This is a genomic window from Sphingobacterium bambusae, from assembly GCF_033955345.1.
Lineage (GTDB): Bacteria > Bacteroidota > Bacteroidia > Sphingobacteriales > Sphingobacteriaceae > Sphingobacterium > Sphingobacterium bambusae.
The window spans coordinates 3,228,556-3,459,241 of sequence record NZ_CP138332.1; the positions used below are offsets into that span (position 1 = coordinate 3,228,556).

Genomic DNA, 230,686 nt, shown 5'->3' on the forward strand with positions numbered 1-230,686 from the left:
AAGTCCACTGATTTGATTAATTGGACACATGCCGTCATCAATATACAGCAGCGCTACAAAGGCCATGATGATTTAAAGCGTGTATGGGCACCGCAAACTATCTTCGATCCGGCGGTAGGCAAGTATATGGTTTATTGGTCCATGCAACATGGAGCAGGACCCGATATCATCTACTATGCCTACGCCAATGCTGATTTTACCGATCTGGAGGGCGAGCCTAAAGTGCTTTTTCTGCCTAAAAATGGAAAGTCTTGCATTGATGGGGATATTATCAACAAGAATGGACTATTTTATCTGTTCTATAAAACAGAAGGCGATGGCAACGGCCTTCGTCTAGCGCTTACGGACTCGCTTACCGCTGGTAAGTGGATCGAACAGCCGGGCTACAAGCAGCAAACACGGGATGCTGTAGAAGGTTCTTCGGTGTTTAAGCTCAACCATTCCGACAAGTATATTCTGATGTATGATGTTTACGGAAAAGGCAAATACCAGTTTTGTGAAAGTGTGGATCTAGATCGCTTCAAGGTGATCGACGAGGACGTAAAAATGGACTTCCATCCGCGCCACGGTTCCATTATTCCTTTGTCGCGTGCAGAACTCCAAGCCTTAACCGATAAATGGGGTGTTCCGCAAGGTATGGAGCTCTCTTTTAAGAAAAATCCAGTGTTGGATGGCTTTTATGCAGATCCTGATGTGCTGTATTCCAATAAGACAAAGAAATACTATATCTATCCCACCAGCGACGGCTTTGATGGTTGGGGTGGTTACTACTTCAAGACCTTCTCTTCCGATGATCTGAAGACTTGGAAGGACGAAGGAGTAATCTTGGATCTTAAAAAAGATGTGCCCTGGGGGCCACGTCATGCTTGGGCGCCAACCATCACCGAAAAGAAGGTAAAAGGGGATTATAAATATTACTATTATTTTACTGCTGCGCAGAAGATCGGTGCTGCCGTTTCCGATTCGCCGACGGGACCTTTCAAGGATTCGGGAAAACCCTTGATCGACTTTAAACCCGAAGGTGTGAAGAGTGGTCAGGAGATTGATCCTGCCGTCTTCAACGATCCGAAAAGTGGAAAGAGCTACCTCTACTGGGGTAATGGCTACCTTGCTGTGGCCGAATTGAACAAGGATATGCTCTCCATCAAAAAAAATACGGTGAAGGTCATGACACCGGATAAGACCTTTCGCGAGGGTGTTTATGTGATCTTCCGTAAGGGCACCTACTATTTCCTATGGTCTGAAGATGATACGCGCAGCGAAAACTACCGCGTGCGCTACGGAACCTCGAAGTCGCCATTTGGGCCGATCGAAATTCCAGAAAACAACCTGATCTTACAAAAAGATCCGTCGAAAGGTATATACGGCACTGGTCATAATTCGGTGTTGCAGATTCCCGGTAAGGACGAGTGGTATATCGTTTACCATCGTTTCAACTACCCAAAAGGAATCGAGATGGGAGACCCTGCTGGCTTCAATAGGGAGGTTTGTATCGATCCCCTCTACTTTGACGAGCAGGGCAATATCTTGCCGGTCGTGGTGACCCACTAGATTGTCGAGTCCTGCGGGTAAGCAGGAGCGAGGAATGAGTTAATAAATAAGAAGCTTAGGGTATTATCCGAAAGAAAAGAAAGGCGATAGCCTCTATCTTTATAATACCTTAACCTGATTCTTGAATACAGCATAGATATGAAAAACATGTTAAAATATGCGCTTGTTGGATTGGCGGCTACGCTATTGCAAACAGAAGCGCTTTTGGCGCAGCCGGGTTTCGGCAAAGCCGAAAAAATCAATGCCGACTGGCGTTTCCACTTAGGCGATACCGATGGTCAAGTTGGCAAAGCCAATAATGATCGCTCTTGGCGCTGGGTAAAGCTGCCGCACGATTGGAGTGTGAAATCACCGTTAAGTCCTACCTTGGCCAGTGCCACAGGATACCTGCCAGGAGGCATCGGTTGGTATCAGAAAAAAATTACTGTTCCGGCAGAAGATCAAGGTAAGAAGATGTACCTTTATTTCGAAGGGGTCTACAACCGCAGTGAAGTTTTTATTAACGGCAAATCCATAGGCAAGCGCCCCAATGGGTATATATCGTTCGGATACGACGTAACGTCCTATCTACAATACGGAAAAGAGAACGTAATTTCTGTGAAGGTGGATCACAGCCAAAGTGCAGATTCCCGTTGGTACACCGGTTCGGGTATCTACCGCGATGTATGGTTGGTGCGTGCCAATCCGGTGCATCTCGATCAATGGGGTGTATATGCCTATCCAGAAGTGAGCAAAGGCAAAGGAACCTTGCAGGTACAAGTCGCCTTAACCAACAGCTCCGAAACGGAGGCGAAGCTTGATGTTGTGCAAGAGCTCTTGGATGCAAAGGGATCCGTCGTGGCTAAGCAAAGCACAAAGGCTAGCCTAGCTGCTGGAAAACAGCAGGAGCTGAAAACACAGCTGAGCCTAAAGAACCCTAAATTGTGGAGTTTGGAGCAGCCAAATCAATATACCCTGCGCACGACCGTTTTGCAACAGGGCAAGGAAATCGATAAGTCAGAAGTCAAAACGGGTTTCCGCAGCTTCACCTTTGATCCCAATAAAGGGTTTGCCCTCAACGGGGAATGGATGAAGGTGAAGGGCGTTTGCTTGCACCATGATGCCGGCGTATTGGGCGCCGAGGTATATCCAGAGGTTTGGCGCCGCCGTCTGTTGACCTTGAAGGAGCTCGGCGTGAATGCTATCCGCACCAGCCACAATCCACAGGCTTCTTCGCTTTATGACCTTTGTGATGAGCTGGGTTTACTGGTTATGGACGAGGCTTTCGACGAGTGGGAATTCCCGAAGCGGAAATGGTTGGAAGGTTGGAATTTTGGAACACCGGGATTTCAGGGTACTTTCGACTTTTTTCAGGAATGGGGCGAGCGCGACCTGGCCGATATGGTGAAACGTGATCGTAACCACCTGTCGATCTTTGCTTGGAGTATTGGCAACGAGGTCGACTATCCGAACGACCCCTATTCGCATCCTATTTTGGGTGGAGAAAAGAAAGAAGGCGGATTCACGCAGGCATCCTATGGCGGCTATAAAAAAGATGCGCCAGATGCAATGCGTCTCGGCGATATCGCTAAAAAGCTGGCTGCTGTAGTCAAAAAATACGATAACAGCCGCCCAGTAACGGCGGGCCTTGCCGGCGTTGCCATGTCCAACGAAACCGCTTATCCGGGCGCCTTGGACATTGCAGGCTACAATTATACCGAGAGCCGCTACCAGCAGGATCACGAACGTTTTCCTGATCGCGTGATCTTCGGTAGCGAGAACCGACATGATTTTTCGGCTTGGAAGGCGGTGCGCGACAACGAACATATTTTTGGGCAGTTCCTCTGGACCGGGATCGACTACCTTGGTGAATCAGGTCGTTGGCCTTCCCGCGGCTTCTACTCGGGTTTGGTAGATTTTGCGGGATTCAAGAAGCCACGTGGTTATTTCCGCCAGTCCCTTTGGGCGGCAAAGCCGATGGCCTACTTAGGCACCTACTCGCTGCAGGGCGGTGGCTCGGCAACCGACGTATGGTCGGCTTTAGAGGCCGAGCAGGGGCAGCGTAGCAACGAGGCTCCATCCATGGATGCTTGGCCGATATGGAACTACCCCGACGGACAGTTGATTCGGGTGGTTTGCTACACCAACAGCGCAAAGGCTCGTCTTGAGCTTAATGGTAAAATGGTAGGGCAAGAGAAGGCCTACGACCAAGAGCAGGGCATCATCTATTGGGATATTCCATATGCCTCCGGCAAGCTTGAAGTGATCGGCTTGGATGCCACAGGTAAAGAGGTTACGCGATATGCCATCCAATCCAGTAAGCGGCCAGCGGGCATTAAAGTGCTGCAGGGCGATGCGTTAACCTTGGCCGCAAAAGACGGGGTGGCGCAAATTGAGCTACAGATTGTGGATGAAGATGGCACAGCCGTTCTTATTTCGGAAGAGGAGATTACCTGCGATATCGTGGGCAATGCACGCCTTTTAGGCTTGGAAGCTGGTAATAATGCGGATATGGGCGATTACCGTGATAACAAGCAACGGGTTTATCATGGCAAAATGATAGCCTACATCGAGACCAACGGTGCTGCAAATGAAGAAGTGGCGGTACGCTTTAGTACTCCCTGGTTAAAGTCTGCCACAATAAAGCTGTCTTTGAAGTAGATCGCTTTTTATTAAATTTATAATTTTCATCAGGTTGATCGTCTCTATTTCGATCAACCTGATTTTTTTCTTATCTGTCTGATAGCTTTAGTCGACCACTTTGCTCCACTTCTATTCAAAATACCGCTGTTTGGAGCTCAGGTCACTGGCCTCCTTATCCAAGATCAGCAATCCATCCAAGCTATTGTTGAAATTGGGATCCACATTGAAGGCGATGATTTTAGCCTGCAGCTGTAGGTATTGGCGCAGCAGCACGGGAAATCTATTACTGGGCGATTCTATATCCTGAATAAGCGATTCCAAGGCTTGGAAAGAAGCCGGATTTTCCAGCAGCGTTTCCAGCTTCATTCGTTTTAAGTTGGGTTTAAAGGCTTTTTTAGGCTTTACAGATTTCGCAAGTTTAGCATCAAAACAGTTACGGCGTATAAATTCGACGATCAGCGATTTCGAAAAGAGCGAGAAGTCGCCACTGATGCTTACAGGTCCGATCAAATAGCGGTATTGCGGATACTGCTGCATGCAACAAACAATGCCTTTCCATAAAAGGTAGAGCGGCATGGCTTGCTTTTGGTACATCGGTTGTATCCAGCTGCGCCCCAGTTCCATGGATTGGGGCAAACGTTTAACGAAGTCAGCCTTCATCTTGAACAACTGGGAGAGGTAGAATCCCCGTTTACCCTGTGCATACATAATTTCCTCGCCAAGTCCAATGCGGTAACCGCCCACAAGGCGCTTGTCTCTTTCGTGCCACACAAAGAGCTGCTTGTAGTGCATGTCGAAAACATCCAAATCAATGGCTTGGTTTGTGCCTTCACCAACCTGGCGGAAGGTGAGCTCTCGCAGGCGGCCTATCTCGCGCATGGTGAGCGGTATTTGGCCGGCGTTGCTTAAGTATACGCTATAGCTACCACTGCTAAAGAGTTTATGCGCATCGATACCCATCAACTCCGCCTCCAGATCGGCCGCTAGCATGGCTTCGGCAATGGGTAGGGGCTTGTGGGGCTTCTTAAAGAGATCGCGCTCGGTCCAGTCCCATTTGTTGCTGTAGGTGTCCATGCCCAATGCATAGGTGCGTGCCCGTATGTACTCCAGTAGTCGTTCCGGTTTACGAAGGTTCTCGTCCAGTTTGGAAAGCTGTATTTTTTCGCCTATCCGCACGCGGATGGTTTTACCTTTCTTGTTAAAAAGTTCGGCAGGCAACCGAATGGTGCGCAACTTCGGGTGTAGGCGTCCTAGCCATATGAAGGCTGCGCTATTATGTCCATGAAAGTAGAGCGGAATGACGGGTACATCCACCTTGCTTAAAAACTTCCCAATCACGGGGTGCCACTTTTTGTCCGTGATCTGCTGCATATCCCAGTGGTAGGATGAAACTTCGCCTGCAGGGAAGATGACAATTGGTGTTCCCTTTTCGAGAGCCTGCCACATGTTTCGTATGCCCACAGCATTGCTTGCCAGTGCTTCCTCATGAAAAGGGTCTACCGCAATAAAGGCATCTTTAAGGTTAGTTATCTTCTCGAGGATGTAATTGGCCAGTATTTTGGACTCTGGCCGTATCTCATGCAGTATTTTCAAGCTTATTAAGCCCTCCATACCTCCATAAGGATGGTTGGCCAGCATCACGAAGGGCCCTTCTTTGGGAATGCGGCGTAGATCTTCAGCGCTGATAGCAATCTCAATGCCCAATGCGGCGAGCACGGCGTCCACAAATGCAATTCCCTGCAGATGGCGTACCTTCTCAAACTCCCGATTGAACCGGTTAAGCGAGGTCATTTCCATCAGCATGTAGTCCAGTCCAGGGATAGGAACATGATGCAGTCCTGTCGCCTTCGACAGCATCTCTCTTGAAATCAAAGGAGCCATACCAAAAAGCTAATATGCATAAAACGTTTTCAACAAAGTTAAAAGCAATATGTCAACTAGCTGTAAAATGGATGTGAACTTGTTGTAAACAAGTTATTTATCGGCCTTTGCGCTGTGTTCGGTAATGGTTTGCTTGGTATTCCTTTTTGTTTTTACGGGCTTGGCTATGCTAACGGTTAGCTCCGGTGCCTGATATGCCTTTTTCATAACATTAGATTTGAATGTACAAGTTCGGAATTATTTTCCATTAAAAAAACAGCATATAATATCGTTGTATTTCTGGGCTGGTTCTGCTAGACTTATGGCTTGCTTGATGAGCTGTAGGTCAGGTGGCAAAACATAGTCGACATTAAACGGATGATAAATGCTTAATATCGGCTGACCGGAAAAGTTTTCTACGAAGAATTAGGCTTTTTATACATAGAATTAGTTAAATTTGATAAGGAAGAGGTTGAATTACAGACAGATTTGGAACGATGGTTTTACGTGCTGAAACATATGTCTCGGCTAGATAAGCTGTCGGTTTATCTTCGGAAGCCGATTTTTGAACAATTGTTTAGCATAGCTGCCTACACACAATTAAATAAGGAGGAACGCGATATGTATGACGTAAGTTTAAAGCGTAAATGGGATGCGGAGGCCGTCCGCGAATATCAGGAACAAAAACTAGCAGCGACTGAGCAGCAGGCATTAGAAAGGGGACTGCAGAAAGGTTTAGAACAAGGGGAGAAGAAAGGCTTACAGCAAGGTCTGTTACAAAGACGCGAAGAAGGGAGCAGGGAAAAGGCGATCGCAATTGCGAAGGCTTTGCAGCGGACGGGGCTATCCGTTGAAGATATCGCACAAGCTACCGGTCTTTCGATTTCCGAACTTAAAACCCTATCATAAAAATGGCCGGATCGCTCCGGCCATTTATGCTTATGAAAATATCTCTCGGGGAGAGAGATGCACAAAAGTATCATAAAAAATGGGGAAACCTCATGTTAAAACCTTCGTTTGCCATGTCAAAAAAAACCGGTTTACGTGATCTTTCTAGTTTGTTCGGAAATTGAGCGCGGTTTTCCCCGTGTGTTTTTTTATAAAGCGGCGGAAGTTACTTTCGTCGCTAAAGCCCATTTCAAAGGCAATTTGCGAAATAGACAAGGTGCTGTTTTCGATGTAGTTAATGGCTCTTCTTGCCACAGTTTCTAAGATGATTTGCTTGGCCGTCCGGTCGAAAACCTCTTGGCAGGCTTTGGATAGCTTACGCGCGGTGACGTGTAGCGCATCGGCATAAAAATTAACAGTGCTTTCCTGTTTATAGTTCCGGTGTAGCATCACAATAAAACTGTTGACTAGGTTGCGGTCGGAAAGCATAGCTCCTTGTACCTCGTCCACCACATCGGGAAGTCCCAGTAGTCCTTCCAGCAGTAGCGATTCAATATGGTTTTTCAGGGCAGCATGGTATAGCGGCACGCTCTTCTCGGCGAACATAGGTGCGCGGAAATGTAGGACGTGGCGTACCTCTTCTGGAGGGCGCACGGCATCCACAATTTGTATCTCGGCTTCGTAGTCAAAGAACAACCTGGAATAGAGCATTTCGGCATCTTTGTTGGATCGGTCAAAGAAGCTGTCGGGAAAGGTGATGCGGTAACCGGCTTCTGCGGTGGGCTTAACGAGTTTGATACGTATGCCTGGGCCGATAAACAAGAGTTTGTTGCTGGGTATATCATAGTAGGTGGAGCCGACAACAAGCTGTAGCGGCGCTAAGGTACGTATGATGGTGAATAGATCCGAAGATCCATCAACTATAATTTCTTCATCATTTGGCCTCAATTGAATGAGCGAAATGATATTTTGTTTGTTGGATGTAGCTTCCATGGTGCATTATCATCGAGACGATGGTATTAATTTACGAAAAAAAATAAATGGATGCGCTTTTCGTAAAAATAAATTTGTCTGTCGGGAAAGCTATTATTCCATTTTTGCTTTTACACGACACAGTGTTTCGACCTTCATATTGAGGTAAGAAGCAATATATTTAAGGGTTACACGGCCTAGTAAAGAAGGTCGAGTTGCTGCAAACCGTCGGTAGCGTTTTTCCGCCGATGGCAGTCTGCAAAGGAAGGCGCGTTCATCGGCATCCCGATAATAGCGTTCCAGTAATTTTCGACCGATGATGTTGGCTTCGACGAAGCGTTCGTACATCTCGTCCAGTGCCTGTTGGGAAATGCCGATTAGCGTGCTATCTTCCAAAGCCTGTATGTATTCCTCGGTTTCGATGCGCAGTCCCAAATTGCGGACGCTCCCCACCATATTGCCCTCGTCATTTAGCCAAGTGGTAATCTCCTGCCCATCTTCCTTGATGAAGCCGCGAATAAGTCCCTTTACAATAAAGTAGATGGTTTCGCTGTGGTCTATAGGGCTGCGCAGAAATTTGCCCTTTTTCACTTGGAAATAACTGCACTGGGCAATGAGGTGTGCTCCTGCCTCGACCGAGATCGGATGTATATTGCTTAGAAACTCCGTTATTTCCTGGAATGCTAAGCTTGGTTTGGGTTCAGCCATGTCGCTGTTTGTCTTGTTAAGTTAATTGATGGTAAGCAAAAGTACACTTTGCAGGCTTTATTTCAGTAGCGTAAGCGTTTTATTTTTTGCTGTACTCGACCTCGCTTGCTGCGGCTTCCGGAAAAATACGAATTGACATTTGTCAATACCGTGCTGTTTTCTGCTGCCCCTATGGCAGCGATTGTCTATTTTTGCCCTACAAAATTGAAATTATAGGACTCCAAACCAACTCGATTTCAGAGAATTATTATCCTTGGATGGACAGCGGGATCACATGTCTGTGATGCAAATCGCTGTCCATTTGTGCATACAGCGAAGTACGCGCTGCTTATTAGCTCATGGCCAAGTTCATCGATCATATTTTCTGTGTTTATCCCGTTGCTATTGTTGGTCGTTTATCATATATGGCTTGTAGTATATTGCCTAAACCCGGGGGGGAGGCCTAGCTTCGGTTAGGCCATTTTCTTGTTGACAGCAACTATCGTTTTATTGATAAACATAAAATGTCGGCAAACCGCTACGCCGCCGAAAAAAAAGTAAAAATATGCCGTAAGGTACGGTGTTTACTGATTTTTTTTCATTAGTTTTATGTGCTTGTGAGATCAAAAAGTGCTTATGGATCTGATCTTGTTTTATGAATGTTGGATGGCTGATGTTTACATGAAAACATCGTAAACAATTGTTTAATTTTTTTGTTAATTCTATAGGGATGGATAAAATATTTTTTTTAACAGAAAACGGTTTGGTATGCGGATGAAAGGAGGGCTATGTTTAAAAGTTTCCTTCAGGTGCTTACGATATGTTTGCGGTATCGGCCTCTTCTTTTCCCTACTTGCCTGTTCATCGCCCTCTTCTAACAGCCAACAGCAACCTGTTTCAGACAGTTCGACGATATCGCCAAAGCCACAAACGGCAGCAGATGTATTATCTGCATATTGGAAGGGCTATGATTTCCATGATTCGACGAATATCAATACCCCAGAAAAGGGCGAGCAATCCTTGGTGAATTTTATCAGTCTTTTTCCGCAAACTACGCCCGATATCGTGTCCGCAGCCATAAAAACCATGCTGGCCGAGGCCAAGGAAGATCCAAAGGCTTACGCCTTTTTTCTAACGCAATACGAAAAATACCTGTACGATCCCAATTCGCCGGTGCGCAATGATATATACTACGAGCCAGTGCTTGAATTTAAGCTCGATTCTACCAAGCTAACAGCAACGGAGAAAACAAAGACCGAAACCTTATTGGCTTTGCTACGGAAGAATATGCCGGGCAGCACCGCTGCCGATTTCTCTTATGTATTGTCTACGGGCCAATCGGGCAGCTTAGCAACCTTAACCTCGCCGGTTACGGTACTATTCTTTTATGAGCCCGGCTGCTCGCACTGCGAAGAGGCTATTGAACAGTTGCGTAACCAGCCAGCACTCAACAGCCATATTGCCAATAAGCAGCTTACCTTTTTGGCCGTCTACCCTTTCGGGGGACAGGATATATGGAAGGAGTATCAGGCGAAAATTCCGAGCAATTGGCTAAATGCCTTTGATGAAAAGGAAGAAGTCCTAAAAAAAGGAAAGTACGACTTGAAAGCGACGCCAACTATTTTTTTGTTGGACGAGCAAAAGAAAGTTATTTTAAAAGATGCCGATGTTCGCGTGCTGCTCGAATATCTTGGTTAATAATAGTTTGTGTGTAAGGAAGCCTCTTCTGCTGGAGGTTTCTTGATAGCATAGCAATGAAATTTATAATGATAAATGAATGGATTTTGATTACTTGGCCTTGTTGTTGTGCCCTAAAGTGGTCCTGATCGATTTTGTGTGTGGAGCGTGCTGTAGGCGGTATCTTTTTGTACTGCATGTGAAATTGAGCCCTGACTGGGCTTAAACAACCAAAAAATTAAATGAAGATACTAATTGTCATTGTTCCGTTCCTAATTGCACTCGCCCTCGGGCGGACTATTATTCCGTATATCCTTTTTATATCGTACAAAAAACGGTTGTTTGATCCCTTAGATCCCCGCAAGTTCCATCAGCAGATTATTCCACGTCTCGGCGGTGTCGCCTTTGCACCCGTGCAAAGTTGCCTGTTTATTCTCTCGGTGGTTGTCCTTTATAAGGTTAATTTTGTACCGCTAGGGCTTAATACCGTTGAAATTTTTCCGATGTTCACCCTGCTGCTCTGCGGTATGGTCATCTTGTTTCTCGTGGGGTTGGCCGATGATCTGGTTAGCGTAAACCACCGTTGGAAGTTTTACGCCCAAATATTTGTCGCCTCGTTCTTCCCGCTTTCGGGCTTGTGGATCAACGATCTGTATGGCATCTTCTTTATCACCTACCTCCCTTTGTGGGCGGGAGTGCCCTTGACGATCTTCGCCGTGGTGTTGATCATCAATGCGGTTAACCTCATCGATGGTATTGATGGCCTATGTTCAGGGCTTATTATGGTCGGCTGTATTTTCTTAGGGGTGCTCTTTACCTACTATGGTGCTTGGCTACATGCTATCTTTGCCTTTATCACGGCTGGGGTCTTGGTTTCTTTCTTCTATTACAATGTGTTCGGCGCCTTTAAGCGCAAACGGCGCATTTTTATGGGCGATACCGGCAGCCTTACCTTGGGCTACTCCATAGCCTTTCTTTCTATAAGCTTCGCCATGAACAATGATGATATCAAGCCTTTTTCCGAGGGCGCCATCGTTACGGCTTTCTCCACCTTGATTGTGCCGGTCTTTGATGTTAGCCGTGTGCTCATCGTGCGCTGGCGTGAGAAACAACCCCTCTTCAAGCCCGATCGCAATCATCTCCATCATAAGTTCCTGCGTTCCGGCATGTCGCATCATCAGGCCATGATATCCATCCTGCTCTTGGCGCTGTTTTTCTGCCTGTTTAATTTCTTGGCCGTGCATTACATTAGCAACAACATTGTGGTGCTCTGCGATATCCTTATATGGTTAGGTTTTATCGGTGTGTGGAACCTTGTCGAGAGTAGGAAAAAGAAGCTACGTGAACAAAAAATGCAGTTCCTCCGCGATTGATCCATAAGTTTTGTAGCGCAAGCACTACAAATAAGATTTCTTTATAACTAAAATTTTACCCCATACTAAAACGGTGTCTCGCCAATCGTTTCCTTGTTCTTTGCCCTGTTTATTCCGGTTTAAAGCCTGTTTTCTCCTTTTTTTTACCCAAAATGGATCTTTCAGTAGCTACATTTTGTAGTGGCGATGTATTGACTTATGTCAATGAAAAAGGTCGTTTTTGTAGTGTTAAACATATTTGTAGTTGTCGCGCTACAAGCGCGTTTTCCCATGTTTAAACAAAGACCTACCTTTGTAGCACAAATGAAAAACAGATGTAGCCGGTAAGCATCGCAAAGGTTTCTTACTCCTAGCATCAACAAAAGAGCTGAATTCTAAACATAGCCGAAAAGGTTTTATTTGCTTTTTAGTTCAAATTTTTTAACTATCTCAATTTCTGGGGCTGGTGTGGAATGGTTTTGCCCTTACAATTGAGTTTTATCGATCACGCAATACGAAAATGGAAAACAAGAATATCGAAATACCTGCCCACAAGTTACCTTATGTAGCTCCAAATTTTGAGGTCATCAGTTTGGAACTGGAGTGCTCTATCGCCGCTGGTTCAGCTACGGTAAAGCCACAGCACTACAATGAGGAGGTATATGAGTCTTGGGACGTAGAGACGGATGATAACCGTAGTATCAATTTTTAAAATCACCGAGCGATGAAGATCTTGAATATATTGAAACCCGTTTTTTTCTTGGCTGTAATCAGTTTGTTATTTGCAGCTTGTACAAAAGAAGAGTTGATCCAGCCCGCAAGCGGCGAAGCGCAGGTTAATGTACTGCTTGATGGGGTGGATGAAGGCGAAGAGAGCAGTATGAAAATGGCTTCGGCTTCCGGCGAAAAAATGAGCAATGTACAACAGGTCACCATTCCTTTCAACGAAGAGTTTTCCCTACAGGCTACGTTAGAGGCCGAACAGTCTACAACCGTTGTTCGCAAAGTTAGTATGTCTGCAGGTAATCGCGCGGCAGCAAGCAAAACCGTTACTGCACTTCCACAAGGAGTGCGCTATCGTGTGGTGGCATACGATGAAACAGGCAAGTATGTCGCTGATAATGTATATACCGTTGGGAGCAGCAGCAGCAATACCCCTTTTAAGTTGAATGCCGGCAAATCCTATACCTTCTTGGCCTTCTCCATCAGAAGCAGCAGCGATGTGCCTGCAGTCAATACCGCGCAAAGCCTGAGTGCTGCATCGTTATCTGGATTGAACGGCAGTAGCGATTTTATGTATTTCAAAAGTACGGTAACCTTGAATGCAGGAGACAATAACCTCAATGTGGTATTGAAGCATCTGTTTACGCAAATCACGACGAGCATTAATGCCGCCGCTGTGGGCACGATCGAAAGTAGCAGCGTTACTTTAGGGCCACACCACAGTTCCGTCGGCGTGAAATTGACCGATGCAAGCATCAGTTACAATGGAACGGCTGGAACAACTCCGCTCACTTTTACCGGTGTCGGAACGACGAAAATCACCAGTACACCGACTATCATCAGCCATCCTGCAACCCAAGCTGGGGTGTTGACCATCGCGTCCATTAAGGCGGGGGGCACCACGCGTACGGGTTTGGAGGTTACAGGTTTGAATATCCAACCGGGTGTAAAATATAACTTAAACCTCACCTTGACGCCGAAATTCGGCATCAGCTTGGGCGGTTATACTTGGGCACCGGCAAACTTGGTGTACAATAACGGTAATTATGGCTTTGCCGCCAACCAAGGGGTATATGGCGATCAATGGCAAGTAAATGCCTTGTTGCCCATTGGTAAAGGTTCGGGCAGTGAAGGGCAACAGACCTACGATGCGGCGAAAGATCCTTGTCGGAAGGTTACCTCGAATGGTGGCAACTGGCGCACACCCACAATGGCACAATTGCAAGCTATTACCGGGGCTAATCGCAATGAAAAGCCTATTTTTCATGTGCGTTACGATTTGCCTGGACAGCCACGCGCGAGCTACAACGGTGTAGGTGGATTGTTTATCGGAACAACGACACAACCGGCGCAGGCCGATATCGACAACTATGTGTTCTTGCCCTATGCTGGCGAGAGCAGCTGGGGGCAGGGACAAATGGGTACCTACTGGACGGTGACGCCGAGTAGTGCCAATAATGAACGCTTTCAATTTAATACTGGCGATGTAACTTGGCCATACAGTAGCCAATATTATAATGCCGGCGGAAGTATCCGCTGCGTAAAGGCACAATAAATACCAACATTAACCATACTATTTAGCGAGGATTGCAAACCGTTTAGGAACAGCAATTCTCGCTTTTTTTGCGCTTCATTTTTTATGCACACAATCGATTGCGTAACAAAAGGGATACTTGTTGTTGGTGCCTTTGTGGCGCTTCGGCTACAAAGATTCTAGCGCTGTAGCGGGATGTCTTTGAACTGTAGTTGTAGCGCTACAGAATCAATTAAATGCCCGTAAATACTGGGCTAGATTAAACTTTGAGCGTACTTTTGGGCTATGGAAATCGTCGTACCAAGCATCTACAACGACGATCAACAACATAAAAATTGACAACTATGAAAACGCTTCTAATAATTGTGCCATTCTTTATCGCTCTATACCTTGGTCGGGTTATTTTGCCCTTCGTTTTCTTGGTATGTTTCAAGAAAAGACTCTTCGATCCTATCGATAAAAGAAAAGTACATACGAAGCTTATCCCGCGCTTGGGTGGTGTTGCTTTTGCACCGGTACAATGTTTCTTGATGACCCTTGCCGTTGTCGTTTTTTACAAGTACAATTTTGTAAACCTGAGCATCAATACCGAAGAGGTATTACCCATGTTCCTTTTGTTGATCTGTGGCTTGGTGATGCTGTTTCTTGTTGGTATAGGTGATGATCTAGTTGGCGTAAGCTACAAATGGAAATTTGCTGTGCAAATCTTTGTAGCTTCCCTGTTTCCGTTGTCGGGCCTCTGGATCAATGATCTTTACGGTGTTTTCTTTATCACCGCCATTCCGGCTTATGTAGGTATGCCCCTTACCGTGTTGGTGGTTATTTTAATTATCAACGCGGTCAACCTTATCGATGGTTTGGATGGCCTTTGTTCGGGTCTTATCGCTGTCGGTTGCTTGGTGTTGGGTGTTATGTTTGCCTTGCAAAATGCCTACCTGCACGCCATGTTTGCCTTTATCACCGCAGGTGTTTTAATTCCTTTCTTCTACTTCAACGTGTTTGGTATCAACAAGCGTCGTCACCGTATCTTTATGGGCGATACCGGTAGCCTTACCTTGGGGCTTTCCATCGCCTTCTTGGCCATCAGCTTCGCCATGAACAATGCAGCCATCAAGCCTTTCTACGAAGGTGCTATTGTGGCGGCATTCTCGGTATTGATCGTGCCCGTGATGGATGTGTTGCGCGTTATGTTTGTGCGCTACCGCGCCGGCAAGCCTCTTTTCATGCCCGATAGAAGCCACATCCACCATAAATTATTGGATCTTGGTCTGTCACACCATAGCGCCATGTTGTCTATCGTAGGCTTCGCCGCTTTCTTCGCCATCTTCAATAGCGTGATGGTTAACTACATCAGCAACAATATTGTATTGATTTGGGATGTATTGCTATGGGTGGGCTTTCATATTGCGTTAAATCGCGTGGAAAGCTTTCGCCATACACAACGCATACAGGACTTGCTGAAAGCCGAAAACAAATTGAAAAATACTGAAAATAAAAAGCTAAATTTACAGGATATGACATTAAACAATCTCCAGTTGGAGAATGTTCGTTAATCCTTAAATTAACAGCTATCTATGAAAGTGACCATTATTGGCGGATCCGGATTTGTGGGGACGCGTCTTATCGAAAACTTGTTGCTTTCGGAAGATGTGCACATCGCCAATCTCGATAAAAAGCAAAGTGATACCTACGCCTCCCTAACGCAAATTGCCGATGTAACCGATGCCTCGAGCATCCGCGCGGCACTGCCGGGTACAGATGTGGTCGTGCTGCTCGCGGCCGAACATCGCGACGATGTTTCTCCCACTTCGCTCTACTATGATGTCAATGTGCAGGGCACCCAGCATGTTCTGGAAGCCATGGCCGAAAATAACGTCAAACATATCATTTTTGCTAGCTCCGTTGCTGTTTACGGTTTGGATAAAGAGAATCCTACCGAAACGCTGCCGGCAGATCCTTTTAATCATTATGGCAAAAGCAAGTGGCAGGCCGAAGAGGTACTGCAGGCTTGGTTTAAAAACCATAGCGACTGGACCATTTCCATTGTGCGCCCCACCGTTATTTTTGGCGAAGGCAACCGTGGAAATGTATGGAACCTGCTCAACCAAATTGCTTCCGGCAAGTTTATGATGATCGGCCCCGGCACCAACCGCAAGTCTATGGCTTATGTAGGCAACGTGGTGGCCTTCCTCCAATTTCTCATCCAAAACAAAAATAGCGGTTACGAGGTTTATAACTATGTGGATAAACCCGATTTTACAACAAACGATCTGGTTTACCATACCGGCAAAGTGCTGGACAAGAAAATCCCTACCCGTCGCATTCCCTATTGGTTGGGCATGTTGGGGGGCTATGGCTTTGATGTCCTCGCTTGGGTAACGCGCAAAAAGTTGCCCATCAGTTCCGTGCGCGTGCAAAAGTTTTGCGCCGTCACGCAGTTTGATTCCTCCAAGGCCATGGGTTCCGGCTTTGTGCCCCCATTTAGTATGGAAGAGGGATTGCGCAGAACACTAAAATCGGAGTTTGGTAAATAAAGCAAAGTCTTAGTAGCTTAATCCTATATTATGTCGCTTAAACAGCAGGCTTTTACCGGCGTAGTTTGGACATTTGCGGAGCAGTTTGGCTCGCAGATTGTTGGCTTCTTGACGAGCTTGGCACTCGCGCGACTTTTGCTTCCGGCAGATTTTGGTACCATTGCACTGTTTGGGGTGGTGATGGCCATCGCCAAAGTGTTTTTGGATAGTGGCTTAACGGCGAGCCTTGTTCGTACGTCAAATGCCGATGATACGGATTTCTCTACTGTTTTTTGGTTCAATTTAGCCGCCGGCATTATTTTATATATTTTTGTGTTTTTGGTGGCCCCCTTGGTTGCAGAGTTTTATACGCTTCCGCTTTTGACCCCCTTAATCCGGGTTTACGCCATTATTCTGATCATCGACTCCTTGGTGTCGGTGCAAGGCGTGCAGTTTGTGAAAAATTTAGATTTTAAAACAAACTTCAAAATACAGTTACCTTCTATTATTGTTGGTGCAATTGCTGGAATTTCCTTTGCCTATTTTGGATTTGGAGCATGGTCGTTGGTTTATGCTTCGCTCGTCCAAAATTCAATCTTCACCCTGCAATATTGGCTGTATAGTGATTGGCGTCCGTCCTTTACGTTCAGTAAAAGTAAATTTCATCAACATTTTGCCTTTGGTTCGCGGATTATGCTGTCCAATCTTTTGGATGTCTCCTTCAATAATATTTACACGATCCTAATTGGCAAGAAATACTCCACGGTCGAACTTGGCCTTTATAACCGCGCCGACTCCCTTAAGCAGCTGCCCGTAAACAATATTTCCAGCGCTTTAAACAAAGTATCCTTTCCGCTTTTTGCAAAAATCAGCCATGACGATGCCTTGTTGAAAGATGCTTACAAAAAGATTCTTTCCATCGTTATCTTTGTTATTGCACCCATTATTGCTTTTATGGTGGTATCGGCCGAGCCTCTAATTCGTTTTTTACTAACCGACAAATGGCTACCCGCTGTTCCCTACTTTCAGATTTTAGCGATCGCGGGCGTTCTATACCCCATCCACGCCTACAACCTCAATGTGTTGCAAGTAAAAGGGCGATCAGATTTATTTTTGAAATTAGAAGTGTTCAAGAAAATATTGGTCGTTATTGTCGTGTTAGCCTCCTTACCTTTTGGTATTTTAGGCTTGCTATGGGGGCAAGTTATTACCTCTATAGTGGCACTTTTTATTAATACCCACTATACCGGTAAATTTTTAAAATACAGCGTTTTTTCGCAAATTAGAGATTTGATGCCCAGCTTGCTGCTGGCATCACTTTGTGCGCTGGCCGTCTATTTTTTAGACAAGATGTATATCGCTGGTCTTACCGATTTATATAGGCTTTGTATTTTAGCGCTGTTGTACGCCGGCCTTTATTTAGGCATTGTCCTATTGACTAAAGGAAAGGAAATAGGCATGTTGAAAGAATTAATTTTTAAGAGATGATACCTGTAACAAAACCTTTTCTCCCGCCACGGGAAGTATATGATAAATTTGTCGATGGCATTTGGCATCGACAATGGCTGACGAATATGGGGCCTTTGGCCAGCCAATTGGAAATGGACCTAAAGGATTTTTTACAGGTCAATCATCTACTTTTTGTCACCAATGGTACGGTTGCGCTACAAATGGCGTTAAAAGCATTAGCCGTTAGTGGCGAGGTGATTACAACACCATTCTCCTTCGTGGCCACAACATCCAGTATCGTTTGGGAAGGTTGCCAACCCGTGTTTGTCGATATTGATCCGCAAAGCCTCAATATCGATCCCACGAAAATTGAAGCCGCTATTACAGCTAAAACATCGGCTATCCTGGCCACCCATGTCTATGGTAATCCTTGCGATGTGGAAGCCATCGAGCGCATTGCCAAAAAACACAAATTGAAGGTTATTTATGATGGTGCACATGCTTTCGGCGTTAAGGTAAACGGTCGCTCTGTATTTGAATATGGTGATGTAAGCATTTGTTCCTTACATGCTACCAAGTTGTACCATTCCATCGAAGGCGGATTGATAATCACCAAAGATCCTAGTCTGCTAAAGAAGTTGGCCTCCATGCGTAACTTCGGTATTTCTGGTTTTGAAAGCTTTGCCGATCTAGGCATCAACGCGAAAAATTCAGAGTTCCACGCTGCTATGGGACTGGCCAATCTCGAATTGGTGAACGGTATTATGGAAAAAAGAGTAGCGTTGATCCATCGTTACGAATCCAAATTAAAAAACTTTAAAGCTTTTCGACCAAAGTGGCACGATAAGTCCGCGAATAACGGAGCCTATTTACCCTATGTGCTGGAATCTGAAGAGTTACTCTTGAAAGTAAAGAAAGAGCTTGACGGACATGAAATCTTTACCAGACGCTATTTTTATCCTAGCCTTGCGAAGGCATTACCCTATTTAGATCCAGTGGAAATGCCGGTAACGGATAGTACTGCTAAACGGGTATTATGCCTGCCCCTGTTTTACGAATTGACCTTCGAAGAGGTGGATATTATTTGTCGGATAATTTTACGTACGCAAAATAATTAAGGTATGTTGATAATCGGAGCAGGAGGATTGGCTAAAGAAATCTTGGAGGTATGTCATCGTAACGACTTATTGACAGATTTGGCATTCTACGATGATGTCAATCCCGATAAGCTACATCTTTTAGGCTTTCCTGTTTTGAAGACTGAAGTTGCTGCACAAGAATATTTCTCCGAGACGGATAATAGATTTTGTCTAGGGATTGGTAATCCCAAATTAAGAGCGGCCATGGTTGATAAGTTTCAAAGTTTAGGGGGGCAATTACATTCTGTTGTTAGTAAGCACGCTGATATGGGTACTTATGGGGTGTCTATTGGAATAGGCAATACTATTTTGGGAGATGCGCTCATCTCTAATAGTGTCTCCATTGGAAAGGCTGGCCTTATCTATTATAAAACGGTAGTTGCCCACGACGTATATATCGACGACTTTGTGGAATTGTCTCCAGGCGCTACCTTGCTAGGAGGTTGTAAAGTCGGGACTTTTAGCCAGATTGGGGCTAATGCTACAATCTTACCAAAGGTGACGATAGGTTCTCATGTCGTAGTTGGAGCTGGCGCTGTAGTAAATCGGGATCTGCCTGATAACTGTATAGCAGTTGGTGTACCTGCTCGAATTATAAAAGAAAACTAGTTATGCAAAAGCTGCTTGTTAGTGTCGTCATGATCACCTATGGTCACGAAGATTATATTATCGAAGCTATAAAAGGCGTCTTAATGCAGGAATTTGACGGCGATATCGAGTTGATTATTGCTAATGACAAATCTCCTGATAACACGGACGAAATATGCGAAAAATACTTTTCTTCCATAGAATTGTCCTCGAATATTTCTATTCGGTACACAAGGCATGTTGAGAATAAAGGTGTAATTCCGAATTTTGTTTGGGCTTTAAATCAAGCAAAAGGTGAATATATAGCAATATGCGAAGGCGATGATTATTGGATAGATCCTCTCAAGATCCAAAAACAAGTTGACTTTTTAAAAAGCCACGAGGAATATTCTGCTTGCATTAGCGATAGAGTTTTTTATTACCAAGATGAAAAAAAAGAAGAGTATTCAAGATATCCAAAAATAATAACTAACGATATGATCTTATTTGGAGAGGTTTTGCCAACTCAATGTGTATTGTTTAGAAATATTTTGAAATTTGAGCAGTTCAGTAAATTTGATGGTCATCCAGCGGGGGATAGGATACTATCTTATTTAATTACTTTAGTAGCACCTGTTTATAATATTGGTGACGTTACTTCTGTTTATCGTTTAACAGGGAGGGGGGCTTGGAGTCAATTTAGGGATTTGAATCAAAATGTAATAAATGCGAAGAGCTTGAAAGATTTTCATGATTTAGTTGGACTTAAAAGAGGTAATAAGTTTATAAAAAATCGCTTATACCTCGTTTTCGACGATATGCTGAGAAAAAATAACGATTTAGATCTAGTGGAATTTATGAAAATGTTCAACGTTAATTACTGGTTGTTACTTCGTTTTTATATACATTTTTTTAGGACTAAATATCTTTAAAATTAATTGGAGTAGAGGAACTTGAAATACCAAAAAATGTCTAAACCGCTGATTTCTGTTATCATACCTGTGTATAATGTTGAAACCTACTTGGAAGCATGTATCAAATCTGTTTTAATGCAATCCTACGATGATTTAGAGATACTTTTGGTTAATGATGGTTCTTCCGATACAAGCGGCGAAATTTGCGATCTATACGCAGAAAAGGACTCACGAATAAAGACCATCCACAAGAAAAATGGTGGACTTTCTTCTGCAAGAAACACAGGACTGGATCATGCTGCTGGAGAATTTATCTGTTTTGTAGATAGTGACGACATCATTCACCCACAATTTATTAGCATTTTGTTTGGCAGTTTAGATGGTAGTGATATGGCATTCTGCAGTTATCAAACTTTTGAAGAGGATACTCCTAAAGATTTCCATATCCTTGATGATTTCGCAGCGAAGACCTACCAAGGGCAAGATATGTTGTCACAAATTTTTTCCTTTAAGTATCCCCTATTAGTTATTGCTTGCAATAAGATATATAAACGCCAAATTTGGGAAAGAATACGATTCCCTTTAAATAAAATTCACGAAGATGAATTTGTCGTTCATTTGATTTTAGACCAGTGCCACTTCATTAAATTCGTCAATCATCCACTTTATTATTATAGACAGCGAGCGGGAAGCGTGATGACAGCTGCCTCCAATAGAAACGCTATCTTGAACAAGATGGAAGCCTTCGCTTTAAGGCGCGATTTCTTTTTAGATCGTGACATGGAGTCTGATGCACAAAAACTCAACGATGAGATTTTGTATCGGTGTCTAATGGCTACGGTGGATAAAGACAATCCAATTTGGCAGGATATAGGCATTAGAACAATTATTTTTAAAAGTGGGCTACCCGTGAAGGCTAGAATTCTGTTGCTAGTTAAGAAGAAGCTCTATGGTATTTATTTAATATTGGTCGGGTTATTAAGAAAGAAAAAGTTATAAAACCAGTCAATTTAAACAAGAGATGAACATTCAAGCATACATAGATAAAGATCGGATGGATTATTTCCCCTTTTTCTCGAAAGGTTATCTGATGGATTGGTTGCTGCAATCGGAACAGTATTGGTTACGGTGTTTCGTAAAATCGCTGCGTGCAGAGGAATATTATACATTTCATAAGCCGAATAAAATCTTAAAATATTACTATGCCCGGCGGAAAAATAGTTTAGGCCGGAAATTAGGTTTTTTTATTCCTGCGGGCTGCTTTGGTTCGGGATTGAAGATATACCATTATGGTTCTATACTTATCAATCCAAAAACACGTATTGGTAAAAACTGTAACATTCATGGTAATTGCTGTTTGGGGAGTAAGGGGATTTATCCAGACGATTCGCCGGTTATTGGCGACAATGTAGATATTGGACAAGGTGCGCAAGTATTAGGGGGAATCACCATAGCTGATGGGGTCAAAATTGGCGCTGGCGCCATTGTCACCAAATCTATTTTAGAGCCCAATGTGACGGTGGTAGGCATTCCGGCTCGGATAGTAGATAAATAAAGAAATATGGCAAGCGAAAAATTAGTATCATTGGTGATGCCGGCTTACAAGGCGAAGTTCTTAAAGCAGGCACTGGATAGTATTCTAAAGCAGAGCTACAGCAATTTTGAATTGATTATTGTAGACGATGCTTCACCTGAAAATCTTTCGGACATTATGGCGGAATATAGCGATCCACGAATATCCTATTATAGGAATAAACAAAACTTGGGCGGTCAAAGTTTGGTGATGCAATGGAATCATTCCATAACATATGCCAAGGGCGAATACTTGGTACTTGCGGCTGATGATGATATCTATCATCCAAATTTTTTAAAGACCTGTGTAGAATTGGCGGTGAAGTATCCCCATGTTGATGTGGTACGATCTCGTGTGGAACAGATTGATGAAGAAAATAATTTACTTGGTATAGACGGCATTCTTCCTGAATTTTGTAGCAAATACCAATTTCTAAAGTATTGGTTGAATGCTACGGTCTTTACCTGTATAGGTAACTTTATGTTCAAAACGGCCGTGATCAAAGAAAAGCAATTTATTGATTTTCCTTCGGCATTTGGTTCCGATACCGCTTCGGCCATTATGATGGCGGAAAACGGTATTGCCAATACGCAGGCGATGCTTTTCTCTTTTCGCTTGTCATCCATTCATCTCTCCAGTAGTAAGGGTAAATTGCTGGAAAAGTTAGCGGCAAATACCTTGTTGTTTAAGTGGTTAAGAGATTTGGGTTATCCGAGGCCAACCAACAGATACGACCTGTTGGCTTTTTCACAAACCCAGTGGCCGCATTTATACGCTAAATGCAAATACGATTATTATAACTTAGTGATTAAATATATGCCTTTCAGCAAATTTAATCTTATCGGTGCTTGTGAATTACTGACGCGTAAAGATAAGTTGCTTATGTTTGCCCGGTTTTGTTTCGATAAACTCTTTAGACGTGTATAGATGGAAGTAGTTAGCGAAGACATACCTGTAGTTATAGCCTTTACCCCAAACTATTTTGTGCCGGTTGCAACCTGTATTTCCTCTGTGCTACGAAATGCTGATGAAGATGCTAGGTTTCACTTTATCTGTTTACTGACCGAAGCCTTGCCTGAACATATGCAGCAACTGCTTAACGAGCTTGTCGGTGAACTTGGGCGATTTACCTTTATGGACTTAACCGGTACACTATCTGCTGATATTTATGTCGATCCCAAATATACCATAGCTGCATCCTACAGGTTATTGCTGCCTGATCTGTTACCGCAATACGATAAAGTTTTGTATATCGATTGCGATATGATTTTCCGGAACGATTTAAGTGAACTCTATCATAGAGTAGATTTAGATGATAATTATATGGCCGGTGTTTTTGAGGCTACCTTGGAGCAGCAGTTAGCACACATGCAAGTTATTGGATGTGCACCGGGGACCTATATCAATAGTGGTTTGCTGTTGATGAACCTGAAGAAGCTTCGCGAAGATGGCATGGTAGCTAAGTTCTTGGAGGCGGCAACACAGGAGGGCTTAGAGTTTCCAGATCAAGATGTGATTAACCAACTGTGCAAGGGACGTATTATCGGTCTTCCTCCATTTTGGAACAGCATACGTACCTTTCTGCTGCCGCAATATAAAGCTGATTTCTTAAGATTCTATACGGAACAGGACTGGCAAACCGTACAACGCAAAGGTAATGTGCATTACACCGGGCCAAAGCCTTGGAAAACCTTCACGGTTGCCTTTGATCTGTGGTGGCGATATTATTTTAAGTTGCCTAAGCCTATGCAAGCACTTTTGATAATACCAACAAAGCTTAGCTTATTAGCCAAAATATATCAAACCTTTTTGGGTAAAACTATTTTGGATGGCACTCGTGCGCTCTATCGAAAATTAAAAAGAAACGAAGGATGAGGCATGCTTATTTGATTATTGCACATCATGAATTTAAGGTGTTGGAACAGTTGATCTTTGCCTTAGACGATTGCCGGAATGATATTTTTATACATTTCGATCGAAAAGTAAAAGAGATCCCTGCATTATCAACGCAGCAAGCGAGTCTCGTTATTCTCGAAAATAGGGTGGACGTACGTTGGGGCTCCCTGTCACAAATTCGAGCGGAATACGCGTTGTTTGAAAGTGCTTACCAAACGAACAATACGTACGCACGATACCATTTGATTTCAGGAACACACCTGCCATTGAAATCGCAAGATGAAATTCACGCATTTTTTGAGGCCTACCAACAGAAAGAAATCTTGCGATATATATATACCAATGCCTACGAGGTCAATATGAAACTGGCTAGGTATCATTTCTTTGTGCGACACTACCAGCACCCAGTCAATGTGTTAAGGAAGTTGGCGGTATTGGGTTGGAGGATACTTTTAAAGCTACAATATATTTGCGGGATCCAACGCGCATCTCCTAAGGTAAGTATTAAAGCCAATAACTGGGTGAGCTTAACCGAAGAGGCCGTCGTAGCCATCATCCAGCAAAAAGATGAGGTGTTAGCACGATTTCGCTATACATTTTGTGCCGATGAATTCTTTGTTCCTTTTGTGTTGGAGAATCAACCGAAAAAATTTAAGATGATTAATGATGAGAGGCTTCTTTTCAATGAATTTGAGCAAGCCAATGTGCGTCTTTTAAAACGGGACGATTTTAAAAAGCTAATGGAATCCGATTTTCTTTTTGCACGGAAGTTTGGCGAAAGGGAAATGGAGGTCGTCTATAACATAGTAGATAGAATACGGAAAGGAAAGGGGGACTAAGTATGCTTGAAAAATGGAAAGCGGAGTTGGTCAATAACACCGCTGTGCAAAAAATTTGGGGATATATCCGGAAGCGGAAAATCATCCAGCAGCATAAGCGAGTTTATAATTTTTGGAAGCCTATTATCGAAGATTATGTTAGCGGAAAGCTTCCGAATTACAGTGTCATTGCAAAAAGAGAACTCCCCCCAAACAAAATTATTTGGCAATACTGGGGGCAAGGTGAGCATGATCTTAATTTGCCCGAGGTCGTTCGTCTTTCTTTTGCTTCGGTCGATAGATACAAAGGCGATTATGTGGTCATTCGTCTGGATGACGGTAATATTGGCGATTACATCGATCTGCCAACATTTGTGGCAGCTAAAAGAGCGGCTAATACAAGTTTTAATCGTACTTTTTTTTCGGATTTACTCCGCTTGGCCTTATTGAAAGCTTACGGTGGCGTTTGGCTTGATGCAACAACTTTACTCTCGGATGTACTGCCAGAGTCTTACACACAACAAGATTTTTTTGTTTATCAACGCGATCAGAACGAAAAAAATAAAGCCTATTGGGAAAACAGTTATGCCTTTTATTGGAGCTGGCAAGCAGATTTTCGGGTGCGTATGCTTAATAGCTTTATTTTTGCAAAGAAAGGGAATAAAATGGTAGAGATGCTCTTGGATCTTATTTTATATTACTGGAAGACACAAGAACGTATCGTCGATTATTTCTTTTTCCAGATAGTCTATGATATATTGATGCGTGAGTATGAGGTTGAAACTTGTGTAATGGTAAGTGACGTGCTACCCCATCTTTTACAAACAAAAATTAATAACCCAAGTGTCGATTTTGTCGATTATGAAACGGCGCTTCAAGCGACGAGTATACATAAGATGAGCTATTACCGAGATGATGCTTTGCAGAGATTCAGCTCTTTCGTTCATGCATATATCTTAACAGAGTCGGAATCGTTATAAATCGTTCATACTGATGAAACATGCTTATTTAATATTGGCCCATAACCAGTTCGAAATACTGGAAATCTTAATCGCTGCATTGGATGATAAGCGGAACGATATCTATATTCATATAGATAAGAAAGTCGATACAATCCCTTTGTTACAGACGGAGCATGCTGAGCTACATGTGTTGAAGGAGCGAATAGCGATAAGCTGGGGCGACGTAAGCATTGTCGAAGCCGAACTCTTGTTGTTTCAAAAAGCAAAAGATACGGGGATATACAGTCATTACCATTTACTATCAGGGGTCGACCTACCTTTGCAGTCGCAAGACAATATACATGCTTTCTGCGCAGGTCATCCTGCGAAGCAATTTATTGGCTATTCGCAGGGCGATCAACGCGGGCATATTTCGCGTAAAGTGCAACGCTATCATATTTTTCCCAAACATTTTAGATCTATAGGTAGCGTGGCAGACAAGACGCGGCAAGCCCTACGCTTTCTTTTTCTACGCGTGCAGTTTATATTCGGCATCCTAAGAAATACCGATATCGAGTTAAAAAAAGGTACGCAATGGTTGAGCTTAACCGGAGAGTTCGTGGTTTATTTGCTACAACAAAAACAGGAGATTCTAAAGCGTTACCGATATACTTTTTGTGCAGACGAAATTTTTGTGCAAACCGCCTGTTGGAATTCGCCCTTTCGAGAGCAGATTTATGATCTAACAGACGAGGGTAGGGGCTCTCAAAGATTGATCCAGTGGCGGGATAATCAGCTGTACGATTGGGAGGATAAGGATGTGGAAAAACTGAATACAAAAGCCTTTCTGTTTGCTCGAAAATTTAATGATCGAAATATGGAGGTCGTTACGAAAATATTGGAGAAGATAAAACGCTGAAGCTATGATAACTGAAAATGCATTGCAAAAACAGTCGGAGATGATTGATATGCTCCGGTTTCCCCTGATTATTCTGGTTGTGTTTGTACATATGGCTCCGTCGGAACAGCAAATGCTATCTTGGAACTTGGATGGACATAGCCTGTTTTTGTCCATCTCCGAAATTGTTTCACACCATATAGGGCAGTTAGCTGTACCGTTTTTCTTTGTGTTCTCTGGTTATTTCTTTTTTTTGAAAAGCAAGAGCTGGTCTTTCTCAACATATACCGATCAATTGGGAAAGCGTGTGAAGACTCTATTAATTCCTTACATTTTTTGGAATGTCATTATTGTAGCTATTATTGTGACGTTGCAGGTATCTTACACCTTTTTAGGTTTAGGAATTAACGCCAACTATAGGGTTTTACAAATCAATACTGTTTTTGATTTATTTTGGGGGCTTCCGATCAACATTCCTCTTTGGTATATACGCGATTTAATGGTTATGGTTGTCCTAAGTCCCTTGTTTTATTATTTTTTTAATACAACAAAATATGTTGGCCTGCTTGTTTTGGTATTGTTCTATTTAAGCGCGTTCGAATCAGGATTTCCTGGGCTTGGTAGTACCGCAATTATGTATTTCGGCTTGGGTACTTACATGGGTGTGTATAAAGTCGATGCGCGGCCCTTCTGTTTACGCTATGGGAAGCTATTCCTATTTTTAGCGGTATTATTTCTGCTACTTGACTTATACTTTATCAATCACTTCTTGTCCAAATATTTCTACCGCGCTTTTCTCCTTTGTATACTACCCGCTATTTATTTCGCTGCTATAAAAAGCGCAAAAGGTGGGCGATTAACAAAAAAGTTGATCTCCCTAGCACCGACCGTATTTTTTATCTATGCCGTACATACCATATATTTTCTGGATAAGCTGAAGGCTTTATGGTTAAAAACACCGATGAGTGCTTCTGGCTGGGGAATGCTGATTGGGTACTTGCTGATTCCCTTTATGTGTATTGGTGTTATTTTGTTGGTTTATTATGTGTTCAAGAAGTTTTTACCCAGTGTATTAGCTTTTGCTACAGGTAGCAGAGCTTAATCCTTGATGCGTTTTTTCAATTCACCCTTTAAGAATTCACATGTATGATACGAGGACATGCTAGAGTCACGATTATCCTTCCAGTTTACAATGCGGCTCTTACTTTGGATAGCTGTTTGTCTAGCTTACGGGCTTTGGACTACGATAGCTTAGAAGTTCTTTTTATAAATGATAGTAGTACAGATGGTTCATTAGAACTTTTAGAGAAATTCTGTTTATATTTTTCAACGGGTCTCAAAACTGCACAGGTAATCAATCATACACAGAATAAGGGGGTTGCCGCAGCACGGAATACTGGCTTAGACTATGCAACAGGTGATTATATCTACTATGTGGATGCCGATGATCGGGTAGATCCGGAGACCATTAAGCAAGCTGTGGAAAAAGCCCAGCAGTTGGATGCCGATATCGTAGGATTTAATTGGTATTTGAGCTTTGATAAGAATGAACGTAAAATGAACCAACCGGCTTTTCATACAGCATGGGAAGCTTTGGAGATGATGTTACGCGGAACGATGCGTTGGAACCTTTGGCTTTTTTTGGTGAAGCGCTCCCTCTATGAAGATTATCAGATTCGTTTTATACCGGGCATGAATATGGGGGAGGATATTATGGTGACGACAAAATTATTTGTCCATGCTGGGCGGGTGGCCTATATCGATAAGGCGTTTTACCATTACCGGCAATCCAACGAAGCCTCTTTGACCAAAACCTACAGCCAGCAGCATATGGATCAAGTTTCGGCCAATATACAAGCGCTCGAAACCTTCTTGCTAAAAAGTCAATATGCCGCGCAACTGGGCGATTTAATTGGCTTTTTAAAGCTGAATATCAAACTACCTTTTTTAATTAGCCCCAAAAGCAATCAGTATAAACGCTGGTTAAGCTGGTTTCCTGAAGCCAATAGCTTGGTGTTAAAAAATAGCAGCTTGCCTTGGCGCACCCGACTGCTTCAATATGCCGCGGTCAAAAAACAATTTTGGCTATTGAAAGGATATTATTATTTTGTCATCCGTTTTGTCTACGGCATAATTTATCGGTAATCGGATGTTGAAATTGCTGCAATACCTATTTTTAACAATTTTGGTCAGTATTTATTACTTTCCAATCGGGCTATCTATTTTGCCCAGCAGCTTAAATACCAAAAACGTATTGGCCCTCGTTGGTATTATATTGTTGGTTTACAATAGTATGCAGAGCAAGCGTTACACGATTTCCTTAAACTTGATAGGCGCTATAGGCCTCTCAATCCTCTTCTCCATGATCTGCCTGTATTCCACCGATGTGAACCATACGGTAGATTACGCCTATGCCAACTATTATATTTCCTTTGGGGTCTGGCTTTTTGGTGCCTACGCGGTCTGTGCCATCATACGTTGGTTTCACGGGGAAGTTAATTTTAAACTGATTACCCTGTATCTTACTGCAGTGTGCTTTGGGCAATGTGTGTCGGCCATTCTGATCGACCGAATTCCCTCTTTTCAAATACTCGTCGATACCTATGTGAGTCAAGGGCAGGAGTTTTTTGAAGAGGTGGATCGCTTATACGGTATTGGCGCGGCTTTGGATACGGCTGGGGTTCGTTTCTCGCTGGTTTTAGTGATGTTGGTTACCTTATTGGTTCAAGATCCCAGCATCCGAAAGCATAGCGGCAAAGTGACCTTGCTCTTGCTTGCCTTTTTTACGATTACCCTTATCGGGAATATGATGGCGCGCACCACCATTCTAGGCTTTGGCACCGCCTTGCTGTATTTGGCCGTTTCCACGGGTATTTGGCAACTGGAAATTCGGTCGCGTTTTTTTACGCTCTTCTTGATTTTTGTGCTGATCCTCGTCTTGGGTGTCGCGCTCTCGGTATACCTGTACCAGACCGATGAGGCCTTTCATGATAATATGCGTTTTGCTTTTGAAGGCTTTTTCAACTGGGTAGAAGAAGGGGAATGGCGCACCGACTCCACCGATAAGCTGAATCGGGAGATGTGGATATGGCCCGAAGATACCAAAACTTGGATTATAGGATCCGGATTGTTTGATAATTTTGTATACAGCACGGATATTGGCTATTGCCGTTTTATCCTGTACTGCGGGCTAACCGGCTTTGCGGCATTTGCCCTGTTTTTTGTGTACAATGCCTATATTTTTGCCCAGCAAAACCAGCGCTATGCCCTGATGTTCTTATGTTTTTTAGTTATTACCTTTGTGATTTGGTTTAAAGTGGCCACAGATATCTTTGTGATCTATGCGCTCTTTTATTGCCTCGATGGCATTGAAACAAAGCCTTTTGTTCGGCGGATGGCCGTTCCGGCTCCATTATCGCCCGCCACATGAAGATCGTCTACTGCATAGCCGCAACGAGCAATTCCGGCGGTATGGAGCGGGTATTGGCCAATAAGGCCAATTATTTTGCGCGCATGGGCTTCGAGGTACATATTATCACGACAGATCAAGAAGGAAAGCCCAATTTCTTTGTCCTAGATGCGCGGATACAACAGCATGACCTGGGGATTAACTATGTGCACAATAATGGACGAGGGTTATTGTATAAGGTGCTCAGCTACGCGCGGAAGCAACAGCTGCACCGGAAACGTTTAACAACGCTGTTGCAAAAGCTAAAAGCCGATATCAGCATCTCCATGTTTGATCATGAGGTCTCCTTTTTACATCAGATTGCGGATGGCAGTATCAAAATACTGGAGATACATTTCTCCCGCTTTAAACGCTTGCAATATGCGCGTTCCGGTATTTGGGCGCTGGTGAACCGATACCGAAGCAAGCAAGACCTGCACTATGCCCGGCAGTATGCCCGCTTTGTGGTGCTTACCCAAGAAGATCAGGGCTACTGGGGCAATCTGCCCAATATCCAAGTTATTCCCAATGCCAATAGTTTTGCTCCCGCGGCCGTTTCGGATCTGCAGCAGCAGCAAGTTATCGCCGTAGGACGCTATGATGATCAAAAGCGCTTTGAAGACCTGATTGATGCTTGGGCGGCGGTCAAGCAAGCACGCCCCGATTGGTCTTTGCATATCTATGGACAAGGGCCGCTGCACGATAAGTTGCAAGCACAAATAGCGCAGTTGGGGCTGGCCGATGTGGTGCATTTAGAAGTACCCGTCCGGGATATCGAATCGGCCTACCGGCAACACGCCATGCTCGCCATGACCTCCCGTTATGAAGGACTACCCATGGCGCTGTTAGAAGCGCAGGCCTGTGGTTTACCCTTAGTGGCCTACGCCTGCAAATGCGGTCCGCGCGATGTGATCCGCGAAGGAGAGAACGGCTTTCTATTGGCCGAAGGCGATAAAGTAGGCTTGACGGAGCGCCTACTGCGCTTGATGCAGGATGCACCGCTGCGCACCGCTATGGGAGAGGCCGCGAAGTGCCGTTCACAAGATTTCACGGAAGAGGTCGTGATGACCCAATGGTTAAACCTATTTGCAGAACTGCAAAAAGCACATGGAGAAAAGCGCTAAAAACACCGCACGGAAGACCATTGTGGTCTCCGCCGTCAATTTAAACCGCGGAGGTACCCTGCGTATTCTACGCGAATGCTTGGCTTATTTATCGGGCTTGGCGGCAAGTGCCGACTACCGTATTGTCGCCATCGTCTATAAAAAGGAACTGGCGGATTTCCCCCATATCGACTATATAGAAACCCAATGGCCCAAAAAGCGCTGGATAAACCGGCTTTGGTATGAATATGTATCGCTGCGTAAAGTGGCGCAAGAACTGCAGCCCATCGCCCTATGGCTTTCCCTGCATGATACCACGCCCTCGGTGCAAGCCGAACGCCGCGCCGTGTATTGCCATAACTCTTTTCCGTTTTTAAAATGGGATCGTAAGGATCTTTTTTTTGCGCCGCAGATTGTGGCTTTTGCCTTGTTCTCCCGCTTCTTTTACCGCAAGAATATCCACAAGAATAAGTACCTGGTGGTGCAACAGGAATGGTTTCGGGACGCTTTTGTCCGCATGTTCAACTTGCCCTTCAGCAAGATTATTGTGGCGCCGCCGCATAGCGAGACCGAAGCCCTGCCGATGCCTGTCGCTGTTTCCACGAAGGAGAAAACAACTTTTATCTATCCAGCGATCTCGGATAGCCATAAGAATATCGAATGTATTTGCGCGGCCGCCGAACAGCTCTGGAACAGCGGTGTGCATAACTTTGAGGTTTTGCTGACCATTAGCGGACAGGAAAACCGCTACACGCAATGGCTGTACAAGCGCTGGGGACAGCGCATCCCGGCATTACGCTTTCTAGGCTACTTGGGGAGGGAAACCCTGTTCCGCTATTACCAAGAGGCCGATTGCCTTATTTTTCCCTCCAAGGTAGAAACCTGGGGTTTGCCCATATCGGAATTTTCAACGTTTCGCAAACCCATGCTGCTGGCCGATTTGCCTTACGCTCGCGAGACGGCCAAGGGAAATGCTGAAGTAGCCTTTTTCCCGACCAACCGCCCCAAGCTGTTGGCTCAACAGATGCAGCAGCTGATCGAGGGCGACCGTTCTTTTTTGCATCCGGTGACGGCCACAAGTATTGCGGAGCCTGTTGTGCGAGACTGGGAAGCCCTGTTTAAGGTATTGTTGGACGAATAAAATCAAGCGATGAAGATATTACAACTCGGTAAATTTTACCCTATTCGGGGTGGCGTGGAAAAGGTGATGTATGACCTCCTATTGGGGCTTTCCGAAGCGGGAACACCCTGCGATATGCTTTGTGCATCCACCGAAGAGCATCCCGCCGAGACCATCCAACTAAATCCGCTGGCCCGTATTTTTGTGATGCCCACGCAGATCAGTGCGGCCGCGACCAAATTGGCGCCGACGATGATTAGCACGCTCCGCCGTATCGCAAAAAATTATACGATTATCCATGTGCACCACCCCGACCCCATGGCCTGTTTGGCCTTGTTCCTCTCCGGCTACAAAGGAAAGGTGATCCTGCATTGGCATAGCGATATCCTGAAACAGAAACTGCTGCTGAAGGCTTATACGCCCTTGCAAAATTGGCTGATCAAGCGGGCGGATCATATTGTGGGCACCACGCCCAAATATGTGGCAGAATCTCCTTTCTTGCGAAAAGTGCAGCATAAGACCAGCTATATTCCCATTGGCGTGGAAGCGCTACAGCCAAATGCAGAAATAGTGGCCCGTATTCAGGCGGGCTATGCGGGCAAAAAGATCGTATTTTCCCTAGGCCGCTTGGTGGAATATAAGGGCTACGCCTATTTAGTGGAAGCTGCCGCAGCGCTGCCGGATGACTACTGTGTGCTGATCGGGGGGAAAGGCCCTTTAAAAGAAAGTTTGGAAGCGCTTATTGTCGAGCGTGGGCTACAAAATAAAGTATTTTTGCTCGGATATATTGCGGATGAGGAAATTCCGGCTTATTTTGCAGCCAGTGCGCTATTCTGCTTGCCATCGATTCTGAAAACGGAGGCCTTTGCCATCGTGCAGATCGAGGCCATGTCCTGTGCGAAGCCCATTGTATCGGCTGATATTCCGGAGTCGGGTGTCAGTTGGGTAAATCAAGATGCTGTATCCGGCTTGGTCGTGCCCATAGAAGATGCAGCACAGTTGGCCGAGAAGATCAAACAGATTGGCGAAGATCCTGTTTTGTATGCGCATCTTTCCAAGGGCGCGAAAAGGAGGTTTGAAACGCTGTTCACACGTGCGCATATGGTGGAAGTAGCCTTGGACTGCTATCGCCAAGTGTTGCAGGGGGCGGAGGAATAACTGGGTTGTAAATACGTAAATTATAATTTGTCCGATTTTTTTGAACAAATTGCATTTGGTTTGTGTATTTTAATAACGATAACATGCCATCCAACTAGATGACAGAAATAAAACGAAAAGTGATCGTCAACAACCAAGCTTTCTTCGACTATATTGCACCCTTCTTGGAGGAAGGCCGACAGGTATCTTTCTTGATCAAGGGAGAAAGCATGCGTCCCTTCCTGTTTGAAGGGGATAAGGTATTGATTAAAAAGCCGCTTGGGCGACCGTGGAAGATGGGCGACCTGATTTTGGCCCGCTGGCAAGACAACTATGTGTTGCACCGCTTGGTGAAGCGTAAAAAAGGCATGTTGGGTTTGGCGGGTGATGCCAATTTTGTACAGATTGAGTGGGTCAAGGATACCGATATTATAGCCGTTGCGCTGTCGGCCTCCCGCAACGATAAACAGGTATACGATGCTGCGGATCCCTTACAACGGATTCAAGGAATGAGCTGGTATTATTTACGTCCGTTGAGACGGGCGCTGGCGAAGTTAAAAAAGATTGAAAAGTTTGGACTATGATTTTAAGAAAGGATTTAATGCTGCGGCACGTAGGCGACGATTACATCATTGTGGAACCCGGGCAAGACCAAATTGATATGTCTAGGGTGTACACCTTGAACGAAACCGCTGCTTGGCTTTGGGAACAACTACAAGGGAAAGACTTTACGCTTGCCGATGTAACCACCCTCTTATTGGATCGTTATGAGGTGGATGAGCAAACGGCCAGGCAAGATGCGGCGAAGCTTATTGAACTTTTCCAGGTACAGGGCTTGGTAAAAGGCTAGTGCATGGGGGAGGAAGCGGTATATAAACCTTTTTTGTGCGTCTTGCGTTTAGGCCTTTGGGAGCGGGCGCAAGAACAGGTGGAAGACTTTTTTCCGATCAGCGATCTGCACTGGGAAAAGCTCTACCAATTGGCCATGAAACATACCGTGGAAGGCATTTTATTTGATGGCTTGCAGAAACTGCCGGCGGCCTATCTGCCGGCAAAATCCCTGCTGTTGCGCTGGACGGTGCGCGTAGATGCAATTGAGCGACGCAACCTCTGGATGAACAAGGTGATTGCGACACAATCCCATTTTTTTAAAGAACATAAGGTCTCGGCCATGTTGTTGAAAGGACAGGGCTTGGCGCGTTGCTACCCCAACCCCAATCGACGCATCTGTGGAGACATCGATTGGTATGTCGCCGAGAAGAAAGATTACGATAGCCTCTATACTATCCTGCAGGAGCGTAACCTGCATCCCGAGAAACAAGCCGGATTTAGCTTTAGCAGCATTTGGAAAAATTGCGATACGGAGATGCACCAGCGTTTGTTTGATTTGCATAACCCTTTTGTGGGCGCTTACCTGAAACGCTTGGAGAAAGAGCAGCAGGCACATGCCTTAGCGTTGCAACTGGGGGAAACAGCCGTGGAACTGCCATCGGTGTTGCTTTCCTTTGTGCAGGTTAATGCCCATATCCTGAAACATTTGCTTTCCTATGGAATCGGTATACGACAGCTCTGTGATTCGGCACGCATTTGTCAGTATTATGCCGATCAAGTGGATGGAGAACGCTTAAAGCAGATCTATGAACGCTTGGGCATTCGGAAATGGATTGACCGGCTCCATCTCGTGCTGGTGAAGTATATGGGGCTGGATGCGAAATACCTGCCTTTTCCGCTTGCCAACGGCGTGGAATCGGATTGGATGATGAACGAAATATTGCAGGCGGGTAATTTTGGTTTTCACGATGAGCGCGTGGATTTGGCGAAGGAAGAAGCGCTGAACCAGCGCGTGGATAGTTTCAAGCGCTGGCGGCATAACTTCGCCCGCTATGTGCCTTATGCACCTTACGAGACCATTTTCTTTCCGCTCCTGCAGTTTTATTCCCGTCTTTTTAAATAATGGAATGCGTGTATATTCGCTAACATATCAATTGCGCTGGGCCTGGTCGTTGACCCGAAATTTTCGGAAACCCCTGCTCGGTTACTTTATTATCGAGCTCCTGGCCATTGGGCTTTCCTTGCTTTTTATTTTCTTTTCCAAAAAGGCCATTGATCAGGCTATTCACGCCATACCGGGCAACTTGCGTTATACCCTGTTGGGCGTGTTGGCTTCAGTGCTGCTAGGCCTGTTGCTCAAAGCCCTATCGACGCGTTGGAACCAAGCTACCAGCTTAAAAATGGAGCTGGGCTTGCAGCGAAAGTTGCTATCTGGGCAGATGCGAGCCGTGTGGAAGTATGCCAAGGATTGGCATACGGGCGACTTGATGTTGCGCGTGCAGACGGACAGTGCGGAGGTCTCGCAGATGCTGAGCCAAGGTGCGCTTTCCTTTCTGCTGGTCATTGTTCGCTTGATCGCGTCGGTCGGTTTTCTCTGGCTAATGGATCCCATGCTGGCCCTAGTAATCTTAGGTATTTCGCCGCTTTTCTTGTTTTCCAAGCTCTACTTTCGAAAGATGCGTCGCTTAAATGCGGAAGTAAAACAGGCGGAGAGCGGTTTCGGCAATGTGTTGCAAGAGAACCTGCGCTTTCGCCTCTTGATCCGGGCACTGGGGCTGATCCCTGCACGGGAGGAAAAGCTAAAGAATAGCCAAGATCGGATTTACAGCCTAAAGATGGCGCAGCAAAACTTTGCCATCCTGAGCCAAACCGTGATGAAGTTGACCATCAATGGCGGATACCTGTTGACCTTTGTTTGGGGTATCTATCGCCTACATGCCGGCGAGATTTCCTTCGGCACCATGGCCGCCTTTCTGCAACTGGTAGGGCGTATACAAACGCCTATTCTGCAGGCCATGGGCTTTGTGCCGCAGTTTATCCGCTTTCGAACAGCGGTAGACCGCTTGTTGGAACTGGAGAACGACGAGAAGGAAGCCGAAGTGCAAACGGAGCTATTGACGCATCCCCAACGCATCGTGCTGGAAAAATTGGGCTTTCGCTATGAGGATAGCCTGGTGATCGCTGATTTTTCGGCAGAAATTCTGGCGGGAAAGCCGGTCGCGATTATTGGATCCAGCGGTCGCGGGAAGACTACGCTGATCCGTTTGCTGTTGGCGCTGATCAAACCGCATCAAGGAAAAATTTTTATAGAACAAAATCAGGAATTACGTGTTTTATCCAATGTACACCGCGGGAATTTTGCTTATGTTCCCCAGGGAAACTCCCTGTTTAGCGGGCGTATACTGGACAATTTAGTGTATGGCAATAGCATCGATGCCGAGCGTATAAAGCACGCCATCTATCTGGCCAATGCCGAATTTGTGTATACCTTGCCCCAAGGTCTGGATACGGTTATCGGCGAGTCGGGCTATGGCCTTTCCGAAGGGCAGGCGCAGCGCATTGCCATTGCGCGCGCCATGATGCAGGATGCCTCCATCTGGCTGTTTGACGAGATTACCTCGGCACTGGATCCGGAAACATCGGAAACCATTGTGCAACGCCTACTGGAAGCCGGCAAAGATAAAATTGTACTATTTGTAACACACGATATGAAACTGGCCGCACAGTGCCAACAAACGATTTACATGCAGGCTTAATGAAGCAAGAAACAACCAACAACCAAAACGAAGATAAACAGCTGCTCTATTATCGGGTCGCCGATCTCGATGTGCAGGTGACGCTGCCCCAGTCGGTGGATATTGCCCAAGCTTTACCCAGTTTTACCCCCTTTTTTTTACCGGAACCGCAGGATAGCCTGATGCATACCGTAACCGTGTGCTTTGATTCTTTGCGTGATGAATTAAGCGCGAGCAAGCTGCTGAGTGAAGAGTCCTTGGTATGGGGCGACCATTTTCAGTTTCGCGAATCGGAAGATTACTACTACACCATTTTACGTACTTCAAATAGGCAACAGGCATGGAAAATGCGGAGTTCAAAAGATTTTTTCCACAATGAGGTGTACGCTGTGGAAAACGAAATACAGTCAACTACGGTGCTTTCTTGGTTGTTAATGGTTACCTTCGCTCAATCGGCGCTACGTCACCATACCTTGCTGATTCATGCATCGGTGGTCGAGAAAGACGGGAAGGGTGTGGCCTTCTTAGGGAAGAGCGGAACCGGAAAAAGTACGCACAGCAGGTTGTGGCTGACCTACTTGTCGGGCTACCAGCTACTGAACGACGATAATCCGGCCATCCGACTAGGGGATGATAACCAAGTATGGGTGTATGGCACACCTTGGAGCGGTAAAACCCCCTGCTATAGAAATATGGGTGTAGCGTTGCAAGCGGTGATTCGTTTATCGCAAGCCAAGGAAAATAAACTGGAATGGAAAAGAGGCAAAGAAGCTTTGATAACATTGCTGCCCAGCGGATCTGCTTTGCGCTGGAACAGTGGCCTTTTTGGAGCGATGACATCGATCTTGCAAGGCATGTTGACAAAGGTGCCTGTGGGAAGCCTGCAATGCTTGCCCAATGCGGAGGCCGCGCTACTTTGCCATGCGGAGATTGTACAAGAACGAACAAAATTTTGACACATGCATGCACTATGAGCTGTGCATCAATTTCAATGTAAACAACAACTTATCACGATGAAAAATACGGTCATCCTTCTCTTCGCTTTGTGCCTATTTGCCTTTCAATCTTGTATTGTGCCTAAGAAAGTGGTTTATCTCAAAGATATGGAACCCAACAAGGTCTATAATACGGCCTTGGTACCACCTTTGCGTGTACAAAAAAACGATCGCCTAAGCATACAGGTGACCTCCAAAAATCCGGAATTGGCTGTGCCTTTTAACCCAGATGGAGGTGTGTATAATGTGTCCAGAGAAGGAGCAGTAAGTAATGTGCCGGTTACCGGGTCTAATATCAACAAAGGTTATTTGGTGGATCAGGAAGGAAATATAGAGTTTCCGGTTTTGGGTACGCTGAATGTGGAAGGCTTGACCTTGGATGGCGTGCGTGATATGATGCGCGATCGAATGGTCAACGAAAAGCTGATCAGTGATGCGGTGATCAAAATTGAATTGATGAACCTCAAGATTACCATGATGGGGGCCGTGTCATCTGTCGGAGTGTTGGATGTGCCGGATTCCCGAATTACCCTGATTGAAGCGATTACCCGATCAGGAGGAATCTCTGCTAATGCAAAAACAAATAAGGTAGCTGTGATTCGGGAGGAGGCGGGAGGTCGGAAAATGTACCTGAACGATATTGAGAAAATGGATATTTTTAATTCGCCTACCTATTATCTGCAGCAGAATGATATTGTCTATGTGGAACCGCGCTCTGCGGAAATGACGCCTCGCGAGAGCCAAACAATCATGTACTTTGGTTTACTCACCGGTGTGGCGACCATGGTCTTAACCCTTTTGAACTTGATGCGTAACTAATTGCTTTGTAATCTATGGACCAGCAATCATACAATCCCTATCTCGAAAGCAAAGAAAAGGAGGGCAAGTCGCTCAACCTAATCGACCTGATTAAATACCTGCTCTTGCATTGGTATTGGTTTGTATTGTCTATCCTGATTTTTGGCGGCTATTATTACTACGAATATAGCAAAACCCAGTTTTTATACAGCCGTGCACAAACGGTCATGATCAAAAGTACGACCAACACCCTGAGTGTCAATCGGGTCACACGATTAAATAATTATTACAATACGGTCAATGTTGCGGGGGAGATCTTGCAATTACGCTCCAAGGAATTAATGCGCAATACCATTGCCCGTTTGCATGCCGACGTGAGCTATTCGGTGCAAAAAGGATTGCGTACCATGGAGCTCTACCGGGAATCTCCTTTTGACGTGAAATTCCTCAACGCCAAAGCGGAAAGCAATTTTGCGTTTAAACTCACGGCCATTGACTCCACAAAAGTGCGCTTTGCCATCACGGAAGGCGAGCTAGAAAGCTTTACCGAGGTGCCTATTGGGCGCGAGCTAAAAACGCCTTTCGGACGTATTATTATCCAAAAAACGAAATCCTTTGATCAGTCTTACTACGGCGAGCCGGTAACGGTGGTCAAAACGGCGCGCGAGGCCATGGTGGGCTATTTCTTAAGCCGCATGCGTATTGAGCAAATGCAAGATGATGCCTCTCTACTTTCCATGTCCATGGAGGATGTGTCGGCGGCACGTGCCGCGGATATGTTGGCAACCTTGGTTACCGTATACAACCAAGAGACCGTAGAAGATAAAAACCGGGTGGCCAAGAATTCTGCAGAATTTATCAAAGAGCGGATTGCCATTATTGAAAGCGAGCTGGGCGATGTGGAGACCAATCTCGAGCAGATGAAAGCCCGCAACGAGGGTATGGATGTGAATACGGCAACCGATGTGTTTTGGTCAGAAAGTCGTGAATACCAGTCCTCTACCCGCAGTATTGAAACGCAGCTGCGTTTGGTGAATTTAATGCGCGATCGCGTAGATAATGCCAACGAAAGCAGTAGCTTGATTCCGAGTAATACGGGATTGGTGGATGATAATATTGAAACGCAGATTGCCGAATACAACGCGGTCTTATTAAAACGCAACCGCCTGGTGCAGGGCAACAACTCGGCCAACCCGATTGTGCAGGATATGGATGCCGTATTGGGCGCTATTCGGGATAATATTTACCGCTCGGTAGACAATTCGGTCATGGGGCTGCGTATTCGTATTCGCAATTTGCAAGAAGATGAGGCGGCTTCGCGTGCCAAAGCACAAGGTTTGCCCGCCAAACAGCGTATGATGCTGTCCATTGAACGGCAGCAGAAGGTGAAAGAGGAGCTGTATATTCTCTTGTTAAACCGACGCGAAGAGAATGCCTTGAACCAGGCAATGACCGACGACAACCTGCGGGTGGTGGATCCACCATCAGGCAGTGAAGCACCATTTTACCCGAACAAGGTGCGCAAGGTGATGACTGGCGTAGGCTTTGGGCTGGTATTGCCCACCGTGGTGCTGATGCTTCTGCTCTTGTTGGATACCAAGGTGAATGGGCGTAAAGATATTGAAGAGGCGATTTCGGTGCCTTTCTTGGGCGAGATTCCCTATGCTAAACAGACCATGCGTGCGAATGACGATGTGGTGGTGAACGAGCAGGGGCGTGATCCTGCAACGGAGGCTTTCCGTATTTTGCGTACCAATATTGGCTTTATGTCGTCCGCCGAGCGGGAGATTCGGGTGATTACCTTTACATCCTTTAATGTGGGGGCGGGAAAAACCTTTACGGCAGTCAATTTGGCGGCAAGCTTAACCTTCTTATTGCAGAATGTGGTGCTGCTGGATTTGGATTTGCGTAAGGGAACCTTAAGTGATCACTTGAAATTGGGTTCGGTAAAAGGGGTGACGCACTTTTTGGCCGATCCGGCGGTTTCCTTGGATCATATTACCTACCGCGCGAGCATCGGTCGGGGTGTGGATGTGATCCCGATTGGCGTCATTGCGCCTAATCCGGTGGAGCTGCTCCTCAGCAAGCGCTTAGACATTTTAATTGGACAATTAAAAGAAAGATACCGCTATATTATTGTCGATAATGTGCCGATTGACTTGGTGGCCGATGCCGCCGTCGTAAACCGTATCTCGGAACTGACGGTCTTTGTGGTGCGTGCCGGCGCGATGGACAAACGCTTATTGCCTGAGATCGAAAAGATCTACCGCAAAGGCAAGTTAAACAATATGGCTATCCTGCTGAACGGTATCCGCAAGCTGAAATCCAGCTATGGATATGGTTATGGCTATGGTTACGGCTATGGCTACCAAAAAGAAAATCCGGGATTCTTCAGCTTCTTTAAGCGTCTTTTCCGACGCTAAGAGATACCTGCTAACAAGAGATGTGGACGTCACCGGTAGTACCGTGACGTCCACGTTTTTTTTAGGGCTTTTTCTATTCCGTTATTGAGCTTCTTTAGCACCAACAACAGCTGCGCAGCTAGCAGCAAATAATGCAGCAGCGCACATATGAACTGCGACCTGTATGGCAAGAACGACAAAGCAGATAACAACAACAATATATTGTCTTACACATGTGCTCATCCTTTTGCAATAAACATGTATCCTTTTTGCTGCTACAAAGGTTTGTATTGCGGAAACAATGCTCCTAGGATACAGTACTAAAATTCATTGAGCAAGAACAATATACTATTGTGAAGAAACAACGCGTTGAACCCTCCTAACGGTGATCTGTAGTGCCAACACAACGAACGAATGCTACGTAGCATTCGCTAAACGAAAGCATACTTTATGTCAAAGGCAAAAATCAATACTACTAAGATACTGTGAGATTCTTTGTCGTTTCGTCAAGATGCTGTATCGTTGACGAGCGATGCTTTCTTGCTCAAGAACTAGAACAATGTGTTGGTTAAGTTTGATCTGTCGTAGCAGAAATCTGTCTTAAATGCAACAAACGACAAATAAAAGCTCTTGTACGACACATCTTTGTCCTTATGCAACAGCTTGAAGTTTGTTTACAATCAGCTATAGGTTATGTACAAAGCTTTCTTGTGTTTGAACAATACACGAATGCTACGTAGCATTTTGCCTGCGATTTTTGCAAAAAACTACCTCTACACCTTCCAAATAGCTTTTTTTACCCTGTTTTCATTTTCCTAAACACTGCGTTTCGGGCGACTTGACGGGCTTAGTCGCCTGATGGGTGCATGCAAAACGGCAAGGCCAAGTCTGCTACACAAGCATCTGATTTTCCCAATTAGCCTAAAATCTTTGAATAATTCAATTCCCTATTGCCTTGTTGTAGGTATTTCTACCTACCCTTGTAGAGATCGCGCTACAAGAATAAATAAACCGCGGAATGTAGCTTTTATTCGACAAGCCCGACCTAAGCTAATCAATAACTTTGTCTCATTAATGCTTGTGATCGCTGCGGTTGATTCGATGGAAAACAGAAAATTAAACAAGTAAACTAAGAAATATATAAGCAACATAAAAAGCATCAAAACTATGAAAACGATTTTACTGACTTTGGGGATTTCACTTTGCGTCTTTGCATCATCTGCACAAACAGGGATGTCAACACCGGATTCGACGGTGGAAGTAAGCGGCGAGAAACACAGAGTTATCACCAACAAATTTTTTGATAACTGGTTTATCGGAGCGGGTGTTGGTGGACAGTTTTTTTATGGCGACCACAACCGTCAAATGGCCTTTGGCGATCGTATCGTGCCAGCTTATGAGCTGCACCTTGGTAAACATTTTACGCCGGGTATTGGTGTTCGTTTGGCCTTGAACGGTTTGAAGAACAAAGGGGTGACCCAAAATGGAAGCCACAGCACAGGCGTGGTGTATGATGAGTCGCAAGGTCTTTATGGACAGGAATTTCAGTACCTCAACTTTCATGGGGATGTGCTTTTTAACGTAAGCAATATGCTAGGAGGATATAATCCGACGCGTTTCTACACCTTCAGTCCGTATGTAGGTCTTGGGGCGATGTGGACTTGGGAAGAACCAAAATCGAGAGAGGTGAGTGCAAACTTGGGTTTCTTCAACAGCTTTCGCTTAAGCCCTTCTTGGGACTTGACCTTGGATATCCGTGGTAGTTTGGTGCATGACCGTTTTGATGGCGAGTTGGGGGGACGTAAGGATGAAGGGATGTTGACCAGCGCTGTAGGTATTGTATACAAGTTTGGCAAACGTACTTGGGATGACAAGACTAAAACGGTGATTCGCATTACCAATGAAGGCGAGTTGAGAGCCTTGCGCGATAAAGTCAATGAATTGGCGGCGGATAACAACGCCTTGAAGAATCAGTTGGCCAATGCGAAAAATAATACGGTGACGGAGGTTTTGGTGGATAAGAACGTATTGGCAGCGCCAATTTTGGTAACCTTCCCGATCAACAAGAGTACGGTGAGCAACGAGGCTCGTGTGAACTTGGGCTTCTTCGCCAAAATTATCAAAGAAGGCGATCCGGAGTTGAGCTACTCGATTGTAGGCTATGCGGATAAAGGAACGGGTTCTAAATCAACGAACGAGCGTTTGAGCCGTGAACGTGCGCAGGCCATCTACAATGTGTTGGTTCGTGAGTTTGGTGTACCATCCAGCCAATTGGAAGTAGACCACAAAGGTGGGGTAGACAATATGTTTTATGATGATCCGCGCTTGAGCCGCGCTGTCATCACGATAGGAAAATATAAGAATAGATAATACAATGGAAAAACGACTAGGGGGGCTTCCATATCAAGCTCCAATGTTGGAGGTGTTGATCATCGAGTTGGAACAAGGCATCGCAGCGGCATCGGCAACGATTACGCCAGGTGGTCCTGGTGCTAACAACTTCAATCCTGAGGTAGAGGATTGGCAGGATTCGGGTGCACAGAACGGAAATTTCGATCTGTAGATTCTCGCAAGGTAAGGTATATATAAAGGATCAATCTTTTTGTGTGATGAAGATGATGTTTTCAAATAATGTGCAACGGTTTGTAGTTTTCCTATCGTTGCTGACTGTAGGCAGTATATTCGCGTCCTGTTCCAAAGGGGAAACCTCCGAACAACTAGTCGATAGCGAAACCTCGCTAAGCTTTGCGGTGGAGAATTTGAGTGAAGTAGCGGATGCAGGTGTGATTAAGGGGAATGAAACAGCGCCTGCGGAAACGCCAGACTTAGTGCCTGTTTCGGGTAATGTGGGAAGCACAACGCGGGCAACGACCAAAAAGTCGGTTGCAGCCGTCAATACTTCCTTTGTGCCCGCGGCAGCCGCCATTGTGGGCGAAGCGCGCGAGGTGGTGGGCGATGGTTACGACGCTATTGTGACCTTGACCGAGGAGGATAATACCGTGAAGAGTGCTAGCGGGCGTTTTATCAATAGCAAGGTGAGTTCGGCTGCTAGTGGATCTACCGGTAACGTGGCGGCGGCCATGACTTCTGGTAACAAATATCGGGTGTTGATCTATGATAACAACGATAACTATGTGGGTACCATCGATGCGACTTCAGGTACAGCCTTAAGCCCTGCTTTTCCGGTATTCAAGAATACAACTTACAAGTGGTATGCCTACTCGTACAATTCGCAAACACAGGTACCTGTACCTGCGAACACGGCGAATCCGACGATTACGACGACAGCGGGTGCGGCTGGCTTACTCTACGATTCGGGAACCTTGACCACGGTAGCAGGATCCAACAAGATCAGCATTGTTTTTGAGCATCGCTTGGCGAGCATCGCCGTGAAAGTGGATACACGTGGACTTTTTACGACCATCAATTCTGTAGCTGGAACGAATGGTACGGCGGGCGATCTACGCTCGGGTACCTTGAACTTGAAGACAGGCGTATATACCAATACGAGTGCGAATACAACGAAAAGCGATTTGCTGGATTGGACAAATGCAGCGGCGGCTACAGGTGACTCGGTGAAGGTGGCGTACTTGTATACCTCGGGTACAACGGCTATTTCCAATTTTAAGGTAACCTTAACGAACCTAAAAGTAAACTTGGATGATGGATCGGTACGGAACTTTGATGATAAGACCTTTACCTTCCCAACATCATTTACGCCGCAATTGGGCAAGCGCTATACCGCAACGATTACCTTGATTGAGTCGGCTGTGGAAGTAGGCGGTGTGCGTTGGGCACGAGAGAATTTGTATTACCGTGCTGGAGATACAGGTTACCGTTTCCGGAACAGAAGCTCGAATATCTACCAAACGAATGTGGCTGATTTGACGAGTACAACCGAGTTCTTCAGTTTTGCAGCGTTAACCAGCTCAAATAGTGCGACACCGGCCGTTCGGGATATTTGTAAGTTGGCCTTTCCAAAGAATACCTGGCGCTTGCCAACTCCTGCCGAACAACAGGCTTTGGTTAACGTGAGCACGAACACCTCATCGACTCCCTATAGAGTTTACGGACAGTCTTCCGATGCACGCTATGCTTCTTGGACGTATAATACGTCCAATGAGTACGGTACAGTGTGGACCTCTTTTATGGCCTTGGGACGACGTGCGAAAGGAAGTAATACCGTAGAAAACTACAGCAGAACAAGCAATTCCTCTGGATATTTTTGGTCGAATACTTTTGTGCAAGGTACAACAAGAGCTTATTATATGCGGGTAGATGTTTTCGGTACGGCAAATTCCTTTAATAACTCTACGGTTGTGGCCAGTCAAATTGAAGATGATAATATGCGCTACGGGATGAATATCCGTTGTGTGCGTAATGATTAAGAACATAAAGTGCGGAAGGGATCGTGCGGATAAAAAGAAGTGTAGCAGGATAGGTGTGTGGAACAGTAATGTAATGTGCGGAGGGATGTAGTAGGGCAGGCAGTGAAGGGGGATCGGTGCGGAGTCTAAATGTAAGCAGTGTGGTGGAATTGATGGGATAAGAAGCTGTGTTCGAGTAGTCGAGCACAGCTTTTTTGTTGCTACTTATTTTTAGTAATCAAAAAATAATTAAATACAAGTTTGGAAAACAATCCAAAACATTTATATATTTGTAGTGTTATCGCTACAAAACGACTAATTGCTAGGGATTTAGTGCCTCCGCACACGAATAGCAAAATGCTTATGAAAGGTTAGGTCAGCGGAATGATAATATTGTTGTTGAAAAACGGATGTTTTTGAACAACGCTTATGAAAAAAAGAAAATTAGAATAAAAATCAACACAAGGTTTTAGGCTTATTTCCGAAAAAATAGCCATGCTTATGAAAATTGTAATGGGGAGCGAGATGTACCTCATGTAAGCTCGCAGGAGCAATCCCTGCTTCGGCGTGCTTATTTTGCTTATGAAAATATTGTCAGTACATGGTACTAAGTCGAAAGTCTTGGCCTAATTTTGTTTAAATAAGATTGGTGTGAATTATTTATTTTTCACGGAGGAAGAGGCTTATACGCCTAAGAGCATCAATCTTTGAGGATCGAGCAACGATAGAGGTAGCTGACAATCAATACTTGTTGACAAACTAAAAGAATTGCTTATGAAAAAGAGAATTTATGCCCGGCCTAAAATGAGATGCGACGTTGTTTATTTGGAGTCGGCCGTCGTTGCCGCTTCCACGGGAGCGAGGATCAACCCCGGTAGTGCACCTGGCACCCAACCGCAAATAGAGGATTGGAATAATGGTACAGGATTCTCAAACGATATGGATCTTTAACGATTGCTTACCAAATTTTTTGAACGATGAATAAGCTTTTTAGACAACAAGGAGGGCTATGTGTTCTCGTTGCAGTACTGATCCTCACGGCATGTGCAAAAGATCCCGTTAAAACTTTGGAAGAAGATGCTTCTTTAGTGGTGCAGGTAAGCGGCTTAGAAGATTTTATCTTAGAAGAAGATCCGATAGCGTTGACGGCAAAAAGTGCTTCCGCAGCCGTGACGAGTAATACAACAAGGGGTGGAGGGCCAGCCCTGACGAGGCAGCACTACAAAAAAGATGGGGTATTGCACGAGCTATATACGTCAAGTGATTACGATATTGATTTTGAGATCAAGAAAAGCCATCCGCTTTCGTTGGTATCCAAGGATAGAAAAATAAAGACGGATGGATTAAGTATGTCTGCTGGATCTGCGCTTGTTGCACGTCAACCAATTGGGGCAGATGTGCGATACAGGCTTTTAATGTATCGCGAGAACGAAACTACACCGATCGTTAATGTCGAAGGGGTGGGAGCTACCTTTCCCGCTGTGGCCATTGCTTCGGGCTTCAATTACCGTTGGATTGCGGTCTCGACAAACGAGAGCGGAAGCTCGCCAACGGTGACCAACAATGTGGTGTCTGCAGCCCAAATTGCCAATAAAGATTTTTTGTATGCCTCGGGTACCATCCTTACGCAGTTTGGCGAGAATTACCTGAATATCGTTTTTAATCGCTACAGCACACGCATTCAGTTGACGGTGGATTCGCGCGGGATGTTTGGGAACATTGCCGGTAATTCCAATGTATCGTTCGTAATCGCACAAGGGGGCACATTAAGCGAGACCGGAGATTTTAATGTGCGCGATAGCAGCTTTTCTAATTTTCAGGAAGTGGCGCTAAGTTCGAACAATATGACTTCGACAAACCCGGCGCTTAGGGTCGGGACGATATACACCGTACGTCCTCGTGCCGTGGTAGCGAACAGTTTGCGATTGCGGTTGAATCCGCTAAACCTCACCTTGGATGACGGCGCAACACGCACATTTGCCGACAATACGGTTGGCTTTGGGTCTGCTTTTTCGCCGGTTCGTGGAAGTAGTTATGACATCACCGCTCGCTTGATAGAATCTGGGGTTCAAGTGACAGGCTCTACCTTGCGATGGGCTAGATCTAATCTTCGTTTTGTCAGTACTGCGGCAGCGGGATTCCGCTACCGCTTCTTGCCGCATCCCGTTAATACGCCATTCGATATCAATTTGGATATGTGGAATTTCGCGACGACGACCCCTACGGGCACCACATTTAATAATGTAGATATGTGCGCTAGCGTTTATCCTGCTGGAACTTGGCGTCTACCAACCGCCGCGGAGTATCAGGCGCTTCCAAATCCTAGTACGTTGGAGAGGTATACCCCCTTGCTCTTGGGCGGAGTGGGGCTCGTTGCCAATTGGGAGCGAAGTGCTAGCCAGCCGGCAAATAGTGCGTATACAGGCAGTGACCAGCTCCGGTTGCCGTTTTATGGATTCCGAACCACTACGAATACACGTTCGCAGCAGCCAGGCCTGTTGGCTGTTCTGGTTAACGGGCAAGGGCATTATTACAGCGTCAATTATACAGGTACGTCAACCAATCCAACAGCAATAAGGCCTACTTTTTTTCGGATGAATTATTCTGGACTTGATTTGCTAGGTTTGTTGAATTTGGCAGACGGCTACAGTCAGGAGGTTGTCAGTAATTTATCCGGTACGAGTTTTAATCAAGGTAGGAATGTGCGCTGCGTACGTGCTATAGTGAATAACAGTTGATGGCGCTACTGACGGTGAATTTGGGCGTGATCAATGCCTAGTGATGAGTAAAGCTTATTTTAAATAAATTCATTTTAATTTGAATTTTTATATTTTTTTGCCCGCTGCATTTAAGTTTTTGTAGTTTTTTTTAATATTTTTTAAAAATGTACTACAACTAATTAGAATTCATTGTAGCTTTGTAGTAGAAAATTGATAGAAGTACTATCAAATGCTTATGAACGATTGCGTTAAGCCACACTTTGGTGATGCGACAATCATGCTTGTGAAAATATTTTTAATCCGATTAACCGTCGGGAAGAGTGCGTTGACAATTTTTTCTTGTTGACGGAAAGATTCATAGGTTTCATAGACATTTAGGTAACATGCGTTGTGGTTTGATCCACTGATTTACGCCTGCGCACTCCTGAATTTCGATGTAGCCTATTTTTTTTGCCTTTTTCTTGGCGGTTTGGTCTCAAATTGATTCGGCTATGAAAAACACCGTTAAACAATTGTACCTGCCTCCCAGTATCCTGATCTTTTGGATCGAACTGGAGAGTGGCGTCGCTGCAGCGTCTGCAACGATATCTGGAGGTCCTTCCGGGCAACCCGACATTCCTCAAGTAGATGATTGGACCTCGGAAGATGACTTGGGTTCTGGACTTGGTGAGTTTTAACAAAAGGTATGAACAATCGGAAAGTGTCTTTATGAAAAAACAACTACAAAAGAACCTGGCGAAATTCGCCTTTATCACGGTCTTAGGAGGTAGCATACTGCTCTTGGCGGGCTGCTCGAAAGGAGGCGGAGAAGAGCCCCAAGATGGTGATATGACGGAAATTACCGTGAATTTAGCCGGTATCGAGGGAGAAATTTCAGAGGAGTTGTTGCTGAGCTCCAGTGTTAATGGGAAGGCAAAAAGCAAACAGGTGCCACAAGAAGATATTAGCGCCTATACCTTGCCCGATTTTGATGCACAGGTGGCGCAACCCGCAGATGATGATTATGCGGTGAATGCCCTACAAAAAGGGGCAACGGTAAGGCATACAAGTGGCGGAAAGCGGATGGTCGCTGTGCCCTTGGCTTCGCGGGTGCGCTACAGGATCGTGCTGTACCGCGCCAACGGAATGTTTCATGCTTCCCAGCAGGGTATTGTCGGTACGCAATTGCGTATCAACGTGGCGCGCGGTGAAACCTACAGATGGTATGCTTACTCGTACAACGATACCTTGGCAGTAGCGGATCTTGCCGATTACAACAATCCTGTCGTACCTACTTCAAGTACGCGTGACCTGATCACAGCGACCGGAACGCAAAATATTTCGGCCAGCGGAAATACGCCGCTCAATATTGTGATGCTGCACCGTACCAACCGGGTGGCCGTCGAGATTAATACCATGGGGATGTTTTCTACACTGACTGGTGTAACCGTTACCTTAGGCGGAGACTACTTTACGACAGGAGGGAATTGCAATCTACTGACGGGAGCTGTTACGGGCGGAACAACCGCCACCTCGCCCGTATATACGGTAGCCAATTTGCCCAATCTGCCGGGAACAAACGCGGGAGATCAAAAGGTGGCCTATTATTACACGGTTAGCAATAATCAGATACCGACGATGCGCGTAACCCTGAGTAGCCTGTCGGTAACGCCATACGGCACGTCGACAGCGCGGAATTTTACCAGCTCTGCCGCATTTCAGTTTAATGTGACCGCTTTTACCTCTGCAGGACGCAGCAAAAAAGCCCGAATAGATTTAATCGAATCGCCACTTACGCTAGGTACAGCGCGTTGGGCTAGATCCAATCTATTCCTTAACGGTAATAGCACGACAGGACACAATCCTTACCGATTCTATAGTACAAATGCCTATCAGATAGATAGAGAAAGTTATTGGCCTTGGCGTGGTCTTACACCAGGTGGTCAAGCTGGGACAGGTGATCCCTGCCTCCGGGTTTACCCGCTGGGTGCTTGGCGGACACCATTGCCTACAGAGTATCAAAGCATATTGTCAACTGCGCATACCTTCAGTACAGCTGCTGGTCGCCCTATAATCTATACGGCGTCTACAGGTACCGTTAGCCCATATCCGAGCAACCAACTTGTTTTTTATGCAAACGGTTTTGGTAACACCATCGCGTTAATTAACGATGTGTTAAATATCGGCTTGGATTACAACCAACAAGGTACGCGTGCACATCTGTGGGCGGATGACCAAATCCTGAATGTTGTAGCAGGAATAGGTACGTTTTATTATTTAGGTACTAATAATCCCGGTGGTTTTTTGGATCCGGCAGCACAAAATACACAGGTTGTGACAGCGCTCTTGAACAACATTAATGTTCCTTTGTTAGGCATTAATATTTTATCGGCTGGCTATCGGAATGTCCGTTGCGTTCGTAATCCGGCGGTGCCAACGACCACCGTGCCATAGGGCTCAGGTCACTGATTTTTATATTTTTTCTAGGCGCTTTACGGCGCCTTTTTTTGTTTTGGCAATGCAGTCGCAGGGATATTATTAGTCCTGTCAATTTTAGCCTACATATATTATTCTTTTAGCCACATTTGTTGTGCTCGGCGCCGTAAAACAATACCTTTGAATTATCTACCTGCGGCTGTTTTTGGGGAACAGCAGCAATTCACTTTGCGCCAAATAGAGGCGTGATTTATCGGTGTGATGCATAAGAGATATACAGAAACAGAAAAAGATCGAATCATATATAAGATAGTTTGCGGTGAACTTTTTTTGGAGGAAGCCTCTAAAAAATACAACGTATCTACCGTGAGCCTCGTGAAGTGGTTGAAGGAACGAAAAGGTCTTGTTGATCGCTATTTTGGTAACGTAGAACAATCCTAAAATAAGGATGGGCAGCCCTGCCCATTTGGTTGTTTATGCAAAAAAAAATTGGATGTCCTTCCTATAATGGCTACTTTTACCCTGCGTTAAACGCTGATGTAAGGAATAAACAGCAACCTGAACCTTCGGATTTGTTGTCGCTATTGCTACATTTTAAATTGCCCACGACATGAAAATAAGAGACTTGCAACGTGTTGCCCTATGGGTAGCTTGTTTATTTTTTTGCGCTCCTTTATCGGCTCAGTATCGCGTCGGTGGAAGTGGCTTGAAAGAAAACTGGTTTATTGGAGCTGGTGTTGGTGGGCAGTTTTACTATGGCGACCATAATCGGCAGATGGATTTTTTGGATCGTATCGTGCCTGCCTTTGAGCTGCATGGCGGTAAATGGTTTACCTCTGGTCTAGGGCTTCGACTTGGCTTGAACGGGCTGAAGAATAGGGGCCTCACCCAGAATGGGAGCCACTCTACCGGCGAGGTATACGACGCTTCCAAATGGTTGGAGGTACAGGAATTTAACTATCTTCACGCCCATGGTGACGTGATGTTCGATATCATGAACATGATCGAAGGATACGACTATCAAACATGGCATCCGATACCTTATGTCGGACTAGGGCTGATGGGCACTTGGGAGAAGCCACGATCCCGCGCGATCAGTGCTAGCTTTGGTATTTTCAATACCATTTATCTGAACGAGTTTATAGATCTGACGGTCGATGTACGAGGTAGTATGGTCGAAGATCGCTTTGATGGCGAGCTAGGCGGACGCAAAGACGAAGGCATGCTTACGGCGGCTGTTGGAATTATCTATAAAATCAATTACCAAGATTGGAACCGCCCACGCTGGGAGGCGCCGCCGCGCAGAGGACCTCGACGCGCGCAAGTGAACGTACAGCCGGAAGCTGCTCCCCATTACGATCAGCTAAAAGCGGAAAAAGATATTTTTGAAAACGTATTCCCTACACTAACGCTATCGAAGAACTAGGGGCTTTCATTGTCTAATTTTGCTGACAATTTGTCCCTGAAACTGGAGATTTAAAAGGTCGCTGCGTGCTCATCTCGCTCTGCCAAATTGTCCATGATTTTCATTAAGGTTAAAATACCATTAATTTTTGAAGTATTTATGCGATAATCCGCCTAAATTAAGCAAATAGGCTGATTATGAGCGCTACTGGCTTGGTTTTTGTGCGCTTTTTTGTGAATAGTTTCACTGTTCAATACAGGTGCACATGGCATCTACTTATGAAGATTAAACGCAATTAAAACTCCAACTTATGAAAATACTTCTACTTGGTCTAGGCTTGACCTTTGTATTTTCGGCCGCATTGGCCCAATCCACGAACACTGTTGCTGATTCTACCGTCGAGGTGAGTTCGGACAAGCATCGTGTGGTGACCAATAAATTTGCTGACAATTGGTTTATTGGAGCCGGTGTAGGAACGCAGTTCTTTTACGGCGACCACAATCGGCAGATGAATTTTGGTGATCGCTTGGTGCCGGCCTTTGAACTGCATGTGGGCAAGTGGTTTACCCCTGGTATTGGAACGCGCTTGGCCATCAATGGGATCAAAAATAAGGGCGTTACCCAAAATGGAAGCCACTCGTTGGGTACCATTTACGATGCTTCACAAGGCTTGTACAACCAAGAATTTAATTACCTCAATCTCCATGGCGACGTGCTCTTTAACTTTACCAACCTGTTTAAAGGCTACAAACCCGATCGCTTCTATGAAATCAGTCCCTATGTTGGTCTGGGGTACATGTTTACCTGGGATGAACCTAAATCGGACGAAGTTAGTGCTAACTTGGGTCTTTTTAATAAATTTCGAATGACCAGCGCTTTGGATTTAACGTTGGATCTGCGCGGAAGTTTGGTGAATGACCGCTTTGACGGCGAGCTTGGCGGTAGACGGGATGAAGGGATGCTGACAGCTGCTGTGGGTGTGGTTTACAAATTTGGAACACGCGAGTGGGGAAAGGAAAAGACCACCACCATTCGCTACGATAATTCGGAAGAAATTAATGCGCTACGCACCAAGGTAAACGAGTTGGCGCAAAGCAATGAAGCACTAAAGAAGCAGTTGGCTAACGCGCGGGATACCACGGTAACAGATTTGATTATCGAGAAGAATGTGCTGGCGGCACCTATTTTGGTGACCTTCCCGATCAACAGGAGTACGGTAAGCAACGAGGCTCGTGTGAACTTGGGCTTCTTTGCGAAGATTATCAAGGAAGGTAATCCCGAATTGCGTTACCATATTGTGGGTTATGCAGATAAAGGTACGGGAAGCAAATCCACCAACCAACGCCTAAGCCGGGAACGAGCCGAAGCCATATACAATGTGTTGGTACGCGAATTTAATGTGCCGGCATCGCAGCTGGAGGTAGACTACAAAGGTGGTGTGGATAATATGTTCTACGACGATCCTCGGCTTAGCAGGGCGGTGATTACCATCGCAAAATAGATCGAGATGGACGGCTTGCTTTAGGAGCTGTTTATTCACCAAATATTGTATAAATAACAGATAATCCCGATAGAACGCAAGGCCGGTCGGGATTCTTGTGATATATGTCACTTTTTTGGCTCCAAAAAATAAGTATATTTACAACGGTAACTTGACCTTTCTGAAGAAATGGTTATGTAGACTCTTTCTTCATTCAACTATTAACCCCCCAGATGCTCAACGAGTAGCGGGCTGCTATCGCTAGCTGGCGGGATTGCCAATTGTTAAGGTACCCCTTTATCTTACGCGAATTCGCCTCATGGGAAATAGATCGTTGCGATCCTATATTTTTTTTGTACACTGCTGTGTGTTTCTGCTCGGCTGCGGTAGCGTTATGGCCAATTCCCCTTATCGGCAGGTGCGTATTCTAGAAGGTATTGATAAAGAGCATGTGATGTTTAGCCGCGCAGCAAAGGATGCCGAGGGTATGATCTGGGCGGTAGCGGGAGGCGAGCTCTTTCGCTATGATGGGGTGCATGTGCTGCCCTTTGCCAAGCTGTATCCCGGACGGTTGCCCTTTGATGAGATTCAAGATCTAAGCATGGACCCTTGGGGCAGACTATGGTTGAATAGCCGAAATGGGATCCTTATCTTTGATTTAAAAACATGGAAATTTTGCTATCAGCAACCCTTTGCTGAAAAACTGGTACACCGCAAGGCGGTGGGTTTTGCGCGGATGAAGGATGATTTTTTCGTGGCTACCGACCGCGGGGAGGTCTACCAGATTACTGCCCAAGATAAAACCTTTCTGTTTAGCTTTGACTATGCCAAAGGGCTGGGACGGACGCCTGTGGGAAAGCTCTTCGTGGCGGATGAGTCGGCTATTTGGCTGGCTATCAATGAAAAACTTTACCATTACGATAGGCGGGGCGAGAAAAGACGCCTGCGCGCTATTCCCTCTTCTATTTTTGAACAGCTGGAAGATTTGCTGCCCCTAAAAGGCGGTCTGCTATTGCGGAACTACCGTGATGGATATTACCTGTATGACGGGCGTCGTTTTGTATTGTCTACCCTCAAGAGCGAGCATGAACATGATTTCACCAATTGGAACCATTGGGCTGTTGCGGATGGGGATAAAATCCGTTTTTTTCATCGTAATGGCCAATATTTCGAATATAGTAGGGATATTGCTTTTAGACGCCTGAAAGTGGCTAGCCATCGTTTGGCGGAAACGGTGCTGTACAAGCGCCTCAACCATTGGCAGCGAAACGGCGATGAGTGGCTGCTGTCTACGGATCAGGGGCTATATGCGGTATTTCCTGCGGAGATATCCTTTGACTTTGTGGATGCTGGCAGCACGCGCGGCATGATCAAACAGCAGGGAAATTACTTTATTGGTGGCTATGGCTATATGCACCTATTATCGCCCACGGGGGCGGTGCGCACTTTTACCGAGGCTCCCGAGAAGAATTACTATGCTTTTCTTCCTTTAACGGCTGATACAGCGTTGGCGGTGATCGAAGGGGAGTTCTTAGCTTACCTGCGGCATGGTCAATATGCCTCGGCTAGCATTCAGGTGGATAGCAGATACCGTAGGCAGTTTAGCACCATGGCACACTGTGCTGCCCGACTGCATAGCGATACGGTGTTGGTGGGCACGGCAAATGGTATTTGGCGTTATGCGCTCGGGTCGGGAAAGGTATTACCCTTGCTAGATAAACGGGGAAAGCTCGTGGGCGACGGTATGCGGATGCTGTCGATTCGTTACAGCGATGGTTTGCTCAGCTTTTCGGGTGAAGATGGCTATTTTGAATATCGACGGAACATGGTCGAGAAGCGGTATCCCTTGGATGCGGCCAACCTGTCGATATACGATCACGTGATCTGCCAAGGAAAAGTCTATTTAGCGACGAAAGGTCGCGGCCTGGTAGTGTTGGAAGATGGGAAAGCGAGTTTGTTCCGTGTCGAGCAGGGATTGTCCAGTAACATCGTTTACCAGCTGTTCAACTATAAAGGTGCCATCTTCGCGGGCACCCGCCGCGGACTATCGGTCAAGATCAAGGATAAAATTTACAACTACCACATGGCCGATGGATTGCCTTTCGAGGAGTTCAACCACAAGGCTTTGTATTACGATGCTGCCGAGGAGAAGTTGTTTATGGGAGGCACCGAGGGCTACATGGTTTTTAATCCGCAGGCCTTGCTGCAGCTGGCTGAGCACGACTATGCGCCTAAACCGGTGGTATCCTCTCTGCATATTGGTATGAAGACCAATCTTTTTCAACATAACTATGCTTGGAACGAATTGCGGGATACGCTCGACCTGCCCCGAGAGGCGGTGATGTTTACCATGGATTTTGCGCGAACAAATTACTACCGACAGGGCTACGCCATGTACTATAAGATTGAGCCGCTGATGGATGGCTACCAGGAGATGCCCATGTCTAACCAGATTAACCTCTCGGGCATGACAGCTGGCGAGTATCGTATTTCCGTGAAAGTTAGCCCGAGCAACACCGCCCATACCGAAACATGGAGTTGGCTGGTGAAAAAACAACCGGTGTTTATGGAGACACAGGGCTTTTATTTCTTGCTGTTGCTGGGCGTTAGCGGGGTGACCACCTATGTGCTTTTTGAGCGTAACCGACGCAAGCGAAATGAGAAATTGTTGCGCCGACAAATCTCTAGCGATCTGCACGACGAAGTAGGCGGCCTGTTGACGGGCATATCGATGCAAGCCGACCTGCTGATGCTGAGCGGAGAAACGCAGGTGCAGGAGAGTGTGCTTTCTATTGGTCGGTTTAGTCGGGAGGCCACACAGATGATGGACGATATTATCTGGTCGATAGATGGGCGCAATAACTATCAGGGAAGTTTGGAAGACCGGATCAAGTTCTTGGCCGCAAACATGTTGGAGCCCTTAGGAGCGCATATTGTATTCGACGTAGATATTGATTACGATAAAAGCTTGCGGCAGGTTGTGCGTCAACATGTTTACCTGCTGTTCAAAGAGATGTTGCATAATATCTGTAAACATGCACAACCGAGCCGGATCGATATCTTGCTGCATTTTCAACGCGGCGAATTACGCTTGCGGGTGAGCAATGACGGTATTATGCAGCCCTCGGAGACGAGGCGACTACGCGTAGGACAGGGCATGGGCAATATGGAAGATCGGGTAAAGCAAATTGGTGGTACCATAGATCGATGGAAGGATCAGGCTTTCTTTATCGTGGAGCTCCGCGTGCCTTCGCGCAGAACAAAATTAAAGTGGTGGATTTAAAATAACAGAAAAGGATGATGGAAAATGCGTTACGGAATTTGGCAATAACACTCGCGCTGACGGGGGTATTGCTGTGTATAATCGGGGTGGGGATGCGCTTGATAAAGCTTCGCAAGCATAATAGGAAAGCGGAAGTCTTGATTTGCGTGGCCGCGGCGGCGCTGTTGTGGCATGCCTTGGTGTATGTGTTGATTTACACCGGCCTCATTCGTGAGGTGCCCAATCTCTACAACAAAGGTATTCCTTTCTATTACCTGATTGGACCAGCGACTTACTTTGCCACCCAGTTTACCCTATTTCCAAATAGCAAATATCCCAAATTCTGGTGGTTGCATCTTTTGCCGTTTTTCTTTGGGGTCATTGATGTTATTCCTTACGCTATCGCCCCCCTAGTGGAAAAGAAAGCGTTGCTGGAAAATGTGGTGCAAGACATGAAGATGGGGGTTTTGCATCAATTCGGATACATTAATCAAAAATGGCATTATATACTGCGGTTCTTCTTAGCTTTCGTATATTTAATGGCGCAATGGAGATTAATTTACGTGCATGATCATCGTTTTTCAGCACTGGCCCCTTCGATAAAAAGTTATATGATTTGGTATGCCTGTTTTTATTCCCTGCATCTTTTGATGCAAACGAGCTTGGTGCTCAGTTTGCTTTTCAACCAGCTGCAGTCTTCGTTTATTATGCGGGATATTGATCAGTTGATTTGGGTAAGTTTGTTTTACTTTGTGTTTAGTCTTTGGATATTTCTTAGCGCACTTTCTAAACCGCTGGGCTACTATGTCTATAAAAATGTACAGGCATAGGCCATCGTAATTGAAAAATAATGGATAAAAAATACCGTTTGGCCATTGTCGAGGATCGACAACATGTATTGGATCTCTTAGCTAGTTTTTTCAGCGTCTCCAAATTTTTTGACCTGCAGCTCACGGCAAACTCGTATGAGGCGCTGACCGATCGTTGGAAATCGCAACAGCTTGATATCGTGCTGAGTGATATCGGCTTGCCCGGTAAGTCGGGCATTGAAACCACTTGGTATGTCAAACGACGGGCCCCCGATGTGCAGGTGGTGATGTTTACTGTCTTTGAAAATAAAGATGCCGTGTTTCAGGCCTTATGCGCGGGCGCATCTGGCTATCTGCTCAAGGGGACACCGCTACCGCAGATCGAAGAACGCTTGTTGGAGGTGATGAACGGAGGCTCGGTGATGAGTCCGCAGGTGGCGCGCCTCGTCTTCGAGCATTTCAACCCGGCATTAAATGTCAGCAAATACGAAAAAACGGAACAATTAACGCCTCGCGAAATTGAAATAGTCTCCATGCTGCAAGCCGGCGCATCTTATAAAGAAGTGGCTAGCACTTTATTTGTAAGCGTCGATACCGTGAAGTACCATATTCGAAATATTTACCAAAAATTGCAGGTGAGTAGCCGAGCTGAATTGATTTTGAAGTATAAGTAGTGGTGTAGTGACAGGGTGATGAAGTGACAAGCTGATGATTTGGTGAAAGGCTTTTCTTTCGTCACTTTGTAACCATATCACGTTGTCACAAAACAAAAAAAAGGCTTTCAAACGGGGAGAATGAAAGCCTTTGCTAACCAATTATAAACCTAAATTATGATAGGACAAATATATGGACTATTTTTGATACAGCAAAACCGTTTTAGTAAAAAATTATTTCTGTATAAATAATAGGGCGGTAGGTTGCGGATCCTTTTTGGATTGCTAGCCATTTTGAGAGGATGCTGTGGCTAAGAGAAGAGGCGAAATCAGATAGTTTACGGCCAATGCGTATGTGTTTTTCTTTTTCGGTATAGTTATTGCTAAACACAAGATGCTGTTATCTGATTAGCGGCACATTGAGCATGGAGAAATTAAGAAACCGTTACACACGTGCATCCTTGGCAGAGCGAAATCTTTGGGCATTTTCTGCGTTGGCTATTGTGGTCATTTTGCAGTTGTGTGCACTTATTGTTATTAACCCTTAGATTTTCACGATACCCCTATAATTTCATAGATAGTTTGCTGGTGCAGCAGAACTTGAATTGCTTCAGTCCTTAGCTATTAAATCATATGGAAGATATCGTGAATTATTCGTTATTTTGAGGAAAAATCGGCGCAACTCATGAAGCTGAATTTATTACGAAGGAAGTTGAGAAAAGATAATCCCCGTTGGGTGATTCTTTTGGTGGACATGTGTATTGTTCTGCTCTGCTACCTCGTGTCTCATTATATCGTCAATAGTTTTCGCGGAAATTTTAATGTGCTCTTGATGAGCAAAAAGAGTCTGTTGGTCTTGACGGTGTATACAGGTTCATTTCTGTACATGCGCACCTATCGCGACATTGTGCGGCACACCGGACTCAGTGAAGCCATACGGATCTTTAAGACGGTGTGGCTGGCTTGCATGCTCCTTTTCGTGATCAGTTTCGGTGTACGGCAGGTCTTTGTGAAAGGTACGCCTATTAGTGATTATCTCCGACAATCCTATGCCTTGATTTTTACCCATGGTTTTTTTACCATGGTAATGCTGGTGGCGGCGAGGGTAGTCTACCGGCAGCTTTACGAGGCCTTGTTTTTTACGAAACGAAAAAGCCGACATCTTTTAATCTTTGGCGCTTCAAGACCTGGATTGGTGGCTTATGCCATGCTGAACGATGATATCCGCGCGAAGAATAAAGTGCTCGCTTTCGTAGAGGATAAAGCCAATAAAGTAGGCAAGAACTCGCGCGGGATCCGAATTTTGGATATTGCCGATATCGATGAAGACTATGTGCGTCGTCATGATATCGATGAGGTGATCATTGCTGTAGAAAACAATGACCCCGAGCGTTTGTCCCGGGTTACGGATCATTTCCAGCAATTGAACCTCGAACTAAAAATTATGCAGCCGGGTCGTTCCCTGTTAAATGGCGGTGGAAAACGGCAAATCCGCAAGCTGCAGATCGAAGATCTTTTGGGGCGCAAGCCTATACGTTTGAATAATCCCATTGTGGAGGAAGAGTTGCATGATCGGGTGATCTTGGTGACGGGCGCTGCGGGATCCATAGGCAGTGAACTGGCACGACAGATAGGACGCGTAAACTATAAAAAATTAATTCTACTGGATCAAGCCGAATCGCCGCTTTACGATTTGCAGCAAACGATCCACCTACAGCAACCGGAGTACGCCTCCTTTGTGGTTGGAGATGTAAGAGACCACATTTTTATGAAGCGTATCTTTGAAAAATATCGACCTACGGTGATCTTTCATGCGGCGGCCTATAAGCATGTGCCCCTGATGGAGGAAAATCCGTATGAAGCCATTTGGACAAATGTGTATGGCAGTCGGATTATGGCCGATTTGGCGATGGAATTTGAGGCCTACAAGTTCGTGATGATTTCTACCGACAAGGCCGTGAACCCTACGAATGTGATGGGGGCGAGCAAGCGGGCGGCGGAGATTTATATTAACTCCTGCAATGCACGCAGCAAGACTAATTTTATCATTACCCGGTTTGGCAACGTGCTCGGATCCAACGGATCGGTCATTCCGCTCTTCGAAAAGCAAATGGAGCGTGGTGGACCACTTACCTTAACCCATCCTGATATTACCCGCTATTTCATGACTATTCCGGAGGCCTGTCAACTGGTGCTGGAAGCGGGGACCATGGGGCATGGCGGAGAGATTTTTGTGTTTGATATGGGCAAATCGATTAAGATTATGGATTTGGCCAAACGTATGATCAAGCTGAAAGGTTACCGCTATCCGCAAGATATTGATATCAAAATTGTGGGTCTACGCCCAGGAGAAAAGATCTTTGAAGAGCTGCTAGCTGATAATGAGAACACCATCAATACGCACCATCCGAAGATTATGATTGCTAAAGTTTGCACGGAGGATTTACCGATGAAACGCGTACAGATCGAAGCCCTGTGTACCTATGTAAAGTATGAGACGGGCGGATCGGAAAATGTGCAATTGGAAATTGTACGACAACTCAAAGGTATCGTTCCCGAGTTTGTGTCGCAAAATTCGGTATTCAGCGAACTTGATACCGTAGATAGCAAATTCGTTTCTTAAGCCATCTACCTTCAATCTGCTATCCAAAAATAGGTGGATAGCATCCACTTGAGCGATACCCAATCATATCTTTAACTTCCAAGATTTCTTTTCTAAAGCGGCTGTTATCTGTATAATGAGGTAGGCGAACAGTAAGGATTTCGCGATGCCAACAAGCCCAGTGGTCAGTATAGCGGGAAGTTGGGTATAGGCGGCTCCCATAAGTGCGTAAAACACATAAGGCACCAGGTAGCAGGTCAAGGTGCTGCTGCCTGCTGGACGTATGGCCGCGTGCCATTTTAGGGCTGCTTTGGACTTGGCAATTGCTATCGCCAACGCAAACATACAAACAGCAATGCCGCTGCAGATCAATACCCACGAGGGGGTAGACTGAATTTTGGAAATGCCCCAGAGCGGGCGTGTGGCAAAACCAGCGATCAAAAGCAAGCTCGCGAGCGCCAAAAAGGATACATAGCGCGCGCTTACCTTTTCTTGCAGCTCTCGATACAGCAAGGTAGAGAGCACGCCAAATAGGCAAAATAAGCCCATGGCGCCGTCGCCGGCAAACCAGAAGTAAGGTTGTATGCCTGCAAAGGCCTGCATGATATGCAAATGTGTGCCTATATTGATGGCCAGCAAGAGTGCGATGGCTAGCAGAATAGGCAACAACCGACCTTTGGCCAAAAAATACACCAGGGCGGCCGTGAAGTATCCCCAGCCGATAAGGCCGAGGATACCCCACCAGTGTATGCCCATGGCCGTGAGTCCGCGCTGACCATCGATGTTCTCATACAGAAAAACTAAGGCTATAAGCAACGATACACCAATCAGCTTATACCAAATCACCGCTTTGTTGCCTTTGGGATAAACTCGCCAGATCAAGAAGAAAGCGAGTATCAGCAGGCTGGTCCACCAAGATTTATGCAGATAGGCATTGGGGCTATAGTTTTCTTGGTTCACCAGAAAAAAGCCCATGCTCAACAACGCAAAGGTACGGGAAGCGATGTGCCACAGGATGGACGCCGCTTTTTCGCCTTTCGCTCTTTTACTATCGATGGCATAGGGGAGGGAAAGGCCTACGATAAAGAGGAACAAGGGAAAAATTACATCGGCGAAACCCATCCCGTCGGCATCCGCCGCAACATGCTCGATCCAGTGAGGAATATCCGTTAAGGTCCAAGTGTCGTTTACGAAGATCATGAAGAACATGGTGGTTGCCCGAAGGATATCGATCGCTAGAAATCGCTGTTGCGCTGTTGCTGTCATGTGGGAGTTCTGCTTTTTGCTTATCTATTTTATTCGCCGAGGCTGCTTTTAATACTATTCATCAAGGATCGTGCATCGCGCACATCGTAATCGCCCGCCCAAAGGTAAGCGCCTTTAAAGCCATTGCTCTTGATGTATGCCGCTTTTTGCTTCACGAGTTCTGTACCGTTGTAATAAACGCCGGAAGCTACGTTAGGTAGAAAGTCTTTGCTGTAGGCCTGCTCATCACTGCTGGCATTTAAAATTTCGACAAAAGGCATGTACCCGTAGGAACCCCAGTCTTGGTTGTTGCCATTGGCATCTAAGCGATCATAACGAACACCGAAGGCCGGAATGCCCAATACTAATTTGGCTGCCGGATAGCCTTTGTTGAGCCAAATATTGGCCGAGCTGATCAAGAAATCCATGGGAGAAGATTGCCCCAAGGGAGCGCCAGGGCCTACATGCAGGCCATTCTCGAATGAACGCACATGTATCCAGTCGGCGGCAGAAAGATCGGTATATTCCCAATGCAGGTAATTGGTGGTGACCGTTGCGGTGACGATTGCAGTGCTGGGTAAGGCGGCTTTCAGCGCACGTATGAACGGTGCTACAGCAGCAGCATTACGGGCGGAGATGCCATAATCATCGTTGCTCAAGTCGGTCATCAAGATGTCTACGCCGTCGATGCGCTTGGCTGCTACATAGGCGGCTAAGCTGCTGACCAGTTGCGGCATCATAATCGGATCGCTGATCACCGTTCCGAAGTCGGTATTGTTGTATAGCGACCAGCCATCTACGCCCGACAGACGGCCAGACACACTGAGTAAAAAGGGGACGCCGTGGATATGTGCACGTGCCACCAGTTCATCGGTCACTTGATTGAGATCGCCTTTCGAGAAATCCACCGTTCCTTCAGGCAGCACGCGTGCTCCATTGAAGGCCACATGGGTGACCTGCGCCCAATCGATATGGGTCGCATTGCCATTCTCGGTGAGGTAGGAAAGGGCGATATGTTCATAGGGCTTGGGTGTATAGGATGATGGGCTGACCAGTACCTTGGAGATACGTTTAGAGCTTTGGCCCTTGTAGCTCGCTTCGAGCGAGATCTCAAATTCGCCACCACCGGCAGGTGGGTTAAACACAAAAGCGGTATCGCTGGATACATGCACGCCATCAACCTTCCAGCTGATCTCCATGCCGCGGCTAGGCGAAGGGGAAAAACTCAGCCTGCCGTAGTTGACGGACTCGCCTTCCGAGACAATGCGATTGGGCGAGGTGAAGGTATTGCCGTTATCAAATATCCGCGGGTAAAATTCATTATCAAAAGTATCGTCGCTGGAGCATCCCAGTTGCAGGATGCTGATGGCGATGATGAGTAGACTTGTTATTTTTTTCATAATTTTTTTGCTAATCAGGTAAAAAATGGCTGCTAGACTATTCCGCTAGCTGCTCAACAATAATATGTAGTAGCGAATTCGGTGCCGGCGCATCGGCAAGCAAATGCCAGATCATGATCCCGGCAGCGCGTTGCTCTCGGGCGTAGGCTGCTTTTTTACCGATGGCTTTCCGTCCGTTGTAATAGAAGGTGCCTTTCCCTGGGATGTCTATTTTGTCGGCATCTGCCGACAAAGGATACTGAGCGATGAGTTCCTTGAAGGTGATATCATCGGCTATAGCCTCGCCAAAACCATATCCATAGAAAGGGACACCGATGACAAGCTTACTGGCGGGCACTTTTCTGGCATCGCGCCAATGGGTAAAATCGGCGACCATATGTTCGTAGGTGGCGTGCGGGCCGGGCTTGTCTTTGTTCCAAGGACCGGTATGGTCGTAAGACATGATGTGCAGCAGGTCATATACGGCGAGAGCCTTATCGGATATGCGATTCGATGTCCAGGTGGCCACGGCGGCGGTCATTTCTTTACCCCTGCTGCGCAACATCTTGGATAGTGCGAGCACAAACGATTCGTAATTGCCGTCAATAAAATCGCCTTCCAGATCGACATCAATGCCATCTAAGTTGTAGCGATCAATCAACTGGGCGAATTGTTCGATCAATTTGGATTGCTGTGCCGGCTGCAGCAAGTGTTTCAGGTGCTGGGGAGGATTTCCACCAGCAAAAGAGGCAAAAACCTTAACGCCGCTATGGTGAGCTAGTTGTGCGGCTTCTTTCAGGCCGGCTACTTCGGCGAAATTCCCTTGTGCATCGGGATTGATAAAGGCAATATTCAGGTGGGTGATCTTCGCAAAGTCTACCTGTTTGGCTGCATTCAGCAATTGTTCGTTGGCAAAGAGGTAGCCCACAACGAGGGCTTTCTTGCCCGGCTCGGGTTGTTCGACGGCCTCTTGTGGTTTTGCACAGGCAAGAAGCAGGTGCATGCTGGCAAAAAGGAAGCTGATGTATTTTTTCATGATTATCATGTCTATTGTTTATGTTGATTAGGGTCTATCCCACCACACGCGGTTGGTCCAGCTGTTGCCCAGTGCGCCTAGCGCTTCGATGGCTACCGTAGCATTTGCGCGGTTCTGTTCTAGTTCGTTAATGGGGTATTCCAGTCGACGCGGAATGCTGGTCGTATTGGATTCGCCGGTTAGTGAAGCCGTGAGCTGCGGAAAGCCCGTGCGCCGCCAATTGGCAAAGGCCTCGGTTCCGTTCATCAATAGCGCGATCCACAATTGTTTATTGATCAGCTCAATTTCACGGCCGGGAAGGAGGCTGTTGCCGCTAATAAAGCTGTTTATTTGGCTGTCGGCAATGCTTGGCCCACCGGGATAGAGCGCAAGCTGCTGGCAAGCGGCACGGATACCGTTGCCGTAGTGCTCGGCAGCGCTAGCTCCCCAGTTGCCGGGCCAGCGTACGGCGGCCTCGGCCAGCAACAAGGATACCTCCGCATAGGTCATGTGCAGAAAGGGTGCATTGTTGCGGATCATAAAATTGGCCAGCTGTACCTTCTGGTCATTGTTTACGGCTTGTACGGTTGTTCCGTTTGCCAAGGTGATCGTGATAGGGTTTAGCCATTCATCCCATACGTAATCGGTAGGGCGCACGCCATTGTAGCCAATCTGTGCACGCAGGGGGTCGGTGATGTCTTGCCGATCAAAGGGCCGGTTGATGATGTCAATGTAGTAGCGAAACAGATGGGCCATACGGGGATCGTTGGTGCTGCGGAACTGCTCGATAAAGGTATTGTTGACACGAGGCTGTACTTCAGCTTGCACGAAAGCCGCCGAAAGGGCATTGCCACGAACATCCGTATAGGAATTTTGTACATCCTCGTGCTGCAACGAACAGATATCTTCATTGCTGCTGAAAAGGCCTGCAGCAAGTGCTGCTTGTGCTTCTGTACGGGCTTTCTCTGGATTGACCTTCACCAGGCGCATCGCATAGCGCAGGCGCAGGGAATTTGCAAATTTCTTCCAAGCGTTGATATCGCCGTTGTAGAAGAGGTCGCCCTGTACGCGATCTTTTGCGGGATCCAGCTGTGCGACGGCGTCGGCTAGCTCGACGAAGAAGTCGTTGTAGATATCCTCTTGCTTATCAAACTTGGGATGGGTGATGCCTCCGCTGTAGGCCTTGCCGGCCTCGCTGTAGGGGACGTCGCCGTAAAGGTCGGTCATGCGTGCAAATTCGTAGACCTTCATAATGCGGCATACGTTATGCAGATTGGAGAGGTCGGGATTATCCGCACTGCGGTCTACGGCGGATACGATGTCGGTGATATCCTGCCGATAGGCATTTTCCCAAAGGGACGACAGGTAGAGCCTGTTGTAAATATACATCTGCCCCCAGCGATTTGCCCAGATGCCACCCACCTGCTGCACAATGGGCATGGTAAGGCATAGATGGAGCTTTTCGTTGATCTCGAGATCGCCGGAATAGCGTAGTTGAACCTGCGACAGCTGTATAGCTGGGTCGAGGTCGCTGGATCGGGTTGGATCGGTGTTTACGTCGCCAAACTTGTCGCAGGAAGAGGCTACAAGTAGTGCTGTTGTTAATAGAGGAAATATAAATAGCTTTCTCATTGTTCTACGGTTAAAATCTGACATTTAGGTTAATGCCCCAGCTTTTGCGGGTTGGCAGGGAGCCATACTCCAGCCCTTGTCCATTTCCGTTGTTGTAATTGGAGTCCGGATCAATATTTGGAACGTCCTTATAGATAATAAAAGGGTTTCTGCTCACTACGCTGACTTGCATATCCTGAATGCCCCATTTGCGAGTCAAGGCCGTGGGGAGGCGGTAGCCGAAGGTAATTTCGCGCATTTTTACATAGGAGGCATCGTAGATGTAGGGACGGGCAACGCCGCCATCTTGCACGATCTGTGCCCAATACACGGATGGATCGACGGCGCGTGTGTTTTCAGTAAACACTTCGTTGCCATTTTCGTCGATGCTGCGGATTACGCCTTTGGGCACCAGTCCGCGTACATTACCAGCTGCTGTCCACTGCTCGATGGTCATATTGGCCATCTGCCGTTCTTCTTCGGAAATGATCCATTCGTTACGTCCTTCCAGCGTGCTGTTTAGACTTCCGCGGCTGGCAGCAAAGAGGTTGGTCATGGAAAACATATCTGCACCCGATTTGATATCCATAATAAAGGAAAGGCTAAAGTTTTGGTAGTTCATGGTATTGCTGATACCGCCCGTCCAGTCGTAGATTCCTTTTCCGACAAGTTGACGTTCTTCGCTTTGTAGCGGCAGGAGCGAAACGGGATCCAAAATAATATTGCCCTGCGGATCGGTCTGCTGATCGAAGGCAAGGATGGATCCATAAGGAGCATCGGGCTTTGCTACGACGGCGACACTCATCCAACGCGCATCCGACAAGGTGAGGAAGGGAACGCCATCTGCCAAGGATTCAACCATGTTGACATTGCGTGCAAAGTTAAAGCTCATATCCCACTGAAACTTTTCTTTGGCAATGAGGCTGGTATTCAACAAAATTTCCACACCCCGGTTAGACACCACGCCGGCATTGATCATGCGGGTTTGGAAACCGGATGAGTAGGGAATGGGCACACGATTGATCTGGTCGCGGGACTTTTGGGTGTAGTAGGTGACATCGAGGCCTATGCGGTTGTTCAGGAACTTCAGCTCGGTACCCAACTCGAAGGATCGTGTACGCGTAGGCCGTAGTCCTTGCGCGGGTAGTACTTCGGTGGCTGCTCCACCATAGGCCTGCCCATTGAAGGACAAGGGGTTGATGGCGTAATACAGATCTAACAGATAGGCTTCTGTATCGCCACCCACTTCGGCTGCTGAAGCACGGAATTTACCAAAGGAGAGGAAGGATTTATCGATTTTAAAGGCATCGCTGAACACAAAGCTACCGGCCACGGAGGGATAGATATAGCTGTTGCCATTTTCCGGCAGCGTGGAGGAGGCATCGCGGCGAACCGAGGCATCGATGTACAGGTAGTTTTTATAGCCGGCGCTGAACAACCCATACAAAGAGTTGAGGTGCCGGGCGTAGCTCATGGGTAGGATATTCTTGTCGGTGAAGCTGGTCGGGATAATGGCATCGCGCACGGTCATATTGGTGAACTGCATGGTGCGCCCACTGTTGTCCACCCGGGAGATGCTACCGCCGAGGCGTGCGGAAAGATGTAGATCGGTGGTCACCTGTTTTTGGGCAGTTACCAAGACGTCCGCTTCGGTGGTTACAAATTTGCGATCCATTTGGTCGAGACCGCCCGTAACGAAGCCCGGCGTGGTGCGTGGACTGAACTTTTCGAAATCTAGGAAGGTGAGGTCAGTAGAGGCGCGTCCCTGCACGTTCAGCCAAGAGGTCGCGGTGTAGCTCAGTTGTGCTGCCGCCATCAACCTGTTTTTATTGGTTTCATTGTACATTTCATTGATGACCCAGTAGGGGTTTAGGCGATATTGCCCACCGCCCCATTCAATATAGGATCCATCTGGGTTTTTATAGGTGTTTGCAAACAAGGACTGGTCCATGTTGCTGGCTAGACCGATAAAGGCATTGCCTATATTGCTGGGGCTATCGGCAAGGGCTGGTCTGTTTTTCACGTTCTCATTCATGTACATGGCGCGTGCCTCCAGCGATATTTTGGAGCCAAACTTGGAGGTGCCGTTCAGGCTGAAGGTATTCCGGCGCACGCCACTGGCGGGAATAATGTCTTTAACGCGCAGGTCGGCCGCCGAAAAGCGGAAGGAGGAGTTTTCATTACCACTGGTAAACGATAGGTTGTTACTGTAGGTGGATCCGGTGCGGAAGAAGCCGCCAATATTATCTTCTACAAAAGCGTAGGGACGCATAACGCCATCATAGGATTCCACCATCAGATCGGGATCCAAGCGGGCACCGAAATTTTGGAACAGCGTGGTGCGTGCTTGCAGCGCTGAGGTAGGTACATTCTGTTTGGTGCCTTGCCCAAAAAGACGTTGATAGCCATCGTAGGTGGTTAGCTGCGTCTCAAAAGAGGAGGTGCTATTAAACTCAATGCCCAAGGCTTTGTTGGTGCTTCCTTTTTTTGTGGTGATGAGGATGACCCCATTGGCAGCTCGTGTTCCGTAAAGTGCTGCTGCAGATGGGCCTTTTAGTACGCTGATCTTGTCGATATCGTCCGGGTTTATAGCCGAGATAGCATCGCCCATATCGTAGCCTTCTGCATACTGCCCTGACCCGGTTCCACCGTAGTTGGAGTTGTCAATAGGTACGCCATCCACCACGTAGAGCGGTTGGTTGTTGCCGGTTACGGTCGTGTTACCACGGATGATGACGCGGGAGGAGCCTGCCGGCCCACCGGCCGTGCTGTTGATGATAAGCCCCGGCACTTTACCGGCCAGCGAGTTGATGACATTGGTTTCGCGGGCTTTCTTTAGCCCTTCGCCATCGACTTCCGAAACGGCGTAACCTAGGGAACGCTCTTCGCGGCGAATACCGAGAGCGGTGACGACGGTTTCGTCTAGCTGTACGGAGGTTTGCTGTAGTTGTACGTTAAGTGCTTGCTGTCCGTTGCCGATGCTTACTGTCTTTGGGGTGTAGCCCAGTAGGGAGAAGCGAAGTTGATCGCCGGGATTTGCGGGCATGCCGAAATTGCCCTGCGCGTCTGAACGCGTCGTTTCGTTGCTGCGGAGGTTCAACACCGTAACACTTTCCAAGGCTTGTTGTTGCTCATCTATTATTTTTCCACGAACCTGCAATTGAAGCGCTTTGTCTACGGACGACGCGCGCTCGTCTTTTGTTGCTTGGCCGCTCGTGGCTTTTTTTTGTAAAATGACCGTTTGATCTTCGATGATGTAGCTAATAGGTTGGTTCTTTAAACAGATCGCCAGAGCTTGCTCTACCGTTGCATTTTCAATGTTGACGGTAATGGGCTTACTGTTTTTAAGCAGGAGCTGGTTGTACAGAAAATCATAGCCACTCTGTTTGCGGATTTCATTTAAGATGTCGGCTAGTGAACCATTGGTTTTGTGTATGCTAATGGGTTGTGCATAGCTGCGTGCTTGTACTTGGACAATCAGCAAAATAAGCAAGGCCGTGAGTTTCAGGCGCGACAGGCAGGGATGCACATGCCGGTGTACGCTGATCTTGCGGTACCAGGGTGTCGGTAAGGTTTTATTCATCATGGTTATTCTTTGGTATCGTTAGTTTGTTTTATATGTTCATGCTTGTTTGCCGTTAGGCGGTAGCTCCTGTGCCACTAGCTGTAGGACAAGGAGCGTTGTTTTCTAGGGGGATACAATGACCTTTCGTCCTTCGATTGTGCATTTTATGTTGCTCGCATATTCGATAAATCGCAAGATGCTCTGCAGGTTCTTCTTATTGGACACCTTACCGGTCAATACCACGTTGGAGGCTGATGCGGTTTGGTAAACGATATCGACATCATACCAGCGTGCCACTTTGGTCAGGACATGTGCGAGGCTCTCGTTGTTGAAGTTGAAGTAGCCGTTCTTCCAAGCGATGGCGGCATCGACGTCTACCGCTTCCTTATGCAGGGCTGTACCGCTGCAGATGGCCTGCTCGCCAGGTTGTAGTTGTAGCTGCTGCCTGCCAGTCTGTATAGCGACCGAGCCTTTTACCAAGGTTGTTTTTATCGGTTCTTCTGAACCGTAGGCTTCCACATTAAACTCGGTGCCCAACACGCGAATGCGTTGTTGCTGGCAATCCACGTAAAAAGGAACCTGCTCTTGGTGGCTAACGGAGAAATAGACTTCGCCTTGGATTTTGACAACACGCTCGTGCTTAGCAAAGCGGGTAGGGTAGCTAATGGTTGAGGAGGCATTGAGCCAAGCTTTGGACTGGTCGGGAAGAACGACTAACCATTTGCCCGCCGCAGGAGCGGTGATGCTGTTGTATTCTAAGGCTTCGCCATCGCCTTGGGTTTCTTTAACCTGATAGACAAGCTCGCCGTCCGCAGTTTTGATAATATCTGCTGCTGCAGTATGCAGCACAGTGCCTGCAGCAATTTCGGCGAGTTGAATGATGGAGCCGTCGGCTAGGGTCAAGATGGCTGTATTGCTGGCCGGACTGATCGCTTCGCTGGCCACTTGATTGGCTTGCTGGCTGGGAAGGAGATAACGGACGCCCGCAAAGCCGACGATCAGGATAACGGCGGCGGCAATTGTCCATCTCTTCCAAAGGAATAGACGGGTGGACTTCTGCTCGCTTGTGGCAATCTCTTGATCGATATGCCGATAAATGCGTGCGCCAAGTTCCTCGCGATCGCGAGCAACATCGGGCGATACCGGAAAATCCTGCCTTTGCTGTTCGGCGTACCAAGCGTTGAAATAGGCAAGCTCTTCGTCGCTGATCGTTCCTGATTTTAGCTTATATGCCAACGCTTCTATATAGGCGGCATCGTATTTTTGATCCATGATTAGGGTTAGTATAGCCTTATAGTCGGTTATACGGATGCATATACCTAGTCTAGTGTAAAATTTTTTTGGGGACTGTTTACAACAGTGGAATGGTTCCTACTAGCGCATTTTTGATATCGCGCAAAGCCTTTACCAGATGGTTGTTGACCGTCTTTTCGGATATGCCGAGCTCTAGGGCAATTTCCTTATGCGTTTTATACTGCTCACGACTTAATTGATACACCAGCCGACATTTTTCTGGCAGGGCTGTAATGCTCGCCGTCAATCGTTCCATCAATTCTTTTTCCAGGATATGCGTTTCGACGGAGGGTTCCGTTGTGGATAGGTAGATTACCGCTTCGGCCAGCGCAACACGGTTTCTATGGCGCTGCTGCAATTTATCGATCACTTTATATTTCGTGGCAACACTGAGGTAGGTATGAAAGGAATGCTTTAGTAGGAGTGATTCCCGTCGTAGCCATAGGTTGCAGAAGATATCCTGCACACATTCCTCTGCTTCTTCCGGATTGCCTAGGGTTCTCGCTGCTGTAAAAAATAGTTTCTCCCAATAGCGCTCATAGAGTTCTTGGAATGCCCGCCTATCGTCTGTCTTTAACAGCCCAATGAGTGTCTCATCGGGGTAGTCGCCATAGCGCTGCGTCATGATGCGTTAGAAATTTAAGTCAGTGCTGTCGATTAGTTGAAATAAAGCTAATAAAAAGTTTTTTGATTTTTTGCGCTGTTTCAAAATTTGCTGTTTTATCGGGTGAGGAGTACAGCAATTTTTTGATCGTTTTTCCTGCTATGTGCTCGTTCAAAAATCGATCGTGTACTTCGAGCAAGTTGCCAAGGAATAAAAAGATGTTACAACAAGTTTTACATTTGCTAAACATTTTGCCCGGTATAAAGCCTTACCTTTATAAGGGATGCCGATAAGGACATTCCATTAAAATATGACACATATGAAAGATAAAGTAATGATTGTGACCGGCGCGGCAATGGGCTTGGGACTAGCTGCCGCCGAAGAGTTTGCTGCAAAAGGTGCGGATCTGCTATTGGTCGATTATAATGGCGAAGCGTTGCAGGAAGCTAGCCATAAGATAAAAGCGGCTTTTCCGCAGATAAAGATTGAAAGTTATGTGGCTGATGTGTCCAAAGAAGAAGATGTGAAAGGTTATGTGGCCTTAGCGCTGAAAGCATTTGGTCGTATTGATGGCTTGTATAACAATGCCGGAATTGAAGGTAGGCAGGCGCCTTTGGTAGATTATGATCTAGAGGTTTTTAAGCGTGTGGTGGATATTAATCTGATGGGTGTTTACTTGGCAATGCGTCATGTTATTCCGGTCATGCAGAAACAGGGCTATGGACGTATTGTCAATGTGGCCTCGGTTGGCGGTATTCGTGGTGTGGTGAATCAAACGGCCTATGTAGCCACAAAACATGCTGTTTCGGGTATGACGAAAAATGCGGCTATTGAATATGCGAAGGATGGAATTTTAACGAATGCAATTGCGCCGGGTGCTATTTTGACACCAATGGTTGCCGAAGCTTTCAAACAGGTGAACCCGGCTGACCCGAAGGCAGCGGAAACGGAATATGCGCAACGCAATCCGGTGCGTGCCTTGGGACAGCCAAAGGACGTGGCCAAGCTGGTTGCCTTCCTGATTTCAGAAGACAACGGTTATGTCAATGGACAAACAATCGCCATCGATGGTGGTGAGTCCAACCTATACGGGAACTCGTAAGCCCGACCTGTTTTTAATCGAAATACCTTTAGTTTGCGATCGCCAAGGAACAACAATCCTTGGCGATCGCTTTTTTATCCCACCTGATGGATACCGTTTTCGAGTATCTTATTCGTTGTTTCGTTAACAATCCATTAACAAGTTGTTAGGATTTCATTCACAAAGTGGATAGATCGTAAACCCTAATTTTACGCACACTAACTTGATAATTCACACAATTGTTACAGTAAATGATAGAGATCAACAAGCTACAATGAAAAAACTAAAACGTTTGTGCAGGCAATGGAGTTTTTCCGTTTTCTAAGCAACAATAATGAACACAATAAAACCAATACCCAAACTAAAATGATTAAATTAAACTTGAGAAGAAGAAAACAGCATCCAGTGGGCGCTGGAAAACTCATGGGCATGCTGCTGCTGCTATTCCTTGTGCTGAATAGTGGATGGACAGCCTATGCACAGCAACGTACGATCAATGGTGTGGTGACAAGCGCCACCGACCAAAGTCCACTTGTGGGTGTGACTGTCCGCGTTAAAGGTGGATCTGAAGGTACCTCAACCGATCAAAATGGCCGTTTCAGCTTGCAGGCTGCTACAGGTGATGTGCTACAATTTACCTACATTGCTTTTTTGCAGGAGGACGTAAAAGTTGGAAACTCTTCCAATTTGCAGGTGGTGATGCGAACCGACAGCCGCAGTATGGACGAGGTGGTTGTTGTCGGTTTTGGTACGGCTAGAAAGTCGGAGATTACGGCAGCATCGACCAGTATTAAAGCGGAAGATTTTCGCTCGAGCGCGGCGCGAAATGCCATGGATCTCCTGCAAGGTAAGGTTGCAGGGTTGCAGGTTTCTAGAGGAGCCTCTAATCCAAACACGGGCGTAGGGATACAGCTTCGTGGAGCGACGTCCGTTTCTGGGACGAACTCGCCGCTGGTGATTATAGACAATATCCCTGGTGGAAATTTGGATCTGCTGCAACAGGCGGATATCGAATCGATCACCGTACTCAAAGACGGATCTGCTGCAGCTATATATGGAACACAAGCCAACGGTGGTGTTATTTTGGTTACCACAAAAAAAGGAACTGCAGGGAAAACACGCCTAGACTATTCCACATATGTGAACCGAGATTACTTAGCTAGGCGATTGGACTTTATGGATGCGGACGAGTATAGACAGAAAATTGCAGAAGGCCTAATCTCAGATGTAAACGATCGTGGTGCAAGTGTGGATGCATTGGATGAGTTGTTGAACAAAGACAACTTTAGTCAATACCATACTCTTGCTATATCCGGAGGTGGGGAAAACAACAATTTTCGTGCGAGTACCTATTACCGCGATTTGCAGAGTGTCGCTCGGGAGAACGGTCGTACAGAATATGGTGTACGCGCAAATTTCAATGGAAAAAGTTTTGAGGATCGATTGACGACACAAGTTGATTTTGTGACAAACTTTAATAATGCCAATCTACTTGCCGGTGGAGACATGTATGGTGGTGGAGGCTGGGAATGGGCCTATACACGAAATCCTACATTACCACTAAAAAATGAAGATGGTACGTGGTACTATGAACCTACATCCACAAACGAAGTAGCTCGCTTGTCGGAAGAGCATTACCGTCGTCAGCAACAGACCACTACACTCTCCGGTACTGTTGGTTATGAGATTATCAAAGACCTTAAGTTCAATGTTTTCGGATCCGTACAACGTAATTCTTGGGTTGATGGGAGCTATGCTTCTGCTGCGTCAGAATCGTCGGTAGAAAACAGTGTGGGCGCTTTAGGTCGTGCAACGCAAAGTAGTCGACTGGAGTTCAAATATGCCTTTGAACCAACAATTTCCTTCAACAGAGTGGTCAATGATGTACATTCTGTAAATGCTGTAGCGGGTTACAGTTATCGTTATGAAGTTAATCAGAATTTCAATGCGACTAATCGTGGATTTCCGAATGATGTGTTTGAAGAAAATAACTTAAATGCTGGGAACCAACTGGTAGCAGGTAGAGCTGAAATGGGAAGCTATAAGAATGACAACAAGATCATCGGTTTTCTTGGCCGTTTAATCTACTCCTACGACGGGAAATATACCATTCAAGGAACTTATCGTCGTGATGGGTCTAGTCGCTTTGGTGCGAACAACAAGTGGGGTAATTTTGGTTCTGTGGGAGCCGCATGGAACCTTACTTCGGAAGATTTTATGCAGAACTTAACTTTTGTCAATGATCTGAAACTGCGTGCCAGCTACGGGATAACAGGAAATCAAGATATTCCAAACTACCGTTCGTTAGTGACTTTGGGGACAGGAAATAACTATATTTATCCTGATGGTATCTGGAGACAGACATACGGGCCAACCACGAATCCAAATCCGAATTTGAAATGGGAAACCAAGCACGAGTATAACATCGGGGTAGATTTTTCGGTGATGAATGGAAGATTGGGTGGGGCGATTGATATGTACCGTCGGGTCACAAAAGATCTGTTAGGTACCTATACATCGCAGCAGCCTTCTTTGATCATGAACTCTATCTTTACAAATGTGGGGCAGATGTCTTCAAAAGGTGTGGAGGTAACTTTAAATGCGGTACCCGTAAAAAATGAAAATGTAACCTGGTCGATCGATTTTATTGGAAGCACAAACAGAAACCGTATGGACAGGTTTTCTGACGACGTGTACAAAGCAAGTTTTAGAGATTTTGCCGGCATCGGTGGTTCTGGAGCATTAGGGGACGCCATTCGTACATTCGAAGGAAATAGCGTTGGTGACTTCTATGGTAAGCGCTTTGCTGGCTTCACTGAAGAGGGGAAATGGCTGTTTTACAAGCGTGATGGCTCGGCCGTATCTTTTGATCAGATCAATGACTCGCGCGTGGACATTGCAAACAATGACTTAACAGTAATTGGAAATGCTATGCCCAAGTATTTTCTTTCTTTGACAAATACAGTGAAATACAAAAACTTTGACGTGCGCGTATTTTTCCGCGGTAAATTTGGTTATGATATCTTGAATACGACACAGCTTTCGTACGGAAATCAAGTATCTCTTCCTAATAACTTAATCAATGATGCATTCACCAAACATGCCGATTTGAAAGATACCTACATGTATTCCGATTATTATATTGAAAGTGGCTCACACGTGAAATTGGACGAGGCTAGCTTAGGTTATACGTTTAAAATTAACAATGAGCGTATACGTAATTTTCGGGTTTATGTGACAGGAACAAACCTTGCCCTTTTCACGAAATACTCAGGTAATGATCCTGACTTGGTGAAAGATTATGGATTGGATCCTGGTGTGGACGGTCGCGATCGATTCCCTACTACACGGTCATTCCTTGTTGGTTTGAACATCGGATTTTAATGGAACTGCATTGGAAAAAATGAAAGTTATGAATAAGAAATTTAGAAAAGTATTATATACAGTAGGGATTTTCGGTAGCCTTATGGCCACAAGTGCCTGCACGAACTTAGATGAAAAGGTATATGATACCTTGGTGAATGAGAACTTTTACAATACTAAGGAGGAAGTTATCTCTGCAGTGTTGCGTCCCTACACGCATGCCAATGCTTGGGCAACACCTGGACAGGATGGATGGTGGCGCCTAAGTGAATATTCCGCAGATCAGTTGGCTTGGCCTGTAAAAGGTCGGCACGGCCAGGATGGTGGTAAATGGATTAGGTTACACTACCATACATGGACAGGGGATGATGCTGCTATACAGCAGGCATGGAACCTAATGTTTTGGGGAATGGGTTTGTGTACGTCTCCAATTGAAGCATTGGAAAGCCGTGATGTCGCGACGATGGGTATTACGGACGAGGAAAAAGCAGCATTTATTGCAGAGCTCAAGCTATTCCGTGCTTTTCATTATCTGAAGATTATGGATCTTTGGGGTAATGTCCCTATTGTCACACAGGTGGGTATTCCTGTTAGTCCTTCCACAGCGCCTAGGACTGAAGTGTTTAATTTCATCGAGAAGGAAATTCTAGAAAACATTGATAAAATCCCTGTACTATCAACGGCAATGACTGGTCGTATGTCTAGAGCAGGAGCTTACGCTATGTTGGTGGAATTATACTTAAACGCAGAAGTTTGGACAGGTACACCGCGCTGGGATGATTGTATCGCTGCGGCAAACCAATTAATTAATGGTAATGCGGGGGCACAGAATGGCCAAATGGCATTGGATCCCAACATTACGGATGCTTTCAAGCCGGATAACCATCTGTCAAAGGAAACGATTTTCGCGTTAGCCTACGAGTTCCAAAAATCCAATACCCAGCCGCAATGGACCGGTGATTTCTTCTACTTTAACCAGCGCGATATTACCGGGGGAGGAAGAAATGGCAATGATGGAACAGTAGTAATTCCAGGTGTTTATGCCAAATTTCCTACTGCGGATTTACGTAAAACTGCTTGGATGTTGCATGGACCACAGATGCGATTTGATGATCCAACCAAACCGGTGTTAGGAAGTAATGATGAGTATCAGGGACAGCCGGTGGTTTTTGTAGATAATATCCGTAAAAACCTAGAGGCGATCCGCAATGGTACTGATCCGGAACTTTTACCTTCCGATATGACGACCGGCGAAGGAACCAGCGGTGTACGGTTCAATAAATACCAATTGGGACATATCGCACATCCGAGCTACAATAGCACCGATTGGCATTTCTACCGCCTGACATGGGTTTACTTTGCCAAAGCGGAAGCTTTAATGCGGAAAAATGGTGGAACTGCAACAAGCGAAGCGGTAGATTTGATCAATGCGTCAAAACGCAGAGCATACAGTGCGGATGACTGGTCAACTTACGCCTATAACACCTCAAATTTGACATTAACCGAGTTGCTTGCGGAGCGAGGACGTGAATTTATATTTGAAGGATTTAGACGTCAAGATTTGATCCGTTTCGGCCGCTTCCATACCGATTCTTGGTGGGATCACAAACCAACGGATATCAACAAGACCTTGTTTGCCATTCCAAACAATCAACGTGTATTGAATGCCAACCTAGACCAAAATACAGGATACAATTAAGCAAGTGTAAAATGTAGTGAGAAGCCCAGCTCGTTAGAGCTGGGTTTTCTTATTTATCCTAGATTCGGCGATGTTAACGATAGGATTAAAACAAATATTTTTCCAAAAGTTCCTCTAATAGTCCGGCTCTGGCTCCGCGAGCGATGATCGTGCCGTCGGGGGCTAGGAGAAAGCTATCCGGGACAGCATGTATGTAGAGTGATTTGGCAAAGCCATCATCCCAGCCCTTCAAGTCTGATAGTTGCGTCCAGGGCAAGTTATCTTCTTCAATGGCTTTGAGCCAATCTTTTTTACGCATGTCTACCGAGATGGCTACAATGTCAAAACCTTTATCCTTAAAGCGTGCATAGGTTTTTAGTAGATTGGGGTTTTCTTTCCGACATGGCCCGCACCAACTTGCCCAAAAATCAATCAGTATGTATTTCCCGTTTTGAATGGCAGATAATCTGACCAGATCGCCTTGCTCATTGGGCAATTGGAAATCGGGGAATTTCATACCAAGCGCTGTTTTTTCCGCTACCTGCAACCTGCTCGCGATGTCCTGATAGATATAGCTGTGCTGGAAATTAGCTTCGAATTTTGGGAGGGTACTTTTGATATAATCCCAATCGACCTGCGCAGAGGAAACAAATCCCTTCATGGCGAATAGAGCATAGTAATTGTCGGTGTTGGCCAATATAAAATCTTTGTCGTATTGCCGTTCAGCAGCTTGATCCAGATGTTTTATGCCTTCCAAATGGACTCTAGAAAGGCTATCTATAGCGGAGTTCCAGATTTTGAAGTTCTTAGCACCTTTCTTCCAATTTGAAACCGTGAAACCGGATATCTTTTCCTGGCTCTAACCACGTTTCATAGACCGAAAAAGGCCCTACGATACGCGGATCATACTTGTCTTTGATTGCAATAAACAGACGACTAGGTTCGCTCAGTTGACCGCTGATCGTGAAGCTGCCATCTTTGCCTAAATAGATGCTATCCACGATACTGGAGTCCCGATCTTTATATTGGAAATAATACAGCGCATTTTCGGTGCTGTCTATTTTACCCTGAAAGGTGAAGGGCTTGCGGCTCTGGGCCGAAGCGTGAATAACGGATAAGCATACAACGCTAATGTAGAGAATAAAGAATTTGTTCATCGCTTATAAAGAGTTGGTTAATATAAAGATAGTTTATAAAATTCAAACATAAGTGAATGTGAGGTGATTCTTTTTTCATGCATAAAACCCAAACGAAATCCTGAATTACTTGTTTTCTCTTTGCACGCCCTTTCAATGTAATATCTAATGTGTAACTTTGTGTATGGCTAAAAATCTTCAAGTAACAATCGATAAGGACTCTGGCTTTTGTTTTGGGGTGGTGTATGCCATCGATATGGCCGAGGAGATCCTCGAAGAGGATGGTTATCTGTATTGCCTAGGCGATATTGTGCACAACGATGAAGAGGTAGCGCGCTTGCGTGCTAAAGGCCTGCGCATTATCGGGCATGAAGACCTTGCTACCCTGAGCAACGAAAAGGTATTGATACGTGCACATGGAGAAGCGCCGGAAACCTACAGAACGGCGCTGGAAAATAATATTACCCTGATCGATGCCTCCTGCCCCGTGGTATTAAAGCTGCAAAACCGAATCAAAACGTCCCATGATGACAACGAGAAGATCTTGATTTTTGGAAAGCATGGACATGCTGAAGTTATCGGTTTGCAGGGGCAAACCAATAATGAAGCCCTTGTTTTTCAGGATTTGGAGGAGTTGGATCATGCCGAACTGCCTGCTTCTTTCACGCTATATAGCCAAACGACTAAAAGCGTGGATAAGTTCTATGCGATCAAGGAGGAGCTGATAAAAAGAGGATACGAAGTAAAGGCGAATGACACGATCTGTCGGCAGGTTTCCAATCGATATGAAGATTTGGGCGACTTTGCACGGCAGTATGATAAGATTGTCTTTGTTTCGGGCAAAAAATCTTCGAATGGCAAGGTACTTTATGATGTGTGCCGACAGGCCAACCCTAACAGTTACTTTATCTCGGATCCGGCAGAGCTGGACGCGACCATTTTTCAGGAAAATGAATCCGTGGGTATCTGCGGTGCTACCTCAACGCCTATGTGGCTGATGAAAGACGTAAAGGAAAACTTGGAAGCCTTGTAGAACGTCATGTTAGTCTCATTTTCAAATACCTATCCACGGTTCCTATAAATAATAATTATTTTTGTATTAATGAGTAAGAGCGCGACGAAGGGGGTTCTTTTAGTGCAACTTGGCACGCCCGACGCCCCCACCACGCCCGATGTGCGTAGATATTTGACAGAATTTTTGATGGATCCGCGGGTAATCGATATTCCTATCGTTGGCCGAACCTTATTGGTAAAAGGTCTTATTGTTCCCCGCCGAGCACCGAAATCTGCAGCTACCTACCGCACGATATGGGATGAAAAAACGGGCTCGCCTTTGATGTACTATAGCGAGCTACAACGCGATTTGCTGCAACAGGAATTGGGCGATGAATACCATGTGGAGCTCGCTATGCGCTATCAAAATCCTTCCATTGCTCATGCCCTGAAAAATATGGAATCCATGATGCTGGAGTCTATCCGCGTAATTCCACTTTTTCCGCAATATGCCTCGGCTACTAGCGGATCGGTGATTGACAGGGTGATGGAGGTGATGCGTACTTGGCAGTATTTTCCGCAGGTATCCTTCGTGAGCAACTACTGCGACGACGAGGAGATGTGTGAAACCTATGCGGACCATGCTAAGCGCCACGATATAGATTATTATGATCATATCCTGTTCAGCTACCACGGTTTGCCTGTTAGGCAACTGGGAAAGGTTGATCCTTCTGGCGAGCTGAGCTGTCCCGATAGGGGATGTGACAGCTGCCGCGTGGAAAAGAAAAGCTACTGTTACCTCTCGCAATGTTATGCGACCACACGTATGATTGCTTCCAAACTGGGGCTTTCTGAAGATCGCTACACCCTATGCTTCCAATCTCGATTGGGCAAGACACCTTGGATACAGCCTTATACCTCGGATACCTTGCATCAATTGGCAGAAAAAGGCGTGAAGAAACTCTTGGTGTTCAGTCCGGCTTTTGTGGCCGATTGTATTGAAACCTTGGATGAGATCCAAGTGGAATACGCGAATGAATTTAAAGAACTGGGCGGAGAAGAGGTGGCCATGGTGGAAAGCCTCAATGACGACCCAAAATGGATAGGCGTCCTCAAACGTCTTGCACAAGGTTAAAATTGATACGATGCTGATATTTAATGCGATATTACTGCTATGCTTTGATTTCTATATTTTCTTTGCGCTACGCGCGACGAAAATTAAGCTGGTCAAGAAGAAGTGGTTCTCTATTATATGGTGGGCCTATTCTGTTGGCTTGCTTTTAGGTCTGTTGATCTCCACAAGTTTTGATCTTCCGCTTTCTATACGTTCTGTGGTACTTGTCGCATTTTTTATGACCGCGGTATGTAAGTTTATCTTCATTCTTATTTTGCTGATCGATGACTTGCGCCGCGGCGGATTATGGATAGCTCGGCTTTTTGTTCCTGCAAAAAGCAACACCGAAGAGGTGCCCGTAGCTAAATCCTCAGAAGAAACATTGCCGGATGCACCGCGTAATGGCATCACGCGATCGGAATTTTTAACCAAGTCAGGCCTTATCGTGGCCTCGCTGCCAATCATTCCGCTATCTTGGGGGATTATTTCTGGAGGATATGACTATCGTGTTCGCCGGCAGAAGCTTTATCTCCCAGACTTGCCAGCGTCTTTTCATGGGCTACGGATTGGACAGATTTCTGATGTGCACTCTGGATCGTTCTACAATAAGAAAGCGGTATTGGGTGGCGTAGAAATGCTGTTGGGTGAAAAGCCAGATGCCATATTTTTTACCGGTGATTTGGTGAATAATGTGGCGCCTGAAATGCGCGACTACCAGGATATCTTTGCTAAAGTGAAGGCTGATTTGGGTGTTTTCTCCGTTTTGGGAAACCATGATTATGGAGATTATTACTACGGTAAGGAAGATTCACCGGCCAAACGCAAGAACCTACAAGACCTGATTGATACCCATAAAGTTATGGGATGGGATCTGCTGATGGATGAACACCGGATGTTGACCATGGGCGGCGATCAATTAGCGATTGTGGGCGTGCAAAATTGGGGTGCAGGACTTCGCTTCCCCAAGAAGGGCGATCTCAAGAAAGCTTTGCTGGGCACGGAGGAATCTGCCGTGAAATTGTTGTTGTCGCATGATCCATCGCATTGGCGTGCGCAGGTGTTGGATACCGATGTTGACGTGATGTTTGCCGGACACACCCACGGGATGCAATTCGGTGTACGCGGGGAGCATTTCCAGTGGAGCCCTGTCAAATATATCTATAAGGAGTGGGCGGGTTTGTATGAAGAACAAAAGCAGCAGCTTTATGTCAATGTAGGTTATGGATTTTTAGGTTATCCCGGTCGGGTGGGCATTCTGCCCGAGATCACGATATTTGAGCTGATCAAGGGGAATAAGCCACTTATATCTTAAAGAATATTTAAATTCTTGTTAAGCCTATGTTTTTCATAGGCTTTTTTTTGATTTCTAATTTAAAAAGGAGATATTTATAAAAATCTAGCCATGCTTAATTTTTCAGAACAACCACACAAACGTAAAAACCTATTAACAGGGGAGTATATCTTGGTTTCACCACATCGCAGCAAGCGTCCGTGGCAGGGACAAGTAGAAGATTTAGCTCCGGATGATCGTCCGCAGTACGATCCCAAATGTTATTTATGCCCCGGCAATGCCCGGGCCGACGGTACTATCAATCCAGATTATAAAGACAGTTTTGTCTTTGTCAACGACTTTTCAGCTTTATTGGAAGACAGCTCCTTGGATACCTTCAATGAGGACAATCTGCTACAGGCAGAAGCCGAACGCGGAATCTGTAAGGTGATATCCTTTTCGCCAAGGCACGACCTGACTTTGCCGCAGATGAGTCCGACAGAGATCAAGGCCGTTGTCGATCTATGGCAACGGGAATTCCGCGAACTTGCTGAACACGACTGGATCAAGTACATTCAGATTTTCGAGAACAAAGGCAGTATTATGGGCTGTAGCAATCCGCATCCGCATGGGCAAATTTGGGCGCAAAGCTCCCTGCCCGTCGAGATACAGAAGGAAAGCGAGCAGCAAGCTATCTATTTCCAAAAAAACAGCCGCACCTTATTACAGGATTATCTGGCTCTTGAATTGAAAAAGGACGAACGTATCATCGTGAACAATGAACATTTCGTGGCACTGGTGCCTTTTTGGGCGGCTTGGCCTTACGAAACCATGATCATCAGTAAACGTGCTGTGCCTTCCATCCTAGAATTTACCGAAGCAGAGAAGGAAGATCTGGCCAAGACCTTGCAGGAGTTGACCATTCGCTACGATAATATTTTCAAGACGTCTTTCCCGTATTCAGCGGGTATGCACCAAGCGCCAGTCAATAGCGGCGATCAGCCAGAATGGCATTGGCATATGCATTTTTATCCGCCCTTGTTGCGTTCTGCAACAGTAAAGAAGTTTATGGTCGGCTACGAGATGTTGGCCAACCCGCAACGTGATATCACACCAGAACAGGCCGCAGATACCTTAAAACAACAAGCAACGGTACATTACAAAGCACAGTAACATGATTTCCAAAGAACAACTAGAACAAAGATATAACGACGTTTTTGACAGTAAACCTACGCATGTCGTGCGTTCGCCGGGCAGGATCAACATCATCGGCGAGCATACTGATTATAATGAAGGTTTTGTGTTGCCTACGGCAATTGACAAGGCTATCTATGTAGCGGTAGGCAAAAGAGAAGATGACCTTATTCGCCTTTATGCCGAGGATTTTAAAGCCTATTTTGAGCTCGCATTGAGCGATATCAAACCGGTGGAAGAGGGCTGGCCAAACTACATCTTGGGGGTAGTGAACCAACTGCTTGAGCGTGGCCTGCCTGTGGGAGGCTTTAATATGTATGTTGATGGCGACGTACCCTTAGGTGCAGGATTATCTTCATCGGCAGCCTTGGAATGTGCCGCTGGCTTTGCCTTGAATGTGCTTTTTGATCTGCAGTTGCAGCGAGTGGATATTGCCAAGATAGGACAGTTGGCCGAGCATACCTATGCAGGAGTAAAATGTGGTATTATGGATCAGTTTGCCTCGGTTATGAGCAAGGCTGGGCATGTGGTGAAACTGGATTGTCGTGATCTTTCTTTCGCATACACCCCTTTGGAGCTTGGTGACTACGCTATTCTTTTGTTGAATACGAATGTGAAGCATTCGCTAGCGTCATCGGCCTACAACGACCGACGGGAATCCTGTGAGGAGGGTGTGCGCTTGGTGCAAGCGAAGTATCCGGCGGTGAATAGCTTGCGGGATGTATCGGTAGCCATGCTGGATGAGCTTGTTCAATCCGTTGATGCGGATATCTACACGAAAAGCCGCTTTGTGGTCGAGGAAAACCAACGCTTGAACGATGCCTGCGCAGCGTTGGAGCGTGGCGATCTGGAGGAATTGGGACGGCAGCTGTTTCGTGCACATGAAGGCCTGAGCAAAGAATATGAAGTAAGTTGCCCCGAGTTGGACTTCTTGGTGGAGTATGTACGTGAATTTCCGGAGGTACTCGGTGCGCGTATGATGGGTGGCGGCTTTGGCGGCTGTACCATCAATCTAGTAAAGAAATCCTTTCAAGACCTCCTTATCGAGCGATTGACACCCATATACCAGTCGAAATTTGGGCTGGATTTGACAGCCATAAAAGTAGTTCCATCCAACGGAACGGAAATATTGATATAAACCTTAATAAATCCCATGATGAAAAAAACATTGCTGTTAATAGGCTTGGCGACGAGCCTTTCTTGGACGGCTTGCCAAAATCAAGCGAACAAAACTACAACGGATACCGAGCTTTCGGACAGCGGCTTTACCGCCACGATCGACGGTCAGGAGGCTAAGCTGTTCACCTTGCAGAATAGCAAGGGGGCAAAGGCTACCTTTACCAATTTTGGCGCGCGTATTGTCTCGCTTTGGGTGCCTGATAAGGATGGGAAATTAACAGATGTTGTGCTTGGATTTAACAAGGCCGTGGATTACCACAATCCGGAGGAACCTTATTATGGAACGATTGTAGGGCCTTTTGGTAACCGTATCGCTAAAGGCAAATTCTCCTTAGATGGGGAAGAGTTCACCCTGCCCACGAATAATGGAGCAAACACCTTACACGGTGGATTTAAAGGCGTGCATTTTGCTGCTTGGGAAGGAAAGCAGGAAGGCGAGAATAAGTTGACCTTTTCCTACACACTGCCAGACAAAAATGAGGGTTTTCCCGGGAATATTGCCATGACTGTGACCTACACGTTGACAGATGACAATGCATTGGAGATTGCCTATAGCGCGACGACGGATAAGAAAACCGTGGTAAACCTGACGAATCATGCTTATTTCAACTTGAATGGTGAGGGTAGTGGTACCATCTTGAACCATAGCTTGCAAATCTATGGCGATCAATATACGCCTGTAGATAGCACCTTGATTCCCACCGGCGAATTGGCGGCTGTAAAAGGTACGCCCTTTGATTTCTCACAGGCTAAGACCATTGGTCGTGATATTGAGCAGAAGGACGAGCAATTGCGCTATGGCGGAGGATATGACCACAATTTTGTGCTTCGCGGCGATAAAGTGGATCAGCTAAACCACGCTGCTACCTTAATTGGTGATAAAACAGGGATCAAGATGGATATTTATACCGAAGAGCCTGGTTTGCAGTTTTATAGCGGGAATTTTATGGCCGAGAAGGTGACCTTGAAGAACGGCAAAAAAGATGCCTTCCGCACAGGATTGTGTTTGGAAACGCAGCACTTCCCAGATGCGCCGAATCAAACGAGTTTTGCCTCTACCGTTTTGGAGCCCGGACAAACGTATACGACAAAGTCGATTTACAAATTTAGTTTGTAAGCTAAATAAGAACTAAAAGCCGAGGGGTTTGCATATTCAGGTGCAAGCCCCTTGGTTTTTTTACGCGTAAGCTGTTAACGAAAGAGGTAAAAGTCGCGTTAGATTTCCTTTTATCTATTATTTCTGAATATGTTCGAATGCCTGCTGGAAGTCGGCGATAAGATCATCGATATGCTCTATGCCCACGGATATTCGCAACATGCCGCGGGTGATGCCGGAGGTTTGCTTTTGTGTTGAGGAATGATGACTGCCCCACATGCTGGCGGGGTGCACGATCAACGATTCTACACCACCTAAACTAGCTGCATTGATGAAGACTTGCAGCTTGCTCAATATAATCTGCGCGCGTTGATATTCTTGTTCCTCATTTTGCCCCTCAACTTCTATACAAAGCATGCCCGTAAAGCCCTGCATCTGTTTGCGAGCTAAGGCATATTGCGGATGGTTTGGTAATCCCACATAGCGTACTTTCTTGATAAGTGTGCTTTGTTCCAACCATTTTGCTAAGGCCAGCGCATTTTCGTTGATCTGCCGAACGCGCAACGCCAGTGTTTTGAGTCCACGCAATAATAACCAGGAATCAAAAGGGCTAAGCGAAGCGCCTAACACTAGTGAACGACGCCAAACACGCTCGATATACTCCTGAGAACCACAAACAACACCTGCCGTGAGATCGCTGTGCCCACCAAGATACTTGGTGGCACTATGCAACACCACATCGATGCCGTATGCCGCAGGCCGTTGATTGATGGGGGAAGCAAAGGTATTATCTGCCATGGTAGTGATGCCATGTTTCTTGCCGAGGGCGGCCACGAAGGTGAGATCAGTGATGTCTAAATTTGGATTTGATGGCGTTTCAACATAGATAAGCTTTGTATTGGGGCGTATCGCGCTTTCAAAAGCTTGATTGTCGGTTTGGTCGATATGGGTCACCTCTACGCCATAATCGCTTAGGAATTCTTTTAAGAACAGTGTAGTCCCAGAATAGTGTGCATGTTGTGCGACGATGTGATCGCCGGCTTTCACCACAGCAAGTATAGCGGTGCTTATGGCAGCCATGCCGGTAGCTAGTACCAGCGCATCTTCGGTTTGCTCTAGCTTGGCTATGATTTCCGCTACTTGGCTGTTTGTCGGGTTTCCATGCCGATGGTAAAATTCGGGATGCTTGGTCGCTGTAGCCGCCTCTATGTAGGCTGAAAGATCTGTATCGGCAAGGTAGGTGGACGTTTGGAATATAGGCGAGGCAACCGCTTTGGTTGTATTATATTGATTGCCCTGATGGATAAGCATGGTTTCTAACTTCTTCATGAAAGTGTTGATTTATACCAAAGCTAATAAAAAATCTACTGTTTAGGTAGATTATTGTGTGCTTGATCAGGAAATAGTTAGAAGTAAAAAAATGGAAGAGCTAAACCTGTCATAGCTCTTTCATTCTTTTGCTAAGCATAGCAAGGATCGTTAAACCATTTTGCTCAATAAGTTGAGCGCGTAGTCAATATTGTTCACATTGTTTAAGGCGAGGCGCAGTTGGTTCTTCACCTCTTTGAGATTGGAAATGTGCGGATGTGCCTGCACAAATGCCAATACCTTACCAAATTGATCGGATTCGAAATAGCTGGATTTTGGGTTGTTAAGGAAGTATCCTTTCAGGACATTTTTCTTGTAGGATATCTTTTCGAAGCCGATCTGCTTGCCCAGCCACTGTAGGCGTAACGTATTGAAAAGTTCAAAAACGGGTGCTGGGATAGGGCCGAAGCGGTCTTCCAGTTCTTTTTGGAAGCTAGCAAGCTGTTGATCATTTTCCAGTTTAGCAATTTCGTTATAGAGGTTGTAACGCTCGCCGATATTGGTGACATACTCGTCGGGAATCATCACCTCGAGATCTGTATCGATCTGCGTAAAGTTGACGTACTTTCTATTTTTATCATCGGCAAACAGCTCTCCGAATTCGTCGTCCTTTAGCTCCTGCACGGCCTCATCCAAGATTTTGTTGTACATCTCAAAGCCTATTTCGGCAATAAATCCAGATTGCTCGGCACCGAGTAGATTGCCCGATCCGCGTATATCCAAATCGCGCATAGCTACATTAAAGCCGGATCCCAGCTCGGAAAATTCTTCCAACGCTGAAAGCCGTTTGTAAGCTTCATTTGTCAAGGTGGATAGTGGTGGGCTCAAAAGATAACAGAATGCTTTTTTGTTGGATCGGCCTACGCGTCCGCGCATCTGGTGTAGGTCGCTGAGGCCAAACATATGGGCATGGTTGATGATAATGGTATTGGCATTGGGAATGTCGAGCCCTGCCTCAATGATGGTGGTGGCTACCAGCACATCAAACTCATGGTTGATAAACTTGAGCATTACATCTTCCAGATCGTCGCCTTCCAGCTGCCCATGTGCTATGCCCACGCGCGCGCCGGGCACCAACTTTTGGATCATCAAACCCAATTGCTTGAGATCGGCCACCCGGTTATGGATGAAAAATACCTGTCCGTTGCGGTCCAGCTCGAAAGCGACAGATTCTTGGATAAGCGTTTCGTTGAACACGTGCAACTCCGTTTGTACCGGTTGCCGGTTTGGCGGAGGGGTAGAGATAATGCTCAGATCTCGGGCACCCATCAGCGAGAAATGTAGCGTACGTGGGATTGGTGTCGCTGTTAGCGTCAACGAATCTACATTGGCACGCATCACTTTAAGCTTCTCTTTGACCGATACGCCAAATTTTTGTTCCTCATCGATGATCATCAGCCCAAGCTCCTTGAACTTTACATCCTTGCTGACCAAACGGTGCGTACCGATGATAATATCCACTTCGCCCGCCTCCAATTTTTTTAAGGTCTCCTTGATTTGCTTGGAAGATTTGAACCGGTTGATATAATCAATGTTCGCCGGGAATCCTTTCAGACGTTCGCTGAAGGTTCGGAAGTGCTGTAGAGCAAGGATCGTTGTGGGTACCAGCACGGCAACCTGCTTGCTGTCGGCAACGGCCTTGAATGCTGCACGAATGGCAACCTCTGTTTTTCCAAATCCTACATCGCCACAGACCAGTCGATCCATCGGATGAGGCGATTCCATGTCTCGCTTTACATCGTTTGTTGCTTTTTCCTGATCCGGTGTGTCCTCGTAAATGAAGGAGGCTTCCAGTTCGTTCTGCAGGTAGCTGTCGGGACTAAATGCATTACCTGTTTGCGCTTTTCGCTTCGCATAGAGTTTGATTAGATCGCGGGCGATATCTTTGACCTTTTTCTTGGTGGTCTTTTTTAGTTTATCCCAAGCATCCGTACCCAGTTTATTCATTTTTGGCAGTGTGCCTTCCTTGCCCGAATATTTCGAAATGCGGTTTAGGGAGTTTATATTGACATAGAGCAGGTCATTGTCGGCATAGATCAAGCGAATCATCTCTTGCGTCTTTCCGTTTACTTCCACTTTCTCCAAGCCGGCATATTTTCCCACACCATGGTCTATATGGGTGATATAGTCGCCCGGTTTTAGGTCGCGCAGATCTTTCAGGGTAATGGCCTGTGAGCGTTCATAGCCTTTCTTGCGCTTGTATTTGTAATAGCGGTCAAATACCTGATGATCGGTATAGCAGGCTAATTTAATGCTGTCATCCCGAAAGCCTTCACGCAGCCCACGGTGTATGGGAATAAAAGTCGTTGATTTATCAATGTCCTCCAAAATGGCGAAGATACGCTCGATCTGTTTGGTCGAGTCGGAAAAGATCAGGTTGCTGATTCGCTGCTTTTCGTTTTCTTTGAAATTATGGATGAGCAGGTTGAAATCTTTGTTGAAGGAAGGCTGCGGATGGGTGTCGAAAAGGATTGTGTGATCTGCCTTGTAGTAAAACTGCTTGCCAAACTCGATGTTAGGAAATTCAAACAGCATCTCACTGAAGGTGCGCTCGTTGGTGAAGGTCACCCGCGGATCCACCCACTCCGTATTCGCTTTAATATCTTTCTCCGGTAGGGCCTTCCAAAACTCCGCCGCTTTTTTGTATCCGTCTTTAAGGACATCCATCATAAACTGTATGTCCTTATGCCAAAAGACAGTATCGCGATCGACATATTCCAACAAGGAAATATGGTTATTGCTCAGGAATTTAGCCTGTACATTGGGCACGATCGTGACGGTATGCATTTTACTGACAGATAGTTGCGATTCAATGTCGAAGGTTCGGATGCTTTCGATATCGTCACCGAAAAATTCGATGCGGTAGGGTAGGTCGTTGGAAAAAGAAAAGATGTCGACAATGCCGCCGCGAATAGCGAATTGTCCCGGTTCATACACGAAGTCTACCCGATCGAAATCATACTCATAGAGAAACTCATTGATGAATTCGATGCTGAGCTTGCTATGTTCCGTGATGGCTAGGGTGTTCTTGTCGAGATCATCTCTATTAATAACCTTCTCGGCAATGGCCTCCGGATAGGTGACGACCATCTTTGGCAGCTCCGAGGTATGGTTGAGGGCGCTCAAGGTTTCTGCACGCTGCAGCACATGGGAAGCGTCGATCTGTGTAAACTCATAGGCCTTGCGAAAGGAGGCTGGGAAAAATAGGATCTGTTTATCCAATATGCTTTCCAGATCACTCAGAAAATAGGAGGCATCTTCATGTGTGGGAAGAACGAAAACAAAGGGGCGCTCTTGCAATTTGTAGGCCGCTGCTGCAACCATAGCGTCGGATGAGCCGACCAGCCCCTTGAGTTGTATTTTAGGATTTTTGGCCTGTATGGCCTTGACCAATGTTGTTACCTGTTCGCTTTGCGTATATTTTTCTATGACCTCTTGTATACCCACGTGATACCTTTTCTTTTTTGCGAATTTAAGAAAATTATTAGTGCAAAGCAGAATAAGGGGTTGGGAAACATGGCGAGTTGTGATACAAAATGCCGTTCAACGTTTACATCAAATGCTGCGTTTGAGCAAAATCGAGCACCTGTTGCATATCATCGCTAAGGTCGAACTGTAGGTCTTCGTGTAGTTTGTCAAATTTACCAGCCGTGGTTTTCAGGCGTGCCTTTACATAGAGCTGTAGTTTGAATGCAGCATGTACAGCGGAAGCCTCGAATAGACGTGGAAACTGTTCAAAGGCTTCTTTTAACAAAAAGATGCGGCATTCCATTTCGCTGTATTTGTCCTTGGTAACTTTCTCGTGTTCATTGATCAGCCCGCTGCCCTGCCGGAGTAAAGCTTGAAGCTCTCGGTAGTTGCTATATTGCGGAATATTTTTGATGGAATGGCGGTTCGCCGAAAAGAGATCGTGGATCGATTCCTTGAGGTTTTCAATACGATCTTCTAGGTCATCCTTGTTTTCTAGCAACTGAAAATGTAACTGCTTCATGAGCATCTTGTCCTTGCTGACGAGGCGTACCAACAGCTTGTCCTTTTCCTTTTGCGGTAGGTTGAGGACAGCGTCCTTTAATTCGGGTTGTTTATGCAGGCTCATGTGCGATGTGTATCGATCTAAAAGCTTAAAAATAGGAAGTAAATGCTGGAATCGGAAATTCATGCAGAGGTTGCCGATTCCTGAAAACGATTCAATCCTTAAAAAGTACCATTATTGGTTGAAAATCTACCATTGATTTTGGTAAAATGGCGATACCTTTGTATATGACCTCAAAAATACCTGTCATAGCGCAATGTACCGTCACAAATAGCCTTCAGCTTGGGGGGCTGATGGTGGAAGAGCTGACAGTTTATTTGGCCCGTAATAAGGATCTTGTATTTCCGCATCGGCATAATTTTTACCATTTTATTCTTTTTACGGAAGGGAGCGGGAGGCATAGCATCGATTTTGAACAGTTTGAAATCGAGCCATGGCAGTTCTATTTTATGTCGCCCGGTCAGATCCATACCTGGGACTTCGGAGACGATGTAGCTGGTTTTGTGGTCAACTTTGATCGCGACTTTTTTAAGACATTCCTCCTGCGTCCGGAATATGTACATAATTTCTCCTTCTTTTCAGGTCTTGTTAAGGACGAGGTATTTGTGTTGGAAGAGTCGGAGCGGGCAGCGGTCTTACATATCTTCGCACGGCTATTAAATAATGTGGATGACCTTGATTTCGCACGTGTTTCGTTATTGTATTTGTTTCACGTGCTGGAGAAACAACGGCATCTACCGAAGGCACAGGATAAAAACCTCTATAATCATACACTACTGCGTAATTTCATCGATTTGATCGAAGTCAACTATAGCGCACTACGCCTACCAAAAGAATATGCAGCATTGCTGTACATAACACCTAACCACCTCAATGCGTTAAGCAAAGAATTTCTGGGTTTTTCTGCTGGAGAATTGATTCGTGATCGCGTTGTGCTCGAGGCTAAGCGCTTACTGGTGATTCATGATTATGCGGTGTCCGAAATTGCCTATGAACTCAATTTTAATGATAACTCCTACTTTACAAAATTCTTTAAAAAGGCCACAGGACTAACGCCCGATGAGTTTCGGCGATCTATGGATATAACACAAAAATAAGATGGAAAATACAACAACCTATACAATCAGCAAATTTCAGGCAGCACGGCAATGTAAGTGTCCGCGCTGTAGAACAGGAGCCATGTTTGCGGGAAGTTTGTTGAGCTTGAAAGGCCAAAAAATGGCGAAATACTGCCCGCATTGTCAATTGAAGTTTGAGATGGAGCCGGGTTTTTTTTACGTGTCGATGTTTGTCAGCTATGCGCTCAATGTGGCTCAGTTTATTAGCGTGTGTGTAGCCACTTATGTGCTTTCGGGGCAGTCCGAATCTCCTTGGGTATATTTGATTGCTTGTTGTTTGCTGGCTATTTTGTTGGCTGGATTCAATTTTCGGTATTCGAGGGTCATCCAACTTTATTGGTTAACACCGAATCTAAGTTTTAATCCCAAATATTACGGAAGAAAAAAGGCAGAAGATATAAAATTAGAGGCGTAACCTGTACGCCTCTAATTGTGTATCATAGATTATCCCAAGGGATTTTCTTGTAGGTATTTTTCCCAAGCCCAAGCGGATGACATCATCTCGTCTATGCCTAGCGTCGCTGTCCAACCGAGTGCTGCGCTGGATTTGTTTACATCACCCCATACCTGTACGACATCACCATCGCGGCGCGGACCAACTTCGTAATTCAATTTCTGTCCTGATGCTTTTTCGAAGGCGGCGATGGTTTGAAAAACCGAGTAGCCAATGCCGGTGCCTACGTTAAACACGTCGTAGCTCCCGTTAGGGTTTCCTTTTTCCAATAGTTTTATTGCTGCTACGTGTGCTTTGGCTAGATCCACCACATGAATATAGTCGCGTACACAACTTCCGTCAACCGTATCATAATCGCCACCAAATACAGTGAGCTTTTCTCTTTTTCCGATCGCTGTTTGTGTGATGAAAGGGAGAAGATTCTGTGGTACACCTAAAGGCAGTTCGCCAATTAATGCCGACTCGTGCGCTCCAACAGGATTGAAGTAGCGTAAGGCAATTACGTTGTAGTTGTCGTGTGCGAGTGCGGTTTCGGACAAAATTTCTTCTGCTATCTGCTTAGTGTTTCCATAAGGAGAGGTCGCTTTTTTTACCGGTGCTGTTTCGGTTACGGGAAGCACATCAGGCTCGCCATATACGGTGCAGCTTGAGGAAAAGACGAAGTTGATGGGTTTTCCTTGATAGGCCTGTAGCACATTGATCAGGGAGAAGAAATTGTTGTGGTAATATTTTAAAGGTTTTGCGACAGATTCACCTACTGCCTTGGAGGCTGCAAAGTGGATGATACCGCTAACATCGGGATTGTTTTTAACAAAGTCTTCCACTTTTGTGCTGTCGCAAAGATCAAACTGGTGAAACTCAGGTTTCAGGCCAATGATTTTTTCGATTTGATCTAAGATCTGTAAGTTGGAATTGGAAAGATCGTCAATGATGACCGGCGTGTAGCCTGCATGATGCAGTTCCACCACCGTGTGCGATCCGATGTATCCGGTTCCGCCTGTAACTAAAATTTTGCTCATTATTTCTGATTATAATATATCTGTTGCGCGATCACAACCTTGTTGGTTGTTTCGTAAGTTATAAAAATTGTTGCCGTTGTTCTAGAAACCGTTTTAGATTAGCGGGCTAAACAGCACATAAATAGGAGAATGTTGACTTACATCCGTTACGTTCCCTACGTCAAATCTACATAAAAATCGGAAATTTTGATGGCTCTCAACAAAAATAGAAGCCGCCAAACGTTTACTTTTTATGGAGATGAGTACGTGTTTGATACGCATCAAATAAGCGCCTTATAGATCTGAAATTATGGAACGAACGGAAAAAGCTGAACAAAATTCCATCGCTGTTAAACTGTACGTACCGGTCTATAAAAACAGATAAGTGTTGGTTTCTTCATTGATGTGCGGGGAAAAAGCTGTGATCATTTAGGCGATTAAACCCCCCGTTTGCGATGTGGAAAATACGGTTTTGCATTAGAATGGCATTAAAAATACGTTCCGCGCAAGATGTTTTTATATCCTTTAGGTACTTTTGATTGCTTATGAAATACTTTTCGGGGATTTAGTGGTTACACACAATGCATAGCGTCTCGGTGTTTACCTACTAATAAAGATAGATTTTTTACGCCTGTAAAAATTACTGTCAAGCTAAATTGTTGCTGGTTTTTACAGAGCTGTAAGAAGATTTGTTGCCATTGCGTGATGAACTTTTGTATTTAATGTAGTACCTATAAATAAGCGAAAACATGAACATCAACCTCCAAAAGAACAAACGGTCAGAAGACAAAAAATCAAAAAATTATGCACCGCCACAAAGTATTGTTACCACGGTGCGTATGGAAATGGGCATAGCAGCAAGCTCTACTACCGTCACCCCGACGAATAGCAGCAACCAAATTCACGAGCAATATGATTTACAGGATCAGGATAGAGAATTTGATTGGTAGTTTTTTTCTTAACACATTATCTATATGACTATTAGATTGCTGAAAACAGTATCAATCGTGTTGGTTCTATTGTCCTTTTTTTCCTGCAAGCGCGATGAAGAGGGATTTGGCCAAGAAATCGTTACGCTAAACGTGAGTTTGGGCGGAGAAGAGTACGACGAGCAGGAAGCGACCTTTGGAGGCCGATCCGCGGCCGATGGTTTACGATCGATTATCAAGTCGAATTTGAACAATGCTCCGGCAGTACAGGTGCAGGAAATACCTTTAGAAGATGGCTTTTACATCAGTGCAGAAGTAACATCCAAAGAAGCCGTGTATCGTCCTACTCCCGCTAAATCTCCTTCCGGTGAAAACAAGGCTACTGTGGTGGTAAACCCCATACAGCGTGCCATTGCCTTTAGGTTGGTAGCTTTCAACAGTTCCGGTGCGTATTTTAGAGATAAGGTGTACAATATTGCCGCTAATGGAACGGTGACGCCTGCCGACGGGGTCGCAATGCAATTGCCGAATGGACAATATACTTTTATAGCGTATTCGTATAACACGAGTACGGCGCCCGCGGAAAACCTTGCTTCGCAAACAGCGTCTAACTTTACGATTACTGGTGCGCCAGTAGCGAACGGCTTTATGATGTTTAATTCAGGATTGATGACCGTATCTTCGCAGACCACGGTGAATTTGAATGTTATTTTGCGGCATCTTACTTCGCCCATGCAGGTATTGATCGATGCAACGGCAACAAATGGCTATCTGATTACGAGTGTGGGGGCAACAACTTTAGGCAGTACAAGAGGAACAGCAACGGTGAATTTGAGTACTGGTGCTGTTAGTAATTTTGGGGGAGCCACGACTACCCAAACAATGTCCTATACGAGTACTGCCGCAGCCGCTCAGCGTGCCTCGAATATAACTTACTTCTCTAATAATACCACTACTGGCTCGCTGTCCATCGCGTCTTTGGTTGTGGGGCCGTTGAATAGAACGACGCCTATCACGCTAAACAATATTACGATTACGCCGGGTATTGCCTATACGGTGCGGTTGCGTTTAAACCCTACAGATCAATATGAGACCATCGCAGGGCAAGACGCAGCGTTAATTAACGGCAGGTATTGGATGCGTAGAAATTTGGGATCAACGGTAGCGAATCCCGATGCTCCTAATGCAACGGCTTCTATCGGATTTAGGGATCATATCGGGAACTACTATCAATGGGGAAGAAATACGACAAGAGGAAACGGTAGTAACACCGCTGACCAAACAGGTGCGCATTGGGGCACGAGAGAAACGAGTCTTACGGCTTGGAATACGGGGACAGAGGCTGCTCCGGTAAAAAATACCACAAATGATCCGTGCCCAGCAGGATGGCGCGTTCCTACAAGAAACGAATGGAACCTGTTGCTTGCCAATACGACACAAAACGAGACGGATAATATAGAAGGTACATGGACTGCTGGTGCAACAAACTATTCGACCGCAAAGGTTTTCCGTAGTCTTCGCGATCGCAATGTTGTGCTGACTTTTCCTTCCGGAGGTGCTTTTACGCCTACTAATGGGACTACGCCTGCTACTTTGCAGAGTAGAGGTAGCGCAGGTGCTTATTGGACCAGTCAATCTATTGCTCCAAACAGTGCCGCAAATAATGCTTCTCGCTTAATTACTAACGAGACTGCTGCTACGATGGGTCAAGGTACTGACAACAAGAATTTTGCTATTAATATACGCTGTACAAGAGATGTACAATAAAGTTAAAGCGATGACTGAGAGAGCTCACTCTACTCGGTCATCGCTTTTATAAAAGTTAATAAAACGACGCTGCTATCTTTGCTTGTAGTAGGTAAAGTCTTTCCGTTTAAGTTCTTCTTCTGGGAGTGCTTTAAAATAATCAATGGTTTTCTGCAAACCCTCTCCACGACTAACTCTTGGTTCCCAATTCAGTATTTTTATCGCTTTGCTGATGTCGGGGCGTCGTTGTTTTGGGTCATCAATAGGAAGCGGTTTATGCACAAGCTTGGCGGCGCTGCCTGTAGCCAAGATAATCTCCTGAGCCATTTCATTGATCGTCATTTCATCGGGGTTGCCAACGTTCATCGGCAACGCATAGTCGGAGAGCAAAAGACGATAGATACCCTCCACTTGATCGGAAACATAACAAAAGGATCGTGTTTGTGTGCCATCGCCAAAGATGGTGAGATCTTCCCCCTCGAGTGCCTGCGCAATAAATGTAGGCAGGGCACGTCCATCGTTCAGGCGCATGCGCGGACCATAGGTGTTGAAGATCCGTACAATACGGGTTTCCAGCCCGTGGAAATTATGATAGGCCATGGTCATGGCCTCTTGGAAGCGCTTAGCTTCATCATACACGCCACGTGGTCCAACGGGATTGACATTTCCCCAATATTCTTCTGACTGCGGTGATATCAAGGGATCGCCATAGACCTCCGAGGTGGAAGCTACTAATATGCGGGCCGACTTGCTCTTGGCCAAGCCCAACAGATTATGGGTGCCCAGAGAGCCTACCTTGAGCGTTTGTATCGGCATTTGTAGGTAGTCGATGGGGCTTGCTGGTGAAGCGAAATGCAAGATATAATCCAACTGTCCGGGTACGTGTACGAACTTGGAGACATCATGTTGATAAAATTCGAAATTGGGGAGTTTAAACAGGTGCTCGATGTTACGCAGATCTCCGGTTATGAGGTTGTCCATACCGATCACATGGAAATTATCCTGCATAAAACGATCGCATAGGTGCGATCCTAAAAAGCCGGCGGCACCGGTGATGAGTATTCTTTTCTGTTCTTGCCTGTTCACCAATGTTTGGAATGAATAAAGTTTAATATCTTTGACGAAGATAAGGATATTTTGTCAAGATGCGTTTTTTGTACGACTTTGGAATAGGCTTTTACGCTTTTGTTTTGCGGCTAATAGCGCCCTTTCACAGCAAGGCGAAGCTGTGGGTGGAAGGGCGTAGGAACCTCTTGGAACAAATCGAACAGACGATTGGGCCGGGACAAAAGCCCATTTGGTTTCACTTCGCTTCCTTGGGAGAGTTTGAGCAGGGGCGATCCGTCATGGAATCCATTAAAAACAAGTATCCTCAGGAAAAAATTTTGGTAACGTTTTTCTCCCCCTCGGGCTATACCATTCGCAAACATACGCCATTGGCAGACTACGTTTTTTATCTGCCGCTTGATACCGCGCACAATGCCCAGCAGTTTATAGCCATCGTGAAACCGAAATTTGCCGTCTTCACTAAATATGAGTATTGGTACCATTATTTTCGTGAACTTACTCGTTCGAACATACCGCTGTTCTTGGTGTCGGCCATTTTTAGGGAAGAACAGGTTTTCTTCAAATGGTACGGCGGTTTTTTTCGCGGCATCCTACGTCAGGTAACTTTTTTCTTCGCACAGAATATGGATTCCGTACATCTGCTCAAAGCTATTCATATCAAAAAAGCAGGTCTAGCAGGAGATACCCGTTTCGATCGTGTGGCTGAATTGCCGCGGCAACGTAAACCTGTAAGCGTGGTGGAGCAGTTTATCGCCGGAACAGATAAGGTGTTAGTGGCTGGAAGCACCTGGCCGGAAGATGAACGGATATTGGAGGATAGTCTCGCCACACATGCTGATTGGAAAATGGTGCTTGCGCCGCATGAGATTGGGGATAGTCATTTGGAGCAGCTACGAGATATTTTTCCAACTGCGCTTTTCTATTCTACATTTTCGGCAGCTACATCCGCGCAAATTGCTACCGCTCGGGTGCTGATTATTGATAATATAGGGATGTTGTCCTCCTTGTATGCCTACGGAAAGATTGCTTATATCGGCGGTGGTTTTGGTGCGGGTATTCACAATACCTTGGAGGCAGCTACCTACGGTATGCCAGTGATCTTTGGCCCGAAGCATGCCAAGTTTCAGGAAGCCATCGACCTGATTGAACTGGGAGCTGGTTTTTCGATAAGCAACAGCTCAACGTTGATCGAGTTGATGACCGCATTCGGCAATCCTGAAAAGCTAGAAGTAGTGTCCCGAACAGCGGCTGCATATGTGCGCGAGAAGGCAGGAGCTACCCAAATTATCATGAAATACTTCGCGAGCCAAGGACTGCTTTCCGGGGCATAAGACTAGCAAATAAGAGAACAGGCCTCCTTTCCATGTAAAAGGAGGCCTGTTTCTTTGCTCAACAGAAGTTGATATGCATCGTTCAGTATTACTTATTCCAAACCGAGATATCGCGCGTTTTCACCAAGGTCATACTACCATCGAATTCCATCGTTGGTGGATCAACAGTGTTGCTGATATCTTTGTATCGATAGGTTAGCGTTAACTTCACCGTGGTGATCTCGATATTTTGGTTTAAGGGATCCAGTTCGGTCGATTGCTCAATTTTGGCCTGCCGCTGCTCCAATTCAATAGCCGGATCTAGCGCGGTAAGGCTCGCTTCGCCAGTTTCGGGATCGGTATGTACCTTAATGATAAACTTTTCCTTATCGGCTAGGGTGGAGTTGGCGTCAATCGTTCCGGCATAGAAGTAACAGGTACGCTCGTCCACCACCTTAAGAGTACGACTCGTTAAGCTGATTTCCGAGTTGAACGTGAGATCGCGCACACGTCCTGATACGACATAATCACCCGAGAAGTAATTTTGGAACAAGATCCGCATCAACACTTTGCTGTACTTTGATGGGCCAATCGTATAGGCCGAGCTTTGGCCAATACGCAAAGGGAGTACGTAATCGTTGAATTTATCGATTTGTTGAACGTCCAACCGAATGGGGAGTATCGTACTTTCCTGACCACTAGCGATCGTCACATTGCTGCTGCCCAGTTGGTAACTTGCCGCGGGAAGTAGCCGGTAATAGAGTGCTGTTTGATTTCGAAAACGTTCGAAATTGTAGGTGTTCAGCGTATCTTCATCGAGTAAAACGGTGACGTTAACATCCTGCATATTGGCAGAGGTGCCGCTGACCGATATGGGGAGGTTGGTGATGACCTCTCCATTATTGACATAATCGATATGAATATCCTGAAAGCCATTTTTGGTAAAGACGACTGTTTTATCAAACAGCTCATCATCTAGCGCATCATTGCAGGCGCTGAATACCATTGCAGCGAGCAGCAGGTAACTATATTTTACTATACTTTTCATAATTGTCTTTTTTTACCAGCCAGGATTTTGTGTCAGTTTAGCATTTCTACGCAGTTCTCCGGTTTCTAGGGGCCATAGGTACATCTTTTTCAAGAATATCTTCGGGATAGAGGTGATGACCGTTTCGTTGTAGAATAGCGGGCGTTGGGTATTATCGTTTTTCATCTCCATATTGGCTCCCATGATCGGCATATTCTCTTCAATTGGTGCGTCTTTCCAACGCCTAAGGTCCCAATACCTAGAGTTTTCGGCGAAGAATTCGATCTGCCGCTCGCGTTTCAATGCGCTGCGAAAGGCTGTCTGACTTTGATAAATATTATCTGCTAGATCAGGAATGCCCGCCCGCATGCGGATGCGCTTCATGGCAAACCGAAGCTGCTCCGCATCACGTGATACGTTGATATCGACCTCGTTGTATCCCTTGACGCTATGCGTGCCCGTGAGTTCGTTGAGCGCTTCTGCATACCATAGCAAAACGTCAGCATAACGGATTGCGGGTTCATACTTTCGAGTTTGCTGACCGCCTTCGCTCCAAGAATCTTCCGGATGATAATATTTTTTGACGCCAACACCCGTCCGAATATAGAAATCGGGAGAGGATAGAATCTTTCCATCGGGGTCGCCTTTGTAGTAGAAGATTTGCCGGTTGCGAAGGCCTGAATTGGTGGTGCTGATATTTTCCCAGATAGATCCGTTATATGCCGCTGAAGCGTAGAAGCGAGGCTCCCTGTTGGCATACTGTAAGCTTACATTTGCCGGCAGTGGACGGTAGTCGTCACTATTGGTGCTGAAACCGTTCTTTTGCTGCTGATATGTTGTCGATTCATTGATGTCCTTGCCATCATTCATGTAATAGGCCTTTACCTGTTTCAAGGTCATGGCGTTGGTGTTCCATCCACCGAGGCTCGTCGGAGCCGAGTGTTTGGCGATATCCATCGTGTTTGTGCCTCCCCATTCCACGCGTGTGAATATAAATTCCGGATTCTTGGAGATGGTGACCCCTCCATTGAAGATCTCCCGATAGGAGAGCATCGGATCCGCATCTTTCCATCCATTGGGGTAGGCCGCTTCTGAATACACAGGATGGTAAGGTGGGTTGATCGTCGTTTTATAGGGTTCTACATCGCGTTCGACGAGCGGATGTATGTAGAGGTCATATTGTCCAAGGTCAATAACCTCTTTGGCCGCAGCAGCGGCCTTCGCCCATTTTTCTTCACTATAAACTTGGTTGATCAACTGCCGGCCTTCATGATCCAGTAGGTCGAACATTTCATCGTTGCCATTAAAAAGTGGTGAAGCCGCAAAGAGATATACTTTAGCTCTGGCGGCTAATGCAGCGCCACGTGTAGGGCGGGCAATTTCACTTGCTGCGCGAACAGCAGGAAGGGAGCTGGCGGCATTGGCAAATTCGCTGGTCACGAAATCCACGCACTCATCGTATGAGCTTCGTGGAAGTGCCAATTGCTCGTAAGGTAAACTCACATCCTGACCGGCATCAGGTACCAAAGGAACGGGGCCAAACTGCCGCATCAACATCCAGTAGAAATAGGCACGAAGAAACCGTGCCTGCGCTTTGGCGTCGGCGATTTCGGTCATATTCATCTCTTTACACTTGTCTATATTGTGGATGAAAACGGATGCCTTGCGGATGCCTTCGTAAAGGAAAGTCCAGCGACCACCTTCGTAGATCTGATTGTCGGCCGAGTATTCGCAATTTTGGTATTGCCGGATGCGATCTTGACGATCGCCAAAGATCATATCGTCGGAAATGAAGGAAAATGGATTTCCGCCGCTTCCTTTATTGGAGATCTCACCTCCAGCGTCCTTCATATGACGGTATGTGCTGGTGAGCCAATTCATCGCATATTCTCGCTTGGCAAATATGGAATCTTTGTTGTTTAACATGTCGTTGAAATACTTGTCGACATCGAGGTATTTGTTGCAGGCACTGAAAACGCATACTGTTAGCAACCATGTAAATATGAATATCCTTTTCATAATCGTTCTTGTTTATGATTAAAATTCTGCCCGTAGTCCGAGGGTAACGATACGCGTGATCGGATAGGCGCGGCCATCGCTTGTCCCGATTTCTGGATCCCACCATTTAAATTTGCTCCAGACCAAAAGATTATCCCCACGTAGGTATACGCGTGCATTTTTTATGCTGGCTCTTGATACGAATCCTTTGGGGAGCATGTAGTTGATATCCACGTTTTTTAAGCGCAAGTAACTGCCGTCACGCATCCAGAAAGTTGAATTCCGGAAATTATTGGGGTTGCCATTGTAGCTCATGCGCGGGAAAAGCGCATTAGGATTCTCTGTAGCGGAGGTTCCAGATATCTCTCGAGGAATCCATCTATCGTCTGGATTGGATACAGCGGTAAGTACATTCCCGATATCGCCAGTAGCAAAAGGGTGCACGTTGTTGCCTCCGATGAAAAAGTCTGATTTTCCTGCACCCTGCACCAGCACACTGATCGAGAAATCTTTATACATGGCGCTAAAGCCCAATCCATAAATTAGATTTGGAACCGTTGTTGCACCAACAGGCACCACGTCAAGCTCATCGATAACCCCATCGCCATTCACATCCTTGTACTTGATGTCGCCGGGTAGTACGGTGTTGCTGAACGTCTGTCGAGGGCTGTTTTCAATTTCCTCGTAGTCCTTGAATAGTCCCAAGGCGATGAGCCCTCGGCTTTGGTTCCAGCGGTATCCTTTTGTCATTTGATAGGGCAATGCGTTGGCGGCCTCGTCAAATTCCAGTACCTCCGATTTGCTGTAGGTCAGGTTTCCACGTACGGTGAAATCTACGTTGCCAATCTTCGGCCTAACCAAGAAACTACCGTCGATCCCGCGTGACATCATTTCGCCCACATTGGCCATGGGCTCACGACCGTATAGACCTACCGTTTGCGGCATATGGCTGCGCGGCATAAAGATTTTCATGCGATGGTCTTGGAAGAAATCGATCGTTGCCGATACCTTATTGTTAAAAAAAGCGAGATCCAAGCCTAAATTATGCTTCTTAGAAACCTCCCACGTAAGGTGAGGAGTGCCAATAACTGACTCAAAAAGTTCGGTCTGCCCGTTCACGCCGAACTCGCCAAACACATAACCATTCCCGCCGGTGGAAAAAGTGCTGAGGTAGGGAAATCTTCGTTCGTTCCCCGAAGCATCGTTGCCTAGTCGGTCATTGCCGACTTCCCCATAGGAGTAGCGTACTTTAAATAGATCCATCCAGTCAACGGACTCTTTGATAAAAGGTTCTTCGGAAAGTACCCAGCCGGCAGATATCGCGGGGAAGAATCCAAACCGTTCGTTGGGTTCAAAGTTTTCGGAACCGGTGTAACCAAAATTGAATTCGGTTAGGTAGCGGTCCATGTAGCCGTAGGCGACGCGGCCAGATAGTGCTATGTTGCGCTTTGGTACCCCACGCAGCACATTTGTGCCTACGTTGGCCGTTTCACTTACTTCCTGTTGGTAATAGAGCAGTAGTGCGCCGATGTTATGTTTCTCATTGATTAGTGTATTGTAATTTAGGTTGGCCTCGGTATAGTATCTGCGGTTACCGCCGGTTTCAGAGCTCTGCGCTAGCGGAGAAGCCGTTTGTATCCTTCGGAATACTAAATCACCATTGCGATCACGCTGCCGTTCAGCCCGGAAGGTATCTGGGTTTTTTATCCGACGCACAATATTATTGTTATAGGTGTCGAAGGCGAACCGTCCAATGAACCGTAAACCGGGAACAAGTTTACCCAGATCTTGCTCTAGGGAGATATTCGTCTGCACCTTGTTTTCCCAACGTGTGGTATAGCCCGTTTCGGTCAGCAGCACCCAAGGGTTCGTTTGGTTGGCTGCGCCATAGGTAGGCACAAGGCCATTGCTATAGCGTACAGGTATACTTAACGGAGTAAGTTCGGACAGGGATCCCCAAATGTCAACGCTGCTCGTGCCCGGCGTATTGTGGTTGGCTAAAAAGCCCGATACACCCAACCTTACGAGCGTGCTGCTCGTGACATTGACGTCGACATTGGCTAAGTAATTGTAACGACCATAGTTGACATTGGTATTGTAGGCGTTAGCCACATCGTTAGTTTTGTACATGCCATCTTCGTTGTAATAAGCGCCCGAGATGTAATAACGCGCGGTGCTTCCGCCACCGGATATGTTTAACCGATAGTTTTGGTTGAACGCACCGTCCTTTAAGACCTGATCCCACCAATTTACATTGGGATACAGGTCTGGGTCTAGGTTGTGAATCTGTACCTGTTTCTCGACATCTGAAAATAAGGGGTCTTGAAACCGCGCCAATCGTGCTTCGTTAGCTAGGTTCATATACGTGATACCATCGACGTACTCCGGTGTTCGCGAGCGGGTGTTGTAGCCGCCAATTCCCTCGAAGGTAATGGTTGCTTTACCTGCTTCTCCCTGTTTGGTGGTTATGATAATGACACCATTTGCGCCCCGTTGCCCATAGATGGCTGTTGCCGAGGCGTCTTTCAATACCGAAAATGTAGCGATATCTTCGATATTGATCTCGTTGAAATTTCTCTCGATACCATCGACCAGCACCAAGGCCGAGGCGTTGGCACCAAAAGTGTTGATCCCACGTATCCAGAATTGGGATACATTTGATCCGGGTTCACCCGAGATTTGTCGTGCAATAATACCGGCCACGTTTCCAGCCAAGCTATTGCTCAGTTGTGATGTGGAGGTTTTTAGGTCTTTGACATTGACCGTCGTCACGGCTCCGGTGACGGTAATCTTTCGCTGGGTGGCGCCGGCGGCCACCACGGTGACTTCGTCTATGGCATTTTCGGCGCTTTCGATAAGGATAATAGTATGTTCACGCTTGTTGGCGATGGGAACTTCCTGTCTCTCGTAACCTACGTAGGTGATCACGAGAACGTCGCTCAGCATGGCCTCGATTTTAAAAGTACCGTTGCCGTCTGTCAGTGTTCCAAAACCTGGCTTCTCTTTTATGGCGACTGAAACGCCGACGAGCGGTTCATTGTCTTTGCCCGTTATTTTTCCGCTGATTTCGGCGGTTTGTGCCTGTGCGTCGCTTGCCCATATAAAGGCAAGCAGCAAGGCCATCAATTGGAGTATGTTTTTCATAAAAAGGTCTTTTATTCAACGAGGATTCTTCTAATTCTATGGTTACCATAATCGGCTACATAAAGGCCGCCATCCGGACCAAAGGCCACCCCTTCCGGGAATCGAAATCTAGATTCTAGGGGCTCCCCATCGACATAGCCTTCCTGTCTAGGTACACCGGCATAAACCGAGGAAACACCTTCAGGTGTTATCCTGCGAATGCAGTGGTTATAGCGATCTGCCACATACAGGTTACCGTCTTCATCGACGGCACCTTGACAGGGTTGATCAAATCGTGCAGCAGCGCCAATACCATTTTGGAAGGCAGCACTACCCACGCCACCAGCCCAGTCTACCGCGTTTTCTAAACGTTTGGTATTTTCATTGTATTCTGCCTTGACGATATAATGTCTATTGCGTACAATGATGTAAGCGGTTTTTCCATTGGGAGTAAATACCATAGAGTATTCCCAACTGCTATCCTTTACACGAAATTGCTCTACGGCAGCGGCCGTGGTGGATGACCAGCGGAACAACATCCCATCTTCGTAGCGGTTGTAGAAATAGGCCCCTGTTGTAGGGTGACTGATACCAAAGTTTGTCTGTTTAGAGTAGATGTAAGGTCGGAAGGTGCTGAAACCGTTGCTGCGGAACAGCACGGCAGTGCTCAAACCGGTAGAACTTCCTTGGTCGTTGCTCATAAATAGCGTGTCTTGCGCCAGGTTGAACGCGATGGTGCGGGGACGAACAATCGCGCCACTCTTCTTCATAAGCGTCGTTACCTGATCATTGTAGAGTCTGCGTAATGCTCCACTTCCATTTCCTTCCTCCAACACATATAGGGCACCATCATTATCAAAGGCTAGCCAGCAAGGACGGTCGAACCAAGCGGATGAATAGGATCCATCTTCGTCTTTTCCATTGCCGTTGTTGTCCGACTGCCCCGAGATCGTGGATACCTGTTGTTTAAATTCATAGGAGAAAGGGTTGTCAAAAACATGGACTTTCTCTGTGCCTTTTGCACCTAAGCTTACCTTAACACTGCCAGTCCCGGCGCGAGGCGGAACCAACGCATAGATACGCGTATCGCTGACGCCGATGACGCGGGCTTCTTTATCATTAACCGATACATGTACCAAAGCGGTATCGGAGCCAAAGTTGGAGCCTTCAATAATCATCTGTGTGCTAACGCCACCTTCTTTTGGGTAGAAATCGGCGTACGTGATTGGTTTCGTGGGATCATGTGTCGGTTTGTTTTCCACTTTATCGGGTTTGGAACAGGCTGCGATGAATGCCAGCAATAGCCCGAGTAGCAGAGGTAGTATACCCTTCATGCTTCGCGTCTTATTTTTCATAATAGATAAGGTTTTAATTTTTTCAATGCTCTTGTTGATGATCCTTTTCTTTGCGATGCGTCGTTAAACTGCGAATCACTTGATCGGAAGGTGAATAAATGTTTAGGCTAGGATCTGATGGAATAGGCATCTTTGTTGGTAGGCTCAGACGAATGTAGTCCATCAATCTGAACAAATGTTGGTTTTGCCGGCGGCTGTAGGTAAGCGGTACAGCACTAAAAATAGATAGGTTTGCGCTCATGTAAAATAGGTTTAAATGTTATACTGTTTGATATTATTGTTTTTAGCAGTAATTGGGCTATCCCATAAAGGCTTTCTTCGCTGCAAGAAGCTTTTATGGCATGATAGAATTCGTTTATGGTATGGCCATGCGCGTTGCTGGCCTCGGTTAGCATCTGTTTTTGCTGGTCAGAAAAAGGATGACCGATCGCTTATCAAAATAAGATTAGCCTGAAGCCATGTCAAGCGACGGTGTCCAAGATAGCGTATATGAACAACGAGTTGGATTCCAAATTTTACGATTTATCAGTTTATTTTTTTCAGTTGAATAGGGGAGACTCTTGCCATCCATATTCGTTGAAGGTATGGTATACATAGTTTATCAGTTAGCTAATTCAAAATTAGTAGCTAATTCGTATTAGCTTATAGTCTTTTCTCGTCAAAAAATAACATAATCTGTTCAAAATGCAGGGTTTGCGTGTAGCGCGCTGCTAAAGTATCCTGATAAATTATACTTTTGAAGCTGATCAATAATGAACCCTGTGCCTAGTTATTAAAGCTCGCGCATGGACGCTTGGTCTATCCTTTTTAGGGAGCGTATATGATAATGTTATGAATACCATCTACACAAACAAAATGTAAATCATTTATGAAAAGCAAAGGAATGCAACATCTTTTATGGACACTTGGTGTCGCAATAGCTAGTATAGGGATTGCGGTTGGACAGGAATCGCAAAATCGTTTGCGAGCGCCGGCCTATCCTTTGGTCAGTATCGATCCTAACGTTAGTGCTTGGTCGCCGTCGGATCAATTATATGGCAGTTCGGTAGCCCACTGGTCGGACAACAAGCCTTTACCACTTTTAGGAGCCATTAAAGTAGGGAAGACGATCTATCGCTTTATGGGAACGGAAGAAATTGCGTTGGTTAGCCTAGTGCCAAATGGGGAAGATAAGGCCTGGGAAGCGAAATACACAACGGTGAATCCAACAGGAGATTGGACGGCGCAGGGATATGATGATAAGAGCTGGCAGTCGGGCAAAGGAGCCTTTGGAACCTTCGAGAACGAGCCGCACAGCAAGACCGATTGGACTACCGAGAAAATTTGGGTGCGTCGGAATATTGTGCTTTCGGAAGACGTGAAAGGCAAAAATGTATTCTTAGAATATGCACATGATGACGATGCCGAATTTTTTGTTAACGGCATCAAGGTGCTGTCTACAGGGCAGGCCACCGGTAAAAACAGGCGGGTAAAGCTGGATGCTGCAGCACTCAAAAGCTTGAAAAAAGGTGAAAATATATTGGCAGCTTATTGCCATAATCGTGGAGGCAATGCTTTTTTGGATATGGGTTTGCTGGTGGAACCTGCAGCAAAGAAATACTTCGACAAAGAGGCTAAGCAGATCTATGCGGATTTGCAACCTATGCAAACGCATTATTTGTTCGACTGTGGCGATGTACAGCTTAAGTTAACATTTACGGCACCTTTGTTTTTAGACGACCTTACACTCTTGTCACGCCCTGTCAATTACTTAAGTTACGAGATTACATCGGCGAAGCCACAGGATGTGGAACTTTACTTCGAAGCAGCTCCGCACTGGGGACTGAACCTTCCTTCGCAAGATGCCAAGAGCGAGTCGTACGAAAAGGACGGTCTGCTTTATGTAAAGACAGGCAGCGTTGCCCAGCGTATCCTTGGACGAAAAGGAGATCATGTGCGGAATGATTGGGGCTATTTTTATATGGTAGGTGAGCAAGCTGCAACACAGGCTGCTGTGGGAACGGTGAACGGTCTGCGTGCAAATTTTGTAGCGGGAAAATCTGTTGCCGCTGCAGCCGGTACAGGAAATCAACTTGCGTTGCGGCAAAAGGGCAAAGTGCAGGGAACATGGAAGGGGAAAATAGCCTTGGGCTATGATGATGTTTACGCCATACAATACTTCGGAAATAACCTACGTCCTTATTGGAATCGCGACGGCAAGCAGACCATAGAGGGACAGTTTAAACAGGCTTTTGCGAGCTATGACGCGGTGTTAGAGAAAGTATCTTCATTTGATAAAACGTTCATGAAGCAGTATGCTGCATTTGGTAAGGAATACGCGGAGCTGTGTGCATTGGCCTATAGACAGGCGATTGCTGCACATAAACTTGTGGAATCGCCAAATGGCGAGCTGTTGCTGCTATCTAAAGAAAATGATAGCAATGGCTCTATCGGTACGGTTGATGTAACCTATCCGTCGGCTCCTCTATTTCTGTATTACAATCCAGAACTTGCCAAAGCACTCCTGAATTTTATTTTTTATTATTCCGAGTCGGGAAAATGGCAGAAGCCTTTTGCTGCCCACGATATCGGTACCTATCCCATCGCTAATGGGCAAACCTATGGTGGTGATATGCCCGTTGAGGAAAGTGGTAATATGCTGATCCTAACCTATGCTATTGCACGCGCCGAAGGGAATGCCGGCTATGCACAAAACCATTGGAATGTGTTGACAACATGGGCTGATTATTTACTTGAAAAGGGGCTCGATCCGGAGAATCAGCTTTGTACGGACGATTTTGCTGGACATTTTGCTCATAATGCGAATCTATCGGTCAAGGCTATCCTAGGTATTGCTTCCTATGGGCATTTAGCCAAGATGTTGGGCAAAGAGCAGGTTGCCACACGGTATCTTGCCGCTGCGCGGGATATGGCACGACAGTGGGAGAGTATGGCCAACGATGGCGATCATTACCGACTGACATTCGATAAATCGGGGACTTGGAGCCAAAAGTACAACCTCGTGTGGGATAAAGTATTGGATATGCAGATTTTCGATCCGCAGATTCGACAGAAAGAAGTCAAATATTACTTGAGTAAACAAAACAAGTATGGTTTACCGTTAGATAGCCGAGAAACGTATACAAAGTCAGATTGGATTATCTGGTCTGCGACACTGGCCGATGATCTGCAAACGTTCCAAGCGTTTGTACAGCCCGTGCATGCATTCATGAACGAGACGGTACATCGGGTTCCGATGTCGGACTGGATCTTTACGGATAAACCGGACCGCCGAGGTTTCAAAGCGCGCTCGGTTGTTGGAGGTTACTTTATGAAGATGCTGGCGGAGAAATATAAGAATTAGTTTAATATAGTGTGTTGTGAGAAGGGGCATAGTTTTATGCCTCTTTTTTGTACTTCCTATAATACGAGAGACATTTTTTAAGGTCTACATTCTATACAGATTTTTTTGTACTAATCTTCTTCCAACAGAAACAATTCTGAGGCGATGTGATCGGCCAATAGTTTTCCTGAGTTGGTTAAGCGGAGATAACGATGATCAACGTGGGTAACCTCTTGCTGGCTTATGAAGGGGCGGACAGTATCTTGGATATGTGCCAATGCATCCCGACCGAACGCCTGCTCGACATGTTGCAGGTCAATGCCCCACATCGTACGAAGAGCCGTCATCACATACTCATTCACCCTGTCTTGTAGCGAGAGCTGTTCCGTTTCAGGATTGTTCTCCTCGCTAACAATATGTTGGATATACTTCGCATTATTAGCAACATTCCAGCTTCTGGAGGTTCCGTTGAAGGAATGTGCTGAGGGGCCTATCCCAAGGTAATGCACGCCACGCCAGTAGTTGGTGTTATGCTTGGCGTAATGTCCGGGCTTCGCAAAATTTGATATTTCATAGTGCTCGAAGCCGTTGCTTACAAGGGTATCGATAAGCATGGACATCTGTTCAGCACTTTGTGATTCATCCATCGGTTTCGCCTTTCCCTGTTTGATGAAATGTGCCAGTGCGGTCTTCTGTTCTACGGTCATGGCGTAGGAGGATATATGTGGAATGGCATGATCTAACAGCTTCTGGATATTCGTCTTCCATTTTTCGTCGGTCAGGAGTGGGTAGCCGTATATCAGATCAGCGGTAATGTTTTCAAAGCCGGCATCTTGAACCCGTTTAATCGCCGACTCTGCTTCATCGGCATTATGCGCTCTGTTCATCCAGCGAAGATCTTCTTCATAGAACGATTGAATGCCTATGCTGAACCTATTGATGCTGGTATTCCGCAACGAGTGCACCTTTTGTTTGTTGAGATCGTCAGGGTTGGCTTCTAAGGTAATTTCTACATCCGCTGCAATATCAAAATGGCTGGCGACCTTGTCTATTAGTCGATCGATATCCGACGCATCTAAGATAGAAGGCGTACCTCCGCCGAAATAGATAGAATGCACCGTTCGATCCTGCAGGTAGAAATGTCGTTGATCCACTTCTTTATGCAATGCTGCTAAGATATCCGCTTTCTGCCCCAACGACGTGCTAAAGTGAAAATCACAATAATGACAGGCTTGTTTGCAAAAAGGAATATGAAAGTAGATCATGTGGCAAAGATACACATCTAGACAGATAGTGTTCGCGGAAAAATAATGCACGGGGTAATCGCGTGTTTCTACATGCTGTTGTGGCACCTAAGCCATTCGATTTGATGCTTTGTTTGAATTAACATTCCGTTAATATAGGATGTTTAACTTTGCCTGTATCATGCAAGGGATGAGCCATATGACAGAGACGGAGCTTCTAGCGGGAGTGAGGGACGGACGCCAAGAAGTGTTTGCCCAAATCTTCCATATGCATTGGGAGAGTCTGTTTCGTGAAGCCTACTACAGGCTGAAGAGTCATGATGAGGCGCAGGATATGCTGCAGGAAATATTTACGGACTTTTGGCAACGCCGCTCTAGCCTGACAATCTCCAGCTCTATTGCTGCCTACCTACATGGGGCGCTTAAACACCATATAATAAGACATTTTTCGAGGTCGCGTTTACATCAAACGGTTGTTGATCACCTGTTGTTGCATATGCAAAGCTTCGAGGATAGCATTTTGGATGTTATCGCGGCGAGCGAGATCCAAAAAACATTGGAGGATGCCATAGCGTTGTTTCCGGAAAATATGCAACAGATCTTTGCGCTTCGCACGCAGGACTTTACCATCGCGGAGATTGCTGAAGCTTTGAATATCTCCCCCCAAACCGTCAAAAATAATAATACACAGGCACTGAAGCGCCTTAAACAGGTACTCTCCGAGCGACACCCCGAAATCTCTTCTTCGGTGTATACCTTATTATTGCTGTTCATAAAAAGTTAACAAACAGGTAACAATTTCTTGAGGTACTTTCCGGTCTTTCGATGCACTATAGAGGTGTAAAACGAGAGAAAGTGATCTTAACAACGTTAAAAAAGCTATTAAGAAAATATAACGCAGATAAAGCTACACCGGCAGAACGCCGTGTGGTGGATATTTGGTATGAGTCTTTTTCAGAGAAAGAAGAGGCTTCAACCTTATTCAATGATGTTGCAGAACGTAATGACATGCAACAGCGTATTTGGAACAACCTTCCGTTGGCGAAAACTCCACGATCATGGTTTCAACGTAACCGATATGTGTTGTTGGGGTTTAGCACTGCTGCTCTTTTGCTGCTTGTGTTTTCTTGGAATCAAGTGTTGCAGTATTCCGGTCTGGTGAGTGAGACGACGACACAATCGACACCGCTGGCAGCATTTAGCGCTTCGACAACCGTAAAAGAACGCAAATTAATTACCCTACCGGATAGCTCAAGAGTTTGGCTCAATGCCAATTCAACCTTATCGGTAGCGGATGCTTACGGAATGGAAGCCCGTCATGTAACCTTGGAAGGTGAAGCATTTTTTGACGTCGCTCCCGACCCAAGAAGACCATTTGTGGTGAAAACTAAACATATCAAAATTCAGGTGTTGGGTACTGCTTTTAATATTCAGGCCTATCCGTCGGCAGAGGCATTCCGCGTGGGTGTAGAACACGGAAAGGTTGCCGTTTTGGATAATTTAGGACAACAGTTAAATCAATTGACCAAAGGCCAAATGCTATCCTATAATACACATGATGGGAAGATCTTCACAAAGATGGATGCAGCCGTTGGCTCTTGGCGAGACGGACGTGTTGTATTAGAGCAAGCTAGTTTTGCCGACCTACGACAAGCGATTTACAATATCTACGGCGTTCGTTTACGGAACGAACGTAAATCCGGAAACCAATATTCATATAATCTACAGATACATGCCAACCGATCTTTAGCACAGACTTTAGATATCGTTTGTGATATGCATCGGTTAAACTACAGGAGGGAAAACGATGAAATAATACTTTACTAATCGATAAAGAAAACAGGCACCAAAGAGGCACCTGTTTAAATTCGTTTGGCCGAGCTCAGCTTGAGACCCTAGCAAGGCCACTTAGCTTAATATGAATTACTAAGACAATAAAAATATGAATAAAAACCTATTGTTCATACGAATAATGATGCGTACGACAATTATTATGTATTTCGTCGGCTTAACAGTGTCTCAACTCCTGTTAGCCGCTCCGCTTAGCGGGCAAGTTCATTTACGAAAAGTGGACTTTACCATATCAAACACAACGCTACATGCCGCAATTAAAAAACTGCAGGCCGAGCAGGCTATTGATATGGCTTTTGATGATAAAGCTCTTAATTTGGCAAACATTGCTGTGCGCGAGCAGGCTTTTCGTGCGACGTCAGTAGATGCCGTATTGAAAAGCCTCTTTGCAGGTACGGCAATTACTTATGAAGAAAAAGGAGATGGTACACTGGTACTAAAAAAACAGCAACGACCTGGGCGTATTACCGGTGTTATCACGGACAGCAAAGGAGAACCTCTGGCCGCAGCATCGGTACAGATTGTGGAGTTGAACAGAACCGTGATTGCGGATGCCGATGGGCGCTTCAGCATTTCTGCGGCCCCCGGCACCTATACATTGACCGCTCGATACATTTCTTTTGAAACGATGAGCAAGTCAAAGATCAAGGTAACTGAAGGGGGAACGTTAAATGTTGATTTTGCACTTCTTCCGACGACGGGAGATTTGGAAGAGGTTGTGGTTACTGCACTCGGTATCTCTAGGGAGAAAAAAGCCCTAGGTTATGCGGCCACTGAAGTGAAAGGCGAAGAGATTGCGCAGACGATGCCGAATAACTGGAGTGAAGCATTATCTGGCCGTGTTGCGGGTGTAAACCTCGTTCGTTCAGGAGCAGGTCCTGCTGGTTCCAACAAAATCATTCTGCGCGGTGAAAACAATCTTACCGGAAACAATGAAGCGCTTATTGTTATCGATGGAGTTGTCGTAAGCAACAGTAGCGGTAACCAAGTAGGAACTGGTTCAGGTGCTTATCTTAGTGGAGACTCGCCAACAGATTTTGGAACGGGAATCAACGACATCAATCCAGAGGATATTGAGTCATTAAATGTTTTAAAAGGAGCTAATGCAACCGCGCTCTATGGCCAACGTGGAGCGAATGGTGCCATCGTGATTACCACAAAATCAGGTCGGGCAAGAAAAGGTGTTGGTGTAACATTTACCTCGAACGCCACTATGGAGTCTATTTCCCGTTGGCCGGATTACCAATATGAATATGGTCAGGGTACTGAAGGCGTTCGTTTTTATTCCTTCAATGCAGGTGTTGACGGGGCAAGTACACGGAGTACTAGCTCCGCTTGGGGACCTAAGTTCGATGGGCAATACTTTTTTCAATACGATCCTGTCACCCAGACGCGCGCAACCGAGCGTACCTTATGGCAGGCTTACCCGAACGAGCGCAAGAACTTTTTTGACATTGGAGCAACCTTCACCAATTCTGTGAGTTTGGATGGTGGAAACGATAAAACACAATTGAGATTTTCCTTTACTGATTTACGTAACAAGTGGATCATCCCAAATACAGGCTACGAACGTAACAATTTGTCGTTAACTGCTGGTCATGCCGTAACGGATAAGCTGCGCATACAGACCCGGATTAACTACCGTCAAAACCGGAGTGACAATTTACCTTCGTCGGGATACAATAATCAATCTTTGATGTATTGGAATGCTTTTTGGCAGCCAAATGCCTCTTTGGACTGGCTCACGGATTACTGGCAGATTGGACAGGAAAATATGTTCCAAAATTATCCATTCAGTAGTTTGGTCGATAATCCCTATTTGATCACCAATGAAATGTTGAACAAGAATAAACGCCACGGACTTACAGGTAGTGTCGAAGCGTCCTATAAATTCTCAAAAGAGTGGGAATTGATGGTTCGCACCACCTTAGATTTAAATACCGAACGTAGAAGCCAACAACGTCCTTATGATACAGAAAAGTTTCGTAAAGGGATGTACAGAACACAGTCTATTAATAACACCGAGACTTCTTCTGATGTTATGCTAACGTATAACAAAGAAATTACTCCTGATCTAAAAATCCGTTTAACAGCGGGCGGAAGTACATTGCGCAACGAAGGTTCTCTCGAAAGAAATGCTGCGGATTCGCTATCTTATCCAGGTATCTTCAACCTAGGTAACGCTGCTGGTGTTTTGGTAAGTACGCCTTATAGAACAGAATTAGTATTGAACAGTATTTATGGACTTGGGACAGTTTCTTACAAAGAGTTTTTGTTCGCCGATCTTTCATTTAGAAATGACTGGAATAGTGCGCTAGCTTCCCCGATCAATAAAGGAGAACCATTTCAATATCCATCGTTTAATTTAAGCTTTCTTCTATCGGAGGCGGTGCGTTTGCCAAAACAATTCTCCATGTTGAAGTTTAGAGGATCCGCTGCTCAAGTGGGAAGTGGGGGAATGGAGCCATATCGGACGTCATATAACTATAATGTTGAAAGTATTTTCCCTGGAGGAAGATCTAACCCCACAGTTATGCCTAATCTCTTTCTAAAGCCATTAAAAACATGGAGTTACGAGGCTGGTATGGATGTGTCGATGTTTTCAGGGCGATTCTCACTCAATATGACCTATTATACGGCCGAGACTTCTAATCAGCATTTGACCGCTACAGTGGATCGGTCGTCAGGTGCATCCTCCATATTGGTAAATGCCGGTTTGATTCGAAACAGCGGTTTGGAGATCGAGTCACGCATTATGCCTGTTCGGAAGGAGAATTTCCAATGGACGATGAGCCCAACCTTTAGTACCAACAAAAACAAGGTGCTGGAGCTTACAGATGATTTGGATGAGATGATTCTGCAAAACGGTCCAGGTAGCAGAGGAGCCATTATCGCAAAAGTCGGTGCACGTATGGACGATCTTTATGGGCGAGGTTATGAGCGCGCTCCTGATGGACAGATTATTTATGAAAATGGTCTTCCACAATTGACGGATACCATGCAGTACATTGGCCAAACTAACCCATCTTGGCGTGTTGGTTTGCACAACGAATTCCGCTACAAACAGTTCCGATTAGGTTTTATGTTTGACGCACAATTTGGTGCAGTAGGGTATTCTTTAACTTCTGCAGTGAATGCCGAGCAGGGAAAAACTAAAAATACTTTGCCGGGACGTTACAATGGCATTATTGGAAACGGTGTTATTGCCAACGGTGATGGTACCTACCGGCCAAATGATGTTATTGCTACCAATGTTTGGGATTATTACAACGCGCACCTCGGACGTGATAATGTAGAAGGTACTTCCTATTCTACGGATTTCTTAAAGCTTCGTGAATTGCGCTTCGACTACACATTGAGCTCTGCAGTATTGTCCCAATTGGGCTTGCAGCGTGCCTCAGTTGGCGTTTTTGGACGGGATCTGTTTATCTGGTCAAGCTGGCCGGCCTTCGATCCAGAATTTGGAACGTTGGGTAATGGAGATATCACCCGTGGTTTCGAGCTTGGACAATTCCCAGCAACACGTACGTTTGGGGTTAACCTGGTTATAGGACTATAATAAACAGAATGATGAAGATGAAACTTATTAAAAGATCAATATATTTTCTTGGGCTGAGCTTTGCAACACTTATGCTGATGCCATCTTGCAACAAGAATTTTCAAGAGATAAATACTGACCCTAACTCTAGTCCGCGCGTGCAACCGGAGAATTTGCTTGCTCCTGCAATTACCAAAGTGGTTACTTACAATATGAGCCGTAGCCAGCGCATTACCAATGAACTGATGCAGGTTACTGTAAATATGGGAGATGGTGACGGTCGTATATTCCGCTATGATATCCGGACGAGTGAAGCGGATTACATGTGGAACAACCTCTATCTACAACTGCGTAACTTCCGCGATATCTACGAATTCGCTGAGGAGTTAAACCAACCGGAATACATGGCTATTGCGCAAATATGTGAGGCGTGGATATTTTCTATATTAACGGATATTTATGGGGATATTCCGTTCAGCGAAGCCCTGCGGGCAAAAGATCTCAATGCGGTTCGTCCAGTATTCGATAAGCAACAGGATATTTACCCGGCATTGTTTGCAAAGCTTGAAGAAGCAAATACCTTGCTTCGCGGAGTTAGTCCGACGTTAAAAATAAATGGTAATGCTGACCCCGTTTTTGGCGGTGACACCTGGAAATGGCGTCAGTTTGGTAATTCATTGTATTTACGGTTGGCACTGCGTTTGGCTCAGAAAACAGAGTTGAATACGCCAGCGATCATCAAAAAAATTGTAGATGAATCACCTATTATCTATCCTATTATGCGCAGCAATGACGATTCTGCTATCCTGCGCTGGTCTGGTACGGCTCCCTATGTTTCGCCTTTCGCAACGTGGCGACCAGCCGATTGGTATGGCCCTCGCTCGGCGAGTTTTTTCATCGATAAGTTGAACGAGCGTAGCGACCCGCGCATTGTAACTTGGGCATCGCTCGCTGATGGCGACTACTTCGGGGTGCCAAGTGGTTATCCCGTTGGGCAGCCTCCCGTGGCGGGCTCTGCTCTGCATACTGGGTTGATGTCAAATCCGCTATTGGGAAATATTTTGAATTACGGCGAACTGCAATTGATTCTAGCAGAAGCAGCTGTCAAGGGTTGGATAACCGCTCAGCCTGCCCAAACCTATTATGAAAAAGGCACCGTGGCAGGGATACAGCTTTGGAATCATACTGTTCCGTCCTTTTACCTGACTTCAGACTTGGTGGCTTGGGACGATTCGTATAGTGAATTTGAAAAAATGGAACTTATCCATTTGCAGAAGTACTATGCGCTCTTTTTTACCGATATGCAATCTTGGTTTGAATACAGACGCACGGGACATCCTGTGTTGCCTATCCGTTCAGGACATTTAAATGGTGGCAAAATGCCTGCTCGTCTTAATTACCCGGTATATGTGCAGTCTGCAAATCGCGAAAATTATACGAACGCTGTGGCAGAACAGGGGCCTGATGATCTCAATACTTTGGTTTGGTGGCAACGGCCTTAATATTTATTGCAAAAACATACATTGATGAAAAAGAATTTAACCTATATTTTTTTGCTACCGCTACTCATGTTGCTCATGCAGTCCTGCGAAAAGCGAAATTTTTTGGAAGGTAAGTTAAGCCCTTATATTACGATTGAAGATTTAAGGCAGATCCATAAAGGTTCTGATGTACAAATGACTCCGGAATTATTGAATGAAGCGCTACAAACGAGAGGTGTCGTGATTTCTGATCCGCAATTGGGTAATGTTCCTGAGGGGATGATGATCGTGCAGCAAGCACAACCGGGCAAACTGCACGGTATCGCACTTAAAGTTGGCGATATCGCCGCTAATTATCGCGTTGGTGATTCCATTTTGGTAACCATTAGCAATAAACAACTCAAAAGAGAGGGCTTTCTGTATGTTGATGCCGTTGCGGCGGCAGATATCGAAGTTATAACGAATGTGCCGCGCATACAACGTCGTAATTTGACCGCTTCAGCGATTTACCAACGTCCTCATGAATTTGAAGGAACCTATGTACAGATTATCGGGGGCGAGATGTTTCCTCGGCCGGAAGTTGGTCAAACTTTTTCTGGTGTCAAAAGGATGGTTAATGGTGCGGATACCTTAAACATACGCACACTTCCTACCGCTCCTTTTGCTGATCTCCAAGTTCCACGTAATGTTAATGTACAAGGAATATTGCTTGGTGATTCTGATAATGCTGCGGTGATGGCTATTTGGCCAAGGATGGCTTCGGAAATTTTAGATGTTTCCGATCCGGAAATTCCAGGGGACTTAGGTGCTATGCCTTTGGTTTTCACCGGCTATTGTCCTGATCCCGAAGGAGGCGACGGTAATTACGAGTATATTCAACTACGGGCAAATGCCGATATCAATTTCGCCGAGATTCCATTCTCGGTCGTGACGACCAACAATGCCGGCGCAAATCAGCCTAATGCGGGCGCGCCTCCAGGCGCAGGCTGGGCAACCGGTGGTGCACGTACCTTGAAGTTTAACTTAACGGAGGGATCCGTAAAAAAAGGCGAGTTCTTTTATGTCGGTGGGCACCAGAAGCGCATCAGCGGAGCAAACTCCACCTCGCTTGGGGAATTGAATTGGGTTCGTGCGATACCTTATGCTACATCAGGTGGTGATGGTTTAGGTGATGCGAATGCCAACATTTTAGCAAACAGTGGGAATGCAAGTGGAATGGCACTATTTGTTGGTACCAATATTAATGAGGGCACTGTGCCGATCGATTTGGTGATGTTTGGCGGTCTTGGTACAAGTACGATTATCGATTCGGTGGCTAATTTAGGCTATCGCGTGGCTAACAATGACCATTATCGTCCGTCGCATGCAGAAACTGGTGCTGCTCAGCCATTCTTTTCTATGGGTAGCAACCAATATCGTATACCACATTTTCTGCCAGCGAACGTCGGATTCTTCATTCAATTGGGAGGGGTGTTTAATACTACCACCCGGACTTGGGAAACCGCTCGTGGCTATAATGCAAAGCAGTTGACTAAACAGTCTCCGGCTAGCGATTTAGAAGTTGGCGAGTTTGTGACAAGACAAACGGAATAATTTTTTTTGAAGGAAGGCGTCTGTTGCTTAGGCAGCAGACGCTTTTTTATGCTTACAGCTATAAATAATCTTTTTATGATGTTGAAGAAAATATTTTTTCCTTACAAAAAGGATAGCATCTTTTGTGTCTTTTTGTTGCTTTCATTCCTCGTTTTCTTTTCTTGCGGAAAAGAAGTCGTGTCGGGTCCGGAGGAGCTGCCACCAACTACAACGATACCCAACAAACTTGAACTCGAAGATGTACGTGTTCCTTTGGTATGGGATGTGGAAAAAGAAGCTACGACACGAATCTTAGGGAAGGGATTTCAAGCAAATGACGAGATCACTTTGGAATCGTTGGACGGCTTGACAAAATCTTTTCAAATACGCTTATCTGAAACACAGGCTTCCCATGCGTCGTTTTTGCTTCCTGCTGATTTTATAGAAGGACGATATACGGTGCTGATCTCGCGTGGGGATGTAAAACAAACATTAGGCAGCAGCACGTTCAATTTCGTCTTGCGTGCAGATCTTCCGGATATCGCGGGCAAAACCATAAAAGGTGTCGTGCATATTGCTGGCAAAGGATTGGCGAATGTAGTTGTTTCTGATGGTCACGACCTTACGAAAACAGATGAAGATGGCGTATACTATCTTTCTTCGAATAAACGGACGGGGTATGTTTTTGTCTCGATTCCTGGAAACCACGAGATGGTAATTTCGGCTAATAATCTTCCGACTTTTTATCGGTATACAAACCCCAACCCGAATGTTGTGGACACACGTGATTTTGAACTTAAGGCGGTAAACAATGATAAGCACGTTTTACTAAGTCTGGCGGATATGCATCTGGCAAACCGAAATGAAGATCTTAACCAATTTCAAACGGGTTTTATTGCAGATGCCAACCAACAGATTGCCAAAATACAGACAACAGGAAAAAAAGTATATGCCTTGACCTTGGGTGACCTTACTTGGGAAACCTATTGGTATAGTAACAACTTTATGCTTCCCGAATATGTAAGAGAAATAGCTAAACTCCACGCGCCTGTTTTCAATACAATCGGAAATCACGACAATGATCCTTATTTTGCCAGCGATTGGTTATCGGAGAATGCTTATCGCCGGATATTGGGGCCTACCTACTATTCGTTTAATATTGGCCAAGTGCACTATGTGGTATTGGATAATATCGAATATATTAATGCGGGTGGCTCCACCGGAAATATCGGCAGCCGTAATTACAATGCGAGGTTGGCCGAGCAGCAGATAGCGTGGCTAAAGAAAGATCTAGAAACTGTTGACCCATCGACCCCAATTATAGTAGCTACGCATATTCAACTGCATAACGCTCCATCAAGTAACGGTACTTTGCCAGGCTTTCGCATGAGCAATGGCCAACAATTGGTTGATCTCTTTGCCCGTTTCGAACGCGTACATGTATTGACAGGGCACACACACGTAAACTATCGTGTTGTTCGAAACAACCAATTTATGGAACACAATACGGCTGCGATATGTGCTACTTGGTGGTGGACAGGGCGTTCGGGATACGCAGGAAATCATATCGCACCGGATGGAAGTCCTGGCGGATATGGAATATGGGAGATGGATGGAAAGGATCTGAAATGGCAATATAAATCCATTGGATATCAAGAAGATTATCAGTTTCGATCCTATGATCTCAATAATGTGCACATTACAGCAGCTAAATATGCGCCTAGCGCAAACGCAACACATCAAAATCTCGTAGCGCAGTATGCAGCGGATTTTGCAAAAGAGAATCGTAATAACGAGGTGTTGATTAATGTTTGGGGATACGATCCCAATTGGACGGTTTCAGTGACGGAAAATGGATCTGCATTGAGCGTACAGCGCGTTACGTCGTTTGATCCCTTGCACATCATCTCGTATGCGATGAAACGAATTAATGTTAATGCGGTACCTACGTTCGATGCTTCAAACTCTTCACATATGTTTAAGGTTAAAGCGTCTTCCGCGACTAGTACTTTGCAGATCAGGGTCACGGATCGTTTTGGGAAGGTTTACGCCGAAGATATGGAGCGACCGAAAGCATTTAATTATGCTACGCGTTAATTGGTACGGCAAACTCGAAAAAACAAGCGGCTTACCCATTTCGGTAAGCCGCTTTTTGTTTGAGATATTTACTACGCTTGTATCCGCCAGCTCCTTTGCTATTGCTGCGGGTAAGTATTATTGGCAGACTCCACATCCGCGAGGCGTTGTGTAGGGTCGATCACTACTTTTACGGCCTTTTTGCTTAAAGGGATGCGGTAGGTTGGGTTCGTCCAGAACCAATCTTCCAAGACGGTTCGTTTTACGCCCTGGTAGATCTCGAAGTTCTCCGCTGGTTTTTCGCCGCGCATTTCGCGTAAGGGAATGTAGAAAAGCTCCTTGCTTCCGTCGGCATACTCAACCAATAGATCGATAGGCATCGCAAAGTCAGACTTGTTGGACAGCACGATTTCTTTGTCGTTTACACTGCTGATGGCGTAGTCTATTTTACGTGTGGTATTGATAAAAAGATTAAAATACCATTTCAGATTGACGCCCGAAACCTCTTCGGCCACGCGTTTGAAATCATTTGCTGTGGGATGTTTTAGCTTCCAGATATCGTAAAATTGCAGAAAGGTCTTTTGAAGATTCTGCTTTCCGATGATGTAGCCCAGCTGCTCGGCCAAGACCTGTCCTTTACTGTATGCCTCGTTGCTGTAGGCATAATTGCTGTTGTAATAGTCGGCCAGTAGGCTCATGGGCTCTTCCTTGCCGGAAAGTGCGAGCTTGTAATAGGCGCGGTATCCACTGAGCACGGAGTTGGGCTCCAGCGTATCTCTCTTTTCAAACAGCTGTTGGAAGGCCTGTGCTTGCACATAGCTGGTGAAGCCTTCGTCAAACCATTCATCAACCGTTTCGTTGATGCCAAAAAGATGTTGGTACCAAGAATGTGCTGCTTCGTGGAAAATCACGCCCACCAAACTCTTTAGGTTGCGTCCGCCGGTGACCAGTGTTGCCGTGCCATATTCCATACCGCCATCGCCACCCTGCACCACGCTATAGGTAGACCATGGGTATGCACCAAAATGTGCCGATGTATAGTCAAAAAACTCGGTAGCGAGCTCGAGCGCTGTTTTCCAGTTGTCTTTGACCTCTTTGCTGCTAGGCAGGAATACCGTGTAGATGGTCACTCCACCCTTGCTTTGTGCAGAATCGACAACAAATTTGGGGTCTGCCGCCCATACGAAATCATGAATATTCTCGGCTTTAAAATTCCAAGTTGCCTTACCCTCTTTTACCATCGCTTGCGGTTTCTTCATATAGCCTTTTACCGCTTGCGGGTTCTGCAGCTTGCCGGAAGCGCCGACAACAAAATCCTTGTTGAGATGTATCGTCACATCGAAATTGCCGAAGGGGGCGATGAATTCGCGGGCTACATATTCGTCAAGATGCCAACCAAACTCGTCAAAATGTGCCATTTTGGGATACCATTGTGCCATAGATAGCACTACGCCTTCTTTGGAGTTACGGCCACTACGGCGAATCTGCTCTGGAACCTGAGCGCTCCATTCCATGTCGAAATCTGCCGTTTGGCCGGCTTCAATGGCTTGCGGCAAGACCACCTCTAGCAATGTGCCATCGATTTTATAGGTTGTAGGCTGCCCGTTCATGAGCAGGCTCTTAATTTTTTGATAGCCGATCTGTTCCGGCGTCAAGCTCGCTATACGGCTTTGGTATTTCGGGCTTTCTTTGGTGCCTAGGTTGTTGCTCATGCGCGGGTCAGGATCCGAGATGTTGGACAAGCGGTAGTCCATCATGCTACCCGGCTGAAAAGCATTGAAATAAAGGTGAAAGTATACCTTATGCAAGGCCTGATTGGAATTGTTGCTGTACTTCAGGTTCATCTTGCCTTGATACTGATAATTCTTGTCGTCCACATCTATATCCATTTTGTAGTCTACGGCTTGCTGCCAGTAGTCAGCACGCTGTGCAAAAAGTATGCTGCTGGAAAGAATTAAAGTAGCAAGGGTGAATAGTTTTCTCATGTGCTAGTGTTGGATTTACATATAATAATATTCGACGCCTTGTTGTTTCAGCGCATGGATCAGCGCATTCAGATCGTCGTCTTTTTGGAACAGTTTATTGCGCCAATATCGTTTTGGTGCTTTCGATTTGGTCAAGAAAATCATGATTAAGTTACCTCCAGATCGTGGCAGGTTTCGCAAGTATTTTACCTCGGAAAGAATCAGTAATTCCTCCTTATCATTGTGGAATCGTATGCTTACCTCATCGTTCTTGATCGTCCAGTACGAATCATTTCGGCTGCCTTTAATACTCAACAACAAGAGTAGCGGCAAGCTGCACAAAACAATCAGAATCTTAACGGCTTCCTGTAAGGGCAACCGCGATGCAATTGCCGTAACGATACATACGCCTAGTAGAAGAAGAACCATATATTTTCCGCGATGCAGGGTTGCGATGTGGAAAGTCGTGTCGCTCATGGCTCAAAAATAATAAAAGAGCAACCATATTTTGCTCTTTTATTAGAATATCACGATATATTTACGCTTCGGAGAGGCTCGTTAAGCGTCCTATTTCTGTTCTTTTTGAAGAATTTAGAAGGTGAAAAACTTAGCCGGATTCAGCTTCTTGTCATTTTGCACCACTTCGTAATGTAGGTGTGGACCCGTACTTCTTCCGGTGCTGCCCAGTAGGCCTACAATTTCTCCAGCCTCGATAGCTTCACCTCTTTTTACACGCGTACGGGTCAAGTGTGCATAACGCGTTTCATAACCATTATTATGTTTCACCATCACCACGTAACCATAATCTCCTTTGTATCCAGCAAATGTAACCCGACCTTTTGCCGTTGCGCGTACTGGATCGCCTACTCTGCCTTTGAGATCGACTCCAGCGTGCATCTCCCGACCACGGTTGGTGAACGGATTCCGGCGGTAACCGAATGGGGAGGTGATACGTCCCGGATGCGGTACGCCGAGCGGCATGCCGTCAAGCTTAGCTTCCAAGTTGCGCAATTGTTTCTTGTAAAAGATGGACAGCTCCACAAGATCATCTTCACCGCTTTCCACGGGTCCGCCCATGTTCTTCATTTTGATCTCCTTCAATCCACGGGTACGCATCTTTTTATTGATACGGGCCAAGGTGCTGTCTATAGAATTAAAGGATTTCTTCATCTCCTCGGTGGTCAATTGACTATTTGCACCTTCTTCTTCAAGCTGCCTTTTTTGTTCGTTGAGGATGTTTATTTTTTTATTGTAAGCAGCGGTATACTCTTCCGTAGTTTGCTGTTTCACGACATAGGCGACACAGAATACGGTCATCGCGATCAGCGCAATAAAAGATCCTACTATTTTTTTCCAATGGGTAACGATTAGTGTCGGTACTTGCATTCTTCGGGTGGATGTACCATCCGTTTCGACGAAAAGCACCGCTGTTTTTTTCTTTAGCATAGCGTCAATAACAAAAACTTTTTTAATGATACGGAGCACAAAGGTACCCGATCAAGTGCTTTATGTTCAATATTTTACATTTTTTAACATTTGAGGGGGCTGTTTTTATTGTAAAAAAATAAGCAACTTTGTGCATGTCGTTTGCCTCAAATTTGATGATTTGGTACCGTGAGCATGGAAGAGACCTACCTTGGAGAAACACCCAAGACCCCTATGTTATCTGGCTTTCCGAGATTATTTTACAACAGACCCGTGTGGAGCAGGGATTACCCTATTTTCATCGTTTTTTGGATGCTTTTCCAATTGTAACAAAATTCGCCGAGGCGGATGAAGAGGAAGTGCTTCGTTTATGGCAAGGATTGGGTTACTATTCGCGTGCTAGAAACATGCATAAGGCCGCTAAAATGGTCATCAGCGAGTTTGCCGGTGATTTCCCGACGCGCTATGCCGATGTCATTCGCTTGCCGGGGGTTGGCGAGTACACGGCGGCGGCCATTGCCTCTTTTTCTGTGAACGAGCCCAAGGCTGTTGTCGATGGAAACGTCTATCGGGTACTTTCTCGCTACTTTGGTATTTCTGAACCGATAAATGGGAGTAAGGGTAAAAAAATGTTTGCCGCGCTCGCGCAGGAGCTGTTGGACGTTGAGCATGCCGCGACCTACAATCAAGCCATTATGGATTTTGGTGCCCTGCAATGTAAGCCCAAGAAGCCACTGTGTGGAACCTGTACTTTCCAATTGGATTGTGTGGCGCTGAAAGAAGATATAGTGGATAACCTTCCTGTCAAATTGAAAGGCAAGGCAAGCAGGGACCGCTACTTTCATTATTTTATTATCCGTAAAGATGATAGCATACTGATGTCAAAAAGAGGAACCTCCGATGTTTGGGCGAATCTTTATGAATTTCCTATGATCGAGACGGAGCGCGACGTGGATATGGAAGAGTTGCGAGCGCTTAACGACTTCGCAACCTATTTTCCGCCCAATGCACCCTTATTAGAATTAGGAAAGGTTGCCAAACACATCTTGAGCCACCAAAATATTTATGCTAAATTTTACATCCTCGATGATGCCGATGCGTTGCGACTAAAAAAAAGCGGTTGGAATTATCATCTGTTGGAAAAAATTGATACATTAGCCAAACATAAACTTATATTTTCTTTTCTTGAAAAGAACAAGCAACTAATTAATCCTAAAATTTAGCTATGGCAAGTGTTAATAAAGTAATTTTGGTTGGGCATTTGGGCAAAGATCCTGAAGTGCGTTACCTAGAAGGTAATATCACCGTTTGCAGTTTTCCGTTGGCAACATCCGAGACCTACACAAAAGATGGTGTTCGCATGCAGCATACCGAATGGCACAACATCGTGATGTGGCGCAATTTGGGTGAAATGGCCGTGAAATACTTGAAGAAAGGAAAATTGGTCTATATCGAAGGACGCTTGCGCACACGCAATTATGAAGATAAAGAAGGGAATAGACGCTTTGTGACCGAGATTGTTGGCGAGAGCTTCAAGCTGCTAGGGCGGCCATCTGATTTTGGACAGACCACGAAAAGCCCCAATGCAGAAAGTGCAACCGACGAAGTAGAGAAAGAGCAGGAGGTAGATTTTACCGAGAACAACAACGATACGGACGGATTGCCGTTCTAGAAGCTAACCACTTTTGTTTGCGGCAAAAATTAAGGACGCTTAACCCTAATTTTTAATATTTTGCTGTATCTTTGGCACTATGTTGCAGGACAAAATTACGCAGTATTCGCAAGAAATTAATGAGTTTACGCCCACCTCAGCCGCTGATGTGGAGCAGTTTCGTTTAAAGTTTTTGGTATCCAAAGGGATCGTCAAATCACTTTTTGATGAGTTTAAATCCGTTTCAGCAGATGAGAAACGTACCTTGGGTAAGGTGTTGAACGAGTTTAAGCAACTTGCGGAACAGAAATTTTCCGAAGCACAAGAGCAGTTTGCTGGTTCCACGACGAAAGCCGTGCGTTCCGATGCCGACCTCACATTGCCGGGTGAAGGATTTCAGCTGGGATCACGTCATCCACTGTCGCTAGTGCGTAAAGAGATCGTAGAGATTTTCAAAAAACTAGGATTTGTGGTGTCCGAAGGACCGGAAATCGAAGACGACTGGCATAATTTCTCCGCCCTTAACTTCCCGCCAGAGCATCCGGCGAGAGATATGCAGGATACCTTCTTTGTCGAGAAGAAAGAAGGTAATGATATCGCTTTGCGTACGCATACCTCATCCGTTCAGGTACGCTTGATGGAGATGGGAAAACCACCCTTCCGTGCTATTATGCCGGGGCGTGTATATAGAAATGAAGCAATATCGGCACGCGCCCACTGTTTCTTCCACCAAGTGGAAGGACTATATGTCGATGAGCAGGTGTCATTCGCAGATCTAAAGCAGACGCTTTACCATTTTGTACAGGAGCTTTATGGCGAAGGTACGAAAGTGCGTTTCCGTCCTTCCTATTTCCCATTCACCGAGCCATCTGCTGAGATGGATATATCTTGTACCATTTGTAAAGGAGATGGCTGTCAGTTATGTAAGTATTCGGGTTGGGTAGAAATCCTCGGCTGTGGTATGGTTGATCCGAACGTGTTGGAAAACTGTGGTATAGACAGTAAGAAATATTCCGGATTTGCTTTTGGAATGGGCATCGAGCGTATTACAAATCTGAAATACGAAATCCGTGATCTTCGTCTGTTTTCAGAAAACGATGATCGCTTCCTGTCTCAATTCGAAACAGAGATTATTTAGCATATGATGATAGGAATCCGTTACATCGCTGCTCTGTCGACCGTTGCCCTGTTGGGCGCTTGCGGAGCAGATAGTTGTAATGTGGTTCCTAATCGATCGTTCACGACAAATATCAACCAAACGGAGCATTTAGGCGTTTACGCCACCAAAGGTTGGGCCTACGCGCAAGGCGGGTATGTGGGTTTGGTGGTTTACAACATGGGCACGCAGCAGGATCCTAAGCTTATTGCGTACGACCGTTGCAGTACGGTAAATCCGGAGGCCGGCAATCGCGTAGAGGTTCAGGGAATGCTGTTGGTCGATCGGGTTTCCGGTGCGAAATGGCTCTTGGAAGATGGCTCTCCCGCAGAGCTGGCAGAATGTCCTTTGCGACCCTACTCGGTAGGACAGCAGGGCAACGTCTTTTATGTACAAAACTAAGGCATGGAACAAGATAAGGTCATACTAGCTATCAAAAAATCTGCCCGCGACTTATTTAGACGTTACGGTTATAACAAAACCAGTGTGAATGAGCTAGCGAAGCAGTCGAAGATTGCCAAAGCCACGTTTTATAAACACTTTGCCAGTAAGGAGCTCATCCTGCACGAGGTCTTGATGGACTATATCCGTGAAAATGTGCAGGATATTTTAGATAAAAACGTTCGCGAACGTGATCTGTCTACTTTTTTGGCCAATACCATCCTGCGCGTCAGTCGCGTTACCTACACGGTGTGTAACGAATTTGTCGGTTGGGAATTTATTCGTGAATCGGCCAATGCACAAGAGTACCTAAAGACACTTTCTGATGATTTGGAATTTCTTCTTCTGAGTTCTTTCGTTCAGAACGAGACCATTGGTCATACCGTTCCTGAAGAGCGCCTTACTTTTTTGATTAAATCCAGTAAAAATATCGTGTTTTCTTTTGCATTTACCGCAGTGACCGATGCGGACGTGCGTAAGAATTTCATATCCTTCCAGAAGGAGATCCTACCGTATTTGGTGCAGGCTACATTGCTTTAAGCAGATGCGCAGTTTCTTTGATTGCCGAATGTATTCATTTCGAAATATCTTGCAATCAGTTATTTCCAATATTATTTTTTCCTTAAGACTGTTAAACCTGTTTCCGCTACCGCTTTTAATACCACTTTACCGTTCACATAAAAAAGCGTACTTTTGCAGCCATTATGGGTAGAAGAATTCCACAGGATAAGCGATTTATAGCTGATGTCGATATTATCGATATCGCAGAGGAGGGCAAAGGCGTTGCCAAGCAGGACGAATTGGTGATGTTTATTGAGCAGGCCGTCCCGGGCGACATTGCCGATGTGGAGCTTTTGCGCAAGAAAAAGAACTTTGCTGAGGGGCGTTTGGTTAACTTGAAGCGTCCATCCGAACATCGTGTGGATCCGTTTTGCCCGCATTTTGGTACCTGTGGAGGCTGCAAATGGCAACACATGAACTATCCAGCGCAGCTGCAGTTTAAGCAGCAATATGTCGATAATGCATTGCGTCGTTTAGGGAAAGTAGATACCGGTAGCATGGAAGACATTTTGGGTTCCTCGCAAACGGAGTACTACCGTAACAAATTGGAATTTACTTTTTCGAATAAGCGTTGGTTAACATCCGTAGATCAGGAAGTTTTGCCTGAAGATATGAACGCCTTAGGCTTTCACGTGCCGGGTCGGTTCGATAAAATTTTGGATATTGACCATTGCTTTCTGCAGCAGGATCCTTCTAATGCGATTCGGAATACGGTGCGTGAATTTGCTACGCAACAGGCGATTTCGTTTTACGATTTACGTGCACACGAGGGCGCGTTGCGCAACCTTATTATCCGCACCTCTTCTACCGGAGAGATCATGTTGATCGTAGTTTTTGCATACCCTACTGAAGAGCAGGTTGCCTCGTTGATGGATCATATCCATCAGCAGTTTCCGAATTTAGCATCCTTGCTGTATATCATCAATCAAAAGCGTAACGACACAATCTTCGATCAGGAGATTCATGTTTTTGCTGGACGCGATTTTATCTACGAGGAAATGGAGGGCTTGAAGTTTAAGGTCGGTCCGAAATCTTTTTACCAAACCAATTCTGCACAGGCTTATGAGCTGTATAAGATCACACGTGAATTTGCGGATCTGAAAGGCGATGAGCGGGTGTATGATCTTTATACCGGAGCAGGTACTATCGCGAATTTCGTGGCACGCAGCGCCCGCGAGGTCATCGGCGTGGAGTATGTGCCATCGGCCATTGAAGATGCAAAGATCAATTCGTCGATCAATGGTATTGCCAATACCAAATTCTTTGCCGGCGACATGAAAGACGTCCTTACCGCAGATTTTGTGGCGCTACACGGCAAGCCAGATGTGGTAATCACCGATCCGCCACGTGCGGGCATGCACGTCGACGTGGTGAATCGTATCTTAGAGATGGAGGCCGACAAAGTGGTTTATGTAAGCTGCAACGCAGCGACGCAGGCACGGGATCTGGCCTTGTTGCAGGATAAATATGAGGTGGTGCGCATCAAGCCAGTCGATATGTTCCCGCATACGCAGCACGTGGAAAACGTGGTGCTGTTGCGGTTGAAGTAGATAGTGATATCTCAATATGCCCGTTTTGACTTTTAAATTTTAAATTTACTTTTTCAACATGAATATCGAGGATTTAATGGCTCGGGATGCTGGAGCAGATGATCAGTCGAGCCCGAGCCCACTAAAAAGCTTGAAGCTGGATCTGGATTTTTATAAGGAATCTATCAAAGAGGTGGCGACTGATATGATGGCCGAGGGCTACACCCTGTATCCCATCTTTATAGCCCATCAACACGAGGTGAGCGTAGGCGAGATCTTGCTCGATAGAAATGAACTGAATACCCAATGGACCATTCAGGTATCCTCTTTAGAAGAGTTTGTTGATCGTGGATTGATTAAGGAAGAACGCCGCGATCATTTTGTTAAAAATTTCAAGCCGGCAAACGATTTTATGTGTTTGTTTGTCATTGTTCCGGAGGGAGCAAACTTTGTATTCTATCCATACGAATAAGTTCGATCGATTTAGAACTTTTTAACATTGGGTAGTCTAAACATTTATTATTTTTAGCCGAATGTACTTAGGAATAAAATATATCTATATAAGCATCGTTAGCCTGTTGTTGGCTTTTGGAAGCGTGGAGTTTGCTGTAGCGCAGAGCGGTACCGGTATTTCAGGGATTGTTGTCGCTAAAGGGGGAAGCACCAGGCTAGGAGAGGTTAATGTGCAGAACCTACGTACGAATCGGCGTGCGCAGACCAATACCTTCGGCGTATTTATTATCGAAGCATCCGTAGGAGATAGTCTTGCTTTTACCAAAACAGGATACGGTCCCGTGAAAACTATTATACAAACGGCAGAGGACATCCTTATTGAGATGCAGGAAGGCTTGACCTTGGAGACGGTGGTCGTTAGCCGGATGACGAAGGAAGCCGAAATGCGTGATATGTTGGACGATTATCGAAAAAAAGGAGTGTATAATGGTGGAAAGAATACCGTGGGCACCTATTTGGGGAGCCCAGCCACAGCGCTCTATAACCTTTTCGGTAAGGATGCGAAAAATGCAAAACGCTTTTCTGCATTGATGGATCGCGAACTTGAAGAGTCTAAGGTTGATCGTGTTTTTAACAAGAGTTCTGTCTCCTCCTTAACGAGTTTGGAGGGCGATGAGCTGCAGTCGTTTATGGATCTTTATCGTCCTTCGTTTAGCATGGTGGAGCGCTGGGGACAGTATGATTTTATGAACTATGTAAAAACATCATTCGAAAGTTGGGACAAGAATGGCCGCCCTAAGTCATCCCGCTTGCCGAAACTCGATATCCCGCCACAGGAAAAATAATTTTTGTTGCTTTTCTGATTAATTGAGCAGGAATGTGATAGTTTGGCATTCGCTTTGATTAACAGCTAACATATTACAGTTTAACAGTAAATAGTTAATTATGAAAACGAGTAGAAGAGTAGCTATATATGGCTTGTCGGTTGCTACATCAGTTATGTTGTTAGCGAGTTGTTCAACGATACAAAACACAAACAGTACAACGAAAGGTGCCGTGATTGGTACCGCTGCAGGTGCTGGGCTTGGTGCCCTAATTGGTGGTAAAGCTGGTAATACAGCGATAGGAGCAATAGCAGGCGCGGCCATTGGTGGTGTTGCCGGTGGTTTGATCGGTAAAAAAATGGACAAGCAGGCCAAAGAAATTGAGAATGAGGTTGCCGGGGCGCAGGTTATCAAGTCTGACGAAGGAATTATTGTAAAATTTGATGAAGGTATTCTCTTCGACTTCAACAGTTCCTCTTTGAAGGCTGCGGCAAAGACAAATATCACGAAGTTGGTAAGCACGTTGAACAAAGAGCCTGGTACGGAAATTCTGGTGATCGGACACACTGATAATCGTGGAACATTAGAAGTTAATCAAAAAATTTCTGAATCACGTGCGGATGCTGTTAAAGCATACGCTCTTTCACAAGGCTTAGCCGGCGCTCGGGTCAAAACGCAAGGTAAAAACTATTCCGAGCCATTGGCATCAAATGACACCGACGCGGGACGTGCAGAAAACCGTCGTGTGGAAATCGTTATTGTTGCCGGCGATAAAATGATCAAGGAAGCACAGTCGGAAGCTGGCAAATAAAATTTTTCTAAATGTAGTGCTAGGGAGCCCTCTTCGAAAGAAGGGGGCTCCCTTTTTTTTCTATCGAGTCGCTGCGTCGTTTGATAAGCGTTGGATGGACAAAACACAGGAACTTCGAAACGCTACTAGGGATGCCGGCTTATTGTTAAATTTGGGTCAAGCTCTGCCAAAGTGTCATCAATTTGAGTTTTTATTGTTAGCTTTGTAGTCTTTTAAATTGAGTCATGCTAGAATTAGAACATACTACGAAAACGCACGATGAGGCTCGTCAGGGAGAGGCTTTGGATATGTTGCCGACAGGAAAATCGACGGGTCGCAAATTGTATATCGAAAGTTATGGCTGTCAGATGAATTTTTCTGATAGTGAGATTGTTGCGTCTATTTTGCTGGATAATGGTTTTGAAACGACAAAGGACTATAAAGAGGCCGATGTGGTATTTATCAACACCTGTTCTATCCGCGAAAATGCGGAGCAAAGGGTGCGCAATCGACTGAAGGAGTTTGAGTCGGCCAAAAACCGTAACCCAGGAATGATTGTGGGCGTGCTGGGCTGTATGGCGGAGCGTTTGAAGTCCAAATTCTTAGAGGAGGAGAAATTGGTCGATGTAGTGGTAGGGCCTGATGCTTACCGCGATTTGCCGAATTTGATTGGCAAGGTAGACGATGGAAACAAAGCTGTCAATGTGCTCTTGTCCCGTGAGGAGACCTACGCTGATATCAATCCGGTACGTCTGAATTCCAACGGTATATCGGCATTCGTTTCCATTATGCGTGGTTGTGACAATATGTGTTCCTTCTGTGTTGTTCCGTTTACGCGCGGACGTGAGCGCAGCCGTGATCACCAATCTATCGTGAAAGAAGCGCATGAACTATTCCAAGCAGGCTATAAAGAAGTGACATTGCTGGGGCAAAATGTAGATTCCTATAAGTATAGTGCGCCAGTGGCAGAGGGTGAAGAACCCAAACCCACTGTTAACTTTGCGCAGCTGTTGGCGATGGTGGCCGAGGTGAGCCCTGAGCTTCGCGTTCGTTTTTCTACCTCTCATCCCAAAGATATTACCGACGAGGTATTGTACACGATGGCTCGTTACGAGAACATCTGTAAATACATACACCTGCCTGTACAATCTGGCAACTCTCGCGTACTGGATCTGATGAATCGTACCTACGATCGCGCTTGGTATATTGAACGCGTAGATGCTATCCGTCGTATTATCCCAGAATGCGGTATCTCTACCGATGTGATTACAGGCTTCTGTACCGAAACGGAAGAAGAACATGAGGAAACATTGTCCATGATGGATTATGTAAAATATGATTTTGCCTATATGTTTGCTTACTCGGAGCGTCCCGGAACTTTGGCCGCAAAACGTTATGCTGACGATATTCCGGAAGATGTGAAAAAGAGACGTCTCACGGAGGTTGTTAATAAACAGCAACAACATAGCCTTTTCCGTGCGCAAAATTTTGTGGGCAAAGTGCACAAGGTACTTATCGAAGGTTTCTCTAAGCGTTCGGATCAAGATTATTGTGGTCGAAATGACCAGAATACCATGGTAGTGTTCCCTGTAGATAGCCGTTTCAAGCCGGGGCAATATGTACATGTCTTGGCTGAGCGTTGTACCTCGGCTACTTTGATGGGTAAAATTGTGGACTAAGCACATCTAAAAAGAACGATTGTGGATATTCAAGATGTTAAAAATAGATTTGGAATAATTGGGAATTCCCCGTTGCTAAATCGGGCAATCGATGTGGCAAAACAGGTGGCTCCCACCGATATTTCGGTGTTGATTCAGGGAGAGAGTGGATCCGGTAAGGAAGTTTTTTCCCATATTATTCATCAGCTGAGCGCACGCAAGCATGGTTCTTTTATTGCGGTAAACTGTGGAGCAATACCAGAGGGAACGATAGATTCAGAGCTTTTTGGGCACGAAAAAGGATCGTTTACAGGTGCGCACGAGGCTCGGAAAGGATATTTTGAGGTCGTTGATGGCGGCACCATCTTTTTAGATGAGGTTGGCGAGCTGCCTTTGGGCACCCAAGCGCGTTTGCTACGCGTATTGGAAACAGGTGAATATATCCGGGTAGGATCGTCAAAGGTACAGAAAACCAATGTTCGCGTTGTTGCAGCGACGAATGTCGATGTGTATGAGGCTGTGAAGAAAGGGAAGTTTCGTGAAGATCTGTATTATCGCTTGAATACCGTCCCGCTGCGTATTCCGTCCTTGCGCGAGCGCAAAGAAGATGTCAACCTGTTGTTTCGTAAGTTTATTGTAGACTTTTCCGATAAATACCGCACACCAGGGGTTCAACTGACGCCCGATGCACAGGACATGTTGATGAACTACAATTGGCCGGGTAATGTTCGGCAGCTGAAAAATATAGCTGAGCAGATTGCTGTCTTGGAACGAGAACGCGTGGTTAATGCGCCAATCTTGGCAAAATATCTACCGGTAGAACAAATGTCATCCCTTCCCGCTTTGGTGAAGGAATCCAGCAAGGAGGATTTCTCCGAGCGCGATTTGTTGTACAAGGTGCTGTTCGACATGAAAAAGGATATGGTGGATTTAAAGAAACTTGTCGTTGAATTAATCCAAAATGGGGTCAATCCGGGCACGTTTGAAGAAAATTCTCCGTATATTAATCAATTATATAACGAAGTTACCCCTTCTTCTGCCTATCTTGGGGAAGAAGTCTCTTCGCCGAAGCTGACGATCCACAACCCCAACCAAGTATCCAAGTCCAATGGCGACTATATGTCCTATGAAACGCAGGATGCGGAGGAGGTCGAGGAATCGTTGTCTTTGTTGGACAAGGAGTCCGACTTGATACGTAAAGCTTTGCGTAAACACAAGGGTAAGCGGAAGGCCGCAGCGCGCGAATTGGGGATTTCGGAACGCACTTTGTACAGAAAAATAAAAGATTTAAATTTAGATTAGTCGTCCCTGTTATGCGAAGATTTTTTACTGTATTTTCTCTATGGACTTTGGTGCTCGTGATGGGATTCTCCAGTTGCAAAGTAAAGTATAGTTTTAGTGGTGGGTCTATCCCTGAAAATATGAAGACCGTGAATGTGCAGTTTTTTGAAAATATTGCACCCATGGTTTATCCTACGTTGGGCCAAAATTTTACGGAAGGATTGAAGGAGCGTATCCGTAGCCAGTCTCGCTTGAGTCAGGTGAACGGAGATGCTGATGCGATGTTTGAAGGCGTCATTACTGGCTATGATATCAGCCCCGCTGCCGTCGAAGCCAACTCGGATAGAGCAGCCCTCAACAGATTGACCATAACCATCAAGGTTAAGTATACCAACCGATTAGATCAAACGGGCGAGAGCAATTTCGAACAATCTTTTACCCAGTTTCGTGAATTTTCCGGACAGGTGCAGAGCCAAGAGGAAACCTTGAATACGGAGATCATTCGGCTGTTGACAGAGGATATTTACAATAGGGCATTTGCAAACTGGTAAGGGATATATGGAAAATCAAGGACAAACATTTGCACGCTTATACCACGAGGCATTGGTGAATCCCAAGGAGGTTTCGTTAGAAGATTTCAATCGCTTACTAGCAAAATATCCCTATTCCCAACCCTTATATTTCGCACTGGAGCGCCGTAAATTTTTACGTGGTGAGTTAACCAAATTGGGCAATAAAGCCATCCTTTTGGCCAGTAGTCCAAATTGGTTGTATGATTATGTGCAATTGCCGGTTCGCCATATTCCTTTTGTTCATTTTACGACGGATGAACCTCTTATGGAGGAAGCGCCTGCAGAAGAAACGGTAGTATCATCGCCTGTGGCGGATGAAGTTCCAGCCGTGGAGGAACCTGCTGTAGAGCAAGCATCGATAGAAGAAACAGTGGCGTCATCGCCTGTGGCGGATGAGGTTCCACTAGTGGAAGAGCCTGTTGTCGAGGAAGAACCTACCGTTGAAGCTGCGGAATCATCGCCTGTGGCGGATGAAGTTCCAGCCGTGGAGGAACCTGCTGTAGAGGAAACACCGACAGAGGAAGCTACGGAATCATCGCCTGTGGCGGATGAAGATTCAGCCGTGGAAGAAACCGTTGTCGAGGAAGAACCTACCGTTGAAGCTGCGGAATCATCAGCTGTGGCGGATGAAGTTCCAGTAGAGGAAGAGTCTGTTGCAGAGGAAGCGCCTATAGAAGGAGCTGTAGCATCATTGCCTCTTGCGGATGAAGTGCCAGCGGTGGAAGAAGCTGATGCTACTGCGGAAACAGCCGAAGAGCAGACGGCGACCTTGGAGACTTTAGTGCAAGAAGGCATTGGCGGTGGCGATTATTTTGCGCTCCACCGCAACGAAATTCGCTGGGAACCCAATATCGGTTTAGGCAAAAAGCTTGCTCCCACGGCAGAGGTTTCACCAAAAGAGGAAGAAAAAGAAGAGGACGTTAGCTTATACAATGATGAGTTAATGCCTTATAGTTTCCGTTGGTGGTTGCACAAAACACGTTTGGAGTATGCAGATACTTATCAACCCTTCGCAAGCCCTTTTCTTCCTACCAATAAAAAATCGGCTTTTGATCCGGTGGCATTTGATAAAATCGTACTTGATCAACAAATTCGGGAGAACATCATACACCTGCAGGAGCCAGAAGATAAGCTTAGTGAAGAGGTTAAGCAGCGCGCGGTAACCTACACACGGGTGGACAAAACCTCCGAGGTGATCGAAAAGTTCATTCGCGAGGAGCCTCAGATTCAACCGCCACCAGCGGACCAATTGAACATGGAGAATAAGGCGCGCAAGAGTTCGGAAGAGCAGTTTGATTTGGTTACAGAAACCTTGGCCAACATTTATGCGAGTCAGGGTATGTACGTGAAGGCCATCGAAGTTTACAAGAAATTAATTTTGAAATTTCCAGAAAAAAAATCGTATTTTGCGACCCAAATTCAAGAATTAGAAGAGAAACTATATTAACGAAAATAAAGAAATGCAAACATTTTTAATTATCCTGATTGTCTTGGTAAGTGTTTTATTATCACTTATGGTGCTGATTCAAAATCCAAAAGGAGGAGGTTTGTCATCAGGATTTGCCGGAAGTTCAAATTTGATGGGTGTACAACGTACAGGCGACTTTTTAGAAAAAGGAACTTGGGGCTTAGCAATTGCTTTGATGGTATTTTGTTTGGCGATCAATATCGTAGGACCTTCTGCAGGAAAAGCAGGTGGTGGTCTTGGCGATCAAATTGAAGCGCCTGCACAAACGTCTCCATTAAACCTTAACGGTCCAGCACAACAGCAAACGCCAGCGACAGCTGCACCAACGGCTGCAGATACCGCTAAGTAAACAAAAACAATACGATCTTATTGAAGCGCTGTAATGCTGCTTCAGTGATAAAAATCCCCGATCGCTATGCGTATCGGGGATTTTTTGCGTTTCGTCATGGCGGTGGAAAGCTCGGTGTCAGCACTATTTGACAGCTCGACAATAGCGGTGCCTGCGGCAACGAATGACAGGATGACACAGGTTTGTTTTCTACTGTCAATTTTCAAGTACAAATAAGAAAAAATGGCAACAAATTCTGTTTTTTTTTATTTGGCATAATTGGTGATGAGGAAACTAAAGTAAAAACGTAAATAATAAATAAAACGCAATAATTATGGCATTAAGCATTAAACCTATCGGAGACAGAGTTGTCGTTGAAGCAGCTCCTGCAGAAGAAAAAACAGCATCAGGCCTATACATTCCTGATACGGCTAAAGAAAAGCCTTCTCAAGGTACTATTGTAGCAGTTGGTTCAGGTAAGCCAGAAGAGCCGCTTACTGTTCAGGTAGGTGATAAAGTTTTATATGGCAAGTACGCTGGTACAGAAATCACTTACGAAGGTAAAGAATATTTGATTATGCGTGAGTCCGATATCTACGCAGTATTATAAACCATTCAGTTCAATTCACATTCAAAAAAGTAACAGACAAGAGGGGCTATCGCACTCTGTCTATATAGTTTAAAAAAATGGCAAAACAAGTAAGATATAATGTAGAAGCGCGTGACGCACTGAAAAAAGGTGTTGACACATTGGCAAATGCAGTTAAAGTAACTTTGGGTCCTAAAGGCCGTAACGTAATTATCGAGAAGAAATTCGGATCGCCAATGATCACGAAAGATGGTGTATCGGTAGCGAAAGAAATCGATTTGAAAGATGCCTTGGAAAACATGGGTGCACAAATGGTGAAAGAAGTAGCTTCCAAAACGGCTGATCAAGCGGGTGACGGAACAACGACTGCTACCGTATTGGCGCAGGCTATCATTTCTCCAGGTTTGAAATCTGTTGCGGCAGGAGCAAACCCAATGGACTTGAAACGTGGTATCGATAAAGCTGTTGCAGCTGTTGTTGCTAACCTAAAATCACAATCTCAAGTGGTTGGTGCCGACAACAATAAAATCAAACAAGTAGCAACTATCTCTGCAAACAACGACGATGTAATCGGTTCTTTGATTGCTGAGGCTATGGAAAAAGTTGGTAACGACGGTGTTATCACGGTAGAAGAAGCAAAAGGTACAGAAACTGAAGTGAAAACTGTGGAAGGTATGCAGTTTGATCGTGGTTATTTGTCTCCTTACTTCGTGACCAATTCAGACAAGATGGAAGCAGAGTTGGAAAGCCCTTACATCTTGATCTACGACAAGAAAATCAGCAACATGAAAGAGTTGTTGCCTATCTTGGAGAAACAAGTACAAACAGGTAAACCGTTGCTGATCATTGCTGAAGACCTAGATGGTGAAGCATTGGCTACATTGGTGGTAAATAAAATCCGTGGTTCACTGAAAGTGGCAGCTGTTAAAGCGCCTGGTTTTGGTGATCGTCGTAAAGCGATGTTGGAAGATATCGCGATCTTGACTGGCGGTACAGTAATTTCTGAAGAAAGAGGTTTCAAATTAGAGAATGCTGATCTTTCTTACTTGGGCCAAGCAGAGAAAGTCGTTGTAGATAAAGATAACACAACGATCATCAATGGTTCTGGTGATGCAGAAGATATCAAAGCTCGTGTCGCGCAAATTCGCTCACAAATTGATACCACAAGCTCTGATTACGATCGCGAGAAATTGCAAGAGCGTTTGGCTAAATTGTCTGGTGGTGTTGCCGTGCTTTACGTAGGTGCTACAACCGAAGTAGAGATGAAAGAGAAGAAAGACCGCGTTGACGATGCATTACACGCTACACGTGCAGCTGTAGAAGAAGGTATCGTTGCGGGTGGTGGTGTAGCATTCATCCGTGCTACAGCAGCGCTTACAGATCTTAAAGGTGCTAACGAAGACGAGACTATCGGTGTCGAGATCATCAAACGTGCCATCGAAGAGCCTCTTCGTCAAATCTGTAATAATGCAGGTATCGAAGGTGCGGTTGTTGTACAAAAGGTAAAAGAAGGTACAGCTGATTTCGGTTACAACGCACGTACCGATGTTTACGAAAACTTGATCGGTGCCGGTGTTATCGACCCAACTAAAGTTTCTCGTGTAGCTTTGGAAAATGCAGCGTCTATCGCATCGATGTTGTTGACTACAGAATGTGTTCTTGCTGACGAACCAGAAGAGAATCCAGTAGGTGCTGGTGCTCCTCCAATGGGTGGCGGCATGGGCGGCATGATGTAATCCATATAGATTTACTAAAAGAAGGGCTCCAAGTTTATGGAGCCTTTCTTGTTTTACAGCCTATTGCCAAGACGCTAAATTAGCTATCTATGCGAAAATTATTTTAGGTATTCGAAGGCGTATATATCTCGTTGAGCAGCTCATACAGTTCAGGATGATCCTGCTCCAGCTGTTTGGGCTTTTGAAAAAAATACTCGGAGACAACGGCTAAAAACTCAGCTTCATTTGTTGCAGCATAGTCGCGAATATCCGAACGATCCTTACGAATAGCCTCCATGGTTTTGTGCATTTCCTTTAGCCAAGGACGTACCAGCTCATCGGGGATAAGATAGTTTGGCACACCATCAATGTCGCCATCAGCCTTATCAATGAGGTGAACAAATTCATGGATGGCGGTGTTACCGGCCGATGGATGTGCGCTGAATCCGGCGCGCAAGGATGCTAGCGACAGGATCATCTTCCTATTCATCACCCCATCACCCACCATGCCCAGTACCAATCGATCGGGTGCATCAGTATCATATTTTTCGTTGAATGTGCCGGGGTATATCAATACCTCGTCGAGATTTTCATAAGACCAGTGCCGAAAATGAAAGAGCGGGATCGTTGCGCTGGCCGCTACCAGCACCCGGTCTTCGTTGGTCACCTGTGCACCTTTCTCTGGCGAGATGATGGTGGTGGCTAAAAAGTAAGCTACACGCTTGATAAATTGCTCCTGTTCCTCAGCATCAAGCTGCCGATAGAAGGCTACCTTTTGTTGCAGTATTGTTTGGATAAAAGAGCCGTCCAGCGACTGCGCTTTCCGGTATTTTTTGTTGCCCACATACTTGAATACGTACCAAATAAGTAAGGCCCCTGCCAGTATGATGACGCATAACGTCCATATCTTATTGTCTGCCATTAATTTTCGCTGTTTTGAAAAAAAGATTTTACTATATTTAAGGCAATATACCATTTTACCATGCAAAAATTTCACTATACCGACGGTACAAATACTTTTGGTCCTTTTACCGTAGAAGAGCTACAGGGGAAAGGCATCACCGGAGATACCTACGTCTGGACCGAGGGACTACCCAGTTGGGTGGTGGCACGCCAAATACCCGAGTTGGCTTCGGTGATCAGCGATGGGCAGCAGCCTTATTATAGCTCAGGTGGAGCAACGGTGCCACCGCAGTTTGGAGCTCCTAGGCCGCCAGTATTTGCCCAACAGTATGGCGGGAGGCCGCCAAAAACCTATTTGGTCGAGACTATCTTGACAACTATTTTTTGTTGCTGGCCATTGGGAATTCCTTCCATTATCTACGCTGCTCGTGTAGAAAAGAAATACTATGCTGGAGATATCTCTGGGGCCGAACAAGATTCTGCCAACGCGAAAAAATGGATGTGGATCAATGTAGGAGCCTGTATAGGTCTGTGGTTCCTTTATTTCTTGATATTTGGGCTCGGGATTTTCGGGGCGCTTATGAGTGGTCACTACGACTATTAAGATGCGCTATCGCGCCAACTATCTTATATTATATGGGCTAGCAGTACTACTGCTAGCACTATTGGCCTATCTATATTATCGGTATGACCCGATGGAGCATGCCTGGTTTCCGAAGTGTCCGTTTAAGGCCGTCACCGGCTTGGACTGTCCGGGTTGCGGCTCGCAACGGGCCATACACGCTTTGCTGCACGGTCATTTCGGCGAAGCCATGCGGCATAATGCACTTATCCTGCCTTTTATTCCCTACCTATTGGCCGGATTTATCTTCCGTTTCGTGAAACAGCCTAGCATGCTGTTGCTTCGTTGGCGCAAAATCTTGTATGGAGAGTGGGCTATAAAGGTCGTTTCCGTCGTTATTCTGCTACATTTCGTGATTCGTAACTTATAGTAAATTAGGTGTTTATAAAATGCTTACACTGTTTTGACCGTTAAAAGCGCTTCTACCCCTTGTTTATTTCGAAACACATTGTACTTTTGATTCGAAAATGAAGACATCACTACTATTGGTTTTATCGTGTTTTCTCCTGTTGTTGGGAGGAAGTGCACTGGCAACGATGCCGGTGCCCAGCGATAGCTTGGTGAGTACGAGTACCTTCAGTATCAGCTTGCATCCCGCGGCCAAGCAGGAGCAACACAAGAAGCTTCATGTGAAGAAAGCTTCACCCTTGACACATCAACAACAGGATTCCTTTACGGAAGCCGATGAAGATTTTAACTTCAACCGGCATTTTGAACTGCAAACACGAGACATACTACTGTTTGCCGTTGCTGTTGTTTGGGCTTATCGACCTATTTTTACCAGCAAACCACTACCGTTCCCTTGGACTGTACAGCAAGCTATCCCCGGGAAATACATCCTACAGCGCGTCTTACGCATCTGATCCCCTTTTTCTGTATAAGATAATGGCTACCAGCCTTCGTTCTGCATCCTGATGCGGAAGAGGTTGCATGCGCTTGTCCTATGTTTTGGTATGTGCATACCACGAGATGTTTAATCTATATCATTTAAATCCATATTTCAATAGCTAAATACATGAAAAAGATCAGTATAAATTTACTGTTTGCCTTGGGGGCAGGTGTGACGTTGTACAGCTGTACACCCAGCAAAGCAGAAAAAGAACAAGAAGTAGTTATGTATCCGGTGACCACAGCGGTGCGTGTAGATACATCCTTCGTAAAGGAATATGTATCGCAGATAAGATCCGTGCGCAACATTGAGCTGCGTGCTCTCGAAAGGGGATACTTGCAGCATATATATGTCGATGAAGGACAATATGTAAAAGCGGGGCAACTGTTGTTTCGTATTATGCCGCAGTTTTACGAGGCCGAGCTGAAGAAGGCACAGGCCGATGCAAAAGCCGAGGAAATTGAAATGCTGAATAGCCGTATGCTCGCCGATAAGGATATCGTTTCCAAAAACGAACTCGCGCTAGCACAGGCCAAACTGGAAAAAGCAAATGCAGAGGTTGCCCTAGCGAAGTTTCACGTGGCTGCTACCGAGATTCGTGCGCCTTTTGACGGTGTGATTGATAGACTGCCTCTAAAATTGGGTAGCTTGGTCGATGAGGGCGAACTACTCACCAGCCTATCGGACAACAACCAAATGTTTGCTTATTTCAACGTGTCGGAACCGGAATATCTAGACTACCAATCCAATTTAGATACCAAGCGCGGAAAACAGGAAGTAAGCCTACTATTGGCCAATAACAAATTGCTTAAATACAAAGGTGAAGTAGAGACTGTCGAAGGCGAGTTTGATAGCGAGACAGGAAATATAGCCTTTCGTGCCCGCTTTCCCAATTCGGATCGTTTGTTGAAAAACGGCGAAACGGGCAAGGTACGCATGGTCGTTCCAATCAAGCAAGCGCTCGTTATTCCACAGAAGGCTACCTACGAAATACAGGACAAGAAATATGCTTATGTGGTGGATGCCGGAGGCGTGGTGCATGCCCGTCTGCTGGAGATCAGCCATGAACTGCCCGATCTATATGTGGTCTGTGGAGGCCTGTCGGAGAAGGATCAAGTGCTGCTGGAAGGCGTGCAGAAGGTCAAGGAAGACGACCACATTCATGTGCAGAAAGTGAATGCAAAAGAGGTGTTAACAAAGCTCAGCTTGAAAGCCGAGTAGTGGTTTAAGCTATATTATTGATTTGTTATGTTTTCTAAATTTATAAGAAGACCGGTCCTATCGATCGTGATTTCGCTGATCATTGTGTTTTTGGGCGTTATCTCTTTGGTAAAGCTGCCCGTTACTCAGTTTCCATCCATTTCTCCACCAAAGGTGAATGTCACCGCCGAATATCCGGGCGCGAATGGGGAGTTGATGGTGAAAGCTGTCCTTATTCCGTTGGAACGTGCACTGAATGGTGTTCCCGGCATGAAGTATATGACTTCTGATGCGGGCAACGATGGTGAGGCATCCATCCAAGTGGTCTTTAACTTGGGTACCGATCCCAATCTTGCTGCCGTTAACGTGCAAAATCGTGTCTCTTCGGTCATCAACAAGCTGCCGCCGTTGGTGGTACGCGAAGGGGTGAAGATCACGCGCGAGGAGTCCAATATGTTGATGTACATCAACCTGTATAGCACAGATCCACATACCGACCAAAAGTTCCTGTTCAACTTTGCAGATATCAATATCCTCTCTGAGCTGAAACGGGTAGATGGTGTTGGCGTGGCCAATATCTTGGGAAATCGTGAATATGCAATGCGTATTTGGCTAAAGCCAGATCGTATGATGGCCTACAAGATATCCGCCGATGATGTGCTGAAAGCATTGGATGAACAAAGCTTGGAAGCCTCGCCAGGACGCGCCGGTGAAAGCTCCGGCAAGCGTTCGCAGTCTTTTGAGTATGTGCTGAAATACCCCGGTCGCTACAACACGAGGGAGCAATACGAAGATATTATCCTGCGTGCAGATGCCAATGGGGAAATATTACGGCTTAAGGATGTGGCCAATGTGGAGTTTGGTAGCTCGATGTATGATATCTATTCGACGCTGGATGGCAAGCCTTCGGCGGCCATCGTGATCAAGCAGTCGTATGGAAGCAACGCAAGCGACGTCATCAAAAACATCAAGGCCAAGATGAGTGAGTTGAAAGGAACAACCTTTCCAAAGGGGATGAACTACGAAATCAGCTATGACGTGTCCAAATTTCTCGATGCATCGATGGAGAAGGTGGTGCACACGCTTTTGGAAGCTTTCGTGTTGGTGGGTATTGTGGTGTTCTTGTTCTTGGGCGATTGGCGATCTACCTTAATTCCTGCTATGGCCGTTCCGGTATCGCTGATCGGTACTTTTGCTTTTATGCAGCTGTTTGGCATCACGCTCAACTTGATTTCCCTCTTTGCACTGGTCATGGCTATCGGGGTGGTGGTGGATGATGCGATCGTGGTGATTGAGGCCGTGCACGCGAAAATGGAGGAGAAACATCTCTCCGCGCTGAAAGCTACCGAGGAGGCCATGCACGAGATTAGCGGAGCGATCATCGCGATAACCTTGGTTATGGCGGCGGTATTTCTTCCGGTAGCTTTTATGTCGGGGCCGGTAGGGATATTCTATCGGCAGTTTTCCATCACGATGGCTACATCGATCCTATTGTCTGGTGTGGTGGCCTTGACCTTGACGCCTGCACTCTGCGCCATGATCTTAAAAAACCAGCATGGAAAGGCTAGGAAGAGAACCTTACTGAACAAGTGGCTGGACCGTTTCAACAATCTATTTACCAAAGGAGCGACGCGCTACAACGGGATTTTGCGTGGTATTGTGAACAAGCGCGTCGTGACTTTCGGTATGTTTGCTGCTTTCTGTGCAGGAATATTCTTTCTGAACAACAGCCTGCCTTCGGGCTTTATCCCGAATGAGGACCAGGGAATGTTCTATGCCGTGATACAGACGCCGCCGGGATCTACCTTGGAGCGTACCAACGAGATTGCCGAAAAGCTGCAGAAGATGGCGGAAAATATTGAAGGCGTACAATCGGTATCGGCTTTGGCGGGCTATGAAGTGCTCACCGAAGGTACAGCGGCCAACTCGGGTACCTGCTTGATCAACTTGAAAAGCTGGGAAGAACGTAAACATTCTGTACGCGAAATTATCGAGGAACTAGAAGAGCGCTCCAAGGACATTTCCGGTGCCACCATCGAATATTTCCAACCACCAGCGGTGCCTGGCTATGGTGCAGCAGGCGGGTTTGAGCTTCGTTTGCTGGACAAGACCGGAAAAGGAAACTTTCAGGAGATGGAAAAGGTGAGCCATGAATTTGTGAACGAACTGAGCAAACGGCCTGAGCTATCTTCGGTATTCACCTTTTACAGTGCTAGTTTTCCACAGTATATGTTGAAAGTGGACAATGATATTGCCCAACAAAAGGGCGTGACCATCGAAAATGCCATGAATACGCTATCTACACTGGTGGGGAGTAACTACGAAACAAGCTTTATCAAGTTTGATCGCCCTTACAAGGTGATGGTGCAGGCCCTGCCGGAATATAGGGCCTTGCCCGAGGATATCCTCAAGCTCTATGTGAAGAACGATAAAGGGGAGATGGTGCCGTTTTCTGCTTTTATGAAGATGGAGAAGGTGTATGGCCTTTCCGAGATCACGCGGCATAATATGTACAATTCTTCGGAAATCAGTGGTGCCGCAGCAACCGGCTATAGTAGTGGTGCGGCCATACAGGCCATCACGGAAGTGGCGAAAGCCAAATTGCCGCGTGGCTTTGGTATCGACTGGGCCGGTATTTCCAAAGACGAGGTAGGCCGCGGTAACGAAGCGCTTTACATCTTCATTATCTGTTTAACCTTCGTTTACCTGATCTTGGCGGCACAGTACGAAAGCTTTATCCTGCCTTTGCCGGTTGTACTTTCGCTACCTGCCGGTATTTTTGGTGCCTACGCACTGTTGAAGATTGCTGGTCTGGAAAACAATATCTATGCGCAGGTGGCACTCATTATGCTGATTGGGCTGTTGGGCAAGAATGCGGTGTTGATCATTGAGTTTGCCGTGCAGAAACACCGTTTTGGTAGTTCGGTGCTGCAGGCCGCGATTGAAGGGGCGACGGTGCGTTTCCGGCCAATCTTGATGACCTCCTTTGCGTTTATCGCCGGCCTTATTCCATTGGTATTCGCTACTGGGCCTGGTGCTATCGGCAACCGTACCATCGGGACGGCCGCTGCGGGCGGGATGCTGCTCGGGACGGTCTTTGGCTTGATCATCGTGCCCGGCCTCTATTACATCTTCGGCAAGATTGCCGAGCGTAAAAAGCTGGTCAAGAAAGAAGAAGAAAATCCATTAACAGAAGAAATCGATCATCATGTTGAAGCTTAAATTATCCAATTATATAGCTGCGGCAAGTCTGGTGCTGCTCGCCGCGGCCTGTAAGGTTCCTGCTATTGTAGAGCACAAGCCTGCCGAGGTGTTGCCCGACCGTTATGTAGATCAAAGCGATTCGCTGGCAGCTACCAGTATTCCTTGGCGGCAGCTCTTCACGGATCCTTATTTACAGACGTTGATCGATACGGCATTGACCCACAACCAAGAGCTGTTGATCACCCTACAGGAGATCGAGATTGCCAAGAACGAGGTACGCGCGAAAGATGGCAAAATCTTACCTACGGTGGGGGCACGCGTGGGTGCCGATGTGGAAAAAGTGGGACGCTACACCAGCCAAGGGGCGGGAGATGCCAGCACGGAAATTGATAATGGACAGGCCATGCCCGATCCATTGATGAATTACGGTGCGCAGCTTTATGCCCACTGGGAAGTGGATATCTGGAAAAAATTGCACAATGCAAAGTCGGCGGCTATCAGCCGTTACCTGTCTACCGTGGAGGGCAAGAATTTTGTGCTGTCCAATTTGATCGGTGAAATTGCGAACTCCTATTATGAGCTGATCGCCTTGGATAGCCAACTGGATGTGGTGCGCCAATCTATTCAGCTACAAAAAAATGCCTTGGCGGTAGTGAAGATGCAGAAAGAAGCATCCCGCGTGACGGAGCTTGCTGTACAGAAATTTCAGGCCGAGGTGCTGAAATCGCAGAGCCTGGAGTTTGATATTTTGCAGCAGATTCGCGAGGCTGAAAACAAGATCAGTTTTCTGATAGGCGGATATCCAAAGCAGATTGCGCGTGATCCCAGCAACCTCTTGGCCATACAGACCAATGTTATCCACGCCGGGATGCCCTCTGCGCTGTTAGCCAATAGGCCTGATATCAAACAGGCCGAGCTCGAGCTTGCCGCTTCCAAGATGGATGTGAAGGTGGCTCGTGCGGAGTTTTATCCCTCTTTTGATCTTTCTGCGGCAATCGGCTTGGAAGCCTTTAAGCCTAGCTACCTGTTGAAGTTGCCCGAGTCGCTGCTCTACTCTGTCGCTGGCGATTTGGCTGGCCCCTTGATCAACCGTAAGGCCATTCAGGCCGAATTTGCAACGGCCGACGCACGGCAGCTGCAGGCCATGTACAACTACGAGCGTACGATATTGAACGCTTATTTGGAAACGTCCAACCACGTATCCAAGATCAACAACCTGGAAAAAGGATTTGACCTGAAAAATCAGGAAGTGGATGCCTTGAGTCGTTCCATCGCTATTTCCAATGACCTCTTCAAATCTGCGCGTGCCGATTATTTAGAGGTGCTAATGACACAGCGCGATGTGTTGGAAGCAAAGTTGGAACTTATCGAAACGAAAAAGCAACAGTTGATGACCGTAACCAATGTGTATCGGGATCTTGGTGGAGGCTGGAAGTAGGGTAAGGCTTAACAATCACCAACTCGCTATATAGGAAGTGCCCCGCAGTCTTTGCGCGGGCACTTTTTTTATCCCATCTTTAACCTCCTATACTATTCATGGGCTTTATGCCTACTGCTCCAGCAAGCCATTGATCAACAGGCTTAATAAGCGCTGCCGAGCTGCCGTTCTGCGCTTTTATCCAAGCCCAAACCCTTTACTGCAACCGACATAAAAAGGGGCATGATCATCGATCAATGCCCCTTTCGTTGCGTCAATATATTATATTCAATTAGTGGGCGGCCGATTCTTCAAATGGCCTATCTTATGTTTAAAGCGATGTTATGGACAAGGAATAACCTTGACCCCATAACCCCTACCGTGCATCACGGTGATGTTGATCACCGATTGGGTAATCACCACCTTGTTCTGCCCCGTGGTATTCCAAGTGATCTTGTTGAATGTGGTACCGTCGGTAAACACGATCGGATACAATGCTCTATCGGTATTGTTTTTTCGTCCGAAAAGGGATACTTCACCTTTTGAACTGATGACCAGCTTCACCGATGGATAGTCTCGATTTCCAATGATGTTCCAGATCTGCGATGTATTTCCTTCACCCCACATGGCGCCATCGGCAAACCGAACGTTCCGTTTTGGAAGGTTTGCGGCCGTGGTGTATTCAAACTGAATCTCTTTGGTCGCTAGTTTCTGACCGTTGATTTCCATGTTGAACGAGTTGTCCAATTCATAGATATCGAAGGTATAACCATAGTTTGCACCACTCGCATACAGCGTATTCGTTTTTATATCTCCATACTGGCTGCGCCACTCAAAGGTATCATCGCCAGTAGGCTCGGTGCATGGATTCTTTATTTGCAGCACGAGATCGTATTTTTGATAGGGAGCAATGGTGAAATCTTCCAAGATTAAATTATTGCGCACTGTCGATACTTGTTTTCCGTTGATCACCGCATTGATCAGTAAATTGCCTATAGACACGTCTACGGTGGTTATTTTCGGCGAAATCAATAACGTGGGACTAGCAGTTACGGTACGTAATCCACCACCTAGGTTTGGATAGTTTACTGCGACCGAGGTGGTATCTGTACTGTAGGTCAATGCTCCATCACTGAGTTTTACCGTCCCATTTTTGCGAGGGGTAGCTGCTCTATTCCCTTGGCCGGTAAAGCGTACATTGGTTAGCGAAACGATTTCGCCACGCGTATCATCGGTCAGGCGGGTGGTCATCGTAATTTGGCTAAACTGGTGCTTCAGGATTACGCCTAAGTAGTTGTCGCCGCTAGCCACCTTCAATGTCGTTCTAAAGTACATCAAGTCCTCACTGCTGGTTAAAGTCGCAGTGGATAGCTTTGAACCATTGGTTACCGCTGGTAGAGCCGCCGAACTGTTCACCGAATAGGCGATAAACGTATAAGTCGATCCCACTGTAAGGTTGGTGAATCCCGACGGACTTTTGCCAGCTTCGTAGTCCATCTGCGACACAAAATTGTCGTTTAGATAGGCCATCACACGATATTTTACTCCGTTGCCTAAGGGCGTTCTAACGATAGCAGACTTGTTGCTGGCGGCGGCGGCTTTCAGACCTTTTACGGCAGTTCCGGCTGCTGGGGCAGGACTTACCGCGCGCGGCTTCAATGTCGCTACCAGTTGGAAATTGTTTTCTAACGTTATTATTTTAGTCTGCTCTTGTACAGCCTCTGTCGATGCGCTACTGTTGTAAGATGCCGTTTGTGCCTTAAATTCATTTGTTGTTCCGCTGGAAGTGCTACCTGCATCTTGTGAAAGGCCGGCACTCTCGGACTCCATCTCCGAACCCAAAAGCTCAACCGCAACGTTGGCGTCGGTGGATCCTTCAGAAACAATGTCTTTGCTACATGAACCAATGGCTAGCAGGGTAAGGAGCATCATGACGCCCCACAGTTGCTTTCCTCTTGTCATACTATTGAGATAATGTGTCATTGCTGTCTAAATATCGCCTAAGTCTATCGTTCTATATTCCGTTTCTTGTTCGTCCCATTCCTGCTCTACCACGCCATTCTTATTTCCGGGTAATACAGAGGATTTCACAATATCTTCCTCCATCTGAATAGCTACCACGTCGATCGTGGGTTTTTCGTACTTTAATTTCATCGCATTCTATTTGAGTTCAACATTACTATTTACTAGACCTATAAAGCGTTTTCACTATGCAGTACACATGTGAGCATGCAGCAGATTAAACGAATTAGCTGTGCATGCACGGAAATGTATAGCTTCCCATTCACATTAAAAAAAAGTAAGCGATTTTGAGCAACCGTTACATTTTGACCGTCGCAAATCTATCATAATTCAATAATAATAGATGGTGATTTGTGAGAATTAAAAAATATTGTAGCGATGTGTCTACAAGGCAGGTATTTATTCGGATGGTGAATTGCTGATGATCTGCAGTTGCTTAGGATAGGGTGTTGAGATCTGTTTTATACAGATGAGTAATTTGATTTTATATTGATTAGTAGTGTTTTGTGGCGATTTGTCTAGGTGTGGACGGTGGCAGCTTGATTCGTTTTGTGCCTTTTCGGCTGTCGGGGCAATAGTCGGATGTTTACCGAAAGGTTTAGTTTTCTACTTTTATTTTCGGGATAATTCGAAAATAAAGGAAGTTACACAAGTGCACAGTGAAATTTTCAGTGTAGAATAAAGCTTGTAAGGTAGGATTATAGGCTTTAAAACACCTTCAAAAGCATGCTAGTTCAATCGAGTTCATTGATGTTACGCACGGTTACCTGTGGCATGTCGCCCCAGATGTCCTGCATATACTTTCGGTGGTTGGCTCCTGCAATGACAACTACTTTTTGATGTTTAAGTGCTCTTGCCTGATCGACTACATTTTCACACATCCCTTTGTTGCGCATCCACCACCAATGGATTTGAGCCATCATTTCTTCTTTAGCAAAGCCCGTCAGCGTATACAGATCTGGGAAATAGAAATCTCCGGAAGCCAATATAGCGGATGCTTCATCGGTATTCAGCCATGCGGTAAGATTCGTAGCGTTCTTCTCCTGCTGTGCATATTGACCAAAGCCTGCATCTCTTCTTTGCAGGATGTCTTTTAGAGCAGCGGCGTAAGCGGCTGTACTGTCTTTCTTGTAGTGTTCAAACTTTTTATAAAAAGCCAAGGCTGCTGCCGACCAGTTCAGGTCGTAGTCTTGGCAGTCCATAGGGAGTAGCGCTGTTATATGCAGTTCTTGCATCATAGGAAAGGCTATCAGGTCATATTCGGAGGTCTTCAATCTTTTCATGCTACGCCCGCTAACGTCAAGCTCAGGGCTTAGCAGCTGTTTCACGTAAGCAGCTAATGCGGCATCGGGTGCTTTTTCGAGCTGGGTGTAAACTTGCCAATATTGATAATGCGCATTGGAGACATCTTGGTTTAGGTAGTAAGCGTGCGCAAGATCGGTTCTTGAGCGATAATCGTTTGGGTTTGATTCGACGATCTTTTTCAAACGATCGATTGTTTGTGGCAGTTGGTCTTCGTTGATGTTTCTGTTTTGGCGAAGGTTCTCTAGCCGTTTTCGATTATCCGCTTTGCACCAATAGTCCATATTGTTTTGTTCGTCCTCCTTACTTAGAAATTCACCGAAAAAGGCGGTAGGCGCAAATTTGCGAATTTTACCGTATATCGAGGAAACATCTTGCGCTGGAGCGTTACCATAATTGTGTGAAACACCAATGAGTAGGATATCAACCTGTTGCGCGGAGGCCTGCAGGCAAAGAAAAAGGAGAAAGAAGAAGAGATGTTTCATGATGGTAGTTCGTTAAATGGGGGCTGAATTATTAAAACAGGCTCCTACTTAAAGATACAAACAATTCGCGTTAGCGAAATGGTTTTTTGTAGAATCTTTACGGTATAAAAGATGTTCTACTTTAAATAGATCTCTCCAAAATAAGTTAGCCGTTCTTTATATTTTGTTGTAAATAGTCTTTGAAATATAATATTTTTGCTGCTCAAAAAACTTCTTATGTTCTATCGATTAACCTGTCGTTTACACTTTGTTGCACTGCTTGTCGCTTTTATGGTTAGTGTCGTTTCCTGTAAAAAGGATGATGGCAGTATCGCAACGTCCAGCGGGCTGAACAGGCTTTCGGTAGAGATCGACGGCCAGCGCTACGAACCCAAGCGTAGCGTTATCGGCACGTTAAATGACGGGCCGATAGTGCATCAAGGTGTGAAATTTACGACGGTAGACAATTTCTTGCGCGTAAAAGAGCGTGAATTTGTGAAAAGCAATGTGTATCATATTACAAGTAGTGCTGTCTTGAATACACCAACCGTGTCTATGTTGACCTTTGGGCTGCACAATGTTGTTGAACCTGGACAGCAAGATAAGATGCAACCTGTTGTGGAAGGTACGTATGCGGTTCGGGGAGATGACAGACCAGGTATCGTTGCATATTGTACTTACAAAGTCCCCGGAAATTGGGATTTTCCCTACACCGCAAAGGCTGGTTCTGGCACATTAACCCTTACCCGTTTTACCGATGAAGTGATCAGTGGGAAGATGGAGGTTGTTGTTGAGCTTGGTGAAGGTGCTTCCTACGAGAGCAAGAAAATAGTGCTGCACTTTGACTATACCATGAATACCATTAACAACAAGGTGTTTCACTGATAGACGGTTTATCGCGGTAAGCGATCTTGGGGAGTTAATGGAATAGGGCTTTGAATTCCGATGGCGTTTGGTTCGTTTTTCTTTTGAACAGCTTGCTGAACGACTGTGGGTGTTCGAAGCCCAGCTGAAAAGCGATTTCACTGACGGAAAGATTTGTTGTGATCAGTTGCTCTTTGGCATATTCGATCAACCGGTGTTGGATGTGTTGCTGTGTATTCTGTTGGGTATGCATGCGCAAGATGCTTCCTAGGTAGTTAGGGGAAATATGGAGCGCTGCGGCGAGTGTCGCAACGCTTGGCACACCTTGTTGCAATGCTTTCCCGCTATCGAAATACTGGGAAAGGACTGCTTCAAATTGATCCAGCAACTGCACATTAGTTTTTCTGCGCGTCATAAATTGACGTTCATAGAAGCGTTCTGCATAGATCAGCAGCATCTCCAGCTGTGCAACGATCAGTTCTTGGCTAAACTTATCCATATTCGATTGGTACTCTTTTTCGATATTCCGGAGGATGTCCACGATCACCTGTTCCTCTTTGTCTGAGAGAAACAAGGCTTCATTGGCGGCATACTGAAAAAACTCGTATTGCTTGATTTTCTTTGCTAAGGCTGTGCGGTATAAGAAGTCGGGATGGATAAGCAAGAGCCATCCTGAGGGTTCGACCTGCGCCTCTGGGTTCATTTCTATACGGAGGAATTGCAGGGGCGACACAAAGGTGAGCACCCCCGAGTCAAAATCGTACTCCTGTTGTCCGTAGTTAAATTTAGCGTTGACATTCCGCTTTAAACCTATCGAGTAGAAGTGCTGTATCCACTGCAGCTCCTTGTCGTTCACCGGATAATGCACCTTGCTATAGTCGATCAAACTGATCAAGGGATGCTCGGCCTTTGGCAGCTGGCAAAAGTCGTGAAAGGCGGCGATAGAATGAAAGCGAAATGTCTTGTCCATGCTACGAATGTACAGAATCGTTTTTAAAATGATTTTTGTGCTGTGGGACGTACCACAATTTCATTGACATCCACATCGGCAGGTTGCGCAATAGCGAAGGCGACCGCCTTGGCGATGGCTAAGCCCGGAATAACATCTTTTCTGAACATATTGATGGCCATTTTCTTCAAGTCAGGATCAGAAATGCTCTCTGCCAGTTCCGACTCGGTGGCTCCGGGGGCAACTAGGGTCACGCGGATATTGCTACTTACCTCTTGGCGCAGCCCATCAGAAATGGCGCGCACCGCAAATTTGGTTGCGCTGTATACCGTTGAGCTAGGACCTACCCAACGGTCGCCCACCGAGGTGATGTTCACAAATTGTCCGCTATCTTTCGCTTCAAACAGGGGAAGTGCTGCGGCAATGCCATGCAATACGCCTTTGATGTTGACATCGATCATGCGGTGCCATTCTTCCACTTTGTAACTGTTGATCATCGATAGCGGCATCAGTCCTGCATTGTTGATAAATACATCCAACGTGCCAAACTGCGATTTTGCCCAAGCGGCAAACGATGCAACATCGCTAGGCTGTGTAACATCAAGCGATCTGTAGATGGCCTCACCACCGTTTGCTTGGATGGCTGCGCTGATCGTTGCTAAATTGTCTACCCGCCGAGCACCCAGTACTACTTTGGCGCCCAACGATGCCAAGTGCCGTGCGATGGCTTCGCCGATGCCGCTGCTTGCGCCCGTAATGGCGATAACTTTTCCTTGTACATTTTCCATTGTTCTTATTTTTTGTGATTAATGATATATACAAAGGTGAGCAGACGAGCCGTTACGGACGTAGCCCAATCCGCTAAGCTTGTGTTCAAATCGTGGGCGGTAATAGAAACTGTCAGAGCTGATCTTATACCTTGACCCGTTGACCTAAAACCTTGGGTTTTTAGACGAGATTTTGTCGAACCGAAAAAGAATGAAAAAAATCTTGTCGCATAGATATAAATAGCCGTAAATGTGTATTTTTGACGTAATTATTAACGCAATGAAAAAATTATTGAATGTTTTAACGGGAGTGATCCTTTTAATCGCTGCTTGTGGAAAAAATGATCCTGCACCTCCTGAGCCCGAAGCTCCACCCGCAATGTTTTCTGATAAGATTGAGCTCAAGCAACCCAAGATAGAGGGGGATGCTGTCAAATTATCTTGGTCGATACTAGACAACTCCAATTTCTATAGTTATATCATTTTGCGTAAAGACACACCTGACGGATTGCTCGCCACAGTGGGAGAAATGGTGATGGACAGCAGGACAACAACTATATTGGATGAACAAGTGCCCTATAGTCCTGAGGTTGTTTACCAAATCGTAGGGCAAGTGCGCAATGGAGCACCGATTTACAGCAATACTGTAAGCCATAAGACTGCAGGTGTCAATTTGCTCAATATCAGCCCTTACGACGTAATTTACAATGGCACACAACAATTGCTTTACTTTTTTGAGCAGAATGGGCGTATCAGTATGTATGACCTGAAGACAGAAAAGATCATCAAACAAATTGAAACGAAGGCAACTACCGGTTATGCCGATATGGAATCTTTCAACGGAAAGACTGAACTTTATGTGCCACGCAACGATGGTTGGATTTTCGTATATGATGCGCTGACGCTGGAGAAAATTACACAGATCACCGTGGGAACGGAGTCTACGAGCGTAGTATCTCAAAACAATATACTTTATGTTTCGACGTCTTCTTCGAGTTGGCCGAGAGGTCCACTGAAAGTTTACCGGCGGGCCGATCGTGCATTGATAACGGAAACTGGCGACTACGAGCGTACCCGATTGAGGAAGGTTCCAGGAAGCAATACGAGGTTGGTCGAGGTGACTATGTTTATAGGCCCTACCAATCAGTATTTTTATGAATTCACCAAAGAGGGGTCTGCTATTCAATTGTTTACGGATCGATACCATGGCGACTATCCGCTGGATGCATCTATTTTTGCCTTCTTTCCTAATGGGTCAAAATACATTACTGCCAGTCAGGGTGCCATATACAATATTAATCTTACCTATGATAAGAGTCTACCTCGCGGAAATTTGGAATACAGTGATTTTTGTTTCGATGATGCAGGCCAATCGATCTACGCTGCCACTACAGGAAAGAGTATCGAAGTATATTCTACGAGTGAGTATAGCCACCTCAAGAGCATCCGTACCAAGGCTTATCCTTATAAGATCTTCAAGACTCCGCAGGGAATTTTGAGTGTGAGCACAATGATCAAACATAGTGGGCAATTTTCGAGTTATTATCCAACGCACAATAAAGTCTTAATTGAGAAACTAAACCCATAACGTCGTTTTTGCTGGTAGAAATGCTTGTTAGTGGCAATCCCCTATGGCATTTTGCATTCAGGAAAACGAACGCATAACGATGATTATTAATCAAAAAGTAAATGAGTAAATTTTACTTTGGCTGTCTTTTGGCAGTATTCCTCCTATTCGGAGGGTGTAAGAAGGAAGCTGAACCGCTCGTGCCTATTCAACAAGAGAAACAGCCTGATATCGAAGTTTTAGAACCTATGCTGCTGGCAGATGGGGGAGTTCGTTTGTCTGTTAAGGTCAATAGCGTTCCGCTAGAGATGGTATACGGTTACGGTTTATTGATCAGCAAAGATTCTCTGTTTCGGGAAGTGGGGATCTCTCGTAGCTTCGAACTTCCCATGCGTGTAAAAACCTATCATTATGATCTGCCGGCTGGCTTAGAGCAGGGTGTGGTGTATTACTATACCTATCAAATCAATCTCGGCCTGCAGCAGGTGTCACAGAGAAAGTCGTTCACCTTTGGTAAAGAAAGTAAAGTGTCTATCGATTCGATATCTCCACGAAGTGCTGGCATTGGCGATACACTAAAGGTTTATGGCAAATTCAAAGATTATACATTCAATAAAGTCAGCATCGGAGATAGTTCTATGTATTTTATTCGAAAAGAAGAAAATGTAATTGAAGTGCCAGTACAGGAGAAAACGCCAGTAGGCAAAAATACAATTAGCTTGTTCACCGCCTATCAACGGGTTGTGGCCGATTCCTTATTCACGTTATTAGCCCCAAGAATCTTATCCTTACCTCAAGAAACAGCCGTTGGCGAGGAACTTGTTATTCAGGGTGAGTATTTCTCTCGGTATGCTGGTCAAAATAAAGTGTTTATCAACGATGTGGAAGTGGCTGTGAAATCTTTTTCGAGGTCGAGGATTAGCGTGATCGTACCTAATTCGATCACAAGTGCTTCCTTGCGTGTTGCGGTACGAGCTAACAAGCAAACTGCTGTAAGTGAGGGAGTGGTGAAGATAAGAGCGCCGAAGATTGTCCAGCTTCCTGCCGCTATACGGATCAACCAAAATCATACGCTACAGTTTGAAGAGCTGCCTAATGTTAAAGTAGAGATTCGGTTAGATGATCAATTACTGTCGATGAATTATCGATACGACCAAGGCGGCTATAATTACCTATCGATTATCGCACCAATAGTAGACTATCCCAATCGTAAGCCCAAATTTACGCTGAAATACTTGGATCAAACGATCGTTCTGAAATCAGAAATAGACATTCTAGATCGCTGGAGATTGATTGCTCGCTCGGTACCTTTTGAAGAAGTCAATACCCTTGGTACGTTCAATATTAACGATAACATTTTTATTGTGTCTACCCCTAAAGACTATATGGGTGAAAGTATCTATTATATATGGCAATTCGATTCGTCCAGTAATACATTTAGTAGGATTGAAATACCTTACGCAACGGAGTTTCCTACGTTCAGCGCTTACGGGGAAAGCATTTATATGTATTCGGGAAAGCTTACGGATAATTTCTATCAATACAATACGGTGTCACGTAGCTGGAAAAAGTTGGCTGATTATTCGGCACCGCAACGGCATGCTGGCGTCATGAACAGCGTGAAGGGCAATCTTTATATCACGACAGGGCAAAATCCGGGTGATTTTTGGAACCCTGTAGAAGATCCCAGTCTGTATCGTTATAGCATACAACTCAACCAATGGAAACGTATGGAAGCAGATTATCCAACACCGTGGTCTACCCTTTATGATAACCGGTTCAAAGGTACATCTATGGTTATTGGGGACGAGTTTTACGTGATTGGTGGAGGCCGTACCACCGGAAACGTGGAGGTGTATGCATTTAATACGATGAGTGGTCATTGGGGGCGTAAAGCCGACTATGATGCTGTCATGCATGCTAGTGCCGTTGCAAAAAATGGCTACGGCATTCTATTATCAAACAATACCCTAAAAAGATATGATCCTATACAGGACAGTTGGACAAAGTTAGATGAATATCTTATGCCCTTCGTTTACTCTGGACATGATTACCCTGTGCCTATGTTCAGCAAGGCTGGAAGTCTTTACGTGGTCTATGGAGGCCTATTCTTTAAAATGAAATTGACCGATGTCTTACCTTAATATGAGAAACGTGCTATTTGCAGTACTTGCTGTATTGCTTTTTTCCTGCGACAAAGACACTGATGTTGCTCCGAACAGTATGCCAAAAACATTGCTGAAACTAGCATTCTTCGACGAGTTTGCTACCATGCCCTTGGACTCGGTCACCTTTTCCGTGCCTAAGGAAAACAAAACATATACCTTGACCCAGGGGAAATCTTTCATCGAGGATCTCCCAAAAGGAATTGTGGAGGCACGAATCAGTAAAAAAGGTTTTGTGACACAAGATTATAAAGTGGATTTTAGCAAAAGAGACACGATAAATGACAACATCGTCATGCAATATGACGATTTTATTTTGGATGTCCCGCAAGACAGTCTGTTTGCCACCAAAAACCGGAAGAGTTTTTCTTTTCAGGTGCGCAGAAACGCAGGTTTTAAGATAGATCGCCCAGATTGGGTTCGGGTGGATACGAGTGGTAGCTCTAAATTTTCGATCAAGATCGTTGTTACTATCCTTCCTAATAATACGCAGGAGACAAGGCAGGGAGAGATTGTGTTTACCAAAGGGGGAAGCCGGCGCATCATTCCTGTAACGCAATTCCGGAAAAATAGCGTACAAACGGCTTACGCCAAAGTGAACGATGTTGTCTCCGTGGAACTGGAAATGGCGGATGAGTTTATCGGATTTCCTCGCGTGGAGCGGCTGGACGAATATTGCCTAGCCCAGGTAACATATCAAAATGTTGAAGGTAAACAGATCGATTTTTCAAACGGTTGTGTGTCCACGCTTCGGCCTAACCTGTATAAAATTTATCTGAACAATAAAGGGGGGGTGGACACCGTAGATTTTCAGGTGACTTTGTATGATAAAAAAATTGATCTGAACGTGTATCGCGAACAAATGTCCGATATTTCTGCACTTGGCTCATCAACGCATCTTTACTACCTAGATAAAGAGCGCAAGAATTTGGGAGTTATTGATCGAGAGACTTTCACCATCGTGAAACGCATAAATCTCCCTGTAACACCCAAAAAGATGGTATACAATGCCTTTAATAAGTCGTATTATGTGTTGTCTAATGACGAATATTTAAGGGTATTGGATATGCAACGTAACGAGATTGTTGAAACAATTCTTATCCCGACAGATCCGGTAAATGATCATCCGCAAAGCCCTTATAATATTCCCGACCGCTTACATTTCAATCAAGATGGCTTGGGATTTATGGTCACCGTGGGCGATAATATATCCGGTAATGGTTATCGCGTGGTTAAATCGCAAGAAAATAACAAGATGGAAGTTCTAGTAGAGTTTCCTTTTAGTAATACTTGGGATAGTGGTGTTTTGCCCAATAAAAAAGACTTTTATTTTAACGATGCTTATGAAAATGCACACTACACATGGTCGGCAAGTACCGGGAAATCCACCAAGGAGTTTGGTCGCTATCGTATCCTAAATTATAAAAATTGGGCCATTAACGATGATAATAGATTGATTGACTACTACACCAAGGCTGATCTAGGGGCACGATTGTCTGTATATCCGATTTTCTTGGACAAAAACACCGAGAGATTTTATGGATGGAGTTCCTCTAATCAACAATATTTTCTGACTCAATTGGATGCTAAAGGCAATGTTATTGCGCGTATTCCCGGATATCAAAACGATATGTTGTTATCCGATGACGGAAAGTATATTTACATCTACGATGCGGGGAATGCCGATCTTTATCAAATGAGCACGGAAGTATTCAATGGAAGGAGAAAGATTGCTGTGAAGTAGTGTGGAGAGTTGGATGTCCCTCACTGATGTATAGGACCTAATAGAATTTTCTGTTTGCCGACACTACTTTCAAATAATCTGAACGACCGCGTCGCTCGATTGTTCATTGTTTAAACATGCACCGGTTTAAACGGATTTGAGCAGTCTATATCCTAGGCTTGGGCTTCTGTTCACCATGCAGGCAAATAATTATGGAAACGGGAACATACCTGTTCCGCTAAATTGTTTAAAAGGATATGACTGAGAAGCGCAACTACCAGCCTATTGAAAACTATGGGCTCATCGGAAATATGGAAACCTCCGCACTGGTGGGGATGAATGGATCGATCGATTTCTTATGCTTCCCGCGGTTTGATTCGCCGAGCGTCTTTGCCCGACTGCTAGATCATGAAAAAGGCGGATACTTTTCGATCGTCCCGCAGATGAAGGACATGCGGTACAAGCAGTTGTACCTTCCCGGGACGGCCGTGCTGATTACACGATTTTTCTCGGAAGAGGGCATTGTCGAGATTACTGATTATATGCCTTTGAAGGAAAATGCCCAAACCCAATGCAATTCTATCGTTCGCAAGATCAAATCCATACGGGGCAATATAACCTGCCGATTGGAGATGAAACCCCGCTTTGATTACGCGCGAAAAAAGCATAGCATAACACGCGAAGGGGATGCACTACTGTTCAAGACGGATGACAGCGATCAGGAGAATATGCGTTTCATGGCCAGCTTTGACGTGGCTGTTGAGGGGCAGGATGTGCATGCCGAGTTCGCCCTGCAGGAGTCCGAGCGTGCATTTGTGGTACTCGAACTCTCCTCCAATGGAGATACCAAGTTTAACGATATTTCCTATTATACTAAAGAGACTTATTTCAGCACCATTGCCTACTGGCGTAACTGGCTGAATCAGTCTTCCTATTCGGGGCGTTGGATGGAGGTGGTGCAGCGATCGGCCATCACCTTGAAGCTGCTTACCTCGGCCAAATATGGTTCTGTGGTTGCGGCGGCTACCTTTAGCCTGCCCGAAGAGCTGGGTGGCGACCGCAATTGGGACTATCGATTTACCTGGATCCGCGATGCGGCCTTCACCATGTATGCCTTTCTGAAGCTGGGCTTTGTGAACGAGTCTAAGGCATTCCTCAACTGGATCATCGAGCAGGATCAAAACCGGGATCTGCACCTGCTCTACAAGATCGATGGCGAATGGGATATGGAAGAAAAGATACTGGAGCACTTCGAAGGTTATAAGGGCTCGGGGCCGGTGCGCATTGGCAATGAAGCCAACAACCAGCTGCAGCTGGACATTTATGGCGAGCTGCTGGATACCATCTTTATATACAACCAATACCATCAACCCATCACGTTCGAGCTGTGGGAGATCATCTGCAAGGAGATTAAGATCGTGATCGAACGATGGCGCGAACCCGACCATGGCATCTGGGAGATCCGCAACGAAAAGCAGGAGTTCCTGCACTCGAGGCTGATGTGCTGGGTGGCGATGGACCGCGCCATTAAGATAGGGCAGGATCGTTCCTTCCCCTTTCCTGTGGGCGAGTGGATTGATGTGCGCAATGCGATTTACAAGGATATTTTTGAGAATTTTTGGAATGAGGAAAAGCAGATGTGGGGACAGTTTAAACAGGGCAACAAGGTATCTGATACCATTGATGGCAGCGTGCTGTTGATGCCGTTACTCCACTTCGTGACGCCAGAAGAACCCCGTTGGATAAAAACCTTGGATGCGGTAGATCGGGAGCTGCGCCTCGATGTATTGGTGTATCGCTACAAAAACGAGGAACTGGGCATCGACGGGCTGGATGGTGAGGAAGGCACCTTTACGATGTGCTCTTTTTGGTATATCGAGTGTTTGGCCAAGGCGGGGCGCATCGAAGAAGCCGTGGAAAATTTTGCCAAGATGATAGGCTATGCGAACCACTTGGGCTTATTTGCCGAGATGATCAGTAAGAAGGGAGAGCACCTGGGTAATTTTCCGCAGGCCTTTACCCATCTAGGCTTGATCAGCGCAGCGCTGGAGCTCGACAAACAGCTCTCCCGTCGGCAGCGACCTGATGCCTGATCAGATTCGTAACAGTTTTGTTCTTAAATGCTTAGGTGTCTCGTAAGATGAGTATGCAGCGGTGTCTTTTCATAAGGGAAATGGCTCGACTGCATAGGCATTTACCTTGTATGCGTGTGCATTAGAGGCAGATGCGTATGCATTGGAGGCAGATGCGTGTGCATTAGAGGCAGATGCGTATGCATTAGAGGCAGATGCGTATGCATTAGAGGCAGATGCGTGTGCATTAGAGGCAGATGCGTGTGCATTAGAGGCAGATGCGTATGCATTAGAGGCAGATGCGTGTGCATTAGAGGTAAATGCGTATGCATTAGAGGCAAATGCGTAGTGAAAAGCGTTTTTCACTAGCGAAGTATGTATGTTCACTAGGTAAATGGGCTTTACGATATGATAAAGAGGGTTTTTGATTCAGAAAGGAAGCCTTTTTTTGCTCAAAAAGGGTATCAAATTGCGCCAAAAATTTTGACGTTTTACGAAAAAATTGGCGCGATTTGATACCCTAATATTGGAATAAATTACAGGTCATGTTTTTTACCACAATTTTTTTTGCTGTTAGGAAAGGCGTATTTTTGAAATAAAGCTTCTTGGTTTCGTTCATTTTGCAATTCGCAAAATGAACGAAAAAACATAGTATTCTCCGCTACAATCTCACGATAAAAAAGCTTGGGCTTGAGTAATGAATCTCGGGCGTATTCATATGCTTTGTACCTTCATCGAACTATGCAAGATATGCCCCTATAGTATGACGAAAATGCCTCCCTTTTATATAACATCTTCATGCTATATTTGAAATGGTAAACGTTGATTGTCGCTATCTAAAGTTTTCCATACATACATGTTAAAGACGGCTTATCGCGGTAATACAGTTAACCAAAAGTGAAGAATAAAACCGATGATCTATGAAAACAGTATTAACTATGCTTATTTCTGTGCATATATATTTGCTGACGCGGTTTGCGTTGCAAACATATTTCCGCAGCAACGCCTTGATCAGCTAACCAAATTGAAAAGATTGATGATTGTGGCACTAATCCCGTTTTACGGTTATTATTATGTGTGTAACCTTGAACGCGAAAGCGTTTAATATGCTGATTATTTTCCCAGATATCATCGCCCGATAAAAACCATATCGTGCAAATAAGGAATATCCGCAGGATAGTGCTAACTTTATCCCTTATGGAACAATCAAAGGATCCGTTGCACGGGAAAAGGCTGGACACGATTTTAGAAGAACTGCTGGATTACTACGGCAGTTTTGATGGACTGGGCGAGCAGATCAAGATAAAATGCTTTACGGATAACCCCAGCATAAACTCGTCGCTTAAGTTTCTGCGCAAAACACCTTGGGCGAGGGCCAAAGTAGAAAGCTTGTACCTGTATGTGCTTCGGCAGAAAAAGAAAAAGGGGCTGTAGCCCCGATAAAAGCAGCGGGTATATACCGCCGCTGCTCAAATATTCCATCTATTTTCTTTTGTTCCACCACACTAAGAAGCCGGTTATGGGCAGACTTGCGCAGATCAAGCTGATAAAAAAGGCCAGCAGTTTGCCGGGGAAGCCGAGTATGGCACCCACATGTATGTCATAGTTCATCATGGATAAACGATCGGCAAAGCGTGCCTCGCTAAATTTACTACCCTCCATGTCCAAGGGTGCTAGTGTGTAGCGATCGTAAAAATAAGCGCTTTGATTATAGTAAGACCCCTCGAGGTGATACACCAAGATTTCGTAGGAATCATCATCATCCTGCAAAATAGGCGTCATGTACATGCCTCCGATTTGATCGGTTTGCTTTAAAGTAGCATACCAAGCGCTATCCAATGGCGTGAGGGCTTTATCCCAAGGAAGGTGTTGATTGGCAAGGTCGGAGTGCGGGTGATGGTGCTCAGGTTTGTGATCACCGCCCGAGCTGACATAGTATAGCGCCTGATCAAACCAGGTGAAGCTCCACACTAACCCCGTGATTCCTAGCGCCAAGGCCAGTAGTAAGCTGTAAAACCCGAGCACGTTGTGCAGGTCGTAATTTACGCGTTTGAATTTGGCATTCCATTTTATCTTAAAGCTTTTATCGCGATTGGAGCGGTTCCAACGCTTAGGCCACCACATTACCAGACCGGTGATCAGCAGCACCAAAAACACCAGTGTAGCTACACCCACGATGGGGCGCCCGATATCATAGGGCAGCCAAAGGGCACGATGCCCATCAATGATGAATCGGAAAAAATCAAACTCCTCGCCACCGACGGTCTGCTGCTTTCGTAGAAAATCACCGGTGTATGGATTCATAAAAACAACAGAAAAGGTACGCTTGCCATCTTGGCGTCCGGCATAACCTATGGCGGCGGCCCCCTCTTTGGTGCTATAAGTTAAGCCGCTGGGTTTAGCGCCGGGCATATATTGTGCAGCAGTATCCAAGAGTAGGCTTGGGGGTACGAAGGTCTGCTCTTTGGCTTCGACAAATCGCCAAGGTTCAAGAGCATCCTTTATTTCTTGCTGGAATGCATAGAAACAACCGGTGATACTGACGATGAACACGATGATGCCCGATGTGAGGCCCAACCAAAGGTGTAACCAGTCGTTAATTTTTCGAAAAAGGCTGGTGCTTTTGCTTTTTTTCTTTGTTGCCATATCAAAATACAATCCGATGACGCGATTAAGCATCATCGGATTGTAACTATTCTTTATATTGGATTATTGTTGTATCTGTCCTATACCGCCTACAAATGTAGCATTTACCTGTGCTCCCTTACGAATAGTCGCATTGGTTATGTCTATTTCATAAATGTTTAGCACATTGTTTACCGTTGCTGCTGCATAGGCTTTGCCATTTTTGTGGAAGGCGGCAAAGCTACGTCCTCCGTCGCCAGTGAATGTTGGCGATCCTGTAACAGGAGTAATGGTTTTGGCCGCTAGATCGACAATGGCGAATTTCAGATTTTTATCATCCCATTGATTAGCCTGTGTTCCGCTGCCTACCGAAGCGAATAGTTTGTTGTTGCCCACATAAATGGCGTGGACAATACGTCCTCCACCGGCAACTTCAGCCGTTTGGAAAATATAGTTTTTGTCAAATTCCGTTGCGCCAGAAGCGATTTTTAATATCGCAGGTGCTTTGGTGCTCTTTGAATAACCGAAACCGGAATGCGAGATAGTATATACATCGCCAGATTCTGTCGCGAAAACCCCTGAGCGGGTGCCAAATGCGCCGGCAGGACCTGTACGATCATCTTCGATTACTTTCTCTAGCTTAAAGTCAGGGTAGCTGTACACTGCCACGTAGGTTTTGTCCGTTTTATTGGTTTTCCAGCCTTGGGAGTCCCAAGGTAAGATGGTTTGGAACGCTTTGTTTCCGCGAATCGCGATACCAGTGTGCAATAGCCACTGGTCATCAATAGGGAAGGTCGTTTTGCTGACAGGGACTTTTACGGTGCGACTGATGGCGTTGGAGGCTACATCAATGGTCATAAAAGTGAATTCAGGACCATCCTTAGGATCTGCAGGAAGCGTAACAGCGAGCATGCTTTTGCCCGTCCCGTCGACATCTCTAGTATCTACAGGCCTTGCTTGCAAGTTCAGTCCTGTTTTAACGGCAACTTGATTGTTTGCGTCAACATAATATGAATTTACGTCATTTATCCCCAGACCTCCAATAGCTTGGAAGTGATTCCCGATATTATCGTAATCGCGGTATCCCTCCTGTAGAAAGCCATTGTTTACCAAGGTTATGGTGCCGCTCATCAAGTCGTTTGTCGTTGCCACGTAGTTGGTTGTTCCATCAGGCGTGCTAACCCCAAGGCCTAGCGTGTAAACTCCAGCTTGGGTGGGTGTAGGGTCATCGCTACAGGATACCAGTGCGATTGCTAGTGCAGTGTATATTCCGTTGCGGAATAATGATTTAAGTTTTAATGTATGTGATGCCATATTTTTAAATGGATAAAATTATTGGGTTATGAAATAGCGAAGTTTAAGAAAGAAAGAACGTCCCGGTTTCTGTAGCTTGAAATTGTCGAACAATTGGCTGTCGGCGATATTTCTGCATTCCAGTGCAATGATGTATTTGCCACCATGAAGCGAATAGTCTGCAAAGATGTCATGAGCCAGCTGTCTTGGAATGACGTCTTGGTTATTGGCACCCAGATGATTGGGAGTTAAATAATATTTCTCGACGTAGCTGAGGTTATAGGTTAGGCTAAGCGCATTTTCTTTGTTACTTGTTGGATGAAATCTTCCGCCCAGGTTAAAGTTGCCAAATAGATAGGGCATGTTGGGGATGCGGTAGCCATAGTTAAAGTTTGGCCTAGTTTCGGTGCCGGTTAAGTTTTCAATGGTGAGAAATTCCGTACGATCAATAATCTGTTGGTAGTTGGCATTGACACCTGCAAAAAGACTATTTTTCCAGCTATAACGAATCTCGGCGTCGCCACCGGTCGTTCTTACGTTTCCTACATTTATATTTTGTCGATCAACGGGCTGTGATTGCAGTTGATTTTGCCGAATATAGTCTTTCGCATTGCGTAAGATAAAATTTCCCTCTAAAGATAATTGATGCACATTGTTTAACGATAGGCTATATAATGCGCCTAGATTGAAGTTATTGCTTTTTTCGGGGCGTAGATTCGAGTTGCGGCCTATAAAAAGACCGTCGCCCAGTATTTCCACTGCCTCGGGAAGTCGGTACGTATGTTCGTAGGATGTTTTGGCCTGTAGATTGGGCAAAATAAAATAGGCTGCGGCTGCACCGTATCCCGTGTGGGTACGGTCAAGGGAGGTCGTGGCATATTCGGGAATCGTATTGGTTGATACATTCTCGAAAGATTCGGCGTGCATGTCATATAGTTTGGCGAATGCCGTAGCCGTAAAACGGTTGTAGGTCGCTTGCCAAGCTAAACCTAGTGTCTGCTTTTGCAAACGCTGCGGCAGCGCAAAGGTAGGGTTGTTTGGATCTTCCACATCGCTTGACTTCCGGCGGAAATCTGTCAACACGTAGTTCAGCGATATCCCTTGATTATTGTTCAGGGTATAGGAGAGATTGGCCGAAACCAATGCTTCTTTATCACGGTTGTGTAGCTGCGATCGCATAAATTCTGACCCGGTATTGGTAGGTACGGTCTCTTGCAACCAGTTGAATTGTAGGCTTGTTGTGTCGACAAAATGATTGTTCGTAATGTTGTAAGCACTATAGGCGGATAAATCAAGCCCTTCAATAAAAAGATCGGTCTTTTTATACTTTAATGTAGGGATGAGGGAGTTGCTGTTGGATGTACGGGCTCCGAAAACCTGATCCATGGTGACACCGGTTTGGATGCCTTTGTTGTTTCCGGCCACTATGGCGCCAATCAGGAGATGGTCTGCATAGCTTTTGTTGGTGACACCAAGGTCTACCTGTGCAGCAATGGATTGGTAGCTATCGTGAAAACGTTCTACTTCTTGCAAAGGTAGGCGGGTGCCGCTACTTCCGTTACCGGCGCTCCAATCGATAGGTTCAACACGCACTTTATAGTTATTGTCCGAGTAGTTGTAAAAGGCATTTGTGCGCACGGTAAAGCCTGTTTTGGCGTTGGTATAGGCGCCATTGACGCTGGCTTTGTGGGTGTTGAACGAGCCAAAGCCATAGGATACATCGAAGTAATTGGCATTGCTGCGGGTAACGATATTGACGGCACCACCAAGGGCATCACCGCCAAGGCTGATGGGCAGCACGCCTTTGTATACTTCCACACGCTCGGCCATGGTAGCGGGGAAATTGTTCAGGGTCAGCGAAGATCCGAAGTTGTCCATCGGCAGGCCGTCGATAAAGAATTTTACCTGTCGGCCGGTGAATCCATTTAAAGAGAAGTTGAAATTGGAGCCCAGCCCGCCATCTTCGCGAACGCGCACACCGGTGGAGCGGTTAAGCACTTGGTTGAGATCCACCGAGCTGTTGTACAGCTGCTTGGCATCGATCACATTAACGCTGAATGCCTGTTCTTTGATCTTCCTGTTAGCTGATTTTCCCGAAACATCCACCTGCTCCAAATGAAATCGTTTTGCGGTATCCACCTGAAGGGTATCTTTCGTTACTTGCGCCACAGCGTTCATGGGCATAAACATGGAAATAGCCGATAGGGTCACCAAGCTACATCCGCTAATCCAGTTTTTTGAGATCTTCCCCACTTTGTTTAATTAGACTCTTTATAAATTGGCTGCAATTATAGAGAAAATATTGGATTATTCAAAATGCGAAAATCAATGGCAAAAGCGGAAACTATCGCCTCAAGCTAGGCGGGACCTTGCTGCAGGCCTATCGAAAAATTTAGTCATGATCTTTCCGTAAATTCATTTTACATTTGGAGGACGATCATTTGAAGGAAAGACATGTTTCAGGAACTATTTTCGCATATTGAAGAGAAGGTGACACTGACGGAAGCAGATAGACTGCTGATAGCGCAATATTTTGTGGTAAAAAGATTGCGACGCCGGCAGTATGCGCTACAAGAAGGCGATGTATGTAACAACTTGACTTTCGTGGCACGGGGTCTTTTGAAGTCTTTCAAAGTTGACGAGAAAGGAAACGAACGTATTTCGCTGTTAGCTTGGGAAGGTTGGTGGATATCCGATTTTAATAGTTTTATACATCAGGAAGCCGCTGTGTTGAATATTGATGCCGTAGAAGATTCCGAATTGCTCTTGATCAGCAGGGACAATTATGAACGATTGTTGCAAAATGTTCCCGTCATGGAGCGTTACTTCCGGATTCTGTATCAGAATAGTCTGGTGACTAAAGACAAAAGATTGATCAGCTCGAACGGCGACTCGGCGGAGCTGCGGTATATGAAATTGGCAGAATCGATGCCGGAGATCCTGCAGCGTGTGCCACAACACTTGATTGCGTCTTACCTTGGTCTTGCTCCCGAGACGATCAGTCGCATAAAAAAGAAACAATAACAGCTTTAATTCCTTGATCTAGATCAAGGTTATTTCATGCGTTGGATCAATGGATTGTGGCTTTATTCCGACTAGCTTTGTTGCTGTAAAATAGGAGGGAATATGAAACAAATCGCATTAGTCGTTGGAGCGACCGGTATCACCGGGAGCAACCTCGCAGAGGAGTTATTGGCACAGCATTGGGATACTTATGGTCTGGCCAGAAATCCGGCATCGCTGCCCAAAGGGGTTAGAGCAGTCCGCGCCGATCTGTTTGACGTTGATCAACTACGCCAAGCCTTACAAGAAGTATATCCTACACACGTTTTTATCAACACCTGGGTGCGCCGTGATACGGAAGCGGAAAACGTTCGAGACAATGCTTCCATGCTAAGGAATCTTTTTGATGTGCTGGCCGAGAAGCATAGTGTTGAACATGTGGCTTTGGTGACCGGATTGAAGCATTACCTTGGACCTTTTGAGGCTTATGTCAAAGAAGGGGCGCTGCCCGAAACGCCTTTGCGCGAAGAGCAGCCCCGGCTTGATCTCCCGAATTTCTACTATGCGCAGGAAGATGAGGTGTATGCCGCCGCCAAACGTGATGGCTTTAGCTGGAGCGTACACCGACCGCATACCGTAATTGGTAGGGCGGTAGGCAACCTAATGAACTTGGGAACCACCTTGGCCGTATATGCTAGCATCTGCAGGCAGACTGGGCGTAAATTTATTTGGCCGGGGTCGGAAGCGCAATGGAACGGCTTGTCTGATGTGACCGATGCATCGATTTTGGCTAAACAGCTCATTTGGGCCAGCACAACCCCGGAGGCGAAGAATAGCGCCTACAATATTGTTAATGGCGATGTGTTTCGCTGGAAATGGCTGTGGCCGAGAATTGCAGCATGGTTTGGTGTAGCCTATGAGGGTTATTCGGGTGCTATTCGGCCACTGAAAGTAGAAATGCAACATGACCATGAAACATGGCGTAAGATCGCCTCAGAGCACGGTTTATCGAGTGAAAAACTCGATGCGCTAGCTTCTCCATGGCACACGGATCTGGACCTAGGTCGCCCGATTGAGGTGATGACGGACATGAAAAATAGCCGGATAAAGGGCTTTTCGGAATTCCAATCTACTGAGGACTCTTTCCTGAACCTTTTTGAACGATTACGCGAGGAAAAGATTATTCCTTAATAGGGTTTTTATGGCTTGTCAGCCGATGGAAGGTAATAATTGCGGCCTTCTGTTGATTGATATATAGGGTTATTATTTTTATCAAACTTTCAGTATGTTTTGAAAGTTTGATTTTTTGTTGTATGTTTGTTGTATGGAACTAGCAGATGCAAAAAAGAAATTTATAGAGACATGGGGTAAGTTGGGGTCGGAGTGGGGCGTCAACCGTACGATGGCACAAGTGCATGCGCTACTTTTAATTTCTCCGGAAGCACTGACGACGGAAGAGGTTATGGAAACCTTAAGTATTTCCAGAGGGAATGCCAATATGACTTTGCGCGATTTAATCGGTTGGGGACTGATTGAAAAGCAACATAAGGCAGGCGAGCGAAAAGAGTATTTTTATGCGGATAAGAATACTTGGAATATTGCCCGCCAAGTAGCCAAGGAGCGGAGAAAGAGAGAGCTGGATCCGGTATTGCGGGTCTTGGATGAGTTGAAAAAAGTGGAAGGAGATATGAACGATCCGGATTATAAAACATTCCATAAGTCGATCACCGATATCAATAAATTGGCGAGCAATGTGGATAAAACATTGGATACCATGTTTAAGGCAGAGGAGAATTGGTTTTGGGGATCAATTTTTAAAATATTCAAATAGAATATTCTTTTTTGCTCTCAATGTTTCATTATTTTCTGAAAATACAATAAGTATAAATATATATTGTTATGAAAACACTTAAAAATCACCTTATCCTTTTCGATGCCGAGTGTCCGATGTGCCGGCTGTATACACAGGCATTTGTAGGGACTGGGATGCTGGATAAAGAAGGGCGAAGCGCCTATCAAGATCTTCCGGCGGCAGCTTGCCCGATGCTGGATAGACAACGAGCGGTAAACGAGATTGCGCTCGTGAATCAGGAAACGGGAGAAGTGACCTACGGCATAGGCAGTCTGTTTAAAATTATAGGTAGCTCGTTTCCTTTGCTCAGACCGTTGTTTTTGTTTCGACCATTTATTTGGCTTATGAGCAAGCTTTATGGATTTATTTCTTTCAATAGAAGGGTGATTATTCCAGCGTCCGCTACAACGCATGAATTTGAACTGCAACCTACCTTTAAGCTCCACTACCGGCTGGCTTACCTGCTTTTCACATGGCTGCTTACATCGTTTATCCTGTCCGCTTATGCGCCCTTGATGCAGGAACTACTGCCCCAAGGAGCGGCCTATCGGGAATATCTCATCTGTGGCGGACAGCTATTTTTTCAAGGTGTCTTTATTAGTTTCATACGGCCTGATAAGCGCTGGGATTATCTAGGCAATATGATGACAATTTCATTTGCCGGTGCACTGTTATTGTTACCAGCTATGCTTTTGGCAAATTGGCTACACCTTCATCCGTTGTTTTATGTGGCTTGGTTTATGGGTGTTGCGGGCCTCATGTTGTTGGAACATATTCGTAGAAGTAGATTGCTGAACCTCGGATGGGTATTGACGAGCACTTGGGTGCTGTATCGTATACTGGTTCTTTTATTCATTCTTTTACTATTCAACTAGCATGGAGTACAACAAGATCGTATTAGCCGGAGGTAATGGTTACCTCGGCGGTGTGTTGGCCAATTACTATAGCTCGCGGGCCAAGGAAGTCGTTATTCTGGCGAGGAAAGACAAAGCCCCTAATGGAAATATAAAAACTGTACTTTGGGATGGCTGTACTGCAGGTGCATGGGAGGGACAGTTGAACGGAGCTGATCTATTGATTAATTTGTGTGGCAAAAATGTAAACTGCAGCTATACGGAAAGCAATAAAGCTAAAATTATACGTTCGAGAGTAATCCCTACAGCGCTTTTGGGAGAGGCGGTCGCCAAACTGGAGAACCCACCAAAATTGTGGATCAACGTGACTTCGGCAACGATTTACCGGCATGCCGAAGATCGTTCGCAGGACGAGGAAAATGGAGAAATAGGGCAGGGTTTCTCCGTAGATGTATGTCGCCGCTGGGAGGAGGTTTTCTTTGAAACCGACACGCCGCACACGCGAAAGATTGCTTTGCGCATGGGCATCGTGCTAGGGCATAGCGGTGGAGCTTTCCCGAGACTGCTCAATTTAGCGAGATGCGGATTGGGAGGAAAGCAAGGCAACGGTCAGCAATATGTTTCTTGGATACACGAACAGGATGCTGCAGCATGTACAGAATGGCTGATGAAGCAAGAGCAGATGGAGGGACCTATCAATGCTGTCGCACCAGAACCGGTAAAGAATGTGCAATTCATGGATATGCTGCGGCGTGCTTACCAAATTCCATTTGGGCTGCCTTCACCTGCATGGCTGCTCGAAATTGGGGCGAAGCTTATTGGCACTGAAACGGAGCTGATTTTGAAAAGTAGATGGGTGATGCCCAAAAGACTCATGGATGGGGGTTATCCTTTCCTCTATTCGCAAACAGCGCATGCGCTGCAGGATTTACGAAACATCAAGAATTGATTGGTTTTTGCTCGCCTTATTGGGCTGTTTTGCGGTATAAAGGTAGCATATGGCAGCATGACTTTGAGGAGCATTTGACGGTATAAATGAACCCGTAAATATGTGACCGTTGATAATATTAAATGAAAATCCAGCGCAGCCGCCCGATAATCAAGTAGAGCGGTTGCACTGGGAAATAGAAATTGGCTAATTGCCGACTTGGAAAATACTGTTGGCCATTATCAGCTTGCCATTCTCCCAAAAATTGCGGAAAAGGATATTGTCTGTTAAGTAAACCACGGAGCCTCGACCAACGGATTCTACGCCGAAAATAAGGCCGTTTTGCATTTTCTTGCTCAGTTTGCTTCCAACAAAGCCACTCATTAGGGCATTCTCTTTCAGGTAGCCGACGTTCCATCCGCCTTCGCCTTCTTTGAAATATGGATAGATCTTTTCGTCTTGCTTCAAGCTGTAGTAGTTTTCATAACCATACATCAAGGGATGCGTTTTATCTATTGTGACCCGGTAAATGGCACCACTCACACTCTTCGTCATTTCGCTGCGCGTACGGTCAGCATATAACGGAAGTGCGGGGGTTTTCTTTTTATCGGTACTGTCTTTCTTGATAGCTTCGAGTTTTGACCAAGATAAAGATCGGACCTGATCAACGGCCGATTCCAATGCGATGACCTTACCACCGGCACGTACCCAGTCGCCCAGCTTATCGCCCTGTGCTTTGTCTTTTAAGAAAGGATAATTGCCATTGGGTAGAATCAAGGCATCAACTTCGTTCCACTTGATACGACCTACATCCGTCAGGTTGACTAAGGTGATAGGGTAGTCAAGCTGCTGATCGAAATAATGCCATACCTCGCCCACATTCATGGCCCGCAAGCCTTCGCCAGCCAGCATTACGACTTTAGGCGCTTTGATAGACCGAACCTTCGAGCTGCCAAAATCTTTTCCCTTATCCACAATGCCTGATTTCACTTGATGTAGTTGTACTTGATGCTTGTTTGCTGTGCTCACGAGCAGTTCTTTGAAACCAGCAACTTTGCTATTCGCTTGGTTCAGGATGATCAACGAGCCACGAGGAAAGTCGGTGCCGTTGACAGCAAAAGGCTCTTCGGATATTTTGAGCTGTACTTTTGCTTTCAACAACGCGGCTGCAAATTGCGCGCTGGAGAAACCTTCCCATTTTACAGCATAGGCGTAGCTGTTGTCTACCGTGTTTTTAATAGAATCAACCGGGTAAGCCGTGAGCTTACTGATATTGGCACGGGAAGCAATGGCGTCTAAGCCGTAGACGTAAGGAATAGACCAAGAGGTGATATCGTAGGTAATGGAATCTACCAATTTGGCTTCGGGCTCAAACAATACGCGGATTAGCGCAGCTTTTGGCTGGCTGCCCGGCACCACGAGGTCTTTGGCGGCCAGAGTATGACTAGCTTCCTTTTTGCTGGCGTAATCATAGCCTTTTACAGCGCCGCTGCCCGCGTAATATTGGATGCCGTTTTTCTGCAAGAGGCTGCGCAGGGCGTTGATCTTGCTTCGCTCGCTTTCTTTGTATTTGATAACATAGGTAGCGTAAGAAGATAGTTTGCCTTCGCTTGCATCGTTAAAGAATTTTTTAAATTCTTTAACCACCTCGACGGCATGATCGGCCACGACCTCCACAGCGTTAATGCCAGAAGCATGATGGTGCTTGGCACGATCAACCAGTGTTAAGGTGTCCAAATCGTTGGTCAATACCCCAAGGCCACCGGCGGTGTTGCCGGCTTGCTCGTAGGTCATACCGATAGCGCCCGAATAGGTGGGATAGGTGTCTCCATAAGAAGGATAAAATAGATCGAAGCTTTCTTTGGTGAAATAAAGCCAACCCCGTTCGTCAAAATAAGCGGCATTGTGCTTGCCGATTACGCCTTGGAACGACCGTTGCCAAGGGGTGATAACCTCGTGAAAAGGCTCGGCCGCTGGCGGGAAGTAATACGGCGAATTGACTCCCTGCTCATGAAAATCGACATGGATATGCGGGTACCAGCTGTTGTAGATCGCTACGCGCTGTTGGCTTTCGGCTTGTGTTTGCCAAGCCCAATCGCGGTTGAGATCAAAATAGTAATGGTTGTAGCGCCCACCTGGCCAAGGCTCGTTGCGCTCGCGCGCGAAGGTGGAGGGGTTGTAATTTTTGCCGACTACACCATTGTACCAGTTGATATAGCGCTCGGTGCCATCTGGATTTAAACAAGGGTCTAAGATAACCAAGGTTTTATCTAGCCAGCCACTCGCCTTGCTATTGCTGGGATTGATTAGATCATACAGCGTAAGCATGGATGCTTCGGCCGATGAGATCTCATTACCGTGCACATTGTAGCTCATCCATACGATGGCGGGCTGCTGCTCGCTCGCATTTTGGTCGCTCAGTACCTTGGCCAAACGTAGGTTGTTACTGCGGATGTTCTCCAGATTGCTGATGTTTTTCTCGGAAGATATAAAGGCTACATAAAGCGGTCTACCCTCGTTGGACTGGCCGTAGGATTGCATCTTCATTTTTGAAGGGGCGTTTTCCTGTACGTGCTTGTAATAATCAATAATTTTCCAGTGTGGGGTTACCTTGGTGCCAACCGGATAGCCCAGAAACTGTTCAGGTGTTTTCAGTTGGGCAAAGCCCAATTGTGTGAGAAAAAAAGTTAAAAATAAAGCGGTTAGTTTCATGTATATGTGTTGTTGTGCTTAGTTCTGTACCAATACGCCATTGGATGCATCGATCTCGCGTTGCGGTATCGGTAAAAGGAGGGAACGATCGTCGTAAGCGGTCCCATCTACCGAGCCTTTCAGGCGTTTGATATCGTGAATGCCTTGGCCTTCGTGTGCCAGTTCGAGCCTGCGCTCAAGCAAGATGCGGTTCAGATCTACCGTTGTTAAATTTGGTAGGGCTGTATGCCGCTCCCGAATATAGTTAATATCGGCCAAAGCTGTAGCGCCTACGCTGGTTCCTAAACGGAAATTACACTCAGCACGGGTAAGGTACATTTCGGAGAGGCGCACAATAGAAAGGTTACTATTTAAGAATTTCCATTTTCCTGATCGCCAATCGCCGGTGCCAATGTCGTTTCCTTCGCCTCGGTAGAAGAGGGCCAAACGATGGTCAAGGTAAGCGCCGCCGGCGTCTACGCTTTGGTCGTATAGGGCAAGGTGTGCAGGTAGCACGACCACGTCGCCAGCACGTGCGCCGTAGGCTGTGATAGACCAGTAGGTATGCATAACGTTGGCGCCATCTTGTGCGCTAACGGGCATTTGAAAAATACCATCGCTGGAGACAGCATCGGGATCGGTGCTATTGATCTTGCCACTGTTGAACGTTCTGGCGTAGGAACTCCCAACCGCAAATCGACCATAGTCTATCGCGCGATTGGCTGCATCGCGGGCTTCTGCGTAATTTTCCATTTGCAGGTATACCCGCGATAAGATGGCTGCTGCGGCGGTCTTCTGACCATAAGCAAACTCACCGCTGTTTTCTAGTAGGGACTCGGCGGTAGTAAGATCGTTGATGATTTGGGTGTACACCTCTTCTACGCTGGCACGTGGCAGGTAGCTTTCTTCATCGATTTCGCGTGTAGCGGTCAGCTTAAGTGGTACGCCAGGGTTGCTGCTGATGCTCCCGCTGCTGTAGGGCTTGGCAAATAAGCGCACCAATTCGAAATGCGCAATACCGCGCACGAATAAGGCTTGGCCTTCGACCACATCACGATCTTCTTCGTTGACGATGGTTAACGCGCCCAATACATTGTTGGCAATATTGATCGCATCGTAACCCTGCAGCCAGAGGTTAGTAACAAAGGAGTTGGTTGCGAGCATGTTTTTATTGTACACCTCGCGTGGTTGACTGAACGTGCCTTCCCAGCGGATCTCGCTGGTGGAGGTTAACAACTCGGAGAGTAATTGTACCACGCCCCCATAGAAGTATTCTTCGCTAAGTTCATTGTATGCACCGGATAAGGCGCGTTTGACATTTTCATCCGAGTTGAGCGCTACTTCTTCGCGTATTGACTGCTCGGGCTCGATATTTAGTTTATCGCCGCAGCTCCATAAGGTAACGCTGGTAGCCAAGGCGAAAAATATATTTTTATAGTTGATTTTCATGATTTGTGTTGTTTTTTAAAATCCAATGTTTAAACCTACTGTCCATGTTTTGATCTGCGGTGCCGAGTAGAAATCTGCACCTTGGTTGCGGTTGGTAGAGCGATAGTCTGCATTGACTTCCGGATCCCAGCCGGTATACTTGGTAAAGGTGAGCAGGTTTACCCCCGATAGGAAAATGCGGGCATTGCTAATGCGTAATCTTTCTAGAGCGCTGGCTGGAAGTTTATAGCCAAACGTGACATTTTTTAGGCGTACGTAATCACCATCTTCGACGTGGCGGCTAGAAGCATTGGAGCTGTTGCCGTAGTTGAAGCGTACTTGTGGCATATCGGTGATATCGCCGGGATTTTGCCAGCGACGCAATTGGTCGACCGTTTGGTTATCAAACCAATCCATGCTGGACGACATAAAGGCGCCGGCACCATTGATTATCTGGTTGCCAAATACGCCTTGTAATAGAAATGACAGATCAAAGCCTTTGTATGCAAAGGTATTGGTTAAGCCACCGATAAAATCAGGATTGGGATCGCCCACAATAAAATTGCCGGCTTCGCTCATGTCGTTGGTGGTCGTGCGGTCTTCTTTGTAAAACAAGGCATCGCCATTTTCAGGATCTACACCGGCATATTCAGGACCGTAGAATATACCAATAGATTCGCCTACGATCAAAGAGTTGAGGAAGCGGCCATCATTGCCGGGTATAAGATCACTGTTGCCATCTAGTCTAGTGATCTTGTTTTTATTGTAAGCAATGTTGAAACTGCTTGTCCATTTAAAATTGCCGTTAGTGATATTGGTAGAGTTTAAAACCAATTCTACACCTTTGTTTTGCATGGAGCCTACGTTGACCGTCTGCGTAGCAAAACCGGATGTACCCGGTACGGGTACATTATAGATCAGATCATTAGTATTGCGGACATAATAATCCAACTCACCGCTTAGGCGGCTCTCAAACAAACCGAAGTCAATCCCGATGTCGACCTGATTGGACTTTTCCCATTTTAAAGCGGCATTGGCCAGTTGTGAGGTGATTAAAGCGGAACCGCTATTGTATTTGGTGCCGTTAAATAAACCCATGTGAGCAAAGTTGCCAAAGCCATCGGCATTACCGGTGAGCCCCCAGCTACCGCGGATCTTGAAGAAATTGACCGTGGCGTTATCTTTCCAGAAGCCTTCTTCAGAAAGAATCCAACCGCCAGATACAGCCGGGAAGAAACCATAGCGATTGTCGACGCCAAATTTGGAGGAACCATCAAAACGACCACTTAAACTCAAAAGGTAACGCTCATTGAACTTGTAGTTTGCCCGTGCAAAATAAGAAAGGTAATTGTACCGATTGGCCGAGGTGCTACCACCGGTAATCTCTCCGGCACTGGCTAGTCTGCGCAATTGGCGCGCTGGGAAATCTTGGCCTTCCACGAAGATGTACTCATCATTGTATTCTTGGTAAGACATGCCCAAGGTGGCATCAAAGCTATGCTTATCGGCAAAGATGTTGCTGTAGGTAAAGTAATTGTTGGTATTGTAGTTGATCGCTTTGAACCATTCCGACTCTGCGTAGCCGTTGATACCTGTTCCCGTTTCGGAAAGCGGGCTAGCCCAATAGTTCATCGTTTGGTTTTGTATATCTATGCCAAATTCCGTGCGAAATTTTAAGTGATCGATAATGTTGTAATCTAAGAACGCATTGCCCAAGTTGCGGAAGCTTTCGGTGCCACGCGTCACTTCGTTGATCTCTAACAGACCATTATAATAAGAGGTGGTAGGTGTGTTGTATAGGTTGCCATCTAAATCGTGGGTAGGCGTAATGGGTGCCATGGCGACTAATTGCAGTGGTGTGGTGAATGCATTGTCTTCGGCGACGCGGTTGACATTGGTTTTGCTTAAGCCTAAGTTTAACCCGATTTTCAAGCGCTCGCTGATGTTGTGATCGAGGTTTAAGCGACCGCTGAATCGTTTGAAGTAGTTGTTGATTAAGATACCGTCTTGATCGGTATAGCTACCGCTTGCATAAAAACGGGTGTTTTCGTTACCGCCCGATGCATTGAGATCCATAGTTTTGTTTTGGGCGTCTTTATTAAAAGCGAGGGATTCCCAATCGGTGTCGGTTTCCAAATTGCGCCAGTCTGACCAGCCCGAATAGCGATCTAATCGGCCTTCTACGTATTCTAACCAAGAATCTTCATATTGACTTGGGGCTAGGGGATCAATACCGTCGATATTATCCGAGTTGATCGCAGCTTCGCGGATCAGCTCGACGTACTGTGCGGCATTTAAGAATTTACGATGACCTGTCGCACTGTTTTTACCATATTGTGAATTGAAGTTGAATTTTGTTTTGCCTGATTTTCCTTTTTTAGTCGTAATCAAGACTACGCCGTTGGCAGCGCGTGATCCGTAGATGGCCGCTGCGGATGCATCTTTTAAGATTTCGAAACTTTCGATATCATTGAAGTTGATGTCGGTTAGGGCATTGGATGAAATACCCTCATCAGCAATGGGGATACCATCAACCACGTAAAGCGGTGAGTTGGACGCACTAAGCGAGCCGGAGCCGCGGACACGTACTTTTACTCCTTCGCCGACTTTACCACTATTGGCCTCTACCTGTACGCCGGCTGCACGACCCTGTAGGGTCGATGTGAGGTTGGCGACGGGCATGCCTTCAATATCTTCACCTTTGATGCGCGCGATATTGCCAGTCAAGTCTTTTTTGATCGAGGTACCAAAACCTACTACAATAACCTCCTCGAGGTCGCTATTAGCAGGTGTCAAGGTGATGCCTGCGCTAACTTGCGCGGGGCTGAGCTCAAGCGTTTGGTAGCCAATGGCTAGAATGGTGAGGTTGCGGTTTTCGGCATTAATGTCGATCTCAAAGGAGCCTTCGCTATCGCTGGATGTTGCCCGATTGGTGCCCTTCTCTTTGATTGTTGCGCCAGCTATGGGTTTTCCATTTTGATCTTTTATTACACCTTTTACTTTGGTCTGAGCAAAAGTTTGCAAAAAAAGACAGCAAAATGCTGCTAGCAGTAGTGTCTGTTTCATTGTTTAGTGGTTTAGTTAGTGTAATTTGTTTGCTTAACCTGATATTATATCATTATAAATGATTTTAATGGTTAATGTTTACATATTTAACTTAAAAAAATGACAAATGCAATATTTTTAAAAGCTTTTTATGTTAAAATTTCATTTTTTAAATGGTTTTATTGTGTTTATTTCATAAAAAATATAAAATTTTTTCATCTTTGAAAGCCTTACGAAATGCAAAATCGTAGGGTTCTCTCCATATCTCTCGCCAAGGTTGAATTTTTAGTGGAGTCGAAAAGCATTTGAACGATTTGTTGTTGTAAATCGTCAACAGAAAGTGAACATTGTTTACCGTGAGCTGACGCGCCAATTTACGCGCTAGTTTTATGGGAATTTTTGAAAAAACCGATATGTCGTAAAAAACAAAAAGCCTGCAAACGTTGTGTTTGCAGGCTTTTGTATGTTTTGACTTTGATTTCTGTAGCCCGTAGGGGAATCGAACCCCTGTTTCAAGAATGAAAATCTTGCGTCCTAACCCCTAGACGAACGGGCCTTTTTGTGTTTCGGTGTGCAAATATAGAAAGGATAATCTATTATCCAAAATAATTTTTAAAAAAAGTATAATTTAAAAAAATAAGGTATTTTTAGGCTACACAAACGACTGAACACATCCATAAACATGAAAATAAAAAATAAAATATGCACAACAATCGCTTCGCTGTGTTTTGCGGGTGTTGGTTGTGCTGCTTACGGTCAGGTTGCGCAATCCCCAATATCGCTGCACTGGCGTAAAGCCGCATCCTACAATGGAAAGGATAATCTGGAGCTGAACTTGGTATTAAAGAACACAGGAACGCAGGTTGTTGATCTGAAAAATGCAGACCTTTGGTTCAACGCAATATTTCCCATTGACGAGCGCCAGGCAACCAGCTATACGCTGAGTGATGAAAACGGAAACCTGTTCCGCATCCGCTTCGCGGACAATGTGCAGATACAACCGCAGGATTCCCTGCAACTTTCCTATGCGTCGAAGTATCCCATCTTGAACGTGTCTAATGTGCCCAATGGCTTCTATTTGCAGGATCGATCCAATCCGGATGTCGTGAGTCCGCTATCGTTGCATGCCACGGCAATTAAACCGGATGCGAACGAACAAACGCTATATTGGGCTAAGTTGTATGATAAGAACGCATCCCGTCAGGTATCCACAGCGCGCAAACCGGTGTTGCCTACGCCTAAATCGATCAAGGAGCAGCAGGGGCAGCTTGTGTTAGAGGGGGCAATTTCCTACTGGGTGGATCCGGCTTTCCAGTCGGAGATGAGCAATCTGCAGACATTCGCAACCATGTTTGGGCAGCTTACTTTCATTGGCGCTGAAGAGAAAAAGGCCAAGGTTCAAGTGAAAAAAGCTACGGGCTATGGTAAAGAAGCATATGCACTACGCGTGAACAAGGATGGCGTGCTGATCGAAGCCAGTGAAGGGGCAGGGGTATTTTATGCCCTACAATCGCTACGTTCCCTTATTGCACCCAAGGCGTTTGATAGCGGTGCCTTAACGCTACCTTTGGTCGATATCAAAGATGAACCGCGTTATGCCTATCGGGGATTTATGTTGGATATCTCCCGTAACTTTAAGGATAAGGCCACCATATTAAAGTACATCGACCTCCTATCGCATTATAAGATTAATACGTTTCATTTTCATTTTATCGATGATGAAGGTTGGCGTATAGAAATCGCTGCATTGCCCGAATTAACCGCGGTAGGAGCCAATCGTACTGCCGCATTCGGTATCACAGGAAGCGGTATTCAACCTTCGTATGGTTCTGGTTCAGGTGCTACATCCGGACATTTTCTATCCCGCCAGGATTTTATCGAAATTCTTCGTTACGCTAATCAAAGGCACATCACGGTGGTGCCCGAGATCGAAACACCAGGGCATGCCCGTGCCTCGATCAAGGCGATGGAAGCGCGCTACCAGAGTTTCTTGGCAAAAGGAGACAGGAAAGAGGCCGAGAAGTATCTATTGCACGATTTTGAAGATCAATCCGTATACAGCTCGGCCCAATACTGGAACGACAATGTGATGAACGTGGCGCTACCTTCCGTATATACTTTTATTGGCGTCGTGTTGGATGAATTTAAAAGCATGTATGCCGCAGCAGGGCTGACACTTCAGAAGGTCTCCCTAGGCGGTGATGAGGTGCCTAACGGCTCTTGGGAGAAATCGCCTAAGATTAAACAATTGATGGACAGTACGGGCATGAAATCGGTGTATGAAGTCTGGCCTTACTACATTGCGAAAGTAAATAAGCTTTGCCAAGAAAAAGGATTGCAGCTTGCGGGATGGGAAGAGATGGGTATGGTGAACAAGGGCAAGGGCATGGAAGTGAACCAAGAACTAGCCTCGGCCAATATACAATTGGATGTGTGGAACAACCTGGTTGGCGGAGGGCAGGAAGATTTGGCTTATCGACTGGCCAACGCGGGCTACCCCACGGTTTACATCAGTGCAAACAACAATTATTTTGATATGGCGTGGGATACGAATTTTGAGGAACCCGGACTCAAATGGGCTTCTTATGCCGATCTGTATCAGTCGTACACCTTTTTGCCAGAAAATTTCTTTGCATCCATTGGGCATAGTGTAAATGGTGCTAAATTCGAGAAAGGGCATTTTAATGCCAAGAAACGCTTAAACGAGAAGGGCAAATCTAACCTTTTAGGTGTAAAAGGAGGACTATGGGCCGAAACGGTGGTGACGGGCGACCGGCTGGACTATATGGTCTTTCCGCGTTTGTTTTCGCTGGCCGAACGTGCCTGGGCGCAGCGGAAAGCTTATGAAGATGATGCCAAATTTGATGTCAATACGTTTAACAAGGACTATAGTGAGTTTTTGAACAAGGTTAGCCAAGTGGAGCTACCAAAGATAGCGAAGACGGTTAAGTTTAGGTTGCCGGCGGTAGGCGTAAAGGAAATCAATGGCAAATTACACGCTAATGTGGAGTATGCTGGATTTCCGATTTACTACAGCACAGACGGCACGGTTCCTACCCTCAGCAGCTTACGCTACAACGCACCAATCGAGCTAAAAGCAGGTCAGGTGTATAGCTTTGTGGTATTGGACGCCGATGGCCGTCAAGGAACGGTTTCCGTTATTCAGAAATAGCGGAAAGCACGTCTTTGAGCTCAATATCCTGATGTGACGCATGGTATAAACAGGAGTCTCCCTGTAGCAGTAACAGCTGGGGAGACTCATGTCTTACCTGCCATTTTTCGGCAATATAATTGGACAGTGTCCGAAATTGAATAAGATCTAAGTAGTACAGCGAAAGGCCTTCCGGCAGTAAATCGAAATCATATTCAACGCTTCTTTTCGCCATGCTGCTGACTGGGCAACGGGTACTATGTTTAAAGACCAAAAAAGGTTGATTTGATGCGGCAAGTTCTTCAAGTTGCGCTTGCTCGGTTAGGGGTTTCCAGCTCATGATATTAAAGGGTTGAAAATTTAGAGTCCTCCATTTCCGTAAATGCGGCAACGGTGGTAAAAGAAGTACTTTTTTCTTGGCTACCCATGCTTTTGAAGGTTGTTGGTAGAAACAGTCCTCCCCCGATATCTTTGTAGCCGTTCACGTAAAATTCGTTTCCATCCTGATCCACGAGTTGCTTGATGTAGCCCGTCTCGGGGTTGAAGTATAGATCGCCTGCGAGGTTATTGTCCCGCAGTTGAAAGCTTATATACTGAAGTTTCTCCGCATTGATAATTTTGGACGCGGCCTTTCCAGCCTTATCTATCAAGGTTGGTAGAAAAATAAAACTGGCATCTTTCTTAAATTGTTCATTAATCTTTGCGAAGGCATCATCGACTTCGCTCGACCCGCTTTTGCTTTCCACACCGTTGCTGGAAAACTTCATGATCTTTTGCGTTTTGAAATTAAAGATGGCGATGATATTGTCACCATCGCTCAATCGACCTTCAAAGCGCACCTGTCCTGATCGTTTGTTGATCAGAAATTTTCTGCCGCTCTGCACATATTTGGATTCGTTGCCACTAGCCACGAATAAAATGTAATTGGTGTTATCCCATTTGGTCTTGCCGCCAATGCCTTTCCATAAGATAGAAACAGATTCTTGGCTAGCCTGTGCCTTAACCTGTCCTGCCGTCAAAGCGAGGAGACCAATAATTGCCGCCATTAAATATGTTCTCATAGTTTTATGCTGATTTAAAAAGAAACAGCGTGCTCTGTTTTGCTGATGTGCGAAACAGAGCACGCTATGGAGAAACAGATTATTTCGTTCTGCTTTTTTTCTTGGGGTAAGTGCTATATGCTGCACATTGTTTTTGTGAAGAACAAGCTGTAAAAAAAATAGATCCCAAGAAAAGGGTTCCAATGAAGAGGATGAAATAACGTTTCATAGTGCTGATATTTGTGGTTAAACTGCTGGAAACCGCTGGCTAACAAGAGCCATCTGAATGGCCGTGATGGCCGCTTCTTCGCCTTTATTACCGTGTATTCCTCCAGAGCGATCCAGCGCCTGTTGTAAGTTGTCTGTCGTTAATACGCCGAAAATGACCGGTTTATTGTATTTGATGGCAACATTTGCAACGCCATTGGCCACCGCATCACAGATAAAGTCGAAATGTCTCGTCTCCCCTTGTATAACACAGCCTAGGCAGATCACTCCGTCAAAGGAGCTGTCACGTAACACGATATCCGCTCCCGACACTAACTCGTAGCTACCCGGCACCCGTACCACCTCAATATTGTTTTCTTGTGTACCATGTTTCAGTAGTCCCGTTACGGCACCGTCCAATAATGCTCCGGTAACTTGGGCATTCCATTGCGCAACCACAATGGCAAATTTTAACCCCTCTGCGTTTCCTACTTCTAAATGTGAAAAGTCGGAAAGATTTTTCAAGCTGCTTGACATGGGGGCAAAGATAAATAAAAAAGGCTGCTTTATAAAATAAGCAGCCTTTCGTATCTTTTTGGGTCTTAACGACTATTGCTTCGCTTGTACGCGTGCCAATGGTCCATCGATCATATTTGCCTCTGGGCTTTCAGGATAGTCTGATTTAATAGACTGGTAGGCTTGTTCGGCATTTTTGAAGTCTTCCAATGCTTCATACACCAATCCTAGTTTTTTCAAGAATAACGGTGTTGTGTAGGAGTTTTTGCTCTTGTCAGCTGCTTTCTTATAATAATCGGCTGCCGATTTATAATCTTTCGACTCGGAATAGGCATCTCCAATTAAGCCGGTAACTAAAGGATCTAATACTTCACTTCCTGTGTCGGAATATTTTTGCAAATATTTGATTGCCTCTTGGAAATTGCCTTGACGAAGGTATAGACCACCTAAATACGCGTTAGCAATGTTTGCAGACTTCGTGTTTGAATATTCGTCAGCTATTTCTTTGAAGCCCAAGAACGATCCGTCGCCGTTTATTGCTTTTGCTTGCAAGGAATCGATCATTGCATATTCCTCGGCCTTATAGATTTCATTTGCAGCTTTCTCTGCTCGTGGAGCTAAATATAATTTTTGATAACCCAAATACAACAATATCAAAACGATGATACCGCCAACAATAAAGGTTATGCTTTTTTGATTGTCCTGAAAAAATGAACCTGATGACTTTTTAGGTTCTGTTGGATTTACATTTGTGTTTGACATCTGTTAGTATCGTATAATAAATATGGAACGCAAAATTACACTTTTAAAAGTTTATTGCAAGTATTAATAAAAAATCTCGGCTTTATATCAGTTAGTTGGGCTTGAAATTATTTTGTCCAGCTGTTCATAAACAGAGTTTTGACTTTTAAACTCCGGTACGATTGTCTTCATCTGCCTTACCACTTCCATATTGTCATTGGTTTTTGTGCGGCCGAACAATGCTTTTATCTGCGTATCAACGAAGTCAAAATTGTTCTCACGAACTTTTGCTATCATTATTTTTTGATGGTGGGTAGGGAGTGTGTTTTCGAGGTCATTCAACAGTTCTTCATAGAGCTTCTCTCCTGGACGAAGACCGGTAAATTTGATGTCGATATCGGTATAGGGCGTGAAACCGGAAAGCTTGATCATTTTTTCCGCTAGATCTACAATTTTTACTGATTTACCCATGTCAAATACAAATATTTCGCCGCCGTTGCCCATGCATCCAGCTTCTATAACCAATTGGCAGGCTTCTGGAATGGTCATGAAATAGCGGGTAATCTCGGGATGTGTTACGGTCAATGGCCCACCTTTTTCAATTTGTTCCTTAAAGCGTGGTATCACCGAACCATTTGATCCCAATACATTGCCGAAACGGGTCGTGATGAACCTCGTTTTTATATCGTTGTTCTGTGCAATGATGCGATTGTTCAGCGATTGTACATACATTTCAGCGATTCTTTTGGTTGCTCCCATCACATTGGTTGGGTTGACAGCCTTATCTGTAGAAACGAACACAAATTTGGATACTTGATATTCTACCGCTAGATTGGCCAGTGTAAACGTGCCTAGTACATTGGTGCGCACACCTTCTATCGGATGGTTTTCCATCATCGGGACGTGTTTGTATGCCGCGGCATGGTATACATATTGCGGCTTGAACGTCTCAAAAAGGGTACGCATGCGCTCTTCATTTTTGACGTCTGCGATAAATGATTGGTAGGATTGGTTCTTAAAACGTTCCTGAAGATCAAGATGCAAATTGTGCAGCGGCGATTCGGCCTGATCGCAAAGAATGATCAGTTGCGGGTTGAAGAGTCCCAGCTGCTTGGCAATTTCGCTACCAATGGAGCCAGCGGCACCAGTTACTAAAATGCGCTTTCCGGCCACTTGATCACGTATGTTATCATGCGATAGGATGATAGGGGCACGCTCCAAAAGATCCTCGATCTTGATTTTCTTGATTTGGTTTGGCGACAGCGTGCCATTGATGATTTCGCTCACTGGTGGCAGCGTAAGCACGTTTACATTATGTTCCAAACAAATATCTGTAACGGCATCCTTTTTCTCCGGATCAACTTTATGGGAGGCGAAGATGAGCTCGTCAATGCCCAACTTTTGAATCAAGCGATCAAGATCGGCAGACTTGAATATTTTTACGCCGTCGATGTATTTGTCGATCTTGCTTTCGTTGTCATCGATATAGGCAACGATAAACTTATTGGACTTAAGATCGTGATCAAACGTACGTTTTACAGCGATCCCCAGATCGCCAGCACCATAAACCACGACATTTTTCTTTTCGGTGGATTTAGTTTTGTTGTACTGGAAAACGATCTTGATCAGTGTACGATAGGTGGTGAGCCCAGTAAAAGCAAAAAGGCTGTAAATGATAATAATATTCGTCGGTAACAGCGAAGGGATATGCAATGCGATTAGCGTTAGCTTGATCGCAAAGAGAATAATGATGTTGAACAGCAGCGTGGATAGTATACGGATGGAGTCCACGGCACTGGTGTAACGCACAATGCCTGAATACAGCTTGAAGACAAGAAAAGAGAGGGACGTTGTCGCTAAGCAATAGATGATTTCTACAGCAAATTCATACCGAGCGTAGGCATGCAGGTTAAACGAATAGTACAGCGCATACGCAAATATAAATGCGATGGCAGCGATCGACAGGTCGAAAAGAAATATTGTCCACCTAGGGACAATGCCAATTTGATTGAAAATAGGTAATTTTTGCATTAACACGATGTTACACCTAGGTAAAAGTAGAAAAAAAAAAGGATTTAATATTCTTTGCACTTGAATATCAATAATAATTATTTAATTTCACTGGTTAAAAAAGGAAGAGATCGATCCTATGAATGATATGTCAAAAATAGCCCATAAAGCCATTTTTCAAACGCAGGAAGCGTTAGCGCAGGTTGGTAAGAGCCGGAATTCCTTGAAGATAGGAGTTCCTAAAGAGATTTCATTTCAAGAAAAAAGAATTCCTTTGACTCCACTATCGGTAGCGTTGTTGGTCGAATATGGGCATGAGGTAGTCATCGAGGCAGGCGCAGGCGATGCTTCAAACTTTTTAGATCAACATTACAGCGAGCAGGGCGCGCGTATTAGTCATGATAGAAACGAAATTTTTCAAAGTGACATTATTATAAAAATTGCAAGCCCCACGCTGGAAGAGGTTGGCATGATGCGTAATAAGCAGGTGCTGATGTCTTCCCACCAACCTTCGTTAATGGATCTTCAGGTCTTGAAGGCCTTGATAAGAAAGCAGATCACAGCACTTTCCTATGAATACCTGAAGGATGAGGGCGGGCACTTGACCGTCGTTCGAGCGATGAGTGAAATTGTTGGAGCTACGTCGGTCTTGATTGCGGCGGAGTATCTCAGCAATATATTTGATGGAAAGGGGCTGATGTTGGGCGGTATTACCGGTGTTCCTCCGACAGAAATGGTTATTATAGGTGCCGGAACGGTGGGTGAATATGCTGCCCGGACGGCTATCGCCTTGGGTGCACAGGTGAAGGTGTTTGATAGTTCGGTATACCGGCTACGGCGTTTGCAGAATAATGTAGGCAGCCGCGTCTTTACTTCTGTGATTCAGCCAATCGTTTTGAACAAGGCCGTTCGCTCCTGTGATGTGGTGATTGGTGCTGTGCGTGCCAGCAATGGACGTTCTCCCTGTATCATCTCTGAAGATACGGTATCCAAGATGAAGCCAAACTCTGTGTTGATCGATGTGAGCATCGACCAAGGGGGCTGTTTTGAGACATCGGAGGTCACTAATCATGATAAGCCGGTCTTTCGCAAGTACGATGTGATCCACTATTGTGTGCCTAATATCGCGTCGCGCGTAGCGCGTACTGCTACCTATGCATTGACGAATATTTTTACGCCCCTGCTGCTGCAGATTGGTGAGAGCGGAGGCATGAACAACATGATCTGGTCGGATAAATGCATTCGCAGTGCCATTTATCTTTACCAAGGGATGTTGACCAATAAAGATATTGCCGATAAATTTAACCTGACGTCCAAGGATTTGGACCTCCTCATTGTTGCTAACCAATAAACTATGAAATTTACTTATGCTTTTTTCATGACGGTATTGCTGAACTACTATACCTTGGCGCAAGAAAAAGTAGCGCTTTATGAGACTATTCCAAATGCTACGAAATCCAAGGAACAGCTCGGGGATGAAAATATTCCCGTTTTGTATCGTTATGAGATAATGGGTGCTAAGCAGGCTGTGCTGATTATTCCCGGAGGAGGTTACGGACATGTGGCGATCAACCATGAAGGTCACGAAGTGGCCAAAGAATGTAATAAACATGGACTTAGTGCTTTTGTACTTTACTATCGACTGCCCAAGGATGAAACGATGAAAGTACGTAAGATTGGTCCGCTGCAAGACGCACAACGAGCGATGCAATTTATACGCGAGCAGTATGCTTTTGATCGTGTTGGTGTCATTGGATTTTCGGCGGGTGGACATCTTGCGGCCACGCTGTCCAACCATTTTGATGAAGCAAAAATCGAAAATCCGAAACACAGCAATCTAGGTCCCGACTTTTCGGTGTTGGTGTATCCGGTTATATCTATGCGAGACGGCGTCACCCATCAGGGATCCAAGAAGAATCTGATCGGGGAGCAGGCCGAGGAATCTGACGTGCACTACTATTCTTTGGATGAGCAGGTGACGAAAAATACACCGCCTACCTTCTTGGTACATGCCCATGATGATCAGGCTGTGGTGATCGAAAACGCTACACGTTATAAAGCTGCGCTTGATAAAGTTGCTGTGCCGAATATGTTGTTTGAGTACCAAAGGGGAGGCCACGGTTTCGGACTGATCAACAAGACGGATGAACGCAAATGGTCTGATCGTATGTTTGCTTGGCTAAAAGACTTAAAATGAAAAATAGTGTATTGATCGTCCTGTTTAGCTTCAGTATGTTGCTGGGCAAGGGGCAGGAGTGGAAGGTTTTTTTGACAGAAGTGGTGCCATCGTTTAAGGTGCTCGATAAGCAAGGCAAAAGCTTGTCTATCGATTCCTTGCGGGGCAAAGTGGTGTTGATCAACTTTTTTGCGACTTGGTGCCCACCTTGTCGCCAGGAATTACCAAGGCTACAAAAAGAGGTGTGGGAACGTTGGGGACATCGGGAAGATTTTGCCGTGATGGTTTTGGCAAGGGAAGAGGGATGGGATAAACTTGATCCCTTTATTGAAAATACAGGTTACACTTTTCCTATTTTTCCAGATCTCAAACGCGACGTATTTTCCTTATTTGCCGAATCTCAGATACCAAGAAACGTGCTGCTAGACAAGGAAGGGAAAATTATTTACCAATCCATAGGCTATACGCCGGAAGAGTTTACAGCTTTTATCGAATTGATTGAAGATAGCTTGGCTCACTAAGCATCTTGGTCGTTGCTAAAAACAAGATGTCGTTTGATATCGATATCCACGCGGGTTCCGATAGGGATATCGATAATGGGATGCAAAATGGCGTGGAGGATGAGTTCCCCGTGGCGCACGATCAATTCATTGTAGAAACCACGAAAACGAACGTCTTGTACTTCAAAGCTGCCTTCGGTATTTATACGGTAGCTGATGTCCTCTTGGTGAATACCAATTGCTGAGGAACTCTGAATGCCGAGTTGCTGGGCCGCTTGCGGGGATAATATATTGCATTTTGCCAGTAGCTGGGCGGTGTAGCTGTGCGACGGATTATAATAGAGATCCGCTGGCGATCCTTGCTCGAGGATTTTCGCGTTTTTCATCACAATAAGTTCATCGGCCATGGCCAATACTTCCGTAGGGTCGTGGGAAACCAATAGTATGGTCAGTCCCGTTTCGGCGACGATATGTCGAATGTCTTGTTGTAGGGCATCGCGAAAAGCTGCATCCACTTGGTTGAATGGTTCGTCCATGAGCAGTACTTGCGGTTCGTTGATCAAGGCACGCGCAATGGCCACGCGTTGCTTCTCGCCGCCGCTGAGGTCGGCCACACGTTGCTGTGCCAAATGATCGATTTTCAGCCGCTCCAAGGTTTCGCGTGTCTTGCTTTCTTTTCGTGCCAGATTGGTGTTTGGCAGCTGCGAGGCAATGTTGTCCCATACTTTTGCGTACAGATTGAGGTCATCAAAGCCTTGGGATACGAGGCGCATGGCATCGTGCCCAGGAATGAGCTTATCCTTACGCGTAGGAACAAGCCAGCCTTGATAGCGTACTTCTCCGCTGCTTGGTTCCAACAACCCATAGATCAATTTCAATAAGGTACTTTTTCCGCTTCCCGATTCTCCAATAATAGCTGTTATCTTTCCTTCGGAAATGCCAAAATCGACGTTGTTCACCGCGATCACCTGCTGCTTAGCTTCGAAGGTATGCGAAAGCTGTTCGCCAAAAATAAAAGGAATATCCAGTCGTTGGGTGTCATTCGGGATATATTGACAGGAAGCGTTTTTTTGTGCCATAAATGAAAAGTGCCGAACATTTTTTGTTCGGCACAAAAGTACATAAATATATCTTAAGGTCGCGGCAGAACGATTGGATCTTAGAATCCCAAGGTTAATCCGAAGGTAAAATTATTTAAAGACTGCTGGTTGGGACTATTTTCAAACATATCGTTCAAGTAATACTTGGCAAACACGCCCATTGATCCGTACCCAACTCGTGCAAATGCGCCATATTGGAAGCTTGCTAGGTTATAGTTGTCACGGAATTTCTGTTTGCCAAATTCGTCGCTCTTTAAGCGCTGTGTACCTTTTAGCAGGATGCCCGTCATTGCACCAACGGCAATTTTTGCACGGTCACCATGTCGGTTTTTACGACTACGGAACTCGAATGTCAAGGGCACGCGCAGATAGGTGGATGTAAATACGTTTTTCCGGTAATCTGTTGTTGATTCTTCGTAAGCCAAAGGCGCTGCGTCAGTATCTAATATTACATCGTTCTTCAGACGTAGATAGTTCCATTCAAAACCGGTTGATACATACATCTTAAACATGTCGGTAAAACGCAGCCCAACTTGAGCGACATCGAAGCCAAAATTAGAGGCTTTGCTATAGTCCAAAAATTGGTTGTCTGCCGAGAGTGTAAAACTGCCATCATCGATCAGTCGAGAAAAACCCCAGTCGATACGTGTGAAGGTCAGGCCCCCAAAGAATCGAGGATATTTAATTACTTTTCCACGATCATCGTAGTCTTTCTTTCCAAGCGTTGGCTCAAAGCCCATATGTTTGTTTTCTGTGCTGTCGCTGTCGTTATCCTGTGCGGAAACGGATGTCATTGATAGCAGACCTACCATAACAGTCGATAGGATGTAGGATATAAATGTATTTTTCATAGGGCTTATCTTCTAATTTTTTTACGGTTTTTTACTAGTGAATTAAATATGTCAATTCGAAGGGATCCTTCTTCGTCATTGCTAAAGTGTATGGTTTTACTATCGTCGGGATTTACCACGTCCGAAATTCGATTCAGAATGCCCGTGACGATGCCTTGTTGCACCTTTGCCGGCGCTTTTGGGCCATTTGCCAGCATGGATTCTTCCTCCTCTGGGTTTTCGATCAATGGCCGGATGGGCTCGACCTCCACCACTTGTGTGCTCACCAGCGTCGGTGGGAAGGTATCCGTGTGTGCAGCTTCTATCTTAGCTACCTGCAGCTCGGGGATTTGTAAATCCAGTTTCGGCATACTTCGCTTTGGCTCTATTACTTGGGCTACCGCTACCGTCGGTTGGCTCACCTGTTTTGGGCGCTTGTCAACTTTTGTCGCTTCGGCTTGTTGCGCCAATGGGCTTTCATTGGGTGCCTCAGCAACTTGCTGTTGTTTTTCATTCGTTTCAATACGACCTTGCTGCACACCTGTTTGGGCTATTTGTTGCAATTTCTGCGGTGCTTCGCTACGTTGCAGGAAAATGATCGCTGCAAATCCTCCCAATATGATCAATGCCGCTGCATAACGAAGTCCCTGTCTCTTCCATAGTGGAATGATCTTCGGTTCCGCAGGTAATTCGGCTTCTATCTTTGCCCACATTTCTGCACCCGGATCAACCTCGAAGTCGGTCAGTCCTTTCTTGAAAAGCTTGTCTAATTGTTCATCATTCATGATGCCTTACCCTCCATTTTAAGTAATCTCTCCTGAAGCCACTGCCGGGCTCTGGATAACTGTGATTTTGAATTGCCCTCGCTTATCTGGAGCTTTTCCGCTATTTCACGATGGGAATATCCATCGATCACATACATGTTGAAAATCGTGCGGTAGCCAAGTGGCAGTAGCTGTATCAGCGCTAGCAAGTCCTTGTACTGCACGTTGTCGGTACTATCCATCGTTCCGGCAATGGTTTCGTGACTTTCATCAAAAGATTCGACGGTAGTCATTTGATTGCGTCTGTGCTGCTCGATCGCGGTATGCACCATGATCCGCCGGATCCAACCCTCCAATGAGCCTTTGCTTTCAAAATGTTCGCCTTTTTGAAACACCTTGATAAAACCAACCTGTAAGATATCTTTTGCCTGTTGCTCATCCGGAGCATAGCGAAGGCAAACAGCATACATCTTTTTGGAGAACAGCTGATAGAGCGCAAATTGTGCCTTCCGGTCACCGTTTAGGCACTTCTTCCATATGCTTTCTAACTGTTGCTTTTCCAAGGTTGATTAGTCTTTATAAGGAAGACGAGCAAAAAGAGAGGAGGGTTGCATCCGCTTTTAAAAAAATTGAAATTTATGCTACGCTGATCTTTCGGCTGGTTGGTGATAGGACTTCGATGCTGATGGTTCGTACATCCTCGGGGAGAAGATTTTCGATCTTTTCAGGCCATTCGACGAAACAAAAAGCATCGGCATAAAAATATTCTTCATAACCGAGGTCAAGTGCTTCTTCCTCCTTTTTCAGTCTGTAAAAGTCGAAGTGATAAATAGGGCCGCTGGTTGAACTGTATTCGTTTACAATAGAGAAGGTAGGGCTAGATGTAGCTTCTGTAACCCTCAAGGCCTTGCACAGCGCGTTGACGAGGGTTGTTTTGCCCGCGCCCATCTGTCCCTTCAGCAGAAATATCCTATCGTGGGTATAGGCCGATAGGATCTGCTGTGCGGCGGCTTGTAATTCGTCTAGGGTATGAACAAGGATTTCCATGTTCAAATTTATCTATTTTGGCGTATATACCGCATAGGGGATGATCATTTCTTCTAAAGATATGCCGCCATGCTGGAAAGTGCCATTATAATAGTTGGAAAAATGGTTGTAGTTATTAGGGTACACAAAGAAATAGTCGTCTTTGCTAAATACAAATGATGAGCTGACATGCAACTTGGGCAACTGGGCATCGTGCGGGTTTTTAATCACAAACACTTCCTTGGCTTGGTAATTCAGATTTTTGCCCTGTTTATAGCGCAGGTTTGTATTGGTGTTGCGGTCGCCAATGATCTTGCTCGGACGTTTCACGCGGATCGTGCCGTGGTCGGTCGTAATAATGACTTTAACGTTCCTCTGGGCGAGCCACTTTAAGGTGTCTAGCAGGGGCGAATGTTCGAACCAAGAAAGGGTGATAGATCGGTAGGCACTTTCGTCATTGGCCAGTTCCCGTATCATTGCCATGTCAGTGCGTGCGTGCGACAACATGTCGACAAAGTTGTACACCAAGACGTTCAGGTCATTCAACATGAGGTTGTTCAAGGAATCTACAATTTCTTTTCCTTGGTCCAACGTCAATATCTTATGGTAAGAATGCTTGATGTCCCGTCGGTAGAGACGACTGATCTGGTCGGCAAGGAACTTGTCTTCATTGAGGTTTTTGCCTCCTTCGTCATCATCATTTTGCCAAAGATCAGGGAAACGACGTTCCATTTCCAATGGAGTCAGTCCGCTAAAAATTGCATTTCGGGCGTACTGCGTGGCCGTTGGCAAGATGCTGTAATAGGCATCTTCCTCTTCCAAGCGATAATAGTCCGTGATGACTTCGTTAATTATTTTCCATTGGTCGTAGCGTAAATTATCAATAAGGAAGAAGAAAGTTGGCCGCTCTGCTTGCAAGGATGGGAATACCTTTTTCTTAAAAAGCTGGTGCGATTGGACAGGTCCCTCTTCTTTATTCTGTATCCAGCTGATGTATTTCTTCTCCACGAACTTGGAAAACAACGTGTTGGCATCGGCCTTCTGCATGGTCAGTATTTCGTGCATGCCGGCATCTTCCAACTTTTGCAAGGAGAGCTCCCAATAGATCAGTTTCTTATAGGCTTCCGTCCATTGCCGGAAATCGAGGTCGTCATTGATGGTCATGCCGAGATTTCTGAACTCTTGTTGGTAGGCCATCGATGTCTTTTCGCTAACTAAGCGTTTGTTTTCCGTGAATTTCTTGATCGTCAGTAATATTTGCTTCGGATTTACGGGTTTGATGAGATAATCATCAATCTTGGAGCCGATGGCATCCTCCATGAGGTGCTCTTCCTCATTTTTGGTAACCAACACCGTCGGAATAGTAGGATTTATAGTCTTTAAGATGGCCAATGTTTCCAATCCGGTTTTTCCGGGCATGTTTTCATCTAAAAATACCAGATCAAAGGGCTCGTTTTGGAAAGCTTCAACCGCATCGTTGCCGTTGTTTACCGTTTTTACACGATAGCCTTTCTCTTCCAGCAGCATAACGTGCGGTCTAAGAAATTCTATCTCATCATCGGCCCAAAGTATATGTATTTTATTGATCATGTGTTTGCTGTTTCTTCTTCTTCGGAGAATCCCTTTGTTATAGGTAGGTTCGGAAAAAGTGTAGTTATCGAACTTGCCACAAAATAGCCAAATGGGGCGCCAATACTTTTATTTTTAACATTAATTAACTTCATTCTCCTTATCTTTGCGCTAATTTAGACGAATAATACGCGGGGAAAGGAGTGCTATCAAAAATAACAATAAATAAAAGGCTGCCGAAAATTGAATAAGAAAAAGATAATCAACGACCCCGTTTACGGATTTGTTTCAATTCCGTCGGCTTTTATTTTTGATCTTATCCAGCATCCCTTTCTACAGCGGCTGCGTTATATCAAACAGGTCAGTATGACGCACTTGGTCTATCCGGGGGCACTACACACCCGCTTTCAGCATGTCGTTGGTGCCATGCACTTGACCTGTCTCGCGCTCGATACCTTGCGCAGCAAGGACGTGGCCATTACGCCCGAAGAGGAGGAAGCCACCTTGGCGGCTATTCTGCTTCATGATGTGGGACACGGCCCGTTTTCACATTCCTTGGAACATACGCTTGTAGAAGGCGTATCGCACGAGATGATCTCGGCGCTCCTCATGGATAAGTTGAATGAGGAATTTAAAGGCCGACTGAGCTTGGCCATCACGATTTTCAACGACCAGTATCACCGTCAATTTTTTCATCAGCTGATATCTAGCCAACTGGATACCGATCGCATGGACTACCTGAATCGCGACAGCTTCTTTACAGGTGTTTCGGAGGGCGTTATTTCCTTCGACCGCATTATCAAGATGTTGAATGTACAGGACGAAAATCTTGTGGTGGAAGTGAAGGGGATCTATTCAGTAGAGAAATTTCTGATTGCTAGGCGGTTGATGTATTGGCAAGTTTACCTGCATAAGACCGTAATTGGTGCAGAACAGATGCTGATCAAAATTTTGTACCGTGCGAAAGAATTAAGTATGCAGGGGGAGCAAATGTTCGCCACCAAGGCGTTGCAGCACTTTTTGCAGAATAAGATCGATATTCATAATTTTTTGGAGATTCCAGATCACCTGATGTGGTTCACCCGTTTGGACGATATGGATATCATGTCGGCCGTCAAAGATTGGGTATATGCAGATGACCGTATTCTTGGGATGCTTTGCAAGCGGCTTATGAACCGTGATTTGTTGCGTACAGAACTTAGGAATACGCCTTTTTCGGAGCAAGAAATTGCATTTGTAAAGGAAAAGGTGAAAAAAAATCTGTCGCTGGATGATCACGAAGTGGATTATTTTGTGTTCACACAAACGATTCAAAACAGTGCATATGATGCCAGCTACAATAATATCAAGATTTTGAATAAAATGGGTAGCGTTCAGGATATTACCGAAGCGTCTGACCTGTCAAATCTAGTGGCTTTGGCGAAAAGGGTAGAGAAATATGCCATTTCCTATCCTAAAGAGATTGGCTTTCCATTGTACGAAGGTTAACAAAATGGTAAAATATAATTAAGAAAAAGTATACATTTGTAAGATGCAATTTACTGCAAATCAAATAGCAACATTATTAGGCGGGTACGTTGAGGGAGATCCGGATGTTCTTGTAAATCAGTTGGCTAAGATCGAAGAGGGGACTCTCGGCTCGTTGGCTTTTCTGTCCAATCCCAAGTATGAACATTTTCTGTATCAGACTAATGCTTCGGCTGTTATCGTAAATGAGGACTTACAACTTCAAAAAGCTGTTGACACGACGTTAATACGTGTTAAAGATGCTTACTTGGCTTTTTCTGAACTCTTGAAGATCTATCATAAGTTGCGCAATGAGCGCAATGGTGTGGAGCAACCTTCATTTATACATGAATCGGTCACGGTAGGAGCTGATTTTTATCTTGGCGCTTTTTCTTATATAGGACGTGATGTCAAGATAGGTAACAATGTGAAAGTTTACCCACAGGTTTATGTCGGCGATGGTGTCGTTATCGGTGATAATGCTGTTCTGTTTCCTGGTGTAAAGGTCTACTACGACTGTAAGATCGGTGCCAACGTGGTGCTGCACAGCGGTGTGGTGGTTGGGAGCGATGGTTTTGGCTTTGCACCACAGAAAGATGGCACGTATAGTAAAGTTCCACAGATAGGGAATGTTATTATACACGATGATGTAGAGGTGGGAGCCAATACAGTTATTGATCGGGCTACTTTAGGATCTACGGTGATTTCTAAAGGCGTGAAGCTTGATAACCTGATCCAAGTTGCACATAATGTGGAGATCGGTGCCAACACTGTTGTTGCGGCACAGACGGGTATTTCTGGTAGTACGAAAGTTGGCGAACAGGTCATTTTAGGTGGACAAGTAGGTATCGTAGGTCATATTCAGATTGCCTCGGGTTCGCAGGTACAGGCGCAGTCTGGTATTAACCGGTCTATTGGACAAGAAAACAAAAAATGGGGCGGTTCTCCGGCAATGCCTTACAGTAGTAACTTACGATCGCAGGTTTTGTATGGAAAGCTACCTGCCCTTGAGCAGCGATTGGCGGAAGTTGAGGCGAGGCTGAAGAAATTGGATGACGAAACGCGATAATTTTGCTAAATAGTATATGTTAGATATGAATGTGAAACAAAGGACGATTTCGTCCGAAATAGCGATATCGGGAATAGGCTTGCACACGGGGAAAATTGTGAACATGACCTTAAAGCCCGCTCCAGAGTTTCATTGGTTTAAATTCAAAAGAGTAGATATCGCGGGATCGCCCATCGTAGCGGTAGATGCCGACAATGTGTCGGATACATCCCGTGGGACGACTATCACGCAGAATGGTGCTTCGGTGAGCACGATCGAACACCTGATGGCAGCCTTCGTGGGCTTGCAGATTGATAATGTGCTGATCGAGATTGACGGCCCTGAGGTGCCTATTTTGGACGGTAGTTCAAAGATTTACGTGGAGAAGTTGCTGGAGGTTGGCTTTGTAGACCAAGAGGCAGATCGCGACTATTATGAAATCAAGGATAATATTGCGTACGTAGAAAAAGATCGCAAGGTGGAAATTATCGCCATGCCGCTAGACGGTTATCGGTTGACCTGTATGATCGATTTCAACTCACCGGTATTGGGTAGCCAACACGCGGCAATCAGTAATATTTCGGAATTTCAAAGTGAAATATCTTCATCACGTACGTTTTGCTTTTTACATGAACTGGAAAGCTTGCTGAACCACAACCTGATAAAAGGTGGCGATTTGTCGAATGCTATCGTTATCGTGGATAAAGAGGTGAGTAAGGAAGAGTTGGATAAGTTGTCCGGACTGTTCAATAAAACCGTGGAAGTAGCCAATGAAGGTATCCTGAATAATATTCAACTACGCTATCAGAACGAGCCAGCGCGACATAAGCTGCTGGATATGATCGGCGATTTGGCCTTGGTAGGTCGTCCGTTGAAAGGGCATATTATGGCTGCTCGTCCTGGCCATGCTGCAAATGCTGCTTTTGCCAAAAAAATAAAAGCCCAAATAAAACGAGATAAAAACCGCAAGAATATGAAGGTTTACGACCCAAATATGACGCCGGTGTACGACACGGTTCAGATTATGAACATATTGCCGCATCGACAGCCATTTTTGATGATAGATAAGATTTTGGAACTATCGGAAACCCACGTCGTGGGACTGAAGAATGTGACCATGAATGAAGATCTTTTTATGGGGCACTTTCCGGGAGCACCTGTTTTTCCAGGGGTTCTGCAAATAGAAGCCATGGCACAAACCGGTGGTATCTTGGTGTTGAACACTGTTCCTGATCCAGAAAATTGGTTGACACTGTTCCTAAAAATCGAAAATGCCCGTTTTAAGAATCAGGTAACGCCAGGGGATACAATTATATTCAACTGTGAGTTGCTGGAGCCTATCCGTCGAGGCATCGCACGCATGAAAGCGGTCGGCATGGTTGGCGATAGGGTAGTAAGTGAGGCCGAATTGATGGCCCAAATTGTAAAAGTAAAAGGTAATTAACATGATACAACCGTTATCATACATCCACCCTGAGGCGAAAATCGCTCAAAATGTGGTGGTCGAGCCATTCACGACGATCTATAAGGATGTCGAGATTGGTGAAGGAACTTGGATCGGCTCCAATGTGACGATCATGAATGGCGCTCGGATAGGCAAAAACTGCCGTATTTTTCCGGGAGCCGTGATCTCTGGCGAACCCCAAGACTTGAAATTTGAAGGCGAGGTGACCACCGCAGAAATTGGAGACAACACCACCATACGGGAGTGTGTCACCATCAACCGTGGTACCAAAGACCGTTACAAAACGGTGATCGGAAAAAATTGCCTTATTCAGGCTTACAGCCATATCGCACATGATTGCTTTGTTGGCGACAACTGTATCTTCTCCAACTCGAGCACGTTGGCCGGACATATTACGGTGGGCGACTATGTGGTGCTTGCTGGTATGGTTGCTGTGCACCAGTTTTGTCAGATTGGCTCTCACGCTTTCGTAACGGGTGGTACGCTTGTTCGTAAGGATGTGCCGCCATTTATCAAAGCAGCGCGTGAGCCGATTTCCTATGCGGGTATCAATTCTGTAGGTCTACGACGTCGGGGTTTCACGGCAGAGCAGATTACGGAAATTCAGGATATCTACCGTGTGCTATTCGTGCAGAACAGAAACCTGACTAAAGCGCTGGATCTGATCGAAGCCGAATTTGCACCTACTGAATTGCGGGATGAGATTTTGTCTTTCGTACGGAATTCTAATCGTGGTGTTATCAAGGGGTTTAATCAGGGACGTAATTCTTCACTTTAATAGCGCGTTTATTGAGTATAACTTTACAAGACTTAGGCAGACGGTATAACAGGGAGTGGATCTTTCGCCACATAGATTATACCTTTTCATTGGGCAAGAAATATGCGGTGCTGGGGCCGAACGGTTCTGGTAAATCTACTTTTTTGAAGGTGCTTGCAGCCAGCTTGTCACCCAGTGAAGGCCAGATTGTATATCAAACAAAAGAAGGGGCAGCTACTGCTGTGGATGCGTGGTTTCGCGAAGTAGCAGTAGCTGCCCCTTATCTCGAACTAATAGAGGAGTTCACCCTTCGGGAGATGATATCCTTCCATTTTAAGTTTAAGCCTTTCCTTCCCAGCTATGATATGGAACGCGTCTTGGCACTGCTTAACCTCGAAAAGGCGGTGGATAAGGAGCTTCGTTTTTTCTCATCGGGAATGAAGCAAAGGGTGAAACTGGCATTAGCTTGTTGCTCGGATAGTATGCTGCTCCTGCTAGATGAGCCTACCAATAATTTGGATGTCGCGGGGGAGCAGTGGTACCTTGATCTTGTCGCGCAGACAAGCCACGATAATCGTATCGTTATCGTTGGGTCGAACCAAGAGAAAGAATATGCCTTTTGCGAGGAATCCATTAATATGCTCGCCTATAAATAATTGGCTCCGTTTTTTTTAAACCCTTATATTTCGTAGTTTTGTATCGCTAAAATTCAAATAGATTGTTATGTCAAAAGCATCTGAAGTAAAATCAGGAAATATACTCCGTTTTAATGGAGAATTGGTAGCCGTTGAAGAGTTTATTCACCGTACTCCCGGAAACCTACGTGCATTTTATCAAGCGCGTATGCGCAACATCCGTAGTGGAAAATTGGTAGAATACCGTTTTAGGACAGACGAAGATGTGGAGATTGCTCGCGTAGAAACAAATGACTACCAATATCTTTACGATGAAGGTGACTTTTTCGTCGTGATGGATAATAATACTTATGAGCAGTTTAATATTCCTAAGTTTTTGTTTGGTGATACTGCGCGTTTCCTAAAAGAAGGAATGAACGTGATCATCGCTTTTGAAAGCGAAGAACCTATTATGGCGCAGGCTCCTGCAACGGTGGAATTGGAAATAACATATACGGAACCGGCTGTAAAAGGTGATACCTCGACCAACGCGTTAAAGAGCGCGACGGTAGAAACGGGTGTTGAAATTCGTGTGCCGTTGTTCATCAATCAAGGAGATAGAGTAAAAGTAGATACACGCACTGGCGATTATATCGAGCGTGTAAAATAAGGATTTAGGTTTAGGTTGATTATTCGGTCTTGTTTGCTTTCGGGCGCAGGACCGTTTTTTTTGATATGGACAAAGCGACAATCAGGGAACAGTATAAAAAACGGCGAAAGGCGCTGAGCAGCACGGAGCTTAATGACTGGAATGATGCGATCTTGCAACATCTACGGACTCTCTCGTGGCCTGCTGACGGCTACTTGCATGTATTCCTGCCGATCTTACGGCAGAATGAGCCGGATACTTGGCGTTTTATACGTTTTCTACAGCAAGAATATCCGAGCGCTAAAGTTGTCCTTAGCCGGACTAATCCTAGTAATTTCTCCATGGAGCACTTCCTGATGCGTGAAGGTATTGTTTTGCAGGAGAATGCTTGGGGTATCGTGGAGCCAGTAGAAGGAGAGCGGATCGCAGAAAGTGCGTTGGACTTCGTCTTGATTCCCTTGCTAGTTGCCGATAGTAAAGGAAATCGTGTGGGCTATGGTAAAGGTTTTTATGATCGTTTTCTGGCCCAATGTAGACCAGACTGTGTGAAAATCGGTATTTCCTACTTCGACCCTATCGAAAAAATCGATGACATTGACGCTTTTGACATTCCTTTGGACATGCTCGTGACGCCAAAGAAAATCTACCGTTTTTCGTCGTCAATACCATTGTAGTTGGAAGGCTGTTGAAGAATAGAAAACTCCCGATGTGCGAAAGCTGCATCGGGAGTTTTTTTACTTGTACAGTATCCGAAATTTAATCGTGTTATCGATCTGCTTAAGCTGCTTCAGGAGGTTCTTATCGTAGGCAGCATGTATATCGGTCACTGCATAACCAATATCGCCTTTCGTCATCAGAAACTGTGAGATGATATTGATTTGATTCTCTGCATACACGTTGTTTATCTGCGCCATAATGCCCGGGACATTCTGGTGAATATGCAGCAATCGGTGCGCGTGGCTTAAACGTGGTAAGGTAAGGTTTGGGAAATTTCGACTCATTGCCGTATCACCGTTGTTGATAAAATCGGCCATCCGCCTCGGGATGAACTCGGCATTGCGTTTTTTTAGCTTTTTATCATCAAACACCACGATACCTTTCTCGGTGCAGGTGCTGCGGCTTACATGCCCCTTGACATCGCCCAAATAGCCTATAGTTTTTAGCTTGTCTGCACGTGCGAGCTGTTCGTTGTCAATAGTAATACCGTCGGCCAACAACAACATACCTACATCTTTGATGTATTTCTCTTCGAAGGTATCTTTTGTGCGGACAGAAAAACCGTCTCTCTTCAAAATATGAACGGCAATTTCAGGAACATCACCAATGATCAGGCATAAAATCCTGTTTTTAGGATAAGATATGGCACGAGGAAGATCGTTAACGTAAAGGAATTCGTCGAAGCTTGGCGTAATATGGTCGGCTTTCTCTGTCACACTTTGACGGGAGATGTTTTCCGTAAAGGCGAAGAATTTCTCGATCAAACCCGACTCTTTCAATTGGAAATCGGAGTATCCATCACCAATCCCGAATATGCGGCCATTTATCTTCAGCTCTTTCAATAGCTTGACTTTTCCTCCTTCATCCGAAAGGGGATTGCTCTCATCGTACCCAATAATGTTGCCTTCCTCGTCAAACCTGAAGGTGTTCGCGTAAATGTTCTCTTTTTTGATATGGTAAGGTGTCACAACAGGAGTGATGAACTCCTTGAAACCTCCCGAAACAATCCAAGCCGTATCTTCATTCTTCCGGAAGAACTCTTTGTTTCTACCAAAGGAAAGCGATACTTTCTTTTTTAAATGGGATACCAGTTTATCCAAGTGGGATCTATTGGCATTCAATAACTGCACTCGCCCTGTTAAGCTCTCTCTAAACGAGATTTTTCCTTCCATTGCTAGGTTGGTATAATCTTCTATCTTTTGATAGATAGCCTCCCGATCGGGATGGTTTTCCAAGGATATACGCGCTAGCTCATCCAACGCTTCAACTTGAGTAAAGGTACTGTCGAAATCAATGATGTAATAATTTTTCACAGTATTTGATTTATGGTTAAGGTTTAAAATAGTCGACTTACTTCCTCCAGCGTTGCATTGAGGGGTTTGAACCGGAATCCGGTGCTGTCTACGATCTTCTTATTGGAGTAAGCCAATTTTGAAGCCGAAGCCATTGCTGCCTCGCGTGTAAGTGAAGGACGTTCGCGTTTTATCAGGGCGACAAGTTTTGCAACCCGCCATGCAATGCCTAGCATAAAAGGTTTGGCCTCCATGGTAGGCGCTGGTTTGTCCAGCAGCTTGGCAATGCGTTCTAGCAGCTGCTTGTTGCTTAGATTCTCGCTGTTCAAAATATAGCGCTCCCCAGAAATTTCTGTTTTGTCCATTAAGATCATCATGACCTGAGCGACATCTTCCACATCTACGATGCCCACCGTACCCGGAGGATAGATCTTAAGGCCTTTTTGCACCATATTGAAAATTACACCCGAGCCCTTAATGCCCGAGCCTATACCCATGATCACCGATGGATTAACAATCACCGCATCGAGCCCTTCGACAATACCGCGCCATACTTCCATTTCGCTTTCGTATTTGGAAATCGCATACTTGGAGTTGTCCGCGCCGTCGTCCCATTTGCTGTCTTCGGAAATGAGCTCTCCGTCTTTGCTGACGCCGAGCGAAGCTATGGAGCTGACATGCAGCAAACGAGCGCCATGTTCCAAACAGAGATTGACGATATGCTTGGTGCCCTCGATATTAGCATGTAACATAGCGGCATGTTCGGAAGGTTGGTAGGAAATCTTTGCGGCGCAGTGGTAAACGTTCGTTACCCCAGCAAACGCTTCAGATAAAGCGAAGTAATCGGTGATATCGGCATCGACCCAATTGACCAAGGACGAGGAGCGAAGACTTTCCGGGATAATGGACTGCTCACGTTTGATAGCGAGTACCGCGATACCTTGGTCAATTAATAGTTTGATCAAGGTTGATCCCAAAAAACCTGTTCCACCTGTTACGAGTACCACTTGCTAAGTTGTCGTTGAAAAATTTGTTCTTTCCAAAGATAGAAGATTGCGGATTGGTATCCAAATCGTTTCACGGAATAGTATTAACGAGACTTTCATTGCGCTCAGCAGGATGGGATATTAACAGATTGTGGATTGTTTTTTCTTTCGAAAGAAGTATTTTAAATGCATATTTGTGAACCACAGAGGGTGTTGTTTCTGTTTTTGTACTACTTTATACCAACTATACGATGTCTTTAGCTGATTTTTTTACGCCGATATCTACGCTGGAATTCTGTTCCGGACCCAACTTTTACAACTCGCAGTTTGGGCAGGTTGTCCAGGCATACGAAGATACTTTTCCCGATTTGGAAAATCCAGATACGAAGCCCCATTTGGTGTTAATAGGCGTGGAAGAGGAACGCGGAGCGGTTAATAATGCCGGAACAAAAAAGTCGCCGAATGCTATCCGCAAGTATTTCTACAATCTTTATCAAGGTGATTACAGCATGCGTATCGCTGATCTAGGTAATATACAAGCGGGAGCAACCGTGCGTGACACTTATATCGCATTGAAGACCGTGGTAGAGGAGTTGGTCAAGCAGGATATATTGCCGATTATTATTGGCGGAGGACAAGACCTTACCTATGCACAATATACGGCCTACGAGGGCTTGGAACAGCGTGTAGAAGTGGCTGTTATCGATGCAAAATTTGACCTCGATCAAGATAATGCGGAAAACACGGAATTGAATGCGCATACCTACCTCAATCATATTATCCTTCATCAGCCCGATTATCTATTCAATTTAAGCAATTTGGCTTACCAAACGTACTTAGTCAGTAAGGAGTCCATCAATATGTACGACAAATTGTTCTTTAACACGATGCGCATAGGCATGATGACGGGTAAGTTGGATCAGGCGGAGCCGCTGATCCGAGCGGCGGATATGTTGAGTTTTGATATCGGTGCTATTCGTGCTTCTGAAGCTCCGGGTAACGCCAATGCTAATCCAAATGGACTATACGGAGATGAGGCCTGTCAGCTGGCACGCTATGCGGGTATGTCCGATAAATGTTCCTCAATAGGTTTTTATGAATATAATCCAACCTTTGATCCAATGGGGCACACGGCGAGCCTTGTCGCGCAGATGATCTGGTGTTTTGTAGATGGGTTTTATAACCGTAAAAATGATGCTCCGCTGATTCCTAAATCGGCGTACATCGTTTACCGGACTACCCTAGAGAACGATGATTACGAGCTCGTTTTTGTGAAAAGCAAGAAGTCGGATCGTTGGTGGATGCAGGTTCCTTATTTTGGATCCAAATCGATCAATGAACGCTATTATTGGGTTCCCTGTCGTTACCAAGACTATCAGCAGGCCGTAGATGGTGATATGCCTGATCTTTGGTGGAAAACCCATCAGAAGTTGCAATAGTCTTTATTTATCAGGAAGCCTTCTGCTTGTATCAACGCTAGGGGAGAGCTTCCACTGATCTTTCTTTTTCATGGAAATATTCTTGATTGTTATAATTGGCCTATTGGTCCTAGGTATGCTGGCCTTGGTGCGCTCCAATGCGCAGAAAGTTCCTAAAGCAGATGCAACGCAGCTAATTGAGCAGCGTAATGCTGCTCAAATGGAACTCGTGAAAGTGTCGGAAAGGGAACGCCTGCTGTCCGAAACAAAAGTACAGCAGGAGATGCTTTTGGAGCGTGAACGAAGCGAACGAGCTGCACTTGAGCGAACGTTAGAAGCGACGAATGCTTTTTTGCAAGCCCAACAAGAGAAGTTTCAGGCACAGCAGGAAGAGATTTTACGCTTGAGGGAACAATTCAATCTGCAGTTTCAGCACATGGCCAATAAGATTCTAGAGGAGAAGACGCAAAAGTTTACCGCACTGAATCAACAGCAGATGGATCAGATTCTCAATCCCTTGAAAGAGAAAATCAAGACCTTCGAAGAGAAGGTGGAACGCACTTACCAACAAGAAGCCGCGGAGCGAAATGTGCTTAAAGGTGTTGTGGAGCAGTTGATGCAGCAAAGTATGCTGATCAAACATGAAGCAAACAACCTGACAAATGCCTTAAAAGGCGATACCAAAAAGCAGGGCAATTGGGGTGAAATTATATTGGAGCGGGTTCTGGAGCGATCCGGATTGATCAAAGATCAGGAGTATATCCTGCAATCGGTGTTCAAGGATGAGGAAGCACGGAAAATTCCAGATGCCATTATCTTACTGCCCGAGGATAAGCATCTGATTGTGGATTCCAAAGTTTCATTGGTGGCTTATGAGCGATGGGTGAATGCCGAAGCGGAAGCTGATCAGGTGGCCTTCTTGAAACAACATGTGCAGTCTATAGAAAGTCATGTGCGCGATCTGTCGGCTAAGAATTACCAAGATCTTTATGGTATTCACTCTCCCGACTTTGTGTTACTGTTTATGCCGATTGAGTCGGCACTGAGCGTTGCCGTACGCGAAAAGCCGGATTTGTTTTCGGACGCATGGGATAGACGTGTGGTTATCGTAAGTCCATCAACTCTGTTGGCAACTTTACGAACCATTGCCAGCATCTGGGTACAGGAACGGCAGAACAGAAACGTGCTGCAGATTGCCAAAGAAGCGGGGGCCTTATACGATAAATTTGTCGGCTTCCTACAGGATATGCAGCAAGTGGAAACACATATACAACGGGCTGCGGAAAAGCATCAGGATGCAATGAAAAAGCTTTCCACAGGCGCCGGAAATGTGGTTCGAAAAATAGAAAACCTAAAGGCGCTGGGCGCCAAGGCAAATAAGCAGATTGATAATCGCTTTTTGGAATAACTTAAAACAATAAGCGGAGGGGTTTTAGCATATACACCTCCGCCTATCAGCAATTAGATTTTTGCAGCGTTAATAGCCTGCTGCAAAATCGTCTCCACGCGGATCTGCTCCGGCTTGAAGCTTTCCATTGGGCAGAACAATAATATTTTCCATGCGGCCAATACTACCTCGTTTGTATAAGGTGTATCCGTCTTTTTCTAAACTTTTTCGGACATCTTCCGGAATGGCTCCTTCCTCAATATCAATGCGGTCGGGTTTCCATTGATGATGAAAACGTGGAGAAGAAACAGAAGCTTGGGCATCCATGTCGAATTCCAGCACATTTAATATACCCTGAAAAACCGATGTGATGATGGTGGAGCCTCCTGGTGTTCCAATCACCATCTTAAGCTTACCATTTTCTTCAACGATGGTAGGCGACATCGCGCTGAGCATACGTTTGCCAGGCTCTACAGCATTTGCCTTACCGCCAAGAAGTCCATATAGATTGGGGGTTCCGGGCTTTACTGAAAAATCGTCCATTTCGTTGTTCAGTAGGAAACCTGCACCATCTACCCATACTCCGGCGCCGTAGGATCCGTTTAAGGTAGTGGTCAACGAAACGGCATTACCTTCTTTGTCTACAATACAGAAATGCGTGGTTTCTTCTGATTCATAACCCGGGAATTTGCTTGCTTTTACTTGGTCGCTCGGTGTAGCTTTTTGCAAATTAACTTTGCTCATGCGCGCTTGGTTTAGTGCTTTATCGGTAAGATAAGCAACGGGGACATCATAAAAATCAGGATCTCCAAGGTGTGTTGCCCGATCGGCGTAGACACGTCGCTCGGCTTCTACCATAACGCGTACAGTACTGTCGGATTGATATCCCCATTGTTTTAAAGGATATTTTTCGACCGACTGTAGCAGCGCTAGCAAGGCGATGCCACCACTGGAAGGTGGGGGCATGGAGATGATATTGTATTCTTTATAGGTACCTACGATTGGTTTTCGCCATGTTGCACGGTAGTTAGAAAGATCGGCTTCGGATATGATGCCGTTGCCACGCTTCATTTCCGCAACAATCAGCGCTGCTGTTTCTCCACTGTAAAATCCTGCGCTACCTGATGTGGCGATACGCTTTAAAGTACCTGCAAGTTGTTGCTGCACAAAAATGTCGTCTTTTTTCCAAGGTGCATCGCGGATGATGGCGGCGCCATTTTTGTTTAATTTCTTGAAATGCGCTTGCATCTCGTTAAACTCGTTAGCCTGCTGTTCGGTAAGTGCAAAACCTTTTTCCGCAAGTGCTACGGCCGGCGCCAATAAGGCTGACCACGGTAAGCTTCCATACTTTTTGTGCGCTTCTTCCATACCAGCTACCGATCCCGGAACGCCAGCAGCAAGATGGCCGTCTAGGCTTAATGTGGTGATAGGTTCACCTAGGCTATCGAGATACATGTCGCGATGAGCCTTTGCTGGAGCTTTCTCTCGAAAATCTAGCGACGTTACCTCGCCACTATGGCTACGGTAAACCATAAAGCCACCACCACCGATATTACCGGCATTGGGATAAACAACAGCAAGGGCAAACTGTACCGCAATAGCGGCGTCGATAGCATTGCCGCCATCTTTTAAAATGGTATTGCCCACTTCGGAGGCTAGGGGATGCGCGGTAACAACGGCCCCGTTTTCAAACTCTTTGCTCTTCTGCGCCTGCTGTTCGTTTTGACGAACTTGACAGGAACTGATGAAGAACAGAACAAGCAATAAGGAGGAAAATCTTTTCATAACGTAAATATAATTGAAAAGGCTTGTTCCGCGTGAATCAATTTTTTATTTAAATCCTCGGTTTTCGTAGATAGTTTGGTAACTTTAGGCGAAGAATGATGTCTATTATCCACCCTAAATAAAGACTTATGAAAAAGATCATGTTTTCTTTCGCGTTTTTATGTTGTATAGCTACGGTGTTTGGACAGCGCGTTCGAATTTTATCCTACAATATTCACCATGGAAACCCACCAGCGGTATCGGATAAAATTGATTTGGATGCGATAGCCAGGGTGATTCTCGATTCTGGTGCTGATCTCGTGGGGATGCAGGAGGTCGATGTGCGTATTCCGCGCTCGCAGCTGGTCGACCAGGCACATCAACTCGCGCAGCTTACGGGAATGTATTACTTCTTTTCAAAAGGAATCGATTACGACGGAGGCGAATACGGGACGTTGATTCTTTCCAAATATAAGATCATCGGAAACCGGCGTTACGAACTTCCCATGCCCGAAGCTGGAGAGAACAGGTCATTGGCTATCGTCGATGTGGCTTTGCCCACAGGAAAAACGATATCCTTTGCGAATACACACCTAGATCTGTCTGAAAAAAATAAGGTGGCTCAGGCGGGATACATCAACGAGCTGGGCGATTGGTATGATCGACCGCTTATTTTGGTGGGCGATTTAAACGCCGAGCCGAAGAGTCCGGCTATCAACGTTCTAGACACATACTTCAGTCGAAATACAGATACGAATGGGCCAACCCATCCCAACCAGCAAGCCAAATCGGAGATCGACTATATCATGGTTGGGAAACACTGTAAGTTTATCTGGAAAGCATATAACACTATCGCGAGCGATGCTTCCGACCATTTACCACTTTTCGCAGAGATTGAGTTTAAATAATCTGTCGGACGACGCTTCACGTTATTGAATAATCATTAACGCTTTAGTTTTTCATTGTTCTTGTGCCTTTCTGCATCTCGAATAGATTTTTTTTGCAGGTTTTTTGTGAGGGCTTCAGTCAGATCGATGCCCGTTTGGTTGGCTAAGCACATCAGTACGAATAGCACATCGGCCATTTCATCGGCCAAATCTACTTGCTCATCCGATTTTTTAAAAGATTGCTCGCCATATTTTCTGGCCATGATGCGGGCAACTTCACCGACTTCCTCCATCAGTATAGCCGTGTTGGTAAGTTCATTGAAATAACGGATTCCAGTACTGTTAATCCATTTATCGATAAGGTCTTGGGCTTCTTTTATAGTCATGTTCTATTCGTTGATAGTTAAAAATTATCCTTGTCTTTCGTGTTCATAATGATGGTGACAGGCCCGTCATTGCGTAGGTCTATTTTCATGTCGGCACCAAAAATACCCATCTGTACTTTTTTGTGCAGTAACGTGCTGAGCATTTCGCCCATCGTTTTATATAGAGGCTCCGCAGTGGCGGGTCTTGCCGCACGTATAAAAGATGGTCTGTTACCCTTTTTGGTTTGTGCAAATAGGGTGAATTGAGAAATCAATAAGATATTGCCATGGACATCTTGGATGGATTTATTCATTAAGCCGGCTTCATCGGAAAATATGCGTAGGTTGACCAATTTTTGAGCTAGCCATTCTAAGTCTTGCATGTTGTCGTCTTCTTCAACGCCCAATAGTACGAGTAGGCCAAGCTCAATCGCTCCGGTGCATGTATCGTCGACAGTGCAGCTAGCTTGTGTGACGCGTTGTATTACTGCTCTCATGGTTTGCAAAGTAAAAATTAAAAAGTAGAAATTAAAAAGTCAGCCATGGAAAATCAAACGGAGTTTTCGTAAGAGGAATGGTATCTCTCTGGCTTTTGCTGCATGCTGTAGAAAAAATGCCTTGCTAAAACTAACAAGGCATTTTTCTGGGATCTCGACAACCTAAAATCTGATGTTTAAGCCGAATAAAATGTTCGTTTCGGCCTGTGGGTAATAGGCGTTTCCAAATAGTCGTGATCCATCAGCCTCGGAGATACCGCCATAGGTATATCCATGGGATTCATATTTTTCGTTGAAAATATTGTTAACAGCGAGGTTGGCATCGATTTGTTGGATGCCTAAAAGCGAAAATCCATAACGTAGACGTAGATTATTGACAAAGAATGGGGCAACACTACGATCCACGGAACTGGTGTTGTCTAGATATTGTCTAGATACATACTTGCTGGCAAGCGCGAGTTCCAATGGCGCTATCGGCCGATACGAAAATTCATTCGAGAGGATGACCGATGGTGAGAAGGAAATATTTGTTGATCGGTATTGCTTTTCTACCTGCGGAGCCGATGTTGCTTCCCAGTTTTCATCAAGAACACTTAAGTATTCCGTGTAATTTTTAATCTTGTTCTCGCTTAAGCCTGCCGTAGCTTTCCATAGAAATTGCTGGGATATTTTCCAAGCAGCATCCAGTTCAAGGCCTATACGGTAACTGTCCGGCACATTCTCCCGAATGGAGCCTCCTACATCATTTATTTCGCCGGTCAATACCAACTGATCCTTGTAGAACATTCCGTAAGCATTGGCGCCGATGTTTACATGCTCGGTTCGTAAGCGATAGCCTGCTTCCACGTTGTGCATCTTTTCGGCTCTAGGGCGTGCATTGGCTGAGGAGGCGACATAGTCGTCGCGAACAGGTTCTTTGCTGCCATAGGCATACGAGCTGTAGAAATTGGCCCGTGAGGAAAGCGTATATGTAGCACCTATCTTCGGATTGAAGAAATGGTGCTTGACGTTGACGTCTGCAAGTTGCCTATTGTGATCAAAACCTTCAAACGTGTAATCCACAAAGCGATATTGCAGATCGGTGTAGAGGTGAAGATTGCCAAACTGCCCATTCCATTTACCATACACATTGATATCGTTCTTCTCGGCGTCATTGAAGTAATATTTATCGCCCAACTGACTGTTCGAGGCGTATTGTGCCCAAATGACGTTTCCATAATGGTCGCCACGATATTGATTGGCAGCCCCACCAAAAATAAAGCTATGGCGCTCGTTGACTTTATGGCTCAAGGAGAAGACAGTACCATAAAAATGATTGTCCAACCAACGTTGCCTGATCAAATCGGTGCTGTTGATTGTGGTATCGCGGATGTTGATGGGGGCAAGGCCGTAGCCGCCGAAGGATTGCCCTGTTTTATATTCTTCATAATAACCCTTTCCACGTGTGTAGTGCAGGGCTACATTCAGCGTCGTTTGCGCTGAAGCAAAGTAGTTGTAATGTAGATGGTGATGCGTTTGCGTGTAATTATCTGTTTGGTTTGCATACTCGAATCCATTGTATCGGCGATTGGTTTCCAATAGTTCTTCCGGTACGCCATCCCAAGCTTGGTAGGTTTTCTCTTTACCCGAGAAAATCGTGGCCTTCAGCTGATGCTTCGCACCATAATATCCAGCATCAAAATAGAATGATTTTAGATCAGATGTTGCACGGTCTATATATCCATCGGAGCTTATCCGCGATAGACGTCCATTGAAAGCAAACTTGTCGTTTATCAGTCCTGATCCGACTTTTACCGTGTTTTTCCAAGTATTGTAGGATCCAAATGTATTGTTCAGTTCGGCGTAGGGGCTGGTTTCTAGCCCATCGGACTGTATATTTAGGGAGGCACCAAAGGCTCCGGCACCATTGGTGGATGTTCCTATACCACGTTGAATTTGGATACTTTCCGTACTCGAGGCAAAATCGGGTAAATTAACGAAGAAAGAGCCCATGCTTTCCGCATCGTTAAGCGGGATGCCGTTCAAGGTGACGTTAATTCGTTGATTGTTCGATCCGCGGATAGTCATGTTGGTATAGCCAATGCCTGCTCCAGCGTCTGATCCGACAACGACGGAAGGTGTTTGATCCAACAGGAACGGGATGTCTTGTCCAAGATTGGTGCGTTGCAAATCTTCTTTCGAAATGTTCTTGAAGGTGGTAGCGGAGTTTTCGGTGGCGCGGGTGGCCATGACCAATACTTCGCCTGTAATACGATGGTTAGGCTGTAGAACAACTTGGATGCTATTCTCCTGTGTAGGGTTGATATGCTTGGCGAATGCGCCGTAACCCACATAACGAACTTTAAGCGTGGCTGATTCCGCGCGTAGGTTGTTGAAGGTAACGATACCCTCATCGTTTGTCGATTGCGTGAGACCTTGCAGCTCAACGGTTGCGCCAATAAGTGGTTTTTGGTCGAGTGTCTTTACCGCGACCTTCAATGATGTTTGGCCGAAGGTTAATAATGCGCACATGCAAAACGTGAGCGTAACCCATCCATACTTCAACATAAAAAATGTAATTAAGAAAGTTAAACGAACTATTACCAGGGGTTACTAATAGCTATTTATTTAACTAAACCTTTTCCCTCCGCCAGCATTACCTGGATCAGGTGCGTCCCCGAAATATTTGGGACTGGGTATAATCTCAGCCTGTATTTGTGTTAAAAAACAAGGCACCCCTTTTGATGGCAACAAAATTAAACATTAATTCTATAAACACAAATTGTTAATCTTTTTTTTTAAACATGTTAAATGTAATTTTAAATTACGAATGGTTGTTGTTTTTAGAATAAAATTTATAAATTAGCAAATGTATTTTCTCTAAAAGTAGTAGTGAGGGGTTGTTCTACCGATGTAGGATTTCTTTTCATACACAAAAATTTAGTTTTGTAGGGCGATGAGGTATATTTCAGCGAGTATGGTGGTTCCCGTAGTGGGCAACTTTTTGAAGAACGGGGTGGTGGCGATCGATGAATCGGGCGTCATAACTGGCGTTTACGAACAAAATGACGTGCGTATTCTTCAAAAAGAGAAAGAAATTTACGACGGTGTACTGATACCGGGTTTCGTCAATGCGCATTGCCATATCGAATTGTCGCATATGTTAGGCAAAACAAAGAAGGGAACGGGTCTTCCCAAATTTCTGTCCGACATTATTAAGATGCGTACATCGCCTGAAAAGGAAATAATGGAAGCTATCGCGCAAGCCGACAAGCAAATGTGGGATAACGGAATACAGGCCGTGGGAGATCACGTTAATACGGCGTTTTCAGCGGAGGTGAAAGCCAACAGTGGCATTACTTACCACACTTTCGTGGAAATTATGGCACTGACAAAAGAGGATATACAACCTCGTATCGACAAGGCAAGAGATATCGAGTTTTATTTCAATGCCAATCACGCGTCGATAACAGCGCATGCGCCCTATTCGTGTTCGAAAGAATTATTCAAGGCATTTCGCAAAGCGGTGAATGAAGATAATATCTTTAGTATACACAATCAGGAGAGTGACGAGGAGAATAAGCTTTTCAGGTATCGCGAGGGTGGATTTCTTGATTTTTACAAAGAAATGGGCTTCAACGCGGAGGGCTTTAGAGCGCAAGCCCGTAATTCGGTGCAGTCGTATCTTCCGCATTTGCCAAAAAATAATAGACTTATCTTAGTGCATAATACCTTTACCTCGTTGAAGGATATTGATTTTGTCAATCGACAGGGGAGGGATGTGTATTACTGTGTCTGTCCAAAGGCGAATCTTTATATCGAGGAAAAATTGCCAAAGATACTGAACTTCCTCCCAGATACCCATGCGATGGTCATCGGTACCGACAGTTTGGCCTCTAACGACACGCTCGATATTTTGGATGAAATGAAAGTTTTGGTTCGTTATTTCGAACATTTAGATTTTATGCAGATTTTGGCTTGGGCGACCTTGAATGGTGCAAAAGCGCTGGGGCTTGAAGGTGCTCTTGGTTCTATTCAGGTGGGCAAACGGCCAGGACTCATCCTACTCGAAGGTATGAACAATCTGCGTTTGCATGATCGGGTGACACTGAAAAGAATCGCTTAGTTTGTTGGAATTTCTTGTGTACATTTGCTGTTGATGAAGCATTTGAAGATACAAGTTTTTGGCAAGGTACAACAAGTCTATTTCCGATTAACGACGAAAGCTGTCGCTGACCAATTAGGGGTTAAAGGTTTCGTGATGAATAAGCCAGACGGTAGTGTTTATATCGAGGCGGAAGCAGATGACTTTGCATTGGCTTCCCTATTGGACTTTTGCCAAGAAGGGCCTGATCGTGCAGAGGTTACGGACGTTAAATCAACCGAAGGCGATCTGCAAGGCTTCAAGAATTTCGAAGTTTTAAAAAGAATCAAATAATACTTCGTAGTGTCTGTCGTTAAAAGATTTTTAGGTGATACTGCAGTCTATGGACTGTCCACGATTGTTTCACGTTTGCTCAATTTCGTGTTAACACCGCTATTTACGGCGAAATTCTCCGCATCGCTGTATGGTATCTTTACAAATGTCTATTCTTGGTCAGCATTTATCAACACATTCTTAGCCTTCGGGATGGAGACAACCTATTTCCGATATCTACAGAAAGTAGATGCTGAAGATCGACCTAAGGTTGCCAACAATACTTTTTTGATCACCCTTGTTACGGCTGTGACTTTTTTAGTGTGCTTAGTGTCGCTGCTGGATCCGATAGCATCTTGGTTTGGTCGGAAAGGGATGCAGCCCGTCGCGGACTACAAATTCTATGTGCTATCCATGGGATTTACCTTAGCTGCAGATGCGTTGGCGGTTGTTCCTTTTGCAAAATTGCGTTCTCAGAATAGGCCTATTCGCTACAGTGTATTGAAGTTTTGTAATATTTTGGTTTTTGTGGGCCTGAATATCATGTTTTTGATTGTTTTACCCTGGTTTTTGGGCAAGTATAGTGAATTCCAAACTTATTTTTCCTGGTTTCGCGAGGGCTGGTTGGGATATGTTTTTCTTTCAAATTTTGTCGCTAGTATGGTTACATTAATTATGCTGATGCGAGATATGAAAGGGTTCAGGCTTCGGATGGATGTCAATATGGTGAGATCCATGCTATCCTACAGCTTGCCGATATTTGTTGCCAATGTTTCATTTATTATTAATGAACATCTAGATAAGATTTTGATGCCGAGCTTATTGCCTGAGCATATTGGTGAGCGCGATTTAGGTATTTATGGGGCAATCGGTAAGATTGCGATCTTCCTCAGTATTTTTGTTCAAGCGTTTAGGTTGGGGGCAGAGCCGTTTTTCTTTTCCTATGCAAAAAATGAAAATGCCCGAAAAACATATGCACTGATCATGGAATACTTCGTTATTGCCATGATGCTCGTCATGGTGGGACTATCGATGAATATCGAGTGGTTAAAGTATTTTATCGAGGGGGGAAGCGCGAAAGAAACGGCGGAATATTGGTCAGGTATAGGCTACATTCCTATAATTTTATTTAACTACGTCTTGTTGGGCATATATATGAACCTTTCCGTTTGGTACAAGCTTTCTGATCAAACGAAATATGGTTTATATATTTCTGGTTTTGGGGCTATAGTTACAATTGTTTTGTGCTATCTAGCTATTCCACGTTGGAGTTATGTGGGGGCGATTTTCGTTACGTCTATCGCCTATGTTGTTATGTTGGCTTTGTCTTACTACTGGGGGCAAAGAAACTATGCTATCCCGTACCGTGTAAAAAAGATTGGGATGCATATGTGTATAGGATCATTGCTAGTTTACTTGAATTATACTTTTTTTTACCGCAATGTGTGGTCCGGAAATGTTTTTCTTTTAGTATATATTGTTCTGATTTTTGTCTCTGAAAGAAAATTTGTCTCGAAAATATTTCAAACATAAGCGCTGGAAGGTCGGACTTGGGACTAGTTGTACTTTAACTATGAAACGACCTCTTCTGCAAACTTATCATTAATTTCTTCGAGGACTTCCAATATCTCTTGATGATTTTGGAGTCCTACCAGTTGCATACGGTATTCTTTGAAGTTGGGAATACCTTTGAAGTAATTCGCATAATGCCTACGCATTTCGAATATGCCGGTCTTCTCGCCCTTCCATTCAATAGACTTTGTGAGGTGGGTTTTGCAAACCTCCACCCGCTCAGCGATAGTTGGCCCCTCCAATCTTTCGCCTGTTTGAAAGAAATGTTTTATCTCTCGGAATATCCATGGATATCCGATCGATGCGCGACCGATCATGATACCATCCACTTCAAACTCTTGACGCCAAGCTGCCGCTTTTTCCACCGAGTCTACATCGCCATTTCCAAAAATTGGGATTTTAACCCGCGGATTTTGTTTCACTTCGCGTATCATGCGCCAATCGGCCTGTCCTTTATACATTTGGGCACGCGTGCGCCCGTGGATCGCCAAAGCCTTGATACCTATATCTTGAAGACGTTCGGCTACTTCGTAGATGTTTTTGGTATTGTCATCCCAGCCTAGTCGTGTTTTTACCGTCACCGGCAGATGCGTGGCCTCCACAACCGCCTTGGTCATAGCCACCATTTTGTCGACATCCTGTAAAAGCGATGATCCAGCTCCCTTACATACTACATTTTTTACAGGACAACCGTAATTGATGTCAATTAAATCCGGGTTGGCTAAAGTACATATTTCCGCAGACTGACGCATATGTGCGATATCCGATCCGAAGATCTGTATCCCGATAGGACGTTCGTATTCAAAGATGTCCAGTTTCTGTCTTGATTTTGCCGCATCGCGAATAAGGCCTTCAGATGAAATGAACTCGGTATACATCATATCCACACCGTTCTGTTTACATACGTAACGGAATGGAGGGTCGCTCACATCTTCCATTGGTGCCAGCAACAGCGGGAATTCCCCTAGATCAATATGTTCTCCTATCTTAACAGCCATCAATCAATTTTTTACAAAGGTAAGAAAAAATTAAAATCGGAAAGGTTCTTTATGCTGTTCGCTTGAATGCGCAGCTATTCAGATGGTCATCTACCATGCCTACGGCCTGCATGAAAGCATAGCAAATGGTTGTTCCAAAGAATTTGATCCCTCGCTTTTTCAGGTCTTTGGCGATAGCGTCTGATTCCGCCGTGTGTGTGGCTGCAGACTTCATGTCATGCAGTGAATTGACCACAGAGCTGTTGCCAGGCATGAAGCTATATAAATAGTTGTAGAACGATCCGAACTCTTGTTGTATGGCCATGAAAATCTGTGCGTTTTTTACGGTGGCCTCTATTTTTCCTCGGTGTCGGATAATGCCGCTATCCTGGACCAATTCTTCGATTTTTTCGGGACCATATTGTGCGACAGCGCGGTAATCGAAATCGCTAAAAGCCTCGCGGTATCCCTCTCTGCGACGCAGGATCGTGATCCAACTAAGTCCAGCCTGTGCCGATTCCAGCACTAGAAACTCAAAGAGCGTTTTATCGTCGCTTACCGGTTTGCCCCACTCTTCGTCGTGGTATTTCACATAGAGTTCATCGGTTCCACACCAAGGGCAACGGATCTGTTCGGCTTGCTTCATGTTTTTCGTTTTTTAGCTTGATAATATTATCCTAACTTTACGGCAAAGTAAGCAAAATTTTTACATGTATTGGTTGAAACGTATCGTATTCAGTAGTCTATTTTGTGTGGTTTCGCTGCTCGGCGTTTGCCAGGTAGATTCAGTCGATAGGAAAATCGTAGTAGATAGTATAGCGGCCAATGAGCTTCATCTGGATACCTTCAACTATGTTTATCCGCCTGAAGATAGGCCCCATGAATTGCTACAGCGCTTTCTTGCTGAAATTGAATTGCGTAGTGTCAGTTTAGAGAAAAGCTTGGCTTTTGGCAAAGAAAAAGGCGCTTTGGCGAGTGTACAGGGCATGGAAAAATCTGGGCGTCCTACTTGGGTTTTGCTTAGTGTTTTTGGATTGTTTCTGGCGGTCGGTATTGTTCGTTTGCTTTTTCCGGGCGACTTTGCTATGATTGTGCAGGCCTACTACAGCGAACGTACCCTGCAGCAAATTAGCAAGGAAGATAATATGCTCACCTCTTGGCCATACATTCTGCTTTACTTGATTTTTAGCTTGGCTTTGGGCTTGTTCATTTTGCTCCTAGATTCAGCTTTTTTGCACCATGATGCGCTAAATTGGAACAACTACCTGCGCACGACGGCAGTTGTAGGCTTACTGTTTATTTTAAAAATTATCTTAATTCGCTTTATATCATTTGTATTTGAAATCGGTCGGGTTGTCCGTGAATACGTGACGGTTTTGTATCTTGTTTATTTCAATAGCATGTTGTTTCTCATGCCCATGCTGTTGGCTGTTACATTGATACCGGCGAACTATTTTAAATTTGTGTTAATTTTATTTAGCGTGGTTGTGGCTATGTTGTTTATTTATAGGTTTTTGAGGACAGCTTTCCGTCTTTTTGGTAATCTTAAGTTTTCGGTTTTTTATTTAATTCTGTATCTTTGCGCACTCGAAGTAGCGCCGATTTTGATATTGGTAAAAACATTGAGCAATTAAAAAAATTGAATATGCAAGTAGATGTAGCAAGAGCTAAGAAGGTAAAGAGCATTTTAGTTACGTTGCCAAAACCTGAAAATGACAAGTCTCCTTATTTTAACTTGGCGGATAAATATAACCTGAAACTAGATTTTAGAGGGTTTATCCACGTGGAAGGCGTTCCTGCTAGGGACGTTCGTAAGGACAAGGTGAACTTTTCTGATTTTTCTGCCGTGATTTTTACCAGTAAAAATGCCGTTGACCATTTCTTTCGCGTGTGTGAGGAAATGCGCTATGAGGTGTCTGCCGAAATGAAGTATTTCTGTATCTCGGAAACCATTGCCCTGTACCTTCAAAAATATATTCAATACCGTAAACGCAAGATTTTCTTTGGTAAGCAAACTGCCAAAGATCTCGAAGAGGTGCTGAAGAAACATAGCAAAGAAAAATTTCTGTTTCCTTGTTCTGATGTGGCTAATGAAGAAACCCAAAAATGGTTACAGGACAATGGCTATAACTTTACGCCGGCCGTTCTTTTTCGTACGGTAATCAGTGATATCAAAGATTTGGAAGATGTCTTTTATGACGTAATTGTGTTCTTCAGTCCGTCAAGTGTGCAGTCTTTGTACGAAAACTTCCCTGACTTTAAACAAAACAATACGCGCATCGCTGCTTTTGGAGCAACTACCCAGCAAGAGTTGTTGAAGCATGATTTGATCCTTGATATTCCCGCACCAACGCCGGAAGCTCCCAGTATGACGATGGCCGTTGAGCAATACATCAAGCAAGTGAATAAGTAAAAACAGGTGAAATCCTATATATAGAAAGGGTTGGAAGTTTTTCCAACCCTTTTTTTTTGATCATTACTTACCGGTATAGGTGTGATGCTCGTTGATGAATGGTTTTTTATTTAGATTTTCTGCGTTTACGATTTTAACCGCTGTTCGTGGCGGCGGAAAATCATATACCTTATGGAATAAAAATGATTCTTGCGATATGCTATACTTTTTGTTCATAGTGCACTTTTTTGAGAACAAAATCAAATACTTCTCAAGGTGTGACATCTCGCGAAACGTTCATTGGGTGGATCGCGATACTCCGCCGGTCTAATTTCTCTTCAGCTTAGTTGTCGTTTCGTGGCTCCAATTTGATAAAATGCACTTTCCTTCGCTTAAATTCTAAAAAAGGAATTGTACTAATCAATTGTTTATTTATATCTTTAGGAGATTTTTACACTGAAAAACAGACATCACACGCCTATGAGATTGCATCGATACCACGTATTGGTTGTGTTAATTCTTTGCCTGACAACGCTTTTTAGCTGTAAGGGGCCGACGAATTCCGGTGAATTGGTCGGTGTAAGGCTTAATAAATTGAAAGCAAATAAGACACCTCATGGCATGGTTTTGATCCCTGGTGGCACATTTATCATGGGCCAATCCGATGAGGACATTACTTTTTCGCAAACCGCCCAAAACAGGCAAGTAACCATCGCTTCGTTTTATATGGATGACACAGAGATATCGAATAGCGAATACCGGCAATTTGTAAATTGGGTGCGTGATTCCATCCTTATTACCAATTTTTTAGCGGATGACAGTTATTTTGTACAAGGTAATAATGATGAGCGATATATCGATTGGAAAAAAGTGAACAGCAATTCGCCTTGGAGCATGAAGGACCAAGCCGTTCGAGATCGTTTATCCAGCATGTACTATCAAGGCGAAGATCGTATTTTTGGTAAGAATGAACTGGATGTACGCCTGTTAAAATATCATTTTGAATGGTTCGACCTTCGTGCGGCCACCGCTGCTCGAGGCGATCGTAGCCGCTCCCGCTCGGAGTTTATCATGCGCGATACGATGTTGATCTATCCGGATACCACCGTTTGGTTGAACGATTTCAGTTATGCACAGAATGAACCCATGGTAGAAGGTTATTTTTCACATCCCTCGTTTGACGACTACCCCGTTGTGGGCGTAACCTGGCGACAAGCACAGGCATTTAATACTTGGCGCACACGCTTATTCAACAATGCTGCCGCTTCCAACAAGCAAATGGAACGTTTACCTTATCAATTGCCTTCGGAGGCCGAATGGGAATATGCCGCCCGTGGTGGAAAAGTAGGGATGCAGTTCCCTTGGGGAGGTCCTACAGCACGTAACGCCAAAGGGTGCCTGATGGCGAACTTTAAACCCGGACGTGGAAATTACATGGATGATGGCGCTGCTTATACCGCGCCAGTTTATTCCTACTGGCCTAATGATTTTGGACTATATAACATGGCCGGTAATGTCGCCGAATGGACACAGTCGAGTTATAATGAATCCGCAAATTCTTTTGTGCACGATATGAACCCGACCTACACCTATCATGCGAAGGCTTCCGATCACGAAACATTAAAACGAAAAGTGATCCGCGGTGGTTCTTGGAAAGATGTGGGTTTCTTTCTGCAAAACGGAGCTCGTCAATATGAGTATCAGGATACAGCTAAATCCTACATCGGTTTTCGCTCGGTGACCCGCTACGTGGGCGTGGCGAATCGATAGTTATCATAATCAACTTATACTTTATAGATCTAACTAAACATGGCAAAGAAAAGAAAATTTAAACTGGGTATCAACACGTTGATCAACTGGGGAGCAACGGTGGTGATTATAGGGTTGATGTTTAAAATTCTTCATTTCAAGGGAGGAGAGTGGATGATCGGAATCGGCCTTGCCGTAGAAGCATTGCTATTCTTTATCATGGGCTTTATGCAATCTGAACCAGAACCTGATTGGACAAGGGTTTATCCGGAGTTGGATGAGGATTTTCGCGGCGAATTGCCACAACGCTCGACTGCATTGCCTGCCTTGGCGCAACCCCTGGCGGTCGGTAATACTGCCGCGCTGGACAAACTATTGCAGGATGCTAGAATTGATGAAAATTTAATCGGTAATCTTGGTGACGGACTGCGTACTTTCGGTGATAAAGTCGCGTCGATAGGTAAGGTGGCTGATACGGCCGCTGCAACGAATCAGTTTGCTGATAAACTGAATGCCGCCTCCACGGGCGCAGCGCAGCTAAGCCATGCTTTCGAGCGTGCTGCAGCTGATTTGCAGACGTTCAATGATTCTTCCGCAGATATGCAACAATTTAAGGAACAAGTAAGCACGTTCAACAAAAACCTGAGTTCGCTGAATGCGATCTATGGTAACATGTTGTCGGCGATGAATACCAATCGCGCGTAGCCTTGGGAATTACTCATTGTTCTTATTTATTGATGAAGACATATTATGGCAGGTAAGAAAGAGACGCCGAGACAGCGGATGATCGGAATTTTATATTTGGTGTTGCTGGGTTTGGTAGCACTCAATGTAAGTGATTCTATTTTGGACGCTTTTAAAAACCTTGGCAATAGTTTAGGCACGTCCACACAAAATACACAGGCAGGGATCGACAACATGTTTCTGGCTTTTCGGGAAACCAAGTTGAAGGAGAATCCCGAACGGGCCCAGCCTATCCTTGACAAGGCGGAGCAGGCACAGGCACTGGTGCAGAAATTAACAAATAAAGTGAAAGAACTCAATACGCTGCTCACTAGCGAAGGCGGGGGCATGGATGAGGAAACCGGCGATGTTAAATACCGCGGATCTACCGATATATCGGCACGCCTGATGATCAATGAAGGACGCGGTAAAGAATTACGCGATCTTGTGTCGGCAACGAAGATTGCATTGCTCAAGCTGACGAACAATGAGGTGGGCCTAACGCTCGATGCAGATGACCCTGCTGCAAGGGCTGGTATCAAGAAAACTTGGGAAGAGGCTAACTTTGGAGACGGTATACCGTTGACTGCAGCCATCACCGCATTGGAGAAAATAAACGCAGATGCAAAAAATGCGGAATCAGCGGTGGTAAAACATATTTTTGGGAAGATGGACCAAGCCGTGGTGAACCTTGACAAATTCGCTGCAGTTGCCGTGGCGCCGACATCCTACCTGATTCAAGGACAACCCTACACGGCAAAGGTATTCTTGACGGCCTATGATTCGAAAGCAAGTCCACAGATAACAGTTGGCGGAAGTAGCCTTCCTGTTAGTGATGGACAAGGTCTTTATCAAGTGAATACCGGTTCGCCGGGAGTGTTTACCTGGCAAGGAACAATACGTGTGCAGCAAACCGATGGTAGCGTGAAAACCTATCAAACCGAGCCCATGACTTATCAGGTGGCAAAGCCTTCGGCAGTCGTTTCTCCCGATGCGATGAATGTGCTTTATATTGGTGTCGACAATCCCATATCGGTTTCTGCTCCCGGTATTGCTAGCGAGAATTTGGATGTGTCAGGAACAGGGGTCTCTATAAGCAAGACGGCGGGCGGGCGTTATATCGCCCGCGTCAGCAATGCTGGTGAGGCTACGGTGAATGTTTTGGCTCGGGTAGACGGCAAAGCACAACAAATAGGAAGTTCAAAATTTAGAGTCAAACGTATTCCAAAGCCCACAGCACGTGTTGCAGGAAAAACAGGGGGACGCATTTCGGCTGCGCAGTTGCGTGGACAGAATGTGGTATCGGCGTCCCTGGACAATTTTGAATTTGATGCTAAATTTAAAATATCGAAATTTAACATGTATATCGCGAAACCGAGGGTTGATCCGATAGGGCCTTATCAAGCTGCTGGCTCCTCGTTTTCTGCGCAGATGAAGACCGGTTTGGGCGGTGTGACGGCTGGATCAGTGGTCATGATATACGATATTGTTGGGGTAGGCCCCGATGGTGTTGCTCAAAACTTGGATCCGATCACGTTCCAAGTAACGAATTAGACTGAAAAAATTTGGTGAAATGAAGAAAATTGCAGTTTCATTGATCGCTGTAGCGTATTCTTTTGTAGCATTTGGGCAACAAGAGAATCTTTCGAACAGTACAAAGCCGATTCACGCAGAGGAACCGGTGGATGGATATGTTAAGAAAACCGATATGGAAAACCGGAAGGTTATTCCTTATGCGAATATCCGACAAACCGATATCGCCTATTCCAAGCGGGTATGGCGGGAGATCGATTTGCGCGAGAAGATGAATAAAGCGTTTGCATCGCCGAAGTCTAAACTGATCGATATTATTATTGATGCCGTAATGAAGGGTGAACTAACGGCATACGATCCCACACCAACGGAAAATGATCCTAACGGAGATAGTTTTAAGAATGTGCTTCCTGCTGATCAGGTGATGGCTCGTTTCGGTGGAGACAGCGTGTTGGTCGAAGAATTTAACGAGAACAACGAGGTGGTATCTTCACGTTACGAATCGAAAAGTTTCAGTGGAGATAATGTGATTAAATTTCGGATCAAAGAAGATTGGATTTTCGATAAACAACGCTCTGTTTTTGAGCCGCGTATAGTTGGTATCGCGCCTTTAATTGTGCCGCAAATACCGGGAATGGATAGTAACGTGGGGTTACAGCCGGTCGATGCTGTCGCGGGGCAGCCGACGAATGCAGATCCTTTCGATCCTTTTGCTGTGCCACCCGTACAAGAGAACAATACAGGTGATGCGGAGGCTAGCCCTAACGTGCCTACACCGTTAGTGAATAACACCTTTGTGCCACAGGTTGACCCCACACCGGCGTTCTGGATCTATTTTCCGGAAGCAAGGCATATTCTGGTCAACAAAGAGGTCGTTAACCGTAGCAATGATGCAACAGGACTCAGCTACGACGATGTCTTTATTAAACGCATGTTTGCCAGTTACATTGTCAAGGAATCCAATCCGGAGGATCTTCGCATAAAAGATTACCTAAATGATGGTGTGGAGCGTCTCTACGAGTCGGAACGCATAAAAAAATCGCTGATGGACTACGAACAGGATTTGTGGTCTTATTAACGAAAGAAGGTGATAGCAGTCATTGCTAGTGAAAGGAATATCTGTTAAATTGCACCTATTTAGAAAGGTTAAAAATAGTGTGAAATTTGTTCTTTCGATAAATTTTTTTTTTTTTTAAGTTTGTGCATAGACGATAAGTAAAAAAGAACGCGTGAAACTAAAACCAGTAGATAGTATATCAGGAGTCGCACCCGCTGAATTTGTTCGGGATTATCTGAACAAAGGTCAACCTGTCATTATCAAGGACTTTATAAGTAAAGATAGTGCTTGTTGGAAGAAGTGGAATTACGATTATTTCAAGGAAATAGCTGGTAATGAGATCGTAGACATTTATGGGAGAGAAGAAGAGTCCCAAAACCATGCTGCAAGTCCACCCATTGGGCGGATGAGCTTTGGTGAATATCTGGATAAGATCAGCTTAGAACCGACAGAGCTTCGTTTGTTTTTGTTTAATCTGCTGAAAATTAGGCCGGAGCTGAAGAAGGATGTCATTTACAACGACGTAACCGGAGGGAAGGTTTTGCAATGGTTGCCTTATATGTTTTTTGGCGGCGAGGGATCGGCAACACGTAACCACTTCGATATTGACATGTCACATGTCTTCATATCACAGTTTCAGGGAACCAAGCGTATTTGGGTTTTTCCAAACGATCAGTCGGACTTGATGTACAAATTACCGTACAATTTCCATAGTATCGCAAACCTTAAAACCAGTGATCCCGAGAAATATCCAGGGCTGAAATTGTTGGATGGTTACGAAGCTTTGATCCATCCTGGCGATACATTATATATGCCAGCTGGGTGGTGGCACTACATCCAGTACGAAACGGAGGGATATTCCATTTCCGTGCGTGCTTTGGCAAATTCGTTAAGCGAAAAAATCAAGGGTGCAAGAAACCTATTTATCACGAGGCATTTCGATGACACCATGCGGAAAATCTTTAAGCAAAAATGGTTGGATTACAAGATCGAAGTTGCGAAGAAAAGAGCGCAGCGCGGAATTCGTAAAAGAAGTTAATAAAAAAGGGATCGTGAAGATCCCTTTTTTATTACTTGTACATTTGCCGATTGCTAGGATAAAGCAGCGACAAAATCATGGATGGCTTTCGCTGGATCGCTTGTTTTCATGAAATTTTCTCCAATGAGAAAGCTGTTGAAACCTGCGGATTTCAGGAGCTTAATCGTATTGGGGTCAGAGATACCACTTTCAGATACTTTAATGTAGTTATCCGGAATTTTGTTGACCAAACCATAGGAATGTTGAAGATCGACGGAGAAGTCTTTTAGATTTCGGTTATTGACTCCAATAGCATCGATCTCTGGAATGATGTTGAGTAAAAGCTCCTCTTCGTTGTGTACTTCCAAAAGAATGTTGAGTCCCAGAGATTTTGCATAGACAGCAAAATCCTTGATCGTATCGGTCGATAGACAGGCCGCAATCAGCAGGATAATATCCGCACCGTAAGCTTTTGCTTCGGCAATCTGATAACGATCTACAATGAATTCCTTTCTTAAAAGTGGTATGTCGAGTACCTTTCTGGCTGCCGTGAGGTCTTCCAACGATCCTTGGAAGAAATCGGCATCGGTTAGCACGGATATAGCGGAGGCCCCAGCTTGCTGGTAGGCAAGCACGACCTCTTCCACGGTCGAGCTTGCATTGATGACCCCTTTTGATGGTGATGCTCGCTTAAATTCAGCGATAATACCCGTGCGCTCGGGATGCAGTATGGAATCTTTAAGTGGATGGCAGCTGCGACTAAAAAGCGGATATTGCTGCAGCTCTTCCAAGGGAACCTTGGCTTTTGCGGTAGCAACCTCGATAGCTTTTTTTTCGACAATTTTATCAAGTATGGTCATTTCTTGTTCTGAGAATTAAAGGTCTATAATTATTTACGTAGCCAATTTTCAATTAGCTTTTTTCCGTTTGTCGTTAGTATGGATTCCGGATGGAACTGCATGCCCCGCACATCATGTTCCACATGAGACAGCGCCATGATCACGCCTTGGTCGTCAACGGCGGTTACCTTTAGGCAGGATGGAAGCGTGGCGGCAGTGACGGCCCAGGAATGGTACCGTCCTATTTTGGAGTCGCTGGGGAAATCCTGGAACAGCTTTTCCCCAGTGTCCGTCACTTGGATGTTAGTAGCTACCCCGTGCAAAGGTTTCGGCATATTGTAGAGCGTTCCGCCATACACTTCGGCGATGGCCTGTTGGCCTAGACAGATGCCCAATATGCTTTTGGAAGCTCCATAGGTGCGGATGACATCCATCAGCAGCCCAGCTTCTTTTGGTATGCCGGGGCCGGGAGAAAGCAAGATCTGATCGTAGTCGGCCACCTCTTCCAGCTTGAATTTGTCGTTTCTCCAAACGATATAGTCTTGGTCAAGCTCTTGCAGGAGATGCACCAAGTTGTACGTGAAGGAATCGTAATTGTCTATTACCAATATTTTATTGTTGCTCATAACCGTTTTATGCTGATTGCGTTTGTTTATAGCTAGCCTCGATTGATTCGAGATCTTGCTTTTGTTTAACGTTGAAGTCTGCTAAAGCTATGTTTGCTTCTTGTGCCGCAAGGTATTGCTGGCGAAGATCAAGCAGCTCTTGAATGCGGATGTCGATCGTTTCGATCGAGGTTTTGAAGTGAGCGCGTGTCTCACAGTATATTAAAGGCCTGATCATAGTGTTTCGGCTATTTCGAGTGCCCGGCGTAGTGCCGCAATTTTGTTGTTAACTTCCTGCAGTTCCTTTTCGGGGTCTGAGTCCAGTACAATACCGGCTCCGGCTTGGTAGTGGAGCATATTGCGTTTGCTCAAGAAGGACCGGATCATGATGGCATGGTTGAAATCGCCGTTAAATCCCATGTAACCGAGCGCGCCCGAATAGAAAGATCGCTGCAAGCCTTCGTATCGGTCTATAAGCGTGAGCGCCATGTGTTTTGGAGCGCCCGAAAGTGTTCCTGCCGGATAGGTGTCGCCCACGACATCAAAAGGGTTCGCGTCGGCATTGAGCTTACCAGATACCTTGGATACCAAATGTATAATGTGCGAGTAGTATTGCGCCTCTTTGTAAGATTTTACCTGCACCTGCGTACAGTGTCTGCTCAGGTCGTTGCGTGCAAGATCAACCAGCATAACGTGTTCGGCAGATTCTTTTGGATCGTTTTTCAACGCTTCTGCAATCTTTTCGTCCTCTTCCATATCTCCGGTTCTTTTGAAAGTACCGGCAATCGGGTAAATAGTAGCTTCTTTTTTCTTGATCGTCAATTGCGCCTCGGGTGATGAGCCGAACAACTTGAAGTCGCCGTAATCAAAATAGAAGAGATAAGGAGATGGGTTGACGGATCGTAAGGCGCGGTATACGTTGAATTCGTCGCCGGAAAAAGGCGTAGAGAAGGCGCGCGATGGTACGATTTGGAAGACGTCACCACGTTGTATGTGGGTCTTCATTTTTTCTACGAGTAGTTTGAACGCTTCGTCAGACATGTTGGAGGTCTCGCCGCCCTGCCGCTTAAATTGGTATTCGGGGAAGTTCTTGTTCTGGATCAGGTATTCCATCCGGTCCAATTGGGAAGGCTCCTCATCCAATAGGTTTTCAAAAATGTACAGTTGGTTTCTGAAATGATCTATCGCGATGACGTAACGGTATACATGATATTGCATATACGGGATGTCGCGAGTTTCAGTTGTGGCACAGGTCAGGCTGATGTCCTCGAAATGTGCAATGGCGTCGAAGGTAAAGTATCCAAACAGTCCGGAGGATATCACGTTGACCCCTGGAATGGTTGTTTGGGAGAACTGCTGACGAAAAAAGGATACCTCTTCGCGCAGGTTGATCGCGGAAGCATCTTTGATGGTTATCTCCTGCTTAGGGTAGGCGATGCGCAACTGTTCTTTGTTCAAAGTTATGCCAGCAATGGGATCACAACAGATATAACTGATGTTATTGTCGCGGCTTTGGTATTCCGAGCTCTCTAGAAGAAGGCTGTTCGGGAAGATGTCCCGCAGACGCAAGTAGATGCTTACCGGCGTTGTCGTATCGGCCAGCAGCTGCTTGTGGTTTGTTGTCAGTTTGTAGTGCATATTTTCACGATCAAAAGTAAACGTTCTAAAATAATTTTTTGTGTCCTGTTGCAAGAAAATCGACCGGCAAAAAAAAAGCCCGACATTTAAACGTCGGGCTTGATCTTCACAATGGTTTTGGTTGATTATGAATATTTTATAACATACCAAATTAAGTCCCGACGCTATTTGCTTCGAGCCACCACCAGTTTGTATGTAAGTTTCTTGTTGTCATTTGTACACCGCAAATTTATCATTATTTTTTGTTTATCAAATTTTATTTGAAAAAAAAACAACGATTCTTGGCAAATGTTAGTCATTCAGCAAATCCGGGCGACGTTGTTTGGTGCGTTCCAACTGTTGTTCGTCGCGCCATGCAGCAATTTTCCCTTCGTGCCCGCTAAGCAAGATATCGGGTACCTTATGCCCACGCCATTCCGCTGGGCGCGTATAGATAGGGGCATCCAACAAACCGTCCTGAAAGGAGTCGGATAAGGCCGATGTCTCGTCGGACAGCACGCCCGGAATCAACCGCGCGATGGCATCCACCAAAATCGCTGCCGGAAGCTCGCCACCAGAAAGTACATAATCGCCAATGGATATTTCTTTTGTAACAAAGATATCCCGGATGCGTTGGTCTATTCCTTTATAATGTCCACAAAGAATAATAATATTCTCCACCGACGACAGCTCGTTCGCAATCTGTTGGTTGAGCGTGGCGCCATCCGGCGTCATGTAGATAACTTCGTCATACTTGCGTTCACTCTGCAATTTTTCGATACAGGCCGCAAAGGGCTCAATCTGCATAACCATACCCGATCCACCGCCATAGGGATAATCGTCTACGGATTTATGTTTGTTATTGGCATACTCACGCAGGTTATGCACGTGAATATCTACAAGATCCTTTTTTTGTGCACGCTGTAGGATAGAGTGTGCAAAGGGACTTTCCAGTAGTCCAGGTAATACGGTAATGATGTCGAAACGCATATCCAAAGATAGAAAGATAATGGGAGTTCAGAGGAAATGTGTTTGGGATTTTATACGAAGCTGTTTACCCGTTTTTTTAAAGATACATCTAAAATTATTGTAGGTATTTTTACCTAGTTTTTAGGTTAAAATACTTGTTTTGTTTATTTTTTACTTCCAATGTTTTGATAGACTGTAGTTTATGAGCTTTTATTACAGCAATTAGTTTTCATTTGTTGCTAATGGTTGTTACAAAAAATCTATACAGTATTTATTTATTTGTATTAGATTGAAATGATTCTAAATAGTCTGTAATGTTTCTTTAATTGGTGTTTATTTAGAATAATATTCGGATTAAAGTTCTTTTTAATTTCGAATTATCAACTTTTGTCTGTTGCTTTCTTTTTCTGATATCTACTAAAATATTGCTTTTTTCATCGAAAAGTTGGTTTTATATTTCAAAACTTGCAATAACAACTTGTAGGTTTTATCTTTGTCATCCGTTTTAACATAATTTAACAAATGTTTTAACGGCTTTTAACATTCAATATTTTTTTTCTTATTATTGAGATTAATAACAGAGATATATTGAAATTAATAACTAAACACTAATTTTATATGAAACAAAAATTACTCAGTTTTATTTTTGTGTGGACCTGCCTGATTGGATTTGCTTTCGCACAGAATCGGCAGGTGAGTGGTAGGGTTACATCCTCGACA

189 protein-coding genes and 1 tRNA gene (2 of these 190 running past the window's edge) are annotated in these 230,686 nt (G+C 45.4%); 126 read left to right on the top strand and 64 right to left on the bottom strand.

What is annotated here, in order from left to right; genetic code table 11:
* Together SCB77_RS13400 and SCB77_RS13405 are read left to right on the top strand one after the other, a co-directional pair.
* Positions 1–1,551, top strand: the 3' portion of a protein-coding gene (locus tag SCB77_RS13400) for a family 43 glycosylhydrolase (RefSeq protein ID WP_320182514.1). Its footprint begins 375 nt before the window's first position; only the last 1,551 of its 1,926 coding nucleotides appear in the window; the start codon falls outside the window, past its left edge; it ends in the stop codon at positions 1,549–1,551.
* A 138-nt stretch (positions 1,552–1,689) separates the two neighbouring features.
* Complete coding sequence (locus SCB77_RS13405) at positions 1,690–4,191, top strand: sugar-binding domain-containing protein (RefSeq protein ID WP_320182515.1); 2,502 nt, start codon at positions 1,690–1,692, stop codon at positions 4,189–4,191.
* A gap of 111 nt (positions 4,192–4,302) precedes the next feature.
* Here SCB77_RS13405 and SCB77_RS13410 read toward each other — a convergent pair whose 3' ends face one another.
* Entirely contained in the window at positions 4,303–6,054 is a 1,752-nt protein-coding gene (locus SCB77_RS13410; protein WP_320182516.1) for a lysophospholipid acyltransferase family protein, read from the bottom strand.
* Positions 6,055–6,432: 378 nt separating this feature from the next.
* On the opposite strand from SCB77_RS13410, the gene SCB77_RS13415 reads away from it, so the two are divergent.
* On the top strand, positions 6,433–6,942 hold the full coding sequence (locus SCB77_RS13415) for a PD-(D/E)XK nuclease family transposase (protein ID WP_320186625.1): 510 nt from the start codon (positions 6,433–6,435) through the stop codon (positions 6,940–6,942).
* A gap of 144 nt (positions 6,943–7,086) precedes the next feature.
* Here the strand turns inward: SCB77_RS13415 and SCB77_RS13420 are convergent, their stop codons facing one another.
* Both SCB77_RS13420 and SCB77_RS13425 read right to left on the bottom strand, forming a co-directional pair.
* On the bottom strand, positions 7,087–7,914 hold the full coding sequence (locus tag SCB77_RS13420) for a helix-turn-helix domain-containing protein (RefSeq protein ID WP_320182517.1): 828 nt from the start codon (positions 7,912–7,914) through the stop codon (positions 7,087–7,089).
* Positions 7,915–8,007: 93 nt separating this feature from the next.
* A complete protein-coding gene (locus tag SCB77_RS13425; RefSeq protein ID WP_320182518.1) occupies positions 8,008–8,601 on the bottom strand; it encodes a Crp/Fnr family transcriptional regulator in 594 nt (197 codons plus the stop codon).
* 747 nt (positions 8,602–9,348) lie between these two features.
* Between SCB77_RS13425 and SCB77_RS13430 the strand changes: the two genes are divergently transcribed.
* The 44 genes from SCB77_RS13430 (at position 9,349) to SCB77_RS13645 (ending at position 60,877) form a co-directional block, all read left to right on the top strand.
* Complete coding sequence (locus SCB77_RS13430) at positions 9,349–10,278, top strand: DUF5106 domain-containing protein (protein WP_320182519.1); 930 nt, start codon at positions 9,349–9,351, stop codon at positions 10,276–10,278.
* A gap of 221 nt (positions 10,279–10,499) precedes the next feature.
* Positions 10,500–11,630 carry an MraY family glycosyltransferase gene (locus SCB77_RS13435; protein WP_320182520.1) on the top strand — a complete coding sequence of 377 codons (1,131 nt, stop codon included), beginning with the start codon at positions 10,500–10,502 and terminating at the stop codon, positions 11,628–11,630.
* A gap of 499 nt (positions 11,631–12,129) precedes the next feature.
* On the top strand, positions 12,130–12,321 hold the full coding sequence (locus tag SCB77_RS13440; protein ID WP_320182521.1) for a hypothetical protein: 192 nt from the start codon (positions 12,130–12,132) through the stop codon (positions 12,319–12,321).
* A gap of 12 nt (positions 12,322–12,333) precedes the next feature.
* A complete protein-coding gene (locus SCB77_RS13445; protein WP_320182522.1) occupies positions 12,334–13,887 on the top strand; it encodes a fimbrillin family protein in 1,554 nt (517 codons plus the stop codon).
* Positions 13,888–14,210: 323 nt separating this feature from the next.
* Positions 14,211–15,419: an MraY family glycosyltransferase gene (locus SCB77_RS13450; protein WP_320182523.1), complete on the top strand. Its 1,209-nt coding sequence runs from the start codon at positions 14,211–14,213 to the stop codon at positions 15,417–15,419.
* A gap of 21 nt (positions 15,420–15,440) precedes the next feature.
* A complete protein-coding gene (locus SCB77_RS13455) occupies positions 15,441–16,400 on the top strand; it encodes an NAD-dependent epimerase/dehydratase family protein (protein ID WP_320182524.1) in 960 nt (319 codons plus the stop codon).
* A 30-nt stretch (positions 16,401–16,430) separates the two neighbouring features.
* On the top strand, positions 16,431–17,867 hold the full coding sequence (locus tag SCB77_RS13460) for a lipopolysaccharide biosynthesis protein (RefSeq protein WP_320182525.1): 1,437 nt from the start codon (positions 16,431–16,433) through the stop codon (positions 17,865–17,867).
* Complete coding sequence (locus SCB77_RS13465; protein WP_320182526.1) at positions 17,864–18,946, top strand: DegT/DnrJ/EryC1/StrS family aminotransferase; 1,083 nt, start codon at positions 17,864–17,866, stop codon at positions 18,944–18,946. Before SCB77_RS13460 ends, SCB77_RS13465 begins: the two co-directional genes overlap by 4 nt.
* A 3-nt stretch (positions 18,947–18,949) precedes the next feature.
* The gene (locus SCB77_RS13470; protein ID WP_320182527.1) at positions 18,950–19,576 is read left to right on the top strand and encodes an acetyltransferase; all 627 of its coding nucleotides are present in this window, start codon (positions 18,950–18,952) and stop codon (positions 19,574–19,576) included.
* Between the two features lie 2 nt (positions 19,577–19,578).
* A complete protein-coding gene (locus SCB77_RS13475) occupies positions 19,579–20,466 on the top strand; it encodes a glycosyltransferase family 2 protein (protein WP_320182528.1) in 888 nt (295 codons plus the stop codon).
* A 36-nt stretch (positions 20,467–20,502) separates the two neighbouring features.
* Positions 20,503–21,447, top strand: a complete 945-nt coding sequence (locus tag SCB77_RS13480) for a glycosyltransferase family 2 protein (protein WP_320182529.1) — start codon at positions 20,503–20,505, stop codon at positions 21,445–21,447.
* 22 nt (positions 21,448–21,469) lie between these two features.
* Positions 21,470–22,003: a serine O-acetyltransferase gene (locus SCB77_RS13485; protein WP_320182530.1), complete on the top strand. Its 534-nt coding sequence runs from the start codon at positions 21,470–21,472 to the stop codon at positions 22,001–22,003.
* Between the two features lie 6 nt (positions 22,004–22,009).
* Positions 22,010–22,948 (top strand): glycosyltransferase family 2 protein, encoded by a 939-nt coding sequence (locus tag SCB77_RS13490; protein ID WP_320182531.1) that lies wholly within the window; start codon positions 22,010–22,012, stop codon positions 22,946–22,948.
* Positions 22,949–23,896, top strand: coding sequence for a glycosyltransferase family 8 protein (locus SCB77_RS13495; RefSeq protein WP_320182532.1), 948 nt, complete (start codon positions 22,949–22,951; stop codon positions 23,894–23,896).
* Positions 23,893–24,756: a beta-1,6-N-acetylglucosaminyltransferase gene (locus SCB77_RS13500; protein WP_320182533.1), complete on the top strand. Its 864-nt coding sequence runs from the start codon at positions 23,893–23,895 to the stop codon at positions 24,754–24,756. Before SCB77_RS13495 ends, SCB77_RS13500 begins: the two co-directional genes overlap by 4 nt.
* 2 nt (positions 24,757–24,758) lie before the next feature.
* Entirely contained in the window at positions 24,759–25,715 is a 957-nt protein-coding gene (locus SCB77_RS13505; protein ID WP_320182534.1) for a capsular polysaccharide synthesis protein, read from the top strand.
* A 13-nt stretch (positions 25,716–25,728) separates the two neighbouring features.
* Positions 25,729–26,595 carry a beta-1,6-N-acetylglucosaminyltransferase gene (locus tag SCB77_RS13510; protein ID WP_320182535.1) on the top strand — a complete coding sequence of 289 codons (867 nt, stop codon included), beginning with the start codon at positions 25,729–25,731 and terminating at the stop codon, positions 26,593–26,595.
* 4 nt (positions 26,596–26,599) lie between these two features.
* Positions 26,600–27,676: an acyltransferase family protein gene (locus tag SCB77_RS13515; RefSeq protein WP_320182536.1), complete on the top strand. Its 1,077-nt coding sequence runs from the start codon at positions 26,600–26,602 to the stop codon at positions 27,674–27,676.
* Positions 27,677–27,720: 44 nt separating this feature from the next.
* On the top strand, positions 27,721–28,719 hold the full coding sequence (locus SCB77_RS13520) for a glycosyltransferase family 2 protein (RefSeq protein WP_320182537.1): 999 nt from the start codon (positions 27,721–27,723) through the stop codon (positions 28,717–28,719).
* A gap of 4 nt (positions 28,720–28,723) precedes the next feature.
* Complete coding sequence (locus SCB77_RS13525; protein WP_320182538.1) at positions 28,724–30,004, top strand: hypothetical protein; 1,281 nt, start codon at positions 28,724–28,726, stop codon at positions 30,002–30,004.
* On the top strand, positions 30,001–31,146 hold the full coding sequence (locus tag SCB77_RS13530) for a glycosyltransferase family 4 protein (protein ID WP_320182539.1): 1,146 nt from the start codon (positions 30,001–30,003) through the stop codon (positions 31,144–31,146). Before SCB77_RS13525 ends, SCB77_RS13530 begins: the two co-directional genes overlap by 4 nt.
* Positions 31,130–32,266, top strand: a complete 1,137-nt coding sequence (locus SCB77_RS13535; protein ID WP_320182540.1) for a glycosyltransferase family 4 protein — start codon at positions 31,130–31,132, stop codon at positions 32,264–32,266. The genes SCB77_RS13530 and SCB77_RS13535 overlap by 17 nt, the downstream gene beginning before the upstream one ends.
* A 9-nt stretch (positions 32,267–32,275) precedes the next feature.
* Positions 32,276–33,403, top strand: a complete 1,128-nt coding sequence (locus tag SCB77_RS13540; protein ID WP_320182541.1) for a glycosyltransferase — start codon at positions 32,276–32,278, stop codon at positions 33,401–33,403.
* A gap of 98 nt (positions 33,404–33,501) precedes the next feature.
* Positions 33,502–33,966: a S24 family peptidase gene (locus tag SCB77_RS13545; protein ID WP_320182542.1), complete on the top strand. Its 465-nt coding sequence runs from the start codon at positions 33,502–33,504 to the stop codon at positions 33,964–33,966.
* The gene (locus tag SCB77_RS13550; RefSeq protein WP_320182543.1) at positions 33,963–34,232 is read left to right on the top strand and encodes a PqqD family protein; all 270 of its coding nucleotides are present in this window, start codon (positions 33,963–33,965) and stop codon (positions 34,230–34,232) included. Before SCB77_RS13545 ends, SCB77_RS13550 begins: the two co-directional genes overlap by 4 nt.
* Positions 34,233–34,235: 3 nt before the next feature.
* Positions 34,236–35,336 (top strand): nucleotidyltransferase domain-containing protein, encoded by a 1,101-nt coding sequence (locus SCB77_RS13555; protein ID WP_320182544.1) that lies wholly within the window; start codon positions 34,236–34,238, stop codon positions 35,334–35,336.
* Between the two features lie 4 nt (positions 35,337–35,340).
* On the top strand, positions 35,341–36,969 hold the full coding sequence (locus SCB77_RS13560; RefSeq protein WP_320182545.1) for an ABC transporter ATP-binding protein: 1,629 nt from the start codon (positions 35,341–35,343) through the stop codon (positions 36,967–36,969).
* On the top strand, positions 36,969–37,904 hold the full coding sequence (locus SCB77_RS13565) for a hypothetical protein (protein ID WP_320182546.1): 936 nt from the start codon (positions 36,969–36,971) through the stop codon (positions 37,902–37,904). Before SCB77_RS13560 ends, SCB77_RS13565 begins: the two co-directional genes overlap by 1 nt.
* 57 nt (positions 37,905–37,961) lie before the next feature.
* A complete protein-coding gene (locus tag SCB77_RS13570) occupies positions 37,962–38,762 on the top strand; it encodes a polysaccharide biosynthesis/export family protein (RefSeq protein WP_320182547.1) in 801 nt (266 codons plus the stop codon).
* Between the two features lie 14 nt (positions 38,763–38,776).
* Positions 38,777–41,164 carry a GumC family protein gene (locus tag SCB77_RS13575; RefSeq protein ID WP_320182548.1) on the top strand — a complete coding sequence of 796 codons (2,388 nt, stop codon included), beginning with the start codon at positions 38,777–38,779 and terminating at the stop codon, positions 41,162–41,164.
* 1,146 nt (positions 41,165–42,310) lie between these two features.
* Positions 42,311–43,513, top strand: a complete 1,203-nt coding sequence (locus tag SCB77_RS13580) for an OmpA family protein (RefSeq protein WP_320182549.1) — start codon at positions 42,311–42,313, stop codon at positions 43,511–43,513.
* Between the two features lie 4 nt (positions 43,514–43,517).
* A complete protein-coding gene (locus tag SCB77_RS13585) occupies positions 43,518–43,706 on the top strand; it encodes a hypothetical protein (RefSeq protein WP_320182550.1) in 189 nt (62 codons plus the stop codon).
* Between the two features lie 52 nt (positions 43,707–43,758).
* Positions 43,759–45,531 carry an FISUMP domain-containing protein gene (locus tag SCB77_RS13590; protein WP_320182551.1) on the top strand — a complete coding sequence of 591 codons (1,773 nt, stop codon included), beginning with the start codon at positions 43,759–43,761 and terminating at the stop codon, positions 45,529–45,531.
* 753 nt (positions 45,532–46,284) lie between these two features.
* Positions 46,285–46,461 (top strand): hypothetical protein, encoded by a 177-nt coding sequence (locus SCB77_RS13595; RefSeq protein WP_320182552.1) that lies wholly within the window; start codon positions 46,285–46,287, stop codon positions 46,459–46,461.
* Positions 46,462–46,487: 26 nt separating this feature from the next.
* Entirely contained in the window at positions 46,488–48,248 is a 1,761-nt protein-coding gene (locus tag SCB77_RS13600) for a hypothetical protein (RefSeq protein ID WP_320182553.1), read from the top strand.
* Positions 48,249–48,721: 473 nt separating this feature from the next.
* Positions 48,722–48,907, top strand: coding sequence for a hypothetical protein (locus tag SCB77_RS13605; protein WP_320182554.1), 186 nt, complete (start codon positions 48,722–48,724; stop codon positions 48,905–48,907).
* A gap of 31 nt (positions 48,908–48,938) precedes the next feature.
* Complete coding sequence (locus SCB77_RS13610; RefSeq protein ID WP_320182555.1) at positions 48,939–50,663, top strand: hypothetical protein; 1,725 nt, start codon at positions 48,939–48,941, stop codon at positions 50,661–50,663.
* A gap of 592 nt (positions 50,664–51,255) precedes the next feature.
* Positions 51,256–52,071, top strand: coding sequence for a hypothetical protein (locus tag SCB77_RS13615; protein ID WP_320182556.1), 816 nt, complete (start codon positions 51,256–51,258; stop codon positions 52,069–52,071).
* A gap of 289 nt (positions 52,072–52,360) precedes the next feature.
* Positions 52,361–53,551 carry an OmpA family protein gene (locus SCB77_RS13620; protein ID WP_320182557.1) on the top strand — a complete coding sequence of 397 codons (1,191 nt, stop codon included), beginning with the start codon at positions 52,361–52,363 and terminating at the stop codon, positions 53,549–53,551.
* A gap of 373 nt (positions 53,552–53,924) precedes the next feature.
* Complete coding sequence (locus tag SCB77_RS13625) at positions 53,925–56,813, top strand: sensor histidine kinase (RefSeq protein WP_320182558.1); 2,889 nt, start codon at positions 53,925–53,927, stop codon at positions 56,811–56,813.
* A gap of 14 nt (positions 56,814–56,827) precedes the next feature.
* The gene (locus SCB77_RS13630; RefSeq protein ID WP_320182559.1) at positions 56,828–57,622 is read left to right on the top strand and encodes a hypothetical protein; all 795 of its coding nucleotides are present in this window, start codon (positions 56,828–56,830) and stop codon (positions 57,620–57,622) included.
* A 20-nt stretch (positions 57,623–57,642) separates the two neighbouring features.
* Positions 57,643–58,275, top strand: a complete 633-nt coding sequence (locus tag SCB77_RS13635; protein WP_320182560.1) for a response regulator transcription factor — start codon at positions 57,643–57,645, stop codon at positions 58,273–58,275.
* A 404-nt stretch (positions 58,276–58,679) separates the two neighbouring features.
* On the top strand, positions 58,680–58,802 hold the full coding sequence (locus tag SCB77_RS13640; RefSeq protein WP_320182561.1) for a hypothetical protein: 123 nt from the start codon (positions 58,680–58,682) through the stop codon (positions 58,800–58,802).
* A gap of 137 nt (positions 58,803–58,939) precedes the next feature.
* On the top strand, positions 58,940–60,877 hold the full coding sequence (locus SCB77_RS13645) for a polysaccharide biosynthesis protein (protein ID WP_320182562.1): 1,938 nt from the start codon (positions 58,940–58,942) through the stop codon (positions 60,875–60,877).
* Positions 60,878–60,940: 63 nt separating this feature from the next.
* Here SCB77_RS13645 and SCB77_RS13650 read toward each other — a convergent pair whose 3' ends face one another.
* The 7 genes from SCB77_RS13650 to SCB77_RS13680 form a co-directional block, all read right to left on the bottom strand.
* Entirely contained in the window at positions 60,941–62,122 is a 1,182-nt protein-coding gene (locus SCB77_RS13650) for a DUF5009 domain-containing protein (RefSeq protein WP_320182563.1), read from the bottom strand.
* A gap of 29 nt (positions 62,123–62,151) precedes the next feature.
* Positions 62,152–63,501 carry a glycosyl hydrolase family 18 protein gene (locus SCB77_RS13655; RefSeq protein ID WP_320182564.1) on the bottom strand — a complete coding sequence of 450 codons (1,350 nt, stop codon included), beginning with the start codon at positions 63,499–63,501 and terminating at the stop codon, positions 62,152–62,154.
* Between the two features lie 37 nt (positions 63,502–63,538).
* The gene (locus SCB77_RS13660; protein WP_320182565.1) at positions 63,539–64,516 is read right to left on the bottom strand and encodes a glycosyl hydrolase family 18 protein; all 978 of its coding nucleotides are present in this window, start codon (positions 64,514–64,516) and stop codon (positions 63,539–63,541) included.
* A 27-nt stretch (positions 64,517–64,543) separates the two neighbouring features.
* The gene (locus SCB77_RS13665) at positions 64,544–66,127 is read right to left on the bottom strand and encodes a SusD/RagB family nutrient-binding outer membrane lipoprotein (RefSeq protein WP_320182566.1); all 1,584 of its coding nucleotides are present in this window, start codon (positions 66,125–66,127) and stop codon (positions 64,544–64,546) included.
* A gap of 10 nt (positions 66,128–66,137) precedes the next feature.
* The gene (locus tag SCB77_RS13670; protein ID WP_320182567.1) at positions 66,138–69,692 is read right to left on the bottom strand and encodes a SusC/RagA family TonB-linked outer membrane protein; all 3,555 of its coding nucleotides are present in this window, start codon (positions 69,690–69,692) and stop codon (positions 66,138–66,140) included.
* Positions 69,693–69,794: 102 nt separating this feature from the next.
* Entirely contained in the window at positions 69,795–70,943 is a 1,149-nt protein-coding gene (locus SCB77_RS13675; RefSeq protein ID WP_320182568.1) for a FecR family protein, read from the bottom strand.
* Between the two features lie 79 nt (positions 70,944–71,022).
* On the bottom strand, positions 71,023–71,589 hold the full coding sequence (locus SCB77_RS13680) for an RNA polymerase sigma factor (protein ID WP_320182569.1): 567 nt from the start codon (positions 71,587–71,589) through the stop codon (positions 71,023–71,025).
* A gap of 298 nt (positions 71,590–71,887) precedes the next feature.
* Between SCB77_RS13680 and SCB77_RS13685 the strand changes: the two genes are divergently transcribed.
* The 3 genes from SCB77_RS13685 to SCB77_RS13695 all read left to right on the top strand — a co-directional run bounded on the left by SCB77_RS13685 (position 71,888) and on the right by SCB77_RS13695 (position 77,711).
* Positions 71,888–72,670: a glucose 1-dehydrogenase gene (locus SCB77_RS13685; RefSeq protein ID WP_320182570.1), complete on the top strand. Its 783-nt coding sequence runs from the start codon at positions 71,888–71,890 to the stop codon at positions 72,668–72,670.
* Positions 72,671–73,030: 360 nt separating this feature from the next.
* A complete protein-coding gene (locus SCB77_RS13690; protein WP_320182571.1) occupies positions 73,031–76,033 on the top strand; it encodes a SusC/RagA family TonB-linked outer membrane protein in 3,003 nt (1,000 codons plus the stop codon).
* Positions 76,034–76,061: 28 nt separating this feature from the next.
* Positions 76,062–77,711, top strand: coding sequence for a RagB/SusD family nutrient uptake outer membrane protein (locus SCB77_RS13695; protein WP_320182572.1), 1,650 nt, complete (start codon positions 76,062–76,064; stop codon positions 77,709–77,711).
* 85 nt (positions 77,712–77,796) lie between these two features.
* Here the strand turns inward: SCB77_RS13695 and SCB77_RS13700 are convergent, their stop codons facing one another.
* Together SCB77_RS13700 and SCB77_RS13705 are read right to left on the bottom strand one after the other, a co-directional pair.
* A complete protein-coding gene (locus SCB77_RS13700; protein ID WP_320182573.1) occupies positions 77,797–78,447 on the bottom strand; it encodes a peroxiredoxin family protein in 651 nt (216 codons plus the stop codon).
* Between the two features lie 49 nt (positions 78,448–78,496).
* Positions 78,497–78,847, bottom strand: a complete 351-nt coding sequence (locus SCB77_RS13705) for a DUF4369 domain-containing protein (RefSeq protein ID WP_320182574.1) — start codon at positions 78,845–78,847, stop codon at positions 78,497–78,499.
* A gap of 163 nt (positions 78,848–79,010) precedes the next feature.
* Between SCB77_RS13705 and SCB77_RS13710 the strand changes: the two genes are divergently transcribed.
* The 6 genes from SCB77_RS13710 to SCB77_RS13735 all read left to right on the top strand — a co-directional run bounded on the left by SCB77_RS13710 (position 79,011) and on the right by SCB77_RS13735 (position 85,693).
* Positions 79,011–79,859 carry a 4-hydroxy-3-methylbut-2-enyl diphosphate reductase gene (locus SCB77_RS13710; protein WP_320182575.1) on the top strand — a complete coding sequence of 283 codons (849 nt, stop codon included), beginning with the start codon at positions 79,011–79,013 and terminating at the stop codon, positions 79,857–79,859.
* Positions 79,860–79,928: 69 nt separating this feature from the next.
* The gene (hemH, locus tag SCB77_RS13715; RefSeq protein WP_320182576.1) at positions 79,929–80,954 is read left to right on the top strand and encodes a ferrochelatase; all 1,026 of its coding nucleotides are present in this window, start codon (positions 79,929–79,931) and stop codon (positions 80,952–80,954) included.
* 10 nt (positions 80,955–80,964) lie between these two features.
* Positions 80,965–82,245 carry a metallophosphoesterase gene (locus SCB77_RS13720; protein ID WP_320182577.1) on the top strand — a complete coding sequence of 427 codons (1,281 nt, stop codon included), beginning with the start codon at positions 80,965–80,967 and terminating at the stop codon, positions 82,243–82,245.
* A 90-nt stretch (positions 82,246–82,335) separates the two neighbouring features.
* Positions 82,336–83,376 carry a UDP-glucose--hexose-1-phosphate uridylyltransferase gene (locus tag SCB77_RS13725; RefSeq protein WP_320182578.1) on the top strand — a complete coding sequence of 347 codons (1,041 nt, stop codon included), beginning with the start codon at positions 82,336–82,338 and terminating at the stop codon, positions 83,374–83,376.
* A gap of 1 nt (position 83,377) precedes the next feature.
* On the top strand, positions 83,378–84,535 hold the full coding sequence (gene galK, locus SCB77_RS13730; RefSeq protein ID WP_320182579.1) for a galactokinase: 1,158 nt from the start codon (positions 83,378–83,380) through the stop codon (positions 84,533–84,535).
* 15 nt (positions 84,536–84,550) lie between these two features.
* The gene (locus tag SCB77_RS13735) at positions 84,551–85,693 is read left to right on the top strand and encodes an aldose epimerase family protein (protein ID WP_320182580.1); all 1,143 of its coding nucleotides are present in this window, start codon (positions 84,551–84,553) and stop codon (positions 85,691–85,693) included.
* 117 nt (positions 85,694–85,810) lie between these two features.
* Here SCB77_RS13735 and SCB77_RS13740 read toward each other — a convergent pair whose 3' ends face one another.
* The 3 genes from SCB77_RS13740 to SCB77_RS13750 all read right to left on the bottom strand — a co-directional run bounded on the left by SCB77_RS13740 (position 85,811) and on the right by SCB77_RS13750 (position 91,136).
* Positions 85,811–87,001 (bottom strand): trans-sulfuration enzyme family protein, encoded by a 1,191-nt coding sequence (locus SCB77_RS13740; protein ID WP_320182581.1) that lies wholly within the window; start codon positions 86,999–87,001, stop codon positions 85,811–85,813.
* A 150-nt stretch (positions 87,002–87,151) separates the two neighbouring features.
* Positions 87,152–90,487, bottom strand: coding sequence for a transcription-repair coupling factor (gene mfd / locus SCB77_RS13745; RefSeq protein WP_320182582.1), 3,336 nt, complete (start codon positions 90,485–90,487; stop codon positions 87,152–87,154).
* 103 nt (positions 90,488–90,590) lie between these two features.
* Complete coding sequence (locus SCB77_RS13750; RefSeq protein ID WP_320182583.1) at positions 90,591–91,136, bottom strand: hypothetical protein; 546 nt, start codon at positions 91,134–91,136, stop codon at positions 90,591–90,593.
* Positions 91,137–91,300: 164 nt separating this feature from the next.
* Here SCB77_RS13750 and SCB77_RS13755 point away from each other — a divergent pair, with 164 nt between their 5' ends.
* Both SCB77_RS13755 and SCB77_RS13760 read left to right on the top strand, forming a co-directional pair.
* Positions 91,301–92,170: a helix-turn-helix domain-containing protein gene (locus SCB77_RS13755; protein WP_320182584.1), complete on the top strand. Its 870-nt coding sequence runs from the start codon at positions 91,301–91,303 to the stop codon at positions 92,168–92,170.
* 1 nt (position 92,171) lies between these two features.
* Entirely contained in the window at positions 92,172–92,606 is a 435-nt protein-coding gene (locus tag SCB77_RS13760) for a DUF983 domain-containing protein (protein ID WP_320182585.1), read from the top strand.
* A 29-nt stretch (positions 92,607–92,635) separates the two neighbouring features.
* Here the strand turns inward: SCB77_RS13760 and galE are convergent, their stop codons facing one another.
* Positions 92,636–93,664: a UDP-glucose 4-epimerase GalE gene (gene galE / locus SCB77_RS13765; protein WP_320182586.1), complete on the bottom strand. Its 1,029-nt coding sequence runs from the start codon at positions 93,662–93,664 to the stop codon at positions 92,636–92,638.
* 728 nt (positions 93,665–94,392) lie between these two features.
* On the opposite strand from galE, the gene SCB77_RS13770 reads away from it, so the two are divergent.
* Positions 94,393–94,593 (top strand): hypothetical protein, encoded by a 201-nt coding sequence (locus SCB77_RS13770; protein WP_320182587.1) that lies wholly within the window; start codon positions 94,393–94,395, stop codon positions 94,591–94,593.
* 24 nt (positions 94,594–94,617) lie between these two features.
* Positions 94,618–96,339, top strand: a complete 1,722-nt coding sequence (locus SCB77_RS13775; RefSeq protein ID WP_320182588.1) for an FISUMP domain-containing protein — start codon at positions 94,618–94,620, stop codon at positions 96,337–96,339.
* A gap of 72 nt (positions 96,340–96,411) precedes the next feature.
* Here the strand turns inward: SCB77_RS13775 and SCB77_RS13780 are convergent, their stop codons facing one another.
* The gene (locus tag SCB77_RS13780) at positions 96,412–97,404 is read right to left on the bottom strand and encodes a UDP-glucuronic acid decarboxylase family protein (RefSeq protein ID WP_320182589.1); all 993 of its coding nucleotides are present in this window, start codon (positions 97,402–97,404) and stop codon (positions 96,412–96,414) included.
* Between the two features lie 59 nt (positions 97,405–97,463).
* On the opposite strand from SCB77_RS13780, the gene SCB77_RS13785 reads away from it, so the two are divergent.
* Positions 97,464–98,717, top strand: coding sequence for a 3-deoxy-D-manno-octulosonic acid transferase (locus SCB77_RS13785; protein WP_320182590.1), 1,254 nt, complete (start codon positions 97,464–97,466; stop codon positions 98,715–98,717).
* An 88-nt stretch (positions 98,718–98,805) separates the two neighbouring features.
* On the opposite strand, the gene SCB77_RS13790 is transcribed toward SCB77_RS13785, so the two are convergent.
* Genes SCB77_RS13790 through SCB77_RS13810 form a run of 5 tightly spaced genes read right to left on the bottom strand, consistent with a single transcriptional unit; the run spans position 98,806 to position 106,440 of the window.
* The gene (locus tag SCB77_RS13790) at positions 98,806–99,744 is read right to left on the bottom strand and encodes a DUF4973 domain-containing protein (protein ID WP_320182591.1); all 939 of its coding nucleotides are present in this window, start codon (positions 99,742–99,744) and stop codon (positions 98,806–98,808) included.
* Positions 99,745–99,756: 12 nt separating this feature from the next.
* Positions 99,757–101,742: a RagB/SusD family nutrient uptake outer membrane protein gene (locus tag SCB77_RS13795; RefSeq protein ID WP_320182592.1), complete on the bottom strand. Its 1,986-nt coding sequence runs from the start codon at positions 101,740–101,742 to the stop codon at positions 99,757–99,759.
* Between the two features lie 18 nt (positions 101,743–101,760).
* Positions 101,761–104,865: a SusC/RagA family TonB-linked outer membrane protein gene (locus tag SCB77_RS13800; RefSeq protein ID WP_320182593.1), complete on the bottom strand. Its 3,105-nt coding sequence runs from the start codon at positions 104,863–104,865 to the stop codon at positions 101,761–101,763.
* An 11-nt stretch (positions 104,866–104,876) separates the two neighbouring features.
* Entirely contained in the window at positions 104,877–106,199 is a 1,323-nt protein-coding gene (locus tag SCB77_RS13805) for an IPT/TIG domain-containing protein (protein WP_320182594.1), read from the bottom strand.
* A gap of 22 nt (positions 106,200–106,221) precedes the next feature.
* Positions 106,222–106,440: a hypothetical protein gene (locus SCB77_RS13810; protein ID WP_320182595.1), complete on the bottom strand. Its 219-nt coding sequence runs from the start codon at positions 106,438–106,440 to the stop codon at positions 106,222–106,224.
* A gap of 627 nt (positions 106,441–107,067) precedes the next feature.
* Between SCB77_RS13810 and SCB77_RS13815 the strand changes: the two genes are divergently transcribed.
* Positions 107,068–109,542 (top strand): glutaminase family protein, encoded by a 2,475-nt coding sequence (locus SCB77_RS13815; protein ID WP_320182596.1) that lies wholly within the window; start codon positions 107,068–107,070, stop codon positions 109,540–109,542.
* Positions 109,543–109,652: 110 nt separating this feature from the next.
* Here SCB77_RS13815 and hemW read toward each other — a convergent pair whose 3' ends face one another.
* The gene (gene hemW / locus SCB77_RS13820; RefSeq protein ID WP_320182597.1) at positions 109,653–110,786 is read right to left on the bottom strand and encodes a radical SAM family heme chaperone HemW; all 1,134 of its coding nucleotides are present in this window, start codon (positions 110,784–110,786) and stop codon (positions 109,653–109,655) included.
* A 169-nt stretch (positions 110,787–110,955) separates the two neighbouring features.
* Between hemW and SCB77_RS13825 the strand changes: the two genes are divergently transcribed.
* From SCB77_RS13825 to SCB77_RS13850, 6 genes are all read left to right on the top strand, one after another.
* A complete protein-coding gene (locus SCB77_RS13825; RefSeq protein WP_320182598.1) occupies positions 110,956–111,549 on the top strand; it encodes an RNA polymerase sigma factor in 594 nt (197 codons plus the stop codon).
* A gap of 41 nt (positions 111,550–111,590) precedes the next feature.
* Entirely contained in the window at positions 111,591–112,592 is a 1,002-nt protein-coding gene (locus SCB77_RS13830; RefSeq protein WP_320182599.1) for a FecR family protein, read from the top strand.
* A 115-nt stretch (positions 112,593–112,707) separates the two neighbouring features.
* The gene (locus tag SCB77_RS13835) at positions 112,708–116,175 is read left to right on the top strand and encodes a SusC/RagA family TonB-linked outer membrane protein (RefSeq protein WP_320182600.1); all 3,468 of its coding nucleotides are present in this window, start codon (positions 112,708–112,710) and stop codon (positions 116,173–116,175) included.
* A 17-nt stretch (positions 116,176–116,192) separates the two neighbouring features.
* Positions 116,193–117,656, top strand: coding sequence for a SusD/RagB family nutrient-binding outer membrane lipoprotein (locus tag SCB77_RS13840; RefSeq protein WP_320182601.1), 1,464 nt, complete (start codon positions 116,193–116,195; stop codon positions 117,654–117,656).
* 24 nt (positions 117,657–117,680) lie between these two features.
* A complete protein-coding gene (locus SCB77_RS13845; RefSeq protein WP_320182602.1) occupies positions 117,681–119,228 on the top strand; it encodes a DUF5689 domain-containing protein in 1,548 nt (515 codons plus the stop codon).
* 75 nt (positions 119,229–119,303) lie between these two features.
* Complete coding sequence (locus SCB77_RS13850; RefSeq protein ID WP_320182603.1) at positions 119,304–121,304, top strand: calcineurin-like phosphoesterase family protein; 2,001 nt, start codon at positions 119,304–119,306, stop codon at positions 121,302–121,304.
* A 98-nt stretch (positions 121,305–121,402) separates the two neighbouring features.
* Here the strand turns inward: SCB77_RS13850 and SCB77_RS13855 are convergent, their stop codons facing one another.
* The 3 genes from SCB77_RS13855 to SCB77_RS13865 all read right to left on the bottom strand — a co-directional run bounded on the left by SCB77_RS13855 (position 121,403) and on the right by SCB77_RS13865 (position 124,693).
* Positions 121,403–123,268 (bottom strand): M1 family metallopeptidase, encoded by a 1,866-nt coding sequence (locus tag SCB77_RS13855; RefSeq protein WP_320182604.1) that lies wholly within the window; start codon positions 123,266–123,268, stop codon positions 121,403–121,405.
* A 15-nt stretch (positions 123,269–123,283) separates the two neighbouring features.
* Positions 123,284–123,724: a hypothetical protein gene (locus SCB77_RS13860; protein WP_320182605.1), complete on the bottom strand. Its 441-nt coding sequence runs from the start codon at positions 123,722–123,724 to the stop codon at positions 123,284–123,286.
* Between the two features lie 114 nt (positions 123,725–123,838).
* Positions 123,839–124,693, bottom strand: coding sequence for a M23 family metallopeptidase (locus SCB77_RS13865; RefSeq protein WP_320182606.1), 855 nt, complete (start codon positions 124,691–124,693; stop codon positions 123,839–123,841).
* Between the two features lie 134 nt (positions 124,694–124,827).
* Here SCB77_RS13865 and mutY point away from each other — a divergent pair, with 134 nt between their 5' ends.
* From mutY to groL, 16 genes are all read left to right on the top strand, one after another.
* Complete coding sequence (mutY, locus tag SCB77_RS13870) at positions 124,828–125,895, top strand: A/G-specific adenine glycosylase (RefSeq protein ID WP_320182607.1); 1,068 nt, start codon at positions 124,828–124,830, stop codon at positions 125,893–125,895.
* Positions 125,896–125,897: 2 nt separating this feature from the next.
* Entirely contained in the window at positions 125,898–126,344 is a 447-nt protein-coding gene (locus tag SCB77_RS13875) for a single-stranded DNA-binding protein (protein WP_320182608.1), read from the top strand.
* Positions 126,345–126,423: 79 nt separating this feature from the next.
* Entirely contained in the window at positions 126,424–127,461 is a 1,038-nt protein-coding gene (pheS, locus tag SCB77_RS13880) for a phenylalanine--tRNA ligase subunit alpha (RefSeq protein ID WP_320182609.1), read from the top strand.
* Between the two features lie 3 nt (positions 127,462–127,464).
* The gene (locus SCB77_RS13885; protein ID WP_320182610.1) at positions 127,465–127,881 is read left to right on the top strand and encodes a hypothetical protein; all 417 of its coding nucleotides are present in this window, start codon (positions 127,465–127,467) and stop codon (positions 127,879–127,881) included.
* A gap of 3 nt (positions 127,882–127,884) precedes the next feature.
* Positions 127,885–128,460, top strand: coding sequence for a TetR/AcrR family transcriptional regulator (locus SCB77_RS13890; protein WP_320182611.1), 576 nt, complete (start codon positions 127,885–127,887; stop codon positions 128,458–128,460).
* A 164-nt stretch (positions 128,461–128,624) separates the two neighbouring features.
* A complete protein-coding gene (gene rlmD / locus SCB77_RS13895; protein WP_320182612.1) occupies positions 128,625–130,031 on the top strand; it encodes a 23S rRNA (uracil(1939)-C(5))-methyltransferase RlmD in 1,407 nt (468 codons plus the stop codon).
* 58 nt (positions 130,032–130,089) lie between these two features.
* The gene (locus SCB77_RS13900; RefSeq protein ID WP_320182613.1) at positions 130,090–130,482 is read left to right on the top strand and encodes a hypothetical protein; all 393 of its coding nucleotides are present in this window, start codon (positions 130,090–130,092) and stop codon (positions 130,480–130,482) included.
* Between the two features lie 61 nt (positions 130,483–130,543).
* Positions 130,544–131,308, top strand: a complete 765-nt coding sequence (locus tag SCB77_RS13905) for a hypothetical protein (protein WP_320182614.1) — start codon at positions 130,544–130,546, stop codon at positions 131,306–131,308.
* A gap of 100 nt (positions 131,309–131,408) precedes the next feature.
* Positions 131,409–132,098, top strand: a complete 690-nt coding sequence (locus SCB77_RS13910; protein ID WP_320182615.1) for an OmpA family protein — start codon at positions 131,409–131,411, stop codon at positions 132,096–132,098.
* Positions 132,099–132,322: 224 nt separating this feature from the next.
* Positions 132,323–133,756 (top strand): tRNA (N6-isopentenyl adenosine(37)-C2)-methylthiotransferase MiaB, encoded by a 1,434-nt coding sequence (miaB, locus tag SCB77_RS13915; protein ID WP_320182616.1) that lies wholly within the window; start codon positions 132,323–132,325, stop codon positions 133,754–133,756.
* Between the two features lie 21 nt (positions 133,757–133,777).
* Positions 133,778–135,037, top strand: a complete 1,260-nt coding sequence (locus SCB77_RS13920; RefSeq protein WP_320182617.1) for a sigma-54 interaction domain-containing protein — start codon at positions 133,778–133,780, stop codon at positions 135,035–135,037.
* A gap of 11 nt (positions 135,038–135,048) precedes the next feature.
* Positions 135,049–135,567 (top strand): LptE family protein, encoded by a 519-nt coding sequence (locus SCB77_RS13925; protein ID WP_320182618.1) that lies wholly within the window; start codon positions 135,049–135,051, stop codon positions 135,565–135,567.
* A gap of 7 nt (positions 135,568–135,574) precedes the next feature.
* Positions 135,575–137,035, top strand: coding sequence for a hypothetical protein (locus SCB77_RS13930; RefSeq protein WP_320182619.1), 1,461 nt, complete (start codon positions 135,575–135,577; stop codon positions 137,033–137,035).
* A 13-nt stretch (positions 137,036–137,048) separates the two neighbouring features.
* On the top strand, positions 137,049–137,405 hold the full coding sequence (gene secG, locus SCB77_RS13935) for a preprotein translocase subunit SecG (protein ID WP_320182620.1): 357 nt from the start codon (positions 137,049–137,051) through the stop codon (positions 137,403–137,405).
* A gap of 313 nt (positions 137,406–137,718) precedes the next feature.
* The gene (locus tag SCB77_RS13940) at positions 137,719–137,994 is read left to right on the top strand and encodes a co-chaperone GroES (protein WP_037498471.1); all 276 of its coding nucleotides are present in this window, start codon (positions 137,719–137,721) and stop codon (positions 137,992–137,994) included.
* A gap of 77 nt (positions 137,995–138,071) precedes the next feature.
* Positions 138,072–139,709, top strand: coding sequence for a chaperonin GroEL (gene groL, locus SCB77_RS13945; protein ID WP_320182621.1), 1,638 nt, complete (start codon positions 138,072–138,074; stop codon positions 139,707–139,709).
* 103 nt (positions 139,710–139,812) lie between these two features.
* Here groL and SCB77_RS13950 read toward each other — a convergent pair whose 3' ends face one another.
* Positions 139,813–140,610 carry a M90 family metallopeptidase gene (locus SCB77_RS13950; RefSeq protein WP_320182622.1) on the bottom strand — a complete coding sequence of 266 codons (798 nt, stop codon included), beginning with the start codon at positions 140,608–140,610 and terminating at the stop codon, positions 139,813–139,815.
* 60 nt (positions 140,611–140,670) lie between these two features.
* Here SCB77_RS13950 and SCB77_RS13955 point away from each other — a divergent pair, with 60 nt between their 5' ends.
* The 6 genes from SCB77_RS13955 (at position 140,671) to SCB77_RS13980 (ending at position 147,944) form a co-directional block, all read left to right on the top strand.
* Positions 140,671–141,195: a CD225/dispanin family protein gene (locus tag SCB77_RS13955; protein ID WP_320182623.1), complete on the top strand. Its 525-nt coding sequence runs from the start codon at positions 140,671–140,673 to the stop codon at positions 141,193–141,195.
* 1 nt (position 141,196) lies between these two features.
* On the top strand, positions 141,197–141,583 hold the full coding sequence (locus SCB77_RS13960) for a DUF2752 domain-containing protein (RefSeq protein ID WP_320182624.1): 387 nt from the start codon (positions 141,197–141,199) through the stop codon (positions 141,581–141,583).
* A gap of 97 nt (positions 141,584–141,680) precedes the next feature.
* Positions 141,681–142,076: a hypothetical protein gene (locus tag SCB77_RS13965; protein ID WP_320182625.1), complete on the top strand. Its 396-nt coding sequence runs from the start codon at positions 141,681–141,683 to the stop codon at positions 142,074–142,076.
* Between the two features lie 152 nt (positions 142,077–142,228).
* A complete protein-coding gene (locus SCB77_RS13970; protein ID WP_320182626.1) occupies positions 142,229–143,323 on the top strand; it encodes an efflux RND transporter periplasmic adaptor subunit in 1,095 nt (364 codons plus the stop codon).
* A 27-nt stretch (positions 143,324–143,350) separates the two neighbouring features.
* On the top strand, positions 143,351–146,524 hold the full coding sequence (locus SCB77_RS13975) for an efflux RND transporter permease subunit (RefSeq protein WP_320182627.1): 3,174 nt from the start codon (positions 143,351–143,353) through the stop codon (positions 146,522–146,524).
* Complete coding sequence (locus tag SCB77_RS13980; protein ID WP_320182628.1) at positions 146,511–147,944, top strand: TolC family protein; 1,434 nt, start codon at positions 146,511–146,513, stop codon at positions 147,942–147,944. The genes SCB77_RS13975 and SCB77_RS13980 overlap by 14 nt, the downstream gene beginning before the upstream one ends.
* 321 nt (positions 147,945–148,265) lie before the next feature.
* On the opposite strand, the gene SCB77_RS13985 is transcribed toward SCB77_RS13980, so the two are convergent.
* The 3 genes from SCB77_RS13985 to SCB77_RS13995 all read right to left on the bottom strand — a co-directional run bounded on the left by SCB77_RS13985 (position 148,266) and on the right by SCB77_RS13995 (position 151,732).
* The gene (locus SCB77_RS13985) at positions 148,266–149,885 is read right to left on the bottom strand and encodes a hypothetical protein (RefSeq protein ID WP_320182629.1); all 1,620 of its coding nucleotides are present in this window, start codon (positions 149,883–149,885) and stop codon (positions 148,266–148,268) included.
* 27 nt (positions 149,886–149,912) lie between these two features.
* A complete protein-coding gene (locus SCB77_RS13990; RefSeq protein ID WP_320182630.1) occupies positions 149,913–150,077 on the bottom strand; it encodes a hypothetical protein in 165 nt (54 codons plus the stop codon).
* Between the two features lie 602 nt (positions 150,078–150,679).
* Complete coding sequence (locus tag SCB77_RS13995; protein ID WP_320182631.1) at positions 150,680–151,732, bottom strand: DUF6584 family protein; 1,053 nt, start codon at positions 151,730–151,732, stop codon at positions 150,680–150,682.
* Positions 151,733–151,948: 216 nt separating this feature from the next.
* On the opposite strand from SCB77_RS13995, the gene SCB77_RS14000 reads away from it, so the two are divergent.
* Positions 151,949–152,596, top strand: a complete 648-nt coding sequence (locus tag SCB77_RS14000) for a hypothetical protein (RefSeq protein WP_320182632.1) — start codon at positions 151,949–151,951, stop codon at positions 152,594–152,596.
* Between the two features lie 34 nt (positions 152,597–152,630).
* On the opposite strand, the gene SCB77_RS14005 is transcribed toward SCB77_RS14000, so the two are convergent.
* The gene (locus SCB77_RS14005; RefSeq protein WP_320182633.1) at positions 152,631–153,545 is read right to left on the bottom strand and encodes a helix-turn-helix domain-containing protein; all 915 of its coding nucleotides are present in this window, start codon (positions 153,543–153,545) and stop codon (positions 152,631–152,633) included.
* Between the two features lie 23 nt (positions 153,546–153,568).
* Entirely contained in the window at positions 153,569–154,312 is a 744-nt protein-coding gene (locus tag SCB77_RS14010; protein WP_320182634.1) for an SDR family oxidoreductase, read from the bottom strand.
* A gap of 259 nt (positions 154,313–154,571) precedes the next feature.
* Here SCB77_RS14010 and SCB77_RS14015 point away from each other — a divergent pair, with 259 nt between their 5' ends.
* From SCB77_RS14015 to SCB77_RS14035, 5 genes are all read left to right on the top strand, one after another.
* Positions 154,572–155,879, top strand: a complete 1,308-nt coding sequence (locus SCB77_RS14015; protein WP_320182635.1) for a YncE family protein — start codon at positions 154,572–154,574, stop codon at positions 155,877–155,879.
* Positions 155,880–155,980: 101 nt separating this feature from the next.
* Positions 155,981–158,002, top strand: coding sequence for an IPT/TIG domain-containing protein (locus tag SCB77_RS14020; protein ID WP_320182636.1), 2,022 nt, complete (start codon positions 155,981–155,983; stop codon positions 158,000–158,002).
* 1 nt (position 158,003) lies between these two features.
* Positions 158,004–159,767 (top strand): BACON domain-containing protein, encoded by a 1,764-nt coding sequence (locus tag SCB77_RS14025; protein WP_320182637.1) that lies wholly within the window; start codon positions 158,004–158,006, stop codon positions 159,765–159,767.
* Positions 159,768–160,003: 236 nt separating this feature from the next.
* Positions 160,004–161,839, top strand: coding sequence for a glycoside hydrolase family 15 protein (locus tag SCB77_RS14030; protein WP_320182638.1), 1,836 nt, complete (start codon positions 160,004–160,006; stop codon positions 161,837–161,839).
* A gap of 1,176 nt (positions 161,840–163,015) precedes the next feature.
* On the top strand, positions 163,016–163,252 hold the full coding sequence (locus SCB77_RS14035; protein WP_320182639.1) for a VF530 family protein: 237 nt from the start codon (positions 163,016–163,018) through the stop codon (positions 163,250–163,252).
* Between the two features lie 48 nt (positions 163,253–163,300).
* On the opposite strand, the gene SCB77_RS14040 is transcribed toward SCB77_RS14035, so the two are convergent.
* From SCB77_RS14040 to SCB77_RS14050, 3 genes are all read right to left on the bottom strand, one after another.
* Positions 163,301–164,464 (bottom strand): PepSY-associated TM helix domain-containing protein, encoded by a 1,164-nt coding sequence (locus tag SCB77_RS14040; RefSeq protein ID WP_320182640.1) that lies wholly within the window; start codon positions 164,462–164,464, stop codon positions 163,301–163,303.
* 63 nt (positions 164,465–164,527) lie between these two features.
* Complete coding sequence (locus SCB77_RS14045) at positions 164,528–165,757, bottom strand: DUF4374 domain-containing protein (RefSeq protein WP_320182641.1); 1,230 nt, start codon at positions 165,755–165,757, stop codon at positions 164,528–164,530.
* Positions 165,758–165,775: 18 nt separating this feature from the next.
* A complete protein-coding gene (locus SCB77_RS14050) occupies positions 165,776–167,989 on the bottom strand; it encodes a TonB-dependent receptor (protein WP_320182642.1) in 2,214 nt (737 codons plus the stop codon).
* A gap of 201 nt (positions 167,990–168,190) precedes the next feature.
* Here SCB77_RS14050 and SCB77_RS14055 point away from each other — a divergent pair, with 201 nt between their 5' ends.
* From SCB77_RS14055 to SCB77_RS14075, 5 genes are all read left to right on the top strand, one after another.
* Positions 168,191–168,760: a Crp/Fnr family transcriptional regulator gene (locus SCB77_RS14055; RefSeq protein WP_320182643.1), complete on the top strand. Its 570-nt coding sequence runs from the start codon at positions 168,191–168,193 to the stop codon at positions 168,758–168,760.
* Between the two features lie 102 nt (positions 168,761–168,862).
* Positions 168,863–169,930, top strand: a complete 1,068-nt coding sequence (locus tag SCB77_RS14060) for an SDR family oxidoreductase (protein ID WP_320182644.1) — start codon at positions 168,863–168,865, stop codon at positions 169,928–169,930.
* Positions 169,931–170,063: 133 nt separating this feature from the next.
* A complete protein-coding gene (locus SCB77_RS14065) occupies positions 170,064–170,570 on the top strand; it encodes a GbsR/MarR family transcriptional regulator (RefSeq protein WP_320182645.1) in 507 nt (168 codons plus the stop codon).
* Between the two features lie 68 nt (positions 170,571–170,638).
* On the top strand, positions 170,639–171,466 hold the full coding sequence (locus tag SCB77_RS14070; RefSeq protein WP_320182646.1) for a thiol-disulfide oxidoreductase DCC family protein: 828 nt from the start codon (positions 170,639–170,641) through the stop codon (positions 171,464–171,466).
* Between the two features lies 1 nt (position 171,467).
* The gene (locus tag SCB77_RS14075; protein WP_320182647.1) at positions 171,468–172,394 is read left to right on the top strand and encodes a TIGR01777 family oxidoreductase; all 927 of its coding nucleotides are present in this window, start codon (positions 171,468–171,470) and stop codon (positions 172,392–172,394) included.
* Positions 172,395–172,580: 186 nt separating this feature from the next.
* Here the strand turns inward: SCB77_RS14075 and SCB77_RS14080 are convergent, their stop codons facing one another.
* The 4 genes from SCB77_RS14080 to SCB77_RS14095 form a co-directional block, all read right to left on the bottom strand.
* Complete coding sequence (locus SCB77_RS14080) at positions 172,581–175,085, bottom strand: M14 metallopeptidase family protein (protein WP_320182648.1); 2,505 nt, start codon at positions 175,083–175,085, stop codon at positions 172,581–172,583.
* Positions 175,086–175,103: 18 nt separating this feature from the next.
* Positions 175,104–176,513, bottom strand: coding sequence for a RagB/SusD family nutrient uptake outer membrane protein (locus SCB77_RS14085; protein ID WP_320182649.1), 1,410 nt, complete (start codon positions 176,511–176,513; stop codon positions 175,104–175,106).
* A 15-nt stretch (positions 176,514–176,528) separates the two neighbouring features.
* A complete protein-coding gene (locus SCB77_RS14090) occupies positions 176,529–179,558 on the bottom strand; it encodes a SusC/RagA family TonB-linked outer membrane protein (RefSeq protein WP_320182650.1) in 3,030 nt (1,009 codons plus the stop codon).
* 463 nt (positions 179,559–180,021) lie between these two features.
* Positions 180,022–180,093, bottom strand: a tRNA-Glu gene (locus tag SCB77_RS14095).
* Positions 180,094–180,219: 126 nt separating this feature from the next.
* Here SCB77_RS14095 and SCB77_RS14100 point away from each other — a divergent pair.
* A complete protein-coding gene (locus tag SCB77_RS14100; RefSeq protein WP_320182651.1) occupies positions 180,220–182,709 on the top strand; it encodes a family 20 glycosylhydrolase in 2,490 nt (829 codons plus the stop codon).
* Here the strand turns inward: SCB77_RS14100 and ytxJ are convergent.
* From ytxJ to SCB77_RS14125, 5 genes are all read right to left on the bottom strand, one after another.
* Entirely contained in the window at positions 182,696–183,028 is a 333-nt protein-coding gene (ytxJ, locus tag SCB77_RS14105; protein ID WP_320182652.1) for a bacillithiol system redox-active protein YtxJ, read from the bottom strand. The two genes, SCB77_RS14100 and ytxJ, sit on opposite strands and share 14 nt — an antisense overlap.
* 4 nt (positions 183,029–183,032) lie before the next feature.
* Positions 183,033–183,749: a hypothetical protein gene (locus tag SCB77_RS14110; RefSeq protein ID WP_320182653.1), complete on the bottom strand. Its 717-nt coding sequence runs from the start codon at positions 183,747–183,749 to the stop codon at positions 183,033–183,035.
* A 225-nt stretch (positions 183,750–183,974) separates the two neighbouring features.
* Positions 183,975–184,472: a 6,7-dimethyl-8-ribityllumazine synthase gene (gene ribH / locus SCB77_RS14115; protein ID WP_320182654.1), complete on the bottom strand. Its 498-nt coding sequence runs from the start codon at positions 184,470–184,472 to the stop codon at positions 183,975–183,977.
* Between the two features lie 72 nt (positions 184,473–184,544).
* The gene (locus SCB77_RS14120) at positions 184,545–185,213 is read right to left on the bottom strand and encodes a tetratricopeptide repeat protein (protein WP_320182655.1); all 669 of its coding nucleotides are present in this window, start codon (positions 185,211–185,213) and stop codon (positions 184,545–184,547) included.
* An 87-nt stretch (positions 185,214–185,300) separates the two neighbouring features.
* Positions 185,301–187,223 (bottom strand): polysaccharide biosynthesis protein, encoded by a 1,923-nt coding sequence (locus tag SCB77_RS14125; RefSeq protein WP_320182656.1) that lies wholly within the window; start codon positions 187,221–187,223, stop codon positions 185,301–185,303.
* A gap of 118 nt (positions 187,224–187,341) precedes the next feature.
* On the opposite strand from SCB77_RS14125, the gene SCB77_RS14130 reads away from it, so the two are divergent.
* From SCB77_RS14130 to SCB77_RS14140, 3 genes are read left to right on the top strand one after another with little or no spacing between them, the layout of a single operon-like run.
* Complete coding sequence (locus SCB77_RS14130; protein ID WP_320182657.1) at positions 187,342–188,553, top strand: alanine dehydrogenase; 1,212 nt, start codon at positions 187,342–187,344, stop codon at positions 188,551–188,553.
* Positions 188,554–188,556: 3 nt separating this feature from the next.
* Positions 188,557–189,399, top strand: coding sequence for an alpha/beta hydrolase (locus SCB77_RS14135; protein WP_320182658.1), 843 nt, complete (start codon positions 188,557–188,559; stop codon positions 189,397–189,399).
* Positions 189,396–189,899, top strand: coding sequence for a TlpA family protein disulfide reductase (locus SCB77_RS14140; protein ID WP_320182659.1), 504 nt, complete (start codon positions 189,396–189,398; stop codon positions 189,897–189,899). The genes SCB77_RS14135 and SCB77_RS14140 overlap by 4 nt, the downstream gene beginning before the upstream one ends.
* Here the strand turns inward: SCB77_RS14140 and SCB77_RS14145 are convergent.
* The 6 genes from SCB77_RS14145 to porX all read right to left on the bottom strand — a co-directional run bounded on the left by SCB77_RS14145 (position 189,896) and on the right by porX (position 195,188).
* A complete protein-coding gene (locus SCB77_RS14145; protein WP_320182660.1) occupies positions 189,896–190,957 on the bottom strand; it encodes an ABC transporter ATP-binding protein in 1,062 nt (353 codons plus the stop codon). The genes SCB77_RS14140 and SCB77_RS14145 overlap by 4 nt on opposite strands.
* An 80-nt stretch (positions 190,958–191,037) precedes the next feature.
* The gene (locus SCB77_RS14150; RefSeq protein WP_320182661.1) at positions 191,038–191,829 is read right to left on the bottom strand and encodes an outer membrane beta-barrel protein; all 792 of its coding nucleotides are present in this window, start codon (positions 191,827–191,829) and stop codon (positions 191,038–191,040) included.
* Positions 191,830–191,834: 5 nt separating this feature from the next.
* The gene (locus tag SCB77_RS14155) at positions 191,835–192,593 is read right to left on the bottom strand and encodes a hypothetical protein (protein WP_320182662.1); all 759 of its coding nucleotides are present in this window, start codon (positions 192,591–192,593) and stop codon (positions 191,835–191,837) included.
* Positions 192,590–193,135 carry an RNA polymerase sigma factor gene (locus SCB77_RS14160; protein WP_320182663.1) on the bottom strand — a complete coding sequence of 182 codons (546 nt, stop codon included), beginning with the start codon at positions 193,133–193,135 and terminating at the stop codon, positions 192,590–192,592. Before SCB77_RS14160 ends, SCB77_RS14155 begins: the two co-directional genes overlap by 4 nt.
* 73 nt (positions 193,136–193,208) lie before the next feature.
* Complete coding sequence (gene tsaE, locus SCB77_RS14165; protein ID WP_320182664.1) at positions 193,209–193,619, bottom strand: tRNA (adenosine(37)-N6)-threonylcarbamoyltransferase complex ATPase subunit type 1 TsaE; 411 nt, start codon at positions 193,617–193,619, stop codon at positions 193,209–193,211.
* A gap of 12 nt (positions 193,620–193,631) precedes the next feature.
* Positions 193,632–195,188, bottom strand: a complete 1,557-nt coding sequence (gene porX / locus SCB77_RS14170; protein ID WP_380935698.1) for a T9SS response regulator signal transducer PorX — start codon at positions 195,186–195,188, stop codon at positions 193,632–193,634.
* 222 nt (positions 195,189–195,410) lie between these two features.
* Here porX and SCB77_RS14175 point away from each other — a divergent pair, with 222 nt between their 5' ends.
* The 7 genes from SCB77_RS14175 (at position 195,411) to SCB77_RS14205 (ending at position 201,880) form a co-directional block, all read left to right on the top strand.
* A complete protein-coding gene (locus tag SCB77_RS14175; RefSeq protein ID WP_320182665.1) occupies positions 195,411–196,655 on the top strand; it encodes an HD domain-containing protein in 1,245 nt (414 codons plus the stop codon).
* Between the two features lie 43 nt (positions 196,656–196,698).
* Positions 196,699–197,742, top strand: coding sequence for a UDP-3-O-(3-hydroxymyristoyl)glucosamine N-acyltransferase (gene lpxD / locus SCB77_RS14180; protein WP_320182666.1), 1,044 nt, complete (start codon positions 196,699–196,701; stop codon positions 197,740–197,742).
* A gap of 25 nt (positions 197,743–197,767) precedes the next feature.
* The gene (locus SCB77_RS14185; protein ID WP_320182667.1) at positions 197,768–199,165 is read left to right on the top strand and encodes a bifunctional UDP-3-O-[3-hydroxymyristoyl] N-acetylglucosamine deacetylase/3-hydroxyacyl-ACP dehydratase; all 1,398 of its coding nucleotides are present in this window, start codon (positions 197,768–197,770) and stop codon (positions 199,163–199,165) included.
* Between the two features lies 1 nt (position 199,166).
* The gene (gene lpxA / locus SCB77_RS14190; protein WP_320182668.1) at positions 199,167–199,964 is read left to right on the top strand and encodes an acyl-ACP--UDP-N-acetylglucosamine O-acyltransferase; all 798 of its coding nucleotides are present in this window, start codon (positions 199,167–199,169) and stop codon (positions 199,962–199,964) included.
* Positions 199,965–199,975: 11 nt separating this feature from the next.
* Complete coding sequence (locus tag SCB77_RS14195; RefSeq protein ID WP_320182669.1) at positions 199,976–200,599, top strand: ABC transporter ATP-binding protein; 624 nt, start codon at positions 199,976–199,978, stop codon at positions 200,597–200,599.
* 67 nt (positions 200,600–200,666) lie between these two features.
* Positions 200,667–201,227, top strand: a complete 561-nt coding sequence (gene efp / locus SCB77_RS14200) for an elongation factor P (protein WP_320182670.1) — start codon at positions 200,667–200,669, stop codon at positions 201,225–201,227.
* A gap of 65 nt (positions 201,228–201,292) precedes the next feature.
* Positions 201,293–201,880 carry a 5-formyltetrahydrofolate cyclo-ligase gene (locus SCB77_RS14205; RefSeq protein WP_320182671.1) on the top strand — a complete coding sequence of 196 codons (588 nt, stop codon included), beginning with the start codon at positions 201,293–201,295 and terminating at the stop codon, positions 201,878–201,880.
* Positions 201,881–201,940: 60 nt separating this feature from the next.
* Here the strand turns inward: SCB77_RS14205 and SCB77_RS14210 are convergent, their stop codons facing one another.
* Together SCB77_RS14210 and SCB77_RS14215 are read right to left on the bottom strand one after the other, a co-directional pair.
* The gene (locus tag SCB77_RS14210; RefSeq protein ID WP_320182672.1) at positions 201,941–203,236 is read right to left on the bottom strand and encodes an HAD-IB family phosphatase; all 1,296 of its coding nucleotides are present in this window, start codon (positions 203,234–203,236) and stop codon (positions 201,941–201,943) included.
* A 23-nt stretch (positions 203,237–203,259) separates the two neighbouring features.
* Positions 203,260–204,222, bottom strand: a complete 963-nt coding sequence (locus tag SCB77_RS14215) for an NAD-dependent epimerase/dehydratase family protein (protein ID WP_320182673.1) — start codon at positions 204,220–204,222, stop codon at positions 203,260–203,262.
* A 230-nt stretch (positions 204,223–204,452) separates the two neighbouring features.
* On the opposite strand from SCB77_RS14215, the gene SCB77_RS14220 reads away from it, so the two are divergent.
* Positions 204,453–205,640, top strand: coding sequence for a formimidoylglutamase (locus tag SCB77_RS14220; protein WP_320182674.1), 1,188 nt, complete (start codon positions 204,453–204,455; stop codon positions 205,638–205,640).
* A gap of 70 nt (positions 205,641–205,710) precedes the next feature.
* Positions 205,711–207,027 carry a DNA recombination protein RmuC gene (gene rmuC, locus SCB77_RS14225; RefSeq protein ID WP_320182675.1) on the top strand — a complete coding sequence of 439 codons (1,317 nt, stop codon included), beginning with the start codon at positions 205,711–205,713 and terminating at the stop codon, positions 207,025–207,027.
* Positions 207,028–207,096: 69 nt separating this feature from the next.
* Here the strand turns inward: rmuC and ggt are convergent, their stop codons facing one another.
* The gene (ggt, locus tag SCB77_RS14230) at positions 207,097–208,791 is read right to left on the bottom strand and encodes a gamma-glutamyltransferase (RefSeq protein WP_320182676.1); all 1,695 of its coding nucleotides are present in this window, start codon (positions 208,789–208,791) and stop codon (positions 207,097–207,099) included.
* Positions 208,792–208,919: 128 nt separating this feature from the next.
* Here ggt and SCB77_RS14235 point away from each other — a divergent pair, with 128 nt between their 5' ends.
* Positions 208,920–209,678 (top strand): endonuclease/exonuclease/phosphatase family protein, encoded by a 759-nt coding sequence (locus tag SCB77_RS14235; RefSeq protein WP_320182677.1) that lies wholly within the window; start codon positions 208,920–208,922, stop codon positions 209,676–209,678.
* Positions 209,679–209,713: 35 nt separating this feature from the next.
* Here the strand turns inward: SCB77_RS14235 and SCB77_RS14240 are convergent, their stop codons facing one another.
* The 3 genes from SCB77_RS14240 to SCB77_RS14250 form a co-directional block, all read right to left on the bottom strand.
* Positions 209,714–210,043: a nucleotide pyrophosphohydrolase gene (locus tag SCB77_RS14240; protein WP_320182678.1), complete on the bottom strand. Its 330-nt coding sequence runs from the start codon at positions 210,041–210,043 to the stop codon at positions 209,714–209,716.
* A gap of 17 nt (positions 210,044–210,060) precedes the next feature.
* Positions 210,061–210,519 carry a D-aminoacyl-tRNA deacylase gene (gene dtd, locus SCB77_RS14245; protein WP_320182679.1) on the bottom strand — a complete coding sequence of 153 codons (459 nt, stop codon included), beginning with the start codon at positions 210,517–210,519 and terminating at the stop codon, positions 210,061–210,063.
* A gap of 162 nt (positions 210,520–210,681) precedes the next feature.
* Positions 210,682–213,030, bottom strand: coding sequence for a TonB-dependent receptor (locus tag SCB77_RS14250; protein ID WP_320182680.1), 2,349 nt, complete (start codon positions 213,028–213,030; stop codon positions 210,682–210,684).
* A 424-nt stretch (positions 213,031–213,454) separates the two neighbouring features.
* Here SCB77_RS14250 and SCB77_RS14255 point away from each other — a divergent pair, with 424 nt between their 5' ends.
* From SCB77_RS14255 to SCB77_RS14265, 3 genes are read left to right on the top strand one after another with little or no spacing between them, the layout of a single operon-like run.
* Entirely contained in the window at positions 213,455–214,624 is a 1,170-nt protein-coding gene (locus SCB77_RS14255; RefSeq protein WP_320182681.1) for an amidohydrolase family protein, read from the top strand.
* Positions 214,625–214,657: 33 nt separating this feature from the next.
* On the top strand, positions 214,658–214,936 hold the full coding sequence (locus tag SCB77_RS14260) for an acylphosphatase (protein ID WP_320182682.1): 279 nt from the start codon (positions 214,658–214,660) through the stop codon (positions 214,934–214,936).
* A 9-nt stretch (positions 214,937–214,945) separates the two neighbouring features.
* On the top strand, positions 214,946–216,448 hold the full coding sequence (locus tag SCB77_RS14265; protein ID WP_320182683.1) for a lipopolysaccharide biosynthesis protein: 1,503 nt from the start codon (positions 214,946–214,948) through the stop codon (positions 216,446–216,448).
* 38 nt (positions 216,449–216,486) lie between these two features.
* Here SCB77_RS14265 and dusB read toward each other — a convergent pair whose 3' ends face one another.
* Positions 216,487–217,485 carry a tRNA dihydrouridine synthase DusB gene (gene dusB, locus SCB77_RS14270; protein WP_320182684.1) on the bottom strand — a complete coding sequence of 333 codons (999 nt, stop codon included), beginning with the start codon at positions 217,483–217,485 and terminating at the stop codon, positions 216,487–216,489.
* Positions 217,486–217,534: 49 nt separating this feature from the next.
* The gene (locus tag SCB77_RS14275; RefSeq protein ID WP_320182685.1) at positions 217,535–218,110 is read right to left on the bottom strand and encodes a DNA-3-methyladenine glycosylase I; all 576 of its coding nucleotides are present in this window, start codon (positions 218,108–218,110) and stop codon (positions 217,535–217,537) included.
* Positions 218,111–218,174: 64 nt separating this feature from the next.
* On the opposite strand from SCB77_RS14275, the gene SCB77_RS14280 reads away from it, so the two are divergent.
* Positions 218,175–219,098 (top strand): DUF4271 domain-containing protein, encoded by a 924-nt coding sequence (locus SCB77_RS14280; RefSeq protein ID WP_320182686.1) that lies wholly within the window; start codon positions 218,175–218,177, stop codon positions 219,096–219,098.
* Positions 219,099–219,109: 11 nt separating this feature from the next.
* The gene (locus SCB77_RS14285) at positions 219,110–219,877 is read left to right on the top strand and encodes a uroporphyrinogen-III synthase (protein ID WP_320182687.1); all 768 of its coding nucleotides are present in this window, start codon (positions 219,110–219,112) and stop codon (positions 219,875–219,877) included.
* A 63-nt stretch (positions 219,878–219,940) separates the two neighbouring features.
* Here SCB77_RS14285 and SCB77_RS14290 read toward each other — a convergent pair whose 3' ends face one another.
* Positions 219,941–220,093: a hypothetical protein gene (locus SCB77_RS14290; protein ID WP_320182688.1), complete on the bottom strand. Its 153-nt coding sequence runs from the start codon at positions 220,091–220,093 to the stop codon at positions 219,941–219,943.
* Positions 220,094–220,336: 243 nt separating this feature from the next.
* Here SCB77_RS14290 and porK point away from each other — a divergent pair, with 243 nt between their 5' ends.
* The 5 genes from porK to SCB77_RS14315 all read left to right on the top strand — a co-directional run bounded on the left by porK (position 220,337) and on the right by SCB77_RS14315 (position 225,957).
* Positions 220,337–221,626 carry a T9SS ring complex lipoprotein PorK/GldK gene (gene porK, locus SCB77_RS14295; protein WP_320182689.1) on the top strand — a complete coding sequence of 430 codons (1,290 nt, stop codon included), beginning with the start codon at positions 220,337–220,339 and terminating at the stop codon, positions 221,624–221,626.
* Positions 221,627–221,665: 39 nt separating this feature from the next.
* Positions 221,666–222,310, top strand: a complete 645-nt coding sequence (porL, locus tag SCB77_RS14300; protein WP_320182690.1) for a type IX secretion system motor protein PorL/GldL — start codon at positions 221,666–221,668, stop codon at positions 222,308–222,310.
* Positions 222,311–222,355: 45 nt separating this feature from the next.
* The gene (gene porM, locus SCB77_RS14305) at positions 222,356–223,882 is read left to right on the top strand and encodes a type IX secretion system motor protein PorM/GldM (RefSeq protein WP_320182691.1); all 1,527 of its coding nucleotides are present in this window, start codon (positions 222,356–222,358) and stop codon (positions 223,880–223,882) included.
* 19 nt (positions 223,883–223,901) lie between these two features.
* A complete protein-coding gene (gene porN / locus SCB77_RS14310) occupies positions 223,902–224,939 on the top strand; it encodes a type IX secretion system ring subunit PorN/GldN (protein WP_320182692.1) in 1,038 nt (345 codons plus the stop codon).
* Between the two features lie 151 nt (positions 224,940–225,090).
* Entirely contained in the window at positions 225,091–225,957 is an 867-nt protein-coding gene (locus SCB77_RS14315) for a cupin-like domain-containing protein (protein WP_320182693.1), read from the top strand.
* A 53-nt stretch (positions 225,958–226,010) separates the two neighbouring features.
* On the opposite strand, the gene trpC is transcribed toward SCB77_RS14315, so the two are convergent.
* From trpC to trmD, 5 genes are all read right to left on the bottom strand, one after another.
* A complete protein-coding gene (gene trpC, locus SCB77_RS14320) occupies positions 226,011–226,796 on the bottom strand; it encodes an indole-3-glycerol phosphate synthase TrpC (protein ID WP_320182694.1) in 786 nt (261 codons plus the stop codon).
* 29 nt (positions 226,797–226,825) lie between these two features.
* Positions 226,826–227,401, bottom strand: coding sequence for an anthranilate synthase component II (locus tag SCB77_RS14325; RefSeq protein ID WP_320182695.1), 576 nt, complete (start codon positions 227,399–227,401; stop codon positions 226,826–226,828).
* Positions 227,402–227,408: 7 nt separating this feature from the next.
* Positions 227,409–227,618, bottom strand: a complete 210-nt coding sequence (locus SCB77_RS14330) for a hypothetical protein (RefSeq protein ID WP_320182696.1) — start codon at positions 227,616–227,618, stop codon at positions 227,409–227,411.
* Positions 227,615–229,018, bottom strand: coding sequence for an anthranilate synthase component I family protein (locus tag SCB77_RS14335; RefSeq protein WP_320182697.1), 1,404 nt, complete (start codon positions 229,016–229,018; stop codon positions 227,615–227,617). The genes SCB77_RS14330 and SCB77_RS14335 overlap by 4 nt, the downstream gene beginning before the upstream one ends.
* Before the next feature lie 291 nt (positions 229,019–229,309).
* Positions 229,310–229,987 carry a tRNA (guanosine(37)-N1)-methyltransferase TrmD gene (trmD, locus tag SCB77_RS14340; protein WP_320182698.1) on the bottom strand — a complete coding sequence of 226 codons (678 nt, stop codon included), beginning with the start codon at positions 229,985–229,987 and terminating at the stop codon, positions 229,310–229,312.
* Positions 229,988–230,584: 597 nt separating this feature from the next.
* Here trmD and SCB77_RS14345 point away from each other — a divergent pair.
* A protein-coding gene (locus tag SCB77_RS14345) for a SusC/RagA family TonB-linked outer membrane protein (protein WP_320182699.1) crosses the window boundary here: on the top strand, positions 230,585–230,686 show its 5' end (the start). 3,075 nt of this gene lie beyond the right edge of the window; 102 of the gene's 3,177 nt are visible here — the first part of the coding sequence; its start codon is at positions 230,585–230,587; its stop codon lies beyond the right edge, outside the window.

What these genes read in the sequence shown, in the direction of transcription:
- SCB77_RS13560 (WP_320182545.1), top strand. Translation starts at nt 35,341, where the DNA reads ATGCGTGTATATTCGCTAACATATCAATTGCGCTGGGCCTGGTCGTTG.
- SCB77_RS14155 (WP_320182662.1), bottom strand. Translation starts at nt 192,593, where the DNA reads ATGAATGATGAACAATTAGACAAGCTTTTCAAGAAAGGACTGACCGAC.
- SCB77_RS13950 (WP_320182622.1), bottom strand. Translation starts at nt 140,610, where the DNA reads ATGGCAGACAATAAGATATGGACGTTATGCGTCATCATACTGGCAGGG.
- SCB77_RS13480 (WP_320182529.1), top strand. Translation starts at nt 20,503, where the DNA reads ATGTCTAAACCGCTGATTTCTGTTATCATACCTGTGTATAATGTTGAA.
- SCB77_RS13890 (WP_320182611.1), top strand. Translation starts at nt 127,885, where the DNA reads ATGGAACAAGATAAGGTCATACTAGCTATCAAAAAATCTGCCCGCGAC.
- SCB77_RS13905 (WP_320182614.1), top strand. Translation starts at nt 130,544, where the DNA reads ATGTACTTAGGAATAAAATATATCTATATAAGCATCGTTAGCCTGTTG.
- SCB77_RS14150 (WP_320182661.1), bottom strand. Translation starts at nt 191,829, where the DNA reads ATGAAAAATACATTTATATCCTACATCCTATCGACTGTTATGGTAGGT.
- SCB77_RS13420 (WP_320182517.1), bottom strand. Translation starts at nt 7,914, where the DNA reads ATGGAAGCTACATCCAACAAACAAAATATCATTTCGCTCATTCAATTG.
- SCB77_RS14275 (WP_320182685.1), bottom strand. Translation starts at nt 218,110, where the DNA reads ATGAAGCAAGCCGAACAGATCCGTTGCCCTTGGTGTGGAACCGATGAA.
- SCB77_RS13645 (WP_320182562.1), top strand. Translation starts at nt 58,940, where the DNA reads ATGAAGCTGAATTTATTACGAAGGAAGTTGAGAAAAGATAATCCCCGT.
- SCB77_RS13580 (WP_320182549.1), top strand. Translation starts at nt 42,311, where the DNA reads ATGAAAACGATTTTACTGACTTTGGGGATTTCACTTTGCGTCTTTGCA.
- SCB77_RS13605 (WP_320182554.1), top strand. Translation starts at nt 48,722, where the DNA reads ATGAAAAACACCGTTAAACAATTGTACCTGCCTCCCAGTATCCTGATC.
- galE (WP_320182586.1), bottom strand. Translation starts at nt 93,664, where the DNA reads ATGAGCAAAATTTTAGTTACAGGCGGAACCGGATACATCGGATCGCAC.
- SCB77_RS13410 (WP_320182516.1), bottom strand. Translation starts at nt 6,054, where the DNA reads ATGGCTCCTTTGATTTCAAGAGAGATGCTGTCGAAGGCGACAGGACTG.
- SCB77_RS13475 (WP_320182528.1), top strand. Translation starts at nt 19,579, where the DNA reads ATGCAAAAGCTGCTTGTTAGTGTCGTCATGATCACCTATGGTCACGAA.
- SCB77_RS13405 (WP_320182515.1), top strand. Translation starts at nt 1,690, where the DNA reads ATGAAAAACATGTTAAAATATGCGCTTGTTGGATTGGCGGCTACGCTA.
- SCB77_RS13425 (WP_320182518.1), bottom strand. Translation starts at nt 8,601, where the DNA reads ATGGCTGAACCCAAACCAAGCTTAGCATTCCAGGAAATAACGGAGTTT.
- SCB77_RS14010 (WP_320182634.1), bottom strand. Translation starts at nt 154,312, where the DNA reads ATGGAAAATGTACAAGGAAAAGTTATCGCCATTACGGGCGCAAGCAGC.
- SCB77_RS14145 (WP_320182660.1), bottom strand. Translation starts at nt 190,957, where the DNA reads ATGGCACAAAAAAACGCTTCCTGTCAATATATCCCGAATGACACCCAA.
- miaB (WP_320182616.1), top strand. Translation starts at nt 132,323, where the DNA reads ATGCTAGAATTAGAACATACTACGAAAACGCACGATGAGGCTCGTCAG.
- ggt (WP_320182676.1), bottom strand. Translation starts at nt 208,791, where the DNA reads ATGAAAAGATTTTCCTCCTTATTGCTTGTTCTGTTCTTCATCAGTTCC.
- SCB77_RS13995 (WP_320182631.1), bottom strand. Translation starts at nt 151,732, where the DNA reads ATGAAACATCTCTTCTTCTTTCTCCTTTTTCTTTGCCTGCAGGCCTCC.
- SCB77_RS13585 (WP_320182550.1), top strand. Translation starts at nt 43,518, where the DNA reads ATGGAAAAACGACTAGGGGGGCTTCCATATCAAGCTCCAATGTTGGAG.
- SCB77_RS13495 (WP_320182532.1), top strand. Translation starts at nt 22,949, where the DNA reads ATGGAAGTAGTTAGCGAAGACATACCTGTAGTTATAGCCTTTACCCCA.
- SCB77_RS13470 (WP_320182527.1), top strand. Translation starts at nt 18,950, where the DNA reads ATGTTGATAATCGGAGCAGGAGGATTGGCTAAAGAAATCTTGGAGGTA.
- SCB77_RS13720 (WP_320182577.1), top strand. Translation starts at nt 80,965, where the DNA reads ATGCTGATATTTAATGCGATATTACTGCTATGCTTTGATTTCTATATT.
- SCB77_RS14015 (WP_320182635.1), top strand. Translation starts at nt 154,572, where the DNA reads ATGAAAAAATTATTGAATGTTTTAACGGGAGTGATCCTTTTAATCGCT.
- SCB77_RS13615 (WP_320182556.1), top strand. Translation starts at nt 51,256, where the DNA reads ATGAAAATAAGAGACTTGCAACGTGTTGCCCTATGGGTAGCTTGTTTA.
- SCB77_RS14135 (WP_320182658.1), top strand. Translation starts at nt 188,557, where the DNA reads ATGAAATTTACTTATGCTTTTTTCATGACGGTATTGCTGAACTACTAT.
- SCB77_RS13670 (WP_320182567.1), bottom strand. Translation starts at nt 69,692, where the DNA reads ATGATGAATAAAACCTTACCGACACCCTGGTACCGCAAGATCAGCGTA.
- SCB77_RS14070 (WP_320182646.1), top strand. Translation starts at nt 170,639, where the DNA reads ATGAAAACACTTAAAAATCACCTTATCCTTTTCGATGCCGAGTGTCCG.
- SCB77_RS14045 (WP_320182641.1), bottom strand. Translation starts at nt 165,757, where the DNA reads ATGGCATCACATACATTAAAACTTAAATCATTATTCCGCAACGGAATA.
- SCB77_RS14035 (WP_320182639.1), top strand. Translation starts at nt 163,016, where the DNA reads ATGGAACAATCAAAGGATCCGTTGCACGGGAAAAGGCTGGACACGATT.
- SCB77_RS13520 (WP_320182537.1), top strand. Translation starts at nt 27,721, where the DNA reads ATGATACGAGGACATGCTAGAGTCACGATTATCCTTCCAGTTTACAAT.
- SCB77_RS14085 (WP_320182649.1), bottom strand. Translation starts at nt 176,513, where the DNA reads ATGAAAATCAACTATAAAAATATATTTTTCGCCTTGGCTACCAGCGTT.
- trpC (WP_320182694.1), bottom strand. Translation starts at nt 226,796, where the DNA reads ATGACCATACTTGATAAAATTGTCGAAAAAAAAGCTATCGAGGTTGCT.
- SCB77_RS14075 (WP_320182647.1), top strand. Translation starts at nt 171,468, where the DNA reads ATGGAGTACAACAAGATCGTATTAGCCGGAGGTAATGGTTACCTCGGC.
- SCB77_RS13960 (WP_320182624.1), top strand. Translation starts at nt 141,197, where the DNA reads ATGCGCTATCGCGCCAACTATCTTATATTATATGGGCTAGCAGTACTA.
- SCB77_RS13860 (WP_320182605.1), bottom strand. Translation starts at nt 123,724, where the DNA reads ATGAGCGACACGACTTTCCACATCGCAACCCTGCATCGCGGAAAATAT.
- SCB77_RS14255 (WP_320182681.1), top strand. Translation starts at nt 213,455, where the DNA reads ATGAGGTATATTTCAGCGAGTATGGTGGTTCCCGTAGTGGGCAACTTT.
- lpxA (WP_320182668.1), top strand. Translation starts at nt 199,167, where the DNA reads ATGATACAACCGTTATCATACATCCACCCTGAGGCGAAAATCGCTCAA.
- SCB77_RS13800 (WP_320182593.1), bottom strand. Translation starts at nt 104,865, where the DNA reads ATGAAAAACATACTCCAATTGATGGCCTTGCTGCTTGCCTTTATATGG.
- SCB77_RS13650 (WP_320182563.1), bottom strand. Translation starts at nt 62,122, where the DNA reads ATGACAGCAACAGCGCAACAGCGATTTCTAGCGATCGATATCCTTCGG.
- SCB77_RS13735 (WP_320182580.1), top strand. Translation starts at nt 84,551, where the DNA reads ATGATGAAAAAAACATTGCTGTTAATAGGCTTGGCGACGAGCCTTTCT.
- SCB77_RS13755 (WP_320182584.1), top strand. Translation starts at nt 91,301, where the DNA reads ATGACCTCAAAAATACCTGTCATAGCGCAATGTACCGTCACAAATAGC.
- SCB77_RS13620 (WP_320182557.1), top strand. Translation starts at nt 52,361, where the DNA reads ATGAAAATACTTCTACTTGGTCTAGGCTTGACCTTTGTATTTTCGGCC.
- SCB77_RS13955 (WP_320182623.1), top strand. Translation starts at nt 140,671, where the DNA reads ATGCAAAAATTTCACTATACCGACGGTACAAATACTTTTGGTCCTTTT.
- SCB77_RS14000 (WP_320182632.1), top strand. Translation starts at nt 151,949, where the DNA reads ATGTTCTATCGATTAACCTGTCGTTTACACTTTGTTGCACTGCTTGTC.
- SCB77_RS13510 (WP_320182535.1), top strand. Translation starts at nt 25,729, where the DNA reads ATGAAACATGCTTATTTAATATTGGCCCATAACCAGTTCGAAATACTG.
- SCB77_RS13930 (WP_320182619.1), top strand. Translation starts at nt 135,575, where the DNA reads ATGGAAAATCAAGGACAAACATTTGCACGCTTATACCACGAGGCATTG.
- SCB77_RS13840 (WP_320182601.1), top strand. Translation starts at nt 116,193, where the DNA reads ATGAAACTTATTAAAAGATCAATATATTTTCTTGGGCTGAGCTTTGCA.
- SCB77_RS13940 (WP_037498471.1), top strand. Translation starts at nt 137,719, where the DNA reads ATGGCATTAAGCATTAAACCTATCGGAGACAGAGTTGTCGTTGAAGCA.
- SCB77_RS13725 (WP_320182578.1), top strand. Translation starts at nt 82,336, where the DNA reads ATGCTTAATTTTTCAGAACAACCACACAAACGTAAAAACCTATTAACA.
- SCB77_RS13980 (WP_320182628.1), top strand. Translation starts at nt 146,511, where the DNA reads ATGTTGAAGCTTAAATTATCCAATTATATAGCTGCGGCAAGTCTGGTG.
- SCB77_RS13925 (WP_320182618.1), top strand. Translation starts at nt 135,049, where the DNA reads ATGCGAAGATTTTTTACTGTATTTTCTCTATGGACTTTGGTGCTCGTG.
- SCB77_RS13655 (WP_320182564.1), bottom strand. Translation starts at nt 63,501, where the DNA reads ATGAAAAAAATAACAAGTCTACTCATCATCGCCATCAGCATCCTGCAA.
- secG (WP_320182620.1), top strand. Translation starts at nt 137,049, where the DNA reads ATGCAAACATTTTTAATTATCCTGATTGTCTTGGTAAGTGTTTTATTA.
- SCB77_RS13845 (WP_320182602.1), top strand. Translation starts at nt 117,681, where the DNA reads ATGAAAAAGAATTTAACCTATATTTTTTTGCTACCGCTACTCATGTTG.
- SCB77_RS14290 (WP_320182688.1), bottom strand. Translation starts at nt 220,093, where the DNA reads ATGAACAAAAAGTATAGCATATCGCAAGAATCATTTTTATTCCATAAG.
- SCB77_RS14280 (WP_320182686.1), top strand. Translation starts at nt 218,175, where the DNA reads ATGTATTGGTTGAAACGTATCGTATTCAGTAGTCTATTTTGTGTGGTT.
- SCB77_RS13865 (WP_320182606.1), bottom strand. Translation starts at nt 124,693, where the DNA reads ATGCTAAAGAAAAAAACAGCGGTGCTTTTCGTCGAAACGGATGGTACA.
- SCB77_RS13790 (WP_320182591.1), bottom strand. Translation starts at nt 99,744, where the DNA reads ATGAAAAGTATAGTAAAATATAGTTACCTGCTGCTCGCTGCAATGGTA.
- SCB77_RS13630 (WP_320182559.1), top strand. Translation starts at nt 56,828, where the DNA reads ATGATGGAAAATGCGTTACGGAATTTGGCAATAACACTCGCGCTGACG.
- SCB77_RS13455 (WP_320182524.1), top strand. Translation starts at nt 15,441, where the DNA reads ATGAAAGTGACCATTATTGGCGGATCCGGATTTGTGGGGACGCGTCTT.
- SCB77_RS13545 (WP_320182542.1), top strand. Translation starts at nt 33,502, where the DNA reads ATGACAGAAATAAAACGAAAAGTGATCGTCAACAACCAAGCTTTCTTC.
- SCB77_RS14130 (WP_320182657.1), top strand. Translation starts at nt 187,342, where the DNA reads ATGAATGATATGTCAAAAATAGCCCATAAAGCCATTTTTCAAACGCAG.
- SCB77_RS13825 (WP_320182598.1), top strand. Translation starts at nt 110,956, where the DNA reads ATGAGCCATATGACAGAGACGGAGCTTCTAGCGGGAGTGAGGGACGGA.
- galK (WP_320182579.1), top strand. Translation starts at nt 83,378, where the DNA reads ATGATTTCCAAAGAACAACTAGAACAAAGATATAACGACGTTTTTGAC.
- SCB77_RS13775 (WP_320182588.1), top strand. Translation starts at nt 94,618, where the DNA reads ATGACTATTAGATTGCTGAAAACAGTATCAATCGTGTTGGTTCTATTG.
- SCB77_RS13975 (WP_320182627.1), top strand. Translation starts at nt 143,351, where the DNA reads ATGTTTTCTAAATTTATAAGAAGACCGGTCCTATCGATCGTGATTTCG.
- SCB77_RS13590 (WP_320182551.1), top strand. Translation starts at nt 43,759, where the DNA reads ATGATGTTTTCAAATAATGTGCAACGGTTTGTAGTTTTCCTATCGTTG.
- SCB77_RS13805 (WP_320182594.1), bottom strand. Translation starts at nt 106,199, where the DNA reads ATGAAAAATAAGACGCGAAGCATGAAGGGTATACTACCTCTGCTACTC.
- hemH (WP_320182576.1), top strand. Translation starts at nt 79,929, where the DNA reads ATGAGTAAGAGCGCGACGAAGGGGGTTCTTTTAGTGCAACTTGGCACG.
- SCB77_RS13450 (WP_320182523.1), top strand. Translation starts at nt 14,211, where the DNA reads ATGAAAACGCTTCTAATAATTGTGCCATTCTTTATCGCTCTATACCTT.
- SCB77_RS13550 (WP_320182543.1), top strand. Translation starts at nt 33,963, where the DNA reads ATGATTTTAAGAAAGGATTTAATGCTGCGGCACGTAGGCGACGATTAC.
- SCB77_RS13680 (WP_320182569.1), bottom strand. Translation starts at nt 71,589, where the DNA reads ATGACGCAGCGCTATGGCGACTACCCCGATGAGACACTCATTGGGCTG.
- porL (WP_320182690.1), top strand. Translation starts at nt 221,666, where the DNA reads ATGGCAAAGAAAAGAAAATTTAAACTGGGTATCAACACGTTGATCAAC.
- SCB77_RS13750 (WP_320182583.1), bottom strand. Translation starts at nt 91,136, where the DNA reads ATGAGCCTGCATAAACAACCCGAATTAAAGGACGCTGTCCTCAACCTA.
- SCB77_RS13885 (WP_320182610.1), top strand. Translation starts at nt 127,465, where the DNA reads ATGATGATAGGAATCCGTTACATCGCTGCTCTGTCGACCGTTGCCCTG.
- SCB77_RS13795 (WP_320182592.1), bottom strand. Translation starts at nt 101,742, where the DNA reads ATGAAAAGGATATTCATATTTACATGGTTGCTAACAGTATGCGTTTTC.
- SCB77_RS14140 (WP_320182659.1), top strand. Translation starts at nt 189,396, where the DNA reads ATGAAAAATAGTGTATTGATCGTCCTGTTTAGCTTCAGTATGTTGCTG.
- pheS (WP_320182609.1), top strand. Translation starts at nt 126,424, where the DNA reads ATGTTGCAGGACAAAATTACGCAGTATTCGCAAGAAATTAATGAGTTT.
- SCB77_RS13625 (WP_320182558.1), top strand. Translation starts at nt 53,925, where the DNA reads ATGGCCAATTCCCCTTATCGGCAGGTGCGTATTCTAGAAGGTATTGAT.
- ytxJ (WP_320182652.1), bottom strand. Translation starts at nt 183,028, where the DNA reads ATGAGCTGGAAACCCCTAACCGAGCAAGCGCAACTTGAAGAACTTGCC.
- SCB77_RS14325 (WP_320182695.1), bottom strand. Translation starts at nt 227,401, where the DNA reads ATGAGCAACAATAAAATATTGGTAATAGACAATTACGATTCCTTCACG.
- SCB77_RS14025 (WP_320182637.1), top strand. Translation starts at nt 158,004, where the DNA reads ATGAGAAACGTGCTATTTGCAGTACTTGCTGTATTGCTTTTTTCCTGC.
- SCB77_RS14060 (WP_320182644.1), top strand. Translation starts at nt 168,863, where the DNA reads ATGAAACAAATCGCATTAGTCGTTGGAGCGACCGGTATCACCGGGAGC.
- SCB77_RS13900 (WP_320182613.1), top strand. Translation starts at nt 130,090, where the DNA reads ATGAATATCGAGGATTTAATGGCTCGGGATGCTGGAGCAGATGATCAG.
- tsaE (WP_320182664.1), bottom strand. Translation starts at nt 193,619, where the DNA reads ATGGAAATCCTTGTTCATACCCTAGACGAATTACAAGCCGCCGCACAG.
- SCB77_RS13785 (WP_320182590.1), top strand. Translation starts at nt 97,464, where the DNA reads ATGCGTTTTTTGTACGACTTTGGAATAGGCTTTTACGCTTTTGTTTTG.
- SCB77_RS13430 (WP_320182519.1), top strand. Translation starts at nt 9,349, where the DNA reads ATGCGGATGAAAGGAGGGCTATGTTTAAAAGTTTCCTTCAGGTGCTTA.
- SCB77_RS14005 (WP_320182633.1), bottom strand. Translation starts at nt 153,545, where the DNA reads ATGGACAAGACATTTCGCTTTCATTCTATCGCCGCCTTTCACGACTTT.
- dtd (WP_320182679.1), bottom strand. Translation starts at nt 210,519, where the DNA reads ATGAGAGCAGTAATACAACGCGTCACACAAGCTAGCTGCACTGTCGAC.
- rmuC (WP_320182675.1), top strand. Translation starts at nt 205,711, where the DNA reads ATGGAAATATTCTTGATTGTTATAATTGGCCTATTGGTCCTAGGTATG.
- SCB77_RS14020 (WP_320182636.1), top strand. Translation starts at nt 155,981, where the DNA reads ATGAGTAAATTTTACTTTGGCTGTCTTTTGGCAGTATTCCTCCTATTC.
- SCB77_RS14250 (WP_320182680.1), bottom strand. Translation starts at nt 213,030, where the DNA reads ATGTGCGCATTATTAACCTTCGGCCAAACATCATTGAAGGTCGCGGTA.
- SCB77_RS13685 (WP_320182570.1), top strand. Translation starts at nt 71,888, where the DNA reads ATGAAAGATAAAGTAATGATTGTGACCGGCGCGGCAATGGGCTTGGGA.
- SCB77_RS13505 (WP_320182534.1), top strand. Translation starts at nt 24,759, where the DNA reads ATGCTTGAAAAATGGAAAGCGGAGTTGGTCAATAACACCGCTGTGCAA.
- SCB77_RS14335 (WP_320182697.1), bottom strand. Translation starts at nt 229,018, where the DNA reads ATGCACTACAAACTGACAACAAACCACAAGCAGCTGCTGGCCGATACG.
- SCB77_RS14100 (WP_320182651.1), top strand. Translation starts at nt 180,220, where the DNA reads ATGAAAATAAAAAATAAAATATGCACAACAATCGCTTCGCTGTGTTTT.
- SCB77_RS13910 (WP_320182615.1), top strand. Translation starts at nt 131,409, where the DNA reads ATGAAAACGAGTAGAAGAGTAGCTATATATGGCTTGTCGGTTGCTACA.
- trmD (WP_320182698.1), bottom strand. Translation starts at nt 229,987, where the DNA reads ATGCGTTTCGACATCATTACCGTATTACCTGGACTACTGGAAAGTCCC.
- SCB77_RS13465 (WP_320182526.1), top strand. Translation starts at nt 17,864, where the DNA reads ATGATACCTGTAACAAAACCTTTTCTCCCGCCACGGGAAGTATATGAT.
- SCB77_RS13710 (WP_320182575.1), top strand. Translation starts at nt 79,011, where the DNA reads ATGGCTAAAAATCTTCAAGTAACAATCGATAAGGACTCTGGCTTTTGT.
- SCB77_RS13875 (WP_320182608.1), top strand. Translation starts at nt 125,898, where the DNA reads ATGGCAAGTGTTAATAAAGTAATTTTGGTTGGGCATTTGGGCAAAGAT.
- porK (WP_320182689.1), top strand. Translation starts at nt 220,337, where the DNA reads ATGAGATTGCATCGATACCACGTATTGGTTGTGTTAATTCTTTGCCTG.
- SCB77_RS13570 (WP_320182547.1), top strand. Translation starts at nt 37,962, where the DNA reads ATGAAAAATACGGTCATCCTTCTCTTCGCTTTGTGCCTATTTGCCTTT.
- SCB77_RS13660 (WP_320182565.1), bottom strand. Translation starts at nt 64,516, where the DNA reads ATGAAAAAATACATCAGCTTCCTTTTTGCCAGCATGCACCTGCTTCTT.
- SCB77_RS14055 (WP_320182643.1), top strand. Translation starts at nt 168,191, where the DNA reads ATGTTTCAGGAACTATTTTCGCATATTGAAGAGAAGGTGACACTGACG.
- SCB77_RS13555 (WP_320182544.1), top strand. Translation starts at nt 34,236, where the DNA reads ATGGGGGAGGAAGCGGTATATAAACCTTTTTTGTGCGTCTTGCGTTTA.
- SCB77_RS13740 (WP_320182581.1), bottom strand. Translation starts at nt 87,001, where the DNA reads ATGAAGAAGTTAGAAACCATGCTTATCCATCAGGGCAATCAATATAAT.
- SCB77_RS13440 (WP_320182521.1), top strand. Translation starts at nt 12,130, where the DNA reads ATGGAAAACAAGAATATCGAAATACCTGCCCACAAGTTACCTTATGTA.
- SCB77_RS14125 (WP_320182656.1), bottom strand. Translation starts at nt 187,223, where the DNA reads ATGCAAAAATTACCTATTTTCAATCAAATTGGCATTGTCCCTAGGTGG.
- efp (WP_320182670.1), top strand. Translation starts at nt 200,667, where the DNA reads ATGTCAAAAGCATCTGAAGTAAAATCAGGAAATATACTCCGTTTTAAT.
- SCB77_RS13515 (WP_320182536.1), top strand. Translation starts at nt 26,600, where the DNA reads ATGATAACTGAAAATGCATTGCAAAAACAGTCGGAGATGATTGATATG.
- SCB77_RS13540 (WP_320182541.1), top strand. Translation starts at nt 32,276, where the DNA reads ATGAAGATATTACAACTCGGTAAATTTTACCCTATTCGGGGTGGCGTG.
- SCB77_RS13850 (WP_320182603.1), top strand. Translation starts at nt 119,304, where the DNA reads ATGATGTTGAAGAAAATATTTTTTCCTTACAAAAAGGATAGCATCTTT.
- SCB77_RS14240 (WP_320182678.1), bottom strand. Translation starts at nt 210,043, where the DNA reads ATGACTATAAAAGAAGCCCAAGACCTTATCGATAAATGGATTAACAGT.
- SCB77_RS14040 (WP_320182640.1), bottom strand. Translation starts at nt 164,464, where the DNA reads ATGGCAACAAAGAAAAAAAGCAAAAGCACCAGCCTTTTTCGAAAAATT.
- ribH (WP_320182654.1), bottom strand. Translation starts at nt 184,472, where the DNA reads ATGTCAAGCAGCTTGAAAAATCTTTCCGACTTTTCACATTTAGAAGTA.
- SCB77_RS13595 (WP_320182552.1), top strand. Translation starts at nt 46,285, where the DNA reads ATGAAAAAGAGAATTTATGCCCGGCCTAAAATGAGATGCGACGTTGTT.
- SCB77_RS14185 (WP_320182667.1), top strand. Translation starts at nt 197,768, where the DNA reads ATGAATGTGAAACAAAGGACGATTTCGTCCGAAATAGCGATATCGGGA.
- groL (WP_320182621.1), top strand. Translation starts at nt 138,072, where the DNA reads ATGGCAAAACAAGTAAGATATAATGTAGAAGCGCGTGACGCACTGAAA.
- SCB77_RS14330 (WP_320182696.1), bottom strand. Translation starts at nt 227,618, where the DNA reads ATGATCAGGCCTTTAATATACTGTGAGACACGCGCTCACTTCAAAACC.
- SCB77_RS13830 (WP_320182599.1), top strand. Translation starts at nt 111,591, where the DNA reads ATGCACTATAGAGGTGTAAAACGAGAGAAAGTGATCTTAACAACGTTA.
- SCB77_RS14260 (WP_320182682.1), top strand. Translation starts at nt 214,658, where the DNA reads ATGAAGCATTTGAAGATACAAGTTTTTGGCAAGGTACAACAAGTCTAT.
- SCB77_RS14030 (WP_320182638.1), top strand. Translation starts at nt 160,004, where the DNA reads ATGACTGAGAAGCGCAACTACCAGCCTATTGAAAACTATGGGCTCATC.
- SCB77_RS13610 (WP_320182555.1), top strand. Translation starts at nt 48,939, where the DNA reads ATGAAAAAACAACTACAAAAGAACCTGGCGAAATTCGCCTTTATCACG.
- SCB77_RS14220 (WP_320182674.1), top strand. Translation starts at nt 204,453, where the DNA reads ATGTCTTTAGCTGATTTTTTTACGCCGATATCTACGCTGGAATTCTGT.
- SCB77_RS13705 (WP_320182574.1), bottom strand. Translation starts at nt 78,847, where the DNA reads ATGAACAAATTCTTTATTCTCTACATTAGCGTTGTATGCTTATCCGTT.
- SCB77_RS14285 (WP_320182687.1), top strand. Translation starts at nt 219,110, where the DNA reads ATGCAAGTAGATGTAGCAAGAGCTAAGAAGGTAAAGAGCATTTTAGTT.
- SCB77_RS14120 (WP_320182655.1), bottom strand. Translation starts at nt 185,213, where the DNA reads ATGTCAAACACAAATGTAAATCCAACAGAACCTAAAAAGTCATCAGGT.
- SCB77_RS14205 (WP_320182671.1), top strand. Translation starts at nt 201,293, where the DNA reads ATGGACAAAGCGACAATCAGGGAACAGTATAAAAAACGGCGAAAGGCG.
- SCB77_RS13530 (WP_320182539.1), top strand. Translation starts at nt 30,001, where the DNA reads ATGAAGATCGTCTACTGCATAGCCGCAACGAGCAATTCCGGCGGTATG.
- SCB77_RS14080 (WP_320182648.1), bottom strand. Translation starts at nt 175,085, where the DNA reads ATGAAACTAACCGCTTTATTTTTAACTTTTTTTCTCACACAATTGGGC.
- SCB77_RS13810 (WP_320182595.1), bottom strand. Translation starts at nt 106,440, where the DNA reads ATGAGCGCAAACCTATCTATTTTTAGTGCTGTACCGCTTACCTACAGC.
- SCB77_RS13665 (WP_320182566.1), bottom strand. Translation starts at nt 66,127, where the DNA reads ATGAGAAAGCTATTTATATTTCCTCTATTAACAACAGCACTACTTGTA.
- SCB77_RS13640 (WP_320182561.1), top strand. Translation starts at nt 58,680, where the DNA reads ATGGAGAAATTAAGAAACCGTTACACACGTGCATCCTTGGCAGAGCGA.
- SCB77_RS13600 (WP_320182553.1), top strand. Translation starts at nt 46,488, where the DNA reads ATGAATAAGCTTTTTAGACAACAAGGAGGGCTATGTGTTCTCGTTGCA.
- SCB77_RS13635 (WP_320182560.1), top strand. Translation starts at nt 57,643, where the DNA reads ATGGATAAAAAATACCGTTTGGCCATTGTCGAGGATCGACAACATGTA.
- SCB77_RS13965 (WP_320182625.1), top strand. Translation starts at nt 141,681, where the DNA reads ATGAAGACATCACTACTATTGGTTTTATCGTGTTTTCTCCTGTTGTTG.
- SCB77_RS14235 (WP_320182677.1), top strand. Translation starts at nt 208,920, where the DNA reads ATGAAAAAGATCATGTTTTCTTTCGCGTTTTTATGTTGTATAGCTACG.
- SCB77_RS13760 (WP_320182585.1), top strand. Translation starts at nt 92,172, where the DNA reads ATGGAAAATACAACAACCTATACAATCAGCAAATTTCAGGCAGCACGG.
- SCB77_RS13460 (WP_320182525.1), top strand. Translation starts at nt 16,431, where the DNA reads ATGTCGCTTAAACAGCAGGCTTTTACCGGCGTAGTTTGGACATTTGCG.
- hemW (WP_320182597.1), bottom strand. Translation starts at nt 110,786, where the DNA reads ATGATCTACTTTCATATTCCTTTTTGCAAACAAGCCTGTCATTATTGT.
- SCB77_RS13435 (WP_320182520.1), top strand. Translation starts at nt 10,500, where the DNA reads ATGAAGATACTAATTGTCATTGTTCCGTTCCTAATTGCACTCGCCCTC.
- porM (WP_320182691.1), top strand. Translation starts at nt 222,356, where the DNA reads ATGGCAGGTAAGAAAGAGACGCCGAGACAGCGGATGATCGGAATTTTA.
- SCB77_RS13815 (WP_320182596.1), top strand. Translation starts at nt 107,068, where the DNA reads ATGAAAAGCAAAGGAATGCAACATCTTTTATGGACACTTGGTGTCGCA.
- SCB77_RS14090 (WP_320182650.1), bottom strand. Translation starts at nt 179,558, where the DNA reads ATGAAACAGACACTACTGCTAGCAGCATTTTGCTGTCTTTTTTTGCAA.
- SCB77_RS14110 (WP_320182653.1), bottom strand. Translation starts at nt 183,749, where the DNA reads ATGAGAACATATTTAATGGCGGCAATTATTGGTCTCCTCGCTTTGACG.
- SCB77_RS13990 (WP_320182630.1), bottom strand. Translation starts at nt 150,077, where the DNA reads ATGAAATTAAAGTACGAAAAACCCACGATCGACGTGGTAGCTATTCAG.
- lpxD (WP_320182666.1), top strand. Translation starts at nt 196,699, where the DNA reads ATGCAATTTACTGCAAATCAAATAGCAACATTATTAGGCGGGTACGTT.
- SCB77_RS13500 (WP_320182533.1), top strand. Translation starts at nt 23,893, where the DNA reads ATGAGGCATGCTTATTTGATTATTGCACATCATGAATTTAAGGTGTTG.
- SCB77_RS13575 (WP_320182548.1), top strand. Translation starts at nt 38,777, where the DNA reads ATGGACCAGCAATCATACAATCCCTATCTCGAAAGCAAAGAAAAGGAG.
- mutY (WP_320182607.1), top strand. Translation starts at nt 124,828, where the DNA reads ATGTCGTTTGCCTCAAATTTGATGATTTGGTACCGTGAGCATGGAAGA.
- SCB77_RS13770 (WP_320182587.1), top strand. Translation starts at nt 94,393, where the DNA reads ATGAACATCAACCTCCAAAAGAACAAACGGTCAGAAGACAAAAAATCA.
- SCB77_RS13855 (WP_320182604.1), bottom strand. Translation starts at nt 123,268, where the DNA reads ATGAGAAAACTATTCACCCTTGCTACTTTAATTCTTTCCAGCAGCATA.
- SCB77_RS14065 (WP_320182645.1), top strand. Translation starts at nt 170,064, where the DNA reads ATGGAACTAGCAGATGCAAAAAAGAAATTTATAGAGACATGGGGTAAG.
- porX (WP_380935698.1), bottom strand. Translation starts at nt 195,188, where the DNA reads ATGATCAATAAAATACATATACTTTGGGCCGATGATGAGATAGAATTT.
- SCB77_RS13695 (WP_320182572.1), top strand. Translation starts at nt 76,062, where the DNA reads ATGAATAAGAAATTTAGAAAAGTATTATATACAGTAGGGATTTTCGGT.
- SCB77_RS13525 (WP_320182538.1), top strand. Translation starts at nt 28,724, where the DNA reads ATGTTGAAATTGCTGCAATACCTATTTTTAACAATTTTGGTCAGTATT.
- SCB77_RS13675 (WP_320182568.1), bottom strand. Translation starts at nt 70,943, where the DNA reads ATGGATCAAAAATACGATGCCGCCTATATAGAAGCGTTGGCATATAAG.
- SCB77_RS13835 (WP_320182600.1), top strand. Translation starts at nt 112,708, where the DNA reads ATGAATAAAAACCTATTGTTCATACGAATAATGATGCGTACGACAATT.
- SCB77_RS13490 (WP_320182531.1), top strand. Translation starts at nt 22,010, where the DNA reads ATGGCAAGCGAAAAATTAGTATCATTGGTGATGCCGGCTTACAAGGCG.
- SCB77_RS13565 (WP_320182546.1), top strand. Translation starts at nt 36,969, where the DNA reads ATGAAGCAAGAAACAACCAACAACCAAAACGAAGATAAACAGCTGCTC.
- SCB77_RS13985 (WP_320182629.1), bottom strand. Translation starts at nt 149,885, where the DNA reads ATGACAAGAGGAAAGCAACTGTGGGGCGTCATGATGCTCCTTACCCTG.
- SCB77_RS13445 (WP_320182522.1), top strand. Translation starts at nt 12,334, where the DNA reads ATGAAGATCTTGAATATATTGAAACCCGTTTTTTTCTTGGCTGTAATC.
- dusB (WP_320182684.1), bottom strand. Translation starts at nt 217,485, where the DNA reads ATGGCTGTTAAGATAGGAGAACATATTGATCTAGGGGAATTCCCGCTG.
- porN (WP_320182692.1), top strand. Translation starts at nt 223,902, where the DNA reads ATGAAGAAAATTGCAGTTTCATTGATCGCTGTAGCGTATTCTTTTGTA.
- SCB77_RS13535 (WP_320182540.1), top strand. Translation starts at nt 31,130, where the DNA reads ATGGAGAAAAGCGCTAAAAACACCGCACGGAAGACCATTGTGGTCTCC.
- SCB77_RS13970 (WP_320182626.1), top strand. Translation starts at nt 142,229, where the DNA reads ATGAAAAAGATCAGTATAAATTTACTGTTTGCCTTGGGGGCAGGTGTG.
- SCB77_RS13485 (WP_320182530.1), top strand. Translation starts at nt 21,470, where the DNA reads ATGAACATTCAAGCATACATAGATAAAGATCGGATGGATTATTTCCCC.
- rlmD (WP_320182612.1), top strand. Translation starts at nt 128,625, where the DNA reads ATGGGTAGAAGAATTCCACAGGATAAGCGATTTATAGCTGATGTCGAT.